Source organism: Caballeronia sp. DA-9 (genome assembly GCF_051615025.1).
In the GTDB taxonomy this organism is placed as follows: domain Bacteria; phylum Pseudomonadota; class Gammaproteobacteria; order Burkholderiales; family Burkholderiaceae; genus Caballeronia; species Caballeronia sordidicola.
Window position 1 is genome coordinate 969382 of sequence record NZ_CP195131.1, and the last position, 230686, is coordinate 1200067.

At 60.3% G+C, this 230686-nt stretch carries 191 protein-coding genes and 3 pseudogenes (2 of these 194 running past the window's edge); 89 read left to right on the plus strand and 105 right to left on the minus strand.

Annotation, left to right across the window (positions count from 1 at the left end; genetic code table 11):
• Nucleotides 1–224, minus strand: the beginning of a protein-coding gene (locus tag ACRWA7_RS04335; protein ID WP_438390214.1) for an ABC transporter substrate-binding protein. 595 nt of this gene lie to the left of the window's left edge; the window shows 224 of its 819 coding nt (coding positions 1–224); the start codon lies at nt 222–224; the stop codon falls past the left edge of the window.
• Between the two features lie 493 nt (nt 225–717).
• On the minus strand, nt 718–1110 hold the full coding sequence (locus tag ACRWA7_RS04340; protein WP_438390215.1) for a carboxymuconolactone decarboxylase family protein: 393 nt from the start codon (nt 1108–1110) through the stop codon (nt 718–720).
• Between the two features lie 95 nt (nt 1111–1205).
• Between ACRWA7_RS04340 and ACRWA7_RS04345 the strand changes: the two genes are divergently transcribed.
• Together ACRWA7_RS04345 and ACRWA7_RS04350 are read left to right on the plus strand one after the other, a co-directional pair.
• Nucleotides 1206–1853, plus strand: a complete 648-nt coding sequence (locus ACRWA7_RS04345) for a helix-turn-helix transcriptional regulator (RefSeq protein ID WP_438390216.1) — start codon at nt 1206–1208, stop codon at nt 1851–1853.
• Nucleotides 1854–1905: 52 nt separating this feature from the next.
• On the plus strand, nt 1906–2877 hold the full coding sequence (locus tag ACRWA7_RS04350; protein WP_438390217.1) for a threo-3-hydroxy-L-aspartate ammonia-lyase: 972 nt from the start codon (nt 1906–1908) through the stop codon (nt 2875–2877).
• Here the strand turns inward: ACRWA7_RS04350 and ACRWA7_RS04355 are convergent.
• From ACRWA7_RS04355 to ACRWA7_RS04365, 3 genes are all read right to left on the minus strand, one after another.
• On the minus strand, nt 2874–3929 hold the full coding sequence (locus ACRWA7_RS04355; protein ID WP_438390218.1) for a porin: 1056 nt from the start codon (nt 3927–3929) through the stop codon (nt 2874–2876). The genes ACRWA7_RS04350 and ACRWA7_RS04355 overlap by 4 nt on opposite strands.
• A gap of 79 nt (nt 3930–4008) precedes the next feature.
• Nucleotides 4009–4857 (minus strand): helix-turn-helix domain-containing protein, encoded by an 849-nt coding sequence (locus ACRWA7_RS04360; protein WP_438390219.1) that lies wholly within the window; start codon nt 4855–4857, stop codon nt 4009–4011.
• Between the two features lie 119 nt (nt 4858–4976).
• Nucleotides 4977–5528 (minus strand): carboxymuconolactone decarboxylase family protein, encoded by a 552-nt coding sequence (locus ACRWA7_RS04365; RefSeq protein ID WP_438390220.1) that lies wholly within the window; start codon nt 5526–5528, stop codon nt 4977–4979.
• Between the two features lie 283 nt (nt 5529–5811).
• Between ACRWA7_RS04365 and ACRWA7_RS04370 the strand changes: the two genes are divergently transcribed.
• The 6 genes from ACRWA7_RS04370 (at nt 5812) to ACRWA7_RS04395 (ending at nt 10748) form a co-directional block, all read left to right on the plus strand.
• Nucleotides 5812–6660: a universal stress protein gene (locus tag ACRWA7_RS04370; protein WP_438390221.1), complete on the plus strand. Its 849-nt coding sequence runs from the start codon at nt 5812–5814 to the stop codon at nt 6658–6660.
• A gap of 17 nt (nt 6661–6677) precedes the next feature.
• The gene (locus ACRWA7_RS04375) at nt 6678–7175 is read left to right on the plus strand and encodes a universal stress protein (RefSeq protein ID WP_438390222.1); all 498 of its coding nucleotides are present in this window, start codon (nt 6678–6680) and stop codon (nt 7173–7175) included.
• Nucleotides 7172–8020, plus strand: coding sequence for a universal stress protein (locus ACRWA7_RS04380; RefSeq protein WP_438390223.1), 849 nt, complete (start codon nt 7172–7174; stop codon nt 8018–8020). The genes ACRWA7_RS04375 and ACRWA7_RS04380 overlap by 4 nt, the downstream gene beginning before the upstream one ends.
• 206 nt (nt 8021–8226) lie before the next feature.
• Nucleotides 8227–8874, plus strand: a complete 648-nt coding sequence (locus ACRWA7_RS04385) for a response regulator (protein WP_438390224.1) — start codon at nt 8227–8229, stop codon at nt 8872–8874.
• A 296-nt stretch (nt 8875–9170) separates the two neighbouring features.
• Nucleotides 9171–9953 carry a fumarate/nitrate reduction transcriptional regulator Fnr gene (fnr, locus tag ACRWA7_RS04390; RefSeq protein WP_060857366.1) on the plus strand — a complete coding sequence of 261 codons (783 nt, stop codon included), beginning with the start codon at nt 9171–9173 and terminating at the stop codon, nt 9951–9953.
• A gap of 45 nt (nt 9954–9998) precedes the next feature.
• On the plus strand, nt 9999–10748 hold the full coding sequence (locus tag ACRWA7_RS04395) for a YoaK family protein (protein ID WP_060857367.1): 750 nt from the start codon (nt 9999–10001) through the stop codon (nt 10746–10748).
• A gap of 16 nt (nt 10749–10764) precedes the next feature.
• Here ACRWA7_RS04395 and ACRWA7_RS04400 read toward each other — a convergent pair whose 3' ends face one another.
• From ACRWA7_RS04400 to ACRWA7_RS04410, 3 genes are read right to left on the minus strand one after another with little or no spacing between them, the layout of a single operon-like run.
• Complete coding sequence (locus ACRWA7_RS04400; protein ID WP_060857368.1) at nt 10765–11355, minus strand: flavin reductase family protein; 591 nt, start codon at nt 11353–11355, stop codon at nt 10765–10767.
• 37 nt (nt 11356–11392) lie between these two features.
• Nucleotides 11393–12115, minus strand: a complete 723-nt coding sequence (locus ACRWA7_RS04405; RefSeq protein ID WP_438390225.1) for a GntR family transcriptional regulator — start codon at nt 12113–12115, stop codon at nt 11393–11395.
• Complete coding sequence (locus ACRWA7_RS04410) at nt 12112–13095, minus strand: polysaccharide deacetylase family protein (RefSeq protein WP_438390226.1); 984 nt, start codon at nt 13093–13095, stop codon at nt 12112–12114. The genes ACRWA7_RS04405 and ACRWA7_RS04410 overlap by 4 nt, the downstream gene beginning before the upstream one ends.
• Before the next feature lie 322 nt (nt 13096–13417).
• On the opposite strand from ACRWA7_RS04410, the gene ACRWA7_RS04415 reads away from it, so the two are divergent.
• The 4 genes from ACRWA7_RS04415 to ACRWA7_RS04430 all read left to right on the plus strand — a co-directional run bounded on the left by ACRWA7_RS04415 (nt 13418) and on the right by ACRWA7_RS04430 (nt 17766).
• Nucleotides 13418–14476, plus strand: coding sequence for an ABC transporter ATP-binding protein (locus ACRWA7_RS04415; RefSeq protein WP_438390227.1), 1059 nt, complete (start codon nt 13418–13420; stop codon nt 14474–14476).
• A 73-nt stretch (nt 14477–14549) separates the two neighbouring features.
• Nucleotides 14550–15866: an ABC transporter substrate-binding protein gene (locus ACRWA7_RS04420; RefSeq protein WP_438390228.1), complete on the plus strand. Its 1317-nt coding sequence runs from the start codon at nt 14550–14552 to the stop codon at nt 15864–15866.
• Nucleotides 15867–15938: 72 nt separating this feature from the next.
• Complete coding sequence (locus ACRWA7_RS04425) at nt 15939–16853, plus strand: ABC transporter permease (protein WP_438390229.1); 915 nt, start codon at nt 15939–15941, stop codon at nt 16851–16853.
• A 1-nt stretch (nt 16854) separates the two neighbouring features.
• Nucleotides 16855–17766, plus strand: coding sequence for an ABC transporter permease (locus ACRWA7_RS04430; RefSeq protein ID WP_438390230.1), 912 nt, complete (start codon nt 16855–16857; stop codon nt 17764–17766).
• A 29-nt stretch (nt 17767–17795) separates the two neighbouring features.
• Here the strand turns inward: ACRWA7_RS04430 and ACRWA7_RS04435 are convergent, their stop codons facing one another.
• Nucleotides 17796–18122, minus strand: a complete 327-nt coding sequence (locus ACRWA7_RS04435; RefSeq protein ID WP_438390231.1) for a superinfection immunity protein — start codon at nt 18120–18122, stop codon at nt 17796–17798.
• Between the two features lie 1261 nt (nt 18123–19383).
• Here ACRWA7_RS04435 and ACRWA7_RS04440 point away from each other — a divergent pair.
• Nucleotides 19384–20718 (plus strand): cellulase family glycosylhydrolase, encoded by a 1335-nt coding sequence (locus ACRWA7_RS04440; protein WP_438390232.1) that lies wholly within the window; start codon nt 19384–19386, stop codon nt 20716–20718.
• A 199-nt stretch (nt 20719–20917) separates the two neighbouring features.
• Nucleotides 20918–21577, plus strand: coding sequence for a hypothetical protein (locus ACRWA7_RS04445; protein WP_438390233.1), 660 nt, complete (start codon nt 20918–20920; stop codon nt 21575–21577).
• A 69-nt stretch (nt 21578–21646) separates the two neighbouring features.
• Here the strand turns inward: ACRWA7_RS04445 and ACRWA7_RS04450 are convergent, their stop codons facing one another.
• A complete protein-coding gene (locus ACRWA7_RS04450) occupies nt 21647–23443 on the minus strand; it encodes an ABC transporter transmembrane domain-containing protein (RefSeq protein WP_438390234.1) in 1797 nt (598 codons plus the stop codon).
• Nucleotides 23444–23497: 54 nt separating this feature from the next.
• Nucleotides 23498–24703 carry a multidrug effflux MFS transporter gene (locus tag ACRWA7_RS04455; protein WP_438390235.1) on the minus strand — a complete coding sequence of 402 codons (1206 nt, stop codon included), beginning with the start codon at nt 24701–24703 and terminating at the stop codon, nt 23498–23500.
• Between the two features lie 336 nt (nt 24704–25039).
• On the opposite strand from ACRWA7_RS04455, the gene ACRWA7_RS04460 reads away from it, so the two are divergent.
• Entirely contained in the window at nt 25040–25465 is a 426-nt protein-coding gene (locus ACRWA7_RS04460; RefSeq protein ID WP_060857416.1) for a cupin domain-containing protein, read from the plus strand.
• A gap of 82 nt (nt 25466–25547) precedes the next feature.
• On the opposite strand, the gene ACRWA7_RS04465 is transcribed toward ACRWA7_RS04460, so the two are convergent.
• From ACRWA7_RS04465 to ACRWA7_RS04475, 3 genes are all read right to left on the minus strand, one after another.
• On the minus strand, nt 25548–26282 hold the full coding sequence (locus ACRWA7_RS04465; protein ID WP_060857417.1) for a Crp/Fnr family transcriptional regulator: 735 nt from the start codon (nt 26280–26282) through the stop codon (nt 25548–25550).
• A gap of 659 nt (nt 26283–26941) precedes the next feature.
• Nucleotides 26942–27748, minus strand: a complete 807-nt coding sequence (gene xth / locus ACRWA7_RS04470) for an exodeoxyribonuclease III (protein ID WP_438390236.1) — start codon at nt 27746–27748, stop codon at nt 26942–26944.
• Nucleotides 27749–27838: 90 nt separating this feature from the next.
• Nucleotides 27839–28741, minus strand: coding sequence for a ketopantoate reductase family protein (locus ACRWA7_RS04475; protein ID WP_438390237.1), 903 nt, complete (start codon nt 28739–28741; stop codon nt 27839–27841).
• 216 nt (nt 28742–28957) lie between these two features.
• Here ACRWA7_RS04475 and ACRWA7_RS04480 point away from each other — a divergent pair, with 216 nt between their 5' ends.
• The 6 genes from ACRWA7_RS04480 to ACRWA7_RS04505 all read left to right on the plus strand — a co-directional run bounded on the left by ACRWA7_RS04480 (nt 28958) and on the right by ACRWA7_RS04505 (nt 40155).
• The gene (locus ACRWA7_RS04480) at nt 28958–30103 is read left to right on the plus strand and encodes a peptidyl-alpha-hydroxyglycine alpha-amidating lyase family protein (protein ID WP_438390238.1); all 1146 of its coding nucleotides are present in this window, start codon (nt 28958–28960) and stop codon (nt 30101–30103) included.
• A gap of 432 nt (nt 30104–30535) precedes the next feature.
• Nucleotides 30536–31795, plus strand: coding sequence for an efflux RND transporter periplasmic adaptor subunit (locus tag ACRWA7_RS04485; protein ID WP_438390239.1), 1260 nt, complete (start codon nt 30536–30538; stop codon nt 31793–31795).
• Between the two features lie 18 nt (nt 31796–31813).
• A complete protein-coding gene (locus ACRWA7_RS04490) occupies nt 31814–34939 on the plus strand; it encodes an efflux RND transporter permease subunit (protein ID WP_438390240.1) in 3126 nt (1041 codons plus the stop codon).
• Nucleotides 34936–38262 (plus strand): efflux RND transporter permease subunit, encoded by a 3327-nt coding sequence (locus tag ACRWA7_RS04495; RefSeq protein WP_438390241.1) that lies wholly within the window; start codon nt 34936–34938, stop codon nt 38260–38262. Before ACRWA7_RS04490 ends, ACRWA7_RS04495 begins: the two co-directional genes overlap by 4 nt.
• A gap of 2 nt (nt 38263–38264) precedes the next feature.
• Nucleotides 38265–39725 (plus strand): efflux transporter outer membrane subunit, encoded by a 1461-nt coding sequence (locus ACRWA7_RS04500; protein ID WP_060857419.1) that lies wholly within the window; start codon nt 38265–38267, stop codon nt 39723–39725.
• A gap of 139 nt (nt 39726–39864) precedes the next feature.
• On the plus strand, nt 39865–40155 hold the full coding sequence (locus tag ACRWA7_RS04505; RefSeq protein WP_438390242.1) for a hypothetical protein: 291 nt from the start codon (nt 39865–39867) through the stop codon (nt 40153–40155).
• Nucleotides 40156–40206: 51 nt separating this feature from the next.
• Here the strand turns inward: ACRWA7_RS04505 and ACRWA7_RS04510 are convergent, their stop codons facing one another.
• Nucleotides 40207–40398 carry a hypothetical protein gene (locus ACRWA7_RS04510; protein WP_438391062.1) on the minus strand — a complete coding sequence of 64 codons (192 nt, stop codon included), beginning with the start codon at nt 40396–40398 and terminating at the stop codon, nt 40207–40209.
• Here ACRWA7_RS04510 and ACRWA7_RS04515 point away from each other — a divergent pair.
• From ACRWA7_RS04515 to ACRWA7_RS04525, 3 genes are all read left to right on the plus strand, one after another.
• Nucleotides 40384–41799: a YeiH family protein gene (locus ACRWA7_RS04515; protein ID WP_438390243.1), complete on the plus strand. Its 1416-nt coding sequence runs from the start codon at nt 40384–40386 to the stop codon at nt 41797–41799. The genes ACRWA7_RS04510 and ACRWA7_RS04515 overlap by 15 nt on opposite strands.
• Nucleotides 41796–42020 (plus strand): hypothetical protein, encoded by a 225-nt coding sequence (locus tag ACRWA7_RS04520; RefSeq protein WP_075643317.1) that lies wholly within the window; start codon nt 41796–41798, stop codon nt 42018–42020. Before ACRWA7_RS04515 ends, ACRWA7_RS04520 begins: the two co-directional genes overlap by 4 nt.
• Before the next feature lie 145 nt (nt 42021–42165).
• A complete protein-coding gene (locus ACRWA7_RS04525; protein WP_438390244.1) occupies nt 42166–43020 on the plus strand; it encodes a CmcJ/NvfI family oxidoreductase in 855 nt (284 codons plus the stop codon).
• A 73-nt stretch (nt 43021–43093) separates the two neighbouring features.
• On the opposite strand, the gene ACRWA7_RS04530 is transcribed toward ACRWA7_RS04525, so the two are convergent.
• Nucleotides 43094–44068 (minus strand): sulfonate ABC transporter substrate-binding protein, encoded by a 975-nt coding sequence (locus ACRWA7_RS04530; RefSeq protein WP_438390245.1) that lies wholly within the window; start codon nt 44066–44068, stop codon nt 43094–43096.
• Nucleotides 44069–44345: 277 nt separating this feature from the next.
• Between ACRWA7_RS04530 and ACRWA7_RS04535 the strand changes: the two genes are divergently transcribed.
• Entirely contained in the window at nt 44346–45167 is an 822-nt protein-coding gene (locus ACRWA7_RS04535) for a MetQ/NlpA family ABC transporter substrate-binding protein (protein WP_438390246.1), read from the plus strand.
• Nucleotides 45168–45208: 41 nt separating this feature from the next.
• Here the strand turns inward: ACRWA7_RS04535 and ACRWA7_RS04540 are convergent, their stop codons facing one another.
• Both ACRWA7_RS04540 and ACRWA7_RS04545 read right to left on the minus strand, forming a co-directional pair.
• Nucleotides 45209–45901 (minus strand): SDR family NAD(P)-dependent oxidoreductase, encoded by a 693-nt coding sequence (locus ACRWA7_RS04540; protein WP_438390247.1) that lies wholly within the window; start codon nt 45899–45901, stop codon nt 45209–45211.
• Between the two features lie 267 nt (nt 45902–46168).
• Entirely contained in the window at nt 46169–46513 is a 345-nt protein-coding gene (locus ACRWA7_RS04545; protein WP_438390248.1) for a DUF3088 domain-containing protein, read from the minus strand.
• 458 nt (nt 46514–46971) lie between these two features.
• Between ACRWA7_RS04545 and ACRWA7_RS04550 the strand changes: the two genes are divergently transcribed.
• From ACRWA7_RS04550 to tolR, 14 genes are all read left to right on the plus strand, one after another.
• Nucleotides 46972–48168, plus strand: a complete 1197-nt coding sequence (locus ACRWA7_RS04550; protein ID WP_438390249.1) for a hypothetical protein — start codon at nt 46972–46974, stop codon at nt 48166–48168.
• Nucleotides 48169–48340: 172 nt separating this feature from the next.
• Nucleotides 48341–49699: an LLM class flavin-dependent oxidoreductase gene (locus tag ACRWA7_RS04555; protein ID WP_438390250.1), complete on the plus strand. Its 1359-nt coding sequence runs from the start codon at nt 48341–48343 to the stop codon at nt 49697–49699.
• Between the two features lie 518 nt (nt 49700–50217).
• On the plus strand, nt 50218–51495 hold the full coding sequence (locus tag ACRWA7_RS04560) for an acyl-CoA dehydrogenase family protein (protein ID WP_438390251.1): 1278 nt from the start codon (nt 50218–50220) through the stop codon (nt 51493–51495).
• A 334-nt stretch (nt 51496–51829) separates the two neighbouring features.
• On the plus strand, nt 51830–54358 hold the full coding sequence (locus ACRWA7_RS04565) for a TonB-dependent receptor plug domain-containing protein (protein ID WP_438390252.1): 2529 nt from the start codon (nt 51830–51832) through the stop codon (nt 54356–54358).
• 12 nt (nt 54359–54370) lie between these two features.
• Entirely contained in the window at nt 54371–55498 is a 1128-nt protein-coding gene (locus ACRWA7_RS04570) for an LLM class flavin-dependent oxidoreductase (RefSeq protein ID WP_438390253.1), read from the plus strand.
• Nucleotides 55499–55540: 42 nt separating this feature from the next.
• Nucleotides 55541–56563, plus strand: a complete 1023-nt coding sequence (locus ACRWA7_RS04575) for an aldo/keto reductase (RefSeq protein ID WP_060859098.1) — start codon at nt 55541–55543, stop codon at nt 56561–56563.
• A gap of 171 nt (nt 56564–56734) precedes the next feature.
• Nucleotides 56735–57826, plus strand: a complete 1092-nt coding sequence (locus ACRWA7_RS04580) for an ABC transporter substrate-binding protein (protein WP_438390254.1) — start codon at nt 56735–56737, stop codon at nt 57824–57826.
• Between the two features lie 36 nt (nt 57827–57862).
• Nucleotides 57863–59464, plus strand: a complete 1602-nt coding sequence (locus ACRWA7_RS04585) for an ABC transporter substrate-binding protein (RefSeq protein ID WP_438390255.1) — start codon at nt 57863–57865, stop codon at nt 59462–59464.
• A 15-nt stretch (nt 59465–59479) separates the two neighbouring features.
• On the plus strand, nt 59480–60472 hold the full coding sequence (locus tag ACRWA7_RS04590) for an ABC transporter permease (RefSeq protein WP_438390256.1): 993 nt from the start codon (nt 59480–59482) through the stop codon (nt 60470–60472).
• Between the two features lie 10 nt (nt 60473–60482).
• Nucleotides 60483–61451 (plus strand): ABC transporter permease, encoded by a 969-nt coding sequence (locus tag ACRWA7_RS04595; protein WP_438390257.1) that lies wholly within the window; start codon nt 60483–60485, stop codon nt 61449–61451.
• On the plus strand, nt 61448–63223 hold the full coding sequence (locus tag ACRWA7_RS04600; RefSeq protein WP_438390258.1) for an ABC transporter ATP-binding protein: 1776 nt from the start codon (nt 61448–61450) through the stop codon (nt 63221–63223). Before ACRWA7_RS04595 ends, ACRWA7_RS04600 begins: the two co-directional genes overlap by 4 nt.
• 192 nt (nt 63224–63415) lie before the next feature.
• Nucleotides 63416–64180: a TonB family protein gene (locus tag ACRWA7_RS04605; protein ID WP_438390259.1), complete on the plus strand. Its 765-nt coding sequence runs from the start codon at nt 63416–63418 to the stop codon at nt 64178–64180.
• 44 nt (nt 64181–64224) lie between these two features.
• Complete coding sequence (tolQ, locus tag ACRWA7_RS04610; protein WP_060859105.1) at nt 64225–65040, plus strand: protein TolQ; 816 nt, start codon at nt 64225–64227, stop codon at nt 65038–65040.
• Between the two features lie 2 nt (nt 65041–65042).
• Complete coding sequence (gene tolR / locus ACRWA7_RS04615) at nt 65043–65474, plus strand: protein TolR (protein WP_060859106.1); 432 nt, start codon at nt 65043–65045, stop codon at nt 65472–65474.
• Nucleotides 65475–65522: 48 nt separating this feature from the next.
• On the opposite strand, the gene ACRWA7_RS04620 is transcribed toward tolR, so the two are convergent.
• From ACRWA7_RS04620 to ACRWA7_RS04640, 5 genes are all read right to left on the minus strand, one after another.
• The gene (locus ACRWA7_RS04620; RefSeq protein WP_060859107.1) at nt 65523–66563 is read right to left on the minus strand and encodes an ABC transporter substrate-binding protein; all 1041 of its coding nucleotides are present in this window, start codon (nt 66561–66563) and stop codon (nt 65523–65525) included.
• Nucleotides 66564–66619: 56 nt separating this feature from the next.
• Nucleotides 66620–68233: an ABC transporter substrate-binding protein gene (locus ACRWA7_RS04625; protein ID WP_438390260.1), complete on the minus strand. Its 1614-nt coding sequence runs from the start codon at nt 68231–68233 to the stop codon at nt 66620–66622.
• Between the two features lie 146 nt (nt 68234–68379).
• Nucleotides 68380–69603 (minus strand): JmjC domain-containing protein, encoded by a 1224-nt coding sequence (locus ACRWA7_RS04630; RefSeq protein ID WP_438390261.1) that lies wholly within the window; start codon nt 69601–69603, stop codon nt 68380–68382.
• A complete protein-coding gene (locus tag ACRWA7_RS04635) occupies nt 69596–69997 on the minus strand; it encodes a 2Fe-2S iron-sulfur cluster-binding protein (RefSeq protein WP_438390262.1) in 402 nt (133 codons plus the stop codon). The genes ACRWA7_RS04630 and ACRWA7_RS04635 overlap by 8 nt, the downstream gene beginning before the upstream one ends.
• The gene (locus tag ACRWA7_RS04640) at nt 69994–71736 is read right to left on the minus strand and encodes an FAD-dependent oxidoreductase (RefSeq protein ID WP_438390263.1); all 1743 of its coding nucleotides are present in this window, start codon (nt 71734–71736) and stop codon (nt 69994–69996) included. The genes ACRWA7_RS04635 and ACRWA7_RS04640 overlap by 4 nt, the downstream gene beginning before the upstream one ends.
• A 227-nt stretch (nt 71737–71963) precedes the next feature.
• Here ACRWA7_RS04640 and ACRWA7_RS04645 point away from each other — a divergent pair, with 227 nt between their 5' ends.
• Nucleotides 71964–73091 carry an LLM class flavin-dependent oxidoreductase gene (locus tag ACRWA7_RS04645; RefSeq protein ID WP_438390264.1) on the plus strand — a complete coding sequence of 376 codons (1128 nt, stop codon included), beginning with the start codon at nt 71964–71966 and terminating at the stop codon, nt 73089–73091.
• A 118-nt stretch (nt 73092–73209) separates the two neighbouring features.
• Entirely contained in the window at nt 73210–74337 is a 1128-nt protein-coding gene (locus ACRWA7_RS04650; RefSeq protein WP_438390265.1) for a rhodanese-like domain-containing protein, read from the plus strand.
• A gap of 193 nt (nt 74338–74530) precedes the next feature.
• Here ACRWA7_RS04650 and ACRWA7_RS04655 read toward each other — a convergent pair whose 3' ends face one another.
• Nucleotides 74531–75391 carry an oxidoreductase gene (locus ACRWA7_RS04655; RefSeq protein WP_438390266.1) on the minus strand — a complete coding sequence of 287 codons (861 nt, stop codon included), beginning with the start codon at nt 75389–75391 and terminating at the stop codon, nt 74531–74533.
• A gap of 260 nt (nt 75392–75651) precedes the next feature.
• Nucleotides 75652–76590, minus strand: coding sequence for a LysR family transcriptional regulator (locus tag ACRWA7_RS04660; RefSeq protein WP_438390267.1), 939 nt, complete (start codon nt 76588–76590; stop codon nt 75652–75654).
• A 164-nt stretch (nt 76591–76754) separates the two neighbouring features.
• On the opposite strand from ACRWA7_RS04660, the gene ACRWA7_RS04665 reads away from it, so the two are divergent.
• The 6 genes from ACRWA7_RS04665 to ACRWA7_RS04690 all read left to right on the plus strand — a co-directional run bounded on the left by ACRWA7_RS04665 (nt 76755) and on the right by ACRWA7_RS04690 (nt 84987).
• Nucleotides 76755–78806, plus strand: coding sequence for a hydantoinase/oxoprolinase family protein (locus ACRWA7_RS04665; RefSeq protein WP_438390268.1), 2052 nt, complete (start codon nt 76755–76757; stop codon nt 78804–78806).
• A gap of 2 nt (nt 78807–78808) precedes the next feature.
• Nucleotides 78809–80539 (plus strand): hydantoinase B/oxoprolinase family protein, encoded by a 1731-nt coding sequence (locus tag ACRWA7_RS04670; RefSeq protein ID WP_438390269.1) that lies wholly within the window; start codon nt 78809–78811, stop codon nt 80537–80539.
• Complete coding sequence (locus ACRWA7_RS04675; protein ID WP_438390270.1) at nt 80532–81713, plus strand: CaiB/BaiF CoA transferase family protein; 1182 nt, start codon at nt 80532–80534, stop codon at nt 81711–81713. The genes ACRWA7_RS04670 and ACRWA7_RS04675 overlap by 8 nt, the downstream gene beginning before the upstream one ends.
• A 2-nt stretch (nt 81714–81715) precedes the next feature.
• Complete coding sequence (locus tag ACRWA7_RS04680) at nt 81716–82525, plus strand: enoyl-CoA hydratase-related protein (protein WP_438391053.1); 810 nt, start codon at nt 81716–81718, stop codon at nt 82523–82525.
• Nucleotides 82526–82636: 111 nt separating this feature from the next.
• Nucleotides 82637–84022 (plus strand): MFS transporter, encoded by a 1386-nt coding sequence (locus ACRWA7_RS04685; protein ID WP_374728620.1) that lies wholly within the window; start codon nt 82637–82639, stop codon nt 84020–84022.
• A gap of 17 nt (nt 84023–84039) precedes the next feature.
• Nucleotides 84040–84987, plus strand: coding sequence for a hydroxymethylglutaryl-CoA lyase (locus tag ACRWA7_RS04690; protein ID WP_438390271.1), 948 nt, complete (start codon nt 84040–84042; stop codon nt 84985–84987).
• A gap of 57 nt (nt 84988–85044) precedes the next feature.
• Here ACRWA7_RS04690 and ACRWA7_RS04695 read toward each other — a convergent pair whose 3' ends face one another.
• From ACRWA7_RS04695 to ACRWA7_RS04735, 9 genes are all read right to left on the minus strand, one after another.
• Nucleotides 85045–86913 carry a TRAP transporter large permease gene (locus ACRWA7_RS04695; protein WP_438390272.1) on the minus strand — a complete coding sequence of 623 codons (1869 nt, stop codon included), beginning with the start codon at nt 86911–86913 and terminating at the stop codon, nt 85045–85047.
• Between the two features lie 3 nt (nt 86914–86916).
• On the minus strand, nt 86917–87918 hold the full coding sequence (locus ACRWA7_RS04700) for a TRAP transporter substrate-binding protein (RefSeq protein WP_438390273.1): 1002 nt from the start codon (nt 87916–87918) through the stop codon (nt 86917–86919).
• Nucleotides 87919–88008: 90 nt separating this feature from the next.
• The gene (locus ACRWA7_RS04705; protein WP_438390274.1) at nt 88009–89043 is read right to left on the minus strand and encodes a Gfo/Idh/MocA family protein; all 1035 of its coding nucleotides are present in this window, start codon (nt 89041–89043) and stop codon (nt 88009–88011) included.
• A gap of 42 nt (nt 89044–89085) precedes the next feature.
• Entirely contained in the window at nt 89086–89934 is an 849-nt protein-coding gene (locus ACRWA7_RS04710) for a phosphoenolpyruvate hydrolase family protein (protein WP_438390275.1), read from the minus strand.
• 7 nt (nt 89935–89941) lie between these two features.
• Nucleotides 89942–91189: a Tm-1-like ATP-binding domain-containing protein gene (locus tag ACRWA7_RS04715; protein ID WP_438390276.1), complete on the minus strand. Its 1248-nt coding sequence runs from the start codon at nt 91187–91189 to the stop codon at nt 89942–89944.
• A 30-nt stretch (nt 91190–91219) separates the two neighbouring features.
• Nucleotides 91220–91966 carry an SDR family NAD(P)-dependent oxidoreductase gene (locus tag ACRWA7_RS04720; RefSeq protein ID WP_438390277.1) on the minus strand — a complete coding sequence of 249 codons (747 nt, stop codon included), beginning with the start codon at nt 91964–91966 and terminating at the stop codon, nt 91220–91222.
• A gap of 65 nt (nt 91967–92031) precedes the next feature.
• Nucleotides 92032–92787: an SDR family NAD(P)-dependent oxidoreductase gene (locus ACRWA7_RS04725; RefSeq protein WP_060819618.1), complete on the minus strand. Its 756-nt coding sequence runs from the start codon at nt 92785–92787 to the stop codon at nt 92032–92034.
• Nucleotides 92784–93695 (minus strand): sugar phosphate isomerase/epimerase family protein, encoded by a 912-nt coding sequence (locus ACRWA7_RS04730; RefSeq protein WP_438390278.1) that lies wholly within the window; start codon nt 93693–93695, stop codon nt 92784–92786. Before ACRWA7_RS04730 ends, ACRWA7_RS04725 begins: the two co-directional genes overlap by 4 nt.
• Nucleotides 93692–94816: a LacI family DNA-binding transcriptional regulator gene (locus ACRWA7_RS04735; protein WP_438390279.1), complete on the minus strand. Its 1125-nt coding sequence runs from the start codon at nt 94814–94816 to the stop codon at nt 93692–93694. The genes ACRWA7_RS04730 and ACRWA7_RS04735 overlap by 4 nt, the downstream gene beginning before the upstream one ends.
• A 190-nt stretch (nt 94817–95006) precedes the next feature.
• Between ACRWA7_RS04735 and ACRWA7_RS04740 the strand changes: the two genes are divergently transcribed.
• Nucleotides 95007–95906: a DMT family transporter gene (locus ACRWA7_RS04740; RefSeq protein WP_438390280.1), complete on the plus strand. Its 900-nt coding sequence runs from the start codon at nt 95007–95009 to the stop codon at nt 95904–95906.
• Here the strand turns inward: ACRWA7_RS04740 and ACRWA7_RS04745 are convergent, their stop codons facing one another.
• Nucleotides 95907–96815, minus strand: a complete 909-nt coding sequence (locus ACRWA7_RS04745; RefSeq protein ID WP_438390281.1) for a LysR family transcriptional regulator — start codon at nt 96813–96815, stop codon at nt 95907–95909.
• A 154-nt stretch (nt 96816–96969) separates the two neighbouring features.
• Here ACRWA7_RS04745 and dld point away from each other — a divergent pair, with 154 nt between their 5' ends.
• Nucleotides 96970–98709, plus strand: a complete 1740-nt coding sequence (gene dld, locus ACRWA7_RS04750) for a D-lactate dehydrogenase (protein ID WP_438390282.1) — start codon at nt 96970–96972, stop codon at nt 98707–98709.
• 36 nt (nt 98710–98745) lie between these two features.
• Here dld and ACRWA7_RS04755 read toward each other — a convergent pair whose 3' ends face one another.
• A complete protein-coding gene (locus ACRWA7_RS04755; RefSeq protein ID WP_438390283.1) occupies nt 98746–99654 on the minus strand; it encodes a LysR family transcriptional regulator in 909 nt (302 codons plus the stop codon).
• 98 nt (nt 99655–99752) lie between these two features.
• On the opposite strand from ACRWA7_RS04755, the gene ACRWA7_RS04760 reads away from it, so the two are divergent.
• Together ACRWA7_RS04760 and ACRWA7_RS04765 are read left to right on the plus strand one after the other, a co-directional pair.
• Nucleotides 99753–103088, plus strand: a complete 3336-nt coding sequence (locus ACRWA7_RS04760) for a molybdopterin-dependent oxidoreductase (protein ID WP_438390284.1) — start codon at nt 99753–99755, stop codon at nt 103086–103088.
• Nucleotides 103089–103155: 67 nt separating this feature from the next.
• Nucleotides 103156–104598 (plus strand): short-chain fatty acid transporter, encoded by a 1443-nt coding sequence (locus tag ACRWA7_RS04765; RefSeq protein ID WP_438390285.1) that lies wholly within the window; start codon nt 103156–103158, stop codon nt 104596–104598.
• Nucleotides 104599–104681: 83 nt separating this feature from the next.
• Here the strand turns inward: ACRWA7_RS04765 and ACRWA7_RS04770 are convergent, their stop codons facing one another.
• Nucleotides 104682–107066, minus strand: coding sequence for a PAS domain S-box protein (locus tag ACRWA7_RS04770; protein ID WP_438390286.1), 2385 nt, complete (start codon nt 107064–107066; stop codon nt 104682–104684).
• Nucleotides 107067–107535: 469 nt separating this feature from the next.
• On the opposite strand from ACRWA7_RS04770, the gene ACRWA7_RS04775 reads away from it, so the two are divergent.
• From ACRWA7_RS04775 to ACRWA7_RS04800, 6 genes are all read left to right on the plus strand, one after another.
• A complete protein-coding gene (locus ACRWA7_RS04775; protein ID WP_060819602.1) occupies nt 107536–108402 on the plus strand; it encodes an STAS domain-containing protein in 867 nt (288 codons plus the stop codon).
• A 2-nt stretch (nt 108403–108404) separates the two neighbouring features.
• Nucleotides 108405–108791, plus strand: coding sequence for an STAS domain-containing protein (locus ACRWA7_RS04780; protein WP_060819601.1), 387 nt, complete (start codon nt 108405–108407; stop codon nt 108789–108791).
• 86 nt (nt 108792–108877) lie between these two features.
• Nucleotides 108878–109198 carry an ATP-binding protein gene (locus ACRWA7_RS04785; protein ID WP_244164057.1) on the plus strand — a complete coding sequence of 107 codons (321 nt, stop codon included), beginning with the start codon at nt 108878–108880 and terminating at the stop codon, nt 109196–109198.
• Nucleotides 109183–110181 carry an ATP-binding SpoIIE family protein phosphatase gene (locus ACRWA7_RS04790; RefSeq protein WP_438390287.1) on the plus strand — a complete coding sequence of 333 codons (999 nt, stop codon included), beginning with the start codon at nt 109183–109185 and terminating at the stop codon, nt 110179–110181. The genes ACRWA7_RS04785 and ACRWA7_RS04790 overlap by 16 nt, the downstream gene beginning before the upstream one ends.
• Before the next feature lie 3 nt (nt 110182–110184).
• Entirely contained in the window at nt 110185–111876 is a 1692-nt protein-coding gene (locus ACRWA7_RS04795) for an ATP-binding response regulator (RefSeq protein ID WP_438390288.1), read from the plus strand.
• Nucleotides 111877–112020: 144 nt separating this feature from the next.
• Nucleotides 112021–113487 (plus strand): alkaline phosphatase family protein, encoded by a 1467-nt coding sequence (locus ACRWA7_RS04800; RefSeq protein WP_438390289.1) that lies wholly within the window; start codon nt 112021–112023, stop codon nt 113485–113487.
• A gap of 42 nt (nt 113488–113529) precedes the next feature.
• Here the strand turns inward: ACRWA7_RS04800 and acpA are convergent, their stop codons facing one another.
• Both acpA and ACRWA7_RS04810 read right to left on the minus strand, forming a co-directional pair.
• A complete protein-coding gene (gene acpA / locus ACRWA7_RS04805; protein WP_438390290.1) occupies nt 113530–115281 on the minus strand; it encodes an acid phosphatase in 1752 nt (583 codons plus the stop codon).
• 294 nt (nt 115282–115575) lie between these two features.
• Nucleotides 115576–116328: an SDR family oxidoreductase gene (locus ACRWA7_RS04810; protein WP_438390291.1), complete on the minus strand. Its 753-nt coding sequence runs from the start codon at nt 116326–116328 to the stop codon at nt 115576–115578.
• 145 nt (nt 116329–116473) lie between these two features.
• Here ACRWA7_RS04810 and ACRWA7_RS04815 point away from each other — a divergent pair, with 145 nt between their 5' ends.
• A complete protein-coding gene (locus ACRWA7_RS04815) occupies nt 116474–117370 on the plus strand; it encodes a LysR family transcriptional regulator (protein ID WP_438390292.1) in 897 nt (298 codons plus the stop codon).
• A gap of 70 nt (nt 117371–117440) precedes the next feature.
• On the opposite strand, the gene ACRWA7_RS04820 is transcribed toward ACRWA7_RS04815, so the two are convergent.
• The gene (locus ACRWA7_RS04820; protein ID WP_438390294.1) at nt 117441–118361 is read right to left on the minus strand and encodes a LysR family transcriptional regulator; all 921 of its coding nucleotides are present in this window, start codon (nt 118359–118361) and stop codon (nt 117441–117443) included.
• A gap of 220 nt (nt 118362–118581) precedes the next feature.
• Here ACRWA7_RS04820 and ACRWA7_RS04825 point away from each other — a divergent pair, with 220 nt between their 5' ends.
• On the plus strand, nt 118582–119355 hold the full coding sequence (locus ACRWA7_RS04825; protein ID WP_438390295.1) for an SDR family oxidoreductase: 774 nt from the start codon (nt 118582–118584) through the stop codon (nt 119353–119355).
• Nucleotides 119356–119458: 103 nt separating this feature from the next.
• On the opposite strand, the gene ACRWA7_RS04830 is transcribed toward ACRWA7_RS04825, so the two are convergent.
• On the minus strand, nt 119459–121111 hold the full coding sequence (locus ACRWA7_RS04830) for an MFS transporter (RefSeq protein WP_438390296.1): 1653 nt from the start codon (nt 121109–121111) through the stop codon (nt 119459–119461).
• Nucleotides 121112–121213: 102 nt separating this feature from the next.
• On the opposite strand from ACRWA7_RS04830, the gene ACRWA7_RS04835 reads away from it, so the two are divergent.
• Entirely contained in the window at nt 121214–122098 is an 885-nt protein-coding gene (locus ACRWA7_RS04835) for a LysR family transcriptional regulator (RefSeq protein ID WP_438390297.1), read from the plus strand.
• A gap of 167 nt (nt 122099–122265) precedes the next feature.
• On the opposite strand, the gene ctaD is transcribed toward ACRWA7_RS04835, so the two are convergent.
• The 3 genes from ctaD to ACRWA7_RS04850 form a co-directional block, all read right to left on the minus strand.
• Nucleotides 122266–123861 carry a cytochrome c oxidase subunit I gene (gene ctaD / locus ACRWA7_RS04840; protein WP_060819586.1) on the minus strand — a complete coding sequence of 532 codons (1596 nt, stop codon included), beginning with the start codon at nt 123859–123861 and terminating at the stop codon, nt 122266–122268.
• A gap of 92 nt (nt 123862–123953) precedes the next feature.
• Nucleotides 123954–124895, minus strand: a complete 942-nt coding sequence (gene dapA / locus ACRWA7_RS04845) for a 4-hydroxy-tetrahydrodipicolinate synthase (protein WP_438390298.1) — start codon at nt 124893–124895, stop codon at nt 123954–123956.
• Nucleotides 124892–126133 (minus strand): PLP-dependent aminotransferase family protein, encoded by a 1242-nt coding sequence (locus ACRWA7_RS04850; RefSeq protein WP_438390299.1) that lies wholly within the window; start codon nt 126131–126133, stop codon nt 124892–124894. The genes dapA and ACRWA7_RS04850 overlap by 4 nt, the downstream gene beginning before the upstream one ends.
• 191 nt (nt 126134–126324) lie before the next feature.
• Here ACRWA7_RS04850 and ACRWA7_RS04855 point away from each other — a divergent pair, with 191 nt between their 5' ends.
• A complete protein-coding gene (locus ACRWA7_RS04855; RefSeq protein WP_438390300.1) occupies nt 126325–127749 on the plus strand; it encodes a PLP-dependent aminotransferase family protein in 1425 nt (474 codons plus the stop codon).
• Between the two features lie 75 nt (nt 127750–127824).
• Here ACRWA7_RS04855 and ACRWA7_RS04860 read toward each other — a convergent pair whose 3' ends face one another.
• Nucleotides 127825–128013, minus strand: a complete 189-nt coding sequence (locus ACRWA7_RS04860; RefSeq protein ID WP_060819581.1) for a DUF2970 domain-containing protein — start codon at nt 128011–128013, stop codon at nt 127825–127827.
• A 314-nt stretch (nt 128014–128327) separates the two neighbouring features.
• On the opposite strand from ACRWA7_RS04860, the pseudogene ACRWA7_RS04865 reads away from it, so the two are divergent.
• The 3 genes and pseudogenes from ACRWA7_RS04865 (at nt 128328) to ACRWA7_RS04875 (ending at nt 132433) form a co-directional block, all read left to right on the plus strand.
• Nucleotides 128328–130117 (plus strand): annotated as a pseudogene (locus ACRWA7_RS04865) (nitrite/sulfite reductase).
• Nucleotides 130114–130539 carry a DUF934 domain-containing protein gene (locus ACRWA7_RS04870; protein ID WP_438390301.1) on the plus strand — a complete coding sequence of 142 codons (426 nt, stop codon included), beginning with the start codon at nt 130114–130116 and terminating at the stop codon, nt 130537–130539. The pseudogene ACRWA7_RS04865 and the gene ACRWA7_RS04870 overlap by 4 nt, the downstream one beginning before the upstream one ends.
• A gap of 289 nt (nt 130540–130828) precedes the next feature.
• Nucleotides 130829–132433: an arylsulfatase gene (locus ACRWA7_RS04875; protein WP_438390302.1), complete on the plus strand. Its 1605-nt coding sequence runs from the start codon at nt 130829–130831 to the stop codon at nt 132431–132433.
• 176 nt (nt 132434–132609) lie between these two features.
• Here ACRWA7_RS04875 and ACRWA7_RS04880 read toward each other — a convergent pair whose 3' ends face one another.
• The 7 genes from ACRWA7_RS04880 to ACRWA7_RS04910 form a co-directional block, all read right to left on the minus strand.
• Nucleotides 132610–133605: a SphA family protein gene (locus tag ACRWA7_RS04880; RefSeq protein WP_438390303.1), complete on the minus strand. Its 996-nt coding sequence runs from the start codon at nt 133603–133605 to the stop codon at nt 132610–132612.
• Between the two features lie 716 nt (nt 133606–134321).
• A complete protein-coding gene (locus tag ACRWA7_RS04885) occupies nt 134322–136151 on the minus strand; it encodes a thiamine pyrophosphate-binding protein (protein ID WP_438390304.1) in 1830 nt (609 codons plus the stop codon).
• 261 nt (nt 136152–136412) lie between these two features.
• Nucleotides 136413–136547 carry a hypothetical protein gene (locus tag ACRWA7_RS04890; RefSeq protein ID WP_438390305.1) on the minus strand — a complete coding sequence of 45 codons (135 nt, stop codon included), beginning with the start codon at nt 136545–136547 and terminating at the stop codon, nt 136413–136415.
• 34 nt (nt 136548–136581) lie between these two features.
• The gene (locus ACRWA7_RS04895; RefSeq protein WP_157766633.1) at nt 136582–136680 is read right to left on the minus strand and encodes an NAD(P)-binding domain-containing protein; all 99 of its coding nucleotides are present in this window, start codon (nt 136678–136680) and stop codon (nt 136582–136584) included.
• Between the two features lie 182 nt (nt 136681–136862).
• A complete protein-coding gene (locus tag ACRWA7_RS04900; protein ID WP_060819574.1) occupies nt 136863–137618 on the minus strand; it encodes an SDR family NAD(P)-dependent oxidoreductase in 756 nt (251 codons plus the stop codon).
• 49 nt (nt 137619–137667) lie between these two features.
• Nucleotides 137668–138438 carry an SDR family NAD(P)-dependent oxidoreductase gene (locus ACRWA7_RS04905; RefSeq protein ID WP_060819571.1) on the minus strand — a complete coding sequence of 257 codons (771 nt, stop codon included), beginning with the start codon at nt 138436–138438 and terminating at the stop codon, nt 137668–137670.
• Nucleotides 138439–138538: 100 nt separating this feature from the next.
• A complete protein-coding gene (locus ACRWA7_RS04910; RefSeq protein WP_438390306.1) occupies nt 138539–139153 on the minus strand; it encodes an NADPH-dependent F420 reductase in 615 nt (204 codons plus the stop codon).
• A gap of 153 nt (nt 139154–139306) precedes the next feature.
• Between ACRWA7_RS04910 and ACRWA7_RS04915 the strand changes: the two genes are divergently transcribed.
• On the plus strand, nt 139307–139897 hold the full coding sequence (locus tag ACRWA7_RS04915) for a TetR/AcrR family transcriptional regulator (RefSeq protein WP_438390307.1): 591 nt from the start codon (nt 139307–139309) through the stop codon (nt 139895–139897).
• 61 nt (nt 139898–139958) lie between these two features.
• Here ACRWA7_RS04915 and ACRWA7_RS04920 read toward each other — a convergent pair whose 3' ends face one another.
• Nucleotides 139959–140714, minus strand: coding sequence for an SDR family NAD(P)-dependent oxidoreductase (locus ACRWA7_RS04920; protein WP_438390308.1), 756 nt, complete (start codon nt 140712–140714; stop codon nt 139959–139961).
• Nucleotides 140715–140831: 117 nt separating this feature from the next.
• On the opposite strand from ACRWA7_RS04920, the gene ACRWA7_RS04925 reads away from it, so the two are divergent.
• The gene (locus ACRWA7_RS04925; protein WP_438390309.1) at nt 140832–141749 is read left to right on the plus strand and encodes a LysR substrate-binding domain-containing protein; all 918 of its coding nucleotides are present in this window, start codon (nt 140832–140834) and stop codon (nt 141747–141749) included.
• 37 nt (nt 141750–141786) lie between these two features.
• On the opposite strand, the gene ACRWA7_RS04930 is transcribed toward ACRWA7_RS04925, so the two are convergent.
• The 7 genes from ACRWA7_RS04930 to ACRWA7_RS04960 form a co-directional block, all read right to left on the minus strand.
• Nucleotides 141787–143520 (minus strand): IlvD/Edd family dehydratase, encoded by a 1734-nt coding sequence (locus ACRWA7_RS04930; RefSeq protein WP_438390310.1) that lies wholly within the window; start codon nt 143518–143520, stop codon nt 141787–141789.
• A gap of 4 nt (nt 143521–143524) precedes the next feature.
• Complete coding sequence (locus ACRWA7_RS04935) at nt 143525–144418, minus strand: amidohydrolase family protein (RefSeq protein ID WP_438390311.1); 894 nt, start codon at nt 144416–144418, stop codon at nt 143525–143527.
• Nucleotides 144415–145710 carry an MFS transporter gene (locus tag ACRWA7_RS04940; RefSeq protein ID WP_060819558.1) on the minus strand — a complete coding sequence of 432 codons (1296 nt, stop codon included), beginning with the start codon at nt 145708–145710 and terminating at the stop codon, nt 144415–144417. The genes ACRWA7_RS04935 and ACRWA7_RS04940 overlap by 4 nt, the downstream gene beginning before the upstream one ends.
• A gap of 40 nt (nt 145711–145750) precedes the next feature.
• Nucleotides 145751–146743: an ABC transporter permease gene (locus ACRWA7_RS04945; RefSeq protein ID WP_060819556.1), complete on the minus strand. Its 993-nt coding sequence runs from the start codon at nt 146741–146743 to the stop codon at nt 145751–145753.
• Between the two features lie 14 nt (nt 146744–146757).
• Complete coding sequence (locus ACRWA7_RS04950) at nt 146758–148296, minus strand: sugar ABC transporter ATP-binding protein (RefSeq protein WP_438390312.1); 1539 nt, start codon at nt 148294–148296, stop codon at nt 146758–146760.
• Nucleotides 148296–149252 (minus strand): substrate-binding domain-containing protein, encoded by a 957-nt coding sequence (locus ACRWA7_RS04955; RefSeq protein ID WP_438390313.1) that lies wholly within the window; start codon nt 149250–149252, stop codon nt 148296–148298. The genes ACRWA7_RS04950 and ACRWA7_RS04955 overlap by 1 nt, the downstream gene beginning before the upstream one ends.
• Nucleotides 149253–149360: 108 nt before the next feature.
• Entirely contained in the window at nt 149361–150119 is a 759-nt protein-coding gene (locus tag ACRWA7_RS04960) for an SDR family NAD(P)-dependent oxidoreductase (protein WP_438390314.1), read from the minus strand.
• Nucleotides 150120–150402: 283 nt separating this feature from the next.
• Here ACRWA7_RS04960 and ACRWA7_RS04965 point away from each other — a divergent pair, with 283 nt between their 5' ends.
• The 4 genes from ACRWA7_RS04965 (at nt 150403) to ACRWA7_RS04980 (ending at nt 153658) form a co-directional block, all read left to right on the plus strand.
• Nucleotides 150403–151098 (plus strand): GntR family transcriptional regulator, encoded by a 696-nt coding sequence (locus tag ACRWA7_RS04965; protein WP_438390315.1) that lies wholly within the window; start codon nt 150403–150405, stop codon nt 151096–151098.
• Between the two features lie 506 nt (nt 151099–151604).
• Nucleotides 151605–152219, plus strand: a complete 615-nt coding sequence (locus ACRWA7_RS04970; RefSeq protein WP_438390316.1) for a DUF5666 domain-containing protein — start codon at nt 151605–151607, stop codon at nt 152217–152219.
• Between the two features lie 58 nt (nt 152220–152277).
• A complete protein-coding gene (locus tag ACRWA7_RS04975) occupies nt 152278–152853 on the plus strand; it encodes a hypothetical protein (RefSeq protein WP_060819545.1) in 576 nt (191 codons plus the stop codon).
• A 25-nt stretch (nt 152854–152878) separates the two neighbouring features.
• Nucleotides 152879–153658, plus strand: a complete 780-nt coding sequence (locus ACRWA7_RS04980; RefSeq protein ID WP_438390317.1) for an N-acyl homoserine lactonase family protein — start codon at nt 152879–152881, stop codon at nt 153656–153658.
• Nucleotides 153659–153844: 186 nt separating this feature from the next.
• On the opposite strand, the gene ACRWA7_RS04985 is transcribed toward ACRWA7_RS04980, so the two are convergent.
• The 5 genes and pseudogenes from ACRWA7_RS04985 to ACRWA7_RS05005 all read right to left on the minus strand — a co-directional run bounded on the left by ACRWA7_RS04985 (nt 153845) and on the right by ACRWA7_RS05005 (nt 161151).
• The gene (locus ACRWA7_RS04985; protein ID WP_438390318.1) at nt 153845–155215 is read right to left on the minus strand and encodes a pyridoxal phosphate-dependent decarboxylase family protein; all 1371 of its coding nucleotides are present in this window, start codon (nt 155213–155215) and stop codon (nt 153845–153847) included.
• 176 nt (nt 155216–155391) lie between these two features.
• Nucleotides 155392–156269: pseudogene (locus ACRWA7_RS04990) on the minus strand (phophatidylserine decarboxylase associated domain-containing protein).
• 158 nt (nt 156270–156427) lie between these two features.
• Nucleotides 156428–157051, minus strand: a complete 624-nt coding sequence (locus ACRWA7_RS04995; RefSeq protein WP_438390319.1) for a glutathione S-transferase family protein — start codon at nt 157049–157051, stop codon at nt 156428–156430.
• Between the two features lie 156 nt (nt 157052–157207).
• Nucleotides 157208–159625 (minus strand): glucose/quinate/shikimate family membrane-bound PQQ-dependent dehydrogenase, encoded by a 2418-nt coding sequence (locus ACRWA7_RS05000; protein WP_438390320.1) that lies wholly within the window; start codon nt 159623–159625, stop codon nt 157208–157210.
• A gap of 542 nt (nt 159626–160167) precedes the next feature.
• Nucleotides 160168–161151: an AraC family transcriptional regulator gene (locus tag ACRWA7_RS05005; RefSeq protein ID WP_438390321.1), complete on the minus strand. Its 984-nt coding sequence runs from the start codon at nt 161149–161151 to the stop codon at nt 160168–160170.
• A 76-nt stretch (nt 161152–161227) separates the two neighbouring features.
• On the opposite strand from ACRWA7_RS05005, the gene ACRWA7_RS05010 reads away from it, so the two are divergent.
• From ACRWA7_RS05010 to ACRWA7_RS05020, 3 genes are all read left to right on the plus strand, one after another.
• Nucleotides 161228–162202 carry an oxidoreductase gene (locus ACRWA7_RS05010; protein ID WP_438390322.1) on the plus strand — a complete coding sequence of 325 codons (975 nt, stop codon included), beginning with the start codon at nt 161228–161230 and terminating at the stop codon, nt 162200–162202.
• 388 nt (nt 162203–162590) lie between these two features.
• Nucleotides 162591–163025, plus strand: a complete 435-nt coding sequence (locus ACRWA7_RS05015) for an Hsp20/alpha crystallin family protein (protein WP_438390323.1) — start codon at nt 162591–162593, stop codon at nt 163023–163025.
• Nucleotides 163026–163056: 31 nt separating this feature from the next.
• Nucleotides 163057–163464 carry an Hsp20/alpha crystallin family protein gene (locus ACRWA7_RS05020; RefSeq protein ID WP_438390324.1) on the plus strand — a complete coding sequence of 136 codons (408 nt, stop codon included), beginning with the start codon at nt 163057–163059 and terminating at the stop codon, nt 163462–163464.
• 578 nt (nt 163465–164042) lie between these two features.
• Here ACRWA7_RS05020 and ACRWA7_RS05025 read toward each other — a convergent pair.
• On the minus strand, nt 164043–165059 hold the full coding sequence (locus tag ACRWA7_RS05025; RefSeq protein WP_438390325.1) for an alcohol dehydrogenase: 1017 nt from the start codon (nt 165057–165059) through the stop codon (nt 164043–164045).
• Nucleotides 165060–165422: 363 nt separating this feature from the next.
• Here ACRWA7_RS05025 and ACRWA7_RS05030 point away from each other — a divergent pair, with 363 nt between their 5' ends.
• The 6 genes from ACRWA7_RS05030 to ACRWA7_RS05055 all read left to right on the plus strand — a co-directional run bounded on the left by ACRWA7_RS05030 (nt 165423) and on the right by ACRWA7_RS05055 (nt 172121).
• The gene (locus ACRWA7_RS05030; protein ID WP_060819527.1) at nt 165423–166535 is read left to right on the plus strand and encodes an ABC transporter ATP-binding protein; all 1113 of its coding nucleotides are present in this window, start codon (nt 165423–165425) and stop codon (nt 166533–166535) included.
• A gap of 87 nt (nt 166536–166622) precedes the next feature.
• On the plus strand, nt 166623–167693 hold the full coding sequence (locus tag ACRWA7_RS05035) for an extracellular solute-binding protein (protein WP_438390326.1): 1071 nt from the start codon (nt 166623–166625) through the stop codon (nt 167691–167693).
• Between the two features lie 36 nt (nt 167694–167729).
• Nucleotides 167730–169070, plus strand: coding sequence for an LLM class flavin-dependent oxidoreductase (locus ACRWA7_RS05040; protein ID WP_208603275.1), 1341 nt, complete (start codon nt 167730–167732; stop codon nt 169068–169070).
• The gene (locus tag ACRWA7_RS05045; RefSeq protein WP_438390327.1) at nt 169067–170848 is read left to right on the plus strand and encodes an ABC transporter permease subunit; all 1782 of its coding nucleotides are present in this window, start codon (nt 169067–169069) and stop codon (nt 170846–170848) included. Before ACRWA7_RS05040 ends, ACRWA7_RS05045 begins: the two co-directional genes overlap by 4 nt.
• 51 nt (nt 170849–170899) lie before the next feature.
• Complete coding sequence (locus ACRWA7_RS05050; RefSeq protein WP_438390328.1) at nt 170900–171625, plus strand: class II aldolase and adducin N-terminal domain-containing protein; 726 nt, start codon at nt 170900–170902, stop codon at nt 171623–171625.
• A complete protein-coding gene (locus ACRWA7_RS05055) occupies nt 171615–172121 on the plus strand; it encodes a flavin reductase family protein (RefSeq protein ID WP_438390329.1) in 507 nt (168 codons plus the stop codon). Before ACRWA7_RS05050 ends, ACRWA7_RS05055 begins: the two co-directional genes overlap by 11 nt.
• Nucleotides 172122–172210: 89 nt before the next feature.
• On the opposite strand, the gene ACRWA7_RS05060 is transcribed toward ACRWA7_RS05055, so the two are convergent.
• The 3 genes from ACRWA7_RS05060 to ACRWA7_RS05070 all read right to left on the minus strand — a co-directional run bounded on the left by ACRWA7_RS05060 (nt 172211) and on the right by ACRWA7_RS05070 (nt 176025).
• Nucleotides 172211–173092, minus strand: a complete 882-nt coding sequence (locus tag ACRWA7_RS05060) for a hypothetical protein (RefSeq protein WP_438390330.1) — start codon at nt 173090–173092, stop codon at nt 172211–172213.
• Nucleotides 173093–173106: 14 nt separating this feature from the next.
• The gene (locus ACRWA7_RS05065) at nt 173107–175308 is read right to left on the minus strand and encodes a TonB-dependent siderophore receptor (protein WP_438390331.1); all 2202 of its coding nucleotides are present in this window, start codon (nt 175306–175308) and stop codon (nt 173107–173109) included.
• A 387-nt stretch (nt 175309–175695) separates the two neighbouring features.
• Nucleotides 175696–176025, minus strand: coding sequence for a hypothetical protein (locus ACRWA7_RS05070; RefSeq protein ID WP_438390332.1), 330 nt, complete (start codon nt 176023–176025; stop codon nt 175696–175698).
• Between the two features lie 79 nt (nt 176026–176104).
• Here ACRWA7_RS05070 and ACRWA7_RS05075 point away from each other — a divergent pair, with 79 nt between their 5' ends.
• The gene (locus tag ACRWA7_RS05075; protein ID WP_438390333.1) at nt 176105–177247 is read left to right on the plus strand and encodes a hypothetical protein; all 1143 of its coding nucleotides are present in this window, start codon (nt 176105–176107) and stop codon (nt 177245–177247) included.
• Between the two features lie 41 nt (nt 177248–177288).
• Nucleotides 177289–177891 carry an adenylyl-sulfate kinase gene (gene cysC, locus ACRWA7_RS05080; protein WP_438390334.1) on the plus strand — a complete coding sequence of 201 codons (603 nt, stop codon included), beginning with the start codon at nt 177289–177291 and terminating at the stop codon, nt 177889–177891.
• A gap of 262 nt (nt 177892–178153) precedes the next feature.
• Here cysC and ACRWA7_RS05085 read toward each other — a convergent pair whose 3' ends face one another.
• The 3 genes and pseudogenes from ACRWA7_RS05085 to ACRWA7_RS05095 all read right to left on the minus strand — a co-directional run.
• Nucleotides 178154–179308 (minus strand): porin, encoded by a 1155-nt coding sequence (locus tag ACRWA7_RS05085; RefSeq protein WP_438390335.1) that lies wholly within the window; start codon nt 179306–179308, stop codon nt 178154–178156.
• Nucleotides 179309–179863: 555 nt separating this feature from the next.
• Nucleotides 179864–181015, minus strand: a complete 1152-nt coding sequence (locus tag ACRWA7_RS05090) for an ACT domain-containing protein (RefSeq protein ID WP_438390336.1) — start codon at nt 181013–181015, stop codon at nt 179864–179866.
• 131 nt (nt 181016–181146) lie between these two features.
• Nucleotides 181147–181224: pseudogene (locus ACRWA7_RS05095) on the minus strand (zinc-binding dehydrogenase); the annotation flags it as partial.
• Between the two features lie 595 nt (nt 181225–181819).
• Between ACRWA7_RS05095 and ACRWA7_RS05100 the strand changes: the two are divergent.
• Nucleotides 181820–183142: an LLM class flavin-dependent oxidoreductase gene (locus ACRWA7_RS05100; protein ID WP_438390337.1), complete on the plus strand. Its 1323-nt coding sequence runs from the start codon at nt 181820–181822 to the stop codon at nt 183140–183142.
• Nucleotides 183143–183216: 74 nt separating this feature from the next.
• Here ACRWA7_RS05100 and ACRWA7_RS05105 read toward each other — a convergent pair whose 3' ends face one another.
• The 4 genes from ACRWA7_RS05105 to ACRWA7_RS05120 all read right to left on the minus strand — a co-directional run bounded on the left by ACRWA7_RS05105 (nt 183217) and on the right by ACRWA7_RS05120 (nt 188843).
• Nucleotides 183217–183831 (minus strand): hypothetical protein, encoded by a 615-nt coding sequence (locus ACRWA7_RS05105; protein ID WP_060819512.1) that lies wholly within the window; start codon nt 183829–183831, stop codon nt 183217–183219.
• 410 nt (nt 183832–184241) lie between these two features.
• Nucleotides 184242–185075, minus strand: a complete 834-nt coding sequence (locus ACRWA7_RS05110) for an alpha/beta fold hydrolase (protein ID WP_438391054.1) — start codon at nt 185073–185075, stop codon at nt 184242–184244.
• 608 nt (nt 185076–185683) lie between these two features.
• Nucleotides 185684–186505, minus strand: a complete 822-nt coding sequence (locus ACRWA7_RS05115) for a hypothetical protein (protein WP_060819509.1) — start codon at nt 186503–186505, stop codon at nt 185684–185686.
• Between the two features lie 73 nt (nt 186506–186578).
• A complete protein-coding gene (locus ACRWA7_RS05120; RefSeq protein ID WP_438390338.1) occupies nt 186579–188843 on the minus strand; it encodes an alpha/beta hydrolase domain-containing protein in 2265 nt (754 codons plus the stop codon).
• 295 nt (nt 188844–189138) lie between these two features.
• On the opposite strand from ACRWA7_RS05120, the gene ACRWA7_RS05125 reads away from it, so the two are divergent.
• Complete coding sequence (locus tag ACRWA7_RS05125) at nt 189139–189804, plus strand: GntR family transcriptional regulator (RefSeq protein WP_438390339.1); 666 nt, start codon at nt 189139–189141, stop codon at nt 189802–189804.
• A 115-nt stretch (nt 189805–189919) separates the two neighbouring features.
• Nucleotides 189920–191377 carry a glycosyl hydrolase family 28-related protein gene (locus tag ACRWA7_RS05130; RefSeq protein ID WP_438390340.1) on the plus strand — a complete coding sequence of 486 codons (1458 nt, stop codon included), beginning with the start codon at nt 189920–189922 and terminating at the stop codon, nt 191375–191377.
• Nucleotides 191378–191386: 9 nt separating this feature from the next.
• Here the strand turns inward: ACRWA7_RS05130 and ACRWA7_RS05135 are convergent, their stop codons facing one another.
• The 14 genes from ACRWA7_RS05135 to ACRWA7_RS05200 all read right to left on the minus strand — a co-directional run bounded on the left by ACRWA7_RS05135 (nt 191387) and on the right by ACRWA7_RS05200 (nt 207171).
• Complete coding sequence (locus tag ACRWA7_RS05135) at nt 191387–192796, minus strand: hypothetical protein (protein ID WP_438390341.1); 1410 nt, start codon at nt 192794–192796, stop codon at nt 191387–191389.
• Between the two features lie 1087 nt (nt 192797–193883).
• Nucleotides 193884–194576, minus strand: a complete 693-nt coding sequence (locus ACRWA7_RS05140; protein WP_075643279.1) for a substrate-binding domain-containing protein — start codon at nt 194574–194576, stop codon at nt 193884–193886.
• Between the two features lie 69 nt (nt 194577–194645).
• Nucleotides 194646–195395, minus strand: a complete 750-nt coding sequence (locus ACRWA7_RS05145) for a maleate cis-trans isomerase family protein (RefSeq protein ID WP_060819498.1) — start codon at nt 195393–195395, stop codon at nt 194646–194648.
• 51 nt (nt 195396–195446) lie between these two features.
• The gene (locus ACRWA7_RS05150) at nt 195447–196784 is read right to left on the minus strand and encodes an MmgE/PrpD family protein (protein WP_438390342.1); all 1338 of its coding nucleotides are present in this window, start codon (nt 196782–196784) and stop codon (nt 195447–195449) included.
• Between the two features lie 35 nt (nt 196785–196819).
• Nucleotides 196820–197668: an amidohydrolase family protein gene (locus ACRWA7_RS05155; protein WP_438390343.1), complete on the minus strand. Its 849-nt coding sequence runs from the start codon at nt 197666–197668 to the stop codon at nt 196820–196822.
• A 24-nt stretch (nt 197669–197692) separates the two neighbouring features.
• A complete protein-coding gene (locus ACRWA7_RS05160) occupies nt 197693–198778 on the minus strand; it encodes a mandelate racemase/muconate lactonizing enzyme family protein (protein ID WP_438390344.1) in 1086 nt (361 codons plus the stop codon).
• A 51-nt stretch (nt 198779–198829) separates the two neighbouring features.
• Nucleotides 198830–200008: a porin gene (locus ACRWA7_RS05165; protein WP_438390345.1), complete on the minus strand. Its 1179-nt coding sequence runs from the start codon at nt 200006–200008 to the stop codon at nt 198830–198832.
• 77 nt (nt 200009–200085) lie between these two features.
• On the minus strand, nt 200086–201045 hold the full coding sequence (locus tag ACRWA7_RS05170) for an ornithine cyclodeaminase family protein (RefSeq protein WP_060819487.1): 960 nt from the start codon (nt 201043–201045) through the stop codon (nt 200086–200088).
• A 61-nt stretch (nt 201046–201106) separates the two neighbouring features.
• Nucleotides 201107–202075 (minus strand): Bug family tripartite tricarboxylate transporter substrate binding protein, encoded by a 969-nt coding sequence (locus tag ACRWA7_RS05175; RefSeq protein ID WP_438390346.1) that lies wholly within the window; start codon nt 202073–202075, stop codon nt 201107–201109.
• Nucleotides 202076–202150: 75 nt separating this feature from the next.
• Nucleotides 202151–203089 (minus strand): SMP-30/gluconolactonase/LRE family protein, encoded by a 939-nt coding sequence (locus ACRWA7_RS05180; RefSeq protein ID WP_438390347.1) that lies wholly within the window; start codon nt 203087–203089, stop codon nt 202151–202153.
• Nucleotides 203090–203113: 24 nt separating this feature from the next.
• Nucleotides 203114–204205, minus strand: a complete 1092-nt coding sequence (locus ACRWA7_RS05185) for a mandelate racemase/muconate lactonizing enzyme family protein (protein WP_438390348.1) — start codon at nt 204203–204205, stop codon at nt 203114–203116.
• 66 nt (nt 204206–204271) lie between these two features.
• Complete coding sequence (locus ACRWA7_RS05190) at nt 204272–204964, minus strand: 4-carboxy-4-hydroxy-2-oxoadipate aldolase/oxaloacetate decarboxylase (RefSeq protein ID WP_060819478.1); 693 nt, start codon at nt 204962–204964, stop codon at nt 204272–204274.
• Nucleotides 204961–205713, minus strand: coding sequence for a PIG-L deacetylase family protein (locus tag ACRWA7_RS05195; RefSeq protein WP_438390349.1), 753 nt, complete (start codon nt 205711–205713; stop codon nt 204961–204963). The genes ACRWA7_RS05190 and ACRWA7_RS05195 overlap by 4 nt, the downstream gene beginning before the upstream one ends.
• Before the next feature lie 219 nt (nt 205714–205932).
• A complete protein-coding gene (locus ACRWA7_RS05200; protein WP_438390350.1) occupies nt 205933–207171 on the minus strand; it encodes a LysR family transcriptional regulator in 1239 nt (412 codons plus the stop codon).
• Nucleotides 207172–207520: 349 nt separating this feature from the next.
• On the opposite strand from ACRWA7_RS05200, the gene ACRWA7_RS05205 reads away from it, so the two are divergent.
• From ACRWA7_RS05205 to ACRWA7_RS05215, 3 genes are read left to right on the plus strand one after another with little or no spacing between them, the layout of a single operon-like run.
• The gene (locus ACRWA7_RS05205; protein ID WP_438390351.1) at nt 207521–208837 is read left to right on the plus strand and encodes an MFS transporter; all 1317 of its coding nucleotides are present in this window, start codon (nt 207521–207523) and stop codon (nt 208835–208837) included.
• A 48-nt stretch (nt 208838–208885) separates the two neighbouring features.
• Nucleotides 208886–209362, plus strand: a complete 477-nt coding sequence (locus tag ACRWA7_RS05210; RefSeq protein WP_060819470.1) for a tripartite tricarboxylate transporter TctB family protein — start codon at nt 208886–208888, stop codon at nt 209360–209362.
• 3 nt (nt 209363–209365) lie between these two features.
• Nucleotides 209366–210973: a tripartite tricarboxylate transporter permease gene (locus tag ACRWA7_RS05215; protein WP_082850470.1), complete on the plus strand. Its 1608-nt coding sequence runs from the start codon at nt 209366–209368 to the stop codon at nt 210971–210973.
• A gap of 310 nt (nt 210974–211283) precedes the next feature.
• On the opposite strand, the gene ACRWA7_RS05220 is transcribed toward ACRWA7_RS05215, so the two are convergent.
• The 11 genes from ACRWA7_RS05220 to ACRWA7_RS05270 all read right to left on the minus strand — a co-directional run bounded on the left by ACRWA7_RS05220 (nt 211284) and on the right by ACRWA7_RS05270 (nt 224443).
• Nucleotides 211284–212939 (minus strand): MFS transporter, encoded by a 1656-nt coding sequence (locus tag ACRWA7_RS05220; protein ID WP_060819469.1) that lies wholly within the window; start codon nt 212937–212939, stop codon nt 211284–211286.
• A gap of 64 nt (nt 212940–213003) precedes the next feature.
• Complete coding sequence (locus ACRWA7_RS05225) at nt 213004–213789, minus strand: 2-keto-4-pentenoate hydratase (protein ID WP_060819467.1); 786 nt, start codon at nt 213787–213789, stop codon at nt 213004–213006.
• 51 nt (nt 213790–213840) lie between these two features.
• Entirely contained in the window at nt 213841–214563 is a 723-nt protein-coding gene (locus ACRWA7_RS05230; RefSeq protein WP_438390352.1) for an ABC transporter ATP-binding protein, read from the minus strand.
• A 13-nt stretch (nt 214564–214576) separates the two neighbouring features.
• A complete protein-coding gene (locus ACRWA7_RS05235; RefSeq protein WP_438390353.1) occupies nt 214577–216565 on the minus strand; it encodes a branched-chain amino acid ABC transporter ATP-binding protein/permease in 1989 nt (662 codons plus the stop codon).
• A gap of 2 nt (nt 216566–216567) precedes the next feature.
• Complete coding sequence (locus ACRWA7_RS05240; protein ID WP_060819461.1) at nt 216568–217440, minus strand: branched-chain amino acid ABC transporter permease; 873 nt, start codon at nt 217438–217440, stop codon at nt 216568–216570.
• A 115-nt stretch (nt 217441–217555) separates the two neighbouring features.
• Nucleotides 217556–218746: an ABC transporter substrate-binding protein gene (locus tag ACRWA7_RS05245; RefSeq protein ID WP_438390354.1), complete on the minus strand. Its 1191-nt coding sequence runs from the start codon at nt 218744–218746 to the stop codon at nt 217556–217558.
• A gap of 268 nt (nt 218747–219014) precedes the next feature.
• Nucleotides 219015–219764 carry an SDR family NAD(P)-dependent oxidoreductase gene (locus ACRWA7_RS05250; protein WP_438390355.1) on the minus strand — a complete coding sequence of 250 codons (750 nt, stop codon included), beginning with the start codon at nt 219762–219764 and terminating at the stop codon, nt 219015–219017.
• Between the two features lie 33 nt (nt 219765–219797).
• A complete protein-coding gene (locus ACRWA7_RS05255; RefSeq protein WP_438390356.1) occupies nt 219798–220784 on the minus strand; it encodes a quinone oxidoreductase family protein in 987 nt (328 codons plus the stop codon).
• A 51-nt stretch (nt 220785–220835) separates the two neighbouring features.
• Entirely contained in the window at nt 220836–221627 is a 792-nt protein-coding gene (locus ACRWA7_RS05260) for an SDR family NAD(P)-dependent oxidoreductase (RefSeq protein ID WP_063493210.1), read from the minus strand.
• Nucleotides 221628–221663: 36 nt separating this feature from the next.
• A complete protein-coding gene (locus ACRWA7_RS05265) occupies nt 221664–223172 on the minus strand; it encodes an aldehyde dehydrogenase (RefSeq protein ID WP_438390357.1) in 1509 nt (502 codons plus the stop codon).
• 29 nt (nt 223173–223201) lie between these two features.
• Nucleotides 223202–224443, minus strand: coding sequence for a CaiB/BaiF CoA transferase family protein (locus ACRWA7_RS05270; protein ID WP_060819452.1), 1242 nt, complete (start codon nt 224441–224443; stop codon nt 223202–223204).
• Between the two features lie 359 nt (nt 224444–224802).
• Between ACRWA7_RS05270 and ACRWA7_RS05275 the strand changes: the two genes are divergently transcribed.
• The gene (locus ACRWA7_RS05275) at nt 224803–225747 is read left to right on the plus strand and encodes a LysR family transcriptional regulator (protein WP_060819451.1); all 945 of its coding nucleotides are present in this window, start codon (nt 224803–224805) and stop codon (nt 225745–225747) included.
• 139 nt (nt 225748–225886) lie between these two features.
• Nucleotides 225887–227023, plus strand: a complete 1137-nt coding sequence (locus tag ACRWA7_RS05280) for a MaoC family dehydratase (RefSeq protein ID WP_060819449.1) — start codon at nt 225887–225889, stop codon at nt 227021–227023.
• 43 nt (nt 227024–227066) lie between these two features.
• Here the strand turns inward: ACRWA7_RS05280 and ACRWA7_RS05285 are convergent, their stop codons facing one another.
• The 4 genes from ACRWA7_RS05285 to ACRWA7_RS05300 all read right to left on the minus strand — a co-directional run.
• Nucleotides 227067–227855 (minus strand): 3-hydroxybutyrate dehydrogenase, encoded by a 789-nt coding sequence (locus ACRWA7_RS05285; protein WP_438390358.1) that lies wholly within the window; start codon nt 227853–227855, stop codon nt 227067–227069.
• 46 nt (nt 227856–227901) lie between these two features.
• Nucleotides 227902–228267 carry an NIPSNAP family protein gene (locus ACRWA7_RS05290; RefSeq protein WP_060819446.1) on the minus strand — a complete coding sequence of 122 codons (366 nt, stop codon included), beginning with the start codon at nt 228265–228267 and terminating at the stop codon, nt 227902–227904.
• Nucleotides 228268–228356: 89 nt separating this feature from the next.
• A complete protein-coding gene (locus ACRWA7_RS05295) occupies nt 228357–230009 on the minus strand; it encodes a GMC family oxidoreductase (RefSeq protein WP_438390359.1) in 1653 nt (550 codons plus the stop codon).
• Between the two features lie 137 nt (nt 230010–230146).
• Nucleotides 230147–230686, minus strand: partial view of an SDR family NAD(P)-dependent oxidoreductase gene (locus tag ACRWA7_RS05300; protein WP_438390360.1) — the 3' portion only. It continues 273 nt past the right edge of the window; 540 of the gene's 813 nt are visible here — the last part of the coding sequence; the start codon falls outside the window, past its right edge; it ends in the stop codon at nt 230147–230149.

Below are 230686 nucleotides of genomic sequence, written 5' to 3' on the forward strand. Positions count from 1 at the left end.
AGTTTGACGCCAAGCTTGTCGGCGACGGCCTTGGCGTAGTCCACGTCGAGTCCGACAATCTTGTTGGTCTTCGGATCAACGAAACCGAATGGCGGGTTGCTGTCGAAGGTAGCGACGCGAAGCACGCCGGATTTCTTGATGTCGTCGAGGCGGTCAGCGTGCGCGACGCTCGATATCAATAGCAATGACCCCGTCAGAGCCGCGGTGAGAAGTTTGATTTTCATTATGGTTTGATCTGCGGAAATTGTTTGGGCGAGAAATGCGGTGCAGCGCGTGGGATGCACGCCGTCAATTTAGCAGCGCGTCGGGCTTGTGCGAACCATCGATTCGTGGGGTGCTAAGCGGCGGTTGGAATAATCGAATTGGGGTTCGTTCGCACTTGGGGGTTAGGGGGTAGTTTGTGTTGGGGTTGTTGCTGTTCAGGTCTTCGCGCGGTTTGTTTTAGCTGTCATTTTTTGCACTGTTAGCCACTGTCCGTGGCGGGACTTCATTTCTTTTTCCAACGGCGAAAAAGAAACGAAGCAAAGAAAACGCCTTTCAACCGCTAATTCTTAAGTGGACCAAGCGTGCAGTTTCATCTGCTTGGGACTTCAAAAGAACCGTTGTCGCCATAACTACCAACACTTGAAACCCTCCCCCTCCGTATCCCTACATCCACACGCTTCGCCACCAGTGTTCTCGGGCTAGTCCACGCGCGCCCAACCCGTTCTCTTCCCCTCATTCAAATGCGGCGTCAATCGGAATCCGGTATCCCACAGCAAGCCTGTTGGTCTCGTTCGCCATTCCAACCACTGCCATCAATTCGCCAAACATTTCGTCCGTCATGCCCGCACGGCGCGCCGCCGCCGAATGACTCGCCACGCAATAACCACAGTTATTCGTCACACTCACCGCCACATACAACAACTCCTTGATCAGCGGATCAAGCGCACCCGGCGCCATGACATCTTTCACGCTGTCCCACGTACGCGCCAGCGTAGGAGGATGCTGCGCCACGAACTTCCAGAAATTATTGACGTCCGGCACGCCCCGCTTCTCCTTTATGTCATCGTAAACAGCCCTTACTTCAGGCGAAGCCTCAGCATATTCAACAGGTTTCATCTGGCTCATCAATCCTCCGATAATAAGAAAATGCTTTGACGAATTTTCCAGGTAACGCTCGACTAATATATACAAAACAAACAACTCTGGATAAAATGTCCAGCGTGAAAGACTCCTCGCGCAAACGTCCTCCGCCCAACTCCGAGCAGGAATCGCTCGTCGAGCAAATCAAGCAGATCGCCCAAGGACTCGGCGCAACCTTCGCACCCTTTTGTGAAATCGTCGTGCACGACCTGCGAACGCCCGAACACTCCATTCTTGCCATTCACAATAATCTCTCTGGCAGAGAAGTTGGTGATCCTGCAACGGAACTCGGGCTTGCGCGCATCGCGGACAAAAATTATCCCCAGGTGCTCGCCAATTACACCAACCAGTTTGCCGATGGCCGGCGCGCGAAGAGCACATCAGTCGGCATAAAGGACTCAAAGGGGCATTATATTGCTGCGCTCTGCCTGAACATCGACGTTACGCTGTTTCGCGGCATACAGGACATCCTGAACCAGTTTTGCAGCGCAAACGGCGCGGCCATAAAAGAGTCGCTCGATCCGGCGAATGCGGAAACAATACGAGAGCGGATCGACCAGTTCGCAATCGGGCTTGCTACCACGCCGCAGTCGCTCAAGACAGAACAACGGCGCACCTTGATGCAGGAACTCAAGGAAGCCGGATACCTCGAAGTGCGCCGGTCCATGGAGATCATCGCGCAGCATCTGGGCGTGTCGCGGGCCACGGTATATAACGACACGAAATGAAATGCAGGTATTTTTTCCGGCCGGTCCATAACCCGTTGAGTGAACCTTTCCTATGAATACACTGACCCTTCCCACTTTCGATGACGTTCTCGCCGCCGCGGCGCGCATCGAGGGTTATGCACATAGAACACCGGTCTTCACGTCGAAGATGGTCAATGAAGAACTTGGCGCCGAAGTCTTCTTCAAGTGCGAAAACCTGCAGCGAATGGGCGCATTCAAGTTTCGCGGCGCATTCAACGCGTTATCCAGATTCGACGAACACCAGCGGCGCGCAGGCGTGGTCGCTTTCTCGTCCGGCAATCACGCGCAGGCCATCGCATTGGCCGCAAAGCTGCTCGGCATGCCCGCCACAATCGTCATGCCGCACGACGCCCCGGCTGCAAAAGTCGTAGCCACCAAGGGTTATGGTGGCAACGTCGTGATCTATGACCGCTACAAGGAAGACCGCGAGCAGATCGGGCGCGAACTTGCCGGCAAACACGGCCTGACGCTTATTCCGCCCTACGATCATCCTGACGTCATCGCCGGACAGGGCACCGCCGCCAAGGAACTCTTCGAGGAAACCGGTCCGCTCGACGCCCTTTTCGCGCCCCTCGGCGGTGGCGGACTGATCTCCGGTTCGGCGCTCGCCACGCGCGCGTTGTCGCCGGATTGCGCGGTGTATGCAGTCGAGCCCGAAGCGGGAAACGACGGGCAGCAGTCGTTCCGCTCGGGTTCCATCGTGCATATCGAAACACCCAAGACCATCGCCGATGGCGCGCAAACCCAGCATCTGGGCAACTACACTTTTCCGGTCATCCGTCGCGACGTGACCGACGTATTGACGGCGAGCGACGCGGAACTCATCGACTGCATGCGTTTCCTTGCGTCCCGCATGAAGCTGATTGTCGAGCCGACCGGTTGCCTTGGTTTCGCGGCGGCAAGACAGATGAAAGCCAGTTTGAAAGGCAAACGCGTTGGCATCGTACTGAGCGGCGGCAATGTCGATCTGGACCGGTTCAGCGAGTTGATGCTGCAACACTAGAACCGTTCTATCATGCCCGCCTGCACACCACGCACCGGCGCGCCCGGATACGCTACGGGCAATCCGGTCACGTTCACGCCTCGCAATACGAACTGCGCGTTGCCGCGGTTTTCCAGATCCGCAGCGGTGAAATAAAGAACCACGGAACGCGACAGCGTGTATTCGAACGCCACGCTGAACTGATCGGCGTTGTTGCCCTGGCCGCTGCGATCGCGCGCATGAGCGAATCCCAGCGACGCGCGAGCCTGGGTCGATAAATCCCACGAAGCAGATATCGACACGCCGTCGTCGTGATAACGCGGACTGCCGCCGTCGCCGTTGAAGATGGCTGCGTATGCGTGCACCGGCCCGAACAGATACGAGACGCCCGCGAAATTGGCGCGCAAGCCGGCGTCGCCATGCGTTTGCTGCCGGGCATACGAGAGGCGCAACTTGTCGAGCGAATAGTTCGCCGTCACGTAGTAACCGCCTATGCCATTGCCGTCGCCCGGATCGCGCAATGCGTACATGCCAGTGACATCGAAACCGGCAATGGTTGGCGAGATCCACGTGAACGCGTTGTCCGTGTAGGGCGTGATCTTCGAAAGATTGTTCAGGCCCGAGCCGATCGTGCCCGCGCCGAATGCGTCGAGTCCGCCCTTGAACGGTATGTAGAGCGGCGAGTATTGGCGGCCGAAGCGCGTCTGCCCCCAGGGCGCGTCAAAGCCGACCCAGGCTTGCCGGTTGAAAATGCTGCCCGGCGTGTCGAGACTGCCGTTGGTCGAACCAAAGCCATTCTCCAGGTCGAAGATCACGCTGGTTCCTGCGCCTATCGGTTCGTTTCCTCGCAACCCGACGCGCGATCCCCGGTAAGCACCGGAGTCCATGCGCGGGGTCCAGCCGTTGCCCGGATTGGTGACTTCTACGCTTGTATCGATCGTGCCGTAAAGCGTGACCGTGCCCTGCGCATGCACCGCGCCGGCAGCCGCGAGAACGAGCGGCACGCACGACAGCCCGGGTTTGAAGATGCGCAAGCAGCGAGCCGCCGCGTGGTGCCGGGGACAAAGGTTCATCGTGGTCGAAACGGGTCCGTGGCGTGGAATGCGCAACTTTAACAGCCGTGCCACGACAACCAAAAAGCAGTCGCCGCGCTCAAGCTGCGTGAACGTCGCCCGGCATTCGCAGATGAAGCGCCTCGGTTGCATCGTCCGCTGGAAACATGGATTCGATCCGCAGTTCCTCGGCGGCGACCGTTTGCGGCGTGCCAACGGTCGTGACCATGGAAAAGTAATTGAGCGTTGTACCGTCTTTCATGAAACTGATGGGGATGACGGGCATAGTGCGCGTGGCCGGTCCTGCATTGAGCATGTCGGGCGATTCCCAGCCGCTTTTCGCTCCGGGATAGGCAAGCAGATCGGCTAGCAGCTCACGGGTCTTTTCATCGACAACCCGCCCGACCGATTCGCGATGCACACGCTGGATCAGGCTCTTCGCCACCGCGTCCCAGTTCGCGATGAACGGCCGCATGCCGTTTGGATCGAACATCAGGTGCAACATGTTGCGCGGGCTCTTGCGCGCGTTCAGATCGATGAAACCGTTAAAGAAGCGCGGCGCAGCGTCGTTGGGCAAAAGCACATTCCAGTAGCGGTCCATGACGACCGCCGGAAACGGCTCGTGCTGTTTCAACATGCGCGCGAGCGCACGCGTGACGCTCTGCATCTCGTCAGCGTCCCACGCGCCTTCCGAATAAATGGGCGCGAAGCCCGCCGCAAGCAACAACGTGTTGCGCTCCCGAAGCGGAATGTCGAGCGCCTGTGCAAGGTTGATAACTGTCTGGCGGCTCGGCGCGCTCCGGCCGCTTTCAATGAAACTCACATGCCGCTGCGATACCCCGGCATCGAGCGACAGATCGAACTGGCTCCTGCCGCGCGTGCTTCGCCATTGGCGCAGCAGCGTGCCAAGTTCGGTAACGGGTTTCGTGGTGCGAGGCGAGGGCTTCATCGGAGATTCGTTCAATGCGAGACTCGGTTGAAAAGCTCGGTTAGCAAGAATACGTCCAAACCCACTGGGCATCTCGCGCATGACCCCGCGCGAGCGGGATCATGCGTGTGCTCCAGGGTTTATGCAGGAACCCAGGCCTGAGCCTTGAAGCGATCCTCGACCGGCGTGCCCGCCATGTTGGTTGTTGTTGCAGCCATGGTCGACACGCCAATGCTCGTGATCACCTCGAAGATCTGAAGCGGAGAATATCCAGCCGATGTAAACCGCTCGATGTCCTCCTCACTTACATTGCCCCGCTTCTTGATCAGCGCCTGGCTCATGCCCGAAAGCGCCGCGTATTTCGGATCGGCCGGCAATTTCCCGGCGCGAATGGCGTTGACATCGGCCTCGTCCATGCCGTCTTCGAGCGCAAAGGTGGAGTGGGCCGCGACCGTCCACGGACACTTGATGGTGACTGCGTTCGTCAGCAGCAAGGTCTGTTTCTCGCACTCGTCCAGACTTCCGCCGTGAAAACTTCCGAAGCTGCCTGCAAAGCCATTGAGCAAGACCGGGTTGGCGGCCATTGTCGCCATGACGTTCGGCAGGAAGCCGAATTTCTTGACGAGGGCCGCGAGTGTCGGCCTGGATTGTTCGGGTGCCGATTCAACTGTATGAAGAGAAAAATGATGCATTGCCAACTCCTTTGAGAGATGTAAAAACGACCGCCTTTGCGCTCTGATGCTCCGCGCCGCGCCAGGCGATGACTCTCATCTTAGGGAGCGCCCGAATATGTTCAATTACCTCCGATGTAATAAGGCAGCGGTTATCGGCGATGCCGCCGCACGCTTGTCAGCGAGAGCGTTGATCTACATCAACGGATGAACGTGGCGGGCTCATAGACTTTTTTGCAGGCACCGCCTACCGAACCGATGGCAGCGCGAAGCCCTCGGCTCACTCACCAACGGAGTTCTTCCGATGAGCTATACAAGCATCCTGGTCCAGCTCGACACGAGCTCACGTTCCCCGGCACGCCTGAGTTTTGCGTTGCGGCTTGCCCGGCAATATGGCGCACATCTCACGGGCGCGCTGTCGTGCTTCACGCCGGACCCGCGCACGTTCTACGTCATGGCAGGATATTCCGAGTACTACGAGGACCATCGCACTCTCCGCCAGGAACGCCATAACGCGCTTGAACAGGCCTTTCACGCGGAACTGGGAAATGCGGGTGTTACGGGAAGCTGGGTCGAAAGTACCGGCGATCCGACCAGTGACGTGGTACGCCTCGCCCGATGTGTGGATCTCGTCATTGCCGGCCAGGAAGATCCGAACGATCCGGAGTCGTTTATCGCCGATCACTTTCCGGAAACCCTCGTGATGGAAGCAGGCAGGCCGGTGCTCTTCTATCCGTACGCAGGCGAATTCGATACATTCGGCGCAAACGCACTGGTTGCGTGGAACGGCAGCCGCGAGGCCGTGCGCGCGGTGCATGACGCGTTACCGCTGCTGAAACGCGCCACGCGGACCACCGTGGTGACGGTCGACGAGCCCCGCGACACGACACGCGGCAACCGTATTCCCGGCGCCGACATTGCACTCGTCCTCGCCCGGCATAACGTCAAAGCGGACGTGGTCCAGCTTGACCGGATCGACCGGGCAGAGAACACGCCAGCCGGGCGACTGTTGCTTTCGCAGGCATCGCAACTGGGCGCGGATCTGATCGTGATGGGCGCTTACGGTCATTCCCGCTGGCAGGAACTGGTCATGGGCGGCGCCACGCGCAGCATGTTCCAGTCAATGACCGTGCCTGTACTGATGTCGCATTGATTACAGGAACAATACCCATGTATAAGCGAATTCTCGCGCCAGTCGATGGCAGCGAAACGTCCGCGCGCGCCCTTGACGCCGCGATCGAACTGGCGCGCGAGCACAACGCGGAGTTAAGACCGGTCTATGTGGTCGATGTCCCGCCGCTGTCATATTCCAGCGCGGCGTTCGATCCCGTGCCGGTGCGCGCCGCTTTCGTCGAGGAAGGCAAGCACGTGCTGGCCGATGCCGCCGCGAAGATGCGCCGCGGGGGCATTGAAGACAGCAAGGGCTCGACCAGCCTGATTGAAGTCGAGCCGCTTCGCGACGACATCGCGCAGCGCATCGAGCATGCCGCAGTAGATTTCGAGGCCGATCTCGTGGTGATGGGCACGCATGGACGGCGCGGCTGGCGGCGGCTCGTCCTCGGCAGCGTCGCCGAGCACTTCGTGCGCATTTCGACGCGGCCGGTGCTGCTGATCCCGCATGATTCGCCGCCGCAAAAGGAACCGGACGTCACGGGGGCAACACCGTGAGCTACAAGACCGTCCTTGTACATATAGATGACAGCCGGCGCAGTCGCACGCGGGTCGACTTCGCTGTCGATCTCGCCCTCAAGCACAATGCGCATCTGATCGGCTTGTACGTGGTCTGCCAGGACGCGCTGCGGCCCTTCCTGAACGTGGAAGAAAGCCTCAACCTCGCGGTCCAGGAGGCACAGGCGAGAGCGCGCCTTGAACGGGCGCACGACCATTTTCTCTCGGCGACCCGCCTGTCCGGTTGCACATCGGAATGGCGCGCACCCATCGGGCCGCCCGCCGATACCGCGATCCTCCACGCGCGCCACGCCGATGTGATCGTCCTTGGCCAGCCGGATCCGGCAGACCCGGCTGCGTACATTGGCAAGCATTTCCCCGAAGACCTCGTGATGAGCTGCGGGCGGCCGGCAATCCTGCTTCCGTATGCCGGCCGCATCGAACGTTTTGGCGAGACAGCGCTCATTGCGTGGGACGGCAGCCGGGCTGCGGCACGCGCGGTAGCGGACGCCCTTCCCGTTCTCCGGCTTGCGCATTCAGTGCAGATCGTGACCATCGAGCAGCCTCGCGCCACGAGCGATGAAAGCGCCAGAACGCCGGAGCGCGCCGGACACGCGCTCGCCGCCTACCTCGGGCACCACCGGGTGCGGGCCGGCGTTTTATCGATTCCGCACGTGTGGGGCGTGAGCACGGGCGCGGCCCTGCTCAATGTGCTGGCCGATACCAGCGCGGGACTTTTGGTGCTCGGAGCGTACGGACATGCGCGGTTTCAGGAACGCGTTCTCGGCGGCGTTACCCGAACTTTGTTAAAAAGTATGACCGCAGCCGTGCTAATGTCCCATTAACGAGACATTAACGTCTCATTAATGTCTCGTTAATGTCTAGTTGACGTCTCAAGAACCAGTGTTGCGCGCGTGACTCAGTATCCGTACGCAATTCTTAATGCCCGCTATTTCGCGGGCATCTTTTTTACCGTCCGCGAGCCCCGTTCGGACGGGAAAACCCGACGCGCGCAACTTTTCCCCGAACGCACTGAAGAAGATTTCCTGCAATGACCCGTGTCCTGTTAGCCGATGACCATGCGCTCGTTCGCGACGGACTGCGCCATATCCTCGACCGCGCAAGCGGCGTGGAGGTGGCGGGCGAAGCCAGCGACGGCGCCACGACCCTCGCAATGATCCGCGACACCACGGCGGACGTGCTCGTCCTCGACCTGTCCATGCCGGGGCGCAACGGCGTTGAACTGCTCAAGCAGATCAAGGACGAAAAACCGGCGCTGCGCGTGCTGGTCCTGACCATGCACGCCGAACAGCAATACGCGGTACGCGCGTTCAGAGCCGGTGCGTCGGGTTATCTGACGAAGGAAAGCGCGAGCGCCGAACTGGTCGCGGCGGTGAACAAGATTGCATCGGGCGGCGTGTACGTGAGCCTGACAATGGCCGAACGGCTTGCGCAAAGTCTGAACGAGCATGGCGACGACCTGCCGCATCATCGTCTTTCGGACCGCGAGTTCGAGGTATTCCGGCGCATCGCGGGCGGCGAAACGATCACGCAGATCGCCCAGGCGCTGTCGGTCAGCGCCAAGACCATCAGCACCTACAAGACCCGGATTCTCGACAAGATGCAGATGCCGCATGACGCAGCGCTGATTCGCTACGCCGTGCGGCACAAGCTCTTCGAAGACGACCACGAAACCTGAGCGCCACAGTCTGGCGTTCACGTTTTTTGTAGTCCATTTCCTACATGAATTCTTGAATCCCTACATTGTCTGACGCCGCTCGCTGATTTTATTTTGAGACAGAGTGGACCATACTTCCTCACTGAGCGTCGGCCGATTCCGGGGTCATCGACTCGCGTCGGCAAGCACCCCATCGATCAGCCGCTGAATCTTCTGCGCGACACACCCGTGGCGCGTACCGATGCGCGCGTTGGACACTGCACCGTATGAATTGCCGCGCAAACGCATTGATGCAAACACCACTCACGGAAGACGTCATGACTTCAGCGACTGCTTGCGCATCTTCAGTTGCGAGCCCGCCACCTTCGGCTCGCACGGCACGTCCGGCCGTTCCCGGCTTTTCGCCAAGTTCCCGCCCCGATACACGTTGCTCCGCCTGTTCGCTGCACGCCATCTGCATGCCGACGCAACTGAGCGAAGCCGAACTTGGCAGGCTCGATGCGATCATCTGCTCGACACGGCTCGTGCGGCGCGGCGAGACGCTGTACCGGACCGGCGACGCGTTCAAGAGCATCTATGCCGTACGCACCGGTTGCTTCAAGACGGTTATTGCGCATCGTGACGGACAGGAGCAGGTGACAGGTTTCCACATTGCGGGCGAGCCGTTGGGTCTCGACGGTGTTTGCTCCGACGAGCAAAACTGCGACGCGGTCGCGCTCGAGGACAGCAAGGTCTGCGTGATCCCCTTCGATCTGCTCGAAGAGCTTTGCCACGACATCAAGGCCATGCAGCAGCACGTGCACCGGATGATGAGCGGCGAGATAGTACGTGAGTCCGGGCTGATGATGATGCTTGGCACCATGACCGCCGAGCAGCGTCTCGCCACGTTCCTCATGAATCTTTCGTCGCGTATGAAAGCACGCGGTTATTCGGCGGCAGAATTCAATCTGCGCATGACCCGCGAGGAGATCGGCAGTTATCTCGGGCTGAAGCTCGAGACCGTGAGCCGGATGTTTTCGAAGCTGCAAAAGCAACGGATCGTGGATACGAACGGCAAGCAGATCCGGATTATCGATAGCGAGCGGCTCGCCGAAGTCTGATCAGCCGCGCGCAGGTCCCGGCCTGCCATGCCGATGGCGGAACACATGCCCCTGAATTACCTGCGCAGCTTCACGCGGCCCGAACGCACCGACCAGAGCAACCGGCGTCTCGGGCGTTGCCTGGCTTTCATAGCCGGCGCGGCGAATGCCGGCGGCTTTATCGCCGTCGGTCAATATACGTCCCACATGTCGGGCGTGGTGTCCGCGCTCGCCGATAACCTGTCGCTTGGCGAAACCGGTCTTGTCGTGGCCGGCCTGAGTTCGCTTCTGGCCTTCATGACCGGGGCCGCCACGTCCGCGATCATGATCAACTGGGGCCGGCGGCGCGGCGCGCAAAGCGAATACGCGTTGCCCTTGCTGCTGGAAGCCGCATTGCTGCTCTTCTTCGGCTTGCTCGGCGCCAACCTGGAACAGGACCGGATCCTGTTCGTGCCGGCGACCGTCGCGCTGCTCTGCTTTGTCATGGGCCTGCAGAACGCGATGATCACCAAAATCTCGAAGGCGGAAATCCGCACCACGCACATGACCGGGCTCGTGACGGATGTGGGTATAGAACTGGGCAAGCTCGTGTACTGGAACGCAACCAAAGATGCGCCCGGCATGAAGGCGGTGAAGGCCGACCGCGCGAAGCTCGCACTGCTGGCGTCGCTGCTCGGGATGTTTTTTATCGGCGGGATTGCGGGCGCGATGGGATTCAAATACGTGGGTTTCGTCGCAACCATTCCACTTTCCGCCATGCTTGTCATGCTGGCGGTCGTGCCGCTGGTCGACGATCTGGTCGGCCAGCGGCGCTGATTGCTTGGGCGCTGATTCAACCCAGCGTGAAACGCTCGCGCGTGCTCACGTAGTCGCTCGCACCGAACCGCCCGACCGGAAAATAATGCTGTAGCCGCACGCGCCATGTTTCAGTATCGATGAGTTCATCGCGTGCGTGCAACCTGTGAACCCGCCCGATGAAGATGTGCCGGCTCGTGGTTTCCAGCGTCTCCCACAAGGTACATTCGAATGCGACAGGTGCCTCTGCGATTCTCGGCGGCGCCACGAACGAGCTTGCAACCGGCGTCAGCCCGACTTTCTCTAGCTCGCTGACATCGGGCGGCAGGCGCTCACCACAGCGATGCATTTTCCCGGCCATCGCCTCGTCGCTCAGATGCACGACAAACTCGCGGCTGCGTGCAATGTTCACGGCCGTGTCCTTGAGCGAGCCGTCATCGAGACGGTTGATGCTGATCATCACAATGGGCGGCTCCTCGCCCATCATGTTGAACATCGAAAACGGCGCGGCGTTGATCGTGCCGGTAGCGCTCAACGTGGTGACCAGCGCGATGGGCCGCGGCACGATCAGGCTCGCCATGAGCTTGTAGCGCTGATATTCCGTAATGGCTTCGAAGTCGATTTCCATGATGGCCCGTTCAGGTTTGAGGCAGCGTGCAAGTGGTTCAGGGTTGAAGCAGACCAAGCAGTTGCCCGAGACTTTGCTCGCCTTGCATGCGTGACGTTTCAATGCGTTCTTCCAGCTCACGAAGATGCGCTTCCATGCGGCTGATTGCGCCGGATGCGTCGCGCGCTTCAATGCAATCGACAATTGCCGTGTGTTCGTCGTGCTCGCATGGCGCGTTGCCCGGCGGCTCGTACACGCCGACAATCAGCGAGCATCGCGATACGAGTTCGCTCAGATAGCGCTGCAGAATCGAATTGCCCGCGAGTTCCGCTATGCGCAAATGGAAGCCGCTGGCAAGCCGTGCCCATGACGGCTGATCGAATCGATGCATTGCTTCGTGTTCGTCGGCAAGCTGGCGGCGCAATACGTCGATATCGCGCGCGCTTGCGCGTTGCACCGCAAGTTCCACCAGGATGCGTTCCAGCGACCGGCGCGCTTCGAAAATCTCGCGCGTCTCCTCAGGCGTTGGCTCGGCAATCACGGCGCCCTTGTTCGGACGCAACGAGACGATACCTTCGTAAGCCAGCCGCTCCAGCACGCGCCGCACGACCGCGCGGCCAACACCGAACAACTGGCACAACTCCGGTTCCGGCAGCTTGGTGCCGGGCGTCAGGCGATGATTGAGCACGCCGTCGAAGATCGCCTGATAGAGGCGTGTGTCGATGTCTTCCTGGGAGGTATCGGGCGTTTGCGCGACTCGAAGCGCGGGTCTGGGTGTCATGTTCGTGCATGAAAAGTGGCATGTTCCGGGCCGGTGAGCCCCGCGCGTTCCATCTCGTCCATATGACGCGCAATCGCGCCGGGCGTCGTCATCCAGACATCGCCATTCGCTCGCGCGGCCGCGATGTGCCGAAGCGCACGCCGCAAATGACGCAACCGGTACGGCTGTCCAACGAGGTAAGGATGCAGCGCGATACCCATCACGAGCGCCTGCTTATGGCGGCTGTTGCTGGCTTGATCGAGCATCTCGTCAAATTGATCGATGATCATGTCCGCAAAAGCGCGTGCGTCGAGCTGACGGCCTATGATCATCGGCAAGTCGTTGAGTTCTTGCGGATACGGGATCGACCATAGTGAACCGGCGCGCGTCGCCATGCGAACCGGGCGGTCATCGTGGCACCAGTTGAGCGTGTAAGCGTAGCCCGTTTCCGCGAGCAAGTCTGGCGTCAGGTGCGACTCTGAAATCCATGGCGAGAGCCAACCCGAAGGTGGCGTCCCCGAATGTGACGCAATGCGCTCGCGGCAGTGAAGCAGTAACGCACGCTCATCGGCTTCGTTCAGGTCGCTCTGGCGTTGCGCGTTCGTATGGCCATGCGCGATGAGTTCGTCGCCTCGCGCGAGACATGCATCAATGACATCGGGGCAATGATCATAGAGCGCCGTGTTGATCAGCGTGCCGCACGGCAGGCCGAGCTGATCGAACAGTTCCATGCAGCGCCATACACCTACGCGGTTTCCATATTCGCGCCAACTGTAGTTGAGCACATCGGGTTGCGGCGAAACGGGGCCAAGCGCCGCGCCCAGTCCTTCGCCAAACGCAAAGTGCTCGATATTGAAGCCAAGATAAACGGCAAGTCCGGTGTCTCCCGGCCATCGAAACGAATCGGTATCGGAAATGGCGCGATACGCAAACCGCTCATGCGTCGCGAGCGGACCGAACGCTGGTCCGTGCGACGCGCCAGCGTGACGAATGATGACCATGTGCGAAAACCCCCGAATACCTCAACACGAAACGTGCTGCGCGTGAACCTTTTTGGTGGATCGCGCACTGTCACGGACTGTCGGCGCACCGTGACCGTGCGGCTTTCGGTCCTGGATCGCCGACAGATCGATTTTGAATCGTGTGCAATTTACACGCCATATCGTCGACATTCAATAGGGGCGATGGTTTGCATGAAACGCCATGCACTACGAACAAAGTGGCATGTGTCTTGCAATTCACGGTGCATCAGCCGGCCGCAGCCCTTGGTGCAGTTATCGATCAGGAAACGCAACGCATGAGTTCGTTCGTGAGTCCGTCCATATGAGTCAGTCCACTTCAGCCGTAGTGAAGACCGAAGCTGCTGACATAGAACTCGTTCACGTGTCGAAGCAATACGGCGACTCGCTCGCGGTCGACGCCATCGACCTGCGCATTCCGGGCGGCCAGTACTGCTGCCTGCTCGGGCCTTCGGGCTGTGGCAAGACATCGACGCTACGGATGATTGCGGGTCACGAATCGATCACCGATGGCGACATCCTCATAGGCCAGCGCAACGTGACGCGCGCACCGCCCGCCACGCGTGGCACCGCAATGGTCTTCCAGAGCTATGCGCTGTTCCCGCATTTGTCCGCACTCGACAACGTCGCGTTCAGCCTCAAGATGCGGGGCGTGGCGAAAGACGCGCGCCGCAAGCGCGCGGGCGAACTGCTCGAACTCGTAGCAATGAGCGCGTTCGCCGAACGCAAGCCATCGCAGTTATCGGGCGGCCAGCAACAACGTGTAGCGCTCGCCCGCGCGCTTCTGAACGAACCGCGTTGCCTGCTCCTGGATGAACCGTTGTCGGCGCTCGACCCGTTCCTGCGCATCCAGATGCGCGCTGAACTCAAGCGCTGGCAGAAGGAACTCGGCATCACTTTCGTGCACGTCACGCACTCGCAAGAAGAAGCGATGGCGCTCGCCGACATGGTCGTGGTGATGAGCCATGGACGCATAGAACAAAGTGGTTCTCCGCATGAAGTCTTTAACCGGCCGCGCACTGAATTCGTCGCGCGTTTCCTCGGCGGCCATAACGTGCTCAGCGCCAACGGACGCGCCTTTACCGTGCGCGCCGATCATCTGCGAATTGCGCCCCACGGCGTGACGCCCGTGCAGCCGACGGCCAGCGACGGCGGGCTTAGCCGTATCGGCGGCATTCCTTGCACGGTCCGCGAGACCGAATATCAGGGCACGCATCTGCGCATGACGCTGGCGCCGCTCGACGGTTCGCCCGAACTCATCTCACTGCTGCCCGATAGCGAATACGACCCGCAGCGTCTTTGCCCCGATGCGCGCGTCGTGGTCTGGTGGAACGAGCACGATGCGCACGCATTGGCGGCATGAAAGATCGAGCGGCGCCGCACCACATGAAAACCGCGCGGGACCTGCGCGAGAACGTCAACCAAGGGAGATTGCAATGAGCGAGCGAAACGAATACCCGTCCGATACTACGGCAAGCGAGCCCGCTGAATCGGGCCTCGGCTCGGGCCACGGCTTGACGCGCCGCAGCTTGCTCAAGGGCGCGGTCGCGGCAGCGGGTATTGCGGGGTTCCCCTTCGTGCACGCGCAGGAAAAGATCACGCTTCGCTATCTCGGCACAGCGGTGAACCAGAGCTCGGATATCGCAAAGAAGTTCCAGGAGGACACGGGCATTCAGATCCAGTACATTCCGGTCACGACCGACGACGTCGCCAAGCGCATCATCACGCAACCGAACTCGTTCGATATTGTCGACACCGAATACTTCTCGCTGAAGAAGCTGATCCCCGCCGGAACACTCGCCGGCATGGACGCGAAGAAAATCAAGCTCGCCGACAAGATCACGCCTGTGCTCACTCGCGGCGAAGTCGACGGCAAGAAAATTGGCGACCAGGGCACCGCACCGAAGAAAGTGATGTTCCTGACGGGCGCGCGCTCGACTCAATTTTCCGCGACACCCACCGAATGGATGACACTGATCCCCACCACCTATAACGCCGACACGCTCGGCATCCGCCCCGACCTGATCAAGCGTCCAATCGCGAGCTGGTCCGAACTGCTCAACCCCGAGTTCAAGGGCAAGGCCGCGCTGCTCAACATACCGGCCATCGGCATCATGGATTCGGCGATGGCTATCGAGGCAATGGGCCACATGAAGTACGGCGACAAGGGCAACATGACCAAGGCCGAGATTGACCAGACCATCAAGATCCTCATCGAGGCGAAGCGCGCGGGTCAGTTCCGGGCCTTCTGGAAAGACTTCAACGAAAGCGTGAACCTGATGGCCTCCGGCGAGGTCGTGATCCAGTCCATGTGGTCGCCAGCCGTGACGAAGGTCCGCACCATGGGCGTTGCCTGCAGGTTCCAGCCGCTGAAGGAGGGGTATCGGTCGTGGGCGTCGGGTTTTGGACTGCCGCGTTCACTGCAGGGCCGCAAGCTCGACGCCGCGTATGAATTCATCAACTGGTTCCAGGACGGCTGGGCAGGCGCCTACCTGATGCGCCAGGGCTATTACCCCGGCGTGCCCGACACCGCCAAGCCCCACATGCAGGCCTACGAATGGGATTACTGGATGGAGGGCAAGCCTGCGGCGCAGGACATCAAGGCGCCCGACGGCCAGTTATTGGAAAAGGCCGGCACCGTGCGCGACGGCGGCTCGTACAACCAGCGTATGGGCGCAATCGCGTGCTGGAATGCGGTGATGGACGAGAACATCTACATGGTCCAGAAATGGAATGAGTTCATCGCGGCCTGAGTTCGCGGGTGCCGGCTTCATGCCTTGCATGAAACCCGCCACATCAGTTCATTCATGGGGAATCGTCACGCAATGGCATCGATCGAGCTTCCCGTTCAAACACTTGATGCGCCGGTCAAACACCGGCGAAGCACCGCATGGCTGCAGGCAACGCCGCTGACGCTGACCTTTGCGCTGTTCTTCGTCGTGCCGCTGATTATCACGTTGATTGTGAGCTTCTGGGACTTCAACGAGTACCAGATCATCCCCGCGTTCACGCTCAAGAACTATGCGGCGATTTTCGACGGATGTTCATCGACAACCGATGTTTGCGTGACCTTCAAGACCTATGCGTCGACCCTCAAGTTCTGCGCGATCGTATGGGCCGTCACGCTTTTGATCGGCTTCACGATTGCCTATTTCCTTGCATTCCATGTGCGCTCATCGGGCATGCAGACCGTGCTGTTCCTCGTTTGCACCATACCGTTCTGGACCTCCAATGTGATCCGGATGATTTCGTGGATGCCGCTGCTCGGGCGCAACGGACTCGTGAACCAGGCGCTGATAAGCACGCATATGATCGACCGGCCGCTCGAATGGCTGCTGTACTCGAATTTCTCCGTCGTCCTCGCGTTCGTACATCTTTATACGTTCTTCATGATCGTTCCAATCTTCAATGCAATGATGCGCATAGACCGGTCCCTGCTCGAGGCCGCACGCGACGCCGGCGCCACCGGCTGGCAAGTCATCCGCGAAGTGGTGCTGCCGTTATCGAAGACGGGAATCGTGATTGGTTCGATCTTCGTGATCACCATCGTCATGGGCGATTTCCTGACCGTGGGTGTGATGGGGGGCCAGCAGATTGCGTCGGTGGGAAAGATCATTCAGGTGCAGACGGGCTATCTGCAGTTTCCCGCAGCCGCCGCCAACGCGATCATCCTGCTCGCCGTGGTGCTCATGATCGTGTGGGCGTTGACCCGCGTAGTCGATATCCGCAAGGAGCTGTGACATGGCGGCGATCCGTCTCAGACACCGCGAGCGCAGGCCTGCCAGTTTCTATTGGCTTGCGCTCGTGTTCGCATTGTTCGTGCTGTTTCTCTACGGCCCCGTCATCACCATTTTCATTTTGTCATTCCAGGGACCGGAGGGCGGTCTCACCTTCCCCATGCGCGGTGTGTCATTGCACTGGTTCGAAGTGCTGCGCCAGGGCGTTGGAGACATCGACATCTGGGCTGCGTTCGGACGTTCAGTGCGTCTCGCCGCCGTGGTGACTGTCTTGACGGTGCTGTTCTCCGTTGCTGCGGGACTCGCGTTTCGCAAGCGCTTTCGGGGTGATACCGCGGTGTTCTATGTATCGGTTGCAAGCCTGATCATGCCTTCGATCATTGTCTCGCTGGGCATTGGACTCACGTTCCGGCTACTCGATAACGGCGTCAAATATCTCGCCACGCTCATGGGGCACGAATCTTTCGTCGACAACTACACCACCTCGATGGGTCTTTATACATCAGCGCTCGGCGCGCATCTCACGTGGACTCTGCCCTTCGGCTTGCTCGTGATGTTCGCCGTCTTCAATCGATTCAACCCGGCGTACGAAGAAGCAGCGCGCGACCTTGGCGCATCGCCGTGGCAAAGTTTCAGGCACGTCGTGTTGCCGATCATCGGGCCGTCGGTGATTGGCGTGGGCATGTTCGGCTTTACGTTGTCCTGGGACGAGATCGCGCGCACCTCGCAGGCAATCGGCGACCAGAACACGTTGCCGCTTGAATTGCAGGGGTTGACGACCTCGGTGACCACGCCGGTTATCTACGCGCTTGGCACCATGACCACCACGTTGTCCTTTACCGTGATGGTGGCTGGACTATGGATGGTGCGCGGGTTGAGCCGCAGACGTTCGCGTGCGCTCGCTCTCGGGCGATGAGGCACGCCGGATGCCTTGCGCGTCGCCTGTCAGTAGGGTTCGCGGGAAATACGTATTGCCTTCGCTGGCGGAACGTTGCGCGCAAGCGCCCGTTCGACGATTGCATCGGCCGTGGCATGGGCCTTGATGCGCATCTGGCGGCGCATGATGCGGTCGACGTTCTTGGGACTGTCGCGGTGAAGCGCCCAGTAAAGCGCGCTCAGCCATCCGACGATCGTCCACCCAAGCAACGCGTTCATGAGTGCGAGAAGCAGCACGTTGCGCCGCCCTCGCCTGTCCGCCACGATCGACGGCGTGAAGTACACAAGCATTGCGACAACAGCAATAAAAGCCTGGACCACTGTTTTTTCGACCATTTTTGCGCTCTCCTTACAGATCGCTTGAACGGGATGGATGCAACCGCCATACGTTGCAATCGAAGATCCGTTCAAGCGAAAATCCAGAATAGTCCTGATGGCGCCCAAGGTCCAAGTCACAAATTTAACCGCCGTAATAATCAGGCGCTATTGAACCTCGCCTGGCCTGCGTTCATACGACCCCGAACCCCGGCTCCTTCACGCCTGTGTGTCTTTCCCGAATGTAGCCACACATCACGCATTACGGCGCGCCTCACAATGGCGCATCGCCGGATCGCACAGCGGGGGACCGAGTATTAGATATTCCGTAATGCACGCGCAAGTAGTCGTATTTAAAAATACACTTTAAAGTTCCGCGACCACGATAAAACAAACCCAGATAATCTAAATTACACCAATTTATAAATCCGTTAAAACACCTTATTTAATCTCATTTTTAAATCCTTCTTTTTCGCCCAAAAAACTTAGCGGCCCCAACCAATGAAGTTGAAGTTTTTCTTAAACCATCCCATATGATCAAAGCAACGCTCCTGTGTGCACGCCCGGGCCGTCACGGACCAAATCCCGGGAAACGAATTTCAATTACTAATAGTGACCAACCTCGCCGTTACCGCAAGATCCAGCTATCTCCCAATCTTTCATCGGACCCTTTATCCAGGCAGGATCGGCACCATTGATTGCCCTCTAAATATCGATAAGAAATTGTTACATAATCAGGAATTAATTACCCCAATCAAATGAGATAACCGGCAAATATCAGGCATCGCGATCGTATTCCTCATATTAATCAAACAATTTCCTGAGGAAATATTTGTGGGATGCGCCGGTGCATTAGAAAATTTTCCCTTTTTCCCCGAAAAAAATTAATTCGTTTGAGCGCTACCGCACATTCCGGGTAGGATTTGCGCCTGCCTTCGATGAAAAAGGTAGAGTTTGCCGGGACAGAACACGGTAATGGCATGTTTTGGGTAAAACGTTTGCGAAAACGTTCCATCCGGCCGATTGACGCGCCTGGACATTCTGGACATTGCTTCCAGAACACCAGCGCCGGGTCATGGCATTCGGTTCGTAGTCCGAACTTAAATACTGTCTTCAGTGGCTATCCCGGGAATTGAAAGAATGAGGTCAAGCATTAAGTTTTTAGTTCTACGAATTATTTGAGCGATATCAGTGCACGGCTTTCAAGTGCTTCATGCCTCCCAAACTGAAATCAACACCATTTTTTTGTCGAGCCTTTTTTCGACATTGGACACAACTCGCCATGTTAAAAAGACGTCAATTTCTAGGTTGCCTCACGGCTTTGAGCGGTAGCTATATGTTGGCTGCGTGCGGCGGTTCCAGCGACGGCGGCAGCGTTTCAGGTGCAGCCGTCAACAGCGCATCGAGTAGCAAAGCGGTTGTCAATGCGGCAGTGAGCAACATGTCAGCGGACGCCACCATGATTCCCCCGGCGTCCTCCATCATCGACGCACAAGGCCGCGTCTGGACCGTATCCAACGGAGTCATCTACCGCGATGGTTCCGTTGTCGGAGTCAACTTCAACGTCGCCTTGCTCCTGTGGTACGGCGGCAGAATGTGGCATACGAACACGTCAGGCCAGTGCTATCTCTGGACCGACGCAGCCGGATGGTTGCAAGCCAGCGACCCGCGCCATGCGAGCGCTGCAATACCGGGCAACTTCTACGGCATGAACGGCCATTGGGATGACCCTTATACTCCGGCTCAGGTCGTCTCCATCTTGAAGGGACTGGGCTGCACGACGTTCCGCGTAGGTTGCACCAATGATCCACAGCAGCTTGCCGCTGTAACGAAATTGGCGGCGGCATTTCAGGCTGCGGGCCTCACCCTCTTTGTGTTGATCAACCAGGGCATGACCGATAACAACGGCAATGTCTTCGGCAGCGAGGACGCTGCCTATAGTCAGGGCTACGCGGTCGCTTCGACTGTTGCGAATACTTTGAAGCAGTATGGCGTGACCATGTACGAATGCGGCAACGAGCTGACCCGCCAGAACTCGACCATTCTGGACTTCACCCAGGCGGGCACCAAAGCGGTTGACTTCAACAATACGAACTGGCCGGCCATGCGAGGCGTGATGCGCGGCATGATCGACGGCGTGAAGTCGGTTCAGTCGAACGCCAAGTGCGGCATCAACTTCTGCGTCGCCGACGTCGGAGCCGCAGATGCGCTGTGGGAAGGCATGCAGCCCGATGGCAGCAGAGGCTATCCGAGAGTCCAATGGGACATCACGACGTGGCACAACTACGAAGTGTATGGCGACATATTCAACATCGGTTCAGACGGTTCGGGTCCGGGATTCGATCTGCCAACCTACTGCAAGGCTCGCTACAACGTGCCTTTCATGATCACGGAATGGAACACGGGTCCCGAGCAGAGTGCGGCTTATCGAGCGAACTACATCACAACCCAATTGGGCGAGTTCTATAACGCCAGAAAGACGCACAACATCCAGTCCGCCATGTATTACGTGCTCGACAGCGGCAACGATACTTATGGCCTGATGGTGAGCGGTGCAACGCTGAACCAGCCGTACAACGCGTTCACAAGCTTCTCGTCGTCCCACCCGGACACCTGAGCGCGCTTCATGACCGGGCACGATACCCTGCGTGCCCGGCCACCATTCAAACGTCCGGATCATGCGGCGTTCGTCACATGCTTTCTCGCACGGTCGCGCGCGTTGTGGCCGTCGCCGCACAACCCGCGTTTTCGGGAAGCGTGGCGAGCGTGCGGTTATCATGGCTGCATTGCGTCGCTTAAACGAACCATTGCTTCATATGAGGAATACCCGCAAGACATTGATAATCGCGGTGCTTCTCGCGGAACTCGCCGTGGGCGCCTATCTTGTGTTTCACAAAGGCGACGAGTCGACGGAAACCCACGCAGCACCGGACGGCTCCACGCTTGAAGAGGAGTCGGACCCCGGATTGAGCGATACGCATGTCACGGCGGGAAGTATCGCTGGCACAGCTTCCGCTGGCAGCGAAGGGGTCGTCGCCAATGCACCCACGCAGTCTACGCAGCCCACGATCGCGAATATCGCGTCAGAGCCCGCTGCGCCTATCGCGAGCATCGCGCCACCGCCGCAACCGGCCACGAAGCCGAATCCGCCGCCCGCGCAAACGCTCGACGCAGCCAACCCGCGCAGCCCATCCACTCCCGCAAGGAGTCCGGCGCAAACAGCGCGTGCCGATATCACGCGCGACAGTACGCGCAGCCACAACCCAAAACCAGCGACATCTGTCGTGACGGATGAGCTTGTCAGGGAGTCCGCCAAGCTGGACCCGGCGTTGCCGCCGCCCGCCCCACTCGTTCATGACGATCCGTCCCGCCGCCGGACAAATCCCGTCGCAGCCGCGATGACCGATAGCCTGGTCAGGGATTCCGCCCGGCTCGATCCTTCACTGCCGCCGCCAAAACGGCCCGGCACGCAGTAACCACACTTGCTTCACGCAGCATTGATCAAGCCTCAAAAGCGATATTCAGGGTCGCTCAGCATCACGCGCTTACTGATGCAATGGCAGTTCGGCACTTCCAAACTGGAGCGCCGCAAGCTGCGCATAAAGCGGCGAGCTGAGAAGCAAATCGGCGTGACGTCCCTGCGCGACAATGCGCCCTTGTTCCATCACCACAATACGATCCGCTTGCTGAACCGTCGCGAGCCGGTGCGCGATGACCAGCGTGGTGCGGTTGTGCGCCGCGTTGTCCAGTGCCTGTTGCACCAGCCGTTCGCTTGCTGCATCGAGCGCGCTGGTTGCCTCGTCGAGCAGCAGGATAGGCGGATTCTTCAGGATCGCCCGGGCAATCGCAATACGTTGCCGCTGCCCGCCGGACAAACGCACGCCGCGCTCGCCAAGAAACGTTTCATAGCCCTGCGGCAATGCTTCGATAAACCCCGCCGCCGCTGCCATCCCAGCCGCCCGCTGTACTTGCGCGAGTGTGGCCTCAGGTGCGCCATAACGGATGTTATCAAGCACGCTGCCTGAAAAGATCACCGATTCCTGCAGCACGACCCCGATTTCCCGGCGCAAGTCGGCGAGCGGCACATCGCGCGCGGAAACGCCGTTGATCAGAATGCCGCCCGTTTGCGGATCGTAAAAGCGCAGAAGCAGTTGAAACAGCGTCGTCTTGCCGGCACCCGATGGCCCGACCAGCGCAACATGCTCGCCTGAACGCACGTTGAGCGTGAGACCCGAAAGTGCCGCAATGCCAGGACGGGACGGATACGAGAAGCTCACGTTGTCAAAGCGGATGCCCTCACCGTGCGCCGGCAGTGCGACCGTCGTCGCGGCCTGCATCACGGGCGAACGTGCCGATAACAATTGCAGAAGCCGCTCGGTGGCGCCGGCGGCCCGCTGCAGGTCGCCCCACACTTCGGCGAGCGCGCCCACCGCACCGGCCGTGAACACCGCATAGAGGATGAACTGGGACAACTGCCCCGCAGTCATGCGCCCGGCCAACACTGCCTGCGCGCCGAGCCAAAGCACGAATACGATCGCGGTGAACACCAGCACGATCACCGCCGCCGTCAACCATGCACGCGCCCGGATGCGCCTGAGCGCGGTTTCAAAAGCCAGTTCCACCGCGCCGCCAAAGCGCCGCGTCTCGAACGGTTCTTGCGCGTACGATTGCACTGTGGGCATGGCATTGAGCACTTCGCCCGCCAGCGCGCTCGCGTTGGCAATCTTGTCCTGGCTCGCGCGCGAAAGCCGCCGCACACGACGGCCAAAGATGAGAATGGGCGCAATCACCACGACCAACGTGCCGATGATGTAACCCGACAACACCGGACTCGTCACCGCGAGCATCGCCACGCCGCCGGTGAGCAGGAAGAAGTTGCGCAATCCCATCGACAGGCTGGTTCCTACTACCGTCTGGATCAGCGTGGTGTCGGCCGTGAGCCGCGACAGCACTTCCCCACTTTGCGTGGTCTCGAAGAACTGTGGGCTCATGCCGAGCATGTGGTCGTAGACCGCGCGCCGAAGGTCGGCCGTGACGCGCTCGCCCAGCCATGACACCAGATAAAAGCGCAACGCCGTGGCGCCGGCCAGTACCAGCGAAACAATGAACAACGCAAAAAAATAACGGTCGATATGCGCCCGGTTGCCTCCGGCGAAGCCCCGGTCGATCAGATATTTGAACGCCACCGGCAACGCCAGGGTAGCGCCTGCCGACGTTATCAGCGCGAGGAACGCGAGCGCCCAACGCCCGGCGTAGGGACGCAGGAACGGTAGCAGCGCGAACAGCGGTTCGACCGCTTTCGAAGGCGGCGCGGGCTCCGGCGGCAACAAAGCGTGTGACATGAGGGTCCCGGGTGAAGCGAAGGTCCGTTGATTGTGCCAGCCCGGCGGGATTGTCTATTCCGCTGCTGCCGGCAAACGGAAATGCTGCGCGCGCAGCGTGACATGCGCGAACACGAACGCCGTAATGGCCGCGAGGGCGATGCAAATCACCATCGGCTTCGGCGCGCCGTTTGTCACAAGCCCCGAGAGCGCCATCACGGCCGCGCCGACCACGAACTGCAACGCGCCCATCAATGCCGACGCCGTGCCCGCGATCGCGCCGTGATGTTCGAGCGACAACACCGCGGACGTAGGCATGACGAGTCCCAGGAACCCATAGCCGATAAACAGGAACAGCATCATCAGCGGCAGGCTGTCTGCGCCCGCGACGAACAACACGGCGAGGATCGCCATCGAAAGTGCGAAGCCCGAGACCGAGACGCGAATCACGCGCGGCAGTCCGTACTTCGCGGTAAAGCGCGCCGTGAACTGGCTGACGCCGAAAAACGCGGCCGCATTGAGCGCGAAGCAGAGGCTGAACATGGTCGGCGTCAACCCGTAATGATCGATGATCACAAACGACGCGTTCGCCAGATAGACGAAAAACGACGCCATGCCAAACGCGCCAACGAGTGTCAGCCCGAGAAACGAAGGGTCCGTCATCAGCTTGCGATAACCCGCGAATGCGCTGGCCCAGGAACTATCGGCGCGATGATGCGCTTCGCGCGTCTCCTCCAGTTGCGTGGCGGCAAGCAGGAACGCGATACCGCCCGCAACCGTCAGCGCCCAGAACACCCCACGCCAGCCAAACGCCGCGATGATGATACTGCCCGTCAGCGGCGCAAGGATGGGCGATATGCTCACGACCAGCATCAGCAGCGACATCAGACGCGTGGCGTCGTGCCCCGTGTACAGGTCGCGCACGACCGCCCGCGGCACGACCATGCCCGCGCACGCGCCGAGCGCCTGCAGCACGCGAAAGCCGATCAGCACGTGCACGTCCGGTGCAAACGCGCAGCCCACGCTGCCGGCTGTGAAGATCGCGAGACCGGCATAGATCGGCAGCTTGCGCCCGAACATGTCGGCAAGCGGACCGTAGACGAGCTGGCAGACTCCGAGCGTGACGAAAAACATCATCAGGCTCAGCTGCACTTCGGCGGGGGTTGCATGGAGCGCGCCGCCTATGGACGGCAGCGCGGGAAGATACATGTCGATGGCAAACGGGCCAACGGCGGTGATGAGGCCCAGCACGATGGCTAGCTGCAGGAAACGTCGGTTCATGAGGATCGGTTCAACAATGGAAAATCCCGGGGCGCGTGCGTGACCCGGGGTTGATCGTGGTTCGCGGTTCGTGATGCCGTAGAGCGCGCGCGTCGTCCCGCGTACTTGAATCGGGCCGCCCAAAGTTGCGACGTTACAGTGAAATTGGAATCCGCGCAGTGCAGTCAACAGGATGGCCGGCCGTGCTCACGGCTACTCGCCGGCAGATTGTATGGAATAGAACGATCGGGCGAAGCGTTGTTATTTCCGGGAGCCGGCATGACAGGCAACCGCCCCGGCGTGCGGGAGTCAATCGCTCAAGGGGAAACGAACATACCCACAGCAGGAGTTCACACGATGTCCGAGAACACACCTGTCGATGTCACCCCTGCCTGCCGCAAAGTGCGGCCAGGCTCCGCGCGCGCCGGAAAACAAAAACTGCTTTACGCGGAAGGCATATCGGCGCAAACCGTCGGGTCAAGGCATATTCACATGCAGCTTGCGACACTCCCGCCCATGATCCGCGCCCGAGCGCACAAACACGAGGCGCACGAAACCGCGATCTACGTGATCAGCGGCGAGTCCGGCGTCTGGTATGGGGAGAACCTGCAGCATCACGAAACGGTGGCAGCGGGCGAATTTTTCTATATCCCGGCGAATGTTCCGCACGTGCCATATAACCCGAGCAGCACCGAGCCGTGCGTCACGGTCATTGCCCGTACCGACCCGAACGACCAGGAAAGCGTGATGTTATTGCCGGAGCTTGACGACGTCCATCGTTGAGACATGGGACGAGTATCGGCACTGCCTCCTAGCAGACTGCCCCACGCATGGCTTCCAACATGACACACACGCGCGAGAAGACTTAGCAGACTTCTTCGATCTGGCGCACGCGCGGCAGCATCCGGTCGAATTCGCGCTTGACGATGCCGTAGCATTCGCACGCGCGCGCTTCCAGACCCGCACGATCGAGCACCTTGATGCAACCGCGGCTGTGATGGATCAGGCCGTCATCGTGAAGCTTTCCTGCCGCTTCGGTCACGCCTTCGCGACGTACGCCGAGCATGTCGGCAATCATCTGCTGCGTGACCTGCAACTGGTCCGTGGGCGTCCGGTCGATCTCGATCAACAACCAGCGGCACAACTGCTTGCTGAGCGAATGATGACGGTTGCACGCCGCGGTCTGCGCCACTTGCGTGAGCAGTGCTTGCATATAAAGCAGCATCAGGCGGCGCAGGAAGTCGGAACGGCCGAACTGCTCGCGCAAGGCGGACGCGCTCATGCGATAAGCGAAGCCCGGGCATTGAACCTGGACGCGGGTCGGCATGGTATCGCCACCGGTCAGCACCGGAACGCCGGTCATGCCTTCGCGGCCGATCGCGGCTATTTCCACGGAGCCGCCGTCTTCCATCGTGTGAAGGAGCGAAATGATGGCTGTCGTCGGGAAATAGACGTGGTGAATGCGCTGTCCCGAATCGCAGAGCAACTGCTCCGTACGAAGCTGAACCAGTTCCAGGTGAGGCGTAAGCGCCTGCCATTCGTGCGCGGGAAGCGCGCCCAACAGATGGTTGCCGTGCAAATCGGACTGAAGGGTCAACATGATGTTCTTCTCTTTATATTCTTGCGCTATGCGCCGTACTTTTATTCCGGTCAATTCCGCGCCTTCCTGATGCATCTGACGGCATCCATTTGAAACGCGGTTCTCGACCAGCCCCGAAGCGCATTCGTCAAAGTCGTTTGATTGTTTTTAACTGTCGACCGTAACGAGCGCTGTACCACATACATAGCGAGGACCGTGCCAATAGGTGTCAAACCCAATGCCATCAAGGAAGCGAAAGGGATAGGCCATACCGAACATTGGAGGCAAAAAGATTTTTGTTTCAGTTATGAACAAATCAGCGGAGACCGGCGGTTATCCGTACGATTAATCCCCGTAGCTCTTTTGTCTGCCAAATGTCTTGCCAAAGGCCCATCGCGGTTCGAAAAATCTTCCGGAAGGGCCTGTTTGATCGCGGAATCCTTGGCGCGAGAGGCCATTCCCAGCCAACTTCCGAAAATGATTCAAAACTGTTCCACCTATCCCGCGCCTCCTTGGCGAAGCGGACCTTTTCGGGCGTCCCGAAGCCGACGCCGCAAGGCGAGCCACCAGAAAATCATGCGTGCCATGGCCGCGCCGAACGCTGGCGGCACGCGCGGCCACGATCAGAAAACGTTGCGTTATTGGCGCAAGGGGGCGTTTTCCTGTCATTGCGCCCAGCTTCAGCCGGTTTTTTTCGTTGCCTTACCCTTGCCGCTCGCGCCCAGTTCAATCCAGACCGGCGCGTGATCGCTCGCACGAGGGCGGTCCCGCACCCAGCGGTCAACGCCCGCGCCCCGTAGCCTTGGCGCGAGATCCGCACTGAGCAGCACGTGGTCGATGCGCAGGCCCGAATTGGTTTTCCAGTGTTCGCGAAAATAGTCCCAGAACGTGTAGATGCGTTCGTCGGGGTGCGTCGCGCGCAGCGCGTCGGTCCAGCCTTGTTCGAGGAGACGCGCATAGCAGGCACGGCTTTCGGGCTGCAGCAACGCGTCTTTCTTCCAAGAGCGGGTGTTGTAGATGTCTTCATCGGTAGGAATGACGTTGAAGTCGCCCGCCAGCACCACCGGATGCCCACTTGCGTAAAGCGTGGCCGCATATTCGATCAGCCGCTCGAACCACGCGAGCTTGTAGTCGAATTTCGGTCCGGGTTGCGGATTGCCATTGGGCAAATAAAGACATCCGATCAACATGCCGCCGACCGCCGCCTCTATATAGCGGCTGTGGGTATCGTCCTTGTCTCCTGGCAGGCCGCGCCGGCTTTCGAGCGGATCGCCGCCCTTTGCAAGGATCGCCACCCCGTTCCACGATGCCTGCCCGTACCAGATCGCGCCGTACCCGGCCGCACGGATCTCGTCGATGGGAAAGGCCGCGTCCTGCGCCTTGAGCTCCTGCATGCAGACAACGTCCGGGGATTCGCGCTCGAGCCATTCAAGCAGCGCGGCAAGGCGCGAACGAATGCCGTTGATGTTGAACGTTGCGATTTTCACGCTGGCGCCTCCCGTATGAAGTGGCTGGATCCAGGCGACGTCACGCAATCTTCAGGCCTTCAATGCAGACCTCCAGCGCAGACTTTCAGATCAAGCCGGATTCGGGTATTTCGTCTCGATGGCTTTCACGAGCGCGTGCAATACGCGATTGGCCGGCGTGGCAATGCCATGCGCTTCGCCCAGACGCACGATCAGTCCGTTCAAGTGGTCGATTTCCGTCGGCTTCGAACGCGCCACATCCTGAGCCGTCGATGAAAACTGCGTCGGCATGGTTTCGGCGATCATGCGCACGGACGCATCGACATCGCCGGGAATGGTGACGTTTTCCGCCCGCGCGACCGCGAGACACTCTCCGACGATATCGCGCATTGAAGCCTGCACGCCCGCGTTTTCCGCGAGGCGTCCATAAGGCAGTTGCGTGATCGCGGAGAGCGCGTTGTACGCGCAGTTCAGGATCAGCTTGGCCCAGAGGGCGCCGGTCACGTTGGGGGAAATTTCAGTGGGAATCTGTGCATCGATCAGCGTGCGGGCGACGCTCTCGCTTGCGCTCGATGGCTCGATCACCAGGTCGCCGCGTCCGTGATGGCGGACGTGCCCGGGACCTTCCATGCCGGCTGCCACGTAGACCACGGCCGCGGCCACTTCCTGCGCCACGATCTTGCGCACGCGGCCGGCGTTGTCGACGCCGTTTTGCAATACCAGCACTAGCGCGTCGTCCGCGAGATACGGTTTGATTTCGGCAGCGGCGCTTTCCGTATCGGTGGACTTCACGCAAAACAGCACCAGTGCCGCACCTTTGACCGCGCTTGCTTGCGTGCTCGCGGCCACACGCACGTGTTCATCAAAACGCAGGGTCTGCATGCGCAGCCCGTCACGCGTGATCGCCTCGACATGATTCGGACGGCCGATCAGCGTCACCTCGTGTCCCGCGCGCGCCAGCATGCCACCGTAGTAACAACCGACCGCACCCGCACCCATCACCGCTACTTTCATTTTCGTCACTCACCTGGTCGAGATCGATGTAGTTTGCCCGCGTCTCGCGAATCGCCGCTTGAAGCATGGGCAACGCCTTTTGCAGTTCGCATGTATTCGTGGGGGATTTTCCCATAACGCGATGCAGGCGGCCCGCCGGTTCCGGTTGCGCCACCGGTCGCGTTTCACTTAATCGGATTAGCATAGGCCTGCAACCAAAAACGGAGACAAACACAGATGAGCCAATACCACTCGATGTCATGCCCGTGCTGCGGGATCGAACAACGCGGCCTCGACCGGCGAGGTTTCTTGCGACTGGGCGTGGGCGCCGCAGCAGCGCTGGCGCTTACGCCGCAACTGGCCCGCGCGCAAAGCGTCCCCGAGATTGCTTTCGATTCCATTCCAAACCCCGTCCGTCTTCCCCGCGACGTCTATTTTGGCGAATGCTCCGGCGTCGCACTCAATTCGCACGGCCATATCTTCGTGCTGTCGCGCGGTAACACGAGCGGACCCGCATACGCCGCCGCGGCAGCCCAGCTCCTTGAATTCGCCCCGGATGGCCGGTTCGTCCGCGAGATCGGCCGCAACCTTTACGCGTGGTCGTTCGCACATAGCGTGAAGGTCGATAAACAGGACAACATCTGGGTCACTGACAAGGGCTCGGACATGGTCATCAAGTTCACGCCGGACGGCCGCGTGGCGATGGTGTTCGGCCGCAAGCAGGAAGCCGCCGACGAGGAAACGGGTCCTCTCAAGCATCCGAACCCGCCGCTTCCCGCGGAGCCGGGCCGGTTCCGCCAGGTCACCGATGTCGCGTGGGACGCCGCCGGCAACACCTACATCAGCGATGGCTACATCAATTCACGCGTGGCGAAGGTCGACCGCGACGGCAACTGGCTCAAGTCGTGGGGTGAACGCGGCACGGGTCCCGGCCAGTTCCACACGCCGCACAGCATTGCGCTCGATGCCGAAGGGCTCGTGTATGTGGCGGACCGAAGCAACCGTAGAATCCAGGTGTTCGACGGCGAAGGCAATTTCCAGAGGCAGTTCACCATCGATGTCCCCGTGCCGCCGGGCGCGCGTGCGGCAATTGGCTATGCGCCGGATGAAGCGGCCATTGCCGCCGGGACGTTTGCGCCCGGCTCGCCTTGGGCGATCTGTATATCGCCGGGTCCCAATCCGGTCTTGTACAGCGCGGACGCTTTCCCCGGACGCATCTACAAGATGACGCTCGACGGCAAATTGCTCGGCGTGCTGGGTGAATCGGGCAAACAGCTCAAGCAGTTCGGCTGGATTCACCAGATGGCGTGTCCGTCGGAGAACGCGCTTTTCGTCGCCGAACTGCTTAACTGGCGCGTGCAGAAGCTGGTTTTGCACGCGTGAGCACGGAGCCGTGGACGCAACGTCATCAATCGAAATACCCTCGATGGTCCACGGTTAAAACCAAGGTGTCCCGCATTTCTGTGGAACGCCTTGGCACAACCCTCCCTGAGGAAATCCATCTTTACTTCAGGTCCTCGCCGGACCTGATGCAAAGGGTTCGTGCCGCCTCTCATCCCCCGTTGGTAACAATGTGCAATGTTCCAGTAACCCGATCGATGTCAACGATTGATACGATCTGGAATTGAGCCAGCGCCCGTTGACAACCAATTGCATGCACAAAGTAAATACTTCGTAATGCATATCGTATTGCTTATGTAATCCCGATACCCCGCGAAAATCGATTCCACGGCCTGTGCCAATCCGCTACGAATCAGACGCCGTAATCTCGATTGAACCCGTGCGTAATATTTTTGAGATGTTGCCAAGGTCTTTATGACGCCATCCGATCAAAGTATCGAATCCCCGAAGCCGCGCAAGCGCTCATCTGTGTTGCGAATCGTGCTGGCAGTGTTACTTCTTGCTGTGATCGTGGTCGTGATCGTCCACTTGCTCGGCAGGAAAAAAGCCCCGCGACCCGCGCCGCCGCAAGTCGTGAGCGTGGCCACTGCGACCCTGGGTTCGATGCCGGAAATCCTGAGCGAACTGGGCACGGTGACGCCCACGGCGACTGTCACCGTGCTGCCGCAACTGAGCGGTTACCTGACAGCGGTCGGATATCACGAGGGGCAGGATGTCCAGAAGGGACAGTTCCTCGCCCAGATCGATCCGCGCCAATACGAGATCGACAAGCAGCAAGCCGAGGCGACACTCGCCAAGGACCGCGCTTCGCTCGCGCAGGCGCGCGCCGACCTCGCCCGCTTCACGCAATTGAACGAGCGCAAGTCGATTGCCGAGCAGACCTTCGCCGACCAGCAGTTCCTCGTGCAACAGGACGAAGCAGCGGTCAAGGTGGATCTCGCGAACATCGCGCAATTCGACCTTGACCTCGCTTATTGCCATATCACAGCACCGGTGTCCGGGCGCGTCGGCCTGCGTCTCGTCGATCCGGGCAATTACGTCACGGCTTCGTCGTCGCCGGGTATCGTGGTCATCACCACCACGAAGCCCACCACGGTCCAATTCACGGTGCCGCAGGATTCGCTGGCGAACGTGCTGCAACGCATGAACGGTGGCACCCGCTTGCCCGTGACCGCGTATAGCAGCGACAACTCGCGGGAGATCGCCACCGGCACGCTCTACGCCGTCAGCAACCAGATGGCGACAAGCACGGGAACAGTCACCTTGCGGGCAACCTTCGCCAATGAGGACGAAGCGTTGTTCCCAAGCGAGTTCGTGAACGTGAAACTGCTGGTAGATACGCTTCAAAACGCCGTGCTGGTGCCTACGCCGGCGGTGCAAAGCGGTGCGCCGGGCGACTATGTCTATCTCGTGAACGCCAACAACACCGTTTCCGTGCACAAGGTCACGCTCGGCCCGAGCGACGGCAGGAACACGGTGATCACGTCGGGACTTTCGGCGGGCAATATCGTAGTGACCGACGGCACCGACCGGCTCAGCGACGGCGCGAAAATCCAGGCGGCCGCAGCGAAGCCCGCATCCGGCGGCGACAGTGCCGCAACGCCGGCAAGCGGCTCTCAGGCACAGCATCGGCAGGCCCGCGGCGCAGCGTCCGCAGCGCAAGCTGCTTCGTAGAAGCGGACCCACGCGCCGATGAACATTTCCCGCCTGTTTATTCTCAGACCCGTAGCCACGCTGCTGCTGATGATCGCCCTCGTGCTGGTGGGCATTGTCGCCGTGCGCGTGTTGCCGGTTTCCTCGCTGCCCAACGTCGACTATCCGACCATCCAGGTGCAAACCTTCTATCCGGGTGCGAGCCCGGACGTGATGGCGACGACCGTCACCGCGCCGCTCGAAGTGCAACTGGGCGAGATTCCCGGCTTGCAGCAGATGACGTCCTACAGCTCGGACGGCGCTTCGGTCATCACCTTGCAGTTCGACTTGTCGCTGAACCTCGATATTGCCGAGCAGAACGTCCAGCAGGCCATCAACGCGGCCAACAGCTTCCTGCCGAGCGGCCTGCCGGCGCCGCCGACCTATGCCAAGGTCAATCCGGCCGACCAGCCGATCCTGACGCTCGCGGTCACCTCCACGTCGATGTCGCTCACGCAACTCGAAGACGCCGCCAACAACCGTCTCGGCACGAAGATCTCGGAAGTGTCGGGCGTGGGTGTCGTCACCACCAGCGGCGGCAATGTCCCTGCCATTCGCGTGGAAGCGGACCCTCAGAAACTGGCCGCGTACGGACTGAACCTCGACGACCTGCGCACGCTGCTCAGCTACGTCAACGTCAGCCAGCCCAAGGGCAACTTCGACGGCCCGGATCTGGACTACACCATCAACGGCAACGACCAGATCACCGATCCGAAGGACTACCTGAACACGGTCGTCGCGTATCAGAACGGCGCGCCGGTATTCATGCGCGACGTCGCCAAGGTGACCCAGGCGCCCCAGGACGTGGAGCGCGGCGCGTGGTACAACGGCACGCCGGCAATCGTGCTCAACGTGCAGCGCCAGCCGGGCGCGAACGTGATCGCGACCGTCAACCAGATCATGAAGCAGTTGCCGCAGCTCGAATCCACGCTGCCAGCCGGCATGAAGGTCACGGTTGTGTCGGACAGCACGGGCGTGATCCGTTCGTCCGTATCCGACGCCGCGTTCGAACTCGTGCTTGCCATCGTGCTGGTGGTCGCCGTGATCTTCGTGTTCTTGCGCAACGTGCCGGCCACCATCATTCCGAGCATTTCGGTGCCGGTCTCGCTGATCGGCACGCTGGCAGTGATGTATCAGTTGAACTACTCCATCGATAACCTCTCGCTGATGGCGCTGATCATCGCCACCGGCTTCGTGGTCGATGACTCGATTGTGATGATCGAGAACATTGTGCGGTATCTGGAGGAAGGCAAGACGCCGCTGGAAGCCGCGCTCGAAGGCGCGGGGCAGATCGGCTTCACCATTCTCTCGCTGACCATCTCGCTGATCGCGGTGCTGATTCCCCTGCTCTTCATGGGCGGCGTTATTGGCCGCCTGTTCAGCGAGTTCGCGGTGACGCTCGCGGTCACCATCGTGCTGTCGGCGGTGGTGTCGCTCACCGTGGTGCCCATGCTCTGCGCGCGGTTGTTGCGCGCGCAGGCCGAACGCCACCCGAGCCGCTTCGAGCGCATCAGCGAAGGCCTGTTCGATAAAACCCTCGCGGCGTATGAACGGGGCCTGCGCTGGGTACTCGATCACCAGATCCTCACGCTGATGGTGGCGATCGGAACGGTTGTACTGACCGGCGTGCTGTACGTGGTGATCCCGAAGGGCCTCTTTCCGACGCAGGACGTCGGTGTGATCGAGGGTATCAGCGTGGCCGACAACTCGGTGTCCTACAAGGCGATGGTCACGCGCCAGCGGGCGCTCGCCGACGCGATCCTGAAAGATCCCGATGTCACGTCGCTCACTTCCTACGTGGGTATCGACGGCACGAATTCCACGCTGAACAATGGCCGCTTCCTGATCAACCTGCGCGATCGCGACAAGCGTTCGGACACGGCGCAGGAAATCGCGCGGCGTTTGCAGCAGGAAGTCGCCAACGTATCGGGCATCAAGCTTTATATGCAGCCTGAGCAGGACCTGACGCTCGACACCACGGTCTCGCCGAACCAGTACAGCTTCGTGCTGCGCGGGCCGAACCAGCAGGCGTTCCAGAAGTACGTCCCGGAACTGATCGCGCGCCTGAAGCAGATTCCGTCTCTCGCCGACGTTCAAAGCGACATGAACACCGACGGCATGAGCGTGAACGTGGAGGTCAACCGGCAACTGGCCGCGCGTTTCGGCATCACGCCGGCGACCATCGATAACGCGCTGTACGACGCCCTCGGCCAGCGCATTGTCTCGACCATCTTCCAGCAGTCGGATCAGTACCGGGTGATTCTCGTGGCGAGACCTGAGTCGTTGCCCACCGTCGGATCGATAGGCGATCTCTACCTGCCAAGCCAGACGAGCAGCACGGGGCAAGTGCCGCTCTCGGCCATCGCGAAGATCCAGATCACCAAGTCTGCGCTCGTGATCAGTCATCTGGCGCAGTTTCCGGCCGTCACCATCTCGTTCAATCTGGCGCCGGGCGCGTCCCTGAGCACGGCGGTCAACCGCATTCACGAAGCCGAACAGGCGGTCAAGCTGCCGCCGTCGATTACGTCGTCGCTGCAAGGCGCGGCGCAGGCGTTCCAGGATTCGCTCTCGAGCGAGGTGTATCTGCTGATCGCCGCGCTGGTCGCCGTGTATATCGTGCTCGGCGTGCTTTATGAAAGCTTCATTCATCCGGTGACGATTCTCTCCACGTTGCCATCGGCGGGAATTGGCGCGTTGCTTGCGTTGATGATCGCGGGCAGCGACCTGGATGTGATCGGCATTATCGGGATCGTGCTGCTGATCGGCATTGTGAAAAAGAACGCCATCATGATGGTGGACTTCGCGCTCGACGCCGAACGCAACCACGGCAAATCCGCGCGCGATGCGATCTTCGAGGCGTCGCTGCTGCGCTTCCGGCCCATCCTGATGACAACGCTCGCAGCCATGCTCGGCGCATTGCCCATGCTGCTCGGCAGCGGCACGGGGTCGGAACTGCGCCGGCCGCTCGGGCTTGCGATCATCGGCGGATTGACGCTGAGCCAGATGCTCACGCTCTTCACCACGCCGGTGATTTACCTGTTCTTCGACCGCATGGCGACGCGTGTGCAGAGCCGGCGCAATCGCCGGAGCAGCCTGCCTGACACGCCGACGGAGCAGGCGCCGTGAACATCTCGGCGTTATTCATCCGGCGCCCGGTCGCGACCACGCTTCTGGCAATCGCGATCCTGATCTCGGGCGCGCTCGCCTATTTCCGGCTGCCGGTCGCGCCGCTGCCGAACATCGCCTTCCCGGTGATCGTGGTGCAGGCCAACATGGCGGGCGCGAGCCCGAACATCATGGCCTCCACGGTGGCCGAACCGCTCGAACGGCGGCTCGGCACGATTGCGGGCGTGGAGGAACTGACGTCGATCAGCTACGTGGGTTCGTCGATGATCGTGGTCGAGTTCGCCTTGAACCGCGACATCAACGGCGCCGCGCGCGATGTGGAGGCGGCCATCCAGGCCGCGCGCGCCGACTTGCCGACCACGCTGCGCGCCAATCCGACGTATCGCCAGTACAACCCGGCGGACTCGCCGATCATGGTGCTCGCGCTGACATCCGACACGCTCACCAAGGCGCAACTCTACGACTCCGCGGATTCGGTGATCCAGCAGCAGCTCTCGCAGGTGAATGGCGTGGGCCAGATCACGCTGGGCGGCGGCGCGTTGCCTTCGGTGCGCGTCGAGTTGCAGCCGGGCAAGCTGAGCAGCTATGGAATCGGCCTGGAAGACGTGCGCGCGGCCATCTCGGCGGCCAACGCGGACAGCGCCAAGGGTCATATCGATCAGGGCGACCAGCGCTACGTGGTCGTGTCCAACGACCAGATCACCAAGGCGGCGCCTTACCGGCAACTCGTGGTCGCATACCGAAACGGCGCGCCGGTGCTGCTAAGCGATGTCGCCCAGGTGCGCGACTCCAACGAGAACATCCGCAACGCCGGGCTCTTCAACGCAAAGTCGGCGATCCTGGTCATTGTCTACCCAATGCCCGGCAGCAACGTCGTCAACACGGTCAGGCAGATCCGGAACGTGCTGCCTTCCATCGAAGCAACGCTGCCGAGCAGCGTTCACGTCAACGTCGCGATCGACCGCTCGGAGTCGGTACGGGCGTCGGTGGGCGACACCGAGCGCACGTTGTTCATTGCCGTGCTGCTGGTGGTGGGGGTAGTGTTCATCTTCCTGCAGTCGCCGCGCGCCACGCTCGTGCCGGCGGTCGCGTTGCCGCTGTCGATCGTGGGCACTTTCGGACCGATGTACCTGCTTGGCTACAGCATCGACAACCTCTCGCTGATGGCGCTGACCATTGGCACGGGTTTCGTGGTGGACGACGCCGTGGTGGTGCTGGAGAACATCGTGCGTCATCTCGAACTCGGGCTCAGTCCAAAAGAAGCCGCATTGAAAGGCAGCGCTGAAGTAGGCTTCACGGTGATTTCCATGAGCCTGTCCCTGATCGCAGTGTTCCTGCCAATCCTGCTGATGCCGGGCATCGTGGGCTTGCTGTTCCATGAGTTCGCTGTCGTGCTTTCGATTGCGATCCTGATCTCGCTCGTGATCTCGCTCACGGTCACGCCGGCCATGTGCGCGTATGTGCTGAGCCGCGAGAACGCCGGACACGCGCAGGCACGCTGGGCGCGCTGGGTCGAAACGCAGTTCGAGCGCTTCAAGAATGCCTACGCGCGTTCGCTCGCGGCCGTGCTCGATCACTCGCTGCTGGTAATCCTGTTGCTGATCGGCTTGCTGATCGCGAACGTGTTCCTGTTCAAGCTCGTGCCCGCCACGTTCTTTCCTGAGCAGGACACGGGCATATTGATCGGGCAGATCATCGCGGACCAGAGCATCTCCTTCCCGGCGATGCAAAAGAAACTCGCCCAGTTGCAGCAGATCGTGCAGAAGGATCCGGCGGTTGCATCGGTCGCCGGATTCACGGGCGGCCGCGCGCTCAACACGGCGAACGTATTCATTGAACTCAAGCCGCTCGCGCAACGCCATGTCACCGCAACCGAAGTGGTCAACCGCCTGCGGCCCAAGCTCAATCAGGTGTCGGGCGCGCGGCTCTTCGTACAGGCGCAGCAGGATCTGCGAATCGGCGGCCGGCAGTCCGCGGCCGAGTACCAGTACACACTGACAAGCGATGACTCCGCCGCGCTGTTCGCCTGGACGCCCAAGCTGGTGACCGCGCTCAACAAGGATCGCAGCGCCCTGCTCGACGTCAACTCGGACCTCCAGCAAAACGGCTTGCAGACTTACGTCAACTTCAACCGCGCGACGGCGGCACGGTACGGTTTTGCACCCAATCAGATCGATAATGTGCTGTACGACGCGTTCGGCCAGCGCACGGTATCGACCATTTACAATGCGCTCAATCAGTACTTCGTGGTGATGGAAGTGGCGCCGGAGTACTGGCAATATCCGCAAACGCTCAAGCAGATTTTCCTGAGCACGGCCGCAGGCAATCCAACCGGCACGCAGCAAACGCAAATGCCGGGCGCGACGGTCAAGGGCGTGACAGGCGCGAGCGCGGTCAGCGCTGCGTCGAGTGCGTCTAGCACGAACTCGCTCAACTCCAATGCGCAAGCCAACGCGACCACCAACAGCATTTCCAACAGCAAGGGCGGCAGTTCGAGCGGCAGTGCAGACAGTACATCGGCCGAGACCATGGTGCCGCTGCCCGCGCTCGCCAGCTACGTGAGCAACCATACGTCGACGCAGGTCAACCATCAGAGCGGGCTGGTCGCCGCGACCATTTCGTTTAACCTGCCGCCTGGCGGATCGTTGAGCAACGCCCAGGAAGCGCTTCAGAACGCGGCTCGCGAGATTGGCATGCCGGCGAGCATCCATGGGGCATTTGCGGGCGCGGCGCAAGCCTACGCCCAGTCGATGGGCACGGTCCCGCTCCTGATCCTCGCCGCGCTCGGCGTGGTGTACATCGTGCTCGGCATACTTTATGAGAGCTCGATTCACCCGCTCACGATCCTGTCGACACTGCCATCGGCCGGGATTGGCGCGACGCTCGCGTTGCTGATTTCCGGCACGCCGTTTTCCGTGATCGCGCTGATCGGCATCATCCTGCTGATCGGCATTGTCAAGAAGAACGGGATCATGATGGTCGATGTGGCGATCCAGATGCAGCGCAATGAAGGCATGGCGGCTCGCGACGCGATTCATGCAGCGGCGGTCGTGCGTCTGCGGCCGATCATGATGACGACCTTCGCGGCTGTCCTTGGCGCGGTGCCGCTTGCCATCGGCATTGGCCAGGGCGCGTCGCTGCGCCAGCCGCTCGGGATCACCGTGATGGGCGGACTGATCGTGAGCCAGCTCTTCACGCTTTACACCACGCCGGTGATCTACCTGTACCTGGACCGGTTGCGTTTCAAGCTCGTCAGATGGTCTTCGGGACTGCCGTGGAACCGGCAAGCCGACACGCTCGGGCAAACGGATACGAAGGCATGAAGATGAAGATTTCCCGCACACCCCTCGCCGCCACGGCGGCCCTGCTGCTCGGCGGCTGCATGGTCGGTCCGGACTATCACCGGCCGCCCGTCAGCGTGCCGGCCACGTTCAGCGAGCTGCCCGGATGGACGCAGGCACACCCGGATGCCGACGGGCCCAAGGGCGCCTGGTGGACCGGCTTCAACGATCCGCTGCTCAATGAACTCGAACCGTTGGTGGAAGTCTCCAACCAGACCGTGCGCCAGGACTATGCCAACTATCAGGAAGCGCTCGCCGAGGTGAAAGTGGCGCGCTCGGGCCTGTTTCCGACCATCGGCGTAACGGGTTCAGCGACACGGCAGCGTAGCGCCACGGGGACGTCGAATGCGAGCTTGAGCCGTGGCCTTGGCAACATCCAGACGGTGAACAACTCGGGCTCGCTGGAAGGCAATGTCAGTTGGGCGCCCGACCTGTGGGGTTCGGTGCGCCGGACGATCGAGCAGAATGCAGCCACTGCGCAGGCGAGCGAAGCGACGCTCGCAAATGCTACGCTTTCCGAACAGATTGCGCTCGCGACCGCCGTGATCGAATTACGAACGAGCGACGCAAATATCGACCTGTTGCAGCAAACTGTGAAGGCGTACCAGCACTATCTACAAGTGGTCTCCGATCAGGACCAGTTTGGCATCGTCCCGCCTTCCGATGTATTGACCGCGCGCAGCCAGCTTGAAAACGCCCAATCAAGCCTGATCGCGCTCGGCGTTTCCCGCGCCCAAGACGCGCATGCAATTGCAGTACTGGTCGGCAAGAACCCGGAAGACCTCGATATTCCGCACAGCACCGCCATGCCAAGCCTGCCGGCAATTCCGGTCGGCGTTCCGTCTACACTGCTGCAGCGCAGGCCCGACATTGCGACTGCCGAGCGCCAGATGGCGTCGCAGAATGCAGCAATCGGCGTGGCGGTGGCGGCGTACTACCCGACGGTATCGCTCTCGGCGCTGGACGGCTTCACCCAGTCGCCGCTGGGCGGCTTGCTTCATGTAGCGAACTACGTGTGGTCGCTTGGCGGCAGCGCGACCGAAACGCTATTCGATGGCGGCGAGCGCAGCGGCGAAGTCGCGGCGGCAAAGGCTGCCTATCAGGCGGCCTTGGCCAACTATCGCGGCACGGTGCTGACTGCGTTCGAGGATGTGGAGAACGACCTGTCCGGTTTGCGCATCCTGGCCGAGCAGTCCGACACACTCGACGGCGCTGTGCGCGACGCCACGCGCGCCGCCGAAATCGCGCTCAACGAATATCAGGCGGGGACCGTGGATTACACCACCGTCGCCACCGCGCTGGCAACGCAGTTGAACAGTCAGCAAACGGCATTGAACGTGCAGGAGTCGCGTCTGCTCGACGCGGCGTCGCTCATTGGCGATCTGGGTGGCGGCTGGTCCGACAGTCTCCTTCACGATGCGCGCAACGCAGAGGTCCCGAAGTAAATAAGGAGCGGAAATCCGCAGACAAATTCCGCACCCATTGGCTAGGCGCTGGCATACGCGAGTACCATATATGTTTATCTACGCCGTCACGAGCCTTGCTGCACCGAGCAAATGCGGTCCTTAATTCAGGCTCTTAGCCATGCCAGAAAATCCACAAAAGTCCGACGCCAACACATCGGCGAATCCGGGGCCGGGCGGCACGCCGTCGGGAAAACCTGAACGCTGGCAGCCGTCCCAGGCAATGCGCCATATCCTGATGGTGATCGTGGGCTTTATCGCTCTGGTTATCGTGTCGAGCGTCGTGCTTTACCACACCGTCATGTATGGCGACGCGATTGAAAACTTCGGCATTGTCATGATGCTGACCGTGCCGGTCATCGCCGCTGTGGCGTTTCGCGTGGCGCTGGATTCCTGGCTGGACCGGGAATGAACGGCTGCGCCCCGGGCGCTTGTTTTCTCATGTGAATGCTTCGAGTAACGCTCACCGCGCCCAGGCGTCGCGGGGGCGCGGTTCGCCCCAGCGAAACCGCTCTAATGAAAATTCACGATATAGGAATAGCGAATCGATATTGGCGTCCGCCGTTTCGATCCACCAATAATCCGGTTTGAAATCCGGACATGGGTGCATCGAAGTTTTCCCTTTTTCATCAGGACGGCAATGAGCAATACTCAAACAACAAGCTCTCCTTACAAATCTGAAAGCAATCCTCAACAATCCGTTAGCGGACCATTGCGGACCGAAGACTGGTGGGCGGTGTGGATCGGTCTCGGGATCATCGTCGTGGCCTACTTGCTGTTTGCCTCAGGCACGAGCATCAAGTGGCTGGCCGTCGCGCCTGCCAAATGGGCCAGCATTGGACAGGCTTCCTCCGACCTCGCGCAGCATCTGCCGAACTACATCGCGCTGTTCCTGCTCTTCGCCATCCTGTTCGGCATCGCGGCCGCGGCGCTGGGTCAACGCGCCACGCAGTTCCTGCCCGGCTTTCTCGCCGTCTTCGTGCTCTCGTTACTGATCTTCGTGGCCGGCGCGTGGGTGAATTCATCGACCTACAACCTTGAGCCGCCCTTGATCGCGCTGGCGCTGGGCCTGATCGTGTCGAACCTGGTGACACTGCCCGCGTGGCTCGTGCCAGCCTTGCGGGTCGAGTTCTATATCAAGGTCGGTATTGTCCTGCTCGGCGCCACGCTGCCTTTCACCTTGCTCGTGTGGGCGGGACCGGTCGCAATCGGACAGGCGACCATCGTCTCGCTGATCACGTTCTTCGTGATCTTCCTGGCCGCTCGCGCGCTCGGACTCGACAAACGATTTGCCGCCGTGCTCGGCGTCGGCGGCGCGGTATGCGGCGTATCTGCGGCCATTGCCATTGCGGGTGCTGTTCGGGCGAAACGTGAACAGGCGTCGGTGGCAATTACGCTTGTGGTGGTCTGGGCCATCGTCATGGTGTTCGCGCTGCCCTTCGCTTCGCGCTCGCTCGGCCTGCCAACGGGCGTGGCGGGCGCGTGGATCGGCACATCCGAATTCGCCGATGCCGCCGGTATCGCCGCCGCGCAAGCCTACGGCGATCTCGCCAGGCACGCTGGAAACGCCATTGCAGGTGCCCCGGAAGCATCGCTGCAGGCGTTCACCCTGATGAAGGTGGTCGGGCGCGACATCTGGATCGGTATCTGGGCTCTTGTACTTGCGATAATCGCGACGACACGCTGGGACCGCGGCGAAGCCGGCGCCGTGAAAACCGAAACGACCGCGAAGGAAATCTGGACGCGTTTCCCGAAGTTCGTGATTGGCTTTCTTATTGCGTCCGCGCTCGTCACGTGGATCGGCAGCCATTATTCCCTCGCGCAATACAGGAGCGTCGTGACGCCCGCTTTCGTTGCGCCCATCACGGCGCTGCGAACCTGGGCGTTCACATTCTGCTTCCTGAGCATTGGATTGACCACACGGCTTGGCCGTCTTTCGGCGACCGGCGCGAAACCCTTTTTGGCGTTCACGGCGGGCGTGGTGGTGAATGTGGTGATCGGTTACTTGCTCTCCGTGCATGTGTTCTCCGCTTACTGGAGCTCGCTCGGTCAATGAACGCAATCGCGGCGCAAACACTAGCCGATAACACCGCAACGCGGCTTTGCCGCAACTGCCGGCATCGAGAGCACGATCGCGCCGCGCTCGAAGCCATGATCCCTGGACTTGGATCGTTCGGCTCCGCGTTCGGCGCGAGTCTCGGTGAATCGCGGCTTTGCCGGCTGCGCGATCAACTGGTGTCTCCACGCGATTCCTGCGCGCAATTTAGTGAACAGTGAGCCGCGCTCGGCGCACGGCGAGTCAATGCCTGCAAGCATGCGCGCTCATAACCTTATGGCGTTTCATTCGTTCAGGTTTGGCTCACGCAGGTATAGCTTTGAAAGTCCTGACTTAGGGTCACGATTAGGGTCACGAGGAACGACAATGAGCACGACATTCGAAGAACGCCCGCAGGCGGACGCGGCACACGCGGTCCAGGCCGAGTTGAACTATCTAAGGGCGGGTGAAGGCCGTCCGGTGAGCTACACCTACGAGCCGCCTCCCGGCGTGCCCTGGACATCGGGCGAACTCGAAGCACGGCGGGTGACAATCCACGACGCCCGCGGCCTCGCCGCGGCGGGCGAACTGTCTCTCGACAAGAGCGGTTTCCAGCACGTCCGGCACGCGAGCGCGCTCACCGACTTCGGCAATGAAGACGCGATCCGCTCGACGTATTACTCCGAATCGGAACAGCTGTTGCTCAAGGCCACGGGCGCGGAAAAAATCGTCGTCTTCGATCACACCATTCGCGACAGCAAAAGCGGCGCACGCAGCACCGCATATTTGCGCGAACCCGTACGGCGCGTTCACAACGACCAGACGTTCGTATCGGGACCGCGTCGCGTGCGCGACCATTTGCCTGCGGATGAAGCCGCGCAACGCCTGCAGCGCCGCTTTGCGATCATCAACCTGTGGCGTCCGCTCGATGTAGTGGAACAATTGCCGCTCGCGCTATGCGACGCGCGCTCGATTGACCCCGCCGATGTGGTGCCCGGCGACCTGGTGTACAGGGACAAGGTTGGCGAGACGTTTTCGTTCACCTATAACCCTGCTCATCGCTGGTACTACTTCCCGAGGCTGCGGCCCGACGAAGCGCTGTTGCTGAAGATCTATGATTCGCGCGAGGACGGCACCGCGCGCCTGACCGCGCACACCGCTTTCGAGGATCCTGCGACGCAGCCTGACGCCGCGCCCCGCCGGAGCATCGAACTTCGGGCACTGGTTTTCTGGAAGGATTGAGAGGCTACGGTTAAAGCGTTGCGCATGGGTATTGCACAACGCTCTTTAGCCGGCCCGCATTTGCGCATGCGGCTCAGGCAAGTCCTCGCGGCGCGGCGACCGTTACATCGATCTGCGATGGCAACAGCTTGAGCTTATAAAAAGCATCTGCGATGCGTTGCTGATTCGCGAGGGCATCGCGCGAAACAGGTTCGGTGCCGTACTTGAGCCGCGTGAGCGCCGTGATGACGATAGGTTGCGGTATTCCCCACAAGCGCGAAAATTCGGCTGCCGCCTGCTCGCGATTCGTCGATATCCAGTGATCCGTAGCGCCAATTTCTTCCAGCACGGCGCGCAGCACGTCGTCGTTCTTCGCCACGTAATTACGCGACGTGAAATAGAACGCGCGGTTCTGGACCACGCCTGTGCCATCCGCAATGATTCTTGCGCGGCCTGTTGCCTGGACGACCGCCAGGAACGGGTCCCATATTGCCCAGGCGTCGACCGTTTTTTGCTCGAATGCTGCTCGGGCATCAGCGGGAGAAAGCCAGACCGGCGTCACGTCGGCGTAGTCAATGTTCGCGTTCTCCAGCAATCGCAACAGCAGGAAATGCGTGTTCGACCCCTTGGTCAACGCAATGTGCTTGCCCTTCAACTGAGCGACCGATTTCACCGGCGAATGGTCCGGCACCACAAGCGCTTCGCTGGCAGGCCGCTGCGCCGTCTGGCCGTAGTAGACGAACGGCGCGCCCGCTGCCTGCGCGAATACAGGGGGCGCTTCGCCTACATCGCCAAAGTCGATGGAACCCACGTTCAATGCTTCAAGCTGCGGCGGCCCGGATGGAAACTCGGTCCATTGAACGCTCACGCCAAGCGGCGCCAGCCGATGTTCCAGGGTTCCACGGCCTTTGAGAATGCTTAGCAAACCCTTCTGATAACCAATGCGCAGCGACCTTGCGTTCTGTGCGGAATGACCTTGCGCGTGAGCAAGCGGCAGCGCGCCCGAGGCTGCAAGCGCAAGACCGCTTGCTACAAAACGACGGCGACTTGAAGAGTGAAAACGATTCATGGATCAGTGGCAATGGAAGCGTGACAAGCGAGCTTGGCGCTGGCGGTTGCCGCGCATCGTAAGCATACGGGCGGCGATTTGCCGAACCAAAGAACAAGAAACGCAATGCTTATTCATGCGCGAACATGAACCGTGCTCGCGGCCTTACGCACCTCGCGGCGCGGCCGATCAACATATCGATATCGGATTTGCTTCGTTCTCAAGCGTGGATCAACCGTTTAAGTTCTTATGCAAACTGCGTCTTGCGCTTTGATCTCTCACACACTTTTAAGCTGCTATGCCTGAATGGAAACCGCTGGTTATCGCCGTCGTCCTGAGCGCTGCCTTGACGTCAATGGCGAGTCACGCCGCGCAGTCTAACGAGTTGCGCGTCGGGTTTGTTCCCGGTCCTTATGCCGATGAATTCAAACTCGGCGTCGAGCCGCTATTGCGCCAGAAAGGTTATTCGATCAAGTATGTCGAGTTCAGTACCGGACTTGAGGCAAATCAGGCGGTGTATCGCGGGGAAATAGCAGCCGATGTCATGCAGCATGAGGTCTATCTGAAGTCCTATAACGAGAGAAACGGGACCGACCTCGTCGGCGTCGTGCAGGTCCCTACTCCGCCAATGGGACTTTATTCCAGGAAGCACCACGCTCTCACCGAGGTCAAGGCTGGCACGACGGTCGCCGTTCCAAACGACCCCGTCAATCTGGAACGCGCGCTGAAGATTCTCCAGCGAATCGGCTGGATCAAGATCAAGCCAAACGCCAATCCCGTGGATGTCACCGAGCGGGATGTCATTGCCAATCCCGCCGGCATCAAGATCGTTCCGCTGGAATCGGCGCAAGCGCCGCGCGCGTTGGACGACGTCGACTTCGCCGCAATCCAGGGAAACTTCGCCATTTTCAGCGGCTACAAACTGACCGATGCGCTTGCGCTCGAACAGATGACGCCGCCTTATATCAACCAGGTCGTGGTCAAGGCCGCGAACAAATCCACGCCCGTGACGCATGCGATCGTCAGTGCTTATCAGTCAGCCTCTTTCCAGCAGGCAATCCTCAATAATCACTTCTACGATGGCTTTCGCCTGCCCGAATACTTTGCGCGGAAGCAATAATCCCGGGCCGTCTTCCGGCATCGATCAAGACCCGGGACAATTCAGAACTTCTCTGTCCAGGGCCTGATCTCGATTTCCCACGACCATGCGCTGCGATGCTGACGCAAGAGGTCGACGTAAGACTGGGCGATGGCGTCGGGGTCGAGCGTGTTGTCCTGTGAGTCGGCCCGATGCTCCGAGCGCACGCTGCCATCAACAACAATATGCGCCACGTGAATGCCCTTGGGCGCCAGCTCGCGCGCCGCGCTTTGCGCCAAGCCGCGCAAAGCGAACTTGCCCATGGCGAAGGGAGCGGACAATGCGAAGCCTTTAACGCCAGCGGTCGCGCCTGTCAGCAGGATTGCGCCTTTGCCGGCCGGCTCCATGCGCTTTGCCGCCTCGCGCACCGAATAGAAAGCGCCCAGCGCCGAGACAGCGACCGCCTGCTCGACCTGCGCGGGGTCGAGTTCCGCAATGGGACCACGGACCCGGCCGCTCGCGTTGTAGATCACGATCTCAGGCGCGCCGATACGGGCTTCCGTTTCGGCGAAAAGCCGTTCGACCTGGGCGGCATCGGCGGCGTCGGCCTGAAGCGCGATGGCGCCCGTTTGATTGACGAGCGCCGCCAGCTTGCCGATATCTCGCGCGGCCACGACAACCGCAATCCCGGCTTCGCGCAGGAGACGGGTAAGAGAGCCGCTGATGCCAGCACCGGCACCAATAATGAGTGCACTGCGATAAGGAATGTCGATCATGGTTTCACCGTGGTGATAGGTGTCGGAAACGATATCAGGTTCCGGCTCCGCCTGTTATTCCACGCGGAAAGCAAACAAGGCGGACAATTCCGAAAGGAAATCCGGATCGGTGATCGGGTCAATATTGATAAGGTCGTTTTCCGCTAGCACGCGCCGGAGCGGGCACAGGTGACCGGAATGGCTGGCGGCACGCTGCAGTGCACGACCACCCGCACCGCTTGCGCGCCCGTTTGTGTTTCGGGCCGTCGCTCTGCCCCCATGCCGATGTCAATGAATCTTGGGGAAACCGTGGCGCTCGGCGAGCAGGTCCAGGATGCGACGCGTGTCGGTCACGAAGCGCTTGTTACCCAGCGTCCTGGCATCCGGCGGTATCGGATGTTCGTCTCCGAGAACCAGCACAGGCAAACTCTGGTGGTCCGCATCGAGCGCGGCGATGGCGGCCTCGCGCGGGCGCGCGAACGGCAGGCGGCGAATTTCCAGACCCGCGGCCTTCGCCGGATCGCTGGCGAGCAAGCCTTCGACAGGCGCGCTATCCGGGCAGACGAAACGTTCTCCGGGATATTTGGGATCGGTGAAACCCGGCTCCAGCAGCAACAACAGGTCTTGGCTCACGATTAAAAAGTCCTCGTAGCAATTAATAGGGCAGGCAGCTTGCCATGCAGTCGCTCCAAACGCCGCCTTCTGTCTTGAGGCATTACCTCACAACGTGACAATGTAATCGCCGGTTGGCGGCCTTGCTCTATCAATTTAAGCTTTGCATACGCGCTTTGCTGCAAAGACGTGTGCTGTGGGCATCTACAAACAACGCCGCTTTTGCTTACACCTCAACGGCCGCGGTCATTGACCTATGACTTAATTTAAACGACCTAAAGCGCATGTTATACGCATGAACAATGCCCCGGTTTATAACCGGTGGACTGCTTAGCATAGGTCAATTAATCGTTTTGGCATGAGCATTGGGATAATTAAGATCGCGCATCTTAAGCCTCTCGAGAACTTGCCGAATGCCCTGGAGACCTGCAAAGCCAATTCCCGCCGTCCGGTTAAGCCTTACGGATCGTCTGGCAAGCATGCCGACCGTCGAACAATTGAACGAAATCGAAAAATCGCTTGATGCAGAATTTGGCAAGCCCTATATCCCAACAGGGAACACGGATTGGCCATATATCAGGGACTTTTATACGGTTTGCAAACAGCAAGTCGATGAAGCAGCCAAAAGCTGCAGACATCCTGCGCGTCCGGTGTTGTTCGCGCTGAGCTCCTCTTCGGATCGCGCCCAGAACACGAGCGTCTCGTGCGCTTCGTTCGATGCGATCGTGGTCACGGTCGGACTGATCCAAGTGATTCATCGCGAATCAGCCGAACTGGCGCGGCACGCGCTCGCTGCGGGTTTGCATCACTCGAAGTCGATAGCGCGGTCATTGGTGAATCGCCTCGGCCATAGTCGCGATACCGCGGCCATGCTCGCCGCTTTCATAAGCGAAATGTGGATCGGCCTGATCGTGGCACGCGAATTCGTACACATTGCAACGGGCTATACGTTTGCGGGCAACGACCCGCTGGTTCGGCAAGCACGCGAATTCGACGCCGATGTCCAAGCCATCTTTATGCTTAACCAGCGAGCGGAGGGCAACGGACGCCTGGGCGCCCTGCTTCCCGATCTCGTTGGTGTCCCGCTTTTCGAGTGGCTGAAGGAGGACGCGGCGCGCGGCGCATGGCTGACAGCGCTTGCGCTCTCATTGACCTGGCTGGATATATCGACTTCACGCTTTACCTCCGGGACCGGTCAACGCCTGTTGAACGCGTTCGAAGCGCAAGCCCGGATCATCTCCGCGCTCCACCCAGGAACGATTTTCCCGATCCGCGAAGTCCAGAACGAGGCGCTCAATGCCCTCGCACTTTGCAAGGGCGAGCTTATGGTCGATCGCATCGTCCGCTTGCAAGCTGCGACCAAGCGCGTGTCGATGCAAGCCGAAATCGCGTTTGCAACCCAGTACACGCATGCATCGCGTGAAGGTAAAGCGCGTCTGGTACTTGATGTGATGCGGATCGATCGTTATAGCGAAAGCCAAACGCTGGTAACGCAAACGTTTGTAAAGTCACTTGGCGCTGCATGGGCCACGAATCGGGTGACGGTCAACGCTCAGGGACATTTTCCCAGGGAAAGTCTCGTGCAATGGTGGTGCGAAGACGCACCCCGGCCCTCTGCAACCGACAGCGGCCAAGTCACGACAGCGCGCGCCGCTGTGCGTAGGCGCACGGCTTAGTTGGCGCGGGAGCAAGCCATCTACCGCCATGCATTGGAATCTGCACTGAATATGCAAAGCAAAAATCGTTGATTGTTGAAACCGCTTTCGCGACAAAGAATATGCGTCGAGCGTTTCCACCCTCTTGCATCCTCTTCCAGCCAATCAACAATCCAACAATGCGGAGCAGACAATGAGCCAAGCCAGGCGTCAGATCAAGCTAGGTGCTTTCCTGATGGAGACGGGGCATCATGTTGCCGCCTGGCGTCACCCCAAGACGCATCTGACCGGCGGACTGGACTTTGCTCATTACGCTCAACTTGCGCAGATCGCGGAGCGCGCCAAGTTCGACGCGGTTTTTTTCGCAGACAGCGTAGGCATCCGCGACACGAATCTGGCGTCGCTTTCTAGAACCGCACGCGCCGATCATTTCGAACCCCTAACGTTGCTCGCCGCGTTATCCGTTGCCACCACGCACATCGGCTTGATCGCGACGGTCTCCACCACATTCAATGAGCCATTCAACGTCGCGCGCAAATTCGCCTCGCTCGATCACCTGAGCGGCGGCCGATCTGGGTGGAACCTGGTGACATCGAGCAGTGAAACGGAAGCGCTCAATTTCGGCTTCGAGCAACACCCGGCTCACGCGGTCCGATACGAACGCGCGCGCGAGTTCCTGGACGTTGTCGCGGGCCTTTGGGACAGTTGGGAGGACGACGCGTTCATCCGCGACAGGGAAAGCGGAATTTATTTCGATCCCGTCAAGCTGCACGTGCTGAATCATCGCGGCCCGCATTTCAAGGTGCGCGGCCCGCTCAACGTCGCGCGCTCGCCGCAAGGCTGGCCGGTGGTCGTGCAAGCGGGTGCGTCGGATGCGGGCCGCGAACTTGCCGCGCAAACCGCCGAGGTGATCTTTGTCGCGCACCAGACACTCGACGAAGCGAAGGCGTTTTACCGCGACGTGAAAGGCAGACTCGGGCGCTACGGACGGCGCCCCGAGGATCTCAAGATCATGCCGGGTATCTTCCCGGTCATCGGCAAGACACACGACGAGGCCCGCGCCAAGTTCAATGCGCTACAGGACCTGATTCATCCCGATGTCGGCCTCGCATTGTTATCGAAGATGACAGGCGGCGTCGATTTGTCCGCATATCCGGTCAACGGACCCTTGCCCGATCTGCCCGAAACGAATGGCGGCAAAAGCCGGCAGCAATTGCTGTTCGATCTGGCGCGACGGGAAAACCTCAGCATTCGCGACCTTTACCTGCGCATAGCCGGCGCGCGCGGACACCAGCAAATCGTCGGCACGCCAGAGAGTATTGCGGATCAACTGCAGCAATGGTTTGAGGAAGAAGGCGCGGATGGTTTCAACATCATGTCGCCATGGTTGCCAGGCGGACTCACTGAATTCGCCGAGCTGGTCGTGCCCGAATTGCAGCGGCGCGGGCTGTTTCGCACGGAATACGAAGGCAAGACGCTACGCGAGAATCTCGGCCTGCCGCGGCCCGAAAACCGGCATGCCCAGGTTGCTCGACAACGCCTTGCAGGTTGAGGTCATTTCCTTAGTACCAACATCGATGGCCGGTTATCGCGGCCACGCCTCCCACCATACTCGCCGCCGGTACCGTAACCACGAAATGACTCACCATCGCCTGTGTATTTTTCTTATAAATTTTGTATACCTAATCAGTATGTTTGAGAAGACGCGAAATCCAGCTTGGTCCTGGCGCGGTTTCAGGATGCATCGGATCCGCTTGCTAAACGCCGCTTACTGGCGCTACATCCACTTCATCGACGCATGCACGAAACAAGCTCCGGTGCATAGGCTAGCTGCCCGTGGCTGATAACTGCCGGATCATTTTCATGTAAAGAAAATTCCAATAGCTTCGTTGCGACGAAGTAGACGCGATGCTTCAATCTAGCGCTCTGAGCGCGATGAATTCATCCAGGCACGCACATTGGGCTCTTGCATTCAGTAACCGGAGACGGTCGCTTCAAGATCAGATCCGTATCCAGTTTTCGCATCCCTTCAGACATTCGCAATATCTAAAAGCCAAGGAACGCAGGCCAATGTCCGTCCAGCTTGTGCAAGATACGTCCTCCGTTGAGCCGACGTTAGATCAGGGTCATTCAAAGGCCAGCCATGCTCCCGTTCGCCGCAGCCGCGAGCAGATCCTCGCAGACCTTCCCTCTGTTGCGAAGGAAATCGCCAAAGGCGCAGTTGCCCGCGAACTCGGCCGGGAGTTGCCGTTCGAGATTTTCCGCACGCTTCGCCAGACCGGACTGACTTGGCTACGCGTGCCCGAACAACTGGGCGGCCCCGGCGGAACGCTTGCCGACCAGGTCGAAATCATTTGCACGCTCGCCGCCGCCGACTCGAATGTGGCGCATGCATTGCGTAGCCATTTTGGATTTCTCGAATCCATCGCGGTCGATCCACGCGCGCCGCTCAGCCGCAAATATGTGCAGGAGGTGCTTGACGGCAAACTCTTCGGTGGCGCCCATATGGAGATCAATACGCCGCGTCCGAACATGTTGCGTACGAAACTGGTCAAGCATGGCGACAGATACATTCTGACGGGCAAGAAATACTATGCGACTGGCGCAGCCTTTTGCGATTACACCAGCTTCACGGCCTTGGACGAAGCAGGCCGCGTGACCGGCGCGCTGGTTCCCGCCAACCGCAAGGGCGTGCAGATCCTCGATGACTGGGACGGCATGGGCCAGCGCCTGACGGCAAGCGGCGGTGTGGATCTCGACGACGTGGAAGTGTTTCCGGACGAGATCACATCCCGGCTGGACGGCGATCCCTTCGTTCGCCGTCACAATGCAACACGCGCGCAGTTGCACCTTGTGGCATGCATTGCCGGCATCGTGCGAAATGTCTTTAGCGACGCAGTGGGATATGCGCAAAAACAGGCGCGCTCGGCCAAGCACAGTCATTCGGAAACCGCGCGCGGCGATCACTTCGTGCAGCAGGTCGTGGGCGATATCGCCGCCGCGACTCACGCCATTGACGTGATCATTGCCGACGTGGCAAAAACGCTCGATATCGCTGCGGCCGGTATTGTGGCGGGCGCACCCAACCTTGATGAACTTGTCATGGCAAGCGCGCTCGCGAACTCGAAGGCGCAGATCGTGGTGGGCAAGCTTGCCATTCGCGCGGCTGAAAAACTTTTCGATACTGGCGGCGGGTCGGCGACCTCACGCAAGTACGACTTCGATCGCCATTGGCGAAATATCCGCACGATCCTCAATCACAATCCACTTCTTCTAAAGGGGCGCGTGATAGGCGATTTTTACCTGAACGGCGCGCGCGCTGATTTCGATGAAGGCCGCGTGTTTTGATTGATCCGCGTGGCTGCTGCGCCGTGGGAACCGCAACCCGCGCGGACGCAGATGACGCACGCGCGCGCAATGACAAGCGATCGGAAAACCGAAAAATTACGACACAACGAAATAAGAAATAGTTCGTTAGGATCAGAAACTATTTTTGATATCGTGCAGTTGCACTTCAGTAAATGACTTTCCCGATTAGTTCAGTTTCCGCCTCTCTGCGCCAGAGGATGGGCGACTTCGCGCGCCCTTCTCCGGCTTGATTGAGAACGCACTGTCAATTCCATTTAATCGCCTTTCGCCCGCCAACTCAAGCAAGCGGATGAGGATTGCATCAAGGATTAATATGTCTCGGCCTGATAGACGAAACGCTCGTGTCTCGAAGCGCAGTACGCCGCGGCTGGCCGCCATTTCGGTGGCGCTCGGAGGTTTGTATGGCGCCGGAGCATGGGCGCAATCGGTAACAGCCGGCAGTGATATCGCGAAAGTTCAGGACGTCGTGGTCACCACGGGCTCCCGTGGCGACACGAAGACCGTGGCCGACAGCCTCGCGCCTATTTCGGTCATCAGCGACGCCGAGCTCGCGAAAACCGGCAAGCAGAATCTTCGCGATGCACTGGCGTCGCTCGACCCCACGTATGCCAACGTGCCGGGCTTCAAGGGCCAGCAGGGGATTGGCGTGAATACCGCCAGCCTGCGCGGTCTGAGCGGCAATGAGGTGCTGGTGCTGGTGAACGGCAAGCGCCGGCATTCGTCGGCTGTTGTCATTGCCGGTATTGGCGGAACGGGAACCGATCTCGACCTGATTCCGGTCAGTGCGATCGATCATATCGAGATCCTTAAAGATGGTGCTGCCGCGCAGTATGGGTCGGATGCCATTGCGGGCGTGATCAACATCATTCTCAAGTCCGATTCCAGCGGTGGCAGCCTGAGCGGCGAGTACGGACAGAACGCGAATGCAAATGTGGGCGGCCTTGGACAGAATGGAAGAACCGGGAATTTTTCGCTGAACCAGGGCATAGCGCTTCCGCACGGAGGCTCGCTGAACCTGAGCGCTGCGGTCGTCACCCAGAAGGATACGAACGTGGCCGGCCCCGTACCGAACAATACGAACATCTACCCCTTGCTTCCAAATGGTTCACCCGATCCGCGAGAGACCACCAACTCCCGTTACCGGCAGATCATGGGGCAACCGAATACGCAGACGCAAAATTTCTCTTATAACTTCAATCTGCCGATCAACGACTCCATTCAGGTTTATTCGAACGCAACGTACAGCCACCGGTTTTCCCAGGGATTCGGGACCTACCGGTCGGCGAGTTCGTCGCAGAACAACCTGTCGTTTTATCCGGAGGGATTCCTGCCGCAATTCGCGGTGCAGGACAACGACTATCAGGTGGTCGCGGGCGTCAAGGGAACCAATCTGCTCGGCTGGGACTGGGACCTGAGCACATCGTATGGGCGTGACGACGCAAGGGTCGAGAACAACAACGCGCTGAGTCCTTCCTTTGGACCCGCGAGCGCCACCAATTTTTATCTGGGCACGCTGGTCGCGGGCGAATGGACCACCAACCTCGACCTCACCCGCAAGTTCAACACGGGCCTGTTCGACAAACCCTTGCAGGTGTCCTTCGGTTTCGAGCATCGGTACGATGAGTTCCAGCAGACCGTGGGCGACTATCAATCGTATGCGCAAGGTGGCTACGTGCCTGCCACCGGCCCGTTTGCGGGCCAGCCCATCTCCCCTGGTTCCGCCGGCATGGGCGGTTTCTCGCCGGCTGCGGCGGGCTCCTACGGCCGTACCAACGACGCCGCGTACATCGACCTGGCCCAGGCGCTCACCAGCAAGTGGACGGTCGACCTAGCGGGCCGCTTCGAACACTACAACCAGGGCGTGGGGAACGTCGCAAGCGGCAAGCTTTCCACGCGCTACGAGTTCTCCCCGGCTCTCGCGGTTCGCGGCACCGTCAGCAACGGCTTTTCAGCGCCCTCGTTGCAGGACACATATTTCACGAACATCAGTTCCAGCTATAACCGCGACGTCTTCACCGGCGCATGGATCCAGCAGATCGCCAAGCTGGTCCCCGCTTCGAATCCCGCTGCGCAGGCATTGGGCGCGACCGCGCTCAAGCCGGAAAAATCGACTAGCTTCAGCGTCGGCTTCGTGCTCAAGCCAATCGAGCGGCTCAATGTTTCCGTGGATGCCTACCAGATCGTGATCGAGGACCGCATTGTCCAGTCGACCGCGCTGCAAGGCTCAGCCGTCCAGGCGTTGCTGACCGCTGCAGGCCAAAGCCCTAACCAGACAGTGTCGTATTTTGCGAATGCGGGCACGACCGTGACACAGGGTGTCGACGTCATAGCGGATTACTTCACACCGTTGGGTAAATACGGCGACGTGAAGTGGACCTTGATGAGCACGCAGCAGAATCAGCAGATTCGCAGCTTGAACAATCCGGGCATCTTGAGCGCGAAGGGCGTTCAGTTGATTGGACGCGACGCGCAGGGGCGCCTGACCGTGGCGAATCCAAAGAACATCACGTCGCTGTCCGGTGACTGGACCTACGGCAAGTTCGGTCTCTTCGTGAAGGAAACGCGCTATTCGAGTGTTACCGGACTCAATGCAATTTCCGCAGATCGTGACGAGCACGTGCCCGCGGCTTTCATTACCGATCTCAACCTGAGCTATTGGCTCACGAAGAAATCGAGGCTGTCCATTGGCGCGAACAACCTGTTCAACAAGAAGCCGCCCAATCTTCCCGACGCCGCCATTCAGTATTTCGGCTTCCCCGTTTCCACGCCGAATCCGAGCTGGTATTCGCCTTACGGGGTGAACGGAGGCTTCTATTACGCGCGTCTCGACGTGGTGTGGTAATCAAGGAATGCGATGACATACGAAACCGTTTCTCCCGCTGACATTCCAGGCAGCCCGCTTGCCAATGCGTTCAAGCAGCCCTTGATGCTGGGCGTCTTCCTGAACCTCCAGGACATCCGCCTGTCCACTTTGCCGACGACTTCGACGTGGACCTTCGACTACAACGCGGACGTTGTGCGTAAAGCCGACGAACTCGGTTTCGATCTCGCGTTCAGCCGCACGCAATGGCTGCCAAAAGGCGGCTATGACGGCGAGGCCTCGCTCGATGCATTCATCGCCCTCGGCGCCATGGCCGCGATCACGAAGAACATCTTGCTGATTTCGACCATCCACGTGCTTTATGGCCCCATCCATCCGCTGCATCTGGCCAAGTACGGCGCCACGCTCGATCATATTTCCAAGGGCCGCTGGGGCATCAACATCGTGACCGGGCATCGCGCGGTCGAGCATGAGATGTTCGGCTGGGACCGCATCGAGCACGATACGCGTTATGAACTGGCGAGGGAGCTCTTCGATGTCGTCCAGCGCCTTTGGACCGATACCGAGAACTTCTCGTTCGAAGGCAAGTCGCCCTGGAAAGTACGCAATGGCTACATCACGCCGAAACCGTTGTTCGGACGTCCGGTGCTGGTGAATGCAACCGGCTCCGAAGCGGGGATTGCGTTTGCCGCGAAGTATTCGGACATCGTGTTCATCACGAGCCCGGGGGGCGCGCATATCGACAGCGCACTCGAAACATTGCCTGCTCATATTGCCAATATCAAGGCGCAAGCTGCGCGCGCGGGCCGCACGGTGCGCACCGTGATCAACCCGGTCATCGTGAGCCGAGACACCGAACGCGAAGCCAACGCGTATGCCGATGCAATCTCCCGCAACGCGATCAAGGGCGCATTCGGCGGTTTCGACAGCGACGCGCACGCGTGGCGCGGGCGCCTGGATGCATCGCATAAGCAAGGACTCGGCCTCGGCGGCAACATCGAGATCGTGGGTACGCCCGAGCAGGTGGTGGAACAACTCGCCGCGCTGAAGAAGGCCGGAATCGACGGCGTGCAGCTTGGTTTTTATGACTTCCTTCCCGACCTCGAATACTTCGGCGAACGCATTCTGCCCTTGCTCAAGCAAGCAGGGCTGCGCCTTTGATTCAACGCATTTTCTTTTCGCCAACAACACGGAGACTATCCAATGGCAACGTATCGCAATCTCGGCCGCAGCGGCATCAAGGTGTCCCCGCTGTGCCTCGGCACCATGATGTTCGGCGGGCAGACGGACGAACCCACCGCGCGCCGCATCGCTGACAAGGCGTTCGAACAAGGCGTCAATTTCATCGATACCGCCGACGGCTACGCGGGCGGCGCGTCCGAGCAGGTGGTCGGCCGGCTGATCGCGGAACGCCGGTATAGCTGGGTGCTCGCGACCAAGATCGCGAGCCCGCGCGGGGACGGTCCGAACGATCGGGGCGCGTCGCGCAAATATATTATCGAAGCAGTGGATCGCAGCCTGAAACGGCTTGGCGGAGGATATATCGACGTGTTGTACCTGCATCGCGAGGATCATGATACGCCGATCGTGGAAACCGTTCGCGCGCTCGACGACCTGATTCGCGCGGGCAAGATCCGTCACTACGGGCTGTCGAATCATCGTGCATGGAAGATCGCCGAATTCAGCCGTACCGCGGATGCGCTCGGCGTCGACCGGCCGATTGCCTCGCAGCCTCTCTACAACCTCGCGAACCGGCAAGTTGAAATAGAGCAGCTCGAAGCGGCCGATTATTTTGGACTTGGTGTGGTGCCCTACAGCCCGCTTGCCCGCGGCGTGCTGACCGCGAAGTACCAACCCGATGAAACTCCTGCAGCCGGCACGCGCGCGGGCCGTCAGGACAAACGCCTGCAACAGACGGAATGGCGACCCGAGTCGCTGACGCTGGCGCAGCAGGTCAAGCGTCACGCCGAGGAACGCGGCATCACGCCCGGACAGTTCGCGCTTGCATGGGTGCTCAACAACAAGCTGATCACGGCGGCGATCACGGGGCCGCGTACGGAAGCGCAATGGGACGATTATCTGCCCGCGCTCGCCTACCGTTTCACGGCGGAGGACGAAGCCTTCGTGGATTCTCTGGTGACGCCGGGCCATGCCTCCACACCGGGATTCAATGATCCGGGCCATCCGTTTTTCGGCCGTCAGCCGAGGACATCCGCTAGCAGATGATTCATCGTTGCGATGACTTCGGATATCAGCACGTGCTTCATATATTTACGACGAATGCTTCGTATGCGCAGTCATCGCGACTCACTAAGATCAAAAGCCAAGTTGCTTCGCCAAGGCCCGCGAGCGAAGCGATGTCCTCTTCGCTTCGCCCCCACATTCCATGGATGCACCATGACCCATTCGACCGACAAGCTTCCTGTCAAACGTCTTTGGTATACGCGCTGCCCCGCGCCTACCCCGTTCGGCATCGCCATTCAACAAGGATGGTTGCAGGACGAATTCGCGCGCGACGGTATCGACGTTAAAGCGTTGCAGGATTCGAACGACCCCGCCATCCGGCAATCGCACTTTACGCACTCGCAAGCGCATTCGTTTCGCCAGGGCGGCAACATTCCCGCGTTATGGGCGCGTGCACAAGGTGCGGACACTCGCGTGATCGGGCTCTCATGGGTGGATGAATTCCAGGGTCTGATTGCGCTTCCATCAACGGGAATCGAGGGCCCCGCCAACTTGCGCGGGCGGCGTTTCGGCCTGCCGCGCAACACCCGCGCGCAGGTAGTCGACTTTCATCGCGCGACCGCGCTGCGGGGCTTTGTGTCGTTGCTCGGCGCGGTGGGCCTGACGCTCGACGATATCCAGCTCGTGGATCTTCCCACCGCGCCGCGCGGCCTCGCCGACGAACCCGCGGTCGGTGACGCGGGCGCGGCGCGATTGCTTGCAACCGAACGCGGCCAGGAATTCAGCTTCGAGGTCTTGGCGCTGGCGCGCGACGAAGTCGATGTGGTGTTCGTGAAGGGTGCGAGCGGACTGGAAGCGGCGAATCTCATCGGCGCACGCGCGATTGTCGATCTCAGCGACCAGCCGGACAAGCGCCTGCATGCCAACAACGGCACGCCGCGGCCATTGACGGTCGATGCAGCCTTGCTGCGCGAGCGTCCCGATCTGGTCGCCCGCGTCCTGTCGCGCGCAATAGAAGCCGGCGAATGGGCGAGCGCGCATCCGCAGGCATCGATTGCGTATGTAGCGCGTGAAACCCGCTCGGCAGAGCACTGGGCGCGTCACGCCTATGGCGCGCAACTCGGATCACAACTGCAGATCGGCCTGGATCGCGACGCAATCGCGGCGCTCGACGACTTCAAGCGGTTTCTCTTCAAGCAAGGCTTCATTGCACAAGACTTCGACATCGCAAGCTGGATCGATCCCGTCCCGCTCGCCTCGGCCCGCGCGCTGCTGGCCGAACGTCGCCTGAAAGTCCCCGCCTAAGCAATCGGTTCACGTTCACGCACCAGGATTTCCCCGATGAGATTTGCCTTGCCGCCACGGCGGTTCATTGTTGCCTGCGCCGCCCTGTTGCTTGCAGGTTCGCCCCTGTCAGCAAACGCGGCCGACGTCTCAGCGCCAGTGCGCGGCGGGACGCTCAACTTCGTGGTCGATCCCGAGCCGCCCACGCTCGTGGACTTGACCAATACGGCCGTGCCGACCCTCAAGGTCAGCACTAAAGTCACCGAAGGCCTGCTTGCCTACGACTTCGCCCTGCATCCGCAGCCGCAACTCGCGACCTCTTGGTCCGTCAGCCCCGACGGCCTGCAATACACGTTCCACTTGCGGCATGGCGTGAAGTGGCACGACGGGCAGGACTTCACGTCGGCCGATGTCGCTTACTCCATAGAGTTGCTCAAGCGTGTACACCCGCGCGGCAAGAGCACTTTTGCCAACGTGACGCAGATCAAAACGCCCGGTGCATTCACGGCAGTGCTGGTGCTGTCGAAGCCGTCACCGTTTCTCATCAAGGCGTTTTCGGCGAGTGAATCGCCTATCGTGCCCAAACATGTCTATGAGGGCACCGACCCGTTTTCGAATCAGAACAACAACGCGCCGATTGGCACGGGACCATTCAAGTTCGTGAAATGGGTGCGTGGCAGTTACATTGAATACGATCGCAATCCGGAGTATTGGGACAAGCCGAAGCCTTATCTCGACAAGATCATAGTCAAGCTGATTCCGGATGCGCCTGCCCGGTCAATCGCATTCGAAACAGGCTCCGCCGATCTGGGCGGCAACACGCCGGTGCCGCTTTCCGACATCGCGCGGTTAAAGCAGAACCCGAAGATCGGCATTGAAACGCGCGGCTACGAATTCGAGGCGGGCGTTGTTCGTGTCGAGTTCAATCTCGGTAATCGATATTTGAAAGTGCCCGCAGTGCGTCAGGCGATTGCCCGCGCGATCGATCGCAATGTGATCGCGAAGACGATCTACTACGGCTACGCAAATGTGATCAGCAGTCCGATCATTCCCGAGAGCCCTTATCACGATCCGGCGCCCACGCCCTATCCCTTCGACATCACCCAGGCCAACGCGCTACTCGATGCAGCAGGATTTCCGCGCAATGGCGACGGGGTTCGTTTTACGATCATCGTCGATCCGTTGCCGATCAGCGATATCCCGCAGCGCACAGCCGCCTACCTGCGCTCGTCGCTCGCCAAGATCGGAATTGCGGTGACGATCCGCAACCAGGACTTGCCGTCCTATCTCAGGCGAGTCTATTCGGACCGCGACTTCGACATTGCCGTCAACGGCATGAGCAATCTCTTCGATCCGACCGTGGGCGTGCAGCGTCTCTACTGGTCGCAAAGCATCCGCAAGGGCGTGCCGTTCACGAATGCATCCGGCTACAGCAATCCCGAAGTTGACCGCCTGCTCGAACAAGCGGCGGTCGAACCCGACGAGGCTAAGCGCGTGCAACTGTTCAAGCAGTTCCAGCAGATCGTCGAGCACGATTTACCCGACATCAATCTCGTCGAACAAAAGCAGGTGACCGTCTACAACAAGCGGGTACGCGACCACACGCTATCGCCCGACGGGCTCGACTCGAATTTCGCCAACGTGTACCTGAGTCCCTGAACCGGAACCTACGGCATGATTTCCTCTCATCTGAAACGCGTGGCGCTGCGCCTGCGCCGCACCAGCGCGCAGGCAATACCGACGATCATTGCGGTCGTGGTGCTCAATTTCGCGTTGCTGCAACTGGTGCCTGGCGACGCCGCCGACGTGCTCGCGGGCGAATCCGGCTCGGCCACCGCCGAGACCATGGCGATGATGCGCCACCATTTCGGCCTCGACCTGACCTTGTGGCAACAGCTTCTTGCGTACCTGAATCACCTTGCGCATTTCAGCCTGGGATTTTCACCGCGCTTCAACACGCCAGTAATGACGCTGATCCTGGGACGCCTGCCCAACACGCTCATTCTCATGATGAGCGCGCTGGTGTTCGCGATCGTGGCCGGCATGATCATTGGCGTGGCAATGGCGAACTGGGTCGGCAAATGGCCGGACCGGGTCCTGTCGTTTCTCGCGCTGGTGCTTTATTCAATGCCCGGGTTCTGGCTCGCGCTGATGGCGATCGTGTTGTTCTCGGTGAAGCTCGGGTGGTTGCCAAGCGGCGGCGACATGACGCTAGGCGTCAACCTGACGGGCTGGAGCTGGCTCGTGGACCGCGTCAGTCATGCCGTGCTGCCCGCCCTCGCGCTGGCCAGTTTTTTTGTCGCTATCTATGCGCGGCTTACGCGTGTCGCAATGCTCGAGGTCCAGCGGCAGGACTACGTCCGCACGGCGCACGCCAAGGGGCTGCATCCGTTTTTCGTAACCGTGCGTCACGTGCTGCGCAACGCGCTCCTGCCCATCACCACGGTCGCCGGCATGCATCTCGGCAACCTCCTGGGCGGCGCCGCCGTGATCGAAACCGTCTTCAGTTGGCCGGGGCTCGGGCGTCTCGCGCTCGAAGCCGTGCAGGGCCGCGACTACAACGTGCTGCTCGGTGTCCTGCTGCTTTCGTCCATGCTCGTGATCGCCGCCAATGTGCTGGTGGATCTGCTTCACGCGTGGCTCGACCCGCGCATCGCGCTTCATTGATAAGAACCTCATGTCATCCAATCATTCATCTCTCGAACAGGCCGAAACTAGCGGCGCGCGCCGGCTGTTCATCGCAGGACGGCTGCCGCGTTTTGGCCGAAAACGGCGCGAGCCGTCGCCGGGACAATCGGAAGCGCTCGGCTGGCCCGTGCTCAAGGCGCTCGTGCGCAACCCCGCTGCAATAAGCGGCGCAGTACTGTTGCTCGCGCTGGTTCTGCTCGCAATTTTCGCGGGCGCCCTCTTTCCGGGCGATCCGCTCGACATCGTCGCGCAACCCTTGCTCATACCCGGACACGACCCGCAATACTGGCTCGGCACAGACTCGCTTGGCCGCAACGTACTCGCGGAACTGGCGCATGGCAGCCGGGCGTCGCTCGCAATCGGCGTCACTGCCGCGCTGATCGGCGTGGTGATCGGCACATTGATCGGTGCGCTTGCCGGATATTTCGGCGGCTGGGTCGACGACATCCTCATGCGCGTGACCGAACTCTTCCAGACCACGCCTTCGTTCCTGTTCGTGATCGTAATCGTCTCGATCGGGCATCCGTCCATGACGGTCATCTCGCTCGCGATCGGCGTCACGTCCTGGCCCACCATCACGCGTCTCGTGCGGGCGGAATTCCGTTCGCTCGCGCAGAGCGACTTCGTAATGGCCGCCCGCAGCCTGGGCTTCGGCCACGCACGCATCATCTGGCGCGAAATGCTGCCGAACGCACTGCCGCCGATCATTGTGACGACTTCCGTGATGGTCGCCACCGCCATCCTCATGGAGTCCGCGCTGTCGTTCCTGGGCATGGGCGACCCGAACGTGGTGAGCTGGGGCAGCATGATTGGCGACGGGCGCGAGATGCTACGCACTGCGTGGTATCTGACCGCCCTGCCGGGAGGCGCGCTCGTGCTGACGGTGCTTGCGCTGAACATGCTCGGCGACGGCCTCAACGACGCGCTCAACCCGCGCCTCTCCGAGCGTTCATCATGAAATCGATACTTCAAGTCGACCGGCTCGCCGTGCGTTTCGGCGCGCAGCACGCAGTGAACAACCTGAGCTTCGCCGTGCGCGAGAACGAGATGCTGGCGCTCGTCGGCGAATCGGGATGCGGCAAGTCCACCACCGCGCTCGCAATCATGCAGTTGCTGCCGTCCAGCGCAACGCTTGAGGGCAGCATCGAATTCGAGGGACGCGACTTGGTCGGGCTGTCTAAACCGACGCTGCGATCCATCCGCGGCAATGCGATCTCCATGATTTTCCAGGAGCCCATGACTTGCCTGAACCCCGTAATGACAGCAGGCGCCCAGATTGTGGAAGTGCTCCGCCGGCACGAACCCCTTTCCGCAGATGCCGCCTGGAAACGCGCGATCGAACTGCTTGATCTGGTGAGGCTGCCGGAACCCGCGAGACGCGCGCACAACTTCCCTCACAATCTTTCGGGCGGACAACGCCAGCGCGTGATGATCGCCATGGCCGTGGCGTGCCGCCCGCGCTTGCTGATCGCCGACGAACCCACGACCGCGCTCGATGTCACCATCCAGGCGCAGATCCTGCAATTGCTGGATTCGCTGCGCCGCGATCTTTCGATGTCCGTGCTGCTCATTACGCACGATCTCGGCGTGGTCGGGCAGTATGCGAACCGGGTCGCGGTCATGTACAGCGGCGAAACCGTGGAGGACGGCACGACCCAGCGCATCTTCACGCAGCCGCGCCACCCGTACACCAAGGGACTGCTGGGAGCGTCGCTCACGCTCGACCAGAACCTTCACTACAGGACGCGGCGACTCACGGAAATTCGCAGCCATATCGACACCGGAACAGGACTGCTCGACTTCTCACTGAGCGACGAACGCGTGGCGAGCGCGCCCAATATCGTATTCACGCGCAGCCCCTACATCCAGCCGCCGGCGGCGGACGACCGCGCGCCACTTCTGAGCGTACGCGACCTTGTCACGCGCTACAACGGCGGCAAAGGCAACGCGGTGGACGGAGTGTCGTTCGATGTGGGCCAGGACGAAACAGTCGGCCTGGTCGGAGAGTCGGGCTGCGGGAAATCCACGCTATCGCGGACCATCTTGAGGCTGATTCCATCGGCGAGCGGCACGATCAACCTCGACGGGCAGGACATCACGCACATTGGCGGCGGTGCACTGCGCGCAATCCGCCCGAAGATCCAGATGATCTTCCAGGACCCGTATGCGTCGCTGAATCCGCGCCAGCGCGTGCTGGACATCCTCGACGCCGCGCTGGTTGTCCACGGCGTCAGCGACAGGCAGGAACGCCGCCGCAGGATTGCAGACATCACGGACCGCGTGGGGCTTGCTTCAAGATCGCTGCAGCGCTTCGCGCACGAATTTTCGGGCGGCCAGCGCCAGCGCATAGGCATTGCGCGCGCGCTGGTACTGCAGCCGAAGCTCGTGATTTGCGATGAACCCGTGTCCGCGCTCGACGTGTCCATCCGTGCGCAAGTGCTGAACCTGCTTGTCGAGCTAAAGCAATCGCTCGGGCTCTCGTATCTGTTTATCTCGCATGACCTGTCAGTGGTGCGCTACATTGCCGATCGTGTCCTGGTGATGAACAGCGGCAAGATTGTCGAGTCCGGAGACCACGAAAGTATCTGGTCGCGCCCCGCGCATGCCTACACGCGCAGCCTGATCGACGCCGTTCCAAAGCCCGCGTTCGAAAGACGCCCGAACGACACCTCCGCGCCACGGCAAGACGACGTAGATCTGCCATTTTCGTTCTACCGCTTTGCGGTGTGAACGTCCGCAGGAACGCATGATTGTCGATCATGCTGCTCACGCGGCATATCTGCGCAATGAGAAACATCATCAATATTTGTCGTTTCGTATTCCTATATTAAGTTGCTAAGGTAAACGTCGCGGAATAACTGCACGGTCCGCGATTGAATTCAAAACCCCTCACGGGCGCGCTTCAAAAGCGCGTCATACCCGATGAACGCCATAGCCCTTTCCCATCCAAGCGACCTGCTCGTCAAGTCCTCGCAAATGAGCGAACGCTGGTGGGCGCGTCCCGGTGCGGTTGTATCCATCGCGCTGCATGTTGCCGCCGCGGTTGCGCTGCTTGCTGCATCGGGGCACCGCGACGAACCCAAACCGGTCGATCACGCCATCCAGCTCGTTCTCGCGCCGCCTGATCCACCAAAGCCCATCGTCACGCCGCCCCCGGTTCCTCCGCCACCCAAGGCGCCGCCCGTGAAGCTCCAGCCGCCGAAGCCAGCGCCGGTACAACGCCCGACGCCCGTGGCGAGACGCCTGACGGTACCAACTACGGCCGAAAAAGCGGAGGTCGCCGCGCCGCCAACGCCGCCCGCCGACACCACGAAGACGACCACCGAACCCGTAGCGCCACCGGCTCCGCCCGCGCCGCCCGCACGCCCGGCGCCGCGCAACATTGGCATGGAGGGCATTCCGACCGACTACGTGAACCAGGTTTATGCACGCATCAACAGCAGTGCGGCGGGCCACTATCCGCGCGCCGCGAAGATGCGTCATCTGGAAGGACGAATTGCCTACAAGCTCACGCTCAGTCCCGAGGGCAAGCTGCTGAAGCTCGACCTGCAGTCATCGGGAGAAAGCGTTCTCGACGATGCCGCCGAGGAAGCCATCCGGGCCGCGGCGCCCTTTCCCCACCTGCCCGACCTTGGCGGTTCGTCATATCAGCTTACCGGTGCGATCGTCTACAAATTCGGCGACTGATAGCCAGGCATGCCCAACTATTATTTTATTTCGGAGTCTAAAACATGAACGCAGCAAATCTCTCGGCGCACCTGTCGCCGTGGCATCTCTTCATCAACGCGGACGTGGTGGTGAAGGCCATCATGGTGTTTCTCGCGCTGGCGTCGGTCAGCAGTTGGGCTGTCATCGCCGAAAAAATATCGCGGTTTCGCAGCCTGCGCCGGCGTGCCGCTGTCTGGCTCGACCTGCTTGGCAGCGGCCGTTCGCTCGTCAAGCTCTCCGCCTCGGTTCAACAGCATCCGAAGGATCCGTTCTCGCGCATCTACGCGGCCGTGCTTGGCGAGTGGCGTCAAACGCATGATCAGAACCTGCAAGCCACGCACCGGGGCGCGGATGGCCTCAAGGAACGCGTGAATCGTGTGGCCGGGATTGCGACGAACATCGAAATCGGCAAGCTTCAGCGAGGACTGTCCATTCTCGCCACTGTTGGTTCGGTCTCGCCATTCGTGGGATTGTTCGGCACGGTATGGGGCATCATGAATTCGTTCCAGGGTATTGCCGCGTCGAACAACACGAGCCTGTCCGTGGTCGCGCCGGGCATTGCGGAAGCGCTGTTTGCAACGGCGCTCGGACTGGTCGCGGCCATTCCGGCTGTGATTGCCTACAACCGTGCATCGGGGGATCTCAATGACTATGCAAGTACGCTGAGCACACTCACCGGTATTGTTGAAGTGCAATTGTCGCGTCAGGTCGATGCAGGCGATGCAACGGTCGACGCCGTCGACAGCGACAACCGTTCAAGGCATGACAAGCAGCAGGACAAGAGCTTGCAGCCGGCGAGCGGTGCGGATGTCCGGTCCATCGCAACGCAGGGAGCCTGATCATGGCCGTCAAGCTGTCGAACAACAGAGGGATTGGGGGCGGCGTGCCGCCTGTCAGCGAAATCAACGTGACGCCGCTTGTCGACGTGATGCTGGTATTGCTGATCGTGTTCATGGTCGCCGCACCGCTGATGGCCTCCGGCGTGAAAGTCGACTTGCCCACGAGCAACGCCAAGCCATTAACCGAAGAGAAACCGCCGATTGCGGTAAGCCTGAACGCAGCCGGCAAGTTATACGTGGACAAGACCGAGGTCACCACCGCGACGCTGATCAGCGCGCTCTCCACCGCGACAGAAGGCGACAAGGCAAGGCGCATCAATATCCGTGGCGACAAGGCCCTGGCCTACGGCAAGGTGATCGAGACCATGGGTGAAATCAACGAAGCGGGGTTCTCGAAGATTGCCCTGGTTTCCGAACCTCCGCAGAACAACTAGGTCGGTGGTTGGGGCTCGTTGTCCCCAACCACCGGAACGAATAGTTTCTTAGGCCGCGCGCGAAAACTCGATATCTGCAGCAAGCTCCCGCGCCAGTTCAAGCGGCTCGCGCAAGATCCACTCGTCGTAGGCGAAGTCCGCCTGGAGAAAACCTTCACGCAACAGGAACGCCTTCTGCTGGCGCAATCCCTCGACATAGATGTCCGAGAGCAACGGCGTGAATTGCCTGTGAAGATGAGGTCCAAATCCCCGCCGCACGGCATCCGCCGTGCTTCCAGTCTCGGCCGCGATTGCCGTGACCACCTCGTCCGGGTGTTCCAGCGCCCACTGCGCCGTGCGTAGCAACACCGCGAGATAGCGCGCCACCACTTCCGGATGCGTCAGGGCCAGCGTCCTGTCGACGGTGATCGGGCGCGGCGTGCCCGCGTTGACACGCACCAGCGGGTCCGGGTTGAGGTTGATGTCGAAGACCGGCCGCAAGCCGCCCTCCGCGATCAGCGTTGCACTGACCGCGCCCTTGGCGTAGATCGCATCGACTGCGCCCTCGAGGAGCGCAGCCGCGCACACATGCATCCGGCGCGGCGCATTTGCATCCTGCTCACGCAAATCGAAGCCGCCCGCGGCTATATCGACGAATTCAACCTGGTCGCGCGTCAGTCCGCCCAGTTCGAGCGCCGTAAGCAGGCCGCGCAGGTCCTGCGCACGACCGACGTCCACAATGGGAGTCGCATGCAGCGGTAAACCCAGCCGGCGGCCCTTTAAACCGGCCAGATCGCGAATGTCGCTGTCGTCGCGCACGAGGATCAGTTGTTCCTCGTCCACCCACGTGATGCCGACCACGGCTGTATCGCGGCCGTTCGCCCTTGCCCAGATCGGCGGTACATTGCCGCCCTCTCGGAACATGCCGGGATGGGTGTGATCGAAATGCGAATTGCGCACGGCCTGATCGTCTGCAGCACGAATCGATTTGAGCGCGATACCCTTGCTTTCGAACTCACGATGCAGCCACCGGAAATGCTGCGCGATACCCGACGTAGTCGGCACCGGGCAGCGCGTGTACCACAACTCTGAAATCGAGGTCTGACTCATGGTCTGGTCCTTGTTTGAAAAACGTTGCGATCAACGCACGATGTAGCGCGCATGTTTCATGCGGGTTTCTTATCGAGCGCGACGTTTGCCAGATTGGCGTACAGCGCCTGGTTGCCACCGAAGTTCAGCACCTCGCGGCGGGCGAGCGTGACGACATGCGGCGAGATCAGCGGAATCCGCGCCACGTCCGTCTGCACCTTTTGCTGGAAGCGGTTATAGATATCCCTGCGTCTCGCGGGATCGATCTCCGCCTGACCGCTTTCGAGCAGTTGGTCGACTTCCGGGCTGTTGTAGTCAGCCGCGTTCGAGAACGCCACGCCCGGTTTGAAATTCTTCGACCAGTAAAAGCGCTGCGTGCCGATAGCCGGGTCCGGGCCCGCATTGGCGGAATAGATGATCGTGTCGAAATCGCGCCGCGTGTAGACGCGATTCACGAACTCGCCGAAATCCGATGAGCGGATGTTCAGCCGCACGCCGATCTTTTGCAGGTTGCTGCGAAGATGCTGCGCAATGGGCGCAAGCGGACCGGTCGGCGCTGGATCATTGGTGAGGGTCAGACGCACGCCCTTCACGTCTCGCTTGAGACCGGCTGCGTCGAGTAACGCTTCGGCCTTTGCGAGATCGAGCGGGTAAGTCGGTACGTCGGCGGTAAAGAATGCGGGAAAAGCCTTTGGAATGGGCGCTTCCACTTTATCCGCGTACCCGAGCCAGATATTCTTCACGATGAAATCGCGATCGAACGCGTGCGCGAATGCCTGGCGCACGCGAGGATCGCGAAACTGCGGACGGTCGAGATTGAATTCGAACGCGGCGGTACCTGTTATATAGGTCGACGGATAGTCCTTCACCACGATCTGCGGATTGCGCGACAGGCGCACGATGTCGGTCAGCGCAACGCCGTAGTTATCGGCCAGATGCACTTCGCCGGTTTCCAGCGCGCTAGCCCCGCCGCTTCTGTCCGCGATGAACCGGAACAGCACCTTGTCCACATAGGGACGCGGCGCGTCCCAGTAGTCCGGATTGCGTTCGAGCAAGACATAGTTGCCCTGCTCCCATTTCACGAACTTGAACGGCCCGTTGCCAACTGGCGCATTGTTCAGCGGATTCGAGAGCACGTCGCGACCCGCATACAGATGTTGCGGCAAGATCTGCGCTTCCACCGAAGACATCAGCGCGCTTAAAAGATAAGGCGCGGGCTTGCTGAGCCGAAGGGTCGCCGTGAGCGCATCGGGCGTATCGACCGCAATGACATTGGCAAAGGTCGTGCGCCCACGGCTATGGTATTTCTTCCATATCTCAAGGACCGAATACGCGACGTCCTTCGACGTGAACGGCTGGCCGTCATGCCATCTCACATTGGGACGCAAGTGAAACGTCAACGAGAGTCCATCACGCGCTGCTTCCCAGCGTGTGGCGAGTTGTGGTTTGGGATTGAATTGCTCGTCGAAGGTGAGCAGGCCATCGAAGATCTTGCCTGAGACAAGCTGCGCCGTGCCGGCCGATGTGATCGCGCTTGTGAGGCCGCTGGTTGCTTCCGGTCCGGAGCCTATGACAAGCGTTCCGCCACGCGGCAACGGCTGTGCCGCCCTGGCGCTAAGAGGCAACGCCAGATCCGTTGCCATGCCGGCGAGCGCTGCGTATCCGAGAAAACTCCTGCGACTGACGGCCATGATCGGGTTCCTGGAAAATTCATATCCCAACGATGGTACTGACATGGCGCATCGAGATTAACCAATTAATCAGGTTATCTATATTATTTCCGGGCACGTCCTGGAGGCATGGAAGATAGCGCTGCACGAGCGGACGCAAACGGAGATCACGCTGCAGGAAAGTCAAGAAGGCGAAGATACTGCGCGCGTGCGAGCAAGCCGAGCAACTGGTGCAAGTCGGCGCTGCGACTCGCGGGAAACTGGCGCTCGACGTCCGCCAGAGTGAACTCCGAATCGCGCTGATCGAGCCATCGGATGACAGGTGCGAGCAAGGCGGGGGCATCGGTTTCGAGCGTGGTCCTGGTTACCCAGTCGCGGTCCCATGCAGTCACGGTCAACGCCATTACAACGCGATTTCTGGGTATGGTCATCACGATCGAGGTCGGAATGCGCCTGAATCGCGATGCCTGATTGATCGCGGCAATACGTTCATCGGATGAACGCGGCATCAGGTCGGAAGCATGCAGGCGGCTCAGGTTATGAGGTAATGCAGCGAGTAAGCGCGCAGCCGAATCACTTGCGGCATTCGCGCCCGCGTGGCCTTCGCGCGAACCGTACAGCGGCGCGCGCCACGCGGGTTGTTGCAGCAACAGCGCGTTCAACTGCTGCTGCAGCGTGTCGAGCAATGAAGGCGGCCGGAGCACGATACTGATCGAATAAGAGTCTTCCGTCGCTTCCGTCCTATGCCACGTGCCTCGCGGCAGGAACAGGACAGAGCCGGGTGTCATCGTTATTGCATTGAAGGTTGCATGGGACGCGTCGGGAAATGTCCCGCGTGTCTGCGCGTACATGTCTTCCGACGCCGCCATCCCGGGACCGAACTGCGAGCCGGACGGCTGCGGAATTTCCTCCATCGGAGCGACGTAGAAGGTCTTGCTGCCTTCCATCTGAACCGAGATCACTTCTTCCGCGTCGTAATGACACGAAACACCGTCATCATGCGGCGAAGAGAATGCAGTCAGGCGCGCGCTTCCCGGCGCAACGCCCAACTCTGCTTCCAGCTCGCGCAAGAATGCATGGCCACCAATCGCGCATGAAGCGATGTCGCGTAAATAAACAGTTAGGCCTAGCTGGCGTAGATTGGCCGCGCTTGCATTGGCATCAAATACTTGAGGCGAGCGCAGGCCGCGCCCGAATGCAACAGGACCGCGATAAGCACGCGACAGCGTATCGAAGTTCGCAAGTTGCGGCTGCCTTAGCACCTCTGGTAAGCGCTCCAGCGCACCGTGGGTCGCTGCCGCCTTGTCGGGCATCACGCCACGACGGAAGCTGTCGGCAAGCTCCGCCGACAGAAGCCGGTCGAGATGCCGCGTGGCAAGAACGTCAGGCATCGCGCTCGCCCTCAAGCGCCGCAACAGAATCGACGCGGGAGCGCCGCACAAGGCTAAGTTCGATCACCGTGTCCCGTAGCAGCAGCGCGCTTCGGGCGGGTTCGATCAAGATGCCGTCGCGCATCGGCGTCGTGCAGGCGGTTGTCACCACTCCGTCAATTCGCATTGCGCACACGTTGCACAGGCCACGCCGGCACGACAACGAAAATGCCAGCGCCGGATCGACGGCGCGCTGCAAGTATTGCAATGCGCTCGATACGCTTACGCCCGACCAGTCGCTCGCGCTGATGCCGGCCTCTTCGGGACTCGGAAGCACGTAGGTGCTCGCGGTATCGTCGCCGGCTGTCCGGTGGAGGCGGATGACTATCGTCATCGATGCATGCTTTGCTTTCATGCGGCCGCGGCAACCGGAGAGAGAAACGGGAACACGACGGGTTCGGTCCGATGAACCAATGCACCCGAGCCTGCAGGGCGCGAGATCAACCCGTGTCCGAGCGCGGCTGTTGCGCGCGGGTCGTTGCTGTCGTGCCGTCGATGCGCACCGAGCGACTCCGTGCGCGCAAGCGCAGACAAGAGCGCGCTTTCAATCACAGGCAGCGCCGACGCGCACTCGAGCGCATCGCTCCAGTCCCGGTTCCAGCCTGCATCGCGATTACGGCAGGCGAGCCGCGGAAGGTCATCGCGAAGAAGTGCGCGTATTTCATCCAGCGCCTTTGCCAGCGCCGCGCCGTCGCGGATCGCACCAAGCGCGCCGTCGACAATTTGAGCAAGACGCCGCTTCATGTCGAAGGGCGCGATACCTTCGACACGTTCGAAGGGCGCCTTGATCCGCGCCTGAACAGAACGCCACTGTGCTTGATCCACACGTGCTGGCGCTTCATGAGAACGGCTGCGCGCGAGCGTCGCCGCCGAACGTCCCGCGGCCTTGCCTTGCACCAGAACCTGCGCGCCCGCATTGCCTGAAAGGCGGTTGCCGCCATGCACGCCGCCAGTGGCCTCACCACACGCATACAGGTTGGGCACGCCGGTCGAGCCGCTGACATCGACACGAATGCCACCCAGCGAGAAATGCGCGGCCGGCGCGACTTCGATCGCATGACCCGCGCGAATGCGTTCAACCAGCGGCGTCATGTCGAACCCTTCCCATCGCCAGTCGGCCGAAAACGAGCGCGACCACTGCGTGAAGTTATCGACGATATCGCGCGGCAGATGCGCCCACGAAAGATATACGCCGCCATTCGGACTGCCGCGCCCCTCGAATACTTCGGCGGCGCTGGCCGCGGCGACAATATCGCGTGTGGCCAGTTCCATGCGTTCGGGGTCCCAGCGCGCCATGAACCGCTCGCCGTAGCGGTTGAGCAGCCACGCGCGCACGCCGCTTTGCGGGCCGAGGATCCATGGGAACTGCAGGCCGCGCCACATATCCGGGGCGACGAGACAGCATGGAAGGAACTGCAGCATTTCCATCTCGATCAATTCGGCGCCGGCGGCGAGCGCCATGGCGTGGCCATCGCCCGATAGCTCCTCGGGCGCGGTGCGCAAGCTCCAGTTGGATGTGGCGCCGCCAGTTGCAATCACGACCGCGCGTCCGTGCAGCGCTTCGACCACGCCTGAACGCCGGTCGAGGCCCGCGACGCCGATCACGGCGCCATCATGTATGAGGAGTTCGGTGGACTGGAAGTCTTCGCGAAAGCGGACCCCGGCGTGCAAGGCGGCTGTGGTGACCACACGCTGCATGGATGGTCCGGGAATACGTACGCCGCGGCCGCTGCTGTGTCCCGGCGCATGCTTGGGAGCACTGATTTTCGCGCCATCAGCAATCAAGCGGCGCAGTTCGTCGCCGACACCTTCCACCATTGCCGCGACAAGCTTCTGGTCGCTCAGGAAAGAGCCTGAGCGAATGGTATCGGCGAAAAACAGTTCGTCGGTATCGTCGGGGTTGGCGTCGAAGCCGAGTCCGATCGCCGTGCGTCCCGACACCGATACGCCACCACCCGACGTGATGGTCGCGCCGCTGCGGCCGACCAGGCTCTTGTTGACGACGAGCACGCTCGCGCCGGCTGCGCGCGCATGCCACGCGGCGACCAGTCCCGCCGCGCCGCTACCGATTACGATGACATCCCAAGGGTCCATGCCGTGCTTCCCGCCATGCTGAATGTGACCGGCCCAAACGCCGGCCGCGAACAGTAAAGCACTTTGCAAAAGGCATGCAAAGCAAGCAATCAAGATATCTAAATCACGTGCAAGGCGTGACTGTTTTCATAACCAATCCGCTTAATCTTCGTTGGCTGTGTCCTTCGCACGCGTCACACTATCCGGCCCTACTCCGCACACCATCTGGCGGCCCCGCCGCTTCGGCCATGACCTACGAAACGACCTCTCCTGCCGACATTCCAGGCAGCCCGCTTGCCAATGCGTTCAAGCAGCCCTTGATGCTGGGCGTCTTCCTGGACCTGCAGGATATCAAGCGCTCCACGCTGCCGCGCACGTCCACCTGGACCTTCGACTACAACGCGGACGTTGTGCGTAAAGCCGACGAACTCGGTTTCGATCTCGCGTTCAGCCGCACGCAATGGCTGCCAAAAGGCGGCTATGACGGCGAGGCCTCGCTCGATGCATTCATCGCGCTCGGCGCCATGGCCGCGATCACGAAGAACATCTTGCTGATTTCGACCATCCATGTGCTTTATGGCCCCATCCATCCGCTGCATCTGGCCAAGTACGGCGCCACGCTCGATCATATTTCCAAGGGCCGCTGGGGCATCAACATCGTGACCGGGCATCGCGCTGTCGAGCATGAGATGTTCGGCTGGGACCGCATCGAGCACGATACGCGCTATGAACTGGCGAGCGAACTCTTCGATGTCGTCCAGCGCCTTTGGACCGACACCGAGAACTTCTCGTTCGAAGGCAAGTCGCCCTGGAAAGTACGCAATGGCTACATCACGCCGAAACCGTTGTTCGGACGTCCGGTGCTGGTGAACGCAACCGGCTCCGAAGCGGGGATTGCGTTTGCCGCGAAGTATTCGGACATCGTGTTCATCACGAGCCCGGGGGGCGCGCATATCGACAGCGCACTCGAAACGTTGCCTGCTCATATTGCCAATATCAAGGCGCAAGCTGCGCGCGCGGGCCGCGCGGTGCGCACCGTGATCAACCCGGTCATCGTGAGCCGCGACACCGAACGCGAAGCCAACGCGTATGCCGATGCAATCGTGGCGAACACTGTATCGAGCGGGGACCGCAGTTATGACAGCGACGCGCACGCATGGCGCGGACGCAAGGATGCATCGCAGAAACAAGGCCGCGGCATTGGCGGCAATATCGAAATCATCGGGACACCGGAACACGTGGTCGAGCAGCTCGTAGCGCTCAAAAGAACCGGCATAGACGGGGTGCAACTCGGCTTCTTCGATTTTCTGCCGGACCTCACATACTTCGGAGAACGGATTCTGCCCTTGTTGAAGCAAGCGGGACTGCGGATCTAGCGGGTCGCGGTATTCATGATAACGATCCCGCAATCGCTTCGTTGAGTTTGCTGCAGGTTCGCTTTTACTCTATGTTTGCTTCACTAAATCATTCAAGATAACTTAACAAGAGATCATCATGAGCATTCGACATATTCATCGCGCGACGCTGCAAACGTGGTTAACGGAAGGCGGCCTTGGCACAGGAAACGAACTCGCGCTGCTCGATCTGAGGTCGGTGGAGGCGTTCGCTAAAGGACACCCGCTCTTCGCCACCAATCTGCCGCTCGAAAACCTGGAGCGCGGCGTACAGCGTTTCGTCCCACGAAAGTCGGTTCGGCTCGTACTTGTCGATGATGGCGACAACGCAGCAGAACTAGGCGCGGCCATACTGGAAGGACTTGGCTATACCGACATCAACATCCTCAACGGCGGCATTCCCGCGTGGACCGCGGACGGCTTGAACGGACTGCCAACGTTCGATATTCCCGGCATCATCTTTTCGGAGAGCGTGCGCGATTTGCGCGGTACACCGTCAATCGAAGCCGAACAACTCAAGAAGCTGTACGACGCGAAAGAGAATGTCATCGTGATCGACACGCGCACCCGCGACGAATTCGCGCGTGGCCACGTGCCGGGCGCAGTGAACGCACCGGGCGAAGAGATCCTGTATCGCTTCCTGGATCAGGTTCCCAATCCGGACACGTTCGTGGTTGTGTCGTGCGCCGGACTTCCGCGTGCGATCATCGGGGCGCAGACGCTCATCGACGCGCAAGTGCCGAACCGCGTCGCCTTTCTCAAGGACGGTACTGCGGGTTGGACGCGGGCAACGCTTGAGCTCGCGACCGGCGGCGAGAAGCGTGCGCCCACCAGCAGCGGCGCGGCCGCCTTCGGCATAAAGCACGCACAGGCGCTCGGCGAACGAGAAAAAATCAGGACGGTAAATCAACAAGGCGTCGAGGCATGGCTTGCCGACACAACGAAACGCACGACGTATCTGCTCGACATCCGCTCGGCCGAAGAGTACGAAGCCGGTCACGTTGCGGGTTCCATCTCGGCGCCGGGAGGACAATTGCTCGCGGTGTCGCACCGCACGGTGGCGACTCGCGGCGCGCGCCTAGTGTTGATCGATGACGACGGCACCCGCGCCGTCACGACCGCCTACTGGCTGCAACAGCGCGGATGGGAAGTTCATCTGCTGGAAAATGCATCGAGCGGCGCGAGCACAGCGCCACTCAAACAGGTCCCGGAACTGCTGAACTCCTGAGCGGCCGAACGCCGGGTTAGCTGCTTTCGTGCGGCTGACCCGGTCATCGCCTCATGCATCGTTGCCCTGTGCGCAGAACTCAAGCCCGCGTCCATTCGCCATCGTCTCGAAAGCAAGCCTCGCCAGAATGCCGGTCTATCGGTGACGTAAGTACATCCATGCACGTCAAGCGCGCCCGGCACGGCAAGAGATGTCAGTCGGGAAAGTCCGCACCAAGCGTCGTTGCTTCCCACGTGTCCAGATCGTTGATGAGCCCCGCGAGTTTCTTGCGAACCACGCCGAGCCCTTGTTTACCGAGTACGAGGTTCGAAGGCGGCGATTCCGCCTCGACTGCCGCGATGATCGCCAGCGCCGCGCGTACCGGATCGCCCGGTTGGCGACCACTGTTTGCGGCAATGTCAGACCGGCGCCTGCCAGCGATCGACGCGTAGGCATCGATTGTCTTGCTGGTCTGTTTGAGCGACCGCCCTGCCCAGTCCGTCCGGAATGGTCCCGGTTCCACGGTCGTGACCTTGATACCCAACCCGGAAGTCTCGCGCGCGAGTGCTTCGCCCAAGCCTTCCAACGCAAATTTGGTCGCAGCGTAATAGCCGCTGCCCGGATTGCCGACCAGCCCGCCAACCGACGTGATATTGACGATGTGTCCTGCGCCCTGTTCACGCATCACAGGCAAGACGGCCTTGATGGCGCTCACCGCGCCGAAGAAATTGACTTCGAACATGGCGCGGACTTCATTGTCCTCACCTTCTTCCACTGCCGACAGATAACCGTATCCGGCATTGTTGACGAGCACGTCGATACGGCCGAACCTGGCTTTCGCTTCGGCTACCGCCGCGGTCACGGCATCTGGAGAAGTGACATCGAGCTTAAGCGCGAGCGCGTGCCCGGCGTGCGAATTCGCCAGGTCGGCAACGCTGTCCGGATTCCGTGCAGTCACGACGGCACGCCAGCCGCGCGCCAGCACGGCCTGCGCAATTTCCCGCCCGAAGCCGGTCGAGCAACCCGTGATAAACCAGACTGGAGAATTGGAAGAATCGGGAGAAGCGGTCGACATGATGGTCCTTGTTCAGTGCTGCTGCAATGCGCGAAAGCTTGCTTACAACCTGGCTTACAAGCTCGCACAGCTCAGTGGAAGGAAACAATCAAAGAGTATCGCAATACGGTGAAACGCGTGAATCTCTGCCTCACGGTTCGTTTTCGTTTGCCGAGGTCAATAAGGACTCGTCCATACGCGATGCAAGCTGCTTACCCATGGCGTCGACATGCACGCATATGGTCTTGCAGATAGCCCGGCAGTGTCTGAATCGCAATGTCTCAGCCCGGCTGATCAATCCGGTCGCGGCAGAGATCGATGAACATCTGCACAGGGCGCGTAAGCGTCGCGCCCTTGCGCGTAGCAATGCCGTAAGGCGCGCCAGTACGCGTAATCTTGATCGGCAGTATGCCGATCAATCCGCCTTGCGCGAAATATTGCGCGACGAGCACGGGAATCAGGCCAACCGCACCATCGCCTGAACGCAGCAACGCAAGGGTGGCGAACGTGGACGTGGTCTCGGTGGCGTAAGCGGGAAACGGCAAGCCTTCGTCCTCGAACACCTGCTCCAGCAGCGAGCGCAGCGGGAGATGCGCCTGCGGCACAATCCACGGATTACCCGCGATGTCCTGCAAGCTGACATCCGGCTTGCGCGCGAGTTCGTGGGCGCCATCCACGACAATGCACATCTCTTCCACCGCAAGGGGAATGAAGTCGTAAGCCTCCGGATGAACGCTGACGCTCGGCCTTCCAAGCACAAGGTCGAGCGTGCGCTGGTCGAGCATGGAAAGCAGGCGCGCGCTGTTGTCCTCCCATACTTCCACGGACACATCCGGTTCCTCTTCGCGCAGCGCCCTTAGCGTGGGTGTGAGCCAGCCCGGGACCGCGCCCATGACGGCGCCAATGGCAAGCGTGCCGCCCCTGCCGCGCATGATTGCGGCAAGCTCGTCGCGCAACGCGCCGACTTCCGCGCGCAGCGTGCGCGCGTGACGGATCACGCAGCGGCCGAGTTCATTGGCCACAATGCCGCGCGGTGATCGCGCGAACAGTTCGGCGCCGAACATCGACTCGATTTCGCGCAGGGATTTGGTCGTGGCAGGTTGCGACAGCGACACCTGCTGCGCTGCGCGACGCAGCGAGCCGTGGTCGTCGAGCGCAATCAGCAGGGCGACGTGGCTGCCGCGCAAGCGCCTGAGGATTGCATCGATACTGGTTATCACCGATATAACTCCACAGTCTCACGTGATCGGAAGGTTTCATTATCTGTGCGCGCCGCAGCTCTCTACACTCATCCCATTCAATGAGCAGGGCATGACGGCGGGCGTTCGATCATAGCCGATCAAACGCCGCGCCACGAAACCCGCAACCGTGGAGATGAGACAGCGTGAGAAGAATTGGAATCGACGTGGGAGGCACCTTCACCGACGTTGTCATGGTGGACGATGCAAGCGGCCAGGTCTGGTCGACAAAGGTCCCGACCACACCCCGCGACCGGGTTGTCGGCGCGATGGAAGGCTACCGGCGCATCCTGGAGATATCGGGCTCGACAAGCGCGGACGTGTCGTTTCTCGGGCACGGCACGACCATGGCGACCAACATGGTCGTTGAAGGAACGGGCGCGAAGACCGCGTTGATCACCACGCGCGGCTTTCGCGACATCCTCGAATTGCGGCGTGTATCGCGGCATGACCGGGCCGATCTCTACGACCTCTTGTTCGATAACCCGCGTCCACTCGTTGAACGCCGCTGGCGCCTGGAAGTCACCGAGCGCATGACGTTCGAAGGACGCATCGAGGCACCGTTGCAGCGCAGCGAACTGAACGATCTGGCCGCCATGATCCGCGACTCCGACGTGGAAGCGGTCGCAGTTTCCTTCCTGCATGCACACGTGAATCCGCAGCACGAACGCGAAGCCGTCGAGACATTGCGGCGGCTGCTGCCGGACCGGTTCATCTGTGCATCGCACGACGTCAATCCCGAAGTCATGGAGTACGAGCGCACGAGTTCGACCGTCATCAACGCCATGCTCGGGCCCGTTTGCGGGCGATACATCGAGCGTCTCGGCCACGCTCTCGGCGATCTCGGCTTCAACGGCAAGCTGCTCTTCATGCAGTCGAACGGTGGCCTCGCGAGCACGGCGGTGGTTGCGGACCGGCCTATCGTATTGCTCGAATCCGGTCCCGCCGGCGGCGTCAGCGCGGCCATTCGCAGTTGCGAAAAAAGCGGCCTTCGCAATGCGATTCTGGGCGACATGGGCGGCACCACGTTCGATGTCTCGCTCATCCGCGAGTTCCGGCCTGAACTGCGCAACAAGAGCCTGCTGCATACGTACGCGGTGCGAAGCCCGAGTATCGACATCGATTCGGTCGGCGCGGGCGGTGGCTCGATCGTATGGATCGATGCAGGCGGCGGCGTGCGCATTGGACCGGAGAGCGCGGGCGCCGATCCAGGACCGGCCTGCTACGGCCGTGGCGGGGAGCGCGCCACTGTGACGGACTGCAATCTCGTGTTGGGTTACATCGATCCGGAAAGCTTTCTTGGCGGCGAATTCAGGCTCGATGCAAAGGCCGCGTATCGTGTGGTGGAAGAACGCGTAGCGAAGCCGCTCGGCATGAGCGTGCTCGAAGCGGCGCAGACGGTGCGCTCCGTTGCCAACGCGCTGATGGCGCAAGCCATTCGCATCATGACGGTCGAGCGCGGCTACGATCCGCGCGAGTTCTCTTATATCTGCTACGGCGGCGCGGGTCCGGTCCACGCACTGGATCTCGCGCAGCAAATGGGCATTCGCCGCGTGGTGATTCCTCCGCTTCCGGGTTTATTCAGCGCGTTCGGCATGACGGTCGCAGATCAGCAATACGACTATCAGCGCCCGGTTGAACGAGACCTCGATCATCTCGACGACACCACGCTTTTCTCGCAATTCTCCGAACTCCTCGAACTCGGTGCAACCGAGCTGCGCAGGCTCGACGTCGATCCTGAAAGCGCTCGTATCGTGCGTCTTGCGGATTGCCGCTATGCCGGGCAACCCGATGTCATCACCGTCGAAGTGCAGGGTCATGCCGAAGGCTTGTGCCACGCGCTCGCGGGCGGTTTCGAAGCGGCGCATCAACGCCTGTGGAATTTCGTGAGCGCCGACAAGCCCATCGTCGTCGCGAACCTGCGCATGCAGATCGTCACGCAAACCGGCTGGCGCGGCGGGGTTGCTCAATCCGCCAAGGCCGCGGCGTCCGGACCCGAACCGAAGGCCACGCGCGAAGTCTATTTCGATGGCGCGAAGCACGCCCTGCCCGTCTATCAGCGCAGCGCGCTTGTGGTCGGCGCGCGCGTGGAGGGGCCTGCTGTCATTGAGGAGCACAGCAGTTGCGCGGTGCTGAAAACGGCGCAGAACGCTGTTGTGGATGAAGCCCTGAACCTTGTGATCGAACTGGCGGCCTGAACATGGATATCGTTACCTACGAAATTATTCGCAGCAGTCTTTTTGCCATCGCGCGTGAAATGAAGATCGCGATGATGCGCACCGCCGGCAGCCCGCTCATGCACGCAAGCGGCGATTCGTCCGCCGCGATCTTCGACGCCGAGATGCAACTCGTGGCCCAGGGCAACGACATTCCCACGATGCTCGGCTCCGCCGTCATCTCCACGCGCGTTTCCGTTGAAGCGATCGGCCGCGAAAATCTTCGCCCCGGCGACGTGATCGTGAGCAACGACGCGTATGTGGGCGGCGGCAATCACCAGCCCGACGTGCAGTTCACGCGGCCGGTGTTCGTGGGCGAGGAGATCGTCGCGTTTGTCATGACCCGCGGCCACTGGACGGACATTGGCGGCCAGTCGCCGGGCAGTTATACGGTCACCACGTGGGATGTATTCGCAGAAGGCATCCGCATTCCGCCCGTGCGCTTGTATCGCGACGACAAGCCGGTGCGTGACGTGCTGGAAATCCTGAGCCGCAACAGCCGCAATTCGCACGAATTGCTGCTCGACATCCAGGCGCAGTACGCAGGTACGTTCGTGGGCGAGCGCCGTCTTGTCGATCTCGTCGACAAATACGGCGTTGCCGATCTGCGTGCCGCCATGAGCCAGAGCCTCGACCATTCCGAAAAACTGATCCGCGCGGCCATTGGCAGGATTCCGAACGGAATTTACGAAGCGGAGGAATATCTCGATCCTATAGAGGCGCATGGCTGGAAGCAGGAGCGCCCGCTGCTGAAAGTCAAGATCACGGTTGCCGACGACCACATGACGTTCGACTATACGGGCACCGGCGCGCAAGTGCGCGGCGGCATCAACTGCCCATTGTCGGTGACGTGCAACAGCACGTGGTTCACCGTCAAGGCAATCACCGACATCAGCATTCCAATCAATCAGGGTTGCTACAGGCCGGTCACGATCGTCGCGCCTGAAGGAAGCGTGTTGAACTGCCAGTATCCGGCCTCGGTCGTGTCGGGTAACACCGAAACATCGCCACGCGTGATCGATCTGCTGTTGAAGGCGCTTGCGCCCGCGATTCCGGAGCGCATTGTCGGGCAGAGCAACTGTGCGTCCTGCGCCGGCATTTTCAGCGGACGCGATACGAACGCCGCGCGCGTCGAGCAAACGGGACAAGCATTCGTCACCATGCACGACGTCCACGCCGGCGGCATGGGCGCACGCGCGGACAAGGACGGCGTGAGCGGCATTCGCGTCTATGTGGGCAATGCGGGCAGTCAGTCGGTGGAGATGATCGAACGCAGCTCGCCGCTCCTGCTCGAAGAATGGTCCCTCGTGGCGGACACGGGAGGCGCTGGGCGGTATCGGGGCGGATTGACCTCGCGCCGGGTGTATCGCGTCGACTACGACGAAGCCACCTTCACCGTCTCGGGCGAACGTGGCCGCTCCGCGCCCGAAGGCCATTTCGGCGGTCTTGCGGGAACGCCGTTTCTTTGCAGCGTCGAGAAAACCGATGGCACCACCACGACTGTTGCGGCCAAGGGCGGCCAGACCGTGGTCCGGCGCGGCGAGCGTGTGATCGTGCAGCCCGCGGGCAGCGGCGGTTACGGCGATCCGCTCGAGCGCGAGCGCGAACGGGTTATCGGCGACATTGCCGACGGCTACATCAGCGCGGACGCCGCGCGACGGCTGTACAACGTCGAGCCTGAAGACACGCCGGCGCTGGCTGTCGCGCATGAGTGAGGACGTTACTGTGCAAACCAGGCAGCACAAGCCCTTGCCGCTTGCCGGAATCTGCGTGGTCGAGATTGGCCACAGTCTCGCCGCGCCTTACGCGGGCATGATCCTCGGCTCGCTCGGCGCGCAGGTGATCAAGATCGAGAACGCCGGAAAAGGGGACTACGCGCGCGACTGGGGTCCTCCTTTCATCGACGGCGCCGCCGCCCTCTTCCACGCGATCAACCACGGCAAGTCGAGTATCTCGATGTCGCTGAGCAACCCGGAGGAAGTGACGTTGCTGAAGGGCCTGATCGAGCGGCGCGCGGATGTCGTACTGCAAAACCTGAGAGCAGGCGGCGTTGAAAAGTACGGTCTCGGCGCGGCGCAACTGATGGCCGACAAACCTTCGCTCGTCTACTGCAACCTGGGCGCGTTCGGCACAGTGGGACCGCTGCGCGAGAAGCCCGGCTACGATCCGCTGGTGCAGGCGCTGGGTGGATTGATGAGTTTCATGGGCGGTCCTGGCCAACCGGCGAGCCGCATCCCGGTATCGATCAACGACATGGGCACGGGGCTCTGGGCCGCCGTCGGCGTGCTGGCCGCGCTCTTTCGGCGGCAGTTGACCGGCGCGGGCGAACTCGTGGATGTCTCGCTATACGAAACGGCGCTTAGTTGGGGCGGCATGCAGATCGCCGATTACCTCGCCTGTGGCGCATTGCCCGGACGATGGGGTTCCGGCACCGCCGGCATTGTCCCGCATCAGGCGTTCGACTGCGCCGACGCGACCATCATGGTCGCGGTCGGCAACGACGGCCTGTTTCGCAAGCTCTGCGCGGTGCTTGGCGTTCCCGCGCTCGCCGACGATTCCCGTTTCATCACGAACGGCGCGCGCGTAAGCAATCGCGTTGCACTGATCGAATTGCTGCAGGAAGCTTTTCGCGCGAAGCCCGCGTCGTACTGGCTCGATACGCTCGATACCGCCGGCATTCCCTGCGGCCCGATACAGAGCATCGATCAGGTGGTTGGCCACGAACAGACGCAGGCGCTCGATATCCTCAGGCGCACCTCGGACGATGCGGCCACCGTGGTCGGCCTGCCCATATCGTTTGGGGGAGTGCGCCCTGGCAATATTGGCCGGGCGCCGGGGCTTGGCGAACACAATCATCTGCTCGACACAACCTCTCAGGAAACACTGTGAAGATCAACGAATATCTGGGCACGGACGCCCTCACTACGTTGCAGCTCGAAGAAGTCGATTCCGAAATTCTCATTGTCCGGCTGAACCGGCCGGAAGTATCGAATGCCATCAGCACCCAGATGGGACGCGAACTGATCCGCGTGTTCGGCGCCATGGAGCTCGATCCTGAGCTCTACCGATGCGTCGTCCTGACGGCGGCGGGCGAGCGTACCTTTTGTGGCGGCGCGGATCTGAAGCAACGCGAAGGCATGACCGACGAACAATTCGGCCGCCAGCATTATCTGTTCGAGCGCATGAACCGCGCGCTCACGAACTGTCAGGTCCCGCTTATCTGCGCGGCGAACGGTTCGGCGGTTGCGGGCGGACTTGAACTGATGCTGGCTTGCGACTTTGCGTACGCATCGAAGAATGCGGTGTTCGGTTTTACCGAAGTCAAGCGCGGCATCATGCCGGGCGGCGGCGGCACGCAGCAGTTGCCACGTACTATCGGCGCGCGGCGCGCGAAGGAACTCATCTTTCGCGGCGCGCGGTTTTCAGCAGAAGAAGCGCTTACGTGGGGCGTGGTCAACAAGCTCTGCGATGCACGCGAGGTCCTGCCGGAAGCATTGAATGCAGCACGCGACATCTGCACGAGCGCGCCGCTTTCGGTGACCCAGGCAAAGAAGGCAATCGACCTTGGCATGCAGGCCGACCTTCGCACGGGGCTGTATGTGGAGATCGAAGCCTATAACCGGCTGATTCCAACCGAGGACCGGCTGGAGGGCATCAGCGCATACAACGAAAAACGGCAACCGAAGTTCAAGGGCCGATAGCCGTAACCGATAGCGATAACAACGGCGAGCAACAAACACACACGCAGTCACGCAGCAAACTGGAACGGACGGCGTCGATCGTCCGGCCAAATACTGGAGGAGACACGCATCATGAGCCCCGTTACACCGGATACATCGGTTATGCCTTCTGCGCCGGCATATGACGCAGACCGCGCCTACGCGAAAATCACCCGCAGGCTGATCCCATTCCTGTTTCTTTGCTACGTGTTTGCGTTTCTCGATCGCATCAACATCGGGATCGCGCAACTCGACATGAAGCAGGACGTCGGATTTAGCGACCTGACGTACAGCATTGGCGCAGGCATCTTTTTTCTCGGCTACGTACTCATGGAAGTGCCGAGCAACCTGCTCCTTGCGCGCATTGGCGTAAAAAAGACGTTCTCGCGCATCATGATTCTCTGGGGCATCGTTGCCGCGGCAACCGCGTTCGTTACCTTGCCCGTGCATCTTTACAGCGTGCGCTTCCTGCTCGGCCTGTCGGAAGCAGGCCTTTATCCCGGCGTGATTTTCTACCTGACACGCTGGTATCCGGTCGAGCGCCGCGCCAAGGTCATCGCCATCTTCACGTGCGCAACGGGCATTGCCGGTCTCTTCGGCGGCCCGATGTCCGGCTGGCTCGTCACACACATGAACGGCTTTCACGGCATGCACGGATGGCAATGGATGTTCATCGTCCAGGGATTGCCGGCAAGCGTGCTCGGCGTGGCCGCGTATTTCTATCTGGACAATAGTCCCGAAGAAGCGAAGTGGCTCACAGCGCCGGAAAAGAAGATGATCGTGGACGATCTTCGCAAGAGTTCGAGCTTCGGCAGCGGTCACGCGGAACATACCTTTGCTCGCGCCCTGCGTGATCCGCGCGTGTACCTGATGGGCTTCGTGTGGTTCTCGCAGATTGCCGGCGTGTTTGCAATCGGCTTCTGGCTGCCTACGCTGATCAAGAACTCGGGTGTATCGAATCCGCTGGCAATCGGCGGTTACTCGGCCATTCCGTACTTCGTTAGCTGGGTCGCGCTGATCCTGTTGAACCGCCACTCGGATCGCACCATGGAGCGCCGCTGGCATTGCGGTGGCGCAATGATCGCGGGCGCTATTGGTCTTGTCGCGGCGAGTCTTCTGGCAGGGAACCTCGCGTTGTCGCTGATAGCACTTTCCGTGGCGACGGCTGGCATCCTCGCACCCAATCCGCTGATCTGGGCGATCTCCACTGATTACATCCGTGGCAGCGGCGCAGCAGGCGGCGTTGCGATCATCAATTGCGTCGGCTTGCTCGGCGGATTCGTCAGCCCGATGATCATCGGTTCGATCAAGACAATGACCGGCAGCATGGTCGGCGGACTCGGCGCAATTGCATTGCTGATGGTGATTGGATCGCTGGCGGTGATCCTGTTTGCGCCACAGACCCGCGCGATGCAGGCCAAGTCCGGCGACGAGCCCGAAGCCGACGCAGGGCATTCGGCGAACGCGGCAATCCAGTAAAGCAAACAGGAACCAATATGAACGATAGCTACGTCCAGGTCACGGAAGTCGGATTGCGTGACGGCTTGCAGATGGTGAAGACCATTCTCGGCACGGAACGGAAACTGGAATGGTGCAGACGGATGGTCGCGGCAGGTTGCGCGGACATCGAGGTAACGTCGTTCGTGCCGCCCAAGATCGTGCCGCAGTTCGCCGATTCAGACGAAGTCGCGCGCGGGGCGTTGAAGATCGAAGGATTGCGTGCTTCCGCCCTGGTGCCGAACCTGAAAGGCGCCCAACGCGCTTTCGATACCGGCCTGAAGAACGCGCACTACGTTTTATCGGCGAGTAATGAGCACAACCTGAAGAACGTTCGGCGCAGCACGGCGCAATCCGTCGATGACTTCAGCAACATCGTCGCCGCACGCGACGCAACCGGACGGCACGATATCAAGCTTGGCGCGGGTGTGGCAACTGCGTTCGGATGCACGATTGCCGGACGTGTCGATGAAGCGCATGTCCTCAGGATCGTTGAGACGCTGCTGAAAGCGGGCGCCGATCACATTGCCATTGCGGACACGGTCGGGTATGCGAACCCGGGGCAGGTGCGCAAGATGATGCGGCAAGTGCTTGCGCTGACGGACGATCGCTCCGTGACCTGCCACTTCCACGATACGCGCGGCCTCGGGCTTGCAAACGTGTACGCCGCGCTCGACGCCGGCGTGCGCAGTTTCGATTCGTCGCTGGGCGGACTTGGCGGTTGCCCATTCGCGCCCAATGCCACCGGCAACATCAACACTGAGGATACCGTGTTCCTGCTGGAATCCGAGGGGATGAAAACGGGCATAGATATAACCGCCCTGCTCGGCGTTCGGGAACTCGTGGCCTCGTGGTTGCCGGGGGAACCGTTCGTGGGCGCTATCGCGAGGGCGGGATTGCCGAAGACATTCGCCGAAAACACGGAGGCATACCACGCGCTTGCGTGACGCGGTGCGGCGGCGGCATCGACCGGGTTGCCGCCGCCGGAAGTAGCCGAATGCAGGCTAAAGAAATCCAGTCGAAATCCACGGTATTGCAGCGACCAGAATCAAACCGAATCCCAGCGCGAGCATGTAGGCAACCATCGGTTTCATCCCGTCTTCCGGATTGATCCGGTTGATTGCGCAGGCCGTGTAATACCCCACGCCGAACGGCGGCGCGAAGAGTCCCATGCCCATCGCGAGAATGGCGATCATCGCGTAATGCACCGGGTGCACGCCGACTGTTTCAGCAATCGGGAACAACAGCGGGCCGAACAGCACGATCGCGGGAATGCCTTCGAGCAAGCTGCCGAGGACGATGAACAGCGCCATCGACGCAATCACGAACGTCGCCTTCCCGCCCGGCAATTGCCCGAAGAGACTGGCGAGATTGTCGGAGAAACCGGATTGCGTCAGGCACCACGCCATACTCGTCGCCGCGCCAATGATCAAGAGGATTGCGCCGGACAGCGCGGCCGTTCCCACGAGGATCGGCCAGACGCGGCGCATGTCGAAACGGCGGTAGATCAGCAGCCCCGCGAGCACGGTATAGACAATGCCGATCGTCGATACTTCCGTTGCAGTCGCCACGCCCTCGACCACCGCAAGGCGGATCACAAATGGCAACGCAAGCGCCGGCAGCGCGATCCAGAAACTGCGAAACACTTCGCGATGCGTGGGCCGCACGGCGGTGCTCCCCTCTTCACGCGGCGCATGGCGATGCCGCCACCAGACGAGTGCGCAGAGCATCAGTCCGACCACAAGGCCCGGCAGCAAGCCGCCTGTGAACAGCGCGCCAATCGACACACTGGTGACAGAACCAAGAATGATGAGCACCAGGCTCGGCGGAATGGTTTCGGTTTGCGCGGCGGTCGCCGAGAGCAGCGCGACAAATTCGCCGGGTTTCGTGCCGCGCGCCTTCATCTCCGGATACAGCACCGGCGCCAGCGCCGCCATGTCCGCCGACTTGGAACCGGAAATACCCGACACCAGATACATTGCGCCGACGAGCACATACGAGAGACCGCCCGGAATATGCCCCAGCAAGTTGGCGAGAAAAGCCACCAGCGCTTTCGCCATGCCGGTCATTTCCATCAACATGCCAAGGATCACGAAGAGCGGCACCGCGAGCAGCACGATCTGCGACATGCCCTGATCCATCCGGCTCGCCATCACCAGCAAAGGCAGATGCGTGGCGATGGCAAGATACCCGAACGACGCAAGGCTGAACGAGAACGCGATCGGCACGCCTGAAAACACGCACAATCCCACCACGCCGACAAAGAAGATGATGAGGTTCCAACTGCCGATTCCGAGCAGCACGGGTTGCAGCAGATAAAGGCCGAGGCCCACCGTGCCGGTCAGCGCGACAGCGGCAAGCACCGGCCGCCAATGCTCCAGCCGGGCGAGCTGGAACAGCGAACTCGCCATCATCAGGCAGATGCCCGCGGGCATTGCAGCGGCGCGCCACGCATTCGAGATATCGAGCGCCGGATCCGTCAGATTGGCTTCGTCGATCACGTAATCGAGCGTTGCCCCGCACACGAGCACGAGAAAAGCCAGTGGCGCGATCAACGCCAGTGCGCGCCAGAAAGCCTGCCACGCCGGCGGCGCCATCCGGACAAACGCGGCCATGCGCATATGTTCGTTGCGCTGGAAGGCGACGACTGCTCCCATCATTGCGAGCCACAGAAACAGCAGGGAGGCGAGCGAATCGGACCAGACCAGCGAATGATGAAACACATAACGCGACACCACGCCGATCAGAAGCAGCACGATTTCGGCCGCCACCAGCAAACCGGCGACGCCTTCGGTAATCAGCACGAGGCCACGCTCCAGCGCTCCGAACAAGTGCTGCAGCTTGAGCCGGTTTTCAGTCAAGGCAATACGCATGGCTCACCCCAGCGGACCGGTATATTTTTCGAGCAACGCCCAGGCTTGCAGGCCAAATTTCTCGCGCCATTCCGCGTAGTAACCCGCCTGCTTGAGCTTGTTGCGAAACATCTCGCGATCGGGATTGATGATCGTGATGCCCGCCTTGGTCATCTGGTCCGGTACGGCCGCATCCACCTTCACCATGTCGTCGCGCTGCGCCAGCACGGAACGCGTGAACTCTTCCGTGATCACGCCCTGCAAATCCTTCGGCATGGCCGCCCACATGCGCTGGTTGCCGAGAATCCAGTAGCCGTCCCACATATGGTTCGTCATGCTGAGGTATTTCTGGATCTCGTACAGCTTCATTGCGTATAGAAGCGACGGGTAGTTTTCCGCGCCATCCACCACTTTCGTCTGCAAGGCCGTGTAGAGTTCGTTGATGCTGATGGGCGTCGGGCTCGCGCCGAGCGCCTTGAATTGCGATACCCACATGGGGCTGATAGGCACGCGGATCTTGAAGCCTTGCAGGTCGTCCGGCGACTTGATCGGCTTGTTGCTGATGATCTGCCGCCAGCCGCCCTGCATCATCGCCGGAATGGCAAAGAGCCCGACTTTTTCCATCTGGCCGCGCAGATAAGCGCCCACGTCGCCGTCGAGCGCCTTGAAGGCGGCGGGCGTGTCCTTGAGACCATAGGCGAGCCCCGGCAACGCACAGGCGGGCACGAGCGGCACCGCCAGTTGCGACGAGGATAAGAAAAAATCCAGCGAACCGCTATGAACCTGGTTGAGCATGTCGCTGCCCAACTGGCTGTTCGGAAATACGTTCATTTCAACGCGTCCGTTGGTACGCGTCTTGATTCGCTCGGCGGCCTCCTTGATCCGCACGTTCATTGCATAGGCCGGCGGCGTGTCGCTGCCGATCTTGATCCGATACTCCGCCGCGCGCGCAAAGCGCGCCACCAGCGGCGCGGCAAAGAGCGCCGCGCCGCTTTTCAACACCAGACGACGAACTGGCTTGTCCATGATCCGCACCCTCCTTTACCTGCTTGTGCCGGTATGCCCGGCGATACTGCTTGTCTCCGTTATTTTTTAGCCGATGAAACTGGCTTGACGCTACGGTACTGCGTCCGCCGATTGCGCGTCCTTCACCACGCCCGGCAGCGCCACGGTTTCTCCGCTGCGAAACGCCTGATGCACCGCGTCGAGCGTGCGCATCAGCCTGATGCCTTCGTCCGCGTTGACGGAATGGTTCGGCTGCCCGGCCATGGCGAGCGCGAATTCGCGGAACTGCCGCTGGAATTCGATTGCTTCGTCGAGGTAATGACGCTTCTCGTCATCGCCTTGCGCGACCAGCAGGTCGCCGTTGAAAGTCAGTTGCGTGTCGTGCTCGACCACGGCGGTGCCGCGTTCGAACACGAGCACCTTGCGGTTCTCGACCGGCCGCTGATTGAACGACAGATGTACCGATGCAAGACGTCCGCCCGGATAGGCGAGCAGCATCATCGCTTCGTCTTCGCCAGCCCAGAAGTCGTTGTTGCGCACAGCTTCCGCGTGCACCCGCAGCGGATCGTCGCACATGACCATCTGCACGAAATCAAGCACATGAGGGCCGTTTAGCGCTACTACCAGGCCGCTCGCCTTGTCGGCTTCGCGCCACCATTCGGCCTGCGCATCGGGCCAGTACACGCCGAGGCTGACCTGCGCGGAAATGAGCCGGCCGAACTGCGCGTGATGGTCCGCCAGATAGCGGATCGCCCGGAAATGACGCCTGCATTGCGCGACAGCAAGGATCACGCAATGCTCATGCGCGGCCGCAGCCATTTCGAGCGCGTCCCGGGCGGTATCGGCCATCGGCTTTTCAACCAGGATGTGCTTGCCGGCGCGCGCTGCCTGGGTAGCCACCGGCGCATGCAGATGATTGGGCAGGCAGATCACCACGGCGTCGATATCGCTGCGTGCGAGCGCCTGCTCCACGCTGTCGAGCGCGACTTGCGCGCCGTAGCGCGCCGCCGCTTCCTGCGCGAGACGGAGGTCGCTGTCCACGGTCGCAATCAACGTGGCGAGTTCCGGCTGCGACGACACCGCTGCGAGATGCGAGCGCGAAATCCGTCCGCAACCGATCACTGCAATACCCGGCACATGGCTCATCCCTGCCTCCTGGTTGATCGTCGCAAGCTTGAGCGCGATGCGTTAAACCCTACGTTCGCCATCGCGCGAAATCGCCTTGAATTCCTTCGTTCGCTGCGTCAGCGCAATTTCCGTGGGCAGGCGCTCCATCGAACTTGCGCCATAAAAGCCGTGGCACGACGGGCACGATCGCAGCACATAAGCCGCATCTTCGGGCGTCGAGATCGGGCCGCCATGACACAGCACGATGATGTCGTCGCGCACTTGTCGCGCCGCCAGCGCCCACGCCTCGATCAGCGCCGGACAGTCCTCGAGCGCCACGCCGGTCTTCGCGCCGATCGCGCCGCCGCTCGTCAGCCCGAGATGCGCCACGATGATGTCGGCGCCTGCTTCAGCCATGGCCGCGGCGTCGTCCGCGTTGAACACATAGGGCGTGGTCAGCAAGTCCTTGCGCCGCGCCATGCGAATCATCTCCACTTCAAGCGCGTAGCTCATGCCTGTTTCCTCCAGGTTCTGCCGGAAGGTGCCATCGATCAAACCCACGGTCGGAAAATTCTGGACTCCGGAGAAACCCATCTGCGCGAGTTCGTCTAGCAAGCGGTCCATGTCGGCGAACGGATCGGTGCCGTTCACGCCGGCAAGCACCGGCGTATGTTTGACTACCGGCAAGACCTCGCGCGCCATGTCCTTGACAATGTCATTCGCGTTGCCATACGCGAGCAGCCCCGCCAGCGAGCCCCGTCCCGCCATCCGGTAGCGTCCCGAGTTGTAGATCACAATCAGGTCGATACCGCCCGCTTCCTCGCATTTTGCCGACAGGCCCGTACCCGCGCCGCCGCCGACAATCGGCTCACGCCGCGCGATCATCTCTCTATAACGTGCGAGCAACGCGGTTCTCTCGAAACGTGGCATGGCTTGTTCACCTCGTCATGTCGTGGGATCTGGACCGCGTGCCGGCGAGCTCGGCATACGCGGCGGCGGCGGCATCGGCGAAAGCGGCGTCGTTGATGTGAAACGGCAGGCGCTCGATGCGCCGCATCCGCGTTGGCTGGAACGTGGCCTCTATGGCGTCGAACAATGCATGGTCGGCGTCGGGGTCGTAGAAGGGCATGCCCTCGGCGTCAATGGCCGATACACCCCGCTCCGGAATCAAGAACCTGACAGGCCCTTCGCAGCGGTTGAGCCGTTGTGCGATCCATTCGCCAATACGCCGGCACTCGTCGACCGATGTACGCATCAGCGTGACCTGCGGATTGTGCCGGTAGAAGAGGCGTTGCGCGTAACGCGCGGGCACCGTTTCAGGCGCGCCGAAGTTCACCATGTCGAGCGCGCCGCATGAAGCCACGTACGGCACTTTCGTGCGTGCAATCGCGCCGAAGCGGTCAGCAAGACAGGGAAACACGCCGCCTGCGAGAAAATCCGCCACTTCCGTGGTGGTGAGATCGATTGCACCTTCGATCATGCCGCTATCGATCAGCTTTTCGAGCGACTGGCCGCCCGTGCCGGTCGCGTGAAAGACGAGGCACTCGTATTGCCTGTCCAACCGCTCACGCAATAAATCGACCGCGCGCGTGGTCACGCCGAACATGGTGATGCCAAGCGTTGGCTTCACTGCCAGGGCCGAGCCAGCGCTCCCCATGGATGCATCGCCCTTCACCATGCCGGCCATTGCGCTCGCTGCGTTCGAGAGAATCGCGCGGCTGATGCGGTTCAGCCCCGCGATATCGACCACGGAATACATCAGCATGAGATCGCTCGTGCCCACGTAGGGCGCAACGTTGCCCGAGGCCACCGTCGATACCATGACTTTCGGCAAGCCCACCGGTTGCGCGCGCATCGCCTCGGTGACGAGCGCGGTGTTGCCCGAACCGCCCAGGCCGATCACGCCGCCTACGTCTTGCCGCCCCGCGAGGAATCGCGACAGCGCGCAGCCCATTGCCGCGATGGCCGTACCCCGATCCACCGCATTGCTCGCCGCCGCGCCGTCCGGATGGTATCCGGCGACCGTACCTGCATCGATATCCGGCCGCACGCCGTCGCGCGGCGCACCAAGCGTACCAACGTCCACGAGCAATGCGGGCACGCCTGCCGAGAGCAGCCGTTCCCGCACGAACCCGAGTTCGGCGCCCTTCGTGTCACAGGTTCCGACAACGTACACCGTGCGCATGATGTCCTCCGCTCGATCGCGGCCAGCGGCCTAGATGGTCAGCACACCGCCATTGACGTCGATGGTCGCGCCCGTGATGTAGCGGGCGCGTTCCGAGAGCAGAAAGACCGCGACGTCCGCGAGATCTTCCGCCGTGGTGAAACGGCCGAGCGGTATGCCGGCCAGTTGGCGCGCGCGATCTTCCTGCGTGAGCAGTCCCGCGACGCGTTCGCCTTCGGTCGTGCCAGGCGCCACCGCATTGACGCGCACGCCGTTCGCACCGAACTCCTTCGCCAGATGACGCGTGAGTCCGAGCACGCCCGCTTTCGCCGCGGTATAGGGCGAACCGAGCGCAGGGCTCGTCTGCCTGCCGGCGAGCGAGCTGAAGTTCAGGATCGCGCCGCCGCTGCGCTTGATCATCGAGGCAATCGCGGCTTGGCAGCAGAGGAACGTGCCCTTCAGGTTGGAATCCATCACGAGGTCGTATTCGGCTTCGGTGATGTTCAGCGTCGGCACGAGCGGCGCGTAACCGCCCGCGCAATTCACCAGCAGATCCGCGCCCCCCGCCTCTTCGTCAACGTGGTGAAAGAACGCCTTCACCTGAGTGGCGGACGTCACGTCCAGCGTCGCCGGCCTCGCGGCTTCGCCTAGCTGCTTCGCAGCCTCGCGCGAGCGCTCGTCGTCGAGATCCGGGACATACACAGTCGCGCCCTCGGCAATCAGGTAACGCGCGATGACAGTACCAATACCGCGTCCCGCACCCGTGACAACAGCGACTTTCCCCTTGAACGTGTCCATCTGCTTCTCTCCTTGATGACCGGTTGCGTAATCCTCGTCCAGGCACATGCCCGTCCGTGAGGTGGTTAGTCGAGTACCACCCCGCCATCCACCATCAATGTTTCGCCGTAGACGAACGAGGCTTCATCGGATAGCAGAAACAACACGCCTGCGGCGATTTCCTCCGGCCGGGCGAAGCGGCCCATCAGTACCGAGTTCTCGACGGTCTGGCGCTCCTGCTCAGTCATGCCCAGGTGCATGTCCGTCCAGATGGGTCCGGGGCACAGGCAGTTCACGCGAATCGCACCGCGATGAACCGCGAGTTCGCGTGCGAGTGAACGTGTCAGCGTGACCACACCTCCTTTGGACGCACCGTAAGCAGACGTTGACAGGCGGCCTGCGCCACGTTTCGCCGTATCCGATGCCACCGTCACAATGCGTCCGCGTTTGTGCGGTATCATTGTGCGAAGCGCCTGCTGCACGCACAGAAAGGTGCCGCGCAGATTGATGTTCATGACGCGATCCCACTCGCTCACAGTCAGATCGAGCACGCGCGTCTTGTTCGTGATGCCGGCGCAGGTAACGATGCCGTCGAGCGCGATGCCGCTATCGCCGGCCTGCTGGAACACGCTGGCAATCGACGCCTCCGACGCCAGATCGGCGGCGACAGGCAGGCAGCGCGCGCCCAGCGCCTCGACCTCTTTCGCGGTCTGCGCGAGGCCTCCGTGGTTCGCATCCACGCAAATGGTGCTTACGCCGTGCGCGGCGAGGCCCAGCGCCACCGCGCGGCCCAAACCACCCGCGCTGCCGGTCACCATCACGCCTTGAAGATCGAAGTTCATGCGCGGGCTCCTGCGATTCTTCTGCCGGTTAGCGAGTTGTCGAACAAAGCAGCCGCCGATGCCGCCGCGCGTGCCGCAAGCGAAGCAGGATCGATGCGCGCAAAGTCCGGGTTGAATAGCTCGACGGTCCACCAGCCGTCGTAGCCACGCGCAATCAGCGCATTCACGATTGCCTGGACCGGGACCACGCCTTCGCCCGGGAAAAGACGGTCGGCGAGCATGTCGAGTTGCGCGGCTGGCTTGTCTTTTGCATCGGCGAGTTGCACGTTGAAGATCCGCTCGGGCGCGATCCGTTCGATATCGCTTACGAGCGAACCGCCCTGGTGGAACAGGAAGGTATCGATCAACACGCCGCCATTCGCCCGGTTGGCGAGGTTCACGAGTTCCGTGGCGCTTGCCAGCGTGGATATCTGCGGCGACGTTCCCATGAATTCGAGGCACAGGCGCACGCCGTAGGGCCGTGCCAGATCGCACAGCGACGCGAATTCCTCGGCGGCGAGCGCAAGTTCGCCCGTTTCACGCAAGGCGGGAACGGCGGTCACGTTCGCGCATTCGAACTGCTCGCAATGCCGAAGGAACGCATGCAGGCGATGCAGCAGCCGTTCGCGCGTTTCGTCAGCGCCGCCGTTGCGTTGCCGGCGGCTCACGAGCGGCAGACCGCCGTGGTATTGCCATTCGGCAAGAAACGCGGCCTCGGCGATGCGCAGGCCGTATTCGCTTAGCCAGCCACGCACCTCGTCGAACGTTCCTCCTTGCGCCAGATACTGTTCGAACTGATCGTAGCGCAAGCCAATGCCCTTGAAGCCCGCATGCGCGGTGTGCTTGAATGCCTGTTCGAACGCACAGGGAGCAAGCGTCACCGGACTCAATGCAAGATCTGGATGCAAAAGGGCAGAAGAATGACTCATGACACTTCTCCCGTGCTGCGCGTCTTCGCATTAACGCTTGCCGCGCTCCTTTCACGTTTGCGAGGCTTTGCATCCCCAGCGGCCGACGGTTTCAATGCCCGCTCGGGCAACACAATCTCGTTGGTCATCAGGCGCGTGGGCAGCCTGACGATCTCCGGCCGCGAGCCATCCTGCCCGATCAGTCCAAGCAGCATGCGAACCGCGATCCGGCCAATTTGATGGGTGTCCTGAGCAATGACGGGCATTGGCGGATCGACAAGACGTGCCCAGGGCACGTCGTCAAAGCAGATCACTTCTACGTCGCTATTGCGTTGAAGGCCCAGTTCGCGCATTGCCAACAGCACGCCTTCGGCAATCGTGTTGCTGGTGGCGAACAATGCGCCTGGCCGGTCATCGGTATCGAGCAAGGCCAGCGCCGCGGCGTAGGTCGAGTTGGCCTGAAGCCCACCGAACCGTATCCAGTCGCGCCGCACGGGAACGCGCGCGGCTTTCAAGGTCGCCTTGAAGCCGGCAATCCGTTCCCGCGACGTCATGAGTCCTCGGGAGCCTGCCAGCGCACCAATGCGCGTGTGGCCGCGTTCGAGCAGATATTGCACTGCAAGGCGCGCACCGCCTTCGTTGTCGCTCAGCACCGCGCCGCAAGCGGGTTCGTCGATCATGCGGTTGATCGCCACCAGCGGAAGCCGCTCCGGCAGATCACGCTCCATATAACCGTGATCGCCTTCCGCGGGCGCAACGATCAAGCCGTCGACACGCCGCTCCATCAGCCCCATTACCGCCTCGCGCTCACGCTCGAGATCTTCGCCGCTGTTCGCAAGAATCACGGAGTAATCATTCAGCGCCGCTTCGGCTTCAACGCCGCCGACGACCTCCGCGAAGAACAGGTTGGCCACATCCGACATCACCAGCCCGATGGTGCGCGACCGGTTCGTCCGCAGGCTGCCCGCCACGCGGTTCATCCTGAAACCAAGCTGCTGCGCCGCAGCGACAACGAGATCCCGCGTAGCAGGACTCACGCGCTCTGAGCCGTTCATCACGCGGGAAACAGTCTGGTACGACACGCCAGCCCGTCTGCCGACATCCTTTAAGGTCGGCGCGCGATTGATTTCTTCTGATTTCATTTTTTCCCGCAATGTGATCGTTCACATCCTCAATATAGCCAAGCTTCCGCGGAAGTAAACCCGCCAATGCGAACGTTCACATGGTTTACGGGTAAACCTGATTCGCGCAAACAATGGCCGATAAACAGCGCTTGTCACGCGCCGCGTCCTGAGTTGCAATCATGCGTGTCGTCACAGGAGAACAACTGAGATGGATCAGGCATCAGTCCCGGCATCGGCGGAGCGCCGCTGGCTCATTGCAGCCGCGCCGGCAATATTTCTCGTCCTGTGGTCGGCCGGCTTTCCGATCGCGAAGATCGGCCTTCGTTACGCAACGCCGCTCGCCTTCCTGTCCATCCGCTTCGCGTTGAGTGTGGCCGTGCTGCTCGTGCTGTGCGTATGGCGGCGTCCCATCTGGCCACGCACCGCACGAGCGTGGATGCACCTGGCCGTGACCGGCTTTCTGGTTCAGGTGATGTACTTCGGCTTGAGCTATCTGTCGTTGACAGCGGGCCTTTCGTCAACCGTTCTTGCGCTCGTGGTGTCGTTGCAGCCGATCATTGTCGGCGTGCTCGCACCCGTGCTGGTTGCCGAACGCGTCAGCGCCCGCAAGTGGATTGGGCTGGTACTCGGCCTGGCCGGCGCGGCCGGTGTGATCGCGGCGCGCGGCCATGTGGAAGTCCAGTCATTGAGCGCGTTGCTTCTGGCGGCCGGCGCGCTCGCCGGCATGACCGCCGCAATGCTTTACGAGAAGCGCTTCGGTACGCGCCAGGACCCGCTGAGCGCGAATCTGATCCAGTACGCCATTGGTTTTGCGATTTGCGCGCCGTTGTCCGTCTCGTTCGAAACGATGCACGTTCAATGGACCGGCGCGTTCGTCGCCACGCTCCTGTACCTCGTGATCGGCAACTCGCTGATCGCCATCACGCTGCTGCTTGCCATGACGCGCGCGGGCAAGGTGTCGCAAGTAGCGTCCCTGTTCTTCTTCGTGCCGCCCGGGGCTGCGTTGATGTCCTACGCAATGCTGGGCGAAGTGTTGCCCGCAACGGCGTGGTGGGCGATGGCAGTCGCAATAGTCGGCGTCGCGATTGCAACCGCAGGGCGGCCGTGATCAGGCGCTGCCGCCAACGCGCGCGGCCAGTCGCTGCTGCCTCAAGATCTTGACGAAGTTCAGCACGGTCGCCGATTTTTCGCGTGGTCTATGAACCAGCGCAATGCCAGTCGAAAGTGGCTTGCCCTGCAGTTCGTGATACGACACCCCTTCGACCTGGATCTGCCGGATCGACGCGGGAACCACCGCAACGCCGAACCCCGCCGCAACAAGATTGGCTGCCGACGATATTTGTGGCGACTCCATGCTGATCGAGGGAGCGAAGCCCGCTTCGCGGCAGGCGCTGATGATCGAGTCGTATAGATCAGGACCGATTGGGCGTGGAAAGAGAATGAACGGATCATCGGCAAGGTTCGCCAGATCGACGCGCCGCCTCCGGTTCAAGCGATGGTTCGCCGGCAGTACCGCCAGCATGGCTTCGTCGGCCAGCGGTTCGACGATCAAGTCCCGGCAGTTGAGCGGCATGCGCACGAGGGCAGCGTCGAGTTGCCGCTCGGCGACCTTGTCGAGCAAGGCCGCGCTATTGCTTTCTTCGCAACTGATCGCGACGCGCTCATATGCATGCCGATAGCGCTGCATCGTGGTCGCCACCATCGGATGAAACACCGTGGAACCCGCGAACCCGAGCGACAGCCGGCCCGTCTCGCCGCGTCCCGCATTCTGCACATCCACAAACGCCTGCTGCGCGTCATCCACGATCCGCCGCGCGCTCTCGCGAAAGAGCCGTCCCGCTTCAGTCAGTTCCACGCGGCGCGGATGCCGGATGAATAGACGTGTGCCGATTTCCCGCTCGAGCTTCAGGATCTGCTGACTCAAGGGCGGCTGGGCAATCCCGAGATGCGCGGCTGCATCGGTGAAATGCAGATGCTCCGCGACGGCGAGGAAATAGCGTAACTGACGAAATTCCATATCTTTTTCGTCTCCAAAATGTGTTCGCAAGATATTGGACGAATGACCGAGCTGATTTTAACCTTTGAGTCAACCCGATGCGCTGAAACGCCGCAGCCAGGTCGGCTGGAGATAGCGGCTGCGGATCACGTCCAACTTTTCTCAGGAGATTCCAATGTCAACAGCACGCGCACCACTGGCAACACTCCCGGCCGACGCGGCCAGCAAGTTGATCGCGACATTGCGCGGTATTGTCGGCAAGAAGCACACGCTGACCGATGAAGGCGCAACCCGCCGCTACCGCACAGGCTTTCGTTTTGGCGCCGGCAAGGCGCTGGCGGTGGTGCGTCCCGGGACGATCGCCGAACAATGGAACGTGCTGCAGGCGTGCATCACGGCGAATGTGATCGTCATCACGCAGGCGTCGAACACAGGGCTCACGGGCGGCTCGACGCCCGATGGCAACGACTACGACCGGGACATCGTGATCGTCAGCACGAGCCGCATGAAGAAGGTGTACGTCATCAATGACGGTACGCAGGTAGTCTGCCTGCCGGGCGCAACCCTCGACCAGTTGGAAAAAACGCTGAAGCCGCTTGGCCGCGAACCGCATTCGGTGATCGGCTCGAGTTGCATCGGCGCGTCGGTTTTCGGTGGTGTGTGCAACAACTCGGGCGGCGCGTTGGTGCATCGCGGCCCGGCGTATACGGAGATGGCTTTGTTTGGGCAAGTCGATGCAACCGGCAAACTGAATCTCGTCAACCATCTGGGAATCGAGCTCGGCGAATTGCCCGGCGACATACTTGGACGGCTCGACCGAGGCGAGTTTTCAGACGCCGATATCCGGCATGACGCGGGCGCGGGATCGGACCATGGTTATGCAGCTCATGTGCGCGAGATCGATGCCGAGACGCCCGCGCGATTCAACGCGGACCCGCAGCGGCTCCATGAAGCGTCCGGCTCGGCCGGCAAGGTAATGGTGTTCGCAGTCAGGCTCGACACGTTTCCAATCGATCAGGACGCAAAGGTCTTTTATATCGGCACGAACCGGCCCGACGAACTGACTGAGATCCGCCGTCACGCGCTTCATGATTTCCAGCACCTGCCGATCTCGGGCGAATATCTTCATCGCGACGCCTTCGATATTGCGGAGGAGTACGGCAAGGATACCTTCCTCGCAATCAACTATCTCGGCACGTCCAGGCTGCCCGCGCTGTTCGGACTGAAAAGCCGTTTCGATGCACTGTTCGACCGCATCGGATTTGTCCCTTCGCACTTCACCGACCGCGTGTTGCAGGCTGCGAGCCGGCTGTTTCCAAGCCATCTGCCGGCGCGCATGAAGCAGTATCGCGACAAGTACGTACATCACCTGATGTTGAAAGTGGCGGCCGAAAGTGTCGAAGAAACGCGTGCCTTTCTCTCAAGCTACTTTGAGAACGCCACGGGCGGCTTTTTCGAATGTACCGACGAAGAAGGCCGGAAAGCATTCCTGCACCGTTTCGCCGCTGCTGGCGCAGCGGTCCGTTACCGGGCCGTGCATACGCGGGAAGTGGAGGACATTGTCGCGCTCGACATTGCGCTGCGTCGCAACGATCGCGACTGGATCGAGACCTTGCCGCCCGAGATTGAAGAGACGATTGCAATCAAGCTGTATTACGGCCACTTCCTCTGCCATGTCTTCCATCAGGATTACATCGTGAAGAAGGGAAACGATTGCCTTGAAGTCGAACACAGGATGTGGACGCTGCTGGATGATCGCGGCGCCGAATATCCGGCGGAACACAATGTGGGTCACCTGTATCACGCGAAACCCCAGCTCGCCGCATTTTACAAGCAGCTTGATCCTTGCAACTGCTTCAACCCGGGGATCGGGCAAACTTCGAAGTTCGCGAAGTACCGCGAGGCCGCGCTCTAGGTTCATCTGAAAATGGCGAAGTCGCGGACCACAGGCTCAATTGCGCGATTCACGCAAGGTCACGCGCAGGAAATCGCGCAGCGAATCGCCGTGATGCGGAAAGCCCCTGTCCCTGGACCAGATGATGCCGACATCCATTGTCGGCACCGCATTCACAACGGGCCTTCGCACAATGCGGCCGCCTTCCAGCGACCACGGGCGGTAGACCAGGTCCGACAGGATCGTCACGCCCACACCCTGCGCCACCATGCTTCGGATTCCTTCAATCGACTTGCTCTGAAAAGTCACCGGTGGCGTCAATCCCCAGTGAGCCCAATAGCGATGCGCCGTATTCACATGCTCGTCCATGTCGAGCAGCAGGAAGTCATGATGTGCGACATCGGCGAGTGATGCGCTCTCCAGCGCGGCGAGCGGATGATCGGGCGCGACCCACAAATGCCGCGCCGAACGCAGCAGCGTTTCGCCCTCTATATCTTCGCGAAGCGCCGCATTCGAAACCAGCACAATGCCCAGATCAAGCTGCCCTTCAACAATAGCCTGCTCCACCTCGACGCGTTCGCGTTCGAACAGCACCAGCGACAGATCCGGAAATCGCCGCTTGAGCGCAAGCTGCAGCGTTGGCATCAAATAAGCCGAAATCGTGTCCGTCACGCCAATGCGCAGCGTGCCCGACAACCCGTCGGGCCGCTCGCGCATGTCGTCGGCGGCATGGCGGGCGGCGGCATCGATTTGCTGCGCGTGACGCAGGAAACGCTCGCCAGCGTCGCTTAAACGCAAGCCTTTTGAATGCCGGATAAACAACTCGGCACCAAGCGCTTCTTCCAGGCTCTTGAGCGCGATGGTCATCGACGATTGCGAAATATTGCAGCGCAAGGCTGCCTTCGAGATCTGCCCGGTCTCGGCCGTCGCAATGAAATACCGTATTTGCCGCAGCGTGAAGTCCATTGATTTTGCCAATATCGCAAGTTCTTAATTTTGAATTATCAATATTATTTTGGCCACCCTAGGATCGATTTTCAGCACCCGTCAACGCATTCCCTCCGATGAAATCGATAGAAACACCGGGCTACTGCACTTTGTGCCGTTCACGGTGCGGCACCCTCAATACAGTTCGCGACGGGCAACTGGTCAGCGTACGCCCCGATCCGTCGCATCCGACAGGCTCGGCCATGTGCATGAAGGGGCGCGCCGCGCCGGAGCTCGTCCATAGTCCGCACCGTCTGAAATATCCGCTTCGGCGCACGAACCCGAAGCACGCCGCCGATCCGGGCTGGCAACGCATTTCGTGGGACGAGGCGCTCAACGAAGTCAGCGAGCGCCTGAGCGCGATCCGGCGCGAAAGCGGCGCGGAGTCCGTCGTGTTCGCCGTTACCACGCCGAGCGGCACGCCATTGTCGGACAGCATCGACTGGATCGAGCGGTTCGTGCGTTTGTATGGCAGTCCGAATATTTGCTATGCCACGGAGATTTGCAACTGGCACAAGGACTTTGCGCACGCGTTCACGTTTGGCTGCGGCATGCCGACGCCCGACATGGAACACGCCGATCTCATCATGTTGTGGGGCCACAATCCGGCGGCGGCGTGGCTTGCGCAGGCGAACGCTGTGGGCGCCGGCCGCGCCAACGGCGCGAAGCTGCTTGTGGTCGACCCGCGTCCGACCGGGCTCGCGCAGCAGGCGGAGGTATGGCTGCGCGTGCGCCCCGGCACCGACGCCGCGCTTGCCCTCGGCCTGATCCACCTGCTGATCCGGGACGGCCAATACGACGAATCCTTCGTGCGGCGCTGGACCAATGGCCCGGTTCTCGTGCGCGAGGACAATGGCGCGTTCCTGCGCGAACGTGACGTAGATGCGAGCGCGTCCGATAACCGCGTGCTGACGTGGGGCACAGCAGGCCTGAGCACTGGAACGCAGGGCGCGCTGCGCGGCACGTTCGATATAGACACCGCTGACGGCCGCATTCGCTGTCACCCGGCGTTCGAATTGCTCGAGCGCGAAGCCGCGATATATACGCCCGCGCATGTGTCGGAACTCACGAGCATTCCGGCTGAGACCATTATTGCGGCGGCGCGGCTGATCGGGTCGTCGAAAAGGATTGCGTATCACGCGTGGTCAGGCGTTGGACAGCATACCAACGCAACGCAGACCGAACGCGCCATGGCCGTCTTGTACGCGCTGACCGGTTGCTTCGATAAAACTGGCGGCAATCGCCTGTATCCGAAGCTTCCCGTGAATGCGATCAGCGACCTCGCGCAACTCGCACCCGAGCAGCGCAAGAAGGCGCTCGGGCTTGCCGAGCGTCCGCTGGGGCCGCCCGCGCACGGCTGGGTGACTGCGCGCGATACGTATCGCGCCATTCTGGAAGGCGAGCCGTATCCGGTGCGCGCAATGTTCGGTTTTGGCGCAAATCCACTCGCCTCGCAGGCCGATATTTCAACGGCGCGCCGCGCGCTGGAAGCGCTCGAATTTCACGTGCATTGCGATCTGTTCGAAACACCCACGGCACGCTACGCCGACATCCTGTTGCCGGTCGGCACGCCGTGGGAACGCGAGGGCTTGCGCGTGGGCTTCGAATTGAACGCGACGTCGCAAACGCATGTGCAACTGCGCCGCCGCTTTGTCGAGCCACGAGACGAAGCGCGCTCGGACAACGAGATTGTCTTTGACCTTGCTTGCCGGCTCGGCATGCAACGCGACTTCTTCGACGGCTCTCTCGAAGCCGGATGGAATCACATGCTCGCGCCGCTCGGGGTTACGGTCGCGCAGCTTCGCGAGCAGCCCGGTGGTATCAGCATGCCCTTGCCCGAGCGTGAAAAGCATTATGAAACCACGGGTTTCGCGACCGAAACCGGACGCGTTGAACTGTATTCGGCGTTGCTGCACCGGCACGGCCAAGCGCCGCTGCCGAGGTTCGTCAGACCAGCCGAGGAGAACCTCGCGGGAAGCCGTTTTCCCTTCGTTCTGTCCTCGGCGAAGAACGGCCATTTTTGCCACAGCCAGCATCGCTCGCTCGTGTCGCTCAGGAAACGCTCGCCGCAGCCCATGCTCGATATCGCCACGGGCATTGCACAGGCGCGCCAGATCGCGGACGGTGATCCGGTGATCGTCACCACGCGCAACGGTATCGCGCGCTTCATCGCACGCCGGGTCGATGCATTGCAACCGGATACCGTTGTCGCGGAATTCGGCTGGTGGCAAGCCTGTCCCGAGATTGGCGCACCCGGCTTTACGCTCGACGGACCGGGCAACAGCCATTACAACGGCCTGATCTCGTCGGACCATGCGGACCCGACAAGCGGCTCCGTGCCGCTGCGCTCGTTTCGCTGCGACATCGCGCGCGATCCGCTATTTGATATCGCGCGCCGTGGCTGGACCGGATGGCGTCCGTTCATCGTGAGCAACACCCAGCCGATCGCCGATGGTGTCATCGGCCTGGATCTCACGCCCGCCGATCACGGCGGCTTGCCCGATTTCCAGCCGGGCCAGCATGTGTCCATCCGTGTCGATACCGGACATGGCGGGGAGCCGCTTGCACGCGCTTATTCGCTGACGGGGCCTGCGCGGCTAAAGTCGCGAACGCATTACAGCATCGCGGTCAGGCATCAGCGCGGCGTTGACGATACCGGCGCGGAGTGGCATGGCGCGCTTTCGTCGCATCTGCACAGGCGCATTGAACGCGGCGCGCAGGTGGAATTGCGTGCGCCCGCCGGCCGCTTCACCTTGCCCCTGCAGTCGCCACAACCGGTCGTGCTGATCGCGGGCGGGATCGGCATTACGCCTTTCATCAGCCAGCTCGAAACACTTGTATTGATGGACGCGGCGCCGCCGAAAATCGAATTGCATTACGCAAACCGGGGCAGCGCGACACATGCGTTCAAGGCGCGCCTTGCGGCATTGCGCGCCGAACTGCCGCAACTGGACGTCATTGATTACTACGGCGGCGCACGGATCACCGACGCCGTGGTGACCGACGAGCACATCAGGCTGCGCGCGCGCGTCTACATGTGCGGACCCGCGCCAATGATGCACGCCGTGCGCACCGGCCTTATTGCGCGTGGCATGCCGGGCTTCGACATCTTCCACGAGGAGTTCCGCTCGCCGCCGCGCGCCCTTCCCGCAGGTGAGCGCACGCATACCGTCACGTTTCGACGCAGCGGCCGCGTGGCGCAGTGGCAGCCGGTATCCGGAACGCTGCTGGAGTTTGCCGAAAAACTGGGCATCGCGATGCCAAGCGGTTGCCGCGTCGGGCAATGCGAAAGCTGCGCCGTTCGCCTGATCAAGGGCGACGCGGCGCACCTTAACGGCGAAGCGCCCGACGAACCCGGCATGCTGCTCGGTTGCCAGGCCATTCCCGTTTCCGATCTGGAAATCGATGCATGAGCACGCCTCGAAATCCCATGACGCCATTTCCACGATTACTACCACTACCACGCCCAAGCGAGAACCCATGAAAAACACGACCACGCTCGAAAGAACCGCGCCGCCCTCCGGGACCGGCTTCCTTGAACGCGTTGCCATTGCTGTTGCGCGCTGGTCGGAACGCTGGTTCCCCGATGCCTACGTTTTCGCGGCCATCGCGGTAGCCGCCGTGGCGCTCGGGGCGCTCGCCATCGGCGCGCCTGCAACCCAGGTTGCGCAGACTTTTGGCGATGGTTTCTGGAGCCTGATTCCCTTCACCATGCAAATGGCGATGATCGCGATTACCGGCTACGTGGTCGCCGTTTCCACGCCGGCGTCGAGACTCATCGCGATGCTTGCCCGCCTGCCGCGCTCGGGGCGCGCCGCGATCACGTTCGTCGCGCTGGTCACCATTGTCCTGTCGATGTTCAACTGGGCAATCAGCCTGATCTTCAGCGGCCTGCTCGCGCGGGCGCTGGCACGCCGCGGCGATCTCGCCATGGACTATCGCGCGGCCGGCGCAGCGGCGTATCTCGGCATGGGCGCAACCTGGGCGCTCGGCCTGAGTTCGGCCGCCGCGCAACTGCAGGCGAATCCGGCGAGCCTGCCCAAGGCAATCAGCGACATCACGGGCGTGCTGCCCTTCTCGCAGACCATTTTCCTGCCGCAATCGATGCTCATGGCCGCGGCGCTCGCGGTCGTCTCGCTCGCCATTGCGTGGTTCTCGTCGCCGCGCGACGAACGCGTGGTGAGCGCGGCGGATCTGGGCGTGGACCTGTCCGAAGCGCCCATGCAAGCCGCACGCGCCCAACGTCCGGGCGACTGGCTCGAACACAGTCCGCTGCTGACCATCGTACTGGTGGCGCTGGGTGCTGGATGGCTCGTTCATGAATTCTCGAGCAAGGACCCGCTCCTCGCCATCTCGAACCTCAACACCTACAACTTCCTGTTTCTGATGCTCGGCATGTTGCTGCACTGGCGGCCGTATCGGTTCCTGCAGGCGGTGAAGGCGTCGGTGCCTTCGGTGGCGGGCGTGCTGATCCAGTTTCCGTTATACGGCGGTATCGCGTTCATGCTGACGAAGGCGGCGGCCCCCGGCGGCGAGGCGCTTTCGCATGTGCTCGCGGCGTTCTTTGTTTCAGTGTCGTCGCACATGTCGTTTCCGGCCGTAATGGGCGCGTACTCCGCCATCCTCGGATTTTTCGTGCCGTCGGGCGGCGGCAAGTGGATTATTGAAGCGCCGTATGTGATGCAGGCGGCGAGCGACCTGCGCGTGCATCTTGGCTGGGCCGTGCAGGTGTACAACGCGGCCGAGGCATTGCCGAACCTGATCAATCCGTTCTGGATGCTGCCGCTGCTCGGCGTGCTCGGATTGCGCGCGCGGGATATCGTGGGATTCACGTTCACGCAGTTGATCGTCCACGTGCCGCTCGTCTTGATTCTTCTGACCGTGCTCGCCGGTACGCTCGAATTCGTGCCGCGGACAATGTAACTTTGGAAAAAGCGCGAGTCCGTCGAATCGCGCTCGAGTCAATGCGACACCGCTGGACCGGCGCCCGGGCCAATTCCGATTTTTCAGTCGGAATGCGAACCCAGGACACGCGACAGATCCAGCGCGTCATAGGGCTTTCGCAGAATGCGAGCCGTTGGCAGCATCGTGCGCTGTTCCGGGCTCAAGACAATGTCGTACCCGGACGCGACGACAATGCGCAACTGGCGGAAGCGGCTGCTGGCGTTGATCGCCAGGTCAATACCGGAAATATCCGGCAATCCGATGTCGACAATCAGCACGTCGACCGGTTGTGCTTCCAGGACGCTCATTGCAGCGGCGCCGTTGGCAGCTTGCAAGGGAGCGATTCCAAGACGGTTCAACATTTCGATCGTTCCCGCGCGCACCAGATCGTCGTCTTCTACGAGCAGTACCTGTTGCGAGGCAAACGCCGCGGGCAAATGGGCGGTTGCAGGTTTAGCCGCAGAGAGCGCCGCAGCCGCCGCCTCGCGTTGCTCCTGGTTGCGCAGCACATGACGAATCTTGCGGGCTAGCGCTTCACGCGAATAGGGCTTGCTCAGCAACTCGACGCCCGGGTCGAGCTTGCCCCCATGCACTATCGCGTTTTGCGTGTAGCCGGACGTGAAGAGGACGCCAATACTTGGAAGCCGCTCACGAGCCTTGCGTGCCAGCTCCGGACTGCTCAAGCTGCCCGGCATGACCACGTCGGTGAACAGCAGATCGATAGGCACGCCACTCTCGATGATCGCCAGCGCGCTCATTGCGTCCTTGGCTAGGAGTATCCGGTAGCCGAGATTGGACAAGAGTTCCACGACCGTGCGGCGCACGTCCTCGTCGTCTTCCGCAACAAGGATCGTTTCGCTGCCGCCGGTGACCGGCCCTGCGTCTATCTCGACGACGGTGTCTTCTTCCTGCAAGGCCCGCGGCAGGTAGATTCGCACCGTTGTGCCGTGACCCACTTCGCTATAAAGCTTGAGATGGCCGCCCGATTGCTTGACGAAGCCATATACCATGCTCAATCCGAGGCCCGTGCCCTGACCTTCCGGCTTGGTCGTGAAGAAAGGTTCGAGCACCCGTTCCATCAAGTCCGGCGCTATGCCCGAACCCGTATCGGTGACCGCGACCATCACGTACTGGCCCGTCTCCGCGCCGGGGTTGCTCCGGACATAATTGTCGTCCAGCGCGGCGTTGCCCGCCTCGATGGTCAGCCGCCCGTGTCCCTGCATTGCGTCACGTCCGTTGATCGCGAGATTCAAGATGGCGTGTTCCACTTGATACGGATCGACAAACGTATTCCACAATCCCCCCGAAACAACGGTCTCCACCTGTATGCCGTCACCGAGGGCGCGTCTGAACATGTCGTCGAGATTGCGTATGAAGCGGCCAAGGTTCACCACCTTTGGCGCGAGCGGCTGGCGCCGGCCGAAAGCCAGCAGTTGTGCAGCGAGCTTGGCGCCGCGTGTCACGCCCGCCAGTGCGTTGCGCACTCGCTTCTCGGGTCTGCCCATTCCCGCAACGTCTTGCGCGAGGAGTTGCAAATTTCCGCTGATCACCTGCAAGAGGTTGTTGAAATCGTGTGCGACACCGCCTGTAAGGCGTCCGATCGCTTCCATTTTCTGCGACTGGGCCAATGCCGCATTGGCGCGTTCCAACGCTTCGGCCGCATGCTTGCGCTCGGTGATATCGCGCGTGACCTTGGCGAACCCGATGTGCCGGCCGGTTCCATCGCGGATGATGTCAACGACAGCATGCGCCCAAAAGGTGCTCCCGTCCTTCCGTACGCGCCAGCCCTCATGTTCGAACCGGCCGTCTCGCTTGGCCGCGGCGAGCGCGCGGGCCGGCAATCCGCTGGCGCGGTCGGCCTCTGTATAAAACCGCTCGAAATGCGTGCCGATAACTTCCTTGTCCGTATAGCCTTTGATGCGCGTCGCGCCTGCGTTCCAGTTCGTGACCTCGCCGGTTGGGGAAAGCATGTAGATGGCATAGTCGGTCACGCCCTGAACGAGCAGCCGGAACTGTTCCTCGCTCACGCGCAACGCCTCGTGGGCCGCCTTGCGTTCGGTAATGTCCCGGGTAATCTTGGCGAAGCCGACAAACGTACCCGTCGCGTCGATAATCCGGTCAACGACGACACTAGCCCAAAAGCGTGAGCCGTCTTTACGCACACGCCATCCCTCACCCTCGAATCTCCCGTCGGCCTGCGCTGTGCTGAGCGCGAGTGCCGGCTTTCCCGCGACCCGGTCCTCTTCCGTATAGAAGACCGAGAAGTGTTGCCCGAGGATCTCGTCCTTCTCGTACCCCTTGAACCGCCGCGCGCCCGTATTCCAGCTGACCACGTGGCCGGTTGGATCCAGCATGTAGATTGCATAGTCACTGACGCTCGTCACGAGCAGTTCGTAGCGATGTTCGCTGTTGACATCGCCGAGGCTGCCGCTGGTATTTAAGGTCATATTCGTGGACGCACTTGCAGCGGTTGGAAACAAAAGCGAAAGAAATGTTGCCGGGTGGACAATAGTTGGAAAAGTAGTATAGGGCATGCACACGTCAATTGCCGGCGCGCTGCGTCATCGGGCCAACAAGGTTAATACAGGCGATGTTTGTAAAGTGCGAACCGGCCACGCAAGTTGCAAAGACGAGCAAGATCGCGATTCTCGCGGAAATGAGAGAGCGGCCAAGGCGAGCGCAATGAAGTCGCTCAAAGTCGCGAACTGGCCTGATGACCGGTCCAGCGGATCTAGCAGGTCTGGCGCGATGCAAGACCGGAGAATCGTCGTCCCGCGAATCGAAGCGCCAGGAACACGCTGAATTGAACCCGGCCGTTAAACCACGAAAGATCCTGGGTCCGAATCGGGATTTTTGAGATTGTCCCATATAATCACATGCCGCAAAACATCCGTGAATAGCGATTAGGAGAAACACTTGAGCAAGCGCGCTGGTTTAAGCGAAGTTTTAGTCAAAGACGAAGCAAAAATACTTACAACGTGGATCGCCGAGCAACTTTCGGGTGGTGCGCGGCAGGACCTGCTGTCCGAGGCCGACGTCAAGGAAGCTTCGCGCGCATTTTTGTCGATATTCGCGAACGCGGTTAAAAATGACTACGACGAGGAAATGACCGGGGCTGAGTGGAACGACGTGCGGAGTCACCTGGCGAAATTATCGCGCGAGCGCGTCGTGCAGGGTTTCTCTCCGGAAGAAACTGCAACCTTCGTTTTTTCGCTGAAGAAGCCGTTGTTCGAGGGTCTTCGCCAATCCGGAGCGGACGCGGACAGTCTCAACTCGGAATTCTGGAAACTGACGCAAGTGCTGGACAAGCTTGGCCTGGTCACCGTGTCCGAGTACCAGAAAAGCCGCCAGCAAATCATAGAACGGCAGCAGCAGGAACTGCTCGACCTCACCACACCGGTCGTCAAGCTGTGGGATTCAATCGTCGCGCTTCCGCTTATTGGCACGCTCGACAGCGAACGCACTCAGGTCGTCATGGAGAGCCTGCTTGATTCAATAGTGGAAAACGAAGCCGCGATCGCGATCATCGACATCACTGGCGTGCCGACCGTCGACACACTGGTCGCGCAGCATTTGCTCAAGACCGTCGCGGCCGCTCGCCTGATGGGCGCCGAGTGCATCATCAGCGGCATCCGCCCGCAAATTGCACAAACGATCGTACATCTGGGCGTGGATCTGGGGGACGTCGTGACCAAAGCCACGCTAGCTGAAGCGCTGAAGATCGCGCTGCGCCGGGTCGGCTTGACAGTAAGCAAGCTCGGCAGCGCCAGAACGGGCGAATAGGTATGGAGCAAATTCCGGTTCTGAAGCTTGGCGATTTTCTGCTTGTATCGATCCAGGTCGAACTCCATGACGAGCTGGTATTGAATCTACAGGACGACCTGACTTCGCGCATAGAGCAGACGCGCGCGCGGGGCGTACTGATCGATATCTCGGCGCTCGAGATTGTCGACTCGTTCATTGGCCGGACGCTCGGACACATCGCCGCCATGGCGCGCGTGCTCGACGCGGCCACGGTACTGGTGGGCATGCGGCCGGCCGTGGCGATCACGCTGGTCGAGCTCGGGATGTCGCTGAAAGGGATCCGCACGGCGCTCGATGTCGACAAGGGCATGGCGCTCCTGCGCCAGTCGCTCGATGACGCGGCGGATCAAACGGGAGAACCCTCATAGTTGCGCTGAGCCCCGCCGTTCTGGAAATTCGCACGTCCGATCAAGTCAACGGCGCGCGCAAATTCATCCAGGAACTCGCGACGAAGATGGCATTCGGCACGCTGGAGCGGACCAAGTTCGTGACGGCGGCGAGCGAGCTCGCGCGAAACACGCTGGTCCACGGCAAGGGGGGCACGGTCACGATCATCGAGGTCGAGCACAATGGACGCACCGGCATCAAGCTCGTATTCACGGATCAAGGTCCGGGGATTGCTGATATTGACCGGGCGCTGGAGGACGGTTACAGCACGGCTAAAAGCATGGGATTGGGACTGGGCGGCGCGCGGCGCCTTGTCAACGATTTCGAAATTACGTCGACCGTCAACGGCGGGACAACAGTGAGCATTACTCAATGGAAGCGGCGCTGAGTCTCACCGATCAAAGCGGCGTATCCGAGGCGCGCCGCGCGGCGATCAAGCTCGCTCAGAACCTTGGGTTTGCAGAGCGCTATCAGGCCGACGCCGCGCTGGTTGTCACCGAAGCGGCGACCAACATCATCAAGTACGCGGATCGCGGCGAAATTCTGCTGCGACGCTATGCAGACGGCGAGACGCTTGGCATTGAACTGCTCGCGCTCGACCGCGGGCCGGGCATCGCGAACCTCGATACAGCCCGGCGCGACGGATTTTCGACCGGCGGCAGTCTCGGTGCGGGACTTGGCACCATGTCGCGGCAATCGCACCTGTTCGATGTTTATTCGGTTGCCGGCGCCGGCACCGCAGTGCTTGCCCGAATACAGAACGGACGCTCTGCGACAGCCGGCGCCTCGCGCTATTCGATCGGCGCCCGATCCACACCCAAGGCGGGCCAGGAAGTCTGCGGCGACGCATGGGCCGTCGAGGAACAGGAAGGCCAGTTGCGCGCCGTCGTGCTCGATGGCCTTGGACATGGACCGCTTGCTTCGGACGCATCCCAGCGGGCCGTCGAAATCTTTCGCCAGTCCGGCAAGGCCGATTCTCCCGGCAGCATTCTTCGCAGCGCACACCAGGGCCTGAAGGCGACTCGCGGCGCAGTGATGGCGGTTGCGCAAATCGATACCGCCGCCGGCGTGGTCAAGTTCGCGGGCGTTGGCAATATTGTCGGCATTGTCGCGTCGGGCGAATCGAGCCAGCACCTGCTGTCGACCGACGGCACCGTTGGCTACAACATGCGTCTGGTGCGCGAGGCCGCGGTGACCTGGACCGCTCGCAGCGCGATGATCCTCACTACCGACGGCCTTTCGACGCGCTGGAATCTCACCCGGCATCCCGGTTTGATTCAACATCATCCGAGCCTGATTGCCGCCGTGCTGCATCGCGACTTCGCGCGTGATCTGGACGATGCCACCGTCGTCGTCATCAAGGCGGCTTGACCCATGCTTCATCGAATCCTTTCCACGCCGATCAGCAGCAATCTCAGCCTTGTCGCGATCCGCGACCGGTCGCGTCAGGTAGGCGAACTGTTCGGTCTCGACAATCTGCAACGCACGCGTTTCATCACCGCCATTTCGGAGATTGCGCGCAATGCGGTCCAGTTCGCCGGAGGCGGCACGCTGACCTTTCTTGTTGGCGACGCCAGCGAGGCGATCAACATGCAATGCGTGGTCGCGCAGATCACGGATAAAGGTCCGGGCATTGCAAATCTCGATGAACTCCTGGCTGATGCGGCTTACCGCGGAAAGTCATCGGGCATCGGCATTCCTGGCAGCCGGCGCATGGCCGATGGCTTCTTCATCACGTCAGGGCCGGGTCAGGGCACGACGGTATCGCTGGAAATGCTGCTTCCCCGCGATACTGCGCGCCTGACGACCACGCAGTTGAACGGACTGGTCGAGCAACTGATGCGCAGGAAAGCGCAGACGCCCGTTGAGGAACTGGAACGGCAAAACCGCGACATGCTGCTCGCGCTTGAGGAACTGCGGCGCAACAAGGCTGAACTCGAGGACGCGGACGCGCGCAAGAACGAATTTCTCGCCATGCTTGCGCACGAACTGCGCAATCCCCTGTCCGCGATTTCCTTGTCGCTCGAAGTGGCGCAGCGTTCCACGGAAGCCGTCAGCGACATGCATGCTCGCACCTTCGCCGTGATCGGCCGCCAGACGCAGCATCTTTCGCACATGGTCAACGACCTGCTCGACGTGGCGCGGCTGACTCGCGGCAAGGTAGAACTGAAGACCGAGATCGTGCGGATCAGTACGCTGATCGACGGCGCGGTGGAGATGACTTCGGCAGAAGTGGCCCGATACGGACACCGGGTGACGGTGGAGTATCCGCTTGAGCCGGTGATGGTGCGTGTCGACGTTGGACGGCTGAAGCAGGTGCTCAGCAATATCATTCACAACGCGGCGCGCTATACCCTGGAAGCCGGTGAAATCCGGATCCGCGCGGGTTTCGACGAAAGCACCGTGCGCGTCGAGGTGATCGATTGCGGCATGGGCATCGACGCCGACATGCTGCCTCGGGTATTCGATCTCTTCGCGCAGGCGTCGATGGGCCTTGCCCGTCAGGAGGCGGGACTCGGCATTGGATTGACGGTGGTCCAGCGTCTCGTGCGCGATCATGGCGGCACGGTCAGCGTGCACAGTGCCGGGACCGGGCGAGGCAGTACGTTCGTGGTCGAACTGCCGCGCGCGCACGACCTGGCGCCGGACGAAACGGCGAGCATCACGGCGGGTTACGGCGGCCACGCCCAGAGAGTTCTGCTCGTTGACGACAACGAAGACTCGGTGTGCGCGCTGGAAACCCTGTTGTCCATGAACGGTCACGAGTGCCGCGTGGCGCTTGACGGAAAATCGGCGTTGTCGCCGGAAACATCGTTCGTGCCGACCGTGGCGATTGTCGATATCGGCTTGCCTGACATGTCCGGTTTCGATGTTGCGGTGAGCTTGCGCGACAGGTTCAACGCGTCGCCGCTGACATTGATCGCCCTGAGTGGATACGCCACGGCGGAGTTTCACAAGGAGGCAATAGAAGCCGGTTTTGACTTTTATTTCGCCAAGCCGGTGCCGGTCGACAAGATATTCGAACTGATGGAAACGCTCCCTCCCGCACAGATCACTTCTTCGTAAGCGATTGCGGCATTTTCGGCGAACCGCCGTTCCAATCAAAAAGTCTCAGTGTGCGTTGGCGACGCGTTGGCGACATATCGTGGCCCCGGTCACACAACGATCACGCAAGCGCCGTACTTTGCGAAGTTCGCAAAGGAGACGGCCATGGCGAACAAGCTCGCAAAAATCGACCACATTGTGTATCTGATGCTGGAAAACCGGTCCTTCGATCAGATGCTCGGTTTCCTCTACAGCGACACGGGAAATCGCTCCCCGCTGGGCCACGCGTTCGACGGCCTCACGGGCAACGAGTCGAACCCCGACGACACGGGCCGCGAAATCGCGGTCTATGGCATCAAGGCGAGCGATCCGAATCCGTACCTGATGCCGGGCGCCGATCCCGGCGAAGGCTTCTACAATACGAACTACCAGCTATTCTCGACCGACGATCCTGCTTCAGACGCCGTGCCGGACAATCGCGGTTTCGTGCTCAACTTCAAGTCGGCGATCGCGTCCGATCTCGCGAAGCACTATAAGGATTCGTTGCCCGGCACCACGCCGTCGCAGATCATGGGCATGTACACGCCTGAGTTGCTGCCGGTGCTGTCCGGGCTCGCGCGCGGTTACGCGGTCTGCGATGCTTGGTTCGCCTCCGCGCCCACGATGACTATGCCAAACCGCGCGTTCGCGCTTGCAGGCACCTCGCAGGGCCATCTCGACGATCACGTCAAGATCTTCACGTGCCCCAGCATTTTCGGTCGCATGTCGGACCTCGGTGACGCAAAGGCCGACTGGGCGATCTTCGGCTACAACCGCGACCCGCTCACGCGCCATGATTTTCCCGACGTGCAGCACGCCGACGAATCCCACTTCGGTCACTTCCGCGATTTCCAGGCGCTTGCTGCGAGCGGAAAGCTGCCCGCGTTCACGTTCCTCGAGCCGAGCTGGGATGCAACCGGCAACAGCCAGCATCCGAACTACGACGTGGCCGCCGGCGAACAGCTTATTCACGATACCTATTACGCGTTGAGAAACGGCCGCGCCTGGCGCTCGACGCTGCTCGTCATCACCTACGATGAACATGGCGGCAACTACGATCACGTCGCGCCGCCGTCGAACGCAACACCGCCCGGAGACGGCACGGTCGGCGAATACGGCTTCGACTTCACGCGCTTCGGCCTGCGCGTGCCGGCCGTGCTCGTCTCGCCGCTGATCGAGGCCGGCACCGTGTTCCGCGCGCCAAAGGGCAAAACCATCGATCACACGTCGGTGCTGGCGACCATTCACGAACGCTGGGGCACGAAACCGCTGACGAAACGCGACGCGGCCGCACCGTCGCTCGGCGACGTGCTCACGCTCGCCAAGCTGCGCGACGACGATCCGCTTGCGAACGTGACGGTGCCGGTATCGAGCCCGCATCACCAGAATGCGTCGACGCCGTCGCGGCTCGACCGTCTGCAGGCCGCCCGTGTCGCCGCGCTGCCGGTTCGCAACGAGAAAGGCCACTATGACGTCGAGCCGGACCCGCTGCCGGCTTCTAGCGCCGATCTTACGAACTTCATCCGCGACCGCTCGGCCGCATGGAGCCAGCACATCCAGCGCCAGCGCAGCCGGCGCGGCGGCAAGCACTAGGCGAGAGCACGGGAGGCGCCGTGGCGTGACGCCCTGCTCTTTTTACGCGCCGAATGTCAGCGCATGCGTGAGATCGCCCATTGGCGTCTGGCCGCGCGCGCGCATCGCGTCATCGCGCAGTTTCAGGCCGTCGAGCGTCTCAAGCGCGAACACACGCGTGACGAGGCGCAGTATCGAGCCCGTGTCGTAGACCGTGTGGTCCACATAACCCTTCTTCGCGAACGGCGAGACGACCAGTGCCGGCACCCGCGTGCCCGGTCCCCACCGATCGCCCTTCGGCGGCGCGACGTGATCCCACCAGCCGCCGTTTTCGTCGACAGTCACGATCACGACCATGTTCTTCCACTGCGGACTCGCGCGCAGCGCCTTCACCGCATGCACGATGTGGCGGTCGCCCGAGGCGACATCGGCATAACCCGCATGCATGTTCAGGTTGCCCTGCGGCTTGTAGAAGGTGACAGCGGGCAGACGCCCGGCGCGTGCATCGGCGAGAAAGCGGTTCGTGCTCTCGTCGTCGCCCAGGCCGCCGTCGCGCAGACGTTTCGCGCGGGCCTCCGTGCCCGGCGCGAGATTGCGGAAATAGTTGAACGGCTGATGGTGATACTGGAAGTTCGGTATCACCGGCGTGCCGTTCGTGAGATTCGCGCCGTGACGATCGAGCGTCTCCTGGAACGCGCCCGCATACCACGCCCATTGCACGCCGCGCCTGTCGAGCTTGTCGCCAATGTGATCGTGGGTTTGCGGCGGCACCGCCATCGCGTTCGCATCGAGCCGGAGATCCACCACACCATCCGGACCCGGCGTAAGCGGCGTCGGTGCGTATGGCGGCAACATGGTGTTGACGGCGTAGCTCAGCGTCGTGCCGTCGCCGAGTGTCTCGGGCGGCGTGAGTGCGCTCGGCCCGAACTTCGGAGTGCCGTTCATCGCGCTTGCCGGCGTAGCCGTCAGCGGTTTCAGGTTGGGGTCGTCCGGGCGGCCGCTGACTGTCTCCGCAATCTGGAACTTCGCGATGCTCTCGCGCGGGTTTGCATAGCGCGGCGGCGTGGCGGCGGCGAGATACTGGTGATTCAGAAACGACCCGCCGAACGCGCCCTGGAAGAAGTTGTCGCACAACACATATTCGCTTGCGAGGTCCCACATGCGCAGGTCGTAGCTCGCGTTCGCGTAGTGGCCCATTGTGAAGCCGGCGGAATCGGCCCAGGCGACAAACATGTCGTTGCGGCCGCCATTGATCTGCATCTGGTTCTGATAGAACACATGCCACAGGTCGTGCGTGACGAGCGAAAGCGGCAGGTTTTCGCCGGCAGGTCCCTTGAGCGCGAACGGCGCATTGGGCAGATTCGCCTGATACTGCTGCCCGGCGCGGTAGCTGACGCCATCGGCAATCTGGTCCTTGAGCAGCCATCCGCCCGGCACAGGCGGCAGAGACGGCAACACGGTCTCGCCATCACGGTCGCGCTGCAGGTAGTCGGCGGGCTTGAGCGAGGAAAGCGGCTTTTCGACGCCGGGAAAATCCCCGAACAGGTTGTTGAAGCTGCGGTTTTCTGAATAGATCACGACAATGGTCTTCACGTTCTCGCGCAGCGCGGCGTTGAGTTCGGCGCCAGCGAGGCTGCGCGCGACGCGGCCCTCGCCTGCACCATCGGGCGCGGCGCAGCCGGCGAGTCCGCCACCCACGGCGAGCGCTGCAACCCCGCCGAGAAACGTGCGGCGGCCGGGATTGGGCGCGAGCGGCGTTTTCTCTGTCTCGGCCGCTTGGCGGGATTCAACAGACGGGGCGTCCTTTTTTGTCATGCCGTTTCCTTTTTGTCGTGATCGGGATGAAGGCGAGGCGGATACCGGTGCGCACGAACCAGCCGGCACGGTGGCCATCCGCCCCCAGGTGCATGCTCCGGATGGTAGCGCGCGGACGGCGCGAATTAAATGACGTATCGATGACAGATATCTGCTGCTCGCGCCCTTTACCACACCCGCGGACATGTGGAAGTCCCCACGCCAAAGGCCGGTCAGTTCAGGCAGGTGCGTAACCCGTGTGAACCGCCGGCCATCCGATCAGGAAAGGTGGACGCCTCTTTCCCCGCGTATTTATCAGCCGTTGAGCGTGCGGCCGCCATCCACGATGATTTCCGAGCCCACCGTCCACCTGGATTCGTCGGAGGCGAGGTACAGCACGGCCTTGGCGACTTCTTCCGGCGTGCCGAAGCGGCCGAACGGAATGGTCGCCGCGATGTCCTTGTTGACCTGCTCGCGGTAAGCGTCGGGAATGCCCAGCTTGTCGTACAGCGGCGTTTCGACCGGGCCGGGGCTGACCGCGTTGACGCGGATGCCACGTTCGAGCAGTTCGCCCGACAGCGTCTTCGACATGCTCAGGAACGCGGCCTTGGTCGCCGCATAGACCGACGAGCGCGCCGCGCCAACATGGGCGTTGATCGACGTGTTGAGCACCACCGATGCCGGCTTGGCGAACACTGGCAACAGCGCCTGGATCAGGAAGTAAGGCCCCTTGACGTTGATGTCGAAGGAGCGGTCGAACATCTCCTCGGTCCATTCTTCAATCGGCACCCACGCCGACACACCGGCGTTGAGAAAGGCGATGTCGAGTTGGCCATAGTGCGTCTTGATCGTTTCGGCGAGTTGGCGCTGTGCTGCGACGTCGGCCGAATCGGCTCGTACCGCGAGAACATCGGAACCCAGTTCCGTCCGCGCGCGGGCGATGCTGTCGGGGTTGTTGCCGGTGATAACGACACGCGCGCCTTCGGCGAGGAATTGTTTCGCGGTTTCCAGGCCAATGCCGGTAGTGCCGCCGGTGATGAGGGTACGTTTGCCTTGCAGACGGGACATGAGGACGCTCCTGATTGATGAATGTCACCAGCAGCGGGACCCGCTGCCGACCAGTGCGAAGCATGAACTTACCCATTTGTCTTGATAAGACCGGGAATTTGCATATGATTCATGCTTTGATTGCATGGATCATGGGAGCCTGCGCTTGGATCGTTTTCTGTTGATGACCTGCTTTGCGCGGGCGGTGGAGACCGGCAGCTTTTCCGCAGCCGCACGCGATCTGGGCCTGGGACAGCCCAACGTAAGCCGGCATGTGGCAGCGCTCGAGGAGCATCTTCAGAGCAGGCTGCTGCTGCGGACAACCCGCCGGCTCGCGCTGACGCCCGAAGGCGAGCGTTACTACGCGGAGGTCCGGCGAATACTCGACGCCGTCGCGGAATCGGAGTCGTCCCTGCGCGACGAAGCGGAGCCTACGGGGTGGTTGCGCGTTGCCTGTCCGACCTCGCTGGCTCACGCGTTCGTGATGCCACAGGTGCCGGCCTTCCTCGCCCGCTACCCTCGCCTGGCGCTCGATCTCCAGATCAGCGACCGATACGTGAACCTGGTCGACGAAGGCGCCGAACTGGCAATCCGCATCGGTCATCTCGAGGACAGCGCCCTCAAGGCACGCCGCGTCGGCCTGTTCGAGCGCGTATGCGTTGCAAGCGCTGCTTACGTGGCCCGTCACGGCGCGCCGCGCGAGCCGGACGACCTGCGCGCGCATGAGTGCATTGTCTACACGCTGCTGTCGTCGGGCGGTACGTGGCGTTTCCGCGATTCCGAAATACACGTGTCGGGGCGGCTTCGAATCAATTCGCCGCAGGCCATTCAGGAAGCGGTGATCAATGGCGTCGGCATTGCGTACGGGCCAAGATGGCTGTTCGAAGCAGGCCTGGAAAGCGGCGAACTGCAACTCCTGTTAAGCGGCTACGAAGCGCCGCCGGTGCCTATTCAGATCCTGTACGTCGCCAACCGTCTTTTGCCAAGACGCGCGATCGTGTTCATGGACTTCATTGCACAGGCGTTTTCCGACGTCCCCGCGCTCAATGCGAGCGTGAGGTGACGCATTTCCCGGTTGAGCATTGCAAAAATACCGGAAACGTATTCAAGCACATAAGCTCTGATCGGCAATGTCACTTTCGTCCTGCCGGATCGCAAACGAGTCGAGCTTTCAACAACGTATCGAGCCAGTCGGCGAACACCTGAACCCTGCGCGAAAGATGTTGCCGATGCGGATAGAGCAGATTCATCGGCATTGGCGCAGCCCGGTATTCCGGCATCACCTCGATCAGTTCGCCCGCACTCAGATGCTGCTGCACGTCATAGGCCGGAATCTGGATCAGGCCCAGCCCCGCAAGACAACATGCGATATATGCTTCCGCGCTGTTGACGGTCACGCGCCCTTGCGTTGCCAGCGTCCTGACGCTGTCGCCCTCGAGCCATTCCCATGGTGCAGCACGTCCGCTCGATGGTGAGGCATACTGAACAACCTGATGGGTTGCCATGTCGCCGGGCGTGCGAGGCGTACCGTGAAGCGACACATAAAGAGGGCTTGCGACATTGATCAGTGGCAGATCGCCAATGGGACGCGCGATCAAGCCGGAATCATGCGGCTTGCCCACGCGCAGCACGCAGTCCACGCCTTCTTCAACAAGGTCGATCGTGCGATCGGCAAGGCTGAGCGCAATATCGATTTTCGGATAGGACGCAAGGAATGCCGGTAACGCGGGAGCAATGATCAGCCGTCCTATGCGGCCAGGCACGTCGATGCGCACCGTGCCGCTCGGTCCCACGGATGTCGGCCGGAAAAGGTTCTCGGTCTCCTCGACATCGGCGATCAGGCGCAGGCAGCGTTCGTAGAGTGCCGCGCCGTCCTGTGTCGGCGATACCTTGCGAGTTGTCCGATGCAGCAGCCGCGCGCCAATCCGTCCTTCCAGTTCCTGGATCGCTGCGGAAACCGATGAGCGGGGCAAACCCAGCGTGTCCGCCGCGCGAGTGAAATTCGCGCATTCGACCACGCGGGCAAAGACGCGAAACAGGTCAATGCGATCCACATGTGCTCCTGGCTTCGCGAGCGCGCGGCTCGATTGCGTATGGATCAGGTACGCATGCGCTGCCGCCGTTGCTTATCGTCATGTCCGGATATGCGCGTTGCACTGTTCGGCTTTTCTGACCAGTGATGTCAGAAACAGTAGATTTCAATGATTTTTCTGGAATATATCATCCAGCCAGATGAGAAGCCGCATCGGGCGGCTTCGGCACTGGGGATGAACCATGGCAAACCACAGCATCAAGGGCAAGACCGTCGTCATCGCAGGCGGAGCGAAAAATCTCGGTGGCCTGATTGCACGGGACCTCGCCGCGCAGGGCGCGAAGGCGGTGGCAATCCACTACAACAGCGCCGGGTCGAAGGCCGCTGCGGAAGAGACACTTTCCGCGATCAAGTCGGCAGGCGCCACGGCGGTCGCTTTCCAGGCCGACCTGACTTCGGCCGGCGCGGTCGAGAAGCTGTTCTCGGATGTCGCCGCTGCCGTAGGCCGCCCCGATATCGCGATCAATACGGTAGGCAAGGTGCTCAAGAAGCCGTTAGTCGACATCTCCGAGGCCGAATACGATGAAATGACAGCGGTGAATTCCAAGTCTGCGTTCTTCTTTCTCAGAGAAGCGGGCAAGCACGTGAATGACAATGGCAAGATCGTCACGCTGGTCACGTCGCTGCTTGGCGCATTCACACCGTTTTATGCCGCTTATGCCGGCACCAAAGCGCCGGTCGAGCATTTCACGCGCGCGGCGGCAAAGGAATTTGGCGCGCGGGGCATCTCCGTGACGGCTGTCGGGCCAGGCCCCATGGACACGCCGTTCTTCTATCCTGCCGAGGGCGCGGACGCCGTAGCTTATCACAGGAGCGCCGCCGCACTCTCGCCCTTCTCTACAACGGGTTTGACCGACATTGAAGATGTGGTGCCCTTCATCCGTCATCTGGTGAGCGACGGGTGGTGGATCACGGGGCAAACCATCCTGATCAACGGCGGTTATACGACCAAGTAGCGAACGAATGAAACTCGCTTTCTTCTGAACAAGGAAAGGCATCGCTGCGCGGGTTGCCTTTGCTTATCGCCCGTATTGGACACCGGAAGCAGGAGGTGCGGTATTAACCATTACGCCGTGCGTCCGGTCCCTCGCGCCGGCTCGACAGTATCCAGACGCCCGCGGCAATCACCATTGCGAGCACACCCGCCACACACAATGCCGATGCAAAACCCCCGGCGAAACTTACCCGGGCCGCATGTTCAAGCGCCATTCTCGCTTCAGGCGGAAGATGAGCAGTCGCTTGCACGACATCCCCCGCGAGCACGCTCGAAAGGAAGTCGGCGCCGAGCCGCACGCCAGATCCACTTATGGCCGCGGCGCTCGAATCAAGGCCAACGCGCGTCCGCGCGGCAAGCACCGCTCCAAGCACTCCGACCGATGTGACAATCGCGGTGAACCGGGTCGTGGTGCTGATGCCGGAAGCCATGCCGGTCCGATTGGTCGGCACGCACGCCATGATCGCCTTCTGAGTGTCACCGTTGAGAATGCCCGCGCCTAAACCTGTCAGCAGCATTCCGATCGCGACAAGCAGGTAGCGCGCATCGCCTGCAACGAATGCGGTGGCCAGATTCCCCGCTCCGATCAGCAACAACCCGGTCGTCAATACCGAATGACTGCGGATTCGTGTGCCGAGCGCGGAACCTGCATGAGGTCCCACGATCATCGCAATCGCAAACGGCAGCATACCCAGACCTGCGGCGATCGAGGACAGACCAAATGCGTTTTGCAGGTAGAGCGGCAGAAAAGTCATCATGACTTGAGAGCAAGCCGCATAGCCGAACATGGCAAGCACAGCGGCGACGAACCGTGGTTGCCGAAAGAGCGCCAGGTCGATCATTGGGTGCTGCTTGAGCCGCTCGACCTGGACGAATCCAGCCAGCAACAACACGCAGCCGGCAAACCGCAGGACCGTGGGCAAACTTTCCCAGCCGTCGCCTGGCGCACCAATGAGCCCCCAGATCCCCAGCGAAAGCCCTGCGCCAAACAGCACGCTGCCCGGTACATCGACCGCACCGGCATTCGGGTTGAACGAATCGCGAATGCCGGTTTTGACACAGACAGCCAGGACCGCACACACAGGTAAGTTCAAAAGAAAAATCCAGCGCCAACCGATCCACTGCGTAATCGCGCCGCCTATAAGTGGCGCCGCAGTCGTTGCAAGTCCCATGCATGTGCCCCAGACCGCCCAGGCTCTGGCACGCTCCTGCCCTTCATGAAACGTATGCGCGATGACTGCCAGCGCCGATGTCAGGAACATCGCCGCCCCGAACCCTTTCGCTGCACGCGCGACATTGAGAATGAACATCGACGGCGCCAGTCCGCATCCGAGCGATGCGAGCGAGAACACGGCCAGACCGAGCATCAACGTTTTCTTCCGTCCAATGCGGTCGGCCAAGCCACCCGCCGCCAGCAGACAAGACGCAAACGCCACCATGTAGGCGCTCACCACCCATTCGACATCGGCAAACGTAGCGTGAAACGACCTTGCTATGGCTGGCAAGGACACGGCGACCACGTTGGCGTCCAGCACGGTAAGCGAACACGCGGCCGATGCAGTAACCAGAACGAATCGTCGCCCGCGCGCCGTCAACGGTGGGAGATCGGCTAACCCTGCCTTTGGCGCCGCGCCCGGCTGACTATTCAAGTGATCTGCTGCCGCTGGACGAACCTCGGAAAGACTCGTTACTGAATCGGTATTGCGCGTGATGGACATGGGATCGAAACCAGGACTGAAGAATGACGCCGATGATAGGCGCAGCGTCGTTTCCAGTCATTAATATAGAATCGCAGAATAATTAACGAAAATGTACATTCCATGCGGCTACCAGAACTTCGGCATATCCGCTGCTTCGTGTGCGTGGCGAAACATCTTCATTTCTCGCGGGCGGCCGAGGAACTCGGCATTGCACCGCCCTCGCTGACCAAGCAGATCCAGGAGGCAGAGCGGTTGCTCGGCGTGCGGCTATTTCATAGGACCAAGCGCTCGGTCACGCTGACAGATGCGGGCGAGGCCTATCTTGTCGACGTGCTTGCAGCGCTCGAACATCTGACACGCGGGGCCGAGCGCGCCTCTTTCGCCGAACGCGGCGAACTTGGACGCATCGCTGTAGGTTATGTGGCGTCGGCCGCCTATGCGGGAGTGCTGCAACAGACAATCAGAGCGTTTCGCGCCGGGCATCCCGGCATAGAGTTCGATCTCGTGGAGGTTGCAATGGATCGTGTCGCGTCCATGCTCGTCGACGAACAGATCGATGTGGCCTACGTTCGTCCTCCTATCCAATATCTGGAAGGAATCCAGGCAGTAACGGTGTATCGCGACATCTTCACACTGGCGCTGCCCACAGACTCCCCACTCTGCGCATTTGATGCCATAGCGCCCGCGCAGTTGCGCGGCGAGCATTTTGTCGTGCCTGAGCAGGATTTCGGCACGTTGGAAATTGGCCGGCGAGGACGATTCACGCCCTTGCTGGGACCCCGCCCCGGCACCTTGGCGGCAGTCCTGGCTCAAGTAGCGCTGGGTGGGAACGTAGCCGTCGTCCCTCATACGCTCGCGTCCTGCGTGGCCTTGCCGGGTATCACCTACCGGCCCATTTCAGGTAAAGCGATCCCCTCCGAAGTGGCGGCCGCATTTCGCCGCCATGAGCGAGCCCCGGCGATCAAGGCTTTTCTCCAACATGTTCGTCGAAGTTCTCCTGATTGACTTGTCATCATCGACGGACGATTTTTAAACTGACCGACCCGAGCCGCTTAACAGGTAATGGCGACGCCAGAGCAGGTTCCGTCCAGGGAAGTGGACTGTGCGCTCCCGACATCCGGTACGCTGGGTCCAACGCCAGTGCTTCTTTCCTCCGCGCCTCATGGCCAGCGCTATTCCACGCGAGGCGGCGTTTCAAATGAATGAAATGGCACGGGGCTCGGCAATGTCCACTCGAGGCCCTCGGCGCCGTCCCACGGTTTCGTTTCCGCCCGCACAAGACCCGTCCCGCGATACGCGGGTAAAGCGATCCAGAAAAGAAAGTAGACCTGCAGGAGACCAAAACCAAACGCGCCGATCGTCGCGATCTGGTTGAAGTCCGTGAATTGCGCGGGGTAGTCGGCATAGCGCCGCGGCATGCCGGCAAGCCCCAGGAAATGCATGGGAAAGAACGTGACGTTGAAGAAGATCATCGATCCCCAGAAGTGAATCTTTCCGCGCAATTCGTTGTACATATAGCCGGTCCATTTCGGCACCCAGTAATACCAGCCTGCGAAGATGCTGAAAAGCGAACCGGCCACCATCACGTAGTGAAAGTGCGCAATGATGTAGTACGTGCCATGCAACGCGACGTTCAACGGCGCCATGGCGAGCGTCACACCGGTCAATCCACCCACGACGAACACGAAGATGAACCCCATCGCAAAGAGCATGGGTGTCTCGAAGGTAAGCGAACCGCGCCACATCGTCGCAATCCAGTTGAATACCTTCACGCCTGTCGGCACGGCGATGGTCATGGTTGCGTACATGAAGAACAACTGCGCGGTCACGGGCATGCCGGTCACGAACATGTGGTGTGCCCAGACCATGAACGAGAGAATGCCAATGGACGAGGTTGCGTACACCATCGAGGCATAGCCGAACAGTGGCTTGCGGGAGAATGCCGGGATCACCTGAGAGACCATCCCGAAGCCGGGCAGGATCATCACATAGACTTCCGGATGTCCGAAGAACCAGAAAATGTGCTGGTACAGGACCGGATCGCCGCCTCCCGCCGCATTGAAAAACGACGTGCCGAAGTGCCGGTCGAAAAGCAGCATGGTTACCGCGCCGGCCAGCACGGGCATGATTGCGATGAGCAGGAACGCAGTAATGAGCCACGTCCACGCGAACATCGGCATCTTCATCAAGGTCATGCCGGGCGCACGCATGTTGAGGATCGTCACAATGATGTTGATCGCGCCCATGATCGAGGAAGCGCCCGCCAGATGAATCGCGAAGATCGACAGGTCCATGCCTGGTCCCATCTGCGTGGACAGTGGCGCATACATGGTCCATCCTGCGGCAGGCGCGCCGCCGGGAACCCAGAACGAGCCGACCAACAGGATGCTGGATACGGGAAGCAGCCAGAAACTCAGGTTGTTCATCCGGGCGAAGGCCATGTCGGATGCCCCGATCTGCAGCGGAATCATCCAGTTGGCGAGGCCGACGAAAGCCGGCATGACCGCTCCGAAGATCATGATGAGCCCATGCTCGGTCGACAGTTGGTTGAAGAACTCCGGCCGCATGATCTGCAGTCCCGGCTCGAACAACTCAGCCCGGATCATCAGGGCCATCACGCCGCCGATCATCAGGTTCGTGATGGCAAACAAGAGATAAAGCGTGCCGATGTCCTTGTGATTGGTCGCCAGCAACCAGCGACGCCATCCGACGGGGATATCGTGTGATCCGTGGTGTTCGACAACGGTGTCCGAGATTACATCACTCATTTTTATTCATGATCCAGAGGTGGCGAGACAAAGGGAACGCACTTCAATCAGATGCGGCCCTCGACCAATCGTGTTGATTCATTCGTTGTGGTTTATTCGCATTCATTCGACTGCTCGCGCTGGCGGCCCAGCACCGCCGCACAGGAAACGAGCGCGCCGTTGCGTGAGAGATCGCAAGCGAGTTCCGGGGAAATGGCAAGCGGCAAGCGCAACGTCGCATCCGTCCATCCGATCCGGTGCGCAAGCCACTTTGCAGGAACAGGATTCGTGTCGGCCGCGAGGAATGCATAGAGCGGCTGCAAGCTGTCATTGATCCGGCCGGCGTCTTCCGTGTCGCCTCGCCGGAGTGCATCGCACATGGCGCGAACTGCGGAGGGCGCGACATTCGCCGCCACGGAAATGACGCCGGCGCCGCCCGCGGCCATCAAGGCGAAGGCCGTCGAATCGTCGCCGCTGAAAATCTGGAACCCCGCGCTGACAGCATGCAGCAGCCGCTCCGCGCGATGCAGGTCCCCTGTGGCATCCTTCAGGCCGATGATGTTCGGATGGCTGCTCAACGCCACGATCAGATCTTCGGGAAGCGTTACGCCAGTGCAGTGCGGTACGTCATGAAGAATAACCGGCGTGCCGGCTGCTTCGGCCACTGTCGTGAAATGGCGCTGCAAGCCCAATGGATTAGGCCGGTTGTAGTACGGCGTCACGCAGAGAATGGCGTCGGCCTGTTCCGTCGCGGCTGCTCTCGCCAACTCGCACGCGGCATGCGTGGAGGGCGACCCCAGGCCGGCGATCACGGGAATCCGGCCCTCGGCGCAGAGGACGGCCGCGCGATACAGGCGCACATGCTCCTTGAACGTAAGTGCCGGTCCTTCCCCTGTCGTCGATGCAACCACGATCGCGCTCGTTCCAGCATCCACATGCAGGTCGATGAGCCGTTCCAGTGCGGGGAAATCGATCTTCTCATCGGGCGTCATTGGCGTAAGCAACGCCACAATCGACCCTTGCAACAACCCGGGCGACAACAATGATCCGGTCATGGCAAATGCTCCGCCCGCGTCATCTGATTCGATGCCTCCACGCGGTCCCACCGGATACAGTGCGCGAGACGCCGGATGCCCTCCCCGATCTGCTCGACCGATGCGCTGGCAAACGACAATCGCAAACGCGTACGGCTCGGACTCCCGGCATAAAACGCCGCGCCGGGTACGTAGGCCACGCCGTGTTCGTCGATCGCGTTGCGCAGCATGGCTGACGTATCCACGTATGGAAGATCCGCCCAATAGAACATGCCGCCTTCCGGATGCATCGCGTTGAATGGCGTGCCGCTCAGTTCTGCCTTGATCGCACGCTGCATGGCGCGCGCCTGATTTTCATAGAAGCGCCGCATGCGGCCGAGCGACGGTTCGAGCGACCCCGCATTCAGATAATGGAACGCGACAAGCTGCGCCAGGGTCGACGCGTGCGTATCGCCCAGTTGCTTGGCGACGATCAGGTGACGCAGGAGTTCAACGGGCGCCGACATCCATGCAAGCCGGAGTCCGGGCGCGAGTATTTTCGAAAAGCTCGCCAGATGGACCACCCATTGGCGTTCCTCATCGTTGGCCAATGCGAATAGCGAAGGCGGAGGCGGATCCTGAAAATAGAGCTCGCCATACGCATCGTCTTCGACAATGAAAAAGCGGTGGGTCCTCGCAAGCGCCAAAACCTGTTTGCGACGCCGCAAAGACATCACATGGCCTGTCGGATTGGCAAAATTCGGAATCAGGTACAGCAGCTTCGGCCTATGCTGCACGACCATTGCTTCGAGTTGCTCCACCCTCACGCCTTCGTGATCCGTTGGCGCGGCCAGCACGTCGGCACCTTGAAACTGGAATGCCTGCAGTGCGCCGAGATAAGTGGGAGACTCAACCGCTACGTGGTCGCCTGGATCCACCAGTACGCGCGTGATCAGGTCGATCGCCTGTTGCGATCCCGTGGTCACAAGAACATCCGGCGCGCCGAGCTTCATGCCCTTCGCCTTCGCACGCTGGGCAATCAATTCCCTGAGCGGCTCATGACCTTCGCTATTGCCATATTGAAACGATGTCGCAAGCGACGAGATAAGCGCACGCTCCGTGGCTCCGCGCAGCCCGTTAAGATCAAGCGCGGCGGAGCTTGGGAAACCACCGGCAAGCGAGATGACATCAGGTCTCGCCAACAGCGAAAACAACTCGCGAATAGCCGACGGTTGCACGCGACGGGTCGCGCTCGCATACGGTGAAGTTTCGATATTCAATTCGAGCTGGCTTCCAGTAACCACACGCAAATGTTCGGGAGGGCGGAGAATCGGCCATCGTGTCACGCGATGCCGCTTTCCTTCTGATACGAAGCATAAGAAAATGGCAGGCATCGCCATAGCAGCAGATGACGATTTTTTAACGAAGCAGTTGGGACGTGCAGCAATAAGCGCGGGGACATTGAAAGCCGATGAACAGATACGAAATACTGGCCAACGCAATGGCTGCCGAAATCCGCTCGGGCAGCATCGCGGTCGGCTCGCGCATGCCCTCGCTGCGCCAGATCATCGCGCAACACGGCGTGAGTCAATCCACGGTATTTCGGGCGTATTACCTGCTTGAGGAATGGGGCCTGGTGCGCGCGCAGGAGCGCTCCGGCTATTACGTCGCTCCGGGAGCCGCCGTCACCGCGGCACGAACACCGCGGACGGCCACCCTCGCCGAATCAAGCAAGGTCGATATCAGTGACCTGGTGTTTTCCGTGCTGAATGCAGCGAAGACACCGGGTATCGTGCCACTGGGTTCGGCCTTTCCCTCCCCGCTGCTCTTCCCGCTGCCCCGGCTTGCGAAGTCGCTCGCACAGGCTTCGCGGCTGATCAGCCCGTGGAGCACGGTGGTCGATCTGCCGCCGGGCAATGATCACCTGCGTCGCCAGATCGCCATGCGTTATATGGGCCTGGGCATATCGCAGCCTATCGAAGAGATCGTAGTCACCAACGGCGCACTGGAGGCATTGAACCTGTGCCTGATGGCGGTCACCCGGCCAGGCGACGTGGTCGCCGTCGAATCCCCGGGTTTCTATGCCGCACTGCAGGCTATTGAACGGCTGGACTTGCGGGCCGTTGAGATCCCGGTTGATCCCATAACGGGTCTCGATCTCGCCGCCCTCGCCGACGCCTTGAAGAAGCATCCGATTCGCGCCTGCTGGTTCATGACGAATTTTCAGAACCCGACAGGCGTGACTCTTTCACTTGAGAAGAAAAAAACACTCGTGGAATTGCTCGCAAAGCATGAGGTGCCGCTGATCGAGGACGATGTCTATGGCGAGCTTCACTTTCAGCCCGAGTATCCATTGCCGGCCCTGGCGTTCGACAAGCGTGGGCTCGTCATGCACTGCAGTTCGTTTTCGAAGACGCTTGCGCCGGGCTATCGAATCGGGTGGGTATCGGCGGGACGGTTCACGGACAAAGTGCAGCGGCTCAAGTTGATGACGACTCTCTCGGCCAGCATTCCGGTGCAGGCCGGTATTGCCGATTATCTTCAGCATGGCGGCTACGACAAGCATCTTCGAAGATTACGCGGCGCACTGAACCAGCAGCTTGGCGAAATGGATAGCGCTATCCGGCGCTGGCTGCCTGCCGGGGTACGCCGCACGCATCCGAGCGGCGGGTATTTTCTCTGGCTTGAGTTTCCCGAGGCTATCGACGCGATGGAACTGCACCGCCTGGCGATCGAGCAAGGTGTCAGCCTCGCTCCAGGTCCGATCTTTTCGGCCACGCACTCGTTCGAGCACTATGTGCGGCTCAACTTTGGTCACCCGTGGAGCTCCAGAATTGATGATGCGATCCGGGTGCTGGGCGAGCTGCTCACGCGGCCTTCGGTCCGCGTCAAGTAACGGACATCTGTCTAGATGATGTCCGTTCATGGTGCGCTCAATGAAACCGGGAGTGGTTTGTTCCAGTCAGAAAACTTAGTGCGCCACGGTCGTCGCAAGCCGCGCAAGACAGAACAGAAGCGCACCAAATCCGCCAGCCAGTCCAATGGCGACCACTGGCAGCAATGGCAGCTTTATCGCTGCCATATCGGCTTGATGCGATGCGCTCTTGCGTACGCCAAAGAAACTCCACAGTACGATTCTCAGCATTCTTAGAAAAGCCATGACTCACCTCTCGCTGTTGACCAACGGCAAAACATTTTCAGTGATGTCATCGTAGAGCCAATCAGACGCGGGAAACAGCAGCAGTTGGACGAAGTTTTACAGCAGCAGCGAGTTAGCTTCTCCTGGCTGTCTCAGGTCTGAGCCCTGTATCTGCTACCCAGGATTCGATGTCATCTGCTTCTTGAACCGGACGCGCGGCTCCCTTACCTTGGTGCGCCGCCCTGCTTCAAACGCATCCTCCGGCTTCAAGTATTCGCTGATCGCCTGGAAACGATGCAGGGCCTATTCGACACGACCGCTGGACCGCCGCGACAATGTACCAATACACCGAATTCGATAGAACTTTCGTACGCAGCCGAGCGGCGCAATTCCGCGATCAGATCGAGCGCTGGCAGAGCGGGAAATTGAGCGAAGACGATTTCCGTCCGCTTCGTCTGCAGAACGGCTGGTATGTTCAACGCCATGCTCCGATGCTGCGTGTCGCGGTACCCTATGGCGAGCTCTCGAGTGCGCAGCTTCGCGTGTTGGCCCGCGTGGCGCGTGAGTATGATGAACCCGAGGCAGAGGTGTATCGGCTTGCGTCCGAGGCGCAACGAAAACTCGGTACAGTTCGCCTGCCCACCCATTACGCTCATTTCACCACGCGCACAAATGTCCAGTTCAACTGGATACCGCTCTCGAAGGCCGCTGACTTCATGGACCTTCTGGCAAGCGTAGACATGCACGGCATCCAGACCAGCGGTAACTGCATCCGCAATATCTCCTGCGATGAACGCGCCGGCGTGACGCCCGACGAGGTCGCCGATCCCAGGCCCTTCGCGGAAATCATGCGCCAGTGGACAACGCTGCACCGGAATTCGCATTCCTGCCGCGCAAGTTCAAGATCGCGATAACGGGCGCAGCAGAAGATCGCGCGGCGACGGACTGGCACGATGTCGGCCTGCACTTGCTGCGCAACGATGCGGGCGAGCTGGGTTTTCGGGTGTCTGCCGGTGGGGGCATGGGACGCACGCCAATACTTGGGACGGTGCTGCGCGAGTTCCTGCCATGGCGCCACATCATGAACTACATCGAGGCGGTGGTACGCGTCTATAACCAGTACGGCCGCCGCGACAACAAATACAAGGCGCGCATCAAGATTTTGGTGAAGGCCGAAGGCCAGCGTTATATCGATGATGTCGAGGCTGAATTTCGTCAGATCGTGGAGCACGATGGCGGCCCGCACACCATCCCCCAAGCGGAACTGGATCGCGTGAGCGCATCGTTCCTCTCACCGCAGTTGGCCCGGCGCGCAGCGCACGCCAACTCCAGTGGTCTTGATACGCTGAACGCCAAGGCTGCACAGCATCCTTTGTTCGAACGCTGGCTGCACCGCAATGTCGCGCAACACAAGGACCCGTCGATGCGAATCGTCACGCTCTCGTTCAAGCGGCTCCTTCAGGCGCCAGGCGACGCCTCGGCCGACCAGCTCGACCTGGTCGCGGAACTCGCGGACCGCTTTTCCGCAGGCGAGGCGCGCGTGACGCACACGCAGAACCTCGTGCTCCCCCGGGTGCATGCCGACGACCTGTTCGCGCTTTGGGAGGCGGCCAGCAACGCGGGCCTCGCAAGTGCGAATGTGCATCTACTCACCGACATGATTGCGTGTCCGGGAGGAGACTTTTGCGCGTTGGCAAACGCGCGCTCGATCCCCGTGGCGCAGGCAATCACCGAGCGTTACCAGGATCTCGATGAGCTTAATGACATTGGCGAGATCGATCTCCATATCAGTGGCTGCATCAACTCGTGCGGCCATCACCATAGCGGCCATATCGGAATTCTCGGGGTCGACAAGGATGGCAAGGAGTGGTATCAGGTTACGCTTGGCGGATCAGACGGTTCGGCCACTAGCGGCCCGGCGCAACCGGGCAAGGTAATCGGACCATCTTTCTCAGCGCCGGAAGTGCCAGAAGTCATCGAGGCGGTTCTTTCCACGTACCTTGCGATCAGGCAGGACATTGGCACGCGGCAGGAACACTTCATCGAGACGGTAAGGCGCGTCGGGCTTGATCCCTTCAAGGCCGCCGCCAACGATGTACGCACGAATGGAGAGAGGGCTGCATGACCGATACCGCGCACATCAGGCTTCTTACGACACGCGAGCACGCGGTCGATCATGCGCGGCAGGTTGTGTCGCTCGCCAACGACGAGGATCCGCTCGCATTGAAAGATCGGGTTCGCGAGATCGAGCGCATAGAACTGCAGTTCCCCCATTTCACCGATGGCCGGGCCTACAGCCAGGCCTATCTGCTGCGCCGACGACTCGGCTTCACCGGCGATCTGCGAGCGACTGGCGACGTGCTGATTGACCAGCTCATCCAGATGGAGCGCACCGGATTTTCCAGCGCAGTGTTGAAAGACGGCGTTGACCCGGCTGACGCAAAACGTCAGTTTGAGAGGTTCCCGGCCTTCTATCAAAGTGACGTGGCGAGTGCAATGCCAGCACTTCAAGGTAATGCGATCGGAAAGCCGATGCAAGAGAATTAGCGCGCCGCCCGCCTTGGGATCACCGCACAATATGGATGCCTCACGACATCACACGATCGTTGCGGTGGACAGACGAGCGCCGCATCGAGATCGAGTGCACGGCCGACTGCAACCTGTTCGTCCGAAACTGTACGACTGGTTTCCGCCGCAACGCAGCCTCAAGCAGAGCGGCACTTATAAAAGTCAGGCCGCTTGCAGGTGGAAACAAATCGCTTGACTCATTCACCCGTTTTCAATATCGGTCGAGGAAATACCCCTCGTTTCGCTCGAGTTGAAAATGGAGGCACACATGCCGGCCAATATGTCATACCGTCGTGTCTTGATGCGCCTGGTGACTGGCTCTACCGCATTACTGACGGCGATATCACCGGCGCTCGGGCAAACCGGAAATCAGAAGCCCAATATCATCTTGCTGGTTTCCGACGACACAGGATGGGGCGATCTCGGCGTTTATGGCGGTGGTCAGGGTCGCGGTGCGCCCACGCCAAATCTTGATCGCATGGCGCGTGAAGGTATGCAGTTCTGGGACTTTTATGGCCAACCCAGTTGCACGCCTGGCCGCGCCGCGATGCAAACCGGCAGGCTCCCCAACCGGAGCGGCATGACGACCGTCGCGGCTCCAGGACAGGGAGGCGGCCTGCCGAAGAACGAAGTGACCGTCGCCGATGTCCTCAAGAAAGCCGGGTACTCGACGTTCTTCTCCGGCAAATGGCATCTCGGAGAAGCTGACTATGCCATGCCGACTGCTCACGGATATGACGAGATGAAAAACGTCTATCTGTACCATCTGAACGCGTACACCTACGCCGACAAGAAATGGAATCCGGATTGGCCTGCAGAAGTACCCACGGTCAGCGCGCTCGGAGAGATTGAAGGCAAGGCGGGCGAAAAATTCCGGGAAGTACGCAAGGTTTCTGGCGATGACATTCCCTTGCTCGATCAGGGCATCGAGGCCGCATCCGTCGACTACATCAAGGCGCATGGGAACGATAGCAAGCCGTTCTTCATGAGCATCAACTTTACAAAGAACCATCAACCAAATTTGCCGGCACCGGAATTTGTCGGGAAGTCGGACGTCAAGACAAAGTATGGAGACGCGGTCGTAGAGCTCGACACCCGGGTGGGCCGAATCATGGATGCGCTACGGGCTGCGGGCCTCGACAAGAATACTTTGGTCTTTTACACAGTCGACAACGGCGCGTGGCAGGATGTTTACCCGGACTCGGGTTACACGCCGTTTCGCGGGACCAAGGGTACGGATATGGAAGCGGGCAGCCGCGTTCCCGCCTTGGCGTGGTGGCCAGGGCACATAAAACCGGGCGCGACGTCATGGGATATCGTTGGCGGACTCGACCTCATGGCGACGTTCGCGGACATAGCCGGAACGACGTTGCCGACAACCGACCGGGAAGGCAAGCCGACGATCTTTGATAGCTACGACATGACCCCGATCCTGTTGGGCACCGGTAAATCCAAGCGCACGTTCTGGCTTTATCAAACGGAAGATGAGATCGCGCCCGGAGCCATCCGTGTCGGCAAATTCAAGGCCGTGTTCAACCTGCGTGGAGACTATCCTCCTTTTAGCGAGGATGACCATACAGGGTGGAAGGGCCAGGAAAAGTACGTTGCCACGGTGCCGCGCATTTATGATTTACAGTCGGACCCCGGCGAGCACTACGATATTCTGATGACCAACTGGACTGAAAAGAGCTGGACGGTTCCAATATTCGACTCGGTGATGAAAACGGTCGTCGCCAGCTATGTGAAGTATCCGCCAGCACCCGCACAAAGCACGACTTACACCGGGCCCGTCAAGAACTCTCAATTTCAGATGGTCGAAGCGTTGAAGGCGCGCCTTGCAGGACTTCAAAAATCTGCCGGCGCGGGCGACTGATTTTGCTTGTATGGACTCTCCGGGCGAGATGGTCGAGTCCGTATCCACCACCACGTCCGGCCGCGCCCAGCCGTTCTGTAGCGTTCCCTCGCCTCCGATACACGCAGCGATTGCTGCGACGGCAAGAACCCGAGTGTGAGGTCTTGTCATTACCGGAGCCCTTTCGCTACCAGGGCTCAGAAGGCGATGGTCGCTGTCGCCATCACACTTGTTGTACTCTTGAGCCGGTTCACGCTGACAATCGACGGCACCCACCGCAAACTCGCTGACAAAGGCTTACCCTCTATCTTGGTGTCGTACGTGACGATCGGACCCATCGAAAAGTCGTGTCCGACAAAGCCATTCAACTTGTCGGCCACCGGCCCGGAGTCATTCCCGAGTTGCTGGACCGTACCCAGAACCAGCCCCATGCCTAATCCATTCGGAAACTTCTTCAGCGCCAGTGCATCAAGCGTGAACAGCGGTGCGTTCTGATAGTTTGTCGCCGTGTTCTTTGTGTAGAACTGCAGATTACCCACGACATCGAACTCCAAACCGTATTTTGGAACGAACTTGGTAAAGGCGACCTGCGGTACGAACGTCCAGTTGTTGAGACTCGCGTTTGCCAACGCGCTCGGGTCATAGCGACCCGTGGGTGCCCAGAAGTTGAAGCTCAGTGAAATGTGCGCGGTCTGGGAGAAGTGGTACCCCGCCACTATCGGCGTGAAATACAGGTCGAACAGGTTGGACGCCCTGTCGCTGCTCGACGTTCCCACACGACCCGCAGCAAACGATGCGTTCACTTCCGTCCAGACGTAGGGCACCGTGATACCCGATGCGAAGTCCCAGCCACCCGCGCCGCCCCACACTCTCAGCACGCTGGCAAGCGTAAAAGCAATCTGCGCATCGACGCCAAGAGACGCCTTGCCTGCAATCGGCACTTGCCGGTTGCCGCCGATTGAACCATCGATATAAATCTGCTCGATGCTGACTATGGTGACCGGCTCGGGTGGCACGATACCGATTCCGGAAAGCACGCTCATGCCAGCGACCGGACGTCCCAAGGCGGATTCTGTCGCGTTTGCCGATGTTATCGATGCGAGCGCCGCGACAGTGGCAATGGAAATTCGCAGAAGTGCCCGTAATTTCTGTGAACGAAGAGCGAGCGCATCTTTATCGGATCTGATGCTCATCGGCATAGCCTTAACAAAGGGGCGGCCGCCAAGCCACCTGAATTACGAGGTTTATGGTTGTATTGAAGTCGCCGTGCGTGCCGGGAAAGCGGCCTTTCGCCTGACTTCATTCACAAGACAAAGGCGTCGCACACCACCGCTCACAACCGGGCGGATTGGCACGACGGCCAAGTCATAGCGCCACCGATATACGGATTCAAACGCGTCGTCAATTGTGATTTCGAGCTAGCGTGTCGGAGGGGCGCACAAGCGATTTCTTTATTCGGCCGCGCCGGTCCAGCGTTCATATTCGCGAAAGCTTAACTAACGCGAACCCCGAATTTATCTGGATTGCCCGCCGGCCGCGCCATCGGTAACCTTGCTTGTACATCCCTGCAAATTCCGCCACGCCCGGGCTGGATCCACTCACTCTCAGGACGGCGTCATGCTGAAGAACGTTGCAACATCCAGAATCTCGCCACTGCGATGCCGCCAGAAAGTCCCGAAAAGGAACACAGGCTCTGGTATCAGTATTATTTCCATGGCCGGCAATGGCCGACCGCACATGGGCCACGAGCCTGCATCAACACACCGGCAGTCCAATCCGAAAAACAGATCTGTATGAATTGTCCACGGGTGCGGCCCTCCGTGGACTTTTTACTTGGTGCTACTTGGTCTCGCTTGCTGAAGGGATCCCGGACCCATTCGTGCAGGCTCGTTTCGCCAACGCGGTCGCTTCATACCTTCAACTGATGCGGCATGGTCGGCTGCTCTTCTGCATCAACGCGCACTTCCAGCAACGCCGGGCCGGGCGCGCGCAACGTCGCTTGCACGGCCTGCGAAACCTCCGCTGGCGCTGCACATCGGAATCCTTGCGCACCGCATGCAGTGGCGACTTGAGCGTAGTCGATGCCGCCCAGTTCGCATCCGTACGCCGGATTGCCGAGCTCGCGCTGCTCGAAAAGCACCTCGGCGAGCGCGTCGTTGCGCAGCAGGAAGACCTTGATGGGTAGCTGATTCTTGACGGCCGTGGACATTTCGGCCATCAGCATGGCAAACCCGCCATCGCCGACAATTGCCACGACCTGCCTGCTAGGATTGGCCAGTTGCGCCGCGATGGCGAAGGGCAAGCCGGGGGCCATGGTCGCGAGCATGCCGGTCGCGACTAACTGCTGACCGCGGCGAAGCGTCAGGAAACGTGCGGCGAAATGCGTGTTTGCGCCGCAATCGAGGCAAATGAGTGCATCGGGTGCAAGCGCATTGCTGATGGTGCGGATCACGCTTTGGGGACGCAGCGGAACACGCTGCGTCGCGGCAACCTGATCGAGCAATCGGTTCCACTGAACAACGCGCGCCTGACTTTCACGCAAAAATACATCGTCCTTTTGCCGCAGCATGGGCAACAGCGCCCGCAAGGTCGACCTTGTATCGCCAACAAGACCGATCTCCGCCGGATAACGCAAGCCTATGCGCTCCGCCTTCATGTCGATCTGCACGCAGCGCGCGGCGCCCGGTTTCGGATACGAGTCGACCCAGGGCATGGTCGAACCGATGATCAACAGCGTGTCGCAGGAGTGCATGGCTTCCTCGGACGGCACGGTGCCGAGATGGCCAATGCCGCCCGTGGAAAACGGCGAGTCGTCAGGAAGCGCGGCGCGGCCGAGCAGCGCTTTTGCGACCGGCGCGTTGAGCCGCGCCGCCAGTTGCTCCAGTTCCGCTGTCGCGCCCAGCGCACCTTGGCCTGCAAGGATCGCGACGCGCTTGCCCGCGTTGATAAGGCCGGCGACGGCTTGAAGATCGTCGGCGGAAGGAGCCGGCGCGGGACGGTTCCAGTTGGTCGATGTCCGTAGTCCGTGGTTTTCCATCGACGCCTTGTCGCTCGCGAGCCGCTGCGCCTGAATGTCCTTCGATATCGTCAGGTGCGCGACGCCACGGCCGCCGAGCGCCGAACGGCACGCAATGTCCGTCACCACCAAAGCGTGGCGCGGCCCAGTGATGACAGTGTTGTAGAGCGCAACGTCCTCCATCAGTGCTGTCGTACTGACGCTTTGCATGAAGCGCGTGCCGAGCAGATCGTGGAACGTCAGACCGGTGATGGCGAGAACGGGCGCACCGTCGAAATGCGCATCGTAGAGACCGTTCATCAGATGAACCGCGCCCGGGCCGGTGGTGGCGACGCAAACGCCCAAACGTCCGGTTGATTTAGCCCAGCCCGACGCCATGAACGCAGCCGCCTCTTCGTGCCTCACGCCAATGAACCGGATCTTGTCGCGGCGCTGCCGCAAGGCTTCGATCAGCGGATTGATGCCGTCGCCGACCATGCCGAACACGTGGTCGACATCCCAGGCAAGCAGCGTGTTCACAATGATGTCAGCGGTCGTGTCAGAGTCCGCGGCAGCGCCTTCGGGCTGACTCACCCTGTGCAGCGGCTGTCCGGGAAGCGCATCGGGCACGCCGGACTGGGCGCTCGCCGCGCGGACGGCCAGCAAGCTGGCGCTGCCGAGTGCCGCTGCGCCCAGCAGCGTGCGGCGTTGCGGAGATTGCGGGGGTTTATCGGATACGTTCATAACTGACTCCTGCTACTACGATGGTCAATTGAAAGTCCGTCAAACGCACTTCAGAAAGCAATGCGAAAGATCAGGCGTACGCGCGGAATCGTTCCGGGTTTCCAGCACGTATGCTCAGCAAACAACGGGCCGGTCGACGTAGCTTGCGCACGAGGCTACCGTTGTCAAAGGGGGGCGCCATGAAGGTTCAGAACATCACGATGCGTGGCGCCGTCTGCGATTCGCCTGGAAGGTGGGGCGGGAAGTCAAACATTCATTGAGTCAGCGCACGCTGGCAATTCGCACCAGGGAATTGCGCAGCCGCAACGCGGTACTGCTGACCGAGCCGGTTTGGTTAAACGACAGCGCGTTTTTTTCGAGTGTGCAGACGTGTGGTGTGGCTTGGGGGATAAGCATTGACAATGTCATTTCCAACAGCTTGCAACACTGGCTACAGTGCTTCCTGCAACGTCAGCGGCCCCGACGCCATGATGGTGAGCGTCGCATTCGTGGCGTCTTCAACCCTGCCACTGACCGGTGCGTCCAGCAAGGCGAATTTTCCTGCTACCCTCCTAGCCAGATCGCGCACCTAGACTGGCGACAAGCTGCTCATCACAATGAGCGCAGAGTCTTCTCGGGTGATTATCGGCCGGCGCCTGGTGCGGCGCCGTTATGCCTGGCCCGATTTATCGCTAACCGGCCAGAATAACCGCGTATCACGAACCTCACTGCTCAAGCGGTGAACCCGCCATTCACGTCGACCACCGACCCCGTGATGAAGCCGGCATCCGGCCCGGCGAGAAACACAATTGCCGCCGCAACTTCCTCGACGGCTGCATATCGATGAATGGCGTGCGACTCCATAATGATCGGCGGGAGCTTTCCCTTCGACGCGGCGGCCATGTCGGTATCCATCATGCCGGCCTGGACAACATTGACCGTAATGTTGCGCGCGCCAAGGTCACGTGCGGCGCCCTTGCTGTAACCCACAACCGCGGCCTTGCTAGCTGCATAGTCGGTCGTGCCCGGAAACGCGATCCGCGTGCCGAGGCCGGAACCGACCGAGATGATGCGTCCTCCGTCCGGTAACACCCTGGCGGCTGCACGGATGTTGGCAACAACGCCCATCGTATTGATGATCCATTGCCGATCCATCGCCGCATTGTCGATTTCCGGATCATCGATGGTCCTGCCCTGCCATGCGACGGCGGCATTGTTCACCAGGATATCGAGCTTCCCCAATGTTTCGACCACGTTCTGGATCAGCGGTGCGGCCGCGCCAGGGTCGCCCTGATCCGCCCGGATCGCGACGGCGCGCACGCCCTTCGCCTTCAGGACCTCGACGAGCGCCGCCGCCTTTTCTTCCGATGCGACATAACTGATCGCGATGTCAGCGCCCTGGTCAGCAAGTGCGATTGCGGTTGCGGCGCCCAGACCGCGCGAGCCACCGGTGACAAGGGCAACTTTGCCCGAAAGAGTTTTATTCATTGTTAGCCCATTTGTTGATATGAAAAAATGTTTTACTCCGGCTCTACGCTTACCAGGGCAAGCGCTCGTCAAGGAAGAAGAAGCCACCAGTGGGGCCCTCCTCGCCCAGGGTGGCGTATTGGACGGCCGTGCGAGCGCCGTCCTCTACGCTCATCGTCGCCCGCTCGCCGCCCATCCCGGTCCTGAGCCATCCGGGATGGATAGCGTTGATCTTGATCGGTGTGCCACGCAGTTCCTCCGCGATCAATACGGTGAATGCGTTCAGCGCGGCCTTCGAGCTGTCGTATCCGAGCGCGCGCACTGGATAGACTGGCGAGGCCGGATCGGAAAGATGCGTGAGCGAGCCCCGAATGCTCGACACATTGACCACACGCGGCGCGTCCGAGCGCTTGAGCAGTGGAAGCAGCAACTGCGTCAGAAAGATGGGGGCGAAGAAGTTCACCTCGAACGTCTCGCGCAACACGTGCGGCAACGCTTCACTGGGCTGCCGTGGCGCTGGCGTCCCTCCGTCGGGACTATCCAGCAGGATTCCGGCGTTGTTGACCAGGATGTCCAGCTTGCCGTGCGCGTTGTCGATCGATGCATAAGCCGCCCTTCGATCCTCCTCATGCGTGACGTCGAGCTTGAGCGCGGATGCCGCGCCGCCACGCTCGCGCAGTTCGGCCGCAACATCTTCGGCTTTCCGATGGTCACGCGCGCCGACGATAACGTGTGCACCACGCGCTGCGAGATCGCGGCTGATTTCGACGCCGAGACCTCGTGCGGCGCCGGTCACAAGCGCTACCTTGCCAATCAGTGAATCTGTTGTGTTGCCTGCCATGGTGGCTCTCCTTCTGTAGCTGAATGAACGGGTGGATTTGACGGATGGCCCTTGCCAAAACCCGCCGTAGACACATCGAACATGATGATGAAAAAATCGCTCATGACGTCCCCGTCTTTGCGGGCAACAAAAGCTCCAAAGAACTAAGCGGGCCGCCGAGTTCCATCTGGCGACCCGCCCCCGCAAGCCGTCCGAGCGCGACCGGATGGAAGCCTAGTTCCTCTATCAGACTTGCAACTGTCGAGACGGCTTCGCTCTCGTCTCCGGCGACAAAGAGCACTCGCTTCATGCCCGCAGGCGTAGGCGCGAACATCACCGTGAATGGCAGCGTGTTGAACGCCTTCACGACGCGTGCAGACGGCGCAAGCCTGGCGACAGACTCGCTTCCGGAATCACCCCTGAGATCGTCGACGCGAAAATCCGGGGCATAGCTGACAAAAATGTTGGTCGTGTCGACGAGGATGCGCCCTTCCCATGAGATGTCGGGTTTAAGCACCTCCGGCACCTTCAGCCAGGGCACCGCGAGGAAGATCACGTCGCACGCAAGCGCCTCTGAAACCGAGGCGGGCTTCGCCGCCGTCCCAGTCTGCGCGAGACGAGTGACCAGGCTTTCCGGACCTCGACTGTTTGCAATGAAGACGTCGTGACCGACTGCCGCGAGTCCGCAGGCGAGCGTCATGCCCACGGTGGCCGAACCAAGAATTCCGATTTTCATTTCGCGTCTCCAGGCGTTCAGTAGCGTCTTCGACGTCAAATCCTTCAGTATCAAATACAATACCGATCGATATAGTAACGAACGGTACTTTTCAACAGAGCATGAGTCAAGTGTTTTATACTGTCCGTTATTGAAACCGGTTTCGGATGCGCTATGGGGCGACACAAACAGTTTGATGAAGACGAGGCGCTTAACGCCGCCTTGTCCGTGTTCTGGCAGAACGGATATGAGGGGACATCGTTTGACGACTTGACGAAGGCCACGGGCGTGGCTCGCCCCGGCCTCTATGCCGCGTTCGGTAATAAGGAAGCGCTCTTTCGCAAGGCTCTTGATCTCTATGGCGCCAAGTACATGGGCTTCATGACCGAGGCATTGAACGAGCCTACCTCCCTGAGAGTCGTAGAACGCATCCTCCGAGGCTCGGCCGTTCTTCACACCATGAACTCCGCTCACCCCGGCTGCCTGGGTTTAAATGGCGCGCTTGCGTGTTCGGATGACGCCGAACCTATTCGTCGCGAACTCATCCGACGTCGCGCTGCGACGCAATTGGCGCTACGCCGGCGTCTGGAGCGCGCGCAACGGGAAGGGGATCTGCCATCATCGGTAAGCTGCGCGACGCTCGCGTCGTTTGTGATGGCCGTCTCACAAGGTATGGCAGTACAGGCGAAAGCGGGCGCGTCCAAAAAGACCCTTGATGGACTGGTCGACCATGTGCTCGGCACATGGCCTAAGACCTCCAGATAGCGGACGTTCTCCCCGGCTCGGTAGAACTCACGCCCGCTCTGCAGCCAAGGCGACCGAAATGCTAGACCTGTGCGAGTCCACCATCCACGAAAATTTCCGCACCGTTGATGAAACTCGAATCATCAGACGCAAGGAATGCGACGACCTTGCCGACCTCTTCCGCTTCGCCGACGCGACCCAGGGGGATTTGGGTCGCCAGGTAGTCAAGCAGACCTTGTTGCGCGGTGGCATCCGGGCCGGCAAGACCCACGAGGCCGGGCGTGTGAATGGGACCAGGGCTGATCGTGTTGATGCGGATGCCACGCCCCTTAAGGTCAAGAATCCAGCTGCGGACGAGATTGCGGACCGCGGCCTTTGTAGCGCTGTAAACACTGAACGAGGGCGTTCCCATGATGCTCGTATTTGAACCGGTGATGATGACCGAAGCGCCTTCACCCAGCAGCGGCAGCGCGCACTGCACCGTGAAGAGCACGCCCTTCACATTGCGGTCGAAGGTATCGTCGTACTGCGCCTCTGTGATCGAACCCAAAGGCAGAAAGGAGCCACCACCGGCGTTGGCGAAAAGCACGTCAACGCGGCCGGCAACGGATTTGACCGTCGCGAACAGCGTTTCCAGGTCGGGCAGTTTCGCCGAGTCCGCTTGAATTCCGATGGCGCCGGCGCCGATTTCCTCGACTGCGGCATCAAGCTCCGCCTGACGGCGTCCGGTGACGAATACCTGCGCCCCCGCATGCGCGAACACCTTGGCCGTCGCAAGCCCGATGCCAGTGCTGCCGCCCGTAATCACGGCTACCTTGCCGTCCAGTTTGCTGCTCATGTCGCTCTCCATTTTCAGGTGTGGTCGAAGAGTCAACACAATATGGCGCGCGGCTTCTTGAATAAAGACAGCGTTTCCTAATTCATAGTTTCTCCACGTAAATAAAGACCCCTGAACATGGATCAGCTACTCGCCCTACGCGTGTTTGTCCGGATCGCCGACGCCGGAAATTTTTCCAAGGCAGCGGACTCGCTCAACATTCCGCGTCCTACTGTCACGAAATTAGTTCGGGATCTCGAAGCTCATCTCGGCGTCAAGTTGCTACAGCGCACAACACGGCGCGTCACTGTGACGGCCGAAGGCGTGGCCTATTACGAACGCGCCGTGCGCGTCATCGACGAAGTGCATGATATGGATGCGCTAGCCGCACATACCCGCGTGGAACCGCGCGGACGCCTGCGTATCGACATCGGGTCGTCACTCGCCAACCTGATCCTGATACCCGCTCTAGCCGATTTCCGGGCGCGCTATCCAGATATCCAGCTTTATCTCGGCGTGAGCGATCGCCCCATAGACCTGATCGAAGCAGGAGTCGATTGCGTCATCCGCGCCGGCACGCTACCCGACAGTTCGCTGGTGGCAAGGCGTATTGCCGAGTTCGATTACGTAACCTGCGCGAGCCCCGCTTATCTCGCGGCACATGGCCGCCCCACTCACCCGCAGCAACTGGAACATGGACACTCGTTGATTAGTTATTTTTCGTCCTTGACGGGAAAATCACGTCCGCTGCTGTTTCATCGCGATGATGAGACATTCGAGATCACTCGAGGCACTACAGTTGCAGTCAATGAGAGCACGTCTCGCCTCACGGCCCTGATAGCAGGGCTCGGAATCAGCCAGACGTATGGCTTCATGGCACGCCCTTACATAGAGCGCGGCGTACTGGTGCCGCTACTGCAAGAATGGAATCGTCCACGGCATGAGTTGCATCTGCTGTACCCGTCCAACAGACATTTGCAGACGAAACTGAAAGTTTTCGGCGATTGGGCTGCCGATATCTTCGCGCCATTCGATTGCCGGACAATATCCTTATAGAGAGCGGTCAACTGGCCGGCAAGCATAGTGCACAGACTCACGACTCCATGGATGGCGTAGATCCGGTCATGTTCTCCGCGCGCAGGAAATCGAAGTCGACGCCCTTGTCCGCCTGCATCACCGTCTCCAGAAAAAGCTTCCGGTAGCCGCGTGCCGCCGTCGGAACCACAATGGGTTCATCGCGTGCGCGCTGCGCCAGTTCTTCGTCGGAAACGAGCAGCGATATCTCGCGGTTTGCCACGCTCAGCCTGATCTGATCGCCGTTGTGCACATACGCAAGCGGACCGCCAATCGCGGCCTCCGGCGTCACGTGCAGGACAATGGTCCCGAACGCAGTGCCGCTCATGCGGCCGTCCGAGATGCGCACGATGTCCTTCACCCCTGCCCTCGCCAGCTTTTTCGGAATTGGAATGTAGCCCGCTTCGGGCATGCCCGGCGCGCCTTTGGGCCCAATGTTCTTGAGCACCAGAATGTCGTCCGCGGTGACATCCAGGTCGTCGGAATCGATGCGCTGCGCCATGTCGTCGGCGTTCTCGAACACGACCGCGCGGCCCACATGTTCCATCAAGTCGGGATGCGCCGCCGACTGCTTGATGATCGCGCCTCCGGGCGCGAGATTGCCTTCGAGCACCGCAATGCCGCCCTGCGGATAGATCGGCCGGTCGCGCGTCTTCACCACGTCTTGCGCGAAGCCCGGTCCGCTGAGTTCGATCTCTTCGCCAAGCGTGCGGCCCGTGACGGTCAGCGCGTCGAGTTTGAGCAGCGGCTTGAGTTCACGGAGCAGCGTAGCCATGCCGCCAGCGTGGTGAAAATCTTCCATGTAGTGCTGCCCGGACGGCTTGAGATCGACCAGAACGGGGGTATCGCGTCCCATGCGGTCGAGCGCCTTGAGATCGACTTCAAGTCCGCAGCGCCCCGCAATCGCAGTCAGGTGGATGATGCCGTTGGTCGAGCCGCCAATCGCCAGCAACACGCGCATGGCGTTATGAAACGCATCAGGCGTCAGGATCTTGTCGATGGTCAGCCGCTCGCGCGCCATCTTCACGGCCTGCGCACCGCTTTGTTCCGCCACGCGCATGCGGTCGGCCGTCACTGCGGGCGGCGTTGCACCGCCCGGCACGGTCATGCCGAGGGCTTCGGCAATACATGCCATCGTGCTCGCCGTGCCCATCACCGAGCAGGTTCCCACACTCGCGACCAACTGGTTGTTGACGTCCGCGATCTCCTGTTCGTCGATCTCTTCTGCGCGAAACTTGCCCCAATAGCGACGGCAATCCGTACACGCGCCCACACGTTCCGAACGATGCGAACCGGTCAGCATGGAACCGGTGATCAACTGGATGGCCGGCAGACCCGCCGATGCCGCGCCCATCAATTGCGCCGGCACCGTCTTGTCGCAGCCGCCGATCATCACAACGGCGTCCATGGGTTGCGCGCGCAGCATTTCCTCGGTGTCCATCGACATGAGGTTGCGCAAATACATGCTTGTTGGCGACGAAAAGCTTTCGTGGATGCTGATGGTGGGGAAGTCCATTGGCAGGCCGCCGGCGAGCATCACGCCGCGCTTGACCGCCTCGATCAGTTGGGGCGCATTGCCATGACATGGGTTGTAGGCGCTGCCCGTATTCACGATGCCGACCACGGGGCGATCGAGCGCGCTGTCGGTGTAGCCCGCGCCTTTGATGAACGCCTTGCGCAGGAAGAGCGAGAAGCCGCTGTCGCCGTAGCTGGTCAGGCCCTTACGAAGACCCGTGGAAGATTTTTCTGACATGGTTTTAGTGGTGAGTGAAACCGTAAAGCGTGTGTGCGTTGGTGGTGAGAATCGCTGTGCGCATGGCGGGATCCGGCGCCCAGAGGGCAAGCGTATCGAGCAATTGAGCGACAGTTGGCATGATGGTCCAGGTCGCGACATGCGGCCAATCCGAACCCCACACGCAACGATCGGGCGCGGCTTCAATCAGCGCCTGCGCATAGCCGATCGTGTCGCGATAAGGCGGTTCCTCCGCGCTCAGGCGATAAGCGCCCGATACCTTGACCCAGGCGCCGTCGCGAACCAGCGCGAGCAGTTCGCGAAAGCCCGCCGACCCGACGCCTTCGGACGTTGGAATGTGGCCCATGTGATCGACAACTATCGTCGATTGCAGCTTCCTGAATTGCGGCGCCAGCGAAGGCAGTTCCCTCGCGTCGAGCAGGAACTGCATGTGCCAGCCCCAGTCGCGCGCGAGCGCATCGTATTCGGCAAGCTGCGCCAGGCTCACGCCACCGCCGCCGTACAGCACGTTCAAACGCAGGCCGACCGCGCCGGCGTCTTTCATCGATTGATAGTGTGCGTCGGGAAGTCCAAGCGCCGGCACGACGACCCCGCGCAAGCGCTCACGATGTGCGCGCAATGTATCAAGCATCAGCGTGTTGTCCTGGCCATGCACGCTCACCTGAATCAGTACGCCATACTGCGAACCAACGGCGTCGAGCATCTTCAGATAGGCATCGGGCGTGGCGGGCGGCGGCGTGTAGGCGCGATCCGGCATCCACGGATAAAGCGGCGGAGCGCCGATCACGTGCGCGTGGGTATCGACCGCGCCGGCGGGCATTTCGAACGCCGATGGCCGCGGTTGTACCGGCGCGGGTCCCGGGCAAAGTGGCGCGTTGCTTGTTTCGATATCGCTCATTTGATGTCGTCCAGTTCAATGCCGCGCGTCTCGGGAAGCATCGCCGCGCTAAGGAGGAGCAATGCGTAAGCCACCACGGCAAAAATCGCGATGGCGGTCGCAAGTCCGAAGCGTACCGAAAATGCCCCGACAAGCGCAGGAAAAAGCGCGCCCATCCCACGGCCGAAGTTGTAGCAGAAGCCTTGGCCGGAACCGCGCAGCCGTGTCGGATAAAGCTCGGAAAGAAACGATCCCACGCCCGCAAGATAACCGCTTGAAAAGAACCCAAGCGGAAAACCAAGCCAGCGGATGGCTTCGTTGCTGATCGTGAATTGCGTGTAGGCGAGCACCACGATGATCGCTGCTATCGAGAACGACACGAAGAGTTTCTTGCGTCCGAAACGGTCCGCCATCCACGCGCCGAACAGATACCCTAAAAAACTTCCCGTAATCAGGAAACCCAGATAACCAGTCGAGTTGATGACCGTCAGATGCCGCTCGGTCTTGAGGAAGGTCGGAATCCACGTCGATATGGCGTAGTAACCGCCTTGGCATCCCATCATGAAGACCGATCCGAGCAGCGTGGTTTTCAGCGTACCGGGACGGAAGATTTCCCAGAGCGACGGTGCATCGCCATCGACCGCGCGTTGCTTTCTGGCTCTGTCGGCGATCTCGGGTTCCTTGACGTGACGCCGCATATACACCAGCAGCAGCGCAGGCAACACGCCGAATGCGAACATTGCGCGCCAGGCGGTTTCGGGTGGAAACACCAAGAACATCACCGCTTGCAGCAGGACCGCGGCGCCCCAGCCGACCGCCCACGCCGATTGCACCACGCCGACCGCGCGGCCCCGGAATTGCGGGCGGATAGTTTCTCCGATCAGCACGGCGCCCGCCGCCCATTCACCGCCGAAACCGAAACCGAGAATGGCGCGGGCGATCATCAACTGGTCGAAGTTCTGCACGAACGCGCACGCAATGCTGAATATGCAGAACCAAGCAACGGTGATCTGGAGCGTCTTCACGCGGCCAATCCTGTCGGCGAGATAACCCGCAAGCCAACCGCCAATTGCCGATGTCAGCAGCGTGCCCGTCACCGCCAGGCCCGCAATGCCAGTATCGACTTTCCACAACGTCATGATGGTGCCGATCACGAGCGGGTAGATCATGAAGTCGAGCGCGTCGAGTCCCCAACCGGTGAAGCACGTCCAGAACGTGCGCCGCTCCTGCGTGGTCAGTTCTTTGTAGAACGCGGCGAGGCCCGTATCGCCGCGCTTGTCCGGGCTCAAAGGTCTGTGTGGTGTTTGACTCATGCCGTGGGTATCCGTGTGATGGTACGTGCGTGAAAGCGTGTCACGCCTTCACGGCCACTTGTTGTTCCGCCGATGGCCGCAGTGCGGCGCGCCGTTGCCGCAAAGCCTGCAACTGGCCATCGATCAACACGCCGAGCACGATCACGCCACCCATCACGGCGAAGTTCAGCGATGACGGAATCCCCAGCAGATTGACGAGGTTCTGCAAGATTTGCAGCAGGACCGCACCCAGCGCAATGCCGAGTATGGAACCCTCGCCGCCGCGAAGCGAGCAGCCGCCAAGCACCGCCGCGGCAATGGCGTAAAGTTCGTAGAACGTACCATGCGATGCGGGCGCGACCGAGCGCGTGTACATGGCGAAATAGACAGACGAAATCCCCGCCAGTCCGGAGCAGATCACATACGACGCCATCACGACCGCGCGTGTGTTGATGCCCGAGTAACGCGCCGCCTCTTCGTTCTTCCCGACTGCGAAAAGGTATCGGCCGAAGACGGACTTGTGCAGGACAACCGCCATGATCGCCGCGAGCACCACAAACGCTATGAAGCTGTTCGGCACGCCCCAGATGTGCCCTGTAGTAAGCCGTTCCAGGGTCGGGAAGGTCTGTCCGAACTCGAATCCCGCGGTGCCGTCATCGGTGTAATAACGCGCCGCGCCGCGATAAATCAGCAAGCCGCAAAGCGTGACAACAAACGGCTGCATGCGCAGTTTCGTCACAAGAAAACCGTGAACCAGCCCGATCACCAGTCCCGCCACGACCATCAGCACGGTGGCGACGATCCAGTTCACGCCATCGGTTGAAAGAAGTGTCATGAAGATCACGCCGAGCAGCGCGAACACCGAGCCAATCGACAAGTCGATACCGCCCGTGATGATCACGAACCCCTCGCCTATTGCGAACAACCCGAACAGGCCAATAAGGTTCGCCGTGTTCGACAGATTCGCTGGCGAGATGAAACGCGGGTTGATGATCGCGACAATCGTACCCACGACCAGGATGAGCACGAGTAGCCCCAAGTCTTTCTTCAACATGATGTCTGCCTGTTTTAATGAACCGTCGGGGCTGTTTCACCGACGGCGAGATGCATGATGCTCGCTTCGCTGAGCGCGTCCCGTTCCAGAATGCCGGCGATTGCGCCCTCATGCATGACCGCCACTCGATCGCTCACGCCGATTACTTCTTCCATGTCGCTCGATATCATCAGGATCGCCACGCCCTGGTCGGCGAGCTTGCGCATCAGCGCATAGATTTCGCTCTTTGAGCCGGCGTCGACGCCGCGCGTGGGTTCGTCGAAGATGATCAGCTTTGGCTGCATGCACAGCCACTTACCGAGCACCACTTTTTGCTGGTTGCCGCCAGACAGCGCGCCCGCGGCGACATCCACGGAAGGCGCCTTGATGCGCAGCGAATTTTTCTGCTCTTGCGCCACGCGCCGCACGTTGCCGGCATCGACGAGATTCCCCCGCGATACCGACGGCAGGCTTGCAAGCACAATGTTCTCCGCGATACTGCTGTCCAGGATCAAACCGGCGTGCTTGCGGTCCTCTGGAATCAGATAGATGCCATGCCTGATTGCTCCGCGCGGGGAACGGATCACGACAGGCTTGCCGTTCAGGCGCAGCACGCCGCCCGCCGGCCGGTCGATACCGAAGATCGCGCGCGCCAGTTCCGTGCGCCCTGATCCGATCAGACCCGCGAGGCCCAAAATCTCGCCGCCGCGCAATGCGAGCGTCACGGGTTGCGCGGGATAAGCCGGCGTTGCGAACGCGTCGAGCTCCAGAACGGGCGCGCGCGGCGCCGTTTCCGGCGGCGTGTAGAGCGTGTTGAGGCTGCGTCCGATCATCAGGCGGATCATGGCGTCGTGCCGGATCGCCGCACGATCGAGGCTGCCCACCAGCGCGCCGTCGCGCAATGCGACCACGCGGTCCGCGCACTGCTCGATCTCTGACAGCCGGTGCGTGATGAAGATGATCGCCACGCCGCTTCGCTTGAGGTCGGCGACGACATCGAGCAATCGCGACGTCTCGGACGTGGTGAGGCTCGACGTGGGCTCGTCCATGATGATGAGCTTTGCATCGAGCGACAGCGCCTTGACGATCTCCAGCATCTGGCATTGCGCAATCGACAAATCGGCGACTGGCGTGCGCGCCGAAAAATCGCAGCCAAGCCGCTTCAAGAGCGGCGTGACGCGGACATGCAGCGCCTTGTTGTCCACCAGCCGCAGCGGGCCGCCATAACGCGGTTCACGTCCAATGAAGACGTTCGCGGCTACATCCAGGTTCTCGAACAGGTTGAGCTCCTGATGCACGAACGCTATACCCGCGCCCAGCGACTGCGACACGCTCAACGCGGCATGCTCGCGCCCTTCTATTGCGATCGTGCCGCTGGTTGGTTCGATCACGCCGCCGAGCACTTTCATCAATGTCGACTTGCCCGCGCCGTTCTCGCCAATCAAGCCGACGACCTCGCCCGCATCGACGTGAAAGCTCACGCCCTTCAGCGCCCGCACGGCGCCATACGTCTTGGTGATCGCAGTCAACGAAAGCAACGGCGCACGAGACGCGGACGGCAGCGGCTCGCTCATCACTTCTTCGCCATCCACGTCTTGACCTGGGCAATGAAAGCATCGACATTCGATTTATCGATGATCTGCGTCGGCACGATGATCTTGTGATCCTTGGGAATGAACGACTTGTCGCCTTCCACATAGCGCGCCATGTACTTCATGCCGAGGTAGCCCCATTGATACGGCTGCTGCACCACGGTTCCCGCCACCACGCCCTGCTTGATGCCGTTGAGCGTTCCCTGGTCATTGTCGAAGCCGACCACCGTCACCTGACCCGCGCGGCCGGATTGCTGCAACGCCAGTTCGATCTGCGGCGTGTTGTACGCAAAAATACCGATCATGCAGTTGACGTCCTTGCGCGCAGTCAGAATGTCGGCGGCGTTGCTTTGCGCGCGCGCCTGATCCATTTCGTCAGAGCGCACGCTGTCGATAGTGATCTTCGTATTCTGCAAGCCTTCCTTCATTCCCTTGATGCGCTGCACGGCCAGGTCGGCGCCCGGCAAGCCCGCGAACGCCACACACTTGCCGCCGTTCGGCATGGCCTTCATGAGGATTTGCGCGGCCTGCTTGCCTGCATCGAAATTACTCGATCCCAGATAAAACGCGCGCTTGGTGTCGGGCGCATCGCCATCGGTCGTGGCGAGCAGCGTCTGGCCGGCGACCTTGTTCAATTCGTCGGTCTGGGTCTTGGGGTCCACCGAACTCAGGATGATGCCGGCCGCGCCGTTGGCAACGAGGTCGTCCAGCAAGCGGTTCTGAACCGCCGCCGACGACTGTTCCGGATACTTCATTTCCAGCGTGTAGTTCGGCAATTCGGACTGGGCTTTGCGCATGCCGGCTTCGGCCAGCTTCCAGAAATCCACCGCGCCATTGGCGACGAAATAGAGGTGTTTTTTATCGGCGGCATGCGCTGTCGAAACCGCTGACACCAACAAGGCTGCGCTCAGCGCGGCCACGGACCACTTTCGGGACATGACTATCTCCTGTCATCCCTCTTTGCGAGGGAAACATATGTTGTTTTCGACGAATTCCTGAGAAACTTCGGGGCGGTTGAACCAGGCTGAAATAACGCTTCGGTTTCCTTACGAGTTGAACGCACCTCCATCCGCAAGCAGCGCCTGAGCATTGACGTACGAGGATTCGTCGGAGGCAAGGAAAACAAAGAGCGGCGCGATTTCGGCAGGCTTGCCCTGACGGCCAAGCGGCACGAAGGTCGAGACCTTGTCGTCCTGCGTGGTGCGCCCGCCCATGAATCCGACGATCGGGTCATTGAACGCGGTATCGACCCAGCCGGGGCAGATGGTATTCACGCGAATATTCGATGCGGCCAGTTCCAGCGCGAGCGTGGTCCCGAATGCAATGACGGCGCCCTTAGACGCCGAATACACAGTGAGCCCTGGCTGGCCGCGTTTGCCGGCAAGCGACGCGGTATTGATGATCGAGCCGCCGCCCGCTCGGCGCAGATGCGGCACCGCGTATTTCGCGCCGAAAAAAAGCCCGCGCACGTTCACGGCGAAGACGCGATCGAATGCGGCGGCATCGAGCGCCGTAATGTCGCCGGAAGTCATCACGCCCGCGTTTTGCGCCAGTACGTCGAGGCCGCCGAGCCACGCAGCGCCTTCGTTGATGAAATTCGCGACGCTTTCCTCGCGGGACACATCCACCGCAAGGAACCGCACGTTCGCGCCGAGTTCAGCCGCAACGGCGGCGCCCCGTTCGGCGTCGATATCGCCAATCACGACCTTTGCACCTTCTGAAAGGAAGGCGTCGACCGCCGCTTTCCCAATGTTGTTGACCGCGCCCGTAATGACGATGCGCTTGCCGCTCAGCCGCTGTTTCACGCGTCTGTCTCCATTCTTGTGTGAGCAATGATCCCGCGCTGGCGCGTGGCCGGACGGGGTGTGACGAACCGGGAAAAGCGCGAAGCGCGCTCTGAATTCCCTGCAAATTGGTTCGATGCGACAAGTCTCGTTTTCTTTGACGAGATTGTCAATGATCTTGTTGACGTACAATTCACCCGTGCCAGGAGATAACGTTTGCTTTACAGAAAAACGCTCGCGGCTAAAATTACGGGCATCGAACGTAGATGCTTTTCAATCCTCCTCAACGAAATACAGGTTTTAGATGACAGACACGACCACTCGAAAACCATCGACTAATCAGGTTCAAGAGATCGTGAAAGCGCTCGAGGAGCAGATCGTGCTTGGCTGGCTAATGCCGCGCCAGCGCCTTCTGGAGGAAAAGCTGAGCGCCCAGTTCGATTGTAAGAAGCACGTGATCCGCGAAGCCATCTTCGAACTCGAACGCATGGGGCTCGTCGAGCACATCGCCAACAAGGGCGCGACGGTGCGTCTTCTCAGTCCCGAAGAAATCCGCCAGATTTACTCGGTGCGCGAAGCGCTCGAGATGCTCGCCGCGCAACAGATTCCCCTGCCCGGCTCGCCGGAGTTCGTGGCGGAACTGACGCGGATCCAGACCGAACATACGCGGGCGGTGGAAGCGAAGGACTATCGCGCTGCATTTCACGCGAACATGGCGTTCCACGATTGCCTTTTCTCGGCGTGCGGCAATCCGTATCTCGCGGAGATGATCCGCAGTTCGGCGCAGAAGGTGCACGGTGCGCGGTTTTATACGTCCGCGAGCCAGCCGCATCTGATGAATGCCCGCGATGAACATTGGGCCATGATCCGCGCAATCGAAAGCGGCAGCCGCGAGAGTCTCGTGACGTTATGCCGAAGTCATATCGGCCCGTCGCTCGACACGTATCTCAATGCAGTGCGCGGACTGTTCGAGACCGCGCAACCGGGCGTGCTGAGATAGTTGATTGGCGGGCGAGGCGGACGTTATAAACGCCTCGCGCAATCTTCATTCTTTCTGTTTCTACCGATCAACCTCGCAGCCAGTGCCCGATGTTTCAGGCGGCTCGGCCTATTCAAGACGGCCTTGGGTATCGCCTGTGAAGGCGTTCAGACCAACTGCTCGCGCAAGACTCGTCACCCTCCATCTAGTGCGCGGTGAGCCCCTCAGTGGCCGCTCCATGCTCACGCCCCCGATTAGAAACCATCCTCACAAAACGCATTTCTAACCTGGGGTCGGTCATTTGACCGATAGCGCCGGAATGACCCGAATGCGATCCTGACCACCGATGCAAGCCCTGTCGATGCTGCAGCACGACGCCGGGTTTTCGCCGTTTTTAGATACAGCATCAGCGGAAGCTGCTCTGGTATTGCGGAGCACGCTTTGCCGCTCGCTGCCGTTGGTGCCTCATTCATATCGGCCATTTCGTAACCGCAATCTTCAACCGCTAAAGAACATACGGAGCATTCATGTCTATTCGCCTGAAACTCGCCATTTCCTCGCTGGCACTGACGCTCGCCGGAACATCATTTGCACAATCTTCTACCGATAAGCCCGAGCGGATCCGCGGCGCAATCGAATCTTTCTCTGGTAGCACCTTGCAGGTACACCGTCGCAGCGGCGAGACCGTCACCATCCAGATGAAGGATACGACGCACCTGAACGCGGTGAAGCCTGTGCAGCTTTCGGATATCAAGCCGGGCACTTACGTCGGCGCTGCGGCGATACCCGGTCCGGACGGCAAGCTGGTTGCGAAAGAGGTTCTCGTGTTCCCCGAAGCCGCGCGCGGTACGGGTGAAGGACACTATGCATGGGATCTCGGCGCGAACAGTTCGATGACCAATGCCAACGTTGACACCGTTGTGCAAGGCACCAACGGCCGAGACCTGACCCTCTCGTACAAGGGCGGCAGCAACACCATCGCGATCCCGGCCAATGCCCCGATCGTCACGCTCATTCCTGCAACCCGCGATGACCTGAGCACAGGCAAGCAGGTATTCGTCGTGGCAACGCATGGAAAAAACGGATCTTATGACGGCAATTTCGTCGTTGTCGAAAAGAATGGCGTAGTGCCGCCCATGTGAGCACTACAGCCAAGAATCTATCCATACGTGAGATAGCTAAAATCGAGAAGGAGTTTTCATGACTGATCTTTACGCTGATAGCAGCCGCGCTCGCGAAGAGCGTTGGCTCACGCAGTATTATTTTGTTCGCGCCGCGTTTTCCGCCGTCTGGGTTGCAATTGCTTTTTCTGTCGGGCTGCATTCCCCTGCGATCGCAACGGTTCTGCTTATTGCGTATCCCGCCTGGGATGCGTTTGCCAATTACATCGACATGTCGCGCAGCGGCGGCCTGGCCAAAGCGCGAATTCAGGCAATCAACGTCGCCATCAGTGTCATAACGACCGTCGCAGTTGTTGTGTCTTTGAGAACGGGCATGAACTGGGTACTTGCGACATTTGGCGCTTGGGCCATACTTTCCGGGCTGCTTCAGCTCGGCACCGCCGCAAGCCGGTGGAAGCGCTTCGGCGCACAATGGGCAATGATATTGAGCGGTGCCCAATCCGGGCTTGCAGGGGCGTTTTTCATCGTACAAGCTCAGACATCAATGTCTCCAGCTATCGGAAGAGTTGCCGGCTATGCTGCGGTGGGCGCCATCTATTTTCTGGTTTCAGCGTTATGGCTGTCGGTGAGCCGATTGCGGCGCAAGGCAGCTTGAACCGCCGATTAAAACGAGGATTGCCATGCACGAATCGACCGTTGAGAAACTGTGCATACTGGATGGAGGGATTGCTCGCGTTGAAGACGGCTCCATCTATTCGCCGGGCATGAATGTCGGGGTTCCCATGACCCTCAGTTGTAACGCCTATCTGATCCGCCACAGAAATAAATGGCTGATGTGGGACACGGGTACTCCAGACTATTTATATTCGGAGCCGGGCGGAAAGATCATCGCGCATGGTATCCGGGGCATGGTAGTCCGCACTGTCGCTTCGCAGTTCGAAGCGATCGGCGTCTCGCCCGACGACGTGGACATCGTGATGTTTTCGCACGCTCATTACGATCACATTGGAAACTCCGGGCTATTCAGAAACGCCAAATGGATCGTCCAGCAAGCGGAGCACGACGCCATGTTCGGCTCAAACCCAGACAGGTTTGGCTATCTGCCTGAGCTATATTCGACCATGCGCAATAACGAGGTCGAAGTCATACAAGGCGATTGCGACGTCTTCGATGACGGTGCAATTCGCGTGATCTATACACCTGGACACACGGCGGGACATAATTCGTTGCTCGTGAGACTTCCACAAACCGGCCCCGTCATTCTTAGCGGCGACGTGGCACACAACTGTTGCAACCTGAAGCATCGTCGCGTTCCCGCCATGAATGCCGATCGCGAGGCGTCTCTTGCATCGATGCAGAGGATCGAGGAACTGGCGCACAAGCAAGGAGCCAGGATCTGGGTCAACCACGACACGGCGCAGAGTGCCACGTTGCCCCACGCACCGGCGTGGATTGTTTAACACCACCGGTTGAGTCCGCGAGTTGCGCGCTCTGCTCGTTCACCGCGAACCCATGTTGCACCACTACGAGCCCATCCTCACGCTTATCCGAGGAAAGATCGGAATTTGGAATTCTGACGCAAAATCGCGTGCGCTGAGAACTTTGCGTCCAATTCGATTGCAACCGGCAAACGCGATCCGTTGAAACTAAGCGGACGTCCCACCCTCCCGTTGCTCAGTGGCCCGAACTATTGCATCGATACTAAGTCGCACATCAGCTTCAGTGGTCGCCCAACTCGTGACACTGATACGCATGGCCGGACGTCCCTGCCACACAGTGCCGCCGAACCAGCAAACGCCTTCGGCCTGAAGACGATCGATCACGGCTCGGGTTGCCTCAGGAGATCCGAACGACACGAGCACCTGGTTAAGCACGACATCGTTGAGAATTTCAAACCCGTGCTTCTCCAGGCTTTGAGAAAACATTCGGGCATGGCGGCACGTATGTTCGACAAGACCGGCGATGCCATCTCTTCCAAGATGCAGAAGTGCGGCCCATATTTCGACACCGCGCGCCCGCCTTGACGATTCGGGGGTGTAGTGCGAGGGCTCGCGATCGCCTTCCACCCCTTCAGCCAGGTACGCGGCGCTCGCCGACATTGCCGCGCGGAGATCGGCGGCCTTTCGGACAAGCACAATGCCACTGTCATAGGGAACGTTGAGCCATTTATGGCCGTCCGTCGCCCAGGAATCGGCCTCAGCGAAGCCCGCGGTCAGCGCCGCGAAATCACGATTTGCAAGCGCCCAGAGCCCGAAGGCGCCATCGACGTGAACCCAGGCTCCGGCCTCCCTCGCCCGGCGGCAAACCTCGGCGGCGGGATCGAAGGCTCCCGTGTTCACGTTACCTGCCTGGATGCAAACAATCGTACGGTCATCGAACTCCGGCAGACTATCGATCTTGATTCGCCCCTGCCGGTCAGTGGGAACCCGAATGACGCGCTCGCGTCCAAGGCCGAGCAGCGAGAGTGCCTTCAAGATAGTGACATGAACTTCGTCGCTGACGATCACGCGCAGTTCGGGGGCGCCGTAGAGTCCTTTCGCTTCCACATCCCAGTTCAGGCGAGAGAGAAGCGCGTGTCGCGCGGAGGCCAGCGCGGTAAAGTTCGCCATTGAGGCGCCACTGACAAACGCTCCCGCAATGCCGCTTTCCAACCCGAACAGATCGCTCAGCCATTGCAGCGACACGTCCTCAAGAACTGCCGCAATCGGCGAGGTCCAGCGAAAACAGGCATTCTGATCCCATGCCGTTGCAAGCCAGTTTGCAGCGACCGTAACGGGTAATGCGCCGCCGATCACCAGACCAAAGTATCTTCCCCCCGTAGTGGCGACCGTCGCTGGCGATCCTATTTCATCGAGGCGACGCACGATCTCCGACGCATCCATGCCTCTTTGAGGAAGCGGATGTTTTAATTCGTCCAGACGTTCGATTGCCTGAAGTGAGGCAGTGACCGGCCGCTGCCGGACGGACTGCAAGTATGCGATAGATCGTTGCGAGGCTTCTTGCAAGACTTCATTCATTGACGTCGCTTCCATTTGCGTCTCCCGACCTTGCAATGTGCTGAAAGTAATCTCCATTCTGGTGCTCATTGTTATCGCCAGTCAACGGCTGAGAACTGGATCAATTGCAAATGAAAGCTGCCCTTTCCTTCACGGTGACTCTGGAAACGGGTGGCACGGGGCTTGATCGAGATCTTTCACCTGGCAGTACATAAGTGGGCATTGACCCGCAGAGGCGGCGCGTCGTCGCAAAATGGCGGTTGCACAACGAAGCTCTCGATCACGCCAGACTTGAAGATCAGGCAATAAGTCGATCCGCCATACTGGAAATATCCGAGTTCGTCTCGATTAGGGAATACGGCTGCGATTTGATTCAGAACGCATCTTGAAGCTTGACGTTGTCGTGAATATTGTAGGGCGATGCCTCGCACGCGCTGACGATGACTTTGTCATTGCCGGGCTGCGCCACCGGCCGCGCGCCGGGCTTGAACTCGCGCGTGAAGAAGTGGTTCCATGACGCGTATCCCCAGTATGGTTTGGCTGGATCACATAAGAACTGCGACAGCCCGATCTTGCTGTCCGCTTCGTGACTGAACCAGCCATTAGGCGATCTAGTGTTCAAATGCTCACGCGAATAGGGCCCGCTAAGAAATGCCGACCACACGTTCAACACGCGCTTTAGATGCGCATTGAACGCCGGGTCGCGAAAGAGCGCGTAACCAGAGGGCATGACCATCGGCCAGTCCAGCAATGCATTAACCGGGCAATGGATCAGGCTGGACTCGCTAAAGGGCGGGGCGTAGGTCAACATTGCATCGAGCAAGACGATGAACTCGTCGATGTCTGCATAGCCAAGCTCGAAACCCGCTTCACGCGCCTGCCCGATTGCCCGGGTAAAGTCCATGCGTACCACGGGATCGTCCCGTATAAACGCCGCCGGATCCGCAACGGCACTATTCGTTTGCGCGGCGTTCGCACGCTTGCGTGCATGTGCTGCGAATTCCTTGCGAAAGCGCGCGACGACATCCTCTTCGCGTGGAAGCCACTCGCCGATTCGTCGCCTGGTCTGCCTCATCTTTTTTGCCTCCGCGAAGTCGTTGAATTCCGATGTCTCGGATTTTCACCGAGCGGTAATTGACGCAACCGGCCGGGTCGATCATGAACGGTCAATCATCTTTCTCCAAAGCGGGCGCTCCGGGCACGTCAATCAAGAGTCAAGAGACCAGACAAGAATTACGGCGTTCCGTTTTTGCAATACGCTGCAAAGCCGGTGCTACCAGCAAGACGGTCGAAATAGCTGGAAACGGCGGCGAAGCGCGGATGCTCAAATGGGGTGCTGAACCAGCGGTTCACGGACAATCCGATAGGAATGTCGGCGAGGCTGAAATGCTCTCCAGCGACGAAGGCGCCCGTCGCGTCAAGTTGGCCTTCTAGGATACCCATGTGCCGAGTCCAGCCGGCTAGCGACGCAGAAATCTCGCCCGGCACCTGATGTGCGGCCGATTTCCTGACGAGGCTAAGGAAAGCATAGCTCCAGGACCGATTCAAGTCCGATGCCTGCCAGTCCAGCCACTGATCGATCCTTGCGCGCTTTACAGGGTCGGCGGGATAAAGCGCTTCACCGGCATAGCGAGAAGCGAGATAGCGAATGATCGAGTTCGATTCCCACAGCACAAAATCGTTGTCCTTGATGACGGGTACAAGACCATTCGGATTCAACGATAAAAATTCGGGGGTATCAGTTTGCCTGAATCCCGTGCCCCAGTCCTCCCGCTCGAAGGGAATGTGCAACTCGGCACATGTCCAGAGGACTTTGCGGACATTGATTGACGATGCTTTTCCGAGAACAGTCAGCATGTTTTTATCCCGTAGTCTGCGGACTAAAGCCGAGGTGGATCGTTAGCGAAATAGGAAGCCGTGCCTATAGGCCGAAGTTGACCGAATACCACCCCTGCCAAGCCTCACAGAATCCCCAAACTGTCAACGGCTCCCACCAAGGTTCACCTGCATCACTCACTGCTGCGGCAACGCATAAGCAATCACATAGTCCCCCAACTTCGTGCCGAACGAGCCATGGCCGCCCGCGGCGATCACAACATATTGCCGGCCGTTGATGGAATAGCTCATGGGCGTAGCCTGGCCGCCTGCCGGCAGGCGCGCCTGCCAGAGCTGCTTGCCGTCGTTCACGTCGAACGCGCGAATATAGTTGTCCGCCGTCGCGCCAATGAACGCCACGCCGCCGGCAGTGACAATCGGGCCACCCAGCATTGGCATGCCCATCTTGAACGGCAGCGGAATCGGCGAGCTGTCGCGCACCGTGCCAATGCGCTTCTTCCACACGATTTCATTGGTCTTCAAGTCGATCGCGGAAATGTAGCCCCATGCCGGCTGTTTGCACGGCAAGCCCAGCGGCGAGAGGAATGCATTGATCGTGACACCGAACGGCACGCCGTATTGCGGCTGGATGCCCTGCTCCGTACCACTGCCCTTGGCACCCGGCACCGGCTCCATCGGGTTGCCCGGGCCGCGCGGAATCAGACGCGAAACGAACGGCAGCGCAATCGGATTTGCCACCGCAATCTGACGATCGGTGTCGACGGCAATACCGCCCCATTCGAACATGCCCAGGTTGCCTGGGAACACGAGCGTGCCCTGCACCGAAGGCGGCGTGAACGTGCCTTCGTATCGCAGCTTGTGGAACATCACGCGGCACACGAGCTGGTCGTACATCGTCGCGCCCCACATGTCGGCGTCGGTCAGGTTCTTCGACGGACGATACGTGAGCTGCGAAAACGGCTGCGTCGGCTCGACGTGGTCGCCGGGAGCCGCGCCTTGCGGCACTGGCGTTTCGGGCGCTGGCACAACCGGCACACCCGTGCGGCGGTCAAGCACGAAGAGGTTGCCGGTCTTGGCCGGCGCGTAGACGACCGGTACTGTCTTGCCATCCTTGCCGGTAATGTCGGCGACAGTTGGCTGCGACGGCTGATCCATGTCCCACAGATCGTGGTGCACGCTCTGGTAGAACCACGCGAGCTTGCCCGTGGAGGCGTGAAGCGCCAGCAGGCCGCTGGCGTAGCGCTCCTGATCCGGCGTGCGGTGACCGCCCCAGATATCCGGCGTTGTCACGCCCATCGGCAAATAGACCATGTCGAGTTTCGCGTCGTAGGCGGCGGGCGCCCACGAGTTGGGCGACGTCCACATGTAATGCTCGCCCGGACCGGGGATGTGATTGGGATCCTTCGCACCCGGATCGAACGCCCAGAGCAATTCGCCCGTGCGCACGTCGAAACCGCGAATGACACCTGAGGGCTCGCGGCTCGAGAAGTTGTCCTCGACCGAGCCCGCCACGATGATCACCCGGCTGGTAATGATCGACGGCGACGTGGGCTCGTACATGCCCGGCGTCGTGACCGGCTGGGCATGTTGAAGGTCGAGGTCGCCGTGGTTGCCGAAGCCCTCGCAACGTTGGCCCGTCAGCGCGTCGAGCGCGTAGAGATGCCCGTCGTTGACCGGCAGATAGATGCGGCGCGTACAGGCGGCAGTGGCAACGGCGGTATTGCTTGCCGGTGCTGCGGCGGCTGCGGGTGCCGTGGCCGCGGCGCTGGCCGACAAATCGACATATGACACGCCGCGGCACGTCACGTGCTGGAACGATGGATCGGACTTCAGTTCCGGATCGAACTTCCATTTCAGCGCGCCCGTCTTCGCATCTAGCGCAAACAGTTTCTGGTGCGGCGAGCACAGGTATAGCAGGTCGCCGATCTTGATCGGCGTGACTTCATCGGTAATCTCGGTGGGATCGTTGGGGCCCTTCATGTCACCCGTTCGAAAGGTCCAGGCTACCTGAAGATCCTTCGCATTTTCGGGCGTGATCTGCGGCAACGGCGAGTAGCGAGTGCCTTCCTGAGTGCGCCCATAGGCGGGCCAGTCGGCGGCGTCGATACCGCTGTTTGCGCTGTTCGCGCTGCTTGCGGGCGCCGAAGCAGTCAGTGTGCCGTTGACCTGCTGTGGATCATTGAAGCTTGCGTACGCAAGCACGCCTGCCCATGCCACCAGCGCGACGACAAGCGACGCAATACCCAGCTTGCGCTCGCCGTCCAGCCGCCAACTCATGAGCAGCAGCAACCAGACGCCGAAGATGACGAGGACACCGGAGCGAGGCGCAAGCGCCCAGAAGTCGGAACCCGACTCCCAGAGAGCCCAGATCGCCGTGCCGACAAGCACAAGCGCATAGAGCACGAGCGCGGCGGGGCTGCGCCGCCAAAGCAGCCAGGCCACGCCGAAGAGCACGATGCCGGTGATGATGTAGTAAGCAGAGCCGCCTACCGCAAGCAGCCATACGCCACCGATCAGCAAATAGAGCGCGGTCAGCACTGTGAAGAGCAAAGTGATGACGACGATCACGCCTCGTGAATTCGACTGACTGGTCATGTTGATTCCAACCCTCTTGAGTGGATATTGCCGCCATGGATATTGACGCCAAGTTCACGCGCCCCAGCACGGCAAAAGCATATCAGGAACGAGTGCGTTATTCCGACGTACGCGCCAGTTTGCGATTGGCTTGCAAGCGGCTTGGATTACGAGTTTCGGCACGCGCACATTTGCACAGGAAAGACAATCGTGCAAGCCCGCCAGGTTATTGGGCAAGCGACTACTCGAATCTGAGCGAAATTCGACGCCGCATGGAAACCTCCGCGCATTGGTATCGGGCGACCACGAGCAGCCAGCCAAGAGCTATCGGGACGGCCGGCAATGAGTGCACAGGGTGTCTTATCGCGCGACGCTTCTCCCTCAATCGCACTTCATTCACGCATTCCATACCCGGTACCGAGTACTCCGAAATGTTTTATCGAAAGCTGGCCTTCTTTGGCGAGATCGGCGCGCAGGAAAACGGCGTCGCCGTTTGCTTCGTCGGCGATCGCTTGTCCCGTTTCCGCGACATGGGCGCAATGTGCGCGCCTGTCAGTGCGTTATCAAAAGTCATGTGCATCGACGTCTCGGGATTCCGATAACTCCGCAACTTTTCTCCCAAGCGTTTGCCGATACTCGCCAGGCGCCATGTCCGTCACGCGCTTGAACGCACTCCTGAAGGCGCTTTCGGACGCATAGCCGACCCTGGCCGCTGCTTGCGCAACCGATACGCCCGCGCGAATCTCGCGTCTGGCCAGTTGCATGCGCCACTGGGTCAGGTAGGCCAGCGGCGGCACGCCCATCATGTCGCGGAAGCGAACGGCAAACGAGGTACGCGACATGCCGGCTTCTTTCGCCAGTTCATCCAGATTCCAGTTCCGCGCAGGATCGCCGTGGATACAGCCGAGCGCGACAGCCAGCCGGTGATCACCGAAGCCTTTCAGCCAACCCTCGTCTCTTTGCGGCGCATGCGCCAGATAGGCGCGCAAGGTCTGCACGAACAGCACTTGCGCCAGCCCGGCCACCACGACGCTGCGACCCGGTCTGCTTCCCGGCCTCATTTCCGCGACCAGTTGCGCCAGCAGCAAGGCAATCGGCGAGGCTTCCTGCATGGCTCCCACAATGTGAATGAACGGCGGCAGGCCGTTCAACAGGAGCGCCTGCCAGTCCGTATCGACCTGAGTCAGGCCGCCGAGCATGGCAAAGCCATCCGCCTCGCCCAGGCGGTAATGGCCTTCATCGTCCTGCGCGATCGGCGTGGTCGATGCGCTGGCGATCAGTGCCGGGGCGCTGGCGAGGGTCAGCGTGCGCGTGCCGTTGGTGATCAGGACGTCGCCGGTCTCGAAGGGTGCAGGCTCGGACATGCCGTCGATGAAATACCAGCAGGCGCCCGCGGTCGCGGCATTAAATTTGATCGCATCCAGGTTGTCGAAGCGGTGCGCCCAGGCGCCGCCCGCGATAAGTTGCCCCGACAGCTCGCAACGAGCCTGAAGCACATCCAGCAGATCGGAAAGAGGATCAGCCGGCAGATTTGAACGATGGCGCATAAAAGGTGAACGAATACGTCTTACAGGTGCGAAGCGGGCAGCCTACCATGCCTGGATTCAATCTGGAGGGCACCACATGTCTACCCCGCAATCACCCATTGACTCCGGCTTCGGCGCGGCGTCCACCGCCGAGGAAGTCATCCGCGGCATCGACCTGACCGGTAAATGCGCGGTCGTGACCGGCGGCTATTCCGGCATCGGCATCGAGACGGTCAAGGCGTTGCGCTCCGCTGGCGCCAGAGTCTTCGTGCCAGCGCGCGATCTCGTGAAGGCCAGGACCGCGTTGAGCGAGATGCCCGACGTCGTGCTGCAGCCGATGAACCTGCTCGATCCCGCTTCCATTGATCGCTTCGTCGAACACGTACTGAAAGAAACGGACACCGTCGATATTCTCGTCAACAACGCGGGCGTAATGGCGCCGCCGCTCGTTCGCGACGGCCGCGGATATGAATCCCAGTTTTCCGCAAACCATCTTGGCCATTTTCAACTGACCTGCCGATTGTGGCCGGCGCTCGTGAAATCCGGTCATGCCAGAGTGATCGCACTCAGCTCTTTCGGTCATCGCCGGGCAGGTGTCGACTTTCATGATCCGAACTTCGAGCATAGTGAATACGAACCCTGGGTTGCATACGGTCAGTCGAAGACCGCCAACGCGCTGTTCGCCGTGGCGCTGGATTCGATCGGTCAACGCTCGGGCGTGCGCGCGTTTTCTGTCCATCCCGGCGGCATCGTGACGGATCTGGTCCGGCATATGTCGAACGAGCAACTGCGAGCCAGCCAGGTCATCGACCACGACGGCCGTCCGATCATCGATCCGGGGAACAACAAGAAGACCCCGCAACAAGGGGCGGCGACGAGTGTCTGGTGCGCAACAAGCCCCCGGCTCGACGGTATGGGAGGTGTCTATTGTGCGGACTGCGATATTGCTCGTGCCTTGCCGGGCGATGAATCAGCGGAATTGCACGGTGTACGCCCTCGCGCTACGGATCCAATCGCGGCCGGCCGGTTATGGCAACTGAGCGAACAGCTTACTGGCGCTCGTATCGACTGAATGCCCTAATACAGACAGGAGAAGTCAATGCCTCCTGACCACCATGTCATGGCCGACAACGGCCTGCGAAGATCAAGTCGAAGTACGTTGATGACCTGCTCGCGCAGGCTCACAGCTTTTCGCTCCCAAGACAAACACGAACGATCGTTCGATGACGGTGCCACTGCACCTGCTCGCCTAGGATCGTTTGTGTTCTCGGACGACTCTCGCTACAGCAAAAAAAAATGATGCGAGTCCCTTGAAAAATTTTGCGGCTGTCCTATTTTCGATTCCGTAAAGCAGTCGCATTGTTTGCGCTGCGTGTTTCGATTGGTTTGTCAGAGGCTTGGCAGACGGACTGGAGCGCGTATGCCGGTTCGTCTCCTGCCGCATATAGGAGATAGCAGCCATGAGTGACCTTCTTTTTAACACCAGCCTGTTTGATGAGTTCGACCGCCTGCAACGCCAAATGTCGTCGTTGTTTGGAGGGTTGCCATCTAGCATCCGGGCGTCCAGGCTCAGCGCCTTTCCTCAAATCAATCTCGGGAGCACCGACGATTCCGTAGAAATTGTCGCATTTGTCCCGGGCATCGATCCAGCAAAAATCGAGGTGACAGTGGACAAGGGCCTGCTGACCATCAGCGGCGAGCGCACGCGTGCCGAGCCTGAATCCGAGGGGCGTGCTTATGCGCAGGAGCGTTTCGCGGGCAGTTTCCGCCGCGCGATCGAGCTGCCGCGGGACGCGGATCCGGACAACGTAAAAGCACGCTATGCGAATGGCTGTCTCGCGATCAGCGTAGGTAAGCGCGAGACTTCGCGCCCACGTGCCATTCCAGTTCAGTAATCACTTTCGCGAACCATTTGAGGAGAACGTCATGAATACTCAAACCCAACTTGCGGAACGCAGCAACAGCGCGCTCGCACGCCGCGACGAAGCACAGACGCAGAAGGGACCCGCCTTGGCGCCCGCTGTTGATATTTACGAAGATGCGCATGGCGTCACGTTGTGGGCTGATCTTCCAGGTGTGTCACGAGATCGCTTAAACGTGCATGTGCAAGACGGCACGCTGTTTATAGAAGCCGAGGCTTCAATTGAAACGCCGGAAGGTCTTCGCCTGCATCACGCGGAGATTCGGGAGCCGCGCTTCGCGCGGGCGTTTTCGTTGAGCGCGGATTTCGATACGTCGAAGATTGAAGCGAACCTCACTGACGGCGTATTGAAGCTGAGCATCGCGCGTCGTGAAGAGGCGAAACCGCGCCGTATAGAAGTGAGTGTCGGATAAGTGTTCGATTGGGCGCTCACTGGAGCGTGAAGTGAGCGCCCAATCGATAGGATAGCTAATGGGGCATCAATATGACATTCGGGACGGAGTGTAAGACTTTGGGGAAAAAATCGTGTACGCCTACAGGCGACGCGTGGCTTTCCAACCGAGACGCCTGCGCGCGTAGTGGCGATCACATTGCGTAGCGATAAGCCAGCGGGTCGGTTGCGCGCTAGCACGGCGGTATGCTCATCCTGTTTTATCGTCAGCAGATGCGAATTCTTTAGCCCGATCTTTCGTAGATTAGATATTGATGAGCATGAATCAGGTTGCGCGCTGGATGCATGGGCAACTCCGCTCAATTGGCGACCCGTTACGCAAATTGACGCGATTGTTGTAACAGCGAGTCGATCTCAGTCCTATACACAAATGTAGCGGTGGAGATGCCAACCTTTCGCAGCTTTCGTCGTCGAATCAGCCAACCATGCAAAGCCGACATTCCGGAGCCAGGACTTCGGCGCCCTCAGCCCCAACAGATCCGATAAACAACCCCGGCTGGTTCGGCTTACAACCGGGGATATTCCACGTTGCGCGTCGAATCAAGAGACCTTGAGAACAACCCTGAAACGAGCCGCTCCACTCATCATCCGGTCATAAGCCTGTGCCGCTTGTTCAAGCGGAAACTCCTCGATCATCGGTTTAACTCCCGAGAGTGCACTGAAAGAAAGCGTATCTTCGGAATCGGCCGATGTCCCCGACGGCCAGCCCTGAATCGAATGACGTCCCATTATGAATTGCGCGATCGGCACCTCGACCGGCTCTTCAGAAATCCCAACCATAATGAGCCTGCCATTCACCCCAAGGCCACCGATCGCCGCGCTCATTGCCTTGCCGCTCGTAACCGTTGCAAGGATGATCCTGGCGCCTCCGAGCTTGTTCAACTCGTCCGCGACATTCTGCGTTTTACTGTCGATGTAGTGATTCGCGCCAAGCTGTTTTGCAAGCTCCGCCTTGTCTTGTCCGCGAGCGATGGCAACCGTGTCGAAGCCCATCTTCCTCGCAAATTGGACACCGAGATGCCCAAGGCCGCCAATGCCCAGAATCGCAACAACTTCGCCTGCGCGCGCACCGCTGTTACGCAACGCATTGAAGGTCGTAATTCCGGCGCAAAGCAGCGGTGCCGCGTCCACGTCGGACAGATCATCCGGAATACTGGCAAGCGCTTCGACCGGAGCGACGACGAACTCCGCATAACCGCCGTTGTAGCTGATTCCGGGAACCTGCCCCTTTTCACAGAGAACGAAATCGCCTTTACGGCAACGTGAACACTGGCCGCAATGACCACCATGCCAACCGACGCCGACCCGCCGGCCTACGCTCCAACCCTCGACGCCGTCGCCCACAGCGTCCACAACACCCGCGATTTCGTGGCCCGGAACCCGTGGAAATTGCAGCCCAGGCCATTGGCCCTCTTTTGTGAGCGAATCGCTGTGACATATTCCACAAGCGTGAATCTTGATCCGGACTTGACCGTGGCCCGGCTGCGGAATATCCAGCTCGACAAGCTTTAACGGGCCACCCGGTGCTTCGACTTGTACGGCTTTCATCTTCGACATTGAAAATCTCCTTGTCATCGCGCCGTCGAAGATCGACGACGCAACATGTTCAAAGACATGGACAGGTGCTTCGCATGGCCGGATCAATCGTGCAAAAGACGTTCGCCAACACTCGGCTCATTGACCCGGCCTATTAACGATAGTCGAAATTTCACCAACCAACATCGCGCGAACTCACCGGAAAAGCGCATAGGGACAACCTATCTATTGCATGCAAAAACAATATTTTTCCCTTTAATTTGACTTGTTAAATTGGTTTCGCCTTCGGTTGAACGCATTAAAACGTTTGAGCCGGGGTCTGCACGGTGTCTCCTGCGCGCTCTTTGCTGACGGGATGATGACTGTCATGCTCAGGAGCCAATCATGGACAAGCTGGCCGATTTCGCCGCTGAGGAATGCGGGACCCCATACCTTCCAGCCTCCGCGATAAAAATGCGCATCGAAGGCTTGTCGAAGCATTACGGCAATACTGTCGCCTTGCATCCGATCAATCTCTCGGTCAAGACCGGTGAGCTGCTCACGCTGCTCGGACCGTCCGGATCGGGGAAAACGACGCTGCTGCAAATCATCTGCGGGCTGACAGCGCCGACTGCGGGCAAGCTGTTCATCGACTCGCAGGATCGTACGAAATCACTTGTTCATGAGCGCGACATTGGCGTCGTGTTTCAGAACTATGCTCTCTTTCCGCATTTAAACGTCTTCGAAAATGTCGCGTTTCCATTACAGATGCGGCGCTTGCCGGCGACCGACGTAAAACGCCGCGTCATGCACGCACTGGAAACTGTGAAGCTCGCCACATTCGGCGAACGGTTTCCACGAGAATTGTCGGGTGGCCAACAACAACGCGTCGCGCTTGCGCGCTGCCTCGTCTATGAACCCTCCCTGCTTCTCATGGACGAATCACTGTCCGCACTCGATCGCAAGCTACGCGAATCCATGCGAGTCGAAATCAAGCGGATTCATCGTGAGACAGGATCGACCATTATTTTCGTGACTCACGATCAGGAAGAAGCGCTCGCTCTTTCCGACCGGGTGTGCCTGATGAACGCCGGGCGCATTGAACAGATAGGCACGCCGCAAGCAATTTATGAAAAACCCGCCTCGTCGTTCGTGGCCGACTTCATCGGGGTTTCAAACAAGTTGCGCGGCAAGCCGGGGCGCGACGGCTGGCTTGCCACCGTTGACGGCAACGTTCCGCTTCCGACCGATGAAGACTCACTCGCCGCCGCCAACGCGGCCGAGGCAATGCTTATCGTACGTCCGGAACACATTTGCATTGACGACACCAACAATGGGTTCGTTAGCGGCCGGGTTATCGAAAGTATCTACGGGGGCGCCGAGACGCGCCTGCTCGTCGAACTCCAAAGCGGTGCCGTTTTAACCGTCAGACAAGCGGCGCGAACAGGAAGGTATTCGATTGGCGACGTTGTCTCGCTGCGCTGGCAAGTCGAACACTCTCTGTTGCTGCGCCATTAACGCTCACTACACGAGCCGCCTGATGCACGCTTGCTGGCGGTTCGTGATCAACGCTTCAACCTTGCAATCTTATCTGGAGAAACGCGCGTGAGCTCGAGCATCAGAACCAGCCGCAGGCAGTTCATCAAAACGACAGGCGCCACCGGACTGGCGCTCGGACTCCCAACCATCTGGACGCAGCGCGCAAGCGCGGCCGGCCAGCTGACGGTAGCCGATAACGGCGGCGCCCTCGGCCCCATCATGCGCACCGCATTTTACGATCCATTTGAAAAAGAAACAGGAATCCGGATCGTCAACGTAGCGCACGAGTCCGACCCCGTCACGCAATTCAAGCTTTCGGTCGATTCGGGCTCGCACATCTGGGACCTTGCAATGGTGACGCCGGACAACGTGCTTCGCTTGACCGCCCAGAAAAACTATCTTGCGCCGCTCGATATTGCTTCGAGCGATGGTGCGGGCATTCTCCCGGGCATGCTGACAAACAACTGGTTCGGGTTTTCCATCTACGGTGTGGTAATGGCGTATCGCACTGACAAGTTTCCAAAGGCTGCGCCGGCGGGATGGCGCGACTATTGGGATACCGCGAAGTTTCCGGGACGCCGGGCGCTGTTCCGGTCGCCCATCGGTCTTTTCGAAAATGCGCTGCTCGCCGATGGTGTCGCGCCCAAGGACATCTATCCCATCAACGTCGAACGCGCCTTGAAATCGCTCGACAAGATTCATTCGTCCATCAATGTCTGGTGGGCCAACGGCGCACAAAACACGCAACTCCTGCAAAGCGGCGAAGTGGATTTATCGGATACGTGGAACGCCCGGGCGCTTGCGGCCATCTCTGCCGGCGCGCCCGTGAAGATCGTCTGGGAAGGCACCTACAACGTGGACGGATGGTCCATTCCCATCGGCACACCGAACCTGAAACAGGCGCAGCAGTTTGTGCGCTTTTGCATGCGGGCCGATCGTCAGGCGCAGTACTCGAGCCTTGTCGCAAATGGCCCCAGCAACAGCAACGCTTACAAACTCATCGATCCGGCGCGTGCCGAGCTGTTGCCGACGTTCCCCAAGAACCTGGAACGTCTTACCCGGCGAGACACCGCCTGGTGGGGAAAAAACTTCGATTCGGCTAACGAGAAGTTCCAGGAATGGCTGTTGAACGCGTGACCGATACCCTGACCTGCTTCAAGGAGATGCAGCATCATGACTGACCAACACATGGCTCTTGGCGTGCTCGTGCATGCAACGGGCTCGCACCCTGCATCATGGCTGCAATCGGAAGCGCCGCGGGACGCGTCGACCAATATCGACTATTACCGCAAGCTCGCAACGCTTGCGGAAACAGGCCTGATGGACCTCTTTTTCATTGCGGATACGCCCGCGGCCCGCACGGAAAAGCTCAACGTCTATACACGCTATCCGCTGTTCATGAACTGCTTTGAGCCGATCACGCTGCTGTCCGCGCTGTCGGGATCGACACGTCATATTGGACTGGGAGCCACCGCTTCCACGAGTTTCTACGAACCCTATAATCTCGCGCGCCAGTTTGCTTCGCTGGATCATTTGTCCCATGGACGCGCCGGCTGGAACGTCGTGACATCGGCCAACGACTACGCCGCCAGAAACTTCGGCCTCGATAAACTGCCGCCGCACGACCGGCGGTACGCCCGCGCGCGCGAGTTCTTCGACGTGGTATCGAAACTATGGGACACGTGGGAAGACGACGCGTTCGTGGGCGACAAGGAACAATGCAAAGTCTTTGAACCCGGGAAATTTCATACGACCGATCATCAGGGCGAGTTTTTCACGGTTTATGGCGGCCTTAACATCAAGCGCGCGCCGCAGGGACGGCCGGTGATCATTCAGGCCGGGTCTTCGGAAGACGGCAAATCCTTCGCTGCCGAGACGGCCGAAGTGGTCTTCTCTTCGGATCCCACGCTTGAAAAATCACAGCGTTTCTATGCCGATCTCAAGGGCCGCATGCCCGCCTTCGGCCGCGCCCCGGAGGAAATGAAAATCCTTGCGGGCCTCTCGGTGGTGGTCGGCAGCAGCGAGGCGGAGGCCCAGGACAAGTACCGCGAACTGCAAAGCCTGATTCATCCTGACGTAGGCCGTATGCGCCTGGGTGCGGATCTGGAACTCGACTTGACGAACTTCCCGCTCGATGAACCCATTCCCGAGCACCTGATTCCCAAGACGGCCAATCTGCATCAGGCCTACTTCAACCAGATCGTCAGCATGATCCGCGATCAGAAATTGACGCTGCGGCAACTCTATTCGAGCTACGAGCGCGGCAAGGTCACCTTGTGCGGGACACCGCAGCAAATCGTCGATCACATGGAGGAATGGATCGATACCCGCGCTGCCGACGGTTTCATGCTCGCCTTCCATGTGCTGCCCAACGACATGACCGACTTTGTCGCGCACGTCATTCCGGAACTGCAGCGGCGCGGGCGTTTTCGAAAGGAATACAGCGGTACGACCTTGCGTGAAAACCTCGGACTCGCGCGGCCTGCCAATCGCCACGCACAGGCCGCACGATGAATACATCCGTGGCGGCGGCCGATACGCCCCGGCGCGCTCGCCGCCTCAATGCCGGACCACTGTGGCTGGCAGCCCCGGGCGTCCTGTTTCTTGCGGCATTTCTTGTGTATCCCTCGCTCAGGCTGCTTTCGCTCTCGATGATCCAGAACGGAACCGGCGAGTTCTCGATGTCCGCATTTGCGCGGTTCTTCGGGCCGAGCGTGTACAGGCAGGTGCTTCAAACCACGTTTTCGATCGCCTTTCAAACCACCGCCTATTGCCTTTTATTTGGCTATCCGCTTGCCTACTGGCTCTCGGGCTTGCCCAAGCGCCAACAGCAAGGCGTGGCGCTGCTCGTGCTGCTGGCGTTCTGGACCAGCACGCTGGTCAAGAACTTTGCGTGGATGGTCTTGCTCGGGCGCACGGGCTTCGTCGCCAATGTCATGCACGAACTCGGGCTCGCAGGCGGCGACCGGCTGCTGTTCAACCGGACCGCCGTCATTTTCACGATCAGTCATACGCTGTTGCCGCTTGCCGTGGTCACGATGTTGCCGGTGATGAATCAAATCGATCGCCGCATGTCGATGGCCGCCGCCACGCTGGGCGGCGATCGTGCGCAGGTGTTCTGGCGAATCTTCTTCGTGTCTTCCATGCGCGGTGTCGCCGCAGCCGGCTTGCTGGTATTTATCAGTGCGCTTGGCTTCTTCATCACACCAACGCTGCTTGGCAGCCCCCGCGAGATGATGTTGGGGCAGCTGATCATTGTGCAAATCAATGAATTGCAGAACTGGCAACTTGGCAGTGCGCTGGCGGTTGTACTGGTGATGTCGGCGCTGATCAGTTGTTTTCTCTACAACCTGGTCTTCGGAATGTCGTCTCTCGCCGGGGATGCGGACAGCGTACGTCCGAGCCATCATCTCCACTTGCGGCGAGCCGGCAATGCAATGGTCAACGCAGCGGGTTTCCTGTCGTCGCATGTGGTTGCTTTTTACGATCGCCGCGTGCAGCCCATTACCCGCGTCAGTCCGCTTCTGGTCTACTCGTGCGCACTGATCTTCGTGCTGCTTTTCCCGATTGCCGCAATCGTGCCCATGTCGTTTACCAGCGATACCTTTTTGTCCTTCCCGCCGAAGGGCTTCAGCTTGCGCTGGTTTGACGCGTACTTTTCGTCGTCTCTTTGGATTGGCGCCACGGTGCGCTCGTTTGGTATCGGACTCGTGGCGGCGCTGGCGACCGCTGTTATCGCGACGCTCGCGGCCTTGGGCATTGCCCGCTCCAGGTCCCGCATGAAGGGCGCGCTTTTTCTGTTGTTCCTGTTGCCGATGATCGTGCCGTCCATCGTCACTGCGATCGCACTGTTTTTCCTGTGCGCGCATATCTCGCTGGTTGCCACGAACATTGGCATTGTCATCGGGCATGTCGTGATCGCGATGCCGATTGTATTCGTCATCCTGCTGACCACGTTCAAGGGCCACGACTGGGGCCTCGATCATGCCGCGGGCACGCTGGGCGCAACCCGTCTGCAAGTATTGCGGCGCATCACGCTGCCGTGTGTCAAGAACGGGCTCACCGCAGGATTCGTGATTGGTTTTCTCACGTCATTCGAGGAGTTGACTGTGGCCCTGTTCATCGGCGGCGGAGTGAAGACCACGCTACCCAAGCAACTCTGGGACGACATCTTGTTGCAGGTCACGCCCACACTGGCAGCCGCGTCGACGGTCGTGCTCTCGGTCGTCACGCTGCTGTTTCTGCTGCTGCAGTCGGTACACCCGCGTGGTAGGACCGCGGCTTCGCAATGACGTGCACGCGCACACGATTTTTCGTTCAACGCAATAAGGAGAGTATTCGACATGGATGAACGCCAGCTTCGAGTCGATCTGGCTGCGGCGTTTCGCTGCTTCGCTCGCCTGGGAATGCATGAAGCGGTTGCCAATCATTTCAGCGCAGCCGTGTCGTCCGATGGACGCAAGTTCCTGATGAACCGCAAGTGGCAGCACTTTTCCCGGATACGGGCAAGCGACCTGCTGCTGCTCGACGCCGACGAGGCCGAAGATATCGAGGATCGAAGAGATATCGATCCCACTGCGTGGGCCATTCACGGGCAGATTCACCGGCGTGCGCCGCACGTGAAAGTCGCGCTTCATCTGCATCCGGTTTATGTCACGGCTATTGCCAGCCTCGCCGATCCGGAGATCAAGCCGATTGAACAGAATACGGCGCGCTACTTCAACCGTGTCGCCATAGATAAAGCGTTTGGAGGCATGGCCGATACCGCCGCAGAGGGTGCGCGCCTCGTTGCCGCGCTCGGTGACAAATCGCGCCTCATGATGAGCAATCACGGCATTCTGGTGACGGCTGCGACCATAGGCGAAGCCTTCGATGATTTGTACACGATCGAGCGCGCCTGCCAGATCCTGCATCTCGCTTACGCAACGGGGCGACCGCTGAATGTGCTGTCGGATCAGGTGGCGGAGAAAACCGCGCGCGACTGGGAAGGCATCACGGATTTTTCGATTGCTCACTTCGAGGAGATGAAGCGAATTCTCGACAAGGAAGACCCTTCTTATGCCGACTGACCTGGATGCAAACGAAGTATCAATGCTTGCATTTCGTGACGCGATGGCTCATCTCGGCGCTGCGGTTCACGTCATCACGACCGACGGTGCAAGCGGGCGTGCGGGCTTCACCGCCTCCGCTGTGTGCAGCGTGACCGATACACCGCCGAGTGTGCTTGTCTGCGTCAACCGGACGTCGTCCGCGTATGCCGCTACCATAGCGAACGGCGTGCTGTGTATCAATACGCTGAGTGCGGAGCAGCACGGAATATCGGCCGCTTTCTCAAGCAAGCAGCCGATGGCCGCGCGTTTCGAGCACGGCGAATGGATCGAGCGGCATGAACGAGCCCCACGTCTAGCGCACGCAATGGTTTCGATCGACTGCAAGATGGTCAGCCGCATTCCCGTCGGAACGCACGACATCCTCGTTTGCAAGGTGATCGAGCTTCAAACAAATATGCAGCCTGGCGTGCTCATTTACTACAACAGGGAATATCATCGTCTCACGCATACGTGAGCGACTCCGCACCGTGCGGATGAGGACAGATGGAATCGGGCCGGAGATTTCCTCCCGCGTGGCCATCATGTCGTTAAGTGTCCCAAGCGTTACTTTGAAGGCAGTTCAGGGTGCCGCGTTGGCGAGACAGGCGCGCTCACAGCCCAATCGAGCGCGGCATCGAATAGCGTAGTGCCGTCAGCGCTCAGTTTTTCGAACGTGCGATTGCCGAGAAACACCGCAACTCGGCGAGCCGGTGCGATGAAGTCGTAGTCCATCGTAGCGCCTTTCTCATAAGCGAACAGCACCGCCTCGTCCGGCTCGCCGGGTATGGTCGCAATCACTGTCGCGCCAGGGGCAGGCTTACCCCAGCCCATTTCACCGTCACGAGGGTACACCCACCGCTTGCCTGCGGGAACGCCGCCAGCGAGCGGACTCGGCGCGTTGACGACGTTGATGTAGTGCTCCTTCTCTAGCGTGCCGAAATCCTCACCCTTTTTTTGCCCCGTGAATCTTAACGAGTCGAAAAGGTCGGACTCCCAGGTCAGCAACGGCAGCGGGACATCCCGAAAGGAAGTGCCAACCATGTCTCGCGCGCTGACAACCGACGAAATGATCACCAGATCCTGACCTGCCGCGGCGCTTGCCGGGCTGGTCTGATCGACCATCGTGACGATCATTCCGCGTTCCTCGAGATGGGCGCGGACTTTGTCATCTTCCTCCCGATCACGATGTTTAAGGCGTGTCACATACAACACCTTCTTGTGATCGGTGACGGGTCGGCTTGCCGCGTCGACTGGCGCTTTCTGCGCCATGGCGCACCCGGTCAATTGAACGAAGACCACTGCGGTCATCACAACCGTACTGATCGCCTTGCGACGCTTGGGCACGAACAATTCGCTGAGCCACGTAGCTTTCGAACGAGCAACCTGGGCGCGTCTAAAAATCGACAAGATGGACATCAGATTCACTTCCCTGTTCAGGTTCGGCATTAAGCCGACGTAAATTAAAAATCGAAGGTCGACGTGAGCGAGACCGTGCGTTCCAGCCCGATGCCCAATTGGCTCGATCCCGCCGATGCCCAATAGTGTTTATTGAAGGCGTTCTCCACATTCAGTTGGAACGTTGCAGCTTTGCCGAACATGCGCGTCGCGTAGCGCGCGCCGGCCGAAAACAGCGTGTAGCCTGGAATAGTCGCTTGGTTTGCGTCGTTGATGGGCCGCGATCCGACAAAATAGGCTCCGCCATTGAGCGAGAAGCCCGCGACGTGGGGCACCCGGTAGTTGAGAAAAATACTGCCCGTATAGCGAGGCGTGTTCTCGGGAATCTTCCCGAGCGTACTCGGGTCAGAACTGTCGACCAAACGCGAATTGAGCCACATACCGGTAGTCACGATCGACAGATCGCGCGTGATGTCACCCTGATAAGAAAACTCCAGCCCTCTATAGCGACCCGTACCGTTCAGCGCATAGACGTTGTTCGCGTCGGTGCTCGCCGCGGGCTGGCGAATCTGAAACAACGCAATCGACGCCAGAGAATCATTGCTGAAGCGATGACGTACTCCAAGTTCCTCTTGCTTGCTGACAGCGGCCGGCAACACCTGGTACGCGTTCGATGCCGTGGCCGGCGCGCTCCCGGCCGATTCGAGGCCTTCTATATAGCTCGCATACACGCTCGTTTGCGGCGTGATCTTATAGACCAAGCTCGCCGACGGTGAGGTGCGGTTCACGTCCTGCGTCGTCGTGAACGCTTGTGTCGCATGGTAGTCGGAGTAGCGCAATCCCGGGGTGAATTGCAGCGTTGACGTCAGATCAATGCGATCGAATACATACGCACCGCGGTTGTTGATGTGCTGCGCATAGAACGCTTTCGACCCCGCTGCCGTGAGTTGAGTGATGCTCACGGGAGAGTACAGATTCTGCGTCGCCGTATAGTAGTAGGTGGTGAAATCCGGCTGGAACTGCCATGTTTCGGAGACGCCGAACGTAACATCGTGATTGATGTTTCCTGTCTGAAACAGGCCATTCACTTCGGCGCGCGCGACTTTGCTCTCATAGAACTGGCCGTTCTGTTTGCTTCCCTGCAAACTGCCGTTGCCAGTGTTGACGTTGTACTTTTGCAGAATCCACAGCCAGCGATCGCGCTGAGTAATCGATTGCCCGACCGACACGTTCGCACTCCAATTCTCCGAGATTAAATAGTCTGCACGCAGCAACTGGCTTGTGGCGGTGGCGTTTGTTTTCTTGTCGTTGGGGACGAGCAGCGTGGAGGCGTCAGGCAATCTGGGCAGCGCAATGACACCGTTGACCGCCGCAAGCGGCGTGATGCCGGCCTGTTCCACCACGCGTTCGTCGATATGTTCAAGATCGTATTTGAACGACAGACGATCGTTCGCCCGCCAGTCCAGCGCAACGCTCTCGAACTTGCGGTACCCGCGATCACCCGTTATGGGCGTCTCGAGGTGCTCATCCATCGCATTCACGCGGATCCCGAACTGGTTATCCGTGCCAAAGCGTCTGGCGACATCGGCATGCGCGCCGACGGAACCGTTCGAGTCCACCAGCAAGGACGCGCTTGTAACCGGCGTGTTGCCAGCTCGTTTGGTGACCATGTTGACGATTCCCGCCGGTACCGCAAAACCGTAGTAAAGCGCCGACGCGCCCTTCAATACCTCGACGCGATCCTTGTCCTCCATCGGCATCCAGATGTTGTTGTCGATCGGCAAAACGCCGTTCAGGTAATAACTCGTGCGGTTGTCGAGGGCGATGCCGCGTATCGAAAGCTGGTCGTAGGCGATGCCGCTCAACTGTTGACGCACGACACCCGCGACGTTTCGCAGTGCATCGTAAATCCCCGTCGCTGCCTGTGCCGTGAGCACGTCGCGGGTCACAACGTTTACCGTCGCGGGAACATCAAGTGCATCAAGCCCGCGATACTGCCCAGTGCTCACGGTCTTCGGCACATAGGTACTTGCCCGTTGCAGGTTGCTGCCGGTGACCGTGACGGCCTTGAGCGTGCCGCCGCTTACAACGCCATCGTGGGCGGTGTCCGTGCCGGTCCCGGTGTCGGTCGAAGTGGCGGCGGCGGTTTTTGAGGGAGGAACCGGGTCGGCGGGCAAGTCGGTCGCCGCGTTACTCGCGATTGGCCAGGCTGTGGATACCAGGACGGTTGCGGCAGAGAAAGCACGTAGCAGTTCGAATTTTTTCATACCCGCTGCGCAGTCCCGCTGGCGGCGGGGGGCGGCAAATTTCATGGGTCCTTCGAGTTCAGTAAATAGGGCGAGAACATTTGGAGTGACTTTTAACCAAAGCCATCCTAATTGCGAATGCGTCGCATTTATACATCAATTAAATGTTTGCTTCAATCTCAAAATTAATTATTAGAGGGCGTAAATCTAAATTCTGGCGAGGAAAAGCACGTCGCTTGTTCAAACGGACGCTTGGGTTGGCGAGACGAACACTGGGAAATCGAAGGCACCGCTAAGCCGAAAAGCCGGTTGAACACAAGATGCTTCAGCGGACGCCAGGAGGTTTGCTCACTTTCAAGCGAGCTATGGCATGTACACAAAGGGACGGGAAGATGATTTCTTGAAAGCTCAGAGTGCGGCGAGAACGTGTGCTGTGCGCTGCACGCAGCAGTTCATCCAGACGCCAGTCAGCGGCAGCTTTAGCAAAACCAAGTTTGTTGACGAATACCGATGTATCTGCGCCCGTTGCCGCGATTTGCGGCGGACACTTTTACCCTTGGGACGGACCGGCACTTTACGCACCATCTGACAGGGCTGCATTAGTAACGGATCGTAATCGTTTCGAGCCGCGCCGTAACGCGGCACGACGATGCGTGGAATTAAACTTCGTTCTCCCATTATCAGCACTCGCCTATCGCCTTTCACTGCGGTTCGCAATGCACGCCAGTAGTTCTGCATGCATGGGGGCTCGAGGCAATTGGCAACGCCGATCCTGCACCGATAAACCCACCTTCCCTCCCGAGTGTAGAGAAAGCTGATGACGCATCAATTGAAAAGTGCTCCGCGCATCGCCGATGACAACGGACAGACATCCTTAGACCCCGGCAGTCAGGAAGCTGTCATGCAAGAGAAAGAACAGTCACATGGAATTTTTCTGCACACCGGATGGCGAAGCGCGGGAACCTGGGTATGGTCTCGCTTTCGGGCGTTGCAGACCGTGACAGCGTTCTATGAACCGCTTCATCCGATACTCGGCGATCTGAGAGAGGCTGACATCCCCGCCTTGGAGCCCACCTGGACCTCGGGTCATCCGACACTCACGGCGCCTTACTTCACCGAATATCGGCCGTTTATCCAGGATAATATGCATGGTGTGGCGGGATATCGGAAGAGTTTCGGCACGGATCGCTTTGGACCCTCGGCGGATGCGGGTTTTTCAGCATTGCATGCATATCTGAAAAACCTCCATGACCAGACGACGAGCGAGGGGAAAATCCCTGTCTTCAAGTTTTGTCGATCCCTCGGCCGGCTGCCCTGGTTCAAGAGCGCGTTTCCCCAGGTAATGCACGCGGTCGTCGTACGAAATCCCGCATCGCAGTTTGCGTCCGGATGGTTGCTTCATCAGCAATGGAACAACCCTTTTTTTGTGGCTGCTCCCTTCCGTGTATTAGGCCTTAATCAGGGCGAGCCTATCGTCAAGCAAGTCATTGAGGCATGTGGCGTTCGCTTGCCGCCTGTTCCCGTGACCTCCGTCGATGAGTATGCGGCGGCCTGCGAGCAGTATGTGCGTACGGTCGATGGCGACAACGCTTATCGGGCATTTATGGCGATGTGGATTCTGTGCGCGGTGAGCTCGCTCGATCAAGCGGATTTGCTGGTCGATCTCGATTGGCTGGGGCAGTCTCCCGCATACGCCTCGGCATTACGGGCACAAATTCGAGGCCAGGTCGCAATAACGCCGGACTTTAGCGGAGCGAGAGATCTTGTCGCGCAGACAAAGGGCAATGCCCGGCTCATGAAAGGAATCGATGGACGCTTGATCAAGTCCACCCACGCCGCAGCATTGAATTTTCTGGTGTCGCAGAAAGGTACGTCGGGACCGGGAGCCGGCATCACTGCGGTCGTAAAAGAGAAGCTTGCGCTTGCGCGAGAGTTATCGGAAGAGTGGCGATACTACTGATGCATTGGGTCATGCGTAACGGTATAGAGCAACGAGGTCAAGTGGACTTGCCAACCGATCATTCAACCCGCGTTCATCCTCACACTTCTTCTGTCGGCGCAGACGACCGCGCCAAGTTGCTTGGACAGAATCCCGGCATCGTTTGGTTCACCGGTTTGCCGGCGGCTGGAAAATCCACCCTCGCTAACGCTGTTGAAGTAACGCTCCATAACGCCGGCAAACATAGTTTTTTATTGGATGGCGATAACGTGCGTACCGGTCTGTGCCGAGATCTCGGATTCTCCGACGAGCATCGACATGAAAACGTCAGGCGGATAAGCGAAGTGAGTCGATTGATGGCTGACGCGGGACTGCTGGTGTTGGTCTGTGCCGTTTCACCCTTTGCGGCAGACCGGAAACTGGCGCGGATCATTGCCGGGCCTCATCGGTTTGTGGAAGTGCACGTGCATGTTCCCGCTGCGGTCGCTGAACGCCGCGATCCCAAAGGACTCTATAAGCTCGCAAGACAGGGGGCGATCAGAAATTTCACCGGTATCGACTCACCCTACGAGGAACCGCTGAACCCCGACGTCCGCATAGATACCACCCAATGCTCGATAGCTGATGCGACAGCTTTGATCACTGATCTACTAATTCATGATTGAAGAAGCGCTCTACCTGTTCGATCCCGACGAGTCACATCGACTGGGTCAGCCTGCGGCGGAGGAGCGTTCATCGCCCGCAGCGAACCCGGCGCGCATGGGTAATGCAGCCGTGCCGATCCGCAAGCACATGTGGGTGAAGTTCGAAGCCTTCCAGCAATTTCGCAGGGAACCGGATCGTGATAATCCTGCACCCTGCTTCGCGAATCCCTGCCAGTGCGACCGCAGTGGCGTTCGCCAAGTCCACGCTCGAGAGCGGCGCGTATCAGAACTTATGGCGCATACCGAGAATCACGAGTTCCTGGCTTGCTGTGCCATTGAACCCGTACGATCCGATCGACGCTTGCGCGTTCTGCGTCGTGCCGTCCGGATTCAACTGCGTGCCGCTCGCATGCTGGTAAGCCGCCACGGCATAGAAGTCCGTGCGCTTCGAGACCGAGTAGTCGGCGCCCAGGCTAGCCTGATGGTACTTGGCCGACGTATCGCCGCTCGCCTTCGTATACGTGTAGCCCGCACCCAGCAGCACGGCCGGCGTCACCTGATAGTTCAGGAACCCACTACCGATATTGAACTTCTCGGTGCTGGCGAAAGTTGACGCGCCATCGTTCTTGTATTGCGCGTTGCTGTAGGACGCGCCCACCGTGAACGGTCCGATGGCGTACTGGATCGCGCCGCGCGCGATGCCAAGCGATTTCGCCGTGGCGTAGCCCGTATTGATCGCGCCATCGAAAATCGCATCCGACGACGAGGTCGGATCCCAGCCGTCGCGGAAGGCCCCCGCGGTCGGATTGGGGTTGGTCGCGAGGAAGTAGCCGCCGGCGATACCGAGTGGGCCGTTGTTGTAGGTGACGGCACCGCTGTATGTGTAGCCTTGACCCGTGCGGCCAGCGAGACCGCTGAACGCATACAGGCCCTCGAACTGCAGGCCCGCGAAATTCGGCGAGACGTATTTGACCGCATTGGACACGCGCAGGCTGTTGTCGTAGTTGTCGACGTCGCCCGGCGTTGCGAAGGCGCTGCCGAAATAGTTGTCCTCGGTGATCGGCTGGACCATATCGACAAGCGGATCATATTGGCGGCCGATCGTGGCGGTACCCCAGGCATCTCCGGACAACCCGACGAATGCTTGTCGCCCGAACTCCTTACCGCCTTGTCCGAGTGTCCCGTTGGCGATATCGAAGCCGTTTTCCAAATCGAAAATAGCTTTCAGGCCAGCACCAAGATCCTCAGATCCCTTTAATCCCCAGCGATCGCCCGAGAGCGTGCCGTCGATAAATCCCCACCGCGCGCCCGCACTGGTTTTAACATAGCCGACACCCGCATCGATAGTGCCGTATAGGGTGACACTGGATTGGGCATGTACCGCACCCGCTAGTCCAAACAGGCTCAATGAAAGCGCACTCAAAGCTATCTTTTTCATTTCATTCTCCACGCGATAACAATCAGGAAACGAATCAGCGCAGAGCATACATCTCAAAAACACGCGTCATTAAAGTTGTTGCCATTAAGCAACTTAATTTTTAACACATAACATCTTGATGTTAAACGAAATTTGCCCACGAGCATATCAAATGCGCGTGGGCAATGTGAAAGGAGAGACCGTAAGTATGCTTACGGTCTCAAACTCGCATTGAAAATGTTTGGCAACAACTTTCGTGGAGTATGCGAGTGTTTTTTAATCTAGTACAGCTCTGACAGAAAGTCAAAAATCGACTCAAAAATTCCTGCTTTCTTTAAACTGACTTACATTATCTTTTCGAATATCCGGTAAAGCGGATAGCTTGGCACTTGAGTTAGGGAGATTACATCTGATTAATTTAAGGAGAGCGCTTTTTATTTATCCGATATGAGCAATTAATCATTTCATATTCCACAATATTGATCGATTCAGCGGCTGGGGAGATCTGGAGGCGGGAATCAACTAGACGGTGATACTGCTGACGAGCCGATTCCTGAAGAAGCGAGAAAATCCACGTCAACACGGTTGCGCGCCGTTTTCGCCAAGAGCCATGTCGGCCAACATGTCGGCAGCCAGCGATTCGAGCAATGCGCGCAAGGCGTCGATCGACATGTTTTCAGGCACCGCGAGCACTGCCTTGACCGCGAACTGATGCGGCCGGGCGGGTTCGAAGGCGAGCTCTGTGCTCAGTTCCTCGATGCTGATGTCGTGCGCCGACAAACTCGCCGAAAGGTCCTGCACGATGCCGGGACGGTCGGGCGCCGTCAGCGCCAGCGAGACGCGGCGGCGGCCGCTTTCGAGCGGAGGCAGGTCGCTGCGGGCGATCACGACGCGCAATCCCGCGCTCTCGAGATCGCGTAACGCAGTGGTAAGCGCATCGGCGTGACGCTGCGCCACTTCGAACTGCACCATGCCGGCGAACTGGCTGCCGATGCTCGCCATGCGGCTGCCGGTCCAGTTGGCGCCGAAAGCCCGCGCGCGCTCGGAAAGCAGATTGACGATGCCCGGGCGGTCCGCGCCGATCGCGGTGACAACGAGCGTTGCAAGCGGTCCGGGCGGCTCCTCGCTGATGTCGATGCGACGACGAATGATCGGCGCGCGCGTCGCGAACTGCTCATCCTGCGCGCTCGCCGGCAGCTCGCCACGTTCGCGAGCGTGATGGGCGACGCGCAGCAACAGCTTGAGTCCCATCGGGGCGAGCGCGCGTTCCCAGAGTTCCCGCGCGGTTTCGCCCTTCCTGACGAAGCACCAGTCCTGCGCCGCGATCGCGCCCGCGTCCCATCCGTGCGAGAGATGATAAATGGAGCCTCCCGCGATCGGGTCGCCTTCCAAAATGGTCCACTCGACCGCCGCAATGCCGCGGTGACGTGGCAGAAGCGAAGGGTGATAACCCACACCGCCCAGGCGCGAGCGAGCCAACGCCTCGTCGCTTACGCGCGCATGGGTGTGCGCGGCGATGATGAGACCCGTGTCTTCAGGAATGGCGTTACCTTCAATGAACTTCGGATTTTCGTGGATGACGCTCGGCAAGCCGGCCGCACGGGCGGCGACGGCAAGGCGGTCATCAGCCGCGGGCGCGACCACGCCGGCGATCTTGATTCCTTCGGCCAGAAACGCTTCCAGCACCGAGGCGCCGAAAAACCGCGATCCCACGATTGTGCATTTCATCAAGCTGTCTCCCATGCAACAGGGTTGATTGTGCGCGGGCAGCCGGCCAGGGCTGGCACCGCATTATTTAATCGAGCCCACATTGTCATACGAACAGCCGTCCGAATCCACACGGAGCGGATTGCTCGCCTTCAGGGTTTGAGGACGACATTGATACACCCGTCCTCCTTGTCGCGAAACGTCTTGTACATTGCAGGACCGTCTTCCACGAGCGGCTAATCAGGTTTCCGAAGCCACCCTGCGTTCCAAGTATTTGATCACAGCCTGCGTGGCGCGGTCGACGGCGACGTCGGCGCGGCGTAGATGCAACTCGGCACGCGTTTGGTTTGAAGGCGCCCGGATGTTGCCTATATTTCTACGCTATCGCAGCGGCATGGCTCGTAATCTCCTGCGCTCATTACATCCGCTTTCTGACTAGTACGGCCTAAATATGTGGTGCACCCTCTTTGGTGCAATATCTCATTTCCGTGATCCAAAGCGGTGCCCTGAATGCACGACGAAGGGATGTCCACGGCGTAAATGAAGCAATTGCTACTCGAATCGGCGTTGCTGGCTGCAGAGCGCAAATAAAAAATCTTGGCATAACTATTGCATACGACTTTCTCCCAAATGCGTGGTACACCACATTTATGGAAACATGGTTTGCTGGGAGGGTTGAGTTCAGAGTCACCCTCATACCATCCCGCACCTGAGACGGGTGACCAGGGAAAGCCAACCAAATACGGGCGGCGTTGATAAACATTCTTGCCACGCAAGCTTCATCGATTCAAGTTGAGCAAACGATCCGTTAAACGAGGAAGTCTGATGAACAACAGGATGATGAGCCTAGCGCTCTTTCTTTTCCCGGGGCAGCATCTCGGCGCCTGGCGCCTGCCCGATGCGATTCCCGAAGTCGATCTTGGTATTGAACATTATGTTCGGGCAGCAAAGCTCGCTGAGGCGGCCAAACTTGATGCCATTTTCTTTGAAGATCAGGCGGCCATCCCGCGCAGCAACAACATCATGAACGGCGATACCTACGGGGCCGCCAATCCACGAGCAATGCATTTTGATCCAATGATGCTGCTGCCAGCGCTCGCCATGGCCACAACCCATCTTGGACTTGCGGCGACTTCAACCGCAAGCTTCAACGAGCCGTATAACCTCGCTCGCCGGTTTGCGTCCATTGACTTCATCAGCAACGGCCGGGCCGGCTGGAACCTCGTCACGTCTTTTAATGAGAGTGAGGCTCAAAACTTCGGTCTGGACGCCCATCTCGAGCATTCACTTCGCTATGAAAGGGCCAGCGAGTTCATCGATGTAGTCAACGGATTGTGGGACAGCTGGGACGAAGGCGCCGTCATCCGCGACAAAAACAGCGGCGTGTACTTCGACGTGGAGAAAATGCATTTCCTGAAGCACGAAGGGAAATTCTTCAAGGTGCGTGGCCCCCTCACGATGGGACGAAGTCCACAAGGCCGCCCGGTCGTATTCCAGGCCGGCTCGTCCGAACCAGGACGAGAGCTTGCGGCGCGTACGGCTGACGTGGTTTTCACTCTGCAAACGGACATGACGACGAGTCGAGCCTTCCGCGAAGACATCCGACAGCGGGCGATGAGGTTCGGCCGTGACCCCGACAAGATCAAGATCCTGCCGGGTATCACGCCCATTGTCGGGAAGACAGATCAGGATGCCGAAGATTTTCGTATTCGGATGCGGGACCTTATTCCTGAGGAACTGGCCATCACGCACTTGGCGCCGCATTCCGGCGGTCTTAACTTCAGGGACTATGACCTCAATGGCCCAATGCCCGACCTGCCGGAGACCAACGCAGGCAAGTCTCATCGGGACGCAATCGTCAACCTGGCTCGGGGAGAAAATCTCTCAATTCTGCAAACCGCTCGACGTTTTGCGGAAGGTAGCTACATGAAGTTGGTCGGCGCGCCAACGACTATCGCCGACACCATGCAGGAATGGCTCGAAAATGACGCCTGCGATGGCTTTCTTGCGGTTCCCACGCATTTTCCGCAAGGCACTGAAGACTTCGTTTCGCAGGTTGTGCCGGAGTTGCAGCGTCGCGGCGTATTTCGCAAGGAATATACCGGAAAACATCTGCGCGACCATCTCGGCGTTGAAAAGCATACCTAAGTTCATTTGGTCTCTTTGCGAGATTCCGGTATTCGGCACCGATGCGAATGCGTGATGTGGGAGATGCACGGCGTCTAGCCTCGCCGTCTCCTCCACGTCGATCTTACGTCGGGTTCCCGTGGATGCTTTGGAGCCCGGCCGACGATCACCGCATCCCACATCTTCGGTTCCCACATGATCAGTTGCCTATTACGCAGGTGACGGAACGTTGAGAGGAACGCGCCGAAGTTTCCCGGCTGCGTTTGTTGCGGCAGTTTTAGCATTGCGTCATAAATCTGTTTCACATCAAGCACTGTTTGCCGCTGATTATTCGACAGTCCCCACAACGACCACGCCTCGAAGCCTTCGCCAGGGTCGTCACCCGGCGCGCGATTGGGGCCGCCTGGACCTTCCACGACATTCCATTTCTGCCACGCGATCATCTGATGCAGTTCATCGCGCTGCATCAACTGACCAGCTTGAATCTCGGCAACCACAGTTTCGCTGTTGTCCGAGCCAATCAGGTAAAGGAACGCCTTTAGCGAGCTCCAGTCCGCGTTCTCGACCATCCAGTTCCATGTTGCGCGCAACTGATTCCATGGGATCGTATGGTGCCAGGTCCATGTGATGTTCGGTGTGGTCGAATGTTTCCAGCGTACCGGCGGATCGGGCCGGTCGGTCCCGCATTGTCCGTTTTGTTCCAAAGGCATCGGTGTCCTCCGTAGTGGGCTCTATCAGACGCGGCTGCGTCCGTCTGCTCCGTGCAGCGACGGATCGTTGAACGAAGTCGCTGGGCGTCGGATATACCTACAGAACAGGGAAGCGGTGCCGGTTATTCCATCGGGTGCACGCGTTCGTGCTGGAAATGAAAATCACCGGCGCAATAAACGTGTAGTCGGCAACGACCAATAGACCCATGTCGGACAATGTCCGCTTTCGAGAAAATCGAACGGCGGCTCAGGGGTGGTTTCTGAAATCCGATTTTCTGACGGACCATAGCTGGCGTCCGCCATGTTTTCTTCCATGGCGGCTTTGAAAAACGGAACGAGCCACCCGCGGGGTAGCTCGTTGATTTGCCTGGACGCGTCAGTAGCGGCGCGATCGCAGGCAGTTGACGGCTCTATGATTCTTTGACGAACGCGAGCAGATCGGCATTGATCGCGTCGGCGTTGGTCGTCGGCATGCCGTGAGGAAAACCTGGGTAGGTCTTCAGCGTACCATTCCTCGCCAGCTTCGCCGAGAGCGGTCCCGAATCCGCATAGGGAACAATCTGATCGTCGTCACCGTGCATGACCAGAACGGGAATGGTGGTGCTTTTCAGGTCTTCGGTGAAATCCGTCTGCGAGAAGGCGACGATGCCGTCATAGTGAGCCTTTGCACTACCCATCATGCCCTGCCGCCACCAGTTCCTGATGATGCCATCAGAGGGCTTAGCGTCAGGCCGGTTGTAACCGTAGAACGGGCCCGCGGGAACGTCGTAGTAAAACTGCGCCCGGTTTGCCGCGAGCTGCGCCTGAAGATCGTCGAAGACCTGCTTGGGCAAGCCGCCCGGGTTACTCTCGGTCTTGACCATGATGGGCGGCACCGCGCTGATGAGTACCGCCTTTGAAACGCGATCTTCACCGTGGCGGGCGACATAGTGGATGACCTCGCCACCGCCCGTGGAATGGCCCACGTGTATCGCCTTCTGCACGCCGAGATGGTTCACGACCGCCGCAACGTCATCGGCGTAATGATCCATGTCATGGCCGTCCCAGACCTGACTCGACCTCCCATGTCCGCGCCGGTCGTGTGCGATGACCCGGAAACCCTTGGCCAGAAAGAAGAGCATCTGGGCATCCCAATCATCTGCACTGAGCGGCCATCCATGATGAAAGAAAATGACCTGTGCGTCACGCGGGCCCCAGTCTTTATAGAAAATATCGACGCCATCGTTCGTTGTGACAAATCCCATTTTCGCTTCTCCGGTGATGTGTTCGCAATCAATCGGTGTCGTGCGCCTGGTCGCTGCGGTCAGGCTCACGTACTGCTCCTTCTGTCTGATAGATGGTCGGCGACGATGATTAAAGGGATTCCATCCTGGGTGCCTGCATTTAGCACGGCGTCCCGGCACCCGAACTATCCGCCCATGGAGAGCCTTCACTGTCCTCGTCCAATTCGCCTTAACGGTACGCAGCGGCGGGCATCCATAGTCCGTTGACGCCCTGCTTGACCGTCTTTTAACTGTAGGATCAAAGTGGACTTTAAGGTCAATACTTTTTAAAAGTGCCACATGAAAATCGGTGGACCGCTGCCGCTGCCCACCTGGTTTTCAGCTTGGCTTCAGTTGTCCAGCGACGCACACTCCGTCCGGACGCTCATCGACGGATGTCCTTTCCGCTCTGTCTTGTCCTATGACGGTGACCACGCTTCTGCGTGCTTGCTCACGGGAAATGCCAACCATGTATGTTGAAACGACCAAGGTTTCATCAGAGGAGTTTTTAGTCTGTTGAGCAGAACTTGATCAAGCGGTGGAATGCAGGACCGGTTGCATCTAATGCAAAGGTTAACGTACAAAACACGTCAACGCCGATAGTAGATCGCGACATAGCCGGGGTTGCCGTTGGTTGCACCGCTCGAGGGAATGCCCTGCTCCACAAGAAGCGTTTGCTTGGCAGTGTTTTGATAAATCTTCAACCGGATATCTTGCGGATTGCCGGCCTGGCTCGTATCCAGATATCCAGCGTCCGAAAGCATCGAAGCGGCTTGCGAAGCGGTGAAATCTTGATTCACGATGTTCACGGTAGTCGATGGATTGCCGTTGAAGACGTTGTCGGTGAAGCTCCCGTCCGCAGCAACGACCAGGGTGGATGACGGCGACGGGCTCCCTTCCGCTTTGGCGCCACAGTTTTCCCAGCCATCGAATGTCGCGGCATTGGCGCCAAGCGAGATCCATGTCGCAGAAGGTGTTGTCGATACCGTCCATGATCCATCAAGAAGCACCGCCACACTCTTGATGTTCACACCCACATTGACGCCTGCCACGGTACCAATGCTGTTCGCCGGTGCCGAAACACATGCGATCCCCGCACCAGCCAAGCCGCTCTGGAAGTGACTGGATACCAGTGGCGTGCTGCCTGCTGCAAGCAGGGGCGCCGCGACAGGACTCACGATCATCGCGTTCGTAGTCGATTTCGCCGCAATATACGACAACGACAGCGGCGCAACACTGCCAAGCGTCAGGCTGTTTCCATAAACGGCCACATCGGAAGAAGTGGGAGCGGGAGTGGTCGAAGCGGCGTTATTGGAGTCTCCTCCCCCGCCGCACCCGGCGAGCGGCATCATCATAGCGATTGCGAGCCATCTGGCGGCTGCGAGTCTTTTTGTTGGAGATGTCGCATTCATGATGAAGAGGCATCCTCATGATCGAGCGATCGTGACACTTGACCATGTCACGATCTTGCGTCCCGCTGCGGGTTCAGGGCTGCGGCAATAACGTGGGTGAGACACTCGCCGCGTTTGCAATGAAGACATTGTCCGCGTCCGCCTGCAACAAATAGCCCTTGCTTACCAGCGCGTTGGCTGCCGCCGCCACGGCCGCCTGGTACTTCGACCGGCTTGCGCCATAAAGCGTTGTCAGCGTCGCGCGCGAATCCATCCCACCCGCTTGTGCTGCGGCGTTCGCAGCAAACGGAATCGCCGCTCCGTTGGAGATGCAGCCATCGCCTATGGCGTGACCCGCTCCGCGATAATTCCATCCCGTGTAAGTTGCAAGCGGCACGCTGACGTCGGGTACCAGGACGCCCGTTGTCTCGTTGCCGTTTGCATCGACTTTGGGCACGAGTATGGTGTACTGCTGCGCGGTGTTGACCACAGGTACGGCATTGCTGTAATCGGTCACGAAGAGCTGGTTATATTCGCCATTGAACGTCAGTTGCAGTGCAACCGGGGTGGCCGCCGTCCCGCTCGGCACGCTGACATTCGCAAGATTCGGGAAGCCGGTCGCCGTTTGCGTGGGCGCCACGAGCGTACCCGACGCCACCGTTGGATATTGCGACGCCGGTGGCTCCGTCCCGTTGGCGACCCAGTTCACAAGAGCTGGAATCAGAGCTCGCTCAACCGGCGTTTCCTCCACGGGCGAGCCCGGCAACTGACACTGGCTCCCTGCCGCGGGAATGACGAGATTGCCGGTTGTGACGCCGTTACCGCCGCCATGCTGTGTACCAGGCACGAGGTAATAACGAACGTTAGGAGGCAACTGCACGTCGTTGCCGCGTCCGTCAGTGACCACGAGCGAAGCAGCGCCGCCCCACCATTCGAAGGCGCCATCGAGTTGCATGATCTTCGGACAGGTGTTGGTTTGCGTGCATTGTTTCAGCAGACCGTCTGTCATGCCGCTGACGGGGTCGGTGAGCGTGGCGTAAGTGAATGGAAACTGGAAGCCCGGCATGAAATGGTCCTCGTGCTGCTTGGACCAGCGGCCAGGCTGCGCAAACGCGGCGTTGGTCCAGGTACGCCGGGCAGCGGAGATGATCGGGAACATACCGTCAAAAACAATCTTGCCGTTCTTGTCGACGTTGAATCCCTGATACAAAAAGTCCTTCATGAAGCGCCCGGACTGCGAAATGCCTTCGCCGATGGCAACATCGAAATTGGTATTTTGCGAGCATGAGGCCGTGGCGCAGGGAGCTGTCTTCAGGTCATTGAGGGGGTTCGCCATGCCTTGGGCGTCGGTCGAGTCGTATCGGAGGAACGAGACCAGGTCGCGCAGTGCCGCAAAACCGATGCCGTCCACAGTGGGCGCCGCCGCCTTATAGACGAAACTATAGATAGTGCCGGCGTCCGGTGGAACACTCGTGCCGTTGGGGCCGGGAACGCTGGTCGGCGGAGTGAACGTCACCGAGTAATTTCCTTCATATACGTTGTTCGGTGTACTGATATAACTCCATGCCGGAACGGAGACTGAGGGCGCCGTGTAGGTTTGCACTCCGCCCGGAATGCTGCCGTACGCCGTCAGCCACGACTGCCGCGCCGTGAAAGTGACCGACGTCTTGTCATTGAGATCGGCGGGCGGGTAAGTGAGTGGAATGGTCGTGGCGGGACCGCCGGCGTAGTCCGGAATAAACTCTTCGCGGCTCAACGCGGTCATTGGCGTGCCGTCCTTGTTGGTCGCGACCGGAAAGCTCGTGCCAAGCAGCCCAGCGCCGGCAAGCGAGCTATTGCCCGTGAGCGGAACATCGCCCTGCCATCCGCTCCACAAGACTGTATAGCCGTTGCGCAGAAGTGAGGGGAAGCTGGATGCTGGCGCAGCGCCCGTATCCAGCGCTCCGCCGCCTATGAATGACGCGTCGCCTATCTTGCTGCCACGATTCACGACATCGTAGAACAACACGCGCTTTGCAGTTGACGCACTTTGTGGCCGCAGGAGCACGACATCGGTTTCATAGGCCACATAGCCGTCTGCCCCGACCGGTGCGTTTTTGATGTTGACTATGCCCGCATTGAGCGGGTTGTTCGGATCAAGCTCGCCATGCACGACAGCAGTGATGACCTGATAGGGTCCCGCCGCGCCCGCGGGAGTTGCGCCACCGAACGCGGGCGCGGTCGAGATGATCTGGAAACTGTTGATGAAGCCAGCGCCCCTGTCGATGCTTTTCGAACCGTCGTCACTATGTCCGCAGCCGCCGATCAACAAGACGCCCGCACCCATACCCAGTAGTACACCTACTGATTTGACTATCATGGTCAGTGTCTCCGTCATGCAAGTATTGCTGGAAAGGGCCCCGCAACGGGATGCGCGCGCGAACGCAGGGCGCAGAAACAGGGGCAGTCAGCAACCCCGGGGGCGAGCGCGGGCCGTGCGCAGAAATGGACTACGATCCGAAGTCCATTTAAATACGCTGAAAAAGATTTGTAAGTTGTAGGTGAGGCTTTAAAATATTTACGGAGTGTTTGTGTATTTATAAGTCACGCCCCTGCATTCTCAACTATCGTTTACGCGTACCGCCTTGCCAACGCCGCAACCGTTAAGGTCGATCATGACGAACAAGCTCACTCGCGCGGACCAGTTAAGGGAATCCATTGAAGAGGACATTGCGACAGGCGCGCTGCCGCCCGGGGCGCCGCTCGATGAAGCTGAACTCACGGCGCGTTTTCAGGTGTCGCGGACCCCGGTGCGCGAGGCGCTGCTCCAGCTTGCGTCGGCGGGAATGGTGGAGATGCGGCCGCGGCACGGCGCGGTTGTGGCGAAGATCAGCCTGCACCGGCTGATCGAGATGTTCGAGGTAATGGCCGAACTCGAAGCAATGTGCGGCCGTCTTGCGGCGCGGCGCATGACTACAGCGCAGCTAGACGAACTCAAGTCAGCACACCTTGCGTGCGAGCAGGCGCGCGATTCGGATGACCCGGACAATTATTATCATTTGAACGAGCGTTTTCACTGCCTTATCTATCAGGGAAGTCACAACGGCTTCCTGCATGACCAGGCGAAAGCCCTGCACAAACTGCTCAGGCCGTACCGGCGCTTGCAGCTAAGAGTAAAAGGCCGCATGGGCGCTTCCTTCAGTGAACACCAGGCCGTGGTCGATGCCCTTGGAAAAGGTGACGGCGAAGCGGCGGCGGCCGCTTTGCGTGGACATATCGTGGTGCAGGGCGAAAGGTTCGGAGATCTTATCGCCGCGCTTTCGCAGGTCGACGCGGTGTGATTACAGCCTCCCGGCTCGCTGGCATGACCGCGACCGATCCCTTGCTGCGCGACGAATCGCACATCGGCGACTTGCATGGTACGGCTGCAACACAGGAGGCCACGACTGAGGACAATTGCTGTCGAAACAGCGGCAGCCGTTTCACGGCATCTACGAAGTCCGCCATTGGAAATGTCACGACGAGCCGAATCAACCGACTTTGCTACGCCGTACAAAGTCGGGATATTTGAAGTTAAACTACGAACGGCTTATGCAACGCATGGCCACTGCACGCGAACACCCTGCCTTGTCAATGCACTCAATGAAGCGTTCACAAAACCCGCGCCGCCGTTTCGTCATCAATACCACGCTGTCCGCCCTGCTTATCGGAGCCGGCGACCGTGCGCGCGCGGCTACACGAACGCCTCAAGCCGGATCGTTTTCCCACGAACTGGCCATGAGAGACGCTTTTATTGTCACGCCGCTGATTTTCGGCGCTAAAGGAGACGGCATATCCGATGACACCGCTGCGTTGAATGCGATGTATGCGCACGTCCGTGGCACTTCGCAGCGCACGGTGTTCTTGCGTGGACGTACTTATCTCGTCAAGGGAAGCATCTACGCTCGCGATGTCACGACCATCGGTGAAGGCGCGACTTTGACCAGTAGGGTCGACAGCGCAAAAGCAAGTTGCGCCTTCGAATGGGGCGGTTCCGATACGTTTGTCACGGAGTTAGTCTTCGATCTCTCCAACGTCGGCAAGGACGCGATGCAAGGCGTGCTCAACGCTGTCAACGACGCATCCAACCAGCGGTTTTTTCGAAACCGCGTCTTCTCCCGTACGACGGAGCCATCGAAGTTACAGTCGAACATCTTTGGCTCTTGGTTTCTCGGCACAGGACTCAACGGTCTCTACGTTCAAGACAATGTGTTCGAAAAATGCTCGTACGGGGTTCAAATTAACAATCAGGACGGCATGGAAAGGCGAGTCAGAGAAAAACCGCTAGGCAGACCATCCCGGCATCTGCACATCAGCGGCAACAGTTGCTTAGATGCGAGCATCGGCGTCAACACCCCTCATATCATGTGCTCCGACGTTGTTATTGAGGGAAATACGATCGCGCCTAGCAACCTGCAACTCGATCTCCCGCTCAATGTTGCGCACGTGACCGATCTCGTCATTCGCGGAAACACGGTCGCCTCGAACAGCGCGAGCGCGAACGGTACGCTTCATGTGGAAGATGCAAGCGGGGCGATCGCCATTACCGGAAACGTGGTGACCGCGCTTAGGGCGAACAATGGCATTCAATTCGGCGTGGATCCGAGCGTCAGTCACGACGCACGGCCAGTCACACGGGCGATCATTGCCGATAATCACGTGCAAGGATCCGTGACTCGCGGCGAAACCACTGGCATCCTGTTGCCAGACCCGGGCACCACCGACACAATCATCACCGGTAATTACGTGTCGGGATTTGCACAGGGCATCAACGCAGTGGCGGAAAGCTCGGTTTCAGGAAATACGATCACGAATTGCCCAACGCCGCTGCGCCTCACAAAGCGCAGCGCAACTGGCCAGAACATCGTCAAATAAACAGCGCGATCAGTTGTTAGCCACGAAAGAATCCGGCAAAGGCGAATCCACCGACATTTGTTTAGCTGTAACCACCGCGGGTCCGCTGGCTAAAATCTCGGGCATACCAGGCCTCATCAACCGAAGCGCTGCGCGCCCCTTCCGATTGACCACGCGTGGAACAAACACCATGCCGATCACGAGCATAACGGGCGCTCCCGCGATCGGCTGGGATACGAGCGCCGTGATCAACAACGGCGCACAAGTCGCGACTTTCTTCCAATTCAGACCTGGCCCTAGTCTCAATCCGGAGAGAAGCAAGACTTTGCACGCGAAACCAAACAGTCCGATCATGCCCAGTTCCGCGAGCAGGCAGATCCCGTCGTTCTTGCCAAGGCTTGAATAAAGGCCATTGCCAAATGGATTGCGTCGTACATCCTCCAGACCCCGTTCGATCGAACTCGAACGGTCGGATAGCGAGGCGCCGTGCGTGACTGCCTTGTCTTCCAGTCCGATATACGGGGTGTACATCGACACCGGATATACGAGCCCGAGAATGACCGCTGTGATCACTACACGCCATGACGCAACTCGTGAACCCGAGAATAAAAAGATGGTTCCAATGCTCATTGCAAGCAGAGCGATCCCCAAAGATGAAAACGCGCAGATAGTGCCGCCGGCCAGTCCAAACATGACAAGTTTGGATCGGCGCGTGAAAGCTTCATATGCAAGGCAAAAACATGCGACTGCCTGATAAATGCCCGCTTCGCGGAAGAACGCGCAGTAACGATCAAGCTTGACCGTTCCCGACACGTAATCGCCGTAAAGCATTGAAAAGGGAAAATAAATGGCGCCAGTCGATGTCTCTTGGTGCAAGGTAACCTCGGTATATCCCTTGACGTTTAACGAGAACAGAAACAACGCGTCTTTGCTACCGAGTATTGCTGATAATGCGACGGTGATGACGCTGGATAAGCCAAGCACGGAAATAACCGTGCATAAGGTCTTAAAGAACCTGCGATTGGCTTCTGCATCCATGAGAAACATGCCGTAGACAAGCGCGATCATGAGAGTGGTGACAAACTCTTTTAATACCCAGTCGAGCTGGGACATTTCAAAGACTATCGAAATCGGGCAAATGTAAAGCCAATACAGGCATAGCAGGCTGAGCAGCGACGCAATGTCCCATCGAATCACCGCATTTGAATAACGGGTTCGTTTAGTGTTGTGCCATATATGAAGGTACACAAGTGGAACGGCGAGCACCATGCCTAGAGACGTATATGTTTCACCGAGCGCCGTCGGGCGCATCAAAAATAAGTTAAGAACCAAGCCCAAGCTCACCACCCCGGTAACGTCCGGTTTTTGTACTGAATATCTCCGCATCCACATTTTTATTATCACCAATTCTAGTTTTGGCGGCTCAATAACGGCGGCCATAGGCACCGAGTAATTCGGTAGTGGTCGCAAGCGTGTGCCGTGCCACGCTGAGGCTACACGAAGCTCGTGGAAGAATTTTAATTAACTGCCAACAGGATCACCGTATGTTTGCGCACATTAGCGGCTGGGGCTTTATTTGTTACCTGCTTTGATCAAGTTTTGCTAGACGTGAAAGATGGAGACTTTCAGATTCGTGATCTGCGGGCCAAGACGGGGACGGATAAGACGGACAGCACGGGAACATTCGCCAGGCACAAAAGCAACTGGGCCACACATCCTTGACGATGACCCAGCACTACGTGCGGAACAGAAGAGGCGATAAAGTGAGGCCGACGAGATAACCAGCCACTATATTTTTGCTGAAATAATATCGACCAAAAATAACCGCAGCATTCTAAAAAAAGACCATGGCGGAAGGCAGCCGACTCCAACAGTTGCCCGCAAAGCACCGCCAGGTTTGACTCCCACTCTTCCCGAACACACCCTACCCATCATCCTACCCATACTGCAACAACAATGACGGCTAGGGACCAAAAAAACTGACGCGTGTGGCGCTTCCGATCTGGTCGGCGCGGCGACTGAGTCAGCCGCCCGGTGGTCGGCCTAAGAGGCGTTTATGTGGACGCCTCCCGGATTGCAAACTGGGTTTTGCACATAGGCTACAGGTCAAGGCAGCACGCTTATGTCCGGCCCGTTGATGCAGGCCGTTTAGCCTGCTGGCCCATATGGAATTCGCTGACGAGTGTCTCAGCTAACACTCGAACTCGAAGGTTCACGACTCTTACGTCCCGAACACTTTCTCTCATAGCGATTTGCTTCCTCTTTCAATTGTCTGGGTTCGACAATAGTAAGGCGCAAAACATGCCGGGACAACAACGCCGCGCCGTGCGAGTTTGTCCTTCTCACTCGAACAGGCAACGTGTCAAGCACGCCCGGCGTGTCGCCAAAACCATCAGGGCATTGCACGTCGCAAGCGATGGTCGACGGCGATTCCCAAGTTTAGACGAGCCTTCGCACAGCCGATCGAGGGATTTTGTGCCGCGCATTGATAACCCTGTGGTAACGCGGACGGCATGGCTGGCGCGTCTCACTGCGCTGGCGTCATTCCGTTGCGTCGTTTTACCTCGTCCGCTTCTGGCGAAACCAGAAAGGCCAGCCACATCTTCGAGAGTTGCGTGTCTACCGCTCCGGCAGTGAGCGCCGCGCTGAACACCGTGACGATATGCACCCCGGGCGGCAACGGTCCAAGCACTTCGATTCCTTGCAGATGAATCATCTCGCTTAGTTGCTGAAAGCCAAGTTCCGCGCGACCCTCGGCCACCAGCGCACCGACCGGCGTGCCCGGCGGCGCCAGGATCGTGCGTCCGGCGATCGCCTCCGCCATGCCCCAACGCTCGAATAGCGATTGCAGATGCGTACCGCTCGGACCGGTCGAATAGCCAATGCTGCTCGCCGCCTCGACCGCGTGCTTGAGCGCCGCCTCCGAGCCGATGTCAGGCCGGGGCGCGCCACGCCGCACAGCGACGGCTACCTCCGCGCACGCGACATCGAGACAGGTTGCCGCCCTCACCTTGCCTGCTTGTGCCAGCGCCTCGATTGCGTCGGCTGCCAGCACGGCGACGTCGAATGCATCACCCGCCTGCACCCGTTGCGCGGCGACTACCCCGCCCACCGACTCGATGTCCAGCCGGCAAGAGTGTTGGCGCTGGAATAATTCCGCAAGTTCGTTAAGCACGTGCCGGGTCGCCATCGACGAAATGACGTGAAGGGTCTTGGTCATGAAATCACTTGAGGGAACGGGAATCGGCCGGCACGCGCGTCACATGTGCACGCAAACGCACGAGTACGCTTAAATGTAGCCGGATGAAGGCGACGCGGAAGATCGCAACAACTGGCCGCCACCTTCTATGGGCGCGTGAACACCAGTGATGCGCAGAGCGTTCCACATCATGGCGGTGACGCTCGATATCACGGGCTTGCCGAGATCGCGTTCGAGCATGTCGATGGCGTCGACGGTCGGCATGCCCACGCCGCTCAGGAATACGATCTGCGCGTCCGCCGAATTCACTTGCCGGCCGAGGCCGTAAGCGCGTTCGCTCGATTCGTCGTAGATGTTACGCACGTTCGGCAAGCTGCCGAACGCAACTACCTTGAAGCCATATGCTTCGAGATGGGCCTTGCCTTGCAGGGTTGTCTGCGCGTTATACGGCGTGCCATATGCAACGCGCTCGATACCAAGATGCCGTAGCGCGGCAACGACACTGCCGAACGCCGTAATGAACGGAATATGCCAGCGTTGCGTGATTCTTTCGATCAGATCGGCTTCGGCTTGTACGCCGAGCGTATAGCTCGTCGCCGTATGGCCAAGCGCAATGACGCCGGGCTTGACCATCGAAAGCAATTCGACGTTCTCGTCGAGGTGCGCGATCTGAGTGCGATTCCGATCGTCCTGCCCGTCATGTGAGCCGGTTTCGCCATGCGCGACCATCCGCGTGAAATGCGCGGATACGCCATGCGGCGTCAGTTGCATCACCTCGGGTTCGAGCGTCGGATTGCCTGGCGGCACAAGAATGCCCAAGCGGGCACGCCATCCCATCATGATGTCCTCCGTTTAACATGTGCAGCAGTGGGCGACAGGGCGGCATGCACGTCATGCCAATGCGGCGTCAGCGCGCAATAGCCGCGTGAGCTCGCGGATATCGCACAGTTGGTCGAGGCCGAGGACCAGATCGACGACTTGCGGCGTACGTTTGCCAAGCCATGGGCCTGCTACGCGTTCGAACTTCGCGCGCGATTTGTCCAGCGTCGGTAACAGCGAATCCATCTCGACCGCGCTTCTGGTGAACGTCGTGCCGCAATGGACGATGTCGACCCGTATGCTATCGGCGTCGGGCCCGATGTCGACGAGTTCGATGCGCTCGGCGAGCGCAAGCACTTCTTCGTCGTGGATATCGTAGTAAAACGCGTATTCGCCAACCGGGCGTCCGAGCAGCGCCGCCGCGGTCGTGAAGCGCGCGCTGATGCGTGCCTGAAGATGTGTCGAAAAAGGCGCTACGTTGCGAAAGCCGGGGTTCGTGAAGGTTGCGCGTGGCGCGTGAATCACGACACGTTCGACCGCGGCGGCCCTGATTGCGTGTTCGTCGACTAGCGCAAGCACGAGTTCGACAGGCGTCTGGACGAAGATGCAGACCGGCCGCTCCTTGTAGACTGATTGCTCGATTAGAAATGGCGCGCCAAGATCGCGCACCGCCTCGGCGGCAGCATCCGTATTGCCTGCGAATGCGTTGAAAAAGCCCGCGTTGCCTTCGAACACGCGTGGCGCCGCGGTGGCCCCGCACTGCGCAAGGCGGGCCGCCGATACACCGCTGCGGCACGCCCAGCCGACATTGAGCTTGACGTCCATCGTGCCCGACACGAAACCTTCGCCGAAACCGGATGCGAACATGGCGGCAAGACCCAGGGCGCTGGCGAGTTCATCGGCGTTCGAGCCTTGCAGCTTCCCCGCCGCCGCCGCCGCGCCAATTGCGCCGGCAACGCCGGTGGCCCTGAATTTCGGCAGCATCGTGGGACCGCCGCGATAGGCACGTCCGACAAGGTCATAGCCGAGCACGACTGCGGCGAGCACGTCACGTCCGGAGCTGCCCCGCTCTTCGGCGATCGCGAGCGCGGCTGGAATCGTCACGGCGCCGGGATGCGACTTGTCGAGAAAGTCGTCGTGGGTCGTGCCGTTGATCAACGTCGCGTTCACAAACGCGGCGTCGATAGCGGCCACGCGTTGCGTATGTCCATAGATACTCGCGACGCCCTGGCTGCCCGCGACGAACTTCAACGCGGTCGCCGGCACGGGCAGTTCGCGCGACGCCAGCGCGGTGCCGAGCGAATCCAGCATGCGCGATTTGGCCTGTTCGACGACATGCGCGGGAAGGGCTTCGTAAGAATTCGCATGGATGAAGTGGCCAAGCCGCTGCGCGATCGTCGGGTCGTTCATTTCGTGCCTTTGATTCATTGGGATTCGAGCTTCGCTCATTCTGTGAAGCCGTACAGGCGCAGCGGATTGTCCACCAGCAATTTCTGCAACTGGCCGGCATCGCCAATACGCGGCAGCAGCTCGACCAGCTTCGAATCGTCGATGACATCGTGGCGGGGCTTCGGATGCGGATAGTCGGTGCCCCATATCACGCGCTCGGGCGCGGCCTCGAGCAGCGCCCGGGCGAACGGCACGGCGTCGTCAAAGGTGCCGCCTTGCGCCGATACGCGGTCGGCGCCCGACAACTTTACCCAGCAATTGTCCCGCCGCGCGAGCTCCAGAAGCTGTGCGAACGGCGGCTGCGCGAGGCCCTGCGCCGCATCGACCCGCCCCATGTGATCGATGACGAACGGCACCGGCAAGGCGGCGAAAACCGGCACCAGTTCAATCAGATCGGCGGCATCGACGTGCAGTAGAACGTGCCAGCCATAGGGCGAAATCCGCTCGACCGTGCGCCGGAAACTCGCCAGGTCGGGACGCGACGCAAGATGGCTGACAAAGCCAAAGCGCACGCCGCGAATCCCGCCTTCGTGCAGCCGCTGCAGTTCGGCCTCGGGGATGTCTGGATCGATCAGCGCGATGCCGCGCCGCGCGTGCGGCCGGTCGGCAATCGCATCGAGAATCACGCGGTTGTCGGTGCGATACACAATGCCCTGCACCACCACGGTTCGCTCGATGCCCAGGCGCTGATGCAGCGCGCTCAACATGTGCTTGTCGCGTTCAGGCGGCGTATAGGGCCGCGATTCGGCGTAGGGAAAGCGCGCGAGCGAACCCCAGATGTGGCAGTGCGTATCGCACGCGCCGCGAGGCATGCGAAAGGAAAGGCGAGTCGAGGCGTGATCCATGGGCGTAGCTCAGGCTTGCTCAGGTTAGACGCGGTAGCGTGCGACCGCGGCAGGGTCGAATGGGAATCCCCAGCCAGGAAGATCGGAAAGCGGCACACAGCCGTTGCCATCCAGCTCGATGCGGTTCGTATAGAGACCGGAGAACCAGGGCATGTATTCGAGCACCTCGGCATTGGGCAACGCACCTGCGAGCGCGAGGCTCCACTCGCTGAAAAGATGCAGCGAGACCGGCACGTCGGCGAGTTCGGCGCAGTGCGCGACCTTGAGCAGCTCGGTCGGACCGCCCATGCGTTGCAGATCCGGCATCAGGATGTCGGCCGAGCGCAGACGCAGCATGTCCAGCATGCCGGCGCGCGTATATTCGCTCTCGCCGCTGGCCACCGGCGTGTCGAGCGCGGCGGCCACCGCGGCTTCGCCGTGGTGATCGTGATATGTAACCGGCTCTTCTATCCACGCCAGATTGAATTCTTCCAGCGTGCGGCCGCGGCGGATCGCTTCGGCCACGCTGAACTGCTGGTTGCAGTCCGCCATCAGGCGCGCGTTCGGGCCGATCGCTTCGCGCACGGCGGCGACGCGCGCACGGTCGTCGGCGGCGAGCGGCTTGCCCAGCGACATCTTCATCGCGCGAAAGCCCTGCTCAACGAAGCTCGCCGCTTCGCGCTGCAATTCGTCGATCGACAGCGACAGACGCAACCCGCCGCTGCGATAAGCCGGCATGGCGTCGCGGCAGCGTCCGAGCAGGCGGCTGATGTTCATGCCGGCTTCCTTGCCGCGCAGATCCCACAACGCCATGTCGAGCGCCGACAAACCGACTACCGTCAAGCCGCGTTGCCCGAGAAAAGCGACGTCGCCCATGGCGGCACGCCAGAACGCGCCGCTCATCGACGGTTCGATGCCGAGCACGAGCGGCTCGAGGCTGCGGATCATCGATTCGACCAGCGCGAGACGCTTGCCGTTGAGCGTGAATGCCATGCCTTCCCCGATCAGCCCCGCGTCGGATTCGAGGAAGACCAGCACGCAGTCGGCCGATTGGATGGTCATGCGCGCGCTGGGAATAGGCGTCGGCAGTGGCAGCCGGACGACTTCAGTAACGAGGCGAGTGATTTTCATTACAAACTGACTCCAGGTCGGGGGTTCTGTGCGGGGCGCGCCCGGCCGGCATCAGAACCGATGGCGTATGCCGACGCGAGCAGCCAGCTGGCTGCTCGCTCCAACGCCGGAATTCGCAGTAAAGGTAGTGGCCGCGCCGATTTCCGCCTGCACCGGTACGACCTTGCCGTTGATCGTATTGGTGCCGGTAGCCTTCTGATATACCACTAGCGCGTACACGTCGGTACGTTTCGACAATGCATAATCCAGGCCGCTATTGATCTGGTTCCAGTGACCATTGAAGCCGCCTGTCAGCGACGAATATGAGTCGCCGAGCGCGAAGCTCAAGGCGGGCGTGAATGAATAGCTTCCGCCGATTTCATAGCTCGTCAGTACCGAAGAACGGCCGGTCAGCGGAATCAGGTGCGTGTCGGTCCAGTTGCCGAACGCGAGCAAGGGACCGAACACGTAGCGCAAGCCGAAGCCGAGCGTCCACAAATCCTTGTTGGCCTGCGTGTTGACGTTCGCGATCGTGGTCGTGAAGGCAGGCGTGGCGGCGTTGGGGTTGCCGATATTGGTGTAGGCGCCCGACAGGCCGAGCTTGCCGTAGTCGTAGTTGAAGCCGAAACTATACGTGCGCGACGAACCGGCGTTGACCGGATTGGCCGTCGGGGCGGAACCCGCGAACGCGCCAGCCTGATTTGAAAAACCATATAACGCGCCGAACTTGAGGCCATGCAGATCGGCGCTCGAAAACTTGATAGTGTTGTTCAGTTGCGTGGCTGTTTCCTGGTCGAGCGCATTCGGATGGAATGCGAAATTGCCGACTACCGTTGCACCGCCCATCGAATAATACGTGCCGAGATATTCCGTCGAAAATGCGTACTGGCGCCCGAACGTCAACGAGCCGATACCGTCTTTCGACAGGCCGACAAAAGCCTGGCGGCCGAATTCGGCGCCGCCCTGCGCGAACGTTCCGTTGCCGGTGTTAAAGCCGTTCTCGAGGGTGAACACCGCATGCAAGCCATTGCCTAGATCTTCCGTTCCCCTCATGCCCCAACGGCTCGCCTGCGCGACGCCATTGCCATACTCGAGCAGGCTCGAGTGGCCTGTCGAAGTCGCGGCGTTGTTCACGTAGGTAATACCCGCGTCGAGAATCCCGTAGATCGTGACAGTACTCTGCGCGTGAGCGGACAAGCAGCCGAACGACATAAGGCCGGCGGCCACGAGGGTTTTTCTTCCGGTTGACATAGTGATTCGGTCTCCAAGCGTTAATTGAATTTGTGTAATTGCTCAATCGTGCTGCGTTGCCAGCGGATGCGGTGCGTTCAAGCGATCGGCAGCGGCGTGCCGAGACCCTGCGCGCGCGCCAGTTCGACGACCTTCGAAGCGGTATAGATGTCCTGCAACGCCATTCCATGCGACTCGAACAAGATGATCTGCGCGTCGTCGCGCCGTCCCGGACGCACGCCGGCCACCACCTGCCCGAGATCGGTGATGCTTTCCCAATGCACGATGCCGGCTTCATAGGCAGGCAGGAGGTCGCCGCATTCGCGCTCGGCGACTTCGCGTGAGTCGACCACGATCAGGTCGGCGCGCGCCACGGTCTCAAGATCGACCTCGCGGCGATCTAGGCTGTTCGAACCGGCAGCGGTCACGAGCTGACCGGTTTCAAGCCACGCTCCGTCGAAGAGCGGCTCGCTGGAACGCGTCATCAATGCAATCACGTCGGCGCCATACACCGCGTCCTCCCGCGAAGCTGCCGGCCGCACATCCAGTTGAAGACGCTCGCGCTGCTCGCGGCAAAAAGCCTCGACACGTTCGCCGTCGCGACCGAACACGCGCACTTCACGCAAGCAGCACGCAAGGCTGATCGCCTCGAGTTGCGTAACGGCGTGGCGCCCGTAACCGAACAGGCCGAGCACGCCAGCCTCACTGCGCGCAAGGTGCCGTGCCGCTACGCCGGTTGTGGCGCCCGTGCGCATTTGCCCGAGCCAGTCAGCTTCGACAATTGACTGAAGCTCGCCGCTGCTGCGGCTGATTAGATGAATCAGCGATACGCGGCCCGCGCCGGGCTTGATGTAGTACGCCTTATAGCCAACCAGGTCGAGTTCGGGTGCGGCCGCCTGCATGATATGCAGATGCGCACCGGGCAGCCGCGCGCGTTCGCGCGGCACATCGAACGCCACGCCACGGCCACGGGCCGCGAAGGCCTGCTCGACTTCTTGCAGCGCGACTTGCATCGTCAGCACATGGCGGACGTCAGTTTCGGAAAAATAAAGAGCCATGATGCTTCGCGAAATTCCAGTCAGTGTCTGTCGGTGGCTTGAAGAACGTGAGCCGCGTGCGTTACATCGGCTGAACGCCGGCCGCGCCCAACACCTTGTGCCACTTGATGATTTCGTCGTGGATCAGCGTCGCGACCGCGCTGCCGGGCAGCCCGCGCGCATAGATGCCCTGGTCGGCCAGTTGCTTGACAACGGCGGGGTCCTTGGCTGCGGCGGTGAAGGCGGCCTGCAGCTTTTGCGTGACGTCGGGCGGGAGGTTCGCAGGTCCGAGCACCGCCATCCAGATCGATGAATCGAAACCCGGGAAGCCCGATTCGGCGATGGTCGGCACGCCCGGTAGCGCGGCCACGTGTTCCTTGCCGGTAACGGCCAGCGCCTTGAGTTGGTGGCTCCTGATCAGGTCGCTGACTGTGGCGTAGGCTTCGACCTTCACGTCGACGCGGCCAGCCAGCAGATCGATCCGCGACGGAGCGGCGCCCGCATAGGGGACGTGAACCATTTTCAGGTTCGCATCGCTCGCCAGCATCGCCATGGTCAGATGCGGCCATGTGCCAATGCCCGCGGACGCATATTTGACCTTGCCGGGATTCGCCTTGGCGTATGCGAGAAATTCAGCGAACGTGTTGTAGGGCGTTTTTGTCGACGCCAGCAGCACGCCCGGATGATCCGCGAGAAGCGCGATCGGCGTGAAGCCTTTCTCGGAATCGTAGGGCAGCCGCTTCATCAACGATGGGTTGGATGCGTGCGAAGTCTGCGCGAACAGCAGCGTATAGCCGTCGGGTTTCGCATTCGCGACGAAGCTGGTCGCCACCACGCCGCCCGCGCCGGGCCGATTGTCGACCACGATCGCCTGATGCAGCAACGTCGACGCCTTCTGCGCGACGGCCCGCGCCACGAGGTCGCTGGATCCGCCAGGGGAGAATGGCAGGATCAGCCGGATCGGATATTCGGGATAGGCCGCGTGAGCCGCCGGGCTGAGGACGCTGGCGAGCGCCAGCAGGGTTGCAGGTATCAGGTGCTTGAGTCTCAATTTGGTCTCCGAAATAGTTATAGTGAACCGCCATCGTGCTGATCTCTCGTTTGGAGAGCGCCTTTGCACGTAAATCTATCCGATCGCCACACCCTGTGTGTTGACGAACAACGAATACAGCGAACGGCTCGCCGCCATGAACAAGCGGTTGCGCTGTGGACCGCCAAAGCACAGATTGGCGCAGCGCTCCGGCAACGCGATATGACCGATGGGCTCGCCTTGTGGCGACAGGATTCGCACGCCATCCAGCTCCGCGCGGCCCATGCCCCAGCCACACCACAAGTTGCCGTCGATATCGACGCGCAATCCATCCGGCGTGCCGGGACCGGCGTCCATCAGCACCCGGCTTTTCACGAGCTGCGTGCCGCCTTCCACGTCGAACGCCCGGATACGGCGCGGATTGGTGCGCGACTCGATCACGTAGAGGATGGACTCGTCGGGCGAAAAAGCCAGGCCGTTCGGCCCTTCGATATCGTCTGCCACCACCCTCAGCTCGCCCGCGTGCGGATCGAGCCGATAGACGTTCGCGGGCAGTTCCTGCTGGCCGACCCGGCCTGTGTAGTTGTTGAGCAAGCCGAACGGCGGATCTGTGAACCAGATCGAGTCGTCGGATTTGACGATCACGTCGTTGGGCGAATTGAGACGCTTGCCTTGATACCGGTCCGCGAGCACCGTGATCGAGCCGTCGTACTCGGTTCTCGATATGCGCCTGCCGCCATGTTCGGCCGTTATGAGCCGTCCCTGCCGGTCACGCGTGTTCCCGTTCGCAAGCAGGTTCGAGCCAGAGCGAAACACGCTTACCGCGCCGGTTTCCTCGGTCCAGCGCATGATGCGGTCGTTGGGGATATCGCTCCATAGGAGATACCGTCCGTCGCCGAACCAGACCGGGCCTTCACCCCATCGGCATCCGTCGGCAAGCCGCTCCACCGCCGCGAACGGATTAACGTAGCGGGCAAAGCGCGGATCGAGCACGCGGACGGCTTCGTCCGGATAGCGCGGTAATTCCCCCTGCATAGAGTTTCCTCGTCAGTGTGTGAGTCAGGCCACGCGATATCGCGCGATCACGTCGGGATCGGGGTCCCGGCCAAGACCAGGCGCCTGTGGAATGGTGATGCGGCCGTCGCGGATTGCAATCGCGTCGCCAAGCGGACTCGCGCCGAGATCCGCGAACGAATATTCGATCATGGTTTCGGCTTCGAAAGTCGATGCGATATGCAAACTCGCAAGTAGCCCGGGACCGAAATACGGGCAGTGCGGCACGAGCGGCACGCCATAGCGCGCAGCAATGCCGGCGATCTTCATGAATTCGCTGATACCGCCGATCTTCGTGACGCTCGGCTGCGCGATGTCGACCGCGCCCGCTTCGAACATCTGCTTGAAATGGGTCGCGCTCATCACGTTCTCGCCCGCCGAAATGGCGAGGCCACAGCGTTGCCGCACTTGTGCGAGCGCCGCAAAATCTTCCGGAGGCCAGACAGGCTCTTCGAACCACGTCAGATCGAAACGCGCGAGCTGCTGCGCAATCCCGACCGCCTCGTCGACATTCCACGGGCAATTTACATCCAGCATCAAACCCACTTGTGGACCCAGCGCCTCGCGTGCCATCTTGACGTGCTCGACACCGGTCTCGTGCAGTTTGATCGCAGCAAAGCCGCGTTCATGCGCCGCCGCCGCGTTATGCGCTGCGAGCGCCGGGTCGGTGTAGCGCATCAGGCTGGCATAGACCGGCAGATCACGATGCCGCGCGCCACCCAGCAATGCAGAGACGGGTTTGCCCGCAGCCTTGCCGGCAAGATCCCACAGCGCGATGTCGAGGCCCGACAGCGCGAACGTGACCGCGCCAGTGCGTCCGAGCAAATGCAAAGGCCGTTGCAATTGCAGGTTGAGCTCGGCGATACCGGTTTCATCGCGGCCAATCGCGAGCGGCGCGACGAGATGCTCGAGCGCAGCGCGGGTGGCCGGCCACACTGCATAGCCAAATGCCTCGCCCCAGCCGACCTGGCCTTCTTCCGTCTCGACGCGCACGAGCAGGATTTCCATCTGCCGCGGATGTCCGGCGAAAAGCGGCTTCGGCCCGAACATCTCGTAAGGCAGACTTAACGGAATGGCTTCGATCGAACGGATCGTCATGACGCTTATGGCCTCCTTCCTGGTCTTGCGCACCGTGCGGCCCTACGCCGAGCGGCTGCGTCGAGTTCATTCATCTTGCGGCGCGACGTAGCAAAGCCCCTTCGCGGCAAGCGTTTCCCGCATGCCGTAGTAGTCGAGTCCGAGCACGCCGGAGGCGAGCACAGCGCGCGTCCTGGCTTCTTTCTCGAGCCGCTGTGTCGAGGCATGCACGACCTTGTCGACGTCGCCGAACGGCACGACCACAATGCCGTCGTCATCGGCGACGATGACGTCGCCCGGACGGACCGCCTGGCCGGCGCATACCACCGGGACATTGACCGAGCCAAGCGTTGCCTTCACCGTGCCTTGCGCGGACACGGCCTTCGACCACACAGGGAAATTCATGTCCTTGAGCGCCTTGACGTCGCGGCAACCGGCATCGATCACGAGGCCGAGCACACCTCGCGCCGCCATCGACGTAGCCAGCAGTTCGCCGAAATAGCCGTTGTCGCAAGGCGAGGTGACGGCGGCGACGACGATGTCGCCCGGCTGGCATTGCTCCACGGCAACATGCAGCATCCAGTTGTCACCGGGAACCAGCAACACTGTGACAGCTGAGCCGGCTATCGCCGCGCCTTGCCAGACTGGGCGAATGCCCGCTCCCATCAGGCCAAGCCGACCCTGGGCTTCATGGGCTGTCGCCGCGCCGGCCTGCGCGAGGGCGGCGATGGCCTGCGCGTCGGCGCGCCGTTTGTTGGGCACCACGATTCCGAGCGTCATGCGAGCGACTCCACTACGTTAGGGGTGAGCTGCATGTAAGCCTCCGCATATTCGATGTTGCGCGCGGCCGTAATGCCGATGTTGCGCTTGGCCTGCACGCCGCGTTGCAGTGCGACACGTGTGTAGTAATGCCAAAGATGTTCCTGGCCCGCCATCGCTTCGATGGCGCCGCGTTTCCGATCCCACACATCCGTGATGTCGAGAAAGGTATTGGGTGACCAGTTGCATTGTTCTGTCTGGTGCGGTTCGAATGCATAGACGGGCGGTGCGCCAAGAATCTGCTGTCCCGGCTTATAGCCCTCGGCCTGCGCAATGATGCGCGCCTCGCGCGTTACGCTCATTGCCAGCGGATGGTCGGCGTTGTATGGGTCTTCGGCTGAATGGCTCAGCACGAACGAAGGCAGCAGATCGCGATACACGTCGACCAGCCGCATCAAGGCTTCGTCGGAGACGCGAAGCGGATAATCGCCGAGATCGAAGAATTCGATCTCGGCTCCGAGAATCGCGGCTGCCTCGAGCGCCTCGTCGCGGCGCGCGGCCTTGACGCTTTCGATCGTCTGGCCGCCTTTGCGCCACAGTTTCGCTGATTCGCCGCGCTCTCCGAACGAGAGGCAAACGACCATCATGCGATAGCCCTGGCTGGCGTGCAACGCGATCGCGCCACCGGCTCGCCAGACGAAATCGGCCGAGTGCGCGCTGACGACCAGACCGGTCTTGCGGTGTGTCGAAGTCGGAGAGAGAGTGGACATGAATAAACGGATGAGTGAAGGAACGCGTCCCCGTCAGTCCGCATCGAACCGGTATCTGCCAGGTCTGCAACGATGCGAGATTGTTGCGCCTGACCGCCGCCGTGGCTAATACCGATCGTCGGCAGATCGATACGTTATGCTTATAGCCCGGCCCGGGAAAAACCCTTAGGCCTGCGCCGAGGCTCGGGGCGGGTTGATCGCAGCCAGGTGCGCACTGCGTCATTCCGCCGATACGGCTCGCAGTGCGTCGAGCAACGCCAGCATGCCGGGTGACGGTTCGGTATTACGCAGCCGCGCGATACCGATCGTGCGACGCGCGAATTTCACTTCCACTGGCAGGATGACGAGGATGCCCTGCCGCAACTCGTGCTGGATCTGACGATGCGAAACCAGCGCGAGCCGATCGCTCGAAAGCAGGAGCGTGCGCACAATCGAAGGACTGTTTGCTTCGAGTTGCGTGTTGGGCGGCTCGACCGATTCAGCGCGAAACGCGCCGTCGAACAATACGCGTGATGGCGTGCCCGCGAGCGGCACGACCCATTCGTGTTCACGCAGTCGATTCAGGCTGCCGATGTTCTGTTGCCGCAGCAACGGATGCTGCGCACGGACCACCACGCTCAGCGTGTCGTCGAACAACGGCTCGTGGATCGAATAGGGTTCGCTCTCGTCTGAGCGCAACGCGCCGACGATCAGATTGACGTCGGCACAACGCAGGCCGTGGCCCAGCGTTTCGTAGGTGCCATCGACGATCCGTATGTTGAGCCCCGGATGGTTGCGCAACGTGCGTTCGGTCGCGAGCGGCACGAGATGTCCGCTCGAGAGCGGCAACGCGCCCACCACCAGCAGTCCGGCCAGTTCTCCCCGCAACGACACCAGTTCTTCGTCAGCGACGCGGATTTCGCTGAGCGCGAGCTTTACGTGCATCAGCAGCAGCTCGCCGGGCTCGGTGAGCTGCGTGCCGCGGCCGGAGCGCATGAAGAGCGGCACGCCGGCCAGATGTTCGAGCAGATGAAGATTGCGATTGAGTGCCGGCTGGGTCACGCCAACCGCGGCCGCCGCGGCCTTTTCGCTACCGGAGCGCGCGACCGCGACGAGTGCCGTCAGCATGGCTTCGGTGACGGTTTCCGACAGCCGCTCCGTCGGCGGCACGCGGTGTCGCCCAGGGACCGCGCGACGCAGAATGTCGCTGCCCGCCGCACGCAACGCCTCGAGCGCACGCTCGACACGCCGGTACGCGCAGTCGCCGGCCGCCGTGAGACGCATCCCCTTGGTCGTGCGCTCGAACAACAGCGTGCCAAGCGACATTTCGAGCTGCCGCACCGCGCGCGTCACCGAAGGTTGCGACAGATGCAATGCTTCGCTGGCGCGATGTACGTTGCCGTGCCGCGCGACGGCAGCAAAAGCGCGCAACTTATGCATTTGCGCAAGCCGGGGCAGATAGTCCGGAAGTTCAGGCATAACCTTTTAGATTCATTTCCACCCCCTGTCCGCTGATCCATGGATGCAGCCGCGCGGCCGGGGCTCAACAGAATAGTGTGGAACTTATCACGCAAGGAGTACCCGGAATATTCGGAATCACGCGGATATTCTCGCCGCATGCGATATCCATCGCTCGCACTTTCGTCTCCGGGAAATCATCTATATCAGAAAAACGTATCGCTTTCGGTATGAATATGATTGGCGCTCAACTCCCGAGGGATCGAAGATGCGACAACGGAAAACGACTGAACAGGCATGCACCGTGCAAGAGCGCGGCGCGCATTGACCCTCGGCAGTTGTTTATGCAATTGACAATAAGGAGACACAAGTGGACAGAAATCTGGAATGGGCGACCGACGTCGAGAAAAAGCTGATTCGGCGTGCCGCCTTGCGCATCATGCCGTTCCTGATTCTTTGCTACTTCGTTTCATTCATCGACCGAGTCAACATCGGCTTCGCGTCGTTCCAGATGGAAAGCGATATCCACATCTCGCCAGCCATTCTTGGACTCGGCGGGGGATTGTATTTTGTGTCGTACGTGCTGTTTGAAGTACCGTCGAATATCCTGATTCTGAAGCAGGGTGTGCGGCGCTTTTTCACGCGCATCATGATCACCTGGGGCATCGTCTCCACCTGCATGGCGCTCGTGCAAGGACCGTGGTCGTTCTCCGTGATGCGCTTCGTGCTCGGCGCAGCCGAGGCGGGACTCTTTCCCGGCGTTATCCTGTACCTCACATACTGGTTTCCGAAGTCGCACCGCGCAACTTACGTCGGCTGGTTCGCACTCGCAATTCCATTGTCGAGCTTCTTCGGCTCACCGCTTTCCGCCGCGCTGCTGCACTTGAACGGCGTGCTCGGGCTGGCCGGGTGGCAATGGCTGTTCATCGCAGAAGGACTGCCGGCGGTGGTGCTCGGAGTCGTCTGCATGTTCTACATCGATAACCGCCCGGAAGACGCACGCTGGTTGACGCCTGCCGAACGCGAGATCTATCGCAACATGCTGGCACGCGATCGCGCTCCGGACGAAGCCAGCACGGGCCACGCGGTGCCGCTCTGGCGCGTGCTGTGCAATCCGCGCGTGCTGGGCCTCGCGGTCGTGCTCGCGGCTTCGTCGGCCACCTCGAATACATTCGCCGTGTGGGCGCCGCGCTTCATCAAATCGTTTCACGTGTCGGACATGGCGGCCGGCTGGCTCAACTCCGTGCCGTTCCTCCTCGGCGCCGTCGCGGTGATTGCCGCGGGCTATCACTCGGACCGGCGTTCCGAGCGGATCTGGCACACCGCCGTGCCGTTGATCGTGGCGGCGCTCGCCACCGCGCTGATGATGGTGTCGTCCGCGTTTGTGCCGTCCTATCTGTTGCTGGGCCTCACCGTGGTCGGCATCTACGCGTCGAAGGCGCCGACGTGGGCCATCGCGACCGAATGGTTGCCCGACAACATCAAGGCGGCTGGTATTGCGCAAATCAACGCGATCAGCAGCCTGATTTCGTTCTTCCCGATTTATATCGTCGGCCTGATCCGCGAGGCGCACGGCAGCTATGCACTGGCGTTCCTGCCGATGGCCTTCATTTCAGGCGGTGGCGCGCTGCTGTTGCTGGTGATGAATTACCGGCGCCTGCGCTTCGCCGCACGCAGTTTCGTCTGACGCTTCACGCCCGGCCGCAGAGCTGCGCGAGATACACAGGAGACAGTCATGCCCTTGCAGTTGACCCAGGTCCGCCGGGACTATCTTGGCGGCACGCTAATGCTGCTGATCGGTGCGGGCGCGCTAGTGGAAGGCGCGACCTACGACGTCGGCACGCTGAACAACATGGGCCCGGGATTTTTCCCGGTCGCACTCGGCTTGCTGATGGCGCTGGTGGGACTCGGCATCGTCATTTCGGCCCGGCTGTCAGCGCGGCGCGCCGCGACCAGCACCGAATCTCCTGCCCGTCAACCCGAATGGGGTGCGTGGGCCTGCATTCTCGGCGGCATCGCGGCGTTCGTCGGCATTGGCGAGTATGGCGGGCTCGCGCCCGCGACCTTCGCACTCGTTTTCATCTCCGCGCTCGGTGATCGCACCAATGATCCTAAACGGGCTGCAATGCTCGCCCTTGCAATGGTCGTGATCAGCGCCGTGGTGTTCCGCTGGGCGCTGAAACTGCAATTCCCGTTGTTTTCCTGGGGTTAAGTCATGATTGGACAATCTCTGGTCGATCTCTGGCACGGCTTCGGCGTCGCGCTCGAACTGCACAATCTGATGTGGTCGTTCTTCGGCGTGCTCATCGGCAATCTGATAGGCGTGCTGCCTGGCATGGGACCGCTATCGGCAATCTCGATCCTGCTGCCGCTGACCTATACGATGCCGCCGGTTGCCGCCATTTTGATGCTGGCCGGCATCTTCTACGGTTCGCAATACGGCGGCGCAATCGGCGCGATTCTCCTGAACCTGCCCTGCCATCCCCCGCATGCGGTGACCTGTCTCGACGGCTATCCACTTACACAGAAGGGCAAAGGTGGCACGGCGCTCGGCATCACCATGATCTCGTCGTTCTTCGCCGCCTCGTTCGGTATTACCGTAATGGTGTTTGCGTCACCGCTGCTGGTGCGCATGGCATTCAAGTTCGGCCCGGCCGAGCTGTTCTCGATCATGCTGCTCGGACTGCTTGCGGGCGGCACGATGTCGCGAAGCTCGCCATTGAAGGGCGTCGCGATGACGCTATTCGGCCTGATGCTGGGCGTGGTGGGCACCGACGTGAACAGCGGCACGATGCGCTACACGTTCGGTGTCTATCAGCTTTCGGACGGTATCGAACTGGTGGCGCTGGCGCTTGGGCTGTTCGGCGTGGCAGAGTTCCTCGCCAACGTCAATCACATGCATGCGGTGGGCACCGGCATCAAGCTTCGAATACGCGATATGCGGCCTAGCCGCAACGAGCTTCGCCAGGCATTTTTTCCGATGCTGCGCGGCACGCTGATGGGAACGCTGTTCGGCGCGATGCCAGGTACCGGACCGACCATTACGACGTTCCTGGCTTATGCGGTGGAAAAGAAGATAGCGAGACATCCAGAGCGTTTCGGCTCAGGCGAGATCGCTGGTGTCGCAGCGCCCGAAGCCGCCTCGCACTCCAAAACCCAGGTCGACTTCATTCCGACTATGAGTCTCGGCATTCCGGGCGACCCGGTGATGGCGCTGATACTCGGCGCCCTGCTGATCCAGGGCATTCAGCCAGGACCGCAATTGATCACCGAGCATGCGGACCTGTTCTGGGGGCTGATAGCGAGCTTCTGGGTCGGTAACATTCTGCTGGTCGTGCTGAACGTGCCGCTCATCGGCATCTGGGTGAAATTCCTGAAAGTGCCTTACCGGTATCTGTTTCCGTCCGCGCTCTTTTTTATCGCGGTCGGTGTCTATAGCACCAACAACAGCCTCTTCCAGGTGGGCGAAGTGCTGGTGTTCGGCGTGATCGGCGCAATCTTTCTTACGCTCGACTTTCCGGTTGCGCCGATCCTGCTTGGCTTCGTACTCGGACCGCTCGTCGAGGAAAACTTCCGCCGCTCGCTGCTTCTGTCGGACGGCCGCCTGGGCGTGTTTTTCGAGCACCCGATCAGCGCGGTATTCATGGCTGCATCGGCCATTCTAATTTTGCTGCAGTTGTACTTTGCCGTGCATAAAAGCATGCGCAATCGCGAGCAGAGGCGTATTGACGATGGCGGACACGGTATCGCAGGAGAAGGTGGTGTGGCATTAACACAGACGCGAAAAATTCCCGTCGATCACTCGCGCACGGAGCCCAAGTAATTTAGGCGTGCGCCAGCCAATGCATGTTTGCTCTGAAACGTGTTTATCGCTATGACCCGTTGCGCTCCAGCCGCCAAGGCGCCCAGAAGCCAAGCAAATCCCGCTGGCCGATCACGTCCGCATCGTGCCCGATTGAACCCGTGCCGAATTGATGGCGGCCCCAAACGCCGGTCGGGACCGCGCACCAAACAAAGTGCATCTTCAGGCGCGACCTCCCGCACCCACCTTGCCCCAAGCGAGCGTCGCGACACGGTGTCGTATTCGAACAAACACGGCACCTCATACTGTTGGCCCGGTCCGACGACGCACTCTACGATCTGAAGATATTGACCGCTCGCGACTCGCGATACGCAAATGCGGTGACCACCAGCGCCAGCCCGACCCAAAACATCGGATACCACAGACCCGCGTAGATATTCCCCTGCGCGGCGGCAATGGCAAACGACAGCGCGGGAAGCAGCCCGCCAATCCATCCGCTCGCTACGTGAAACGGAATGGACATCGATGTGTATCGCAACTCTGTCGGGAACATCTCGACCAGGATGGCGGCAATGGGCGCGTAGGTCAGGCTCATGACGAAGACCAGGAACAACATCAGCAGCAAGACGGCGCCGAAGTGGAACTGATCGGGAGCAGCCTTTGGCGGATACCCCGCCTTCACCAGCGCCGCGGAGAGCGCCTGGCTAAAGTCGCCCGCCTTCGCCTTCAGCCCGGCGGCGTCAAGACTGGTGGCGTCGAATCCACGAATCACGTCGTCGCCTATCGTGACCGTGACCGGCTCGCCAGAGCCGCCGCCGACGACCGAATAGTTGACCGAGGCGGCGCTCAACGTTTTCTTCGCGATATCGCAGGGATTGCTGAAATTACGCACGCCTGCCGGGTCGAACATGAAAGCGCACGCACGCAGGTCGGCGTGAACCACGGCGGGATTCTTGGTCTGCGCCTGTTCGAGTGCGGGATTGGCGTAGTGCGTGATTGCGCGGAACGCGGGAAAGATGGTCACCGCGGCGAGCAGATATCCGATCAACAAAACGGGCTTGCGCCCAAAGCGGTCGGACAATGCACCACAGCCATACAGCATGGGGATTGCGGCCAGCATGGCGATGGCAACCAGCAGGTTCGACACGTTGGCATCGACTTTCAATACGCGCGTGAGAAAGAACAGCGGATAGATCACAACCACGTACCACACGACCGTCATGCCGCCGCAGATCCCGAACAGCGCCACCATGACCTTGGCCAGATTCTTCCCGCGCAACGAATCGCGCACCGGCGATTTTGACAGCACGCCTGCCGCGCGGGCCCGCTCGAATGCGGGCGATTCGTCCATCTTCCTGCGCAGCGCGAGCGACACGATCAGCAAAATGATGGATATCGAAAACGGTATGCGCCAGCCCCAGACCGCGAAGTCAGGTCCTGTGAGAATACGTGTGGCAATGGTGATGATCAGCGCGCCGAGCAAGCCGGTTGAAGCCGTCGCCTGGATCAGGGACGTATTGCGGCCTCTGCGATTCTGCGGCGAATGTTCGGCCACGTAAGTCGCCGCGCCACCAAACTCCCCGCCTACCGCAAAACCCTGCAGGATGCGCGAGAGCACGAGGATGATCGGCGCAGCCACGCCAATGGTTGCATAGCCGGGCGTAAGCGCAACGGCGCAAGTCGCCAGTCCCATCAGCATGACCGTGGTCATGAAAGTCTTCTTGCGCCCTATCATGTCGCCGAGACGCCCAAAGATCACAGCGCCGAGAGGCCGCACGACGAACCCGACCGAAAACGTCATCAACGCGAAGATGAAGGCGGTGCCCGGTTCTATACCGGTAAAGAAATTCGCCGCGATGACATCCGCGAGCGAACCATACAGCACGAAGTCGTACCACTCGAACACCGTGCCGGCCACCGCGCCGGCAATCGCCCGTTTATCCTTGCCCGATAGCCGCGCACGGCTTTCCGTAAGACTGAGGTCCATGGCTTTGTCTCCTGTTAAGTCACCTATCTCGTGCAGGCCTGGCATTGACCGTGACGCCGTGTATCTATGAAAACGACACCTCGACCGAGCCGAATGCGCCGAAATCGACGTTCATCGTGTCACCCGGCGCGACTGCCATGGGTGCCACACACGCCCCCGTAGTGACGAGCTGTCCGGGCTGCAAGCACTCGCCAACGCTGTTCAATTCATTGGCAAGCCACGTAATCGCAATGCACGGGTCGCCCAGCACATTCGCGCCACTGCCCTCGCCCGCAAGCAAGCCGTTGCGATATGCCGCGACCTTGTGCGACACGAGATCGGCGCTACGCCAACCCTCTGCAACCGCGGGACTGACGACAAGCCACAGCGCACACGCGGCATCGGCGATCAGTTGGGGCGCACCGACTCGCGCGAAGTCCTCGTAACGGGAATCAGGCACTTCGATCGCGAGGTGAAGCGTATCGACCGCATCCATGACTTCGCCTGTCTCATACGGCCGGCCTCGGGGCGGCAGCGCGGACTTCATGCGAAAGGCAAACTCCGCTTCGGCGACGTTCATCACGTTTGTTTTCATCGGCACGGTCAGTCCGCCAGCGATCACATGCTCGGATAAAAGCCGCGCAGCGATGGGTCCATCCACGCCGATATGCTCCTGTCCCGCCTTGCTTGTCGCGGCGATCTTCCACCCGGCCACGAGTCGCCCGGACAGGCGCGCGGCCTCCGCCTGAACCGCGTACGCGTCAGCGCGGCTCGCGGGCCTGCAGCTCTCGGGTAGCGCGACAAGCCGCGTGCGGTCGCGGGCATTTTTCAAAAGCGTGCTGGCGGCTTCGTGCAACTGATGCTGGTTCACGTCTGCTCCTTGATCGCATTCGCATGCGTGGTTTGATCCGTTGGTCTGGCTTCAATGCATGCCGCCCAGATACGCGGCCTGCACCGCCTTGTTGTCGCGCAAGGTGACGGCCGGTCCTTCAATCGCAACCTTGCCGTTCTCGAGCACATATCCGTAATCGCTCACCTGCAGCGCAGCCGCCGCGAACTGCTCGACGACAAGCATCGTCACGCCATCTTGCTTAAGACGCTCGATTGTCCTGAACACTTCGTCCACGAGCAGGGGGGCGAGGCCCATCGATGGTTCATCAAGCAGCACCACTTCCGGGTCGAGCATGATGGCGCGCGCCATCGCAAGCATTTGCTGCTCGCCGCCAGACAAGGTTCCCGCTTGCTGCGTCGCGCGTTTCCTCAGGATGGGAAAGAGGTCCATGGCGCGTTCGAGGTAACTTTTGATGTCGCCCTTCCTGCGCTTGCCGACGAACCGCGCGAACGCGCCCAGTTCGAGGTTATCCCTGACCGACAGAGTGGGAAACACATGGCGCCCTTCGGGACTGTGCGCGAGCCCGAGCCGTGCGACCTTGAAGGACTCGAATTGCGTGATGTCCTGCCCGTTGAGCATCACAATGCCCGCACGGGCGCGCAACATGCCGGAGATCACACGCATGGTCGTAGTCTTGCCCGCGCCATTCGAGCCGATCAGGCTGACCACGCGGCCCTTGGCGACTTCGAGCGAGACCCCATGCAGCACTTCGGTGGTGCCGTAACCTGCGTGTATGGAATCGATCCTGAGCATGATTGCGCGTCTCCTAGGCCACAGTCGGGGTAGCGATGGCCGCACCCGGCGCAACGGCCGGTGCGCCGAGATACGCTTCAATCACGCGGCGGTCGCGGGAAATATCGGCGGGCGCACCCTCGGCAATCTTCTGTCCGAAATCGAGTACCGAGACACGGTCGCAAATCGCCATGACCAGGTCCATGTGATGCTCGATCAGGATCACGGTAATGCCGTGTCCGCGAATCTTCTCGATCATCTGCCGCAGTTCCGGCAAGTCGGCGGGCCGCAGGCCAGCGGCGGGTTCATCGAGGAGCAGCAAGGACGGCGACGTACCCAGCGCCCGCGCTATCTCGAGCAGGCGCTGCTTACCGTACGGAAGGTTGCGCGCCTGCTCGGCCGCAAGATCGTGCATGCCGACAAAACCAAGCAACGCCGCGGCGCGCACACGTGCCGCCTGCTCTTCCCGGCGAAAACGAGGCGTGCGGAATATCACGTCGAGTAGATTGGCATGAAAGGTCTGGTGCAGTCCGACCAGCACGTTCTCGAGCGTGCTCATTTCCCCGAACAACTGAACGTTCTGGAACGTGCGTGCAATGCCTTTGCGTGCAATCCTTGAAGGCGTCAGCCCGTTCGAGCGTTCACCATTGAAGTCGATGTTGCCGCCGGTCGCGGCGTACACGCCGGTGAGCACGTTCATCATCGTGCTCTTGCCCGAGCCATTGGGCCCGATCAGTCCATGCACGGTGCCGCGCATCACCTTGAGAGAGATGTCGTTGAGCGCGCGCAGGCCGCCAAACTGCATCACGACGCCCGATAAGTCGAGCAGGCACTCCGCTGGCGAAGCCAGGCGCAGCGCCGCGTTTCCCCACAGCTCTTCTTGCGGCACCTCATGTGGCGGGCGGCTATCCGGGGTTGCGGTCCGCAGCGCCCTGGCCGCACTCCAGTTGCGTGTAAGCACCCTGAAGTAACCTGCCACGCCTTCGGGCAGGTAATACACCACGCCCAGAATAATCAACCCGAAGATGGTCAGGCGCTGGCTGACGATGTCGCTGACGGTGAACGCAAAGCAGACGAAAGCGGCCACCGTGACGACCGGCGCGAGAAGCGCGCGCATAGTGGCGCGTTTGCTGCGATAGACATGCACTGCAAGCACGGCAACCACGACCGCGATCACAACAGTCAGGGCGCGGAACAAGACGATATCGGACAGCAGATTCGGCAGGATCACAATGGTCGACGCACCGATCACAGTGCCCACGCGCGAGCGTTTTCCGCCCAGCGTGACGGCGAGCAGGAACAGCGTGGAGAGCTCCATGGAAAAGGTATTCGGGGCAATGTATTCCTCGGACAATCCATACAGCGAACCAGCCAGTCCGGCGAACGCGGCGCTGATCACGAACGCGATCACCTTGTAGCGGTAGACCGACACGCCCATGCAGTCCGCCGCGACCGGGCTGCCGCGCAACGCGAGGAACGCGCGGCCATAGTGAGACGACATGATCCGCGACACGACCAGCATTGCAAGTGCGGCAACGGCCAGCACCACGTAGTAGAAGTCGGTGGCGCTCACCAGATGACCGAGGACCACAGGCTTGCTGATCGCAAGACCTTGCGCGCCGTTTGTCAGGAAATCCATTTCATTGAGCAGGATCTGGACAATGGTTCCGAACGCCAGCGTCACCATCGCGAGATACGGACCGGTCAACCGCAATGCCGGCACCGCGAGGATGGCGCCGGAAAAAGCAGTTATGGCGATAACGCAGGGAATCGCTATCCAGAAGGGCAGCCCCGCTGTGGCAAGCAGGATGCCTGTGGCGTATGCACCGATGCCAAAAAGACCGGCATGCCCGAGCGACACTTCCCCGGTGTACCCAACCACGATATCCAGCCCGAAGACCACGACGCAGTAGATACCGATGATCACGAGCAAATGGGTGTAATACGGGTTCTGGCTAATTAGCGGGAATGCCGCCAGGCCGACTATCATGAGCCATGATGCAAGCTTCTTCGATTGCCCCATGTTCACACCTTTTTGATTGAAGTTCTGCCGAACAGACCGGCGGGCTTGATCGCCAGGGCAGCAAGCAGCAACAGCAGGCCAGGCACATCCTTATAGCCGCTCGATACGTAATAGCCGGTGAATGTCTCCGCGACGCCCAGAATCACGCCCCCCGCAATGATCCCCATGCCCGACGTCAGCCCGCCGATGATGGCGACAGCAAACGCCTTGAGCCCGAGCGTCGCCCCCATGTCGGCGCCGGCAACCGTCAGCGGGGCAATCAGGATGCCCGCGAAAGCCGCGCTCATGCACGAGAGTGCATAAGAAAACGTCACCACCAGACGCGTATTGATACCCATCAGGCCGGCAGCATCGGCGTCACTGGCGGTGGCGATCACCGCGCGTCCATAGATGGTCTTGCGGTTGAACACCTCGACCGCGGCCATCAGCGCGAGCGCGCCGGCGATCACAAGCAGTTCCATTGGCAGGATGCTTGCGCCCCAGACTGTGATACGCGTGTCGGGCAGCGGCGATGGAAATTTAAGATCGTCAGTACCCCAGATGTTCTCAGCCATGTTTGTCATGATGATGCCGAGCGCAATGGTCGCCATGATCCAGCCTTCGCTTTTCGCCGCGACAGCCGAGCGCACGCTGATACGTTCGGTGATCACGCCGACAATCGCGCCCATCACAAGCACGATGGGAATCATCAGCCAGTAGTTGCCGACATGCTGCAGGATCGTGAGACCCATCAATGCGCCGACGGCAAGCGCCTGCCCCTGCGCGAAATTCATGGTGCCGGAGGTGGCGAATGTAAGCTGGTAACCGAATGCGGTGACCGCATAGATCATTCCGACGGCACATCCGCTTACAATGATCTGCAAGATGACGTTCATGCCTCGTTACCTCGAAAGCAGCAAGTGGAGTGACTCGCGCGGCGGCGTCCGGAGATTCGCCGCGCGGGCAAGACGCCTGGTGTAGGACGTCGCAGGAGAAAACTGCCTGCGTGGATCAGCGCGCGGCCTGCGCTTGGCTTTCGTCTATCTTCACGACCATGCCGTTCTTGATTTGCGCCATGACCGCCACCGATGCATCCCGGATCGCGTCATGATCGGTCTTGGAAAACGGGTGGTCGTAGGTCATGATCAGGCCGTCCATCTTCTCGTGAAGGTCTTCGAGCGCATCGCGCACTTTCGGGCCATCGGTCGTGCCTGCCTGTTTCATGGCCGCTGCCATCAGATAGGTCACGTCATAACCTTGCGCCGCCCACACCGCACCCGGAATGTAGTCCGTGTGATAGACCTTCTTGTACTTCTCGACGAATTCCGTGCGTCGCGGCGACGTGTTCGCCACGAAGGTCTGCGGAAACCGTGTGCCGTCGGCATTGGCGCCCGCGAGCTGGATATAGTTCGGCATGGACAATGTCCAGCTACCGATAATCGGCGCCTTCCAGCCAAGCTTGGCCATCTCGTTCACGATCTGCGCGAGTTCAGGCCCTTCGCCGTACGTCAGGATAGCTTCCGCACCTGCCGATTTCGCGCGCAGTACTTGCGAGGTCATGTTCACGTCACCCTGATTCCACTTTTCGACATCGACCGGCGTGACGTCAAGCTTTTCAAGCGCCGCGGTCATGTCCTGCCGGCCGAGCTGACCGTAGTTCGACGAGTCCGCGAAAATGGCGACCTTCTTGTAGTGGTCTTTCACAACCGCCTCGTTGGCGATCATCGCGGACTGGATCCGGTCGACCAGCGAGACCCGGAAGATGTAACTCTTCGGATAGGCCGAGGTCATGAAGACCTTGGTCACCGACGTGCCACTCGGGCCTGGCGTGAGCAACGGAATCTGCGCGTCCTGATAGACCTTCTGGCTCGCGAGAATCACGCCGGTCGAAATGATGCCGACGCCCGCCGCTATGTGCTCCTTGTAGACCAGTTCCTGCGCGACTTGCAGTCCGCGTGCGTTATTGGCCTCGTCGTCGCGCTCGACCATCTGGAGGGGCCGCCCGAGTACGCCGCCTGCGGCGTTGATTTCATCGACAGCGAGTTTAATGCCGTTTCTCATTGAAAGGCCCATGGGCGCCGACCCACCGGTGAACGGCCCGGATACACCGATCTTGATGGGGTCGGCCGCGTGCGCCGCGACCGTCAGGCTCGCTGCGAGCGCCACAGCAAGCAAGCGCACATTTTTGGATTTAATCAGCATGATTTTGTCTCCTGTGACTGCATCAATTGCAGCGGATGGGTGAGCCTGTCTTCTCGCCGCGTTGCGCCTGGCACCTGCAATGCAATGAGTCGACAACCTCCGTCTACCCCGTTTGGCGCGCGCTCTTTGCCCCGGTCATGCAAGGGGATACCGGCGCGTCGCCGCCCTGCCCGATGTTTTCGCGAGACCCGGATTCAGGTCTCGATAAAAAATCGTTATCCTTATTAATAAATAAAGTTCGCTTACCAAAAACTGCATGAATCTCGCGTCAATGAATGTGATAACCGCCGTTGACGTCCAAGACCACCCCGGTCACATAGCCGGACAAGTCCGATGCCAGAAACAAGCAGACGTTTGCGACATCCTGCGCGGTACCGAGCCTTCCGAGCGGCGTGCTGGCGGCGACCGCCTGTTTGCCTTCGTCGGTGATTTTTCCCCGCAGCAGTTCCGTATCAATGAGTCCCGGCGCGATCGCGTTGGCGCGGATACCGTCGGGCGCGAGTTCACGCGCCATCGATTTGGCGAGCGCCTGCACCGCCCCCTTCGCCGCCGCGTAATGCGGTCCGCCAAGCACCCCGCCGCCTCGCTGTGCCGCGAGCGATCCCATGCAGACGATCGCGCCGCTCTTGCGCGTGCGAAAATGCGGCACGATGGCGCGCGACATATTGAAGGTGCCTCTCGCGCTCACGTCCATCACCAGGTTGTAATCATTCATCGTGCTGTCCATCAGCCGGTCCGGCTGGCTGATGCCCGCGTTATTCACGAGAATGTCGACCGCACCGAACATTTCGAGAATCTCCTCCACGACCTGCTCGCAACGTGCGGCATCGCGCACGTCGCAGGCAAAACCCCGGTGCTGCTTACTGATCATGGCAGCAGCCGTACCAGCCGCGTCTTCGTTCAGGTCGATCATGGCGACGCGCGCGCCATGCGCCGAGAACAGCTTCGCCGTAGCGAAGCCGATTCCTTTCATAGACGCACAGCCCGTTACGATCGCGACCTTGTCTTTCAATAACATTGCGTGTCTCCGGTAATGATGAACTGTCTGGCCCTACACCGTCAGCACCACGGAGCCCACGGTCCTGCCCGCTACAATGTCTGTATGCGCCTTCGCCGCGTCCTTCAGTGGATACGCATTGCCGACCTTCACGCGCAGCGTGCCGTTCTGGATCAAGCCGAACAGCGCGGCAGCACCCTCGCGGAAATCGGCAGCGTCCGCGGTGTACTGTGTCACGGTCGGCCGCGTAATGAAGAGCGAACCCTTGCTGCGCAGATGCATCAGCGAGACCGGTCCTGGATCTCCCGAAGGCCAGCCGAACGACGCGATCAAGCCAAAACGGCTGGCACAATCAAGCGAACCCTCGAAGGTCTCGCGGCCAATGCTTTCATACACCACCGCGACGCCTTTGCTGCCCGTTACTTCGCGCACCTTATCGACGAAGCTTTCCTGCGGGATCACGACAGCATGCAGGCAACCGAACTCGCGCAGCACGTCGGCTTTCTCCTGCGAGTTGACCGTACCGATCACGGTTGCGCCGAGATGCTTCAGCCACTGCGTGAGCATCAGGCCAACACCACCCGCTGCCGCATGAACGAGTACCGCATCACCGGGTTTGATGGTGCGCAGCCTCGTCGACAGGTACCACGCGGTCAGCCCACGAAATAGCGCACCGGCAGCGAGATCGGGCGCGAGCGTTTGATCAGGCAAGCGGAAGATGCGCTCGCCTGGCACCACGCGCTCCTCGCCATAACTTCCCGCGGTGAAATACATATAAGCAACGCGATCGCCTTCTTTCACATGCGTCACATTCGCGCCGGTTTCTTCCACGATGCCGACGCCAGCAAAACCAAGCCCGGTAGGCAACGTGGCAGGCATCTCACCGGCACGGATCTGCGTATCGATGTAATCCACGCCGATCGCTTCATGACGCACACGCACGTCATCGGCGCCTACTGTCTGCGCGGGCTCCTGGACCCAGCGCATTACATCGGGGGCCCCGGTTTGCTCGACGACGAATCGTCCATATGTTCTGTTCATTCGTGCACTCCAGACGGTATGACTAACGGTTCAATGGGTTGGCAGGATTGCTTACTGAGCGGTCCATCCGCCATCTACCAGCAGCGAAGCGCCGGTGACCATCGCGGCTGCCGGCGATGCGAGATAGACTGCCGCCGCCGCGATGTCGCGTACGTCGGCCATGTGCCCCAACGGGATTTTCGACACCAGGAACTCGCGCTTTTCCGGCGTGTCGACGATGCTGCGTACCAGTGCCGTGTCAACGAAGGTCGGCCCGATGCTATTGACGCGAATGCGCTCGGGCGCAAGCTCTATCGCCATCGCTTTGGTGAGTCCTTCCACAGCGTGTTTCGTCATGCAATAGGCCGTGCGGTTGGGGGAACCTATGTGGCCCATCTGCGATGAGATATTGATGACAGCGCCGCCCCGGGCGCTGCGTCCTTCATCGCGCAACATGCGCTTCACAGCGGCTTGCGCAACCACGAAATACGCCTTCACATTCAGATTGAGGACCACGTCGAGGTGTTCGTCGCTGACATCTACAAAAGGCTCGGGAATATTGGTGCCCGCGTTGTTCACGAGGATATCGAGCGCAGGCAATGCGTCGATCAATGCGCGGATCGCGGCCGAGTCGGTGACGTCGCACACTTGCACGTGGGCCCGTCCTCCACGGCTCGTGATCTGTGCCGCGACTTCTTCGAGTTGCCCGCGCGTGCGCGCCACAAGTACGATTTCCGCTCCGGCGTCAGCAAGCGCCTGCGCGATCGCAGCGCCAATGCCCCGCCCCGCTCCCGTCACGAGCGCAACACGCTGGTCGATCCTGAACTGCTGCATGGTCGGGTTTTCGGATATTCGGGTTGTCATGGGAATCTCTGGCTCGGTAGTAGATAGCATCGGGCGTTAGCGGATCACGAAAGGGTCGGGTGTCTCCTTCGCCGTGCTGATCCACACGCTTTTCGTCTGCAGGTATTCGCGGATCGCGTCCATGCCGTTCTCGCGGCCAATGCCCGAACGCTTGTAGCCGCCAAACGGCGACATGTAGCTGACTGCGCGGTACATGTTCACCCATACCATCCCCACCATCAGGCGCTTTGGAAACTCGAGCGCGCGCCGCAAGTCGGACGTCCAGACACCGGCAGCCAGTCCATAAAGACTGTCGTTGGCAATTGCCGCGGCCTCGTCGTCATCCTTGAACCGGATGCAGCTCAGCACCGGTCCGAATACCTCTTCCTGCGCAATGCGCATGTCGTTGCGCACCTCGGAGAAAATGGTCGGCTCGACAAAAAGTCCTGCGCCGCATTCCGGACGTGTAGACGCGTTCCCGCCAAGCCGGCATTGCGCGCCTTCATTGCGGGCAATGCCGATGTATTCCAGGATCTTTTCGTATTGCGGCGGTGTGGTGACCGGACCTACTTGTGTCGCGCGATCGGACGGGTCACCCATGCGCGCGCTGCGGGCAAATGCGACTAGCCGGTCCACGAATTCATCGTAGATGCTGTCTTGCACCAAGAGGCGCGAGCCGGCTACGCAGGTCTGGCCCGTCGCCGCGAAGATGCCGGAGATGGCGCCCTTCACGGCGTCGTCGAGATTCGCATCCGCGAAAACGATGTTCGCCGATTTGCCGCCCAGTTCCAGCGTGACGTGCTTGAAGTCTCGCGCCGCTGCTTCGTAGATCTTCTGGCCGCCAAACTCACTGCCGGTGAAACCGATCTTTGCTACCTTCTTGTGCTCGACAAGCGGCGCCCCGACTTCCGCGCCGTACCCCGTCACCACGTTGAGCACGCCGGGAGGAAAGCCGGCTTCTTCGAAGAGCTTGGCCAGTTCGAGTGCAGAAGCCGACGTGTATTCGGACGGCTTCAGCACAAAGGTATTGCCAGCCGCGAGTCCGGGCGCGAGCTTGTTGACAGCGAGAAGGAGCGGAGAATTCCACGCCGTGATCGCCACGCACACGCCAAGCGGCTCATGTGTGGTGTAGTTGAACGTGTCGGACTTGTCGATGGGCAAGACCGCGCCTTCTATCTTGTCCGCAAGGCCCCCGAAGTAGCGGAAGTATTCGGGCAGATAGCCGGTTTGGGCCCGCATCTCCGTGATCAGCTTGCCGTTGTCGCGCACTTCGATCCGCGCAAGCTTGTCGGCATCGCGCACAATGAGATCCGCCAGCCTGTGCAGCAGCAACCCGCGTGCACTCGCTTTCATGGCTGACCACGGCCCTGAGTTAAAAGCCTTGTCGGCTGCTTGCACCGCGCGCTCCGCGTCCACCTTGCGGCCGCGCGGCAGTGTCGCCCAGGCCTGCATGGTGTATGGATCGGTGGTCTCGAACGTCTCGCCGTCCGCAGCATCAGTCCACTCGCCACCGATATACATCCGGTACCGCTCAAGTCCTGCCGCCGCTTTTGTTGCCGTGTTCATACTCGATACTCCTGACTGAGAGGCCATGGTCAGATCACGCCAAGATCGGTCAGTACCCGCAAATCCTCTTCAGTCAGATTGAGGTACTTTGCATAGATCTCGGCGTTGTCTGCGCCGAGAGCGCGACCTGCGTGCCTGAACGTGGCCGGGGTTTCGGACATCCGTGGTACAGCGGCAGGCACGGTCAGCGGGCCCGCACGCGGATCGTCCACCTTCAGCAGATTGCCGCGCGCCGCATACTGCGGATCCTCGAATATCTCTCGAATCGAGTAAATCTGCGCACATGGCACGCCGCCCTCGCGGGTTTTATCGATCACTTCTTCAAGCGTGCATGACGCCATCCAATCGGCGACGAGCGCATTGACGCGATCGCGGTTCGCCACGCGGATAACGCTGGTCCTGAATTCCTCGTATAGTTCGGGACGGCCCATCACGACAGTCAGCCGCTCGAACATCTTGTCGTTGGTACACGCAAGCGCGACCCATTCGCCCGTGCGCGTCCGATAGTGGCTATGCGGGACGACATTGACCGTATCCGCGCCCATGCGGCCTCGCACTGAACCGTATTTGGCGAACGCCGGTGCAATCTCATCGAGCAGGCGAAAGACAGACTCGTACAGGCCGATATCGATGAACTGCCCCCTGCCGCTTTGATCACGGGCGCGCAATGCCGTGAGCACGCCAATAGCGCCCCACATGCCCGAGATATAGTCAGCCATCGAGGTCGAGCCAGGGACGACCGGCGGACCATCGGATTCTCCAGCCAGATATGAAAGCCCGGCGAACGCATGCGCAATGCGCGCGAAGCCAGGCTCTTCCCGTTTCGGACCTGTTTGCCCGTACGCGCTGATGCGCAGCATGATCAGGCCGGGATTTATCTCGCGAAGCGCCTCGAAACCAAGTCCCCAGCGCTCCAGCGTGCCAGGACGAAAGTTTTCGAGCACGATGTCCGACTGCGCTACAAGCTTGCGGAACACATCAGCGCCTTCGGGTTTGCGCAGATCAAGCGTGACGGTCTTCTTGTTTCTCGACTCGCTCAACCATACGAGACTGTCGCCGCATTCGGTGACGGTTCCGAACTGACGCAGCGCGTCTCCCGTTTTAGGCTGTTCGATCTTGATCACCTCAGCGCCAAAATCCGCAAGGATGGTGCCGCAGAAAGGAGCCGCAACAAAGGTCGCTATGTCGAGGACCTTCAGGTTGCGCAACGCTGCTGGCGCGCTGGGGCCATTGTCCGCGGAGTGCGCTGCTGCTGACTTGTCCAATGCCATCGTTTGTCCTTGTCCTTTAACGGTTCGAAGACTTCCCGCTCTAATGGACACAGACTTTACGACCGCTCCTTGGGCCCGACAAACGCATTTATCTTCATTATTATGCGATTCAACCGCATAATAAAAACACCTTTCACAAGGGTTCGAATGTGTCTCAAACGCTTGGTGCAAGCGGCTCTCGAAGTCATGACAGGACGTCCCCGATACGCCACTCGGCTTTCAGTGATCCGAAGCAAACGGTTGGCGAGCGGACTTGGCGCGCAGGAGATAAGGGTAAATCTGTAGTGTTCGATTGCGTCCACACTTTCTGTTCTATCGCGCTTATTATGCGGTTTTCCCGGCCCTCCCCTTGGTGTCGAATGAAGCCTTCCATCAAGCCGCTCAAGAACATCAACCTCAAGCTCCTGCAGACTTTTATCCTGGTCGGCGAGCACGGCAGTTTCCGAATCGCAGCGGAAAAATCTTTCAAGTCTCAGTCCGCGATCAGTTCTCAAATCCGTCAGCTTGAACTGCAGCTTGGCGTGGACCTGTTTCATCGGACAACTCGCAGCGTGCGTCTGACAGATGAAGGCGACGAGTTGCTGCAGTGCGCACAACGAGCGTTGCTGGAAGTCGATTCAGGCTTGCGGAAGATCCAGGAACTCGCGGACATCCGGCGCGGACGTGTGTCGTTATCGTGTTCGCCGACCATTGCCGAAACGCGCCTTGCCCCGGTGCTCGCGGAGTTCGAGCGAGAGTACCCGGGCGTCGATATCTTCGTGCGCGAGCTGACTTCCGAAGCGCTCTTCGACAGCGTCCGAAAACGCGAGGTCGACTTCGGAATCGGCCCTATAGTGAACGTTCCGGAGTTTCATTTCGAACCCGTTCTGACCGACGCGTTTTACGCGCTCGTGCCCAAACGCTTCATCGCGACAAGCCGCAAGACCATTGATCTCGCGACACTTACCAACATGCCGCTGCTGGTACTCAACCGCGCAACGGCCTTGCGTTCAATGCTTGAGGAGATCATGTCCGAGCGGCATCTGTCATTCACGACCCGTTACCAGTTCACGCAGGCGCAGACTCTAATATCGATGGCCAATGCGGGCCTCGGCGCGGCCATCCTGCCGGAAATCGCGCTGCCCGCCGAACCCGATCCCACCACCTATGTGCTGCGGATCGTCAACCCCCCGCTCGCACGTCAGATCGCGGTCATCACCACGCGCGGCCGAAGCTTGTCACCCGCTTCCGGACGGCTTGTCCAGTTGCTCAAGCAACTGATCGGCGGCCCGGTCACAGCCAAGCCCGCTTATGCGATGGAATGAACCGGATCGTGGTTAAGCGGAAAAACCGCATAATCAACGCAATAACCTCGTTTGTCCGCAGCCCGCGCTCAGCTTAAAGTCACCCGACATGATTCGGCCCGCATCCGCGGGTACGCACCCACAAGCGAGGAACGGCACCATGGCAGACAAGGAACGCCGCGGCAATTTCTTCGAGGATTTTCATCTGGACCAGGTCATCCGGCATGGCACGCCGCGTACCGTCACCGAAGGCGATGCGTCCATGTACGTCGCGCTCACGGGCAGCCGCGCCATCACACACTCGTCAGCAACGGCGGCTCAAGAACTCGGCTTTACAAGCCGCCCCATCGACGACTTGCTCGTCTTCAATATCGCTTTTGGCAAGACAGTTCCCGACATTTCGATGAACGCAATCGCGAACCTGGGTTACGCGGAAGCGCGTTTTTTGTGCCCCGTCTATGCCGGCAACACGCTGCACTGCGAAAGCGTGGTGATCGGCTTGAAAGAGAATTCGAGCGGCAAGAGCGGCGTGGTGTATGTCCGCTCTACTGCATATCGCGAGGACGACCATCCGGTGATCACTTGGGTGCGATGGGTGATGGTTCACAAACGAGTACAGGGAAAAACTGCTTCCACGCCCGAAGACACGGCGCGCAAAGCGGCTTCAAAAGAACATCGCGTCCCCGCGTTATCGGCGTTCGTTCCCACCGACAAACTCCTGCCGCATGCACGCCTGCGCTCGAGCGAAGCGATTCAGGAACTGGGCGAGACGACCGGGTCGCTCGATTTCTGGGAGGACTATGCGGTCGGCGAGCGCATCAATCATCCATCGGGCGCGACCGTTGAGGAAGCGGAGCACATGCTCGCCACGCGGCTATATCAGAACAACGCGCGTCCTCACTTCGACGCACTCGCGATGAGGGATTCGCGCGTGGGGCGGCGGCTCGTCTACGGGGGCCACGTGATCTCCGTTTGCCGCGCGCTCGCGTATGATGGCCTGGAAAACGTGCTGTCCATTCTTGCGATCAACGCCGGCACGCACGTTGCGGCAATCGTTGCAGGCGATACCTTGTATGCCTACTCCGAGGTCGTAGACAAATGGAAACTTCCCGGACGTACCGACGTCGCAGCGCTTCGTTTGCGTCTGGTTGGTCTGAAGAACACCTCGCCTTCGAAGGTTGAACGAGCGATTGAAGAGACCGACGGCGTGCCGGCTTATCACCCTGGCGTTGTTCTCGACCTGGACTACACCGTGTTGATGCCACGCGCTCAAGGAGCGCGCCTGCGCCATAGCTGACGCATCGTCCGTGACCGGCTGCGAGCGACGATGCGCGCGGCCTTTACTGCACAGTCCATCCGCCATCGACTGGCATGGCCGCGCCTCGAACCTGTCCCGCCGCTTCGGAGCACAGAAACACGACCAGCGCGCCAATCTGCGCGGCTGTCTGGAACTGACCTGTCGGGATTTTTTCCGCGATCATCAGTTCCTGAGCCCGTTCCTTTGATATGCCGTCGCGCTCGGCCCAGTCGTCTATCTGCTTTTGTACCAGCGGCGTCAGGATCATGCCCGGGCAAATCGCATTGCAAGTAACGCCGGTCCGGGCTGTTTCCAGCGCAACCACTTTGGTTAGTCCGATCGCCCCATGTTTCGCCGCTGCATACGCAGACTTGGTGACCGAGGCCACCAGTGCATGCGCCGACGCGATATTCACGATGCGCCCCCAGTTGCGCTCTTTCATCTGGGGCAACACGGCCTTGATGGAATGAAAATTCGACGATAGGTTGGTCGCAATGATGGCGTCCCATTTCTCGTCGGGAAATTCATCGATTGGCGACGTGAACTGGATGCCCGCGTTATTCACGAGGATATCCACCTGCCCGAGCTCGCGTGTGCATTGCGCGATCAGTTCGCGAACCTCGGCGGCGTTGGCCATGTTGGCCGCGCTGTAAGCTACGCGGCAACCAAACTCCGCAGCCAGTTCCGCGCGTTGGGATTCGACGGAGCGGGCGTCGCCAAAGCCGTTGAGCATGACGTCGGTGCCGGCTTCAGCCAGACATCGCGCAATGCCAAGACCAATTCCACTGGTCGAGCCCGTAACGAGTGCAACCTTGTTTTTCAGCGTGTTCATGAGAGTCATTCAAATAGGAACGGGTCGGAAGTCATGTCCGCAATGCTCAGGCAGGTTGTGCATTGAGCTTCTTTTTCCCTGCATCGATAATCGTTTGCAGCCTGCCTTCAAAGAATGAGGCGGGACGCAGGATGCGTGATTCCTGATGCAGGATCAGTGGCATGAGTTTTTTCAGATAGTCCTGCCAGTCCGGGTCGGCGACCATCTGGGCGCGCAACGCCACACGCTGGTTGATGTCGTCGAACGCCCACAAATGTACGATCAGATTCAACGTGCCGATATCTGACGAGTAATAGCCCACCATGGCGGGAAGATGCCGCGCCTGGATCGCCATGCCCTCTTCCTCGTATAGCTTCAGGAAATCAGGCGTTTTTCCCGGGATGATTGTATAGATTCTTTCTTCAACAAACATGATCTGAATATCCTATGTGTTGTACTAACTATATTGATTTGAACCGAAGAGACTCCCCGATTCATCGATTTCAGAACGACCGTTTACGCTCAGGCATGCTCGGACACGCTTACCGGAATCTCGGCGCGCCCGCGCCGTGCGTCTTCCAGAATCATCTGCGACGCCTTTTCCGCAATCATGATGGTCGGCGCATTGGTATTGCCGGATGTGATGCTCGGCATGATCGAGGCATCGACTACGCGGAGATTTCCAATGCCATGTACGCGCAGACGGTCGTCCACCACCGCCATGGCGTCGTGGCCCATCTTGCAGCTTCCGACCGGGTGATACATCGGCTGCGCATTGGCACGCAGATAAGCCATCAGATCTTCGTCCGAACTTACGCCAAGACCTGGCACTGTTTCTTTCACGACATGACTGGCAAACGGCTCGGCGGCAAATACCTTGCGCATCCACCGCACTCCTGCCATCAGCACCTGACGATCGGTTTGCGCCGTAAGATAGTTGAACAAGATCTGTGGCGCCACCATCGGGTCCGATGAATCGAGCCAAAGACGTCCACGCGACTGCGGCCTGCTCTGGCTGCACGATGCCGTGACCGCAGGGACGTTTTCGGCCGATATCGTGCCGTCCTTGCGCACCAGAATGCTGAACGGACGGAACTGCATCTGCAAGTCGGGGCGATTCAGGCTCGGGTCCGAACGAAGATATGCGCCAACCTGCGCGGCCGCGCTCGTCAGCAAACCCTGACGTGTTGTGATGTAACGCAACACGTGGGGCAGCAGTCTCAAATTCGAGGAGATCTTCCGGTTGATTGAAAATTCGGGCGATACCTGCGCAAGATAATGCACATAGGTGTGGTCGTGGAGGTTCTCTCCCACGCCCGGCAAGTCATGCACAACGCCAATACCCAGCGAACGCAAATGATCGGCAGGTCCGATTCCGGAGAGCATGAGAAGCTGGGGCGAGTTGATCGCTCCGCCAGACAAAATGACTTCGTGCGCTCGCGCCTCATGGGTGGCGCCATCGGCCGTGAAGCATACCCCGATCGCGCGACGTCCTTCGGTCAACACACGCTGCACGCGCGCGTTCACGCAGATTTCCAGATTCGGGCGCTTCTTGACGGGGTTGAGGAACGCGGTGGCCGCGGATTCGCGTACGCCTGATCGGAGGTTCAATTGCAGGAACCCGATGCCTTCGTGCGTGGCGCCGCTAAAGTCCCGATTCAGCTTGATGCCAATGCGTTGCCCGGCTTCAACGAATGCCCGCGACGCCTCGTGCGGCGATTTCAAGTCCTCCACGCTCAGTTCGCCCGTACCACCGTGATACATACTGCTGCCGCCTTCGTAGCTCTCGCTCTTCTTGTAGAGCGGCAGCACGTCGGACCAACCCCAGCCGCGATTTCCGAGGTCGCGCCAGTGATCATAGTCGTCCGGGTGACCGCGCATGTAGACCAGGCCGTTGATTGAGCTTGAACCGCCCAGTGTCTTACCACGCGGACAAGCAAGCACGCGATCATTGAGTCCCGGCTCCTTGCACGTGGAATATCGCCAGTTCACCTTCGGGTCCGAGATCAGGCGTGTCATGCCGGCTGGAATGCGAATCCACAGTTTGTCGTCTGCAGGACCCGCCTCGAGCAGCAGCACGCGGGTGGTGCGATCGGCGGATAACCGGTTCGCCAGCACACATCCCGCAGACCCCGCGCCGACAATGATGTAATCGTATTGTTTAGTCGTTGTCATCTTGCCTGCTGCGCTCCTTCTTTATCGGTCAAACAAAAACTTTCCTATGCACGTACTTTACGCACGGACGCGTGCGCCTACTATCACAATAGTCTTGACGATTCTTCGGGTTAGCCGATCAATCGTGCAGCATGGAATCATTGCGCGGTCCACCCTCCGTCGGTCGCAAGACACGTCCCGGTGATCATGGCGGCAGCCGGCGACGCCAGATAAACCGCGGCGCTGGCCACGTCCTCCACGCAGCCAAGACGCGCGAGCGGTATGCACGAGACGAGCGCGACATGCTTCTCGTGCGTGTCCACAATACGGCGAATCAGAGGGGTATCGATGAAAGTCGGCGCAATGCTGTTGACGCGGATGTTGCGCTGCGCAAGCTCGACCGCCATGGCTTTCGTCAAGCCTTCAACGGCGTGCTTGGTCATGCAGTAGGCGCTGCGCTCGGGCGCACCGACATGTCCCATTTGCGAGGAGATATTGATGACGCTGCGCCCCCCGGATCGGGCCGTATTGCTTTCCAGCATCTTCTTGACGGCCGCCTGGGCCACGACGAAATACGAGCGTACGTTCAGCGTGAGCATGGTGTCGAGGTGCTCCGCCGAAACGTCGACGAACGGCCCCGGATAATTGGTGCCTGCATTGTTGATCGCGATATCAAGCGATGGCAGCGTGCCGATCAG

What these genes read in the sequence shown, in the direction of transcription:
- ACRWA7_RS04340 (WP_438390215.1), bottom strand. Translation starts at nt 1,110, where the DNA reads ATGAGCCAGATGAAACCTGTTGAATATGCTGAGGCTTCGCCTGAAGTA.
- ACRWA7_RS04350 (WP_438390217.1), top strand. Translation starts at nt 1,906, where the DNA reads ATGAATACACTGACCCTTCCCACTTTCGATGACGTTCTCGCCGCCGCG.
- ACRWA7_RS04355 (WP_438390218.1), bottom strand. Translation starts at nt 3,929, where the DNA reads ATGAACCTTTGTCCCCGGCACCACGCGGCGGCTCGCTGCTTGCGCATC.
- ACRWA7_RS04360 (WP_438390219.1), bottom strand. Translation starts at nt 4,857, where the DNA reads ATGAAGCCCTCGCCTCGCACCACGAAACCCGTTACCGAACTTGGCACG.
- ACRWA7_RS04365 (WP_438390220.1), bottom strand. Translation starts at nt 5,528, where the DNA reads ATGCATCATTTTTCTCTTCATACAGTTGAATCGGCACCCGAACAATCC.
- ACRWA7_RS04370 (WP_438390221.1), top strand. Translation starts at nt 5,812, where the DNA reads ATGAGCTATACAAGCATCCTGGTCCAGCTCGACACGAGCTCACGTTCC.
- ACRWA7_RS04375 (WP_438390222.1), top strand. Translation starts at nt 6,678, where the DNA reads ATGTATAAGCGAATTCTCGCGCCAGTCGATGGCAGCGAAACGTCCGCG.
- ACRWA7_RS04385 (WP_438390224.1), top strand. Translation starts at nt 8,227, where the DNA reads ATGACCCGTGTCCTGTTAGCCGATGACCATGCGCTCGTTCGCGACGGA.
- fnr (WP_060857366.1), top strand. Translation starts at nt 9,171, where the DNA reads ATGACTTCAGCGACTGCTTGCGCATCTTCAGTTGCGAGCCCGCCACCT.
- ACRWA7_RS04395 (WP_060857367.1), top strand. Translation starts at nt 9,999, where the DNA reads ATGCCCCTGAATTACCTGCGCAGCTTCACGCGGCCCGAACGCACCGAC.
- ACRWA7_RS04400 (WP_060857368.1), bottom strand. Translation starts at nt 11,355, where the DNA reads ATGGAAATCGACTTCGAAGCCATTACGGAATATCAGCGCTACAAGCTC.
- ACRWA7_RS04405 (WP_438390225.1), bottom strand. Translation starts at nt 12,115, where the DNA reads ATGACACCCAGACCCGCGCTTCGAGTCGCGCAAACGCCCGATACCTCC.
- ACRWA7_RS04410 (WP_438390226.1), bottom strand. Translation starts at nt 13,095, where the DNA reads ATGGTCATCATTCGTCACGCTGGCGCGTCGCACGGACCAGCGTTCGGT.
- ACRWA7_RS04415 (WP_438390227.1), top strand. Translation starts at nt 13,418, where the DNA reads ATGAGTCAGTCCACTTCAGCCGTAGTGAAGACCGAAGCTGCTGACATA.
- ACRWA7_RS04420 (WP_438390228.1), top strand. Translation starts at nt 14,550, where the DNA reads ATGAGCGAGCGAAACGAATACCCGTCCGATACTACGGCAAGCGAGCCC.
- ACRWA7_RS04425 (WP_438390229.1), top strand. Translation starts at nt 15,939, where the DNA reads ATGGCATCGATCGAGCTTCCCGTTCAAACACTTGATGCGCCGGTCAAA.
- ACRWA7_RS04430 (WP_438390230.1), top strand. Translation starts at nt 16,855, where the DNA reads ATGGCGGCGATCCGTCTCAGACACCGCGAGCGCAGGCCTGCCAGTTTC.
- ACRWA7_RS04435 (WP_438390231.1), bottom strand. Translation starts at nt 18,122, where the DNA reads ATGGTCGAAAAAACAGTGGTCCAGGCTTTTATTGCTGTTGTCGCAATG.
- ACRWA7_RS04440 (WP_438390232.1), top strand. Translation starts at nt 19,384, where the DNA reads ATGTTAAAAAGACGTCAATTTCTAGGTTGCCTCACGGCTTTGAGCGGT.
- ACRWA7_RS04445 (WP_438390233.1), top strand. Translation starts at nt 20,918, where the DNA reads ATGAGGAATACCCGCAAGACATTGATAATCGCGGTGCTTCTCGCGGAA.
- ACRWA7_RS04450 (WP_438390234.1), bottom strand. Translation starts at nt 23,443, where the DNA reads ATGTCACACGCTTTGTTGCCGCCGGAGCCCGCGCCGCCTTCGAAAGCG.
- ACRWA7_RS04455 (WP_438390235.1), bottom strand. Translation starts at nt 24,703, where the DNA reads ATGAACCGACGTTTCCTGCAGCTAGCCATCGTGCTGGGCCTCATCACC.
- ACRWA7_RS04460 (WP_060857416.1), top strand. Translation starts at nt 25,040, where the DNA reads ATGTCCGAGAACACACCTGTCGATGTCACCCCTGCCTGCCGCAAAGTG.
- ACRWA7_RS04465 (WP_060857417.1), bottom strand. Translation starts at nt 26,282, where the DNA reads ATGTTGACCCTTCAGTCCGATTTGCACGGCAACCATCTGTTGGGCGCG.
- ACRWA7_RS04475 (WP_438390237.1), bottom strand. Translation starts at nt 28,741, where the DNA reads ATGAAAGTAGCGGTGATGGGTGCGGGTGCGGTCGGTTGTTACTACGGT.
- ACRWA7_RS04480 (WP_438390238.1), top strand. Translation starts at nt 28,958, where the DNA reads ATGAGCCAATACCACTCGATGTCATGCCCGTGCTGCGGGATCGAACAA.
- ACRWA7_RS04485 (WP_438390239.1), top strand. Translation starts at nt 30,536, where the DNA reads ATGACGCCATCCGATCAAAGTATCGAATCCCCGAAGCCGCGCAAGCGC.
- ACRWA7_RS04490 (WP_438390240.1), top strand. Translation starts at nt 31,814, where the DNA reads ATGAACATTTCCCGCCTGTTTATTCTCAGACCCGTAGCCACGCTGCTG.
- ACRWA7_RS04500 (WP_060857419.1), top strand. Translation starts at nt 38,265, where the DNA reads ATGAAGATTTCCCGCACACCCCTCGCCGCCACGGCGGCCCTGCTGCTC.
- ACRWA7_RS04505 (WP_438390242.1), top strand. Translation starts at nt 39,865, where the DNA reads ATGCCAGAAAATCCACAAAAGTCCGACGCCAACACATCGGCGAATCCG.
- ACRWA7_RS04515 (WP_438390243.1), top strand. Translation starts at nt 40,384, where the DNA reads ATGAGCAATACTCAAACAACAAGCTCTCCTTACAAATCTGAAAGCAAT.
- ACRWA7_RS04520 (WP_075643317.1), top strand. Translation starts at nt 41,796, where the DNA reads ATGAACGCAATCGCGGCGCAAACACTAGCCGATAACACCGCAACGCGG.
- ACRWA7_RS04525 (WP_438390244.1), top strand. Translation starts at nt 42,166, where the DNA reads ATGAGCACGACATTCGAAGAACGCCCGCAGGCGGACGCGGCACACGCG.
- ACRWA7_RS04530 (WP_438390245.1), bottom strand. Translation starts at nt 44,068, where the DNA reads ATGAATCGTTTTCACTCTTCAAGTCGCCGTCGTTTTGTAGCAAGCGGT.
- ACRWA7_RS04535 (WP_438390246.1), top strand. Translation starts at nt 44,346, where the DNA reads ATGCCTGAATGGAAACCGCTGGTTATCGCCGTCGTCCTGAGCGCTGCC.
- ACRWA7_RS04540 (WP_438390247.1), bottom strand. Translation starts at nt 45,901, where the DNA reads ATGATCGACATTCCTTATCGCAGTGCACTCATTATTGGTGCCGGTGCT.
- ACRWA7_RS04550 (WP_438390249.1), top strand. Translation starts at nt 46,972, where the DNA reads ATGCCGACCGTCGAACAATTGAACGAAATCGAAAAATCGCTTGATGCA.
- ACRWA7_RS04555 (WP_438390250.1), top strand. Translation starts at nt 48,341, where the DNA reads ATGAGCCAAGCCAGGCGTCAGATCAAGCTAGGTGCTTTCCTGATGGAG.
- ACRWA7_RS04560 (WP_438390251.1), top strand. Translation starts at nt 50,218, where the DNA reads ATGTCCGTCCAGCTTGTGCAAGATACGTCCTCCGTTGAGCCGACGTTA.
- ACRWA7_RS04565 (WP_438390252.1), top strand. Translation starts at nt 51,830, where the DNA reads ATGTCTCGGCCTGATAGACGAAACGCTCGTGTCTCGAAGCGCAGTACG.
- ACRWA7_RS04570 (WP_438390253.1), top strand. Translation starts at nt 54,371, where the DNA reads ATGACATACGAAACCGTTTCTCCCGCTGACATTCCAGGCAGCCCGCTT.
- ACRWA7_RS04575 (WP_060859098.1), top strand. Translation starts at nt 55,541, where the DNA reads ATGGCAACGTATCGCAATCTCGGCCGCAGCGGCATCAAGGTGTCCCCG.
- ACRWA7_RS04580 (WP_438390254.1), top strand. Translation starts at nt 56,735, where the DNA reads ATGACCCATTCGACCGACAAGCTTCCTGTCAAACGTCTTTGGTATACG.
- ACRWA7_RS04585 (WP_438390255.1), top strand. Translation starts at nt 57,863, where the DNA reads ATGAGATTTGCCTTGCCGCCACGGCGGTTCATTGTTGCCTGCGCCGCC.
- ACRWA7_RS04590 (WP_438390256.1), top strand. Translation starts at nt 59,480, where the DNA reads ATGATTTCCTCTCATCTGAAACGCGTGGCGCTGCGCCTGCGCCGCACC.
- ACRWA7_RS04595 (WP_438390257.1), top strand. Translation starts at nt 60,483, where the DNA reads ATGTCATCCAATCATTCATCTCTCGAACAGGCCGAAACTAGCGGCGCG.
- ACRWA7_RS04600 (WP_438390258.1), top strand. Translation starts at nt 61,448, where the DNA reads ATGAAATCGATACTTCAAGTCGACCGGCTCGCCGTGCGTTTCGGCGCG.
- ACRWA7_RS04605 (WP_438390259.1), top strand. Translation starts at nt 63,416, where the DNA reads ATGAACGCCATAGCCCTTTCCCATCCAAGCGACCTGCTCGTCAAGTCC.
- tolQ (WP_060859105.1), top strand. Translation starts at nt 64,225, where the DNA reads ATGAACGCAGCAAATCTCTCGGCGCACCTGTCGCCGTGGCATCTCTTC.
- tolR (WP_060859106.1), top strand. Translation starts at nt 65,043, where the DNA reads ATGGCCGTCAAGCTGTCGAACAACAGAGGGATTGGGGGCGGCGTGCCG.
- ACRWA7_RS04620 (WP_060859107.1), bottom strand. Translation starts at nt 66,563, where the DNA reads ATGAGTCAGACCTCGATTTCAGAGTTGTGGTACACGCGCTGCCCGGTG.
- ACRWA7_RS04625 (WP_438390260.1), bottom strand. Translation starts at nt 68,233, where the DNA reads ATGGCCGTCAGTCGCAGGAGTTTTCTCGGATACGCAGCGCTCGCCGGC.
- ACRWA7_RS04630 (WP_438390261.1), bottom strand. Translation starts at nt 69,603, where the DNA reads ATGCCTGACGTTCTTGCCACGCGGCATCTCGACCGGCTTCTGTCGGCG.
- ACRWA7_RS04635 (WP_438390262.1), bottom strand. Translation starts at nt 69,997, where the DNA reads ATGAAAGCAAAGCATGCATCGATGACGATAGTCATCCGCCTCCACCGG.
- ACRWA7_RS04640 (WP_438390263.1), bottom strand. Translation starts at nt 71,736, where the DNA reads ATGGACCCTTGGGATGTCATCGTAATCGGTAGCGGCGCGGCGGGACTG.
- ACRWA7_RS04645 (WP_438390264.1), top strand. Translation starts at nt 71,964, where the DNA reads ATGACCTACGAAACGACCTCTCCTGCCGACATTCCAGGCAGCCCGCTT.
- ACRWA7_RS04650 (WP_438390265.1), top strand. Translation starts at nt 73,210, where the DNA reads ATGAGCATTCGACATATTCATCGCGCGACGCTGCAAACGTGGTTAACG.
- ACRWA7_RS04655 (WP_438390266.1), bottom strand. Translation starts at nt 75,391, where the DNA reads ATGTCGACCGCTTCTCCCGATTCTTCCAATTCTCCAGTCTGGTTTATC.
- ACRWA7_RS04670 (WP_438390269.1), top strand. Translation starts at nt 78,809, where the DNA reads ATGGATATCGTTACCTACGAAATTATTCGCAGCAGTCTTTTTGCCATC.
- ACRWA7_RS04675 (WP_438390270.1), top strand. Translation starts at nt 80,532, where the DNA reads ATGAGTGAGGACGTTACTGTGCAAACCAGGCAGCACAAGCCCTTGCCG.
- ACRWA7_RS04685 (WP_374728620.1), top strand. Translation starts at nt 82,637, where the DNA reads ATGAGCCCCGTTACACCGGATACATCGGTTATGCCTTCTGCGCCGGCA.
- ACRWA7_RS04690 (WP_438390271.1), top strand. Translation starts at nt 84,040, where the DNA reads ATGAACGATAGCTACGTCCAGGTCACGGAAGTCGGATTGCGTGACGGC.
- ACRWA7_RS04695 (WP_438390272.1), bottom strand. Translation starts at nt 86,913, where the DNA reads ATGCGTATTGCCTTGACTGAAAACCGGCTCAAGCTGCAGCACTTGTTC.
- ACRWA7_RS04700 (WP_438390273.1), bottom strand. Translation starts at nt 87,918, where the DNA reads ATGGACAAGCCAGTTCGTCGTCTGGTGTTGAAAAGCGGCGCGGCGCTC.
- ACRWA7_RS04705 (WP_438390274.1), bottom strand. Translation starts at nt 89,043, where the DNA reads ATGAGCCATGTGCCGGGTATTGCAGTGATCGGTTGCGGACGGATTTCG.
- ACRWA7_RS04710 (WP_438390275.1), bottom strand. Translation starts at nt 89,934, where the DNA reads ATGCCACGTTTCGAGAGAACCGCGTTGCTCGCACGTTATAGAGAGATG.
- ACRWA7_RS04715 (WP_438390276.1), bottom strand. Translation starts at nt 91,189, where the DNA reads ATGCGCACGGTGTACGTTGTCGGAACCTGTGACACGAAGGGCGCCGAA.
- ACRWA7_RS04720 (WP_438390277.1), bottom strand. Translation starts at nt 91,966, where the DNA reads ATGGACACGTTCAAGGGGAAAGTCGCTGTTGTCACGGGTGCGGGACGC.
- ACRWA7_RS04725 (WP_060819618.1), bottom strand. Translation starts at nt 92,787, where the DNA reads ATGAACTTCGATCTTCAAGGCGTGATGGTGACCGGCAGCGCGGGTGGT.
- ACRWA7_RS04730 (WP_438390278.1), bottom strand. Translation starts at nt 93,695, where the DNA reads ATGAGTCATTCTTCTGCCCTTTTGCATCCAGATCTTGCATTGAGTCCG.
- ACRWA7_RS04735 (WP_438390279.1), bottom strand. Translation starts at nt 94,816, where the DNA reads ATGAAATCAGAAGAAATCAATCGCGCGCCGACCTTAAAGGATGTCGGC.
- ACRWA7_RS04740 (WP_438390280.1), top strand. Translation starts at nt 95,007, where the DNA reads ATGGATCAGGCATCAGTCCCGGCATCGGCGGAGCGCCGCTGGCTCATT.
- ACRWA7_RS04745 (WP_438390281.1), bottom strand. Translation starts at nt 96,815, where the DNA reads ATGGAATTTCGTCAGTTACGCTATTTCCTCGCCGTCGCGGAGCATCTG.
- dld (WP_438390282.1), top strand. Translation starts at nt 96,970, where the DNA reads ATGTCAACAGCACGCGCACCACTGGCAACACTCCCGGCCGACGCGGCC.
- ACRWA7_RS04755 (WP_438390283.1), bottom strand. Translation starts at nt 99,654, where the DNA reads ATGGACTTCACGCTGCGGCAAATACGGTATTTCATTGCGACGGCCGAG.
- ACRWA7_RS04760 (WP_438390284.1), top strand. Translation starts at nt 99,753, where the DNA reads ATGAAATCGATAGAAACACCGGGCTACTGCACTTTGTGCCGTTCACGG.
- ACRWA7_RS04765 (WP_438390285.1), top strand. Translation starts at nt 103,156, where the DNA reads ATGAAAAACACGACCACGCTCGAAAGAACCGCGCCGCCCTCCGGGACC.
- ACRWA7_RS04770 (WP_438390286.1), bottom strand. Translation starts at nt 107,066, where the DNA reads ATGACCTTAAATACCAGCGGCAGCCTCGGCGATGTCAACAGCGAACAT.
- ACRWA7_RS04780 (WP_060819601.1), top strand. Translation starts at nt 108,405, where the DNA reads ATGGAGCAAATTCCGGTTCTGAAGCTTGGCGATTTTCTGCTTGTATCG.
- ACRWA7_RS04785 (WP_244164057.1), top strand. Translation starts at nt 108,878, where the DNA reads ATGGCATTCGGCACGCTGGAGCGGACCAAGTTCGTGACGGCGGCGAGC.
- ACRWA7_RS04790 (WP_438390287.1), top strand. Translation starts at nt 109,183, where the DNA reads ATGGAAGCGGCGCTGAGTCTCACCGATCAAAGCGGCGTATCCGAGGCG.
- ACRWA7_RS04795 (WP_438390288.1), top strand. Translation starts at nt 110,185, where the DNA reads ATGCTTCATCGAATCCTTTCCACGCCGATCAGCAGCAATCTCAGCCTT.
- ACRWA7_RS04800 (WP_438390289.1), top strand. Translation starts at nt 112,021, where the DNA reads ATGGCGAACAAGCTCGCAAAAATCGACCACATTGTGTATCTGATGCTG.
- acpA (WP_438390290.1), bottom strand. Translation starts at nt 115,281, where the DNA reads ATGACAAAAAAGGACGCCCCGTCTGTTGAATCCCGCCAAGCGGCCGAG.
- ACRWA7_RS04810 (WP_438390291.1), bottom strand. Translation starts at nt 116,328, where the DNA reads ATGTCCCGTCTGCAAGGCAAACGTACCCTCATCACCGGCGGCACTACC.
- ACRWA7_RS04825 (WP_438390295.1), top strand. Translation starts at nt 118,582, where the DNA reads ATGGCAAACCACAGCATCAAGGGCAAGACCGTCGTCATCGCAGGCGGA.
- ACRWA7_RS04830 (WP_438390296.1), bottom strand. Translation starts at nt 121,111, where the DNA reads ATGTCCATCACGCGCAATACCGATTCAGTAACGAGTCTTTCCGAGGTT.
- ACRWA7_RS04835 (WP_438390297.1), top strand. Translation starts at nt 121,214, where the DNA reads ATGCGGCTACCAGAACTTCGGCATATCCGCTGCTTCGTGTGCGTGGCG.
- ctaD (WP_060819586.1), bottom strand. Translation starts at nt 123,861, where the DNA reads ATGAGTGATGTAATCTCGGACACCGTTGTCGAACACCACGGATCACAC.
- dapA (WP_438390298.1), bottom strand. Translation starts at nt 124,895, where the DNA reads ATGACCGGATCATTGTTGTCGCCCGGGTTGTTGCAAGGGTCGATTGTG.
- ACRWA7_RS04855 (WP_438390300.1), top strand. Translation starts at nt 126,325, where the DNA reads ATGAACAGATACGAAATACTGGCCAACGCAATGGCTGCCGAAATCCGC.
- ACRWA7_RS04860 (WP_060819581.1), bottom strand. Translation starts at nt 128,013, where the DNA reads ATGGCTTTTCTAAGAATGCTGAGAATCGTACTGTGGAGTTTCTTTGGC.
- ACRWA7_RS04870 (WP_438390301.1), top strand. Translation starts at nt 130,114, where the DNA reads ATGACCGATACCGCGCACATCAGGCTTCTTACGACACGCGAGCACGCG.
- ACRWA7_RS04875 (WP_438390302.1), top strand. Translation starts at nt 130,829, where the DNA reads ATGCCGGCCAATATGTCATACCGTCGTGTCTTGATGCGCCTGGTGACT.
- ACRWA7_RS04880 (WP_438390303.1), bottom strand. Translation starts at nt 133,605, where the DNA reads ATGAGCATCAGATCCGATAAAGATGCGCTCGCTCTTCGTTCACAGAAA.
- ACRWA7_RS04885 (WP_438390304.1), bottom strand. Translation starts at nt 136,151, where the DNA reads ATGAACGTATCCGATAAACCCCCGCAATCTCCGCAACGCCGCACGCTG.
- ACRWA7_RS04890 (WP_438390305.1), bottom strand. Translation starts at nt 136,547, where the DNA reads ATGCTTATCCCCCAAGCCACACCACACGTCTGCACACTCGAAAAAAAC.
- ACRWA7_RS04900 (WP_060819574.1), bottom strand. Translation starts at nt 137,618, where the DNA reads ATGAATAAAACTCTTTCGGGCAAAGTTGCCCTTGTCACCGGTGGCTCG.
- ACRWA7_RS04905 (WP_060819571.1), bottom strand. Translation starts at nt 138,438, where the DNA reads ATGGCAGGCAACACAACAGATTCACTGATTGGCAAGGTAGCGCTTGTG.
- ACRWA7_RS04910 (WP_438390306.1), bottom strand. Translation starts at nt 139,153, where the DNA reads ATGAAAATCGGAATTCTTGGTTCGGCCACCGTGGGCATGACGCTCGCC.
- ACRWA7_RS04915 (WP_438390307.1), top strand. Translation starts at nt 139,307, where the DNA reads ATGGGGCGACACAAACAGTTTGATGAAGACGAGGCGCTTAACGCCGCC.
- ACRWA7_RS04920 (WP_438390308.1), bottom strand. Translation starts at nt 140,714, where the DNA reads ATGAGCAGCAAACTGGACGGCAAGGTAGCCGTGATTACGGGCGGCAGC.
- ACRWA7_RS04925 (WP_438390309.1), top strand. Translation starts at nt 140,832, where the DNA reads ATGGATCAGCTACTCGCCCTACGCGTGTTTGTCCGGATCGCCGACGCC.
- ACRWA7_RS04930 (WP_438390310.1), bottom strand. Translation starts at nt 143,520, where the DNA reads ATGTCAGAAAAATCTTCCACGGGTCTTCGTAAGGGCCTGACCAGCTAC.
- ACRWA7_RS04935 (WP_438390311.1), bottom strand. Translation starts at nt 144,418, where the DNA reads ATGAGCGATATCGAAACAAGCAACGCGCCACTTTGCCCGGGACCCGCG.
- ACRWA7_RS04940 (WP_060819558.1), bottom strand. Translation starts at nt 145,710, where the DNA reads ATGAGTCAAACACCACACAGACCTTTGAGCCCGGACAAGCGCGGCGAT.
- ACRWA7_RS04945 (WP_060819556.1), bottom strand. Translation starts at nt 146,743, where the DNA reads ATGTTGAAGAAAGACTTGGGGCTACTCGTGCTCATCCTGGTCGTGGGT.
- ACRWA7_RS04950 (WP_438390312.1), bottom strand. Translation starts at nt 148,296, where the DNA reads ATGAGCGAGCCGCTGCCGTCCGCGTCTCGTGCGCCGTTGCTTTCGTTG.
- ACRWA7_RS04955 (WP_438390313.1), bottom strand. Translation starts at nt 149,252, where the DNA reads ATGTCCCGAAAGTGGTCCGTGGCCGCGCTGAGCGCAGCCTTGTTGGTG.
- ACRWA7_RS04965 (WP_438390315.1), top strand. Translation starts at nt 150,403, where the DNA reads ATGACAGACACGACCACTCGAAAACCATCGACTAATCAGGTTCAAGAG.
- ACRWA7_RS04970 (WP_438390316.1), top strand. Translation starts at nt 151,605, where the DNA reads ATGTCTATTCGCCTGAAACTCGCCATTTCCTCGCTGGCACTGACGCTC.
- ACRWA7_RS04975 (WP_060819545.1), top strand. Translation starts at nt 152,278, where the DNA reads ATGACTGATCTTTACGCTGATAGCAGCCGCGCTCGCGAAGAGCGTTGG.
- ACRWA7_RS04980 (WP_438390317.1), top strand. Translation starts at nt 152,879, where the DNA reads ATGCACGAATCGACCGTTGAGAAACTGTGCATACTGGATGGAGGGATT.
- ACRWA7_RS04985 (WP_438390318.1), bottom strand. Translation starts at nt 155,215, where the DNA reads ATGAATGAAGTCTTGCAAGAAGCCTCGCAACGATCTATCGCATACTTG.
- ACRWA7_RS04995 (WP_438390319.1), bottom strand. Translation starts at nt 157,051, where the DNA reads ATGCTGACTGTTCTCGGAAAAGCATCGTCAATCAATGTCCGCAAAGTC.
- ACRWA7_RS05000 (WP_438390320.1), bottom strand. Translation starts at nt 159,625, where the DNA reads ATGACCAGTCAGTCGAATTCACGAGGCGTGATCGTCGTCATCACTTTG.
- ACRWA7_RS05005 (WP_438390321.1), bottom strand. Translation starts at nt 161,151, where the DNA reads ATGCGCCATCGTTCAAATCTGCCGGCTGATCCTCTTTCCGATCTGCTG.
- ACRWA7_RS05010 (WP_438390322.1), top strand. Translation starts at nt 161,228, where the DNA reads ATGTCTACCCCGCAATCACCCATTGACTCCGGCTTCGGCGCGGCGTCC.
- ACRWA7_RS05015 (WP_438390323.1), top strand. Translation starts at nt 162,591, where the DNA reads ATGAGTGACCTTCTTTTTAACACCAGCCTGTTTGATGAGTTCGACCGC.
- ACRWA7_RS05020 (WP_438390324.1), top strand. Translation starts at nt 163,057, where the DNA reads ATGAATACTCAAACCCAACTTGCGGAACGCAGCAACAGCGCGCTCGCA.
- ACRWA7_RS05025 (WP_438390325.1), bottom strand. Translation starts at nt 165,059, where the DNA reads ATGTCGAAGATGAAAGCCGTACAAGTCGAAGCACCGGGTGGCCCGTTA.
- ACRWA7_RS05030 (WP_060819527.1), top strand. Translation starts at nt 165,423, where the DNA reads ATGGACAAGCTGGCCGATTTCGCCGCTGAGGAATGCGGGACCCCATAC.
- ACRWA7_RS05040 (WP_208603275.1), top strand. Translation starts at nt 167,730, where the DNA reads ATGACTGACCAACACATGGCTCTTGGCGTGCTCGTGCATGCAACGGGC.
- ACRWA7_RS05045 (WP_438390327.1), top strand. Translation starts at nt 169,067, where the DNA reads ATGAATACATCCGTGGCGGCGGCCGATACGCCCCGGCGCGCTCGCCGC.
- ACRWA7_RS05050 (WP_438390328.1), top strand. Translation starts at nt 170,900, where the DNA reads ATGGATGAACGCCAGCTTCGAGTCGATCTGGCTGCGGCGTTTCGCTGC.
- ACRWA7_RS05055 (WP_438390329.1), top strand. Translation starts at nt 171,615, where the DNA reads ATGCCGACTGACCTGGATGCAAACGAAGTATCAATGCTTGCATTTCGT.
- ACRWA7_RS05060 (WP_438390330.1), bottom strand. Translation starts at nt 173,092, where the DNA reads ATGCCGAACCTGAACAGGGAAGTGAATCTGATGTCCATCTTGTCGATT.
- ACRWA7_RS05065 (WP_438390331.1), bottom strand. Translation starts at nt 175,308, where the DNA reads ATGAAAAAATTCGAACTGCTACGTGCTTTCTCTGCCGCAACCGTCCTG.
- ACRWA7_RS05070 (WP_438390332.1), bottom strand. Translation starts at nt 176,025, where the DNA reads ATGCAGAACTACTGGCGTGCATTGCGAACCGCAGTGAAAGGCGATAGG.
- ACRWA7_RS05075 (WP_438390333.1), top strand. Translation starts at nt 176,105, where the DNA reads ATGACGCATCAATTGAAAAGTGCTCCGCGCATCGCCGATGACAACGGA.
- ACRWA7_RS05085 (WP_438390335.1), bottom strand. Translation starts at nt 179,308, where the DNA reads ATGAAAAAGATAGCTTTGAGTGCGCTTTCATTGAGCCTGTTTGGACTA.
- ACRWA7_RS05090 (WP_438390336.1), bottom strand. Translation starts at nt 181,015, where the DNA reads ATGAAATGCACAATCGTGGGATCGCGGTTTTTCGGCGCCTCGGTGCTG.
- ACRWA7_RS05100 (WP_438390337.1), top strand. Translation starts at nt 181,820, where the DNA reads ATGAACAACAGGATGATGAGCCTAGCGCTCTTTCTTTTCCCGGGGCAG.
- ACRWA7_RS05105 (WP_060819512.1), bottom strand. Translation starts at nt 183,831, where the DNA reads ATGCCTTTGGAACAAAACGGACAATGCGGGACCGACCGGCCCGATCCG.
- ACRWA7_RS05110 (WP_438391054.1), bottom strand. Translation starts at nt 185,075, where the DNA reads ATGGGATTTGTCACAACGAACGATGGCGTCGATATTTTCTATAAAGAC.
- ACRWA7_RS05115 (WP_060819509.1), bottom strand. Translation starts at nt 186,505, where the DNA reads ATGAATGCGACATCTCCAACAAAAAGACTCGCAGCCGCCAGATGGCTC.
- ACRWA7_RS05120 (WP_438390338.1), bottom strand. Translation starts at nt 188,843, where the DNA reads ATGATAGTCAAATCAGTAGGTGTACTACTGGGTATGGGTGCGGGCGTC.
- ACRWA7_RS05125 (WP_438390339.1), top strand. Translation starts at nt 189,139, where the DNA reads ATGACGAACAAGCTCACTCGCGCGGACCAGTTAAGGGAATCCATTGAA.
- ACRWA7_RS05135 (WP_438390341.1), bottom strand. Translation starts at nt 192,796, where the DNA reads ATGGCCGCCGTTATTGAGCCGCCAAAACTAGAATTGGTGATAATAAAA.
- ACRWA7_RS05140 (WP_075643279.1), bottom strand. Translation starts at nt 194,576, where the DNA reads ATGACCAAGACCCTTCACGTCATTTCGTCGATGGCGACCCGGCACGTG.
- ACRWA7_RS05145 (WP_060819498.1), bottom strand. Translation starts at nt 195,395, where the DNA reads ATGATGGGATGGCGTGCCCGCTTGGGCATTCTTGTGCCGCCAGGCAAT.
- ACRWA7_RS05150 (WP_438390342.1), bottom strand. Translation starts at nt 196,784, where the DNA reads ATGAACGACCCGACGATCGCGCAGCGGCTTGGCCACTTCATCCATGCG.
- ACRWA7_RS05155 (WP_438390343.1), bottom strand. Translation starts at nt 197,668, where the DNA reads ATGGATCACGCCTCGACTCGCCTTTCCTTTCGCATGCCTCGCGGCGCG.
- ACRWA7_RS05160 (WP_438390344.1), bottom strand. Translation starts at nt 198,778, where the DNA reads ATGAAAATCACTCGCCTCGTTACTGAAGTCGTCCGGCTGCCACTGCCG.
- ACRWA7_RS05165 (WP_438390345.1), bottom strand. Translation starts at nt 200,008, where the DNA reads ATGTCAACCGGAAGAAAAACCCTCGTGGCCGCCGGCCTTATGTCGTTC.
- ACRWA7_RS05170 (WP_060819487.1), bottom strand. Translation starts at nt 201,045, where the DNA reads ATGGCTCTTTATTTTTCCGAAACTGACGTCCGCCATGTGCTGACGATG.
- ACRWA7_RS05180 (WP_438390347.1), bottom strand. Translation starts at nt 203,089, where the DNA reads ATGCAGGGGGAATTACCGCGCTATCCGGACGAAGCCGTCCGCGTGCTC.
- ACRWA7_RS05185 (WP_438390348.1), bottom strand. Translation starts at nt 204,205, where the DNA reads ATGACGATCCGTTCGATCGAAGCCATTCCGTTAAGTCTGCCTTACGAG.
- ACRWA7_RS05190 (WP_060819478.1), bottom strand. Translation starts at nt 204,964, where the DNA reads ATGACGCTCGGAATCGTGGTGCCCAACAAACGGCGCGCCGACGCGCAG.
- ACRWA7_RS05195 (WP_438390349.1), bottom strand. Translation starts at nt 205,713, where the DNA reads ATGTCCACTCTCTCTCCGACTTCGACACACCGCAAGACCGGTCTGGTC.
- ACRWA7_RS05200 (WP_438390350.1), bottom strand. Translation starts at nt 207,171, where the DNA reads ATGCCTGAACTTCCGGACTATCTGCCCCGGCTTGCGCAAATGCATAAG.
- ACRWA7_RS05210 (WP_060819470.1), top strand. Translation starts at nt 208,886, where the DNA reads ATGCCCTTGCAGTTGACCCAGGTCCGCCGGGACTATCTTGGCGGCACG.
- ACRWA7_RS05215 (WP_082850470.1), top strand. Translation starts at nt 209,366, where the DNA reads ATGATTGGACAATCTCTGGTCGATCTCTGGCACGGCTTCGGCGTCGCG.
- ACRWA7_RS05220 (WP_060819469.1), bottom strand. Translation starts at nt 212,939, where the DNA reads ATGGACCTCAGTCTTACGGAAAGCCGTGCGCGGCTATCGGGCAAGGAT.
- ACRWA7_RS05230 (WP_438390352.1), bottom strand. Translation starts at nt 214,563, where the DNA reads ATGCTCAGGATCGATTCCATACACGCAGGTTACGGCACCACCGAAGTG.
- ACRWA7_RS05235 (WP_438390353.1), bottom strand. Translation starts at nt 216,565, where the DNA reads ATGGGGCAATCGAAGAAGCTTGCATCATGGCTCATGATAGTCGGCCTG.
- ACRWA7_RS05240 (WP_060819461.1), bottom strand. Translation starts at nt 217,440, where the DNA reads ATGAACGTCATCTTGCAGATCATTGTAAGCGGATGTGCCGTCGGAATG.
- ACRWA7_RS05245 (WP_438390354.1), bottom strand. Translation starts at nt 218,746, where the DNA reads ATGCTGATTAAATCCAAAAATGTGCGCTTGCTTGCTGTGGCGCTCGCA.
- ACRWA7_RS05250 (WP_438390355.1), bottom strand. Translation starts at nt 219,764, where the DNA reads ATGTTATTGAAAGACAAGGTCGCGATCGTAACGGGCTGTGCGTCTATG.
- ACRWA7_RS05255 (WP_438390356.1), bottom strand. Translation starts at nt 220,784, where the DNA reads ATGAACAGAACATATGGACGATTCGTCGTCGAGCAAACCGGGGCCCCC.
- ACRWA7_RS05260 (WP_063493210.1), bottom strand. Translation starts at nt 221,627, where the DNA reads ATGACAACCCGAATATCCGAAAACCCGACCATGCAGCAGTTCAGGATC.
- ACRWA7_RS05265 (WP_438390357.1), bottom strand. Translation starts at nt 223,172, where the DNA reads ATGAACACGGCAACAAAAGCGGCGGCAGGACTTGAGCGGTACCGGATG.
- ACRWA7_RS05270 (WP_060819452.1), bottom strand. Translation starts at nt 224,443, where the DNA reads ATGGCATTGGACAAGTCAGCAGCAGCGCACTCCGCGGACAATGGCCCC.
- ACRWA7_RS05275 (WP_060819451.1), top strand. Translation starts at nt 224,803, where the DNA reads ATGAAGCCTTCCATCAAGCCGCTCAAGAACATCAACCTCAAGCTCCTG.
- ACRWA7_RS05280 (WP_060819449.1), top strand. Translation starts at nt 225,887, where the DNA reads ATGGCAGACAAGGAACGCCGCGGCAATTTCTTCGAGGATTTTCATCTG.
- ACRWA7_RS05285 (WP_438390358.1), bottom strand. Translation starts at nt 227,855, where the DNA reads ATGAACACGCTGAAAAACAAGGTTGCACTCGTTACGGGCTCGACCAGT.
- ACRWA7_RS05290 (WP_060819446.1), bottom strand. Translation starts at nt 228,267, where the DNA reads ATGTTTGTTGAAGAAAGAATCTATACAATCATCCCGGGAAAAACGCCT.
- ACRWA7_RS05295 (WP_438390359.1), bottom strand. Translation starts at nt 230,009, where the DNA reads ATGACAACGACTAAACAATACGATTACATCATTGTCGGCGCGGGGTCT.